Below are 225,254 nucleotides of genomic sequence, written 5' to 3' on the forward strand. Positions count from 1 at the left end.
AGCAGCAAATCGTTACCTGAACCACCGGTAATGACGTTGGCACTGGCGTTGCCATAGCCGGTGAAGGCGGCGGCGCCGAGGTAGGTCAAGGCCTCGACCTCGTTACCCAGGCGGTAGGTGGTCAGGGTGGTGCGCACCTCGTCATAACCACCACCGACCAGCTCCGATACACCGGCATTGCCGTACAGATAATACACATCATCACCCGCGCCACCCTGGAAGGTGCTGGTGCCATAGCTGGTGAAAGTGTCATTGAACGCCGAGCCGAGCACGGCGGAAATACCGGTGAATACATCACCTTGGGCATCGCCACCCACGCCCGTGCCACGCCCTGCGGTATCGATGTTGATGGTGATCGCCGTGGCGGAGCCGGAGTAATCCAGGGTATCGAGCCCGCCGCCACCTTCGAAGGTGTGTGCGGCGGTATCGCTGACGAAGCGGTCGGCCGCAGCCGAGCCACGGAACACTTCGATGCCTTCGAAGGTGTCACCCGCGGCGAAACCGGTATGCACGCCAGTCTTGAAGTTGAGGGTGACACCAATGTTCGAGTCGGCATAGGACGCAGTGTCGATCCCCGCGCCACCGATCAGGCGATCAGCGCCATCGCCGCCGAACAGGGTATCGTTACCTGCCCCGCCATCGATCACATCATTGCCAGCACGTCCATAGATCTGGTCGTCCGCAGCCGTGCCGAGCAAATTGTCGGCCCCTGCGGTTCCTTGTATAACAGCCATCGCAACTCCTTCCTTGCTTCAATGTTGAACGTCCGTGTGCTGACGCCAATCCTTCGATGGCGCTCACCCTTCCCTGAATGCCCGTTGCGCATGGTCGCCTACTGGCTTGAGCAGATAGGACAGCACGGTGCGACGACCCGTCTGGATCATCGACTCCACCGGCATGCCCGGCACCAGCGTGAGGCCGTCGAGCTTGCGCTGCTCGGCCTTGTCGATATGAATGCCGGCCCGATAGAAACCGAGGCCGCTCTGCGGATCGGTCACCAGATCGGCGGAAAGACGCACCACCCGCCCGAGCACTTCGGGGGTGGTCGCACGATTGAACGCACTGAAACGCAGCAAGGCATCCTGGCCGAGCACGACCTGGTCGATGTCCTGCGGGCTGATGCGCGCTTCCACCAGCAGTTCCTCATCCAGCGGCACGATTTGCATCAAGGTTTCGGCTGGCGAAATCACCCCACCTACCGTATGCACCGCTAATTGCTGAACGCGACCGGCACTGGGCGCCAGCACCTCGATACGCTTGAGCTGGTCGGCGGCGGCGACTTCGCGCTCGACCCATTCGCCCTGCTGGGCCATGAGGTCGCGCAGCTCCTCCGAGACCTGCTCACGGAAACGCTGGTCAACCTGCAGCAGCTCGAGACGGGTTTCTGCGATGCGTGCCCGGGCCTCGGCGATGGCTGCGACCAGTTGGCCACGCTCCCCCTGCAGGCGAGCAATACCGCGGGCCAGTGCATTGACCCGGTCAAGAGTCATCAGCCCCTTCTTCTGCAAGGTCCTGACGGCCTGGTACTCCTCGTCGATCAGGCGGATCTCCTCGCCCTTGGTACGCTGCTGCAGGTCGTGGCCGGCGATGGTCTGGGTCAGTTGCTCGATGCGCTCGCGCAACTGCTGTTTCTGCCCGTCGCGGGACTGGCGGCGGTCGGCGAACAATTGCCGCTCGCTGGCCAGCACCGCCTGCACCTGCGCCTCGCCTGCACGCGCAAGCAGGCGTGGTGGGACGTCCACCTGCGCCAGACCATCGCGCTCGGCCTCAAGCCGTGCCTGGCGCGCCAGGGCCTGGTCCAGGGCCTTGGCGACAATCGCGTGGCTAGCCTCCTGCAAGGTGGCATCCAGGCGCATCAGCACATCGCCGGCCCGCACCGACTGCCCTTCGCTGACCAGCAACTGCGCGACCACACCGCCAGTGGGGTGCTGAACCTTCTTCACACTGTCCTGCACCGCCACTGTCCCCGGCGCGATCACAGCGCTGGCCAACTCGGTGGCAGCCGACCACAGCAGCGCGCCTCCCAGCAACACCACCACAACCCCGAGACCACCCCTCAAGTGCCAACGCAGCGAACGCACCAGCTGCTGCTCATCATCGATGCGCATCATGCCTGCCCCCCTCCCTTGGCCACTCGCGGATCGGCGATCGCCACCGGCCGTCCCAGTATTTTGTCACGCGGACCGAACGCCGCCTGTGCGCCCTGCTCCAGCACCAGCACCTGGTCCATCACCGCCAGCAGGCCGGAACGGTGAGCGATGGCCACCACCACTCCACCCCGCGCCTTCACGCCTTCGATCGCCCTGGCCAGCGCGCGCTCGCCTTCGGCATCGAGGTTGGCATTGGGCTCGTCGAGCACCACCAGGAACGGCTCGCCATACAAGGCCCGCGCCAGGCCGATACGTTGCCGTTGCCCCGCCGACAGATTGACGCCACCCTCTCCGACCGGGGTGTCGTAGCCTTGCGGCAGCTGCAGGATCATTTCATGCACGCCGGCCTGACGCGCTGCCGCGATAACCGCTGCCGCATCGGCCTGCGGATCCAGGCGCGCGATGTTCTGGCCCACGCTGGCCTCGAACAGGTCGACGCTCTGCGGCAGGTAGCCGGTCAATGCCGAACGCTGCGCATCCGGCCAAAGCTCCAGCGCCGCACCATCGAGGCAGACCTGACCACGGATCGCCGGCCAGGCGCCCACCAACGCCCGTGCCAGCGACGACTTGCCCGAGGCACTGGGGCCGATCACCGCCAATGCGCTGCCAGCTGCCAGGCTGAAACTCACCCCCTGAACAACCAGCCGCTGCACACCAGCAGGGGCAACGCACAGGCCCGTCACCTGCAACTGGCTGCAGGCTTCGGGCAGCGCGGTCTTTTCAGGCTGGGCTGGAAATATCGCCAGCACCGCCCGCAATTGCTGCCAGGCCAGCCGCGCGGACACCAGGCTGCGCCACGTACCGATGATCTGCTCGGCTGGGGCCAGGGTGCGGGCAACGATGATCGAGGCGGCGACAATGGCACCGCCGCTGAGATCACCCTGGATCACCAGCCAGGCACCCACGCCAAGGGAGGCCGACTGCACCAACTGGCGCAAGGCCTTGGTGATGCCACCATAGAATCCGCTGACATCGGCACTGCGCCGCTGCAGGGTCGCATAGCGCCCCAGCAGGGTTTGCCAGCGCGCCGCCGCGCGATCGGTCATACCCATCGCGGCAAGCACCTCGGCCCCGGCATGGGCTTGCTGCCCCAGGCGGTTGCGCTGGCTGGCAAGCGCCGCGCTGTCGCACATGGCCTGACGGGTACCGCGGTCGGTGAGCCAGGTCAACAGCACCATCAGCGCAATCATGCTCAGTGCCAGCCAGCCCAAGGACGGGTGGATATAGAAACTGACCGCAAGGTAGACCGGCATCCAGGGCAGATCGAAGAACGCCATGAGCCCAGGCCCGGCGATAAAAGCGCGGATCTGATCAAGTTCCTGGGCGGGCTTGAGCGGGTCCTGGTCGAGCACGATCTTCAGCGGAGCGCCGGCGATGACCTTGAACACCTGGCCGCAAAGCGCGCCCTCCACCGCCGCAGCGATCCGCGACATGACCCGCGAACGGATAATGTCGACCACGGCGAAAACCAGGTACACACCTGCCACCAGCAACCCCAGCGCCACCAAGGTAGGCAGGCTACGGCTGGGGATGACCCGGTCATAGACTTCGAGCATGAACAAGGGGCCGATCAACGCCAGCAGGTTGATCACGCCAGAGAACAGGGCCGCGCCGATCAGGCCTTTTTTCAAGGCCACGCCAAGCGCTGCCGGCAGCACGTTGGCACCAGTATCCTTACTGTTTTTCAAGAGTTCCGATCCTTGGAAAAAGACGCTTGCCACACACTCGAACGAGTGAGATGGCGCGGATCATACCTGAAGAAAATCCGCCAATCGATGGCTTCAAGCCATCATTTTTTGCGCTGCGTCAAAGGGATCTGCAGGCGGCATTGTCGAACGGTCCGGCAAAGCGCTTCCAACCATCACCGGGTGACCATTGCGAGCACACCAAGTGCCCATCGGCCTGGCTTTCCCAGCGCCACCAGGGAGCCATTGCGGCCTGCGCCTGGAGCAGGAAGAACGCCGCGACGGCGGCAGCCAGCAGTTTTTTCATGGGTACTCTCCGTGAAAACGACGAACCCCTTCTCGCAAAGGGGTTCGTTGACAAGCAATCAGCCAGCGGCCATCAGGTCATCTGGATGATGGTCTGCATGATGGTGCTTTCGGTGGAGATGGTCTTGGCGTTGGCTTGGTAGTAGCTCTGGGCCTTGATCAGCTCGACCAGCTCCTGGGTCAGGTTGACGTTGGAGGCTTCCAGCGAGTTGGACTCGATCTCGCCCAGCGTACCGGTTTTCGGCGCGTCGATACCCGGAATGCCCGAGGAGAAGGTTTCCTTCCAGCGGGTGCCGCCCGTCTGCTGCAGGCCCTGCTCGTTGGCGAAGCTGGCGATTGCCACCTGGCCGATGGCGCGGGACTGCTGGTTGCTGAAGCTGGCGAACATGACACCGGTGGAGTCGATCGACAGGTTCGACAGGATACCGGTGGCGTAGCCGTCCTGGGACTGCGACATACGAGCAGTTTCAGTGTTGTAGGAGGTGGTGCTCTTCATCGAAAGCTGCATGCCGTCAGCATTACCCTGGGAACCATTGGGCGCCCAGTTACCCGCCGCATCCTTGGCGGCAGGAATCCAGTTCTTCAGGGTAAAGGTGTTATTGACCACACTCCAATCGCCCGCCGGCACGCCAGGCACCGGAGGCGTGCTCCCATCGTTCTGGGCCGCCATGGACTTCACCGAACCATCGGGGTTGAACGACATGGTGGCGGTCAGCGGCTGGGTGCTGGACGGATCGAGCGGGTTACGGCCCTGGACCAGGGTGTACATGGTCCATTCGTTCTTACCTGTCTTGCGGTAGAACTGCTCCATGACGTGCTCGTTACCCTGGCTGTCATAGACCTTGGTAGGGAACGATTTGGTGTAGGTGCTCTGATCGGTCGGGTTGAACGGCTTGTTCGGGATCATCGTGCCGGAACCATCATCGATTTCCAGCGGAATGTCTGGGGCCGAGGAGTTCAGGTTGATGCCCTGCTCGATCAGCGTGGTGGCCTTTGGCGCCAGCGCCGAGGTGTCGATGCGCAGGTCGGTCAGCACGCCTTTGACGATCTTGCCATTGGCATCGGTGCTATAGCCCTGAAGGTTCAGGCCGTCCGAGGTCACCACGTAGCCGTCTTTGTTGGTCTGGAATGCACCGGCACGGGTATAGGTCATCGAGCCGTTATCAGACAGCACGAAGTAGCCCTGCCCCTGGATACCCATGTCCAGCACGTTGCCGGTGTTGTTGACATCACCCTGGCCGAACTGCTGGGAAACCGCAGCCAGGCGCACGCCGTTGCCGATCTGGTTCTTGCCCACGCCCAGGCGGTTGGAGCCTGCGTAAACGTCGGCGAACTCGGCACGCGACGACTTGAAGCCGACGGTGTTGACGTTGGCAATGTTGTTGCCGGTGACGTCCAGCTGCTTGTTGGCTGCGTAAAGACCGCTAAGGCCGATATTGAAAGACATGCATTCACTCCTTATGCCGATCTAGCGGCCTTAGATTCCAATCGATTGTACTTTCGAGACGCCGATCTTCTGGCCGCCTGCCAAGGTGAGCATCATCTCGCTACCGCCCTGGAAGCTGACGCTGGTGATCTTCGCCGGCAGCAGGGTGTACATGGTCTGCGCCTTGCCATCGACCGTCGTGGTGGCGGTGAAGGTGTACTGGCCAGGATCGACCTTCTCACCCTTCTCGTTGGTGCCGTCCCAGATGAAGTCGGCGGTGCCTTTGGCCTGTTCGCCCAGGCTGATGGTCTTGACCACCTTGCCGTCCTTGTCCTTGATCTCGACCTTGCCGTCGGTGATGTTCTGCGGCACGACCACTTGACCTGTGAAGCTGGCGGTGGTGTCGACCATCGCCTTGTCGGTGTCCAGGATCACCGAGCGCCCCACCAGCGTGGTGGCCTGCAAGGCCTGACTCGACGCTATACCACCGATGATATTGTTGACCGAGCTGTTCAGGGTCTGGATACCTTCCAGGCTGCTGAACTGCGCCAGCTGCGCAATGAACTCGCCGTTATCCTGCGGATCCAGCGGGTTCTGGTGCTGCATCTGGGTAACCAGCAGTTTTAGGAACGCATCCTTGCCCAGCGCGTTCTTGTCGACGGGCTCAGTAGCGGGCTTCTTGGTGCCGGTGCTGACCCCGGACGCGTTGAGTACGTCGTTCAGGTTCACGCCATTGTTGGTGTTGGTCACTGCCATGGTCCGGATTCCTTATCACTGACCCAGGGTCAGTACTTTCTGCATCATGGTCTTGGCGGTGTTCATCAGTTCGGCGTTGGTCTGGAACGCGCGGCTGGCAGAGATCATGTCAGCCATTTCCTCGACCACGTTGACGTTTGGGTAGTAGACATAGCCATCCTTGTTCGCCGCCGGGTGGCTTGGCTCGTAGCGGGCTTCGAGATTGCTCTGATCCTCGATGATGCCCTTGACCTCGACACCCTGCCCGGCCTGGCCCTGGTCTTCGAACAGCGATTGGCCGGCGCCGGCCTGGGCCTGCTGGAAGGTGGTGGCGAATACCGGGTGGCGCGCACGGTAGGTCTGGTCGATGCTCGACGACACGGTCTCGGCGTTGGCAATGTTCGAGGCGACGGTGTTCAGGCGCGTGTTCTGCGCGCTCATGCCGCTCCCGGCAATATTGAAGACACTGGCAAGGGACATGGTCACTCTCCACGCAGGGCCGATACCAGCCCTTTGAATTTACTGTTGAGCAGGGTGAAGCTGGCCTGGAAGCCCACGGCGTTTTCCGCGTAGTTCGATTGCTCCAGGTGCGCGTCCACGGTGTTCTGGTCGATCGACGGCTGCATCGGCGTGCGGTACTTGAGGGTATCGTCCATCATCGCCAGGCCTTCGGCCTCGATATGACGGCTGTCGGTACGTTCCAGGGCGATACGGCCCTTCTGCTGCTTGTCGGACTCGGCAGCGAGCACGGACGAGAAGTCCATGTCACGCGCCTTGTAGTTGGGCGTGTCGGCGTTGGCGATGTTGTTGGCCAGCACTTCGGCACGCTGGGCGCGAAAGCCCAGTGCCTTTTCGTGAATGCCAAGCGCCTTGTCGAAGCTGATGCTCATGTCGGGGACCTTTGACGGTGACCAGAGTTCGTTTGCCATAGCATTAGCAAGCCCTGTGCCAACCATCTTGAACCCCATGAGTACAGGGGTTTTGCCTGTTTCATGCCGCACCCCATGCCAGAAAAGCGGCAATGTGCTTCCGCCTTGAGCTACCCAGGCGGCAATCGGCAGGCGGCAAAAGCGGCAAACCAAAAAATTGACGTCAAGCAAACATGTCAATTGGCCACCAATCGGGTAGCATCCGCGTCCCGCGCATCACCACACGCACGTACGGTTTCGCCCGCATGGATGCGCGCTGCTTTCATTACGATTTCAAAGGAAGAAGCCGTGCCACCGCTAAACCTGCGCAAGACCCTCCTGGCCCTCCTGATCGGCGCCAGCCCCGCTCCCGCAATGGCCCTGCCCCAGACCATCGCCCTCACCGATGCCGGCTACAAGGGCGATCATCAATCCTATGCCGACGACCTCGAGTTCACCGGAAGCTTCACCGGTCTGCGACAGGATGCGATCGCACTGGCGAACAGTCAGGTAATGGGCAACCTGACCCTCGGTAGCGCCATCAACGACAACACCACGATTGCCGTGGACATGGTCCATCGCAGCGACGGCATTCGCATTACCGATACCGACCTCAGCGGCTTCCTGACCAACCGCGGCAACGTGATCACCACCAGCCTGGACGGCGCCGCCTTGCGCCTGAGCGCCAGCACCGTCGACGACGACCTGACCAACGAAGGCCTGCTCAAGGCCGGCACCAGCTTCTCGTACAACAATGGCGGCCCCACCTACGGCATCGACCTGGCCAGCTCCGGCAGCTCTATCAGCCGCATCCACGGCAACCTGGTCAACGCCGCAGGTGCCCGCATCATCGCCATCGGCCGTAACTCTCGCGCCATCAACCTGGCGGGCGCGAACCTGGAAGAACGAGTGGTCAACCGTGGCGAGATCAGCGCTACAGGCCCCGGCGCCATCGCCATCCACGCCACGACAGACGCCAGCAACCGGCCGGCGGTACTGGCCGGCATCGACAACCAGGGGCAGATCTTCGCCGGCGACCAAGGCGCGCAAGGCATCGTGCTGGATGGCGCAAGTGTCTTCGACAGCCTGGGGCGCCATATCGACAATAGTGGCAGGATCGTAGCGGCCGACACTGCCATCCGCATTGGCAACACCACCCTTGACGGCCCTGGCGTGCCGCCCTGGCAGAAGGCCAACGGCGACCTGAACATCTTCAACAGCGGCGAGATCTGGAGCAACGTCGCCATCGATGCCACCGGCAGCAACCGCCCTGTCGAGTTGATCATGGGCAAAGGCAGCATGATCCAAGGCGACCTCCTTGGCCTGGCCAACATCGAAGTCGAAGGTGACAGCGTCTACGGGGCTGCCTATGCCGGGCGCGGCAGCAACAGCATCCGCCTGGCGAACAACGGCTGGCTCGACGTCGGCGACAGCAGCGAGCCGCCAACCACGTTCAGCCTGCAGAGCCTCCACGCCACCCTCGACGGCAACCTGCGGGTAGCCGACAACTCGGCGCTGGGCATGTGGCTGGCCGCCAGCACCGACACGTCCACCGCTGTGCTCAAGGTCAGCGGTATCGCCGAATTCGGCCAGAACGCGCGGATCCTGCTGGAACCCGAGGACACCGACTTCCAGGCCGGCGGCAGCCGCTACCTGTTGCTCGAGGCCGGCCAAGTGCAGGTACTCGATGCCGGCGGCCTTCAGGTCGACCCGAACGGCAAGCCCAAGGTGGCCAGCACCTCGGCCATGCTCGACGTACTGACCAGCACCCTCGAAGACAACAAGGTCTACGCCGTCGTCAGCACCAAGCCCAGCGAGACACTCGACCAGATCGTCGCCGCCCAGGGCGGTAACGGCAACGCACAACAGGCATTGGGCAGCCTCTCCCAGGCAGGCCTGCTGGCACGCCTGGGCAATCAGGACCCGTTGTTCCTCGCCGCCGCCCGCGCCGACGAGGCGCAACTGGCCAAGCTCGCCGAACAGCTGGCACCCGAGGTCAGCGATGGCGCCCGGCAGGCTGCCATCACCAGCCAACGCCTGATAGGCAACGCCATTGACGGCCGCGCCCACAGCTTGCGCGCCCACACCTCCAACGCATCACCCCGCACGTCCAGGGTATGGATGCAGACGCTGTACAGCGACGCCAGCCAGCAACAACGCGACGGTATTGCCGGGTACAACGCCTACAGCCGTGGCGTGGCGGTCGGCGCCGATGGACAGGTGAACGACAAGTTCACCCTCGGTGCGGCCTACAGCTTCATCGATACCGACGTCAACGGCAGGCGCGGCAACAAGACCCAGGTGCAAAGCCATGCGTTTTCGCTGTATGGCAGCTACGTGCTGGACAACTACTTCGTCGATGCCAGCCTCACCTATGGCGTCAACGACAACGAAGGCAGCCGCGAGATCGCCGGCACCCGCGCCAAGTCGGACTACGACAGCAACCTGCTGGGGCTGAACCTGATCGGCGGCTACGGCTGGCAGGTCAATCCACGCCTGCTGGTCGAACCCCGCCTCGCCGCGCGCTACAGCCGCGTCGATATCGACAGCTATCGCGAGAAAGGCTCGTCCGCCGCGCTCAAGGTCAAGGACCAGCGCTACGAAGCCATCGAGCTGGGCGCAGGTATTCGCCTGGCTGGTAACCTGCCGCTGGGCGCCGGCAGCCTGGAGCCGCAGTTGAAGCTGATGGCCTTCCACGACTTTGCCGCCGACCCGGTGCAGAACACTTCCGCTTTCGTACTCGGCAGCACAGCGTTCGTCACCCGTGGCGCCAGCATATCGCGCAACAGCTATGAGGCCGGCCTGGGTGCCGACTACAAGCTGGGCGCGGTAAGCGTAGGCGTGAGTTACGACTACGTTGCCAAGTCGGGCTTCGATGCCGATGTGGTTTCGGCGCAGGTGCGCTACGCGTTCTGATCGCAGACAGCGCTTTTCAGCACCAGCAAAAAGGCCGGTATCTCGCGATACCGGCCTTTTTGTTGAGCCTCATTTGGCCTGGTAGATGATCCCCGGGCTGCACTGGACCATCTGGTAGTGGTCCGGCAGCCCGTTGAGCGCCTCGGACGCACCGAGGAACAGGTATCCCCCAGGCTTGAGCGTGCCGTGAATACGCATGAGGATGTCCTTCTTGACCTGGGCCGAGAAGTAGATCAGCACGTTGCGGCAGAACACGATGTCGAACTTGCCCAGCGGCGCATAGCTGTCGAGCAGGTTGTAGGAACGGAACTCGACGCGACTGCGGATCGGCGGCTTGATCGCCCAGCGTCCCGGCCCCTTGGTGTCGAAGTAGCGCTGCAGGCGCTCCTGCGACAGGCCACGGGCAATGGCCAGGCTGTCGTACTCACCGGTCTTGCAGTTGTTGAGCATGGCGCCGGACAGGTCGGTGGCGACGATCTGCGCGCCCATCTTCAGCTGCCCCAGGTTGGTCCGCTCGAACTCGTCGATGGCCATCGACAGCGAGTACGGCTCCTGCCCTGATGAACAGGCTGCCGACCAGATGCGCAGGCGCTGGCCCGGGTTGTTCTTGATGAACTCCGGAATCACCTTGTTCTTGAGCACCTCGAACGGGTAGGTATCGCGGAACCACAGCGTTTCGTTGGTGGTCATGGCATCGACCACCTGCTCGCGCAAGCCACCGCGTGGCTGGGTCTGGATGCGCTGCACCAGCTCGCCCAACGACTTGATGCCCTGTTGCTCCATCAGCTTGTTGAGACGGCTGGAGACCAGGTACTGCTTATTCTCGCCCAGCAGGATGCCACAGGCTTTCTCCAGGAATACCCGGAACTGTTCGAAATCCAAATTACCCGTAGACAATGCTGCCGCCTCTTCTTAAATCGCTAGCGCCGGGGACGAACCCCGGCCGTTTCAATGACTCGCCTTGATCCGATCGACCACGCGCTGGGCGAGGTCATCCGGCCTGAACTTGGCCAGGAAGTCATCAGCACCGACCTTCTTGACCATCGCCTGGTTGAATACCCCGGACAACGAAGTATGCAGGCAGATGTGCAGCTTTTGCATGCGCGGATCGCTGCGGATCTCCGCTGTGAGGGTATAGCCGTCCATTTCCGGCATTTCAATATCCGAGATCATCATGAGGAACTCCTCCTCCGGACGCTTGCCCTCATCCACCAGCTTGCGCAGGTAATCCAGGGCCTGACGACCATCGTTGAGCGCCACCACCTCGACCCCCACGGTCTGCAGACATCGACTCACCTGCTTGCGCGCCACCGACGAGTCATCGACGGTCAACACCCGCAGCATCACCGCCTTGTCCTGTACCTCGGCATCGATCACACCTTCCGACACCGATTCGGAAGATGGCGCCACCTCGGCCAGCACCTTCTCTACATCGATGATCTCGACCATGCGGTTGTCGACACGCGTCACGGCAGTCAGGTAGTGATCACGCCCGGTACCCTTGGGTGGCGGATGGATCTCTTCCCAGTTCATGTTGACGATGCGCTCCACCGAGTGCACCAGGAAGCCCTGGGTCTTGGTGTTGTACTCGGTGATGATGACGAAACTCTTGCGCGTTTCTTCCTTCAGCCCTGGCAGACCGGTCGCCATCGACAGGTCGAGGATCGGGATCGTCGCCCCGCGTATGTTGGCCACGCCGCGCACCACCGGATGGGATTTGGGCAGCAGCGTCAGGTCGGGGCACTGCAGCACTTCCCGAACCTTGAAAACATTGATGCCGTAGAGCTGATCGCCATTGAGGCGAAACAACAGCAGCTCCAGGCGATTCTGCCCCACCAGCTGTGTACGCTGATTGACCGAATCCATCACTCCAGCCATGCCGGACTCCTTCAACGATTACCCTGTGCACCAAGTCGGCACGGGCTTTGCTTTTTTGAGCGTCATGCATACGAAAACGACAATTTTCCGACGACTGACGCGCCTGCTGACCGGCCCCCTGGCTGTGCTGTGCCTGGTAGCACCCGGCGCGCGTACGCTGGCGGACTCTTTTACCTTGCCTGAACAGCTTATCGGTGTCACTCAAGGCTTTCTTGAATTCACCGTGGAAGATTATCTGGCAACCACCCAGACCCAGGGCCGCTACGAGATCGAAGTCAACAAACTTGACCCGCGCCTGCGCATGCCGCTGTGCAGTCAACAGTTGGATGCCTCACTGGAAGGCTCGACCCCGCTGGGCCGGGTAACAGTGAGGGTGCGTTGCGACGGTGCCGCGCCCTGGACCGTATTCGTGCCCGCCCAGGTGCGCCTGCTGCGCGATGTCGTGGTGATGACCCGGCCACTGAAGCGCGAAAGCGTCATCGATGAAAGCGATGTGGCGCTGCGCGAGCGCGATGTCGGCACTCTGGGCCCCGGCTACCTGACCCTGCTGGAGCAGGCCGTTGGCATGAAACTGCTGCGCCCCACGGTACTTGACCAGGTTTTGACCCAACAGCACCTGGAACAGGCCGAGGTGGTGCGCAAAGGTGACCACGTTGTGATCATCGCCCGCAGTGGCAACCTGAGTGTACGCATGCCGGGCGAAGCCCTCGACAAGGGCGGGATGCAAGCGCAGATCCGCGTGCGCAACCTCAATTCGAAACGGGTGATCAAGGCCCGGGTAACCGGTGCCGGGCAAGTCGAGGTCGCCATGTAACCTACCCTGCGTCAGGATTTCGACAGAAGGGTGGCGCTGTGCAACCTCGGCCCCTAAACTCTGTCGGATATCGGGATACGCAAGCCAGCTTCAGGCCGTGTTGCATTCGTGCCTAAAGTTTTTTTCGGATTGGTCGAAAACAAGGCATGCGTCCTAATTCCCAGGGGTTTTGATCATGGTCATCGACTTCAGTCGTTTGAATAATTCTCCGTCCGTCACGGGCGGCGTTCGCGGTAACACCGCGTCCGGCAACGCCGCCAAAGCCGGCGAGGCCAACGAAGCGCCCAAGCACACCGGTGCCAGCGGAGAAACAGTACATCTGAGCCCAGAGGCCCAGCAATTGCAGAAGATCAGCGACAAGCTGCGCGATCAGCCCACCGTCAACAGTGCCCGCGTGGCCGAGTTGAAGCAGGCCATCGCAGACGGCAGCTACAAGGTCGACGCCGACCGGGTCGCTAGCAAACTGCTTGATTTCGAAGCTCAGCGCTAACTAGCAGGCGCGCTGACTTCAAGGACGCAACACGCCAAGAGTTAGCCATGCACGACATCACTCTGCTGCAACTGATCGAAGACGACTTAGCACCGACACAGGAACTGCTCGACCTTCTGCAAAAGGAGGCAGTTGCCCTGCACGGCCGGGATATGGCCAAGCTGGAGCAGATCCTTGCCCGCAAGCAATCCCTGATCGTCTTGCTTGAACAGCAGGGGCTGCGGCGCAACAACCTGCTCATTGGGCTCGGCCTCAGCGCCGACCGTGCCGGCGTGAAAGCCGTCGCCGAGCTGTCGCCCAATGGCGAGATCATCATGCAGCAGCTCGATGTGCTGACCCAACTGATGGACAACTGCCAGCAGGTCAACGAGACCAACGGGCGGATCATCCAGGCGCAGCAACACGCCACGACCAATCAGATCAGAATCCTCATGGGCGGCGACACCCCGTCGCTCTATGACAGCCGTGGCGCCACGGCGCCAATTGACAAGCCCCGGGCAATCAGCCAGGTGTGATTATTTGTTTCAAGGCACGGAACATACTGGCAAAATGCCGTTACTTGCGTGTGTCGTTTTTGCCTGGAGATTGATAACCCGTGTTCAATGAATCCGATGCTCCCCAGCCTCCAAAGGTGCTGAACACCCCTTTGGAGATTGCGGCCAATTTGCGCCAGCTGCTGGATAGCCACGACCCGCTGATCATCAGCTTCCATGAACGCAGCCAGCGGTTCCAGAGCTATGTGGTGCATGTCGACCGGGAAAGCGGTGTCCTGGCGCTGGATGAAATGATCCCTCGCGACGGCGAGAAGTACATCGAAAGCGGCGAACCCTTCCGCATCGAAGGCTTCCACGACGGCGTGCGCATCGCCTGGGAAAGCAGCATACCGCTGACCATCACCGAGATCGACGGCCACCGCTGCTACCGTGGCCCGCTGCCCGATGAAGTGACCTATCACCAGCGCCGCAATGCCTTCCGCGCCGCGCTGAAGCTGTCGCAACTGGTCGACGTTACCCTCGACGGCACCCACCTCAAGGGCAACGGCGCGCTGCGCGGCAAACTGCTGGATATCTCGGCCACCGGCTGCAAACTGCGCTTCGACGGCAATGTCGAGGATCGCCTACAACTGGGCCAGGTCTACGAGCGCTTCAAGGCCGGCAATCCACTGGGGTTGACCGACACCCTGGTCGAGCTGCGCCACCTGCACTTCGAAGAGCGCATCAACACCACCTTCGCCGGGGTGCGCTTCCACAACCTCAACGGTCAGGCCCAGCGCAAGATCGAGAGCTTCGTCTACCAGCTGCAGCGTGAAGCGCGGCGGTTCGACAAGGACGACTATTGATCGTCGCCAGCCCATGAAAAACGCCACCCCTCGGGTGGCGTTTTCATTGGAGCCTGGGCGGGCCGCCTAGGACATCGATTTGCCCACCTCGCCTTGCGCCTGCGCACCGGCATCCTCTTCGGTATCCTCCGCCGCCACTGGCGCCTGCATCACATCCTGCACCGTCTGCTCATCCACCCGTGGGTCGAGGGCCGCCGACAGCGGCGAGCCCGCCGCCGGCATTGCCACGTGCCCCAGCGGCGCATCCTGCACCTGGTGCAGCCCGGTGACCGCCTTGGGCCGAATGCGCCACACCAGCACCAACGCGAAGAACACGAAGAAGGCGTAGAGCATCTGCGCACCCAGCAGTTTCATCAACACCCCGGCCGCTAACGGCCCGATACACGCGCCCACACCATAGGTGACCAGCAGCATGGCGGTCAGCGAGACCCGCCGCTCGCTCTCCACGTGGTCATTGGAGAACGCCACCGCCAAGGGATACAGGCAGAACTGCAACAGCGAAATGACAAAGCCCATGGCGAACAGCAGCTCGAGCGGTACCCCCGGCAGGATCGCCAGCGGCGCGGCAGCCAGGGCCAGGCCAATGGCCACGCTGCGGATCAGCACGGCGCGGTCATAGCGGTCGGAAAGCCAGCCCAGCGGCCACTGCACCAGCAGCCCGGCAAAAATGCAGCAGCCCATGAACAGGCCTATCTGCTCGGTACTCAGTCCCTGGCTGGACGCATACAGCGGCGCCAGGCCATAGAAAGAACCGACGATCAGGCCCGAACCGAGCACCGTGGACAGCGATTGCGGCACCCGTTTGATGAAGAACTTAGGCTCCATTGGCGCCGGGCGCAACGGCGCGGGGTGGATGCGTCGAGTCATGGCTACCGGCACCAGACACAAGGCAAAGCACATCGCCACCAGCATCAGCAGTTCCGGCCCCAGCTGCGGGTGCACCACCAGAATCAGCTGACCGAGCACCAACCCCAGGTAAGAGGCGATCATGTAGCCGCTGAACACCGCGCCGCGGTGCTTGGCATCGGCCTGTTCGTTGAGCCAGCTCTCGATGACCATGTACTGGCACATCATGCCCAGGCCAACGATCATGCGCAGCCCGATCCACACCGGCAGCCAGTTGGTCAGCCCATGCCCGAGCACCGCGGCGCCGACGATGCCGGCACAAGTGGCATAGGCTCGGATATGCCCGACCCGGCCTATCAAGCGGTGTCCCACCTTGCCCCCCACCGCCAGGCCGAAGTAGTTGGCCGCCATCAACGCACCGATCCACAGGCTGTCGACATGATCGGCGGCCAGGCGCAGGGCCAGGTACGTACTCAACAGGCCCGAGCCGATCAGCATCATCAAGGCGGCGAAGTACAGCGACTGAAACGGCTTCCAGATATTTCGCATACGTCCCGTCAAGCTCCTTGACCAGGTGGCGTTGGGTTGCAGGCAAGCATAAAAGCAAATCCATCTTGGCACAGGCCCCCAGGCAGCAAAAAGAGCCGTGGGGGCGCATCCAGTAGCGGTCGTGTCGCGCTCAGGCTTGCGCGGCGAGCACGCGGCGCTCCCAGGGGGTGATTTCATCGAAGAAATCACTCAACTCCAGGGTCTTGGTGGCGATGTAGCCTTCGATGAACTCCTTGCCGAACAGTTCCCGCGCCAGGTTGCTGCGCTTGAGCCGCTCAAGCGCGGCATGCAGGGTGCAAGGCAGGCTGAGTTGCTCCGGCACCTCGAACTCGCCCTGGATGGCCGGCGTCGGTGCGATCTGTCGCTCGATCCCGTGCAGGCCGGCGGCGAGGCTTGCGGCAATGGCCAGGTAGGGGTTGGCATCGGCGCCCGGCAGGCGGTTCTCCACCCGCCGCGCCACCGGCGAGCTGGCCGGGATGCGCAGGCCCGCGGCACGGTTGTCCTCGGACCAGCAGGCGTTGTTCGGTGACGCATAGGGGTGGCACAGGCGCTGGTAGGAGTTGACGTTCGGCGCGAACAGCGCGGTGAAGTCGGCCAGGCAGGCCTGCAGGCCTCCGATGAAATGATGGAAGGTGTCGGTCGCCCTGCCCTGCTCGTCGCTGAACACATTGCGCCCACTGCCAACTTCCACCAGGCTCTGGTGAATGTGCATCGAACTGCCGGGGGTGTGCGCCAGTGGCTTGGCCATGCACACCACGATGAGGCCATGCTTGAGCGCGACCTCCTTGAGCAGGTGCTTGAACAGGAAGGTCTGGTCGGCCAGCAGCAACGGATCGCCGTGCAGCAGGTTGATCTCGAACTGGCTGACGCCCATCTCGTGCATGAAGGTGTCGCGTGGCAGGCCCAGCGCCGCCATGCAGCGGTACACCTCGTTGAAAAACGGTCGCAGGCCGTTGTTGGAGCTGACACTGAAGGCCGAATGGCCCATTTCCCGACGCCCATCCTTGCCCAGCGGCGGCTGGAACGGCTGGCTCGGGTCGCTGTTGGCGGCGAACACGAAGAACTCCAGTTCGGTCGCCACCACCGGTGCCAACCCGCGCTCGGCATACCGGGCGATCACCGCCTTGAGCTGGCCACGGCTGGACAACCCCGAAGGAGTGCCATCGAGTTCCACCGCGTCACAGATGGCCAATGCCCGAGGTTCGTCGCTCCAGGGCAGGCGGTGGATCTGCGAGGGCTCGGCCACCAGCGCGAGGTCGCCATCGTCGCTGCCATAGTATTTTGCCGCCGGGTAACCGCCCATGATGCACTGCAGCAGAACGCCACGGGCCATCTGCAGGCGGCGCCCCTCAAGGAAGCCCTCGGCGGTCATCACCTTGCCGCGGGGCACGCCATTGAGGTCGGGGGTGACGCACTCGATTTCATCGATGCCCTCCAGAAGCGCTGCCTGGTTGTGCGGGCCTTCGGTCGTCATGACACTGTCCTTCTTGTTGTATTCGCATGCCGGGAATGGCGACGCACACAACATAGGCCGGGGGTGTTTAAAATATCAAGCACCCCAGGCACCGCGCCCGGATCATTGCTCGCGCAACGTCATGCCATTGGCCGGCAGCGGCAGCGCGGTCTTGTAGCGCACCTGCTTCAAGGCAAAGCTGGAGCGAATGTTCGCCACCCCGGGCAAGCGGGTCAGGTAATCGAGAAAGCGCTCCAGTGCCTGAATGCTTGGCAGCAGCACCCGCAGCAGGTAATCCGGGTCGCCGGTCATCAGGTAACACTCCATCACCTCCGGGCGCTCGGCGATCTCTTCTTCGAAGCGGTGCAGCGACTGCTCCACCTGTTTTTCCAGGCTGACATGAATGAATACGTTCACATCCAGCCCCAGCGCCTCGGGTGACAACAACGTCACCTGCTGGCGAATCACCCCCAGTTCCTCCATGGCCTTGACCCGGTTGAAGCACGGCGTGGGCGACAGGTTGACCGAGCGCGCCAGCTCCGCGTTGGTGATGCGGGCGTTTTCCTGCAGGCTGTTGAGGATGCCGATATCCGTTCGATCCAGTTTACGCATGAGAGAAATTGACCTGGTTTTTGTGTTTGTACGGAATGTTTATCTGCGCCGCCGGACAAAGGCAATGAACTTGAGAGAAAAATTCTCCTGCCGTCCCCCTATGATGTAAAAAGACGCTGACCTGCCAGTCACGAGCCGGCAGTCAGCGGCGGCCGCTTCAAAGCTCACAAAAACAACATTCGAGCGAGCGTAAAAAGCATGAACGAGTACGCCCCCCTGCGCCTGCATGTGCCCGAGCCTACAGGCCGGCCAGGCTGCCAAACAGATTTCTCCTACCTGCGCCTGAACGACGCGGGTCAAGTCCGTAAACCCCCTATCGATGTGGAAGCTGCCGACACCGCAGACCTTTCCTACAGCCTCGTGCGCGTGCTCAACGAGCATGGCGACGCCGTTGGCCCCTGGGCCGAGGGCATCGAGCCGCAGGTGCTGCGCCAGGGCATGCACGCCATGCTCAAGACGCGCATCTTCGACAGCCGCATGGTGGTTGCCCAGCGCCAGAAGAAGATGTCCTTCTACATGCAGAGCCTGGGCGAGGAAGCCATCGGCAGCGGCCAGGCCCTGGCTCTGAACCGCAGCGACATGTGCTTCCCCACCTATCGCCAGCAGAGCATCCTGATGGCCCGCGACGTGTCGCTGGTAGACATGATCTGCCAGCTGCTGTCCAACACCCGCGACCCGCTCAAGGGCCGCCAGCTGCCGATCATGTATTCGGTGCGCGAGGCCGGCTTCTTCACCATCAGCGGCAACCTGGCCACCCAGTTCGTCCAGGCGGTCGGCTGGGCCATGGCCTCGGCGATCAAGGGCGATACCAAGATCGCCTCGGCGTGGATCGGTGACGGCGCCACCGCCGAGTCCGACTTCCACACCGCGCTGACCTTCGCCCACGTCTACCGCGCCCCGGTGATCCTCAACGTGGTCAACAACCAGTGGGCGATCTCGACCTTCCAGGCCATCGCCGGTGGCGAGTCGACCACCTTCGCCGGTCGTGGCGTGGGGTGCGGCATCGCTTCGCTGCGAGTGGACGGCAACGACTTCATCGCGGTCTATGCCGCTTCGCGCTGGGCCGCCGAACGCGCCCGCCGTGGGCTGGGCCCGACGCTGATCGAGTGGGTCACCTACCGCGCCGGCCCGCACTCGACTTCGGATGACCCGTCCAAGTACCGCCCGGCCGACGACTGGAGCCACTTCCCGCTGGGCGACCCGATCGCCCGCCTCAAGCAGCACCTGATCAAGCTTGGCCACTGGTCCGAGGAAGAGCACCAGGCGGTCACCGCCGAGCTCGAGGCCGAGGTGATCAAGGCGCAGAAGGACGCCGAGCAGTTCGGCACCCTGAGCAATGGCCATATCCCCAGCGCCGCCTCGATGTTCGAGGACGTGTACAAGGAAATGCCCGAGCACTTGCGCCGTCAGCGCCAGGAACTGGGGGTCTGAGATGAACGATCACAACAACAGCATCCATCTGGAAAACGCCATGTCCACCACCACCATGACCATGATCCAGGCCCTGCGCTCGGCCATGGATGTCATGCTTGAGCGCGATGACAACGTGGTGGTCTATGGCCAGGACGTTGGCTACTTCGGCGGCGTGTTCCGCTGCACCGAAGGTCTGCAGACCAAGTACGGCAAATCGCGCGTGTTCGACGCGCCGATCTCCGAAAGCGGCATCGTCGGTACCGCCGTGGGCATGGGCGCCTACGGCCTGCGCCCGGTGGTCGAAATCCAGTTCGCCGACTACTTCTACCCCGCCTCCGACCAGATCGTCTCGGAGATGGCCCGCCTGCGCTATCGCTCGGCCGGCGAGTTCATCTCCCCGCTGACCCTGCGCATGCCTTGCGGCGGCGGTATCTATGGCGGCCAGACCCACAGCCAGAGCCCCGAGGCGATGTTCACCCAGGTCTGCGGCCTGCGTACCGTCATGCCATCGAACCCCTACGACGCCAAGGGCCTGCTGATCGCCTCGATCGAATGCGACGATCCGGTGATCTTCCTCGAGCCCAAGCGCCTGTATAACGGCCCGTTCGACGGCCACCACGACCGTCCGGTGACGCCGTGGTCCAAACACCCGCACAGCGCCGTGCCGGATGGCTACTACAGCGTGCCGCTGGACAAGGCGGTGATCACCCGCCCGGGCAATGACGTCACTGTACTGACCTACGGCACCACCGTGTATGTGTCGCAAGTGGCAGCCGAAGAGAGTGGCGTCGACGCCGAGGTCATCGACCTGCGCAGCCTGTGGCCGCTGGATCTGGAAACCATCGTCGAGTCGGTGAAGAAAACCGGCCGCTGCGTGGTCGTGCACGAAGCCACCCGCACCTGCGGCTTCGGCGCCGAACTGGTGTCGCTGGTCCAGGAGCACTGCTTCCATCACCTCGAAGCGCCGATCGAGCGCGTCACCGGCTGGGATACCCCCTACCCCCACGCACAGGAATGGGCCTACTTCCCCGGCCCTTCGCGGGTAGGCGCGGCACTGAAACGGGTCATGGAGGTCTGAATGGGCACGCACGTCATCAAGATGCCGGACATTGGCGAAGGCATCGCGCAGGTCGAGTTGGTCGAGTGGTTCGTCAAGGTCGGCGATGTGATCGCCGAAGATCAGGTGGTGGCCGATGTCATGACCGACAAGGCCACCGTGGAAATTCCCTCGCCGGTCAGCGGCAAGGTGCTGGCCCTGGGCGGCCAGCCCGGTGAGGTGATGGCGGTCGGCAGCGAGCTGATCCGCATCGAGGTCGAAGGCAGCGGCAACCATGTCGACGCGCCACAGGCCAAGCCGGCCGAGCCGGCACCTGCAGCGGTACAGGCCGCGGCTCGTCCCGAGCCACGCGTCGAAACCCAGCCGCAGATTGCCACAAGCCACGCCGCCGCGCCCATCGTGCCGCGCGAGGCCCACGACAAGCCACTGGCCTCCCCTGCGGTGCGCAAGCGCGCCCTGGATGCCGGCATCGAGCTGCGTTACGTGCACGGCAGCGGCCCGGCCGGGCGCATCCTGCACGAGGACCTCGACGCCTTCATCAGCAAGCCGCAGAGCAGCACTGGCCAGGCGCCGGGGGGCTATGGCAAGCGCACCGACAGCGAGCAGGTGCCGGTGATCGGCCTGCGCCGCAAGATTGCCCAGCGCATGCAGGACGCCAAGCGCCGTGTCGCCCACTTCAGCTATGTCGAAGAGATCGACGTCACCGCCCTCGAGGCCCTGCGCCAGCAGCTCAACGCCAAGCATGGCGACAGCCGCGGCAAGCTGACCCTGCTGCCGTTCCTGGTGCGCGCCATGGTCGTCGCCCTGCGCGACTTCCCGCAGATCAACGCCACCTACGACGACGAAGCCCAGGTCATCACCCGCCACGGCGCGGTGCACGTCGGCATCGCCACCCAGGGTGACAACGGCCTGATGGTACCCGTGCTGCGCCATGCCGAAGCCGGCAACCTGTGGAGCAACGCCAGCGAGATCGCCCGTGTCGCGCACGCGGCACGCAACAACAAGGCCAGCCGTGAAGAGCTGTCCGGCTCGACCATCACCCTGACCAGCCTCGGCTCCCTCGGCGGCATCGTCAGCACCCCGGTGGTCAACACCCCGGAAGTGGCGATCGTCGGTGTCAACCGCATGGTCGAACGACCGGTGGTGATCGACGGCCAGATCGTCGTGCGCAAGATGATGAACCTGTCCAGCTCGTTCGACCACCGCGTGGTCGATGGCATGGATGCCGCACTGTTCATCCAGGCCGTGCGCGGCCTGCTGGAACAGCCCGCCTGCCTGTTCGTGGAGTGATCATGCAAGAGCTCATCAACACCACCCTGCTGATCATCGGTGGCGGCCCCGGCGGCTATGTGGCCGCCATCCGCGCCGGGCAACTGGGCATCCCCACCGTGCTGATCGAAGGCCAGGCCCTGGGCGGCACCTGCTTGAACATCGGCTGCATTCCGTCCAAGGCGCTGATCCATGTGGCCGAGCAGTTCCACCAGGCCAGCCGCTACACCGAACCTTCGCCGCTGGGTATCAGCGTGTCCTCGCCACGCCTGGACATCAGCCGCAGCGTCGAGTGGAAGGACGGCATCGTCGACCGCCTCACCAGCGGTGTCGCCGCCCTGCTGAAAAAACATGGCGTGAAGGTGATCCACGGCTGGGCGAAGATCCTCGACGGCAAGAGCGTCGAAGTCGACGGCCAGCGCATCCAGTGCGAACACCTGCTGCTGGCCACCGGCTCCAGCAGTGTCGAACTGCCGATGCTGCCGATTGGCGGGCCGATCGTCTCCTCCACCCAGGCCCTGGCACCGAAAGCGCTGCCCCAGCACCTGGTGGTGGTCGGCGGCGGCTACATCGGCCTGGAACTGGGCATCGCCTACCGCAAGCTCGGCGCCAAGGTCAGCGTGGTGGAAGCCCGCGAACGCATCCTGCCGACCTACGACGCGGAGCTCACCGCGCCGGTGGCTGACTCGATCAAGAAACTCGGCATCGCGCTGTACCTGGGGCACAGCGTCGAGGGATACACGGACGGCTGCCTGCTGGCCAGCGACGGCCAGGGTGGCCAGCTGCGCCTGGAGGCTGACCAGGTGCTGGTAGCCGTGGGTCGCCGCCCCCGCACCAAAGGCTTCGGCCTGGAAAGCCTGGACCTGAAGATGAACGGCGCCGCCATCGCCATTGATGAGCGCTGCCAGACCAGCATGCGCAACGTCTGGGCGATCGGCGACGTGGCCGGCGAACCGATGCTGGCGCACCGGGCCATGGCCCAAGGCGAGATGGTCGCCGAGATCATCGCCGGCAAAGCACGACGTTTCGAGCCGACCGCAATCGCTGCGGTGTGCTTCACCGACCCGGAAGTGGTGGTGGTCGGCACGCCCCCGGAACAGGCCGGCGAGCAAGGTGTGGACTGCATCGTCGCGCAGTTCCCCTTCGCCGCCAACGGCCGGGCCATGAGCCTGGAGTCGAAGAGCGGCTTCGTGCGCGTGGTGGCTCGCCGTGACAACCATCTGATCCTCGGCTGGCAAGCCGTGGGCGTGGCGGTTTCCGAACTGTCCAGCGCCTTCGCCCAGTCCCTGGAGATGGGCGCGCGCCTGGAAGATATCGCCGGGACCATTCATGCCCACCCGACGCTGGGCGAGGCGGTGCAGGAAGCGGCGCTGCGCGCCCTGGGGCACGCACTGCACATCTGATTGAAGACACTGAAGCGGCAATAGCCGATTTGGCCCGCTGCGCCCCAGGCGCCGCGGGTCTTTTTTTAACTATCACTCGGCTACAGTGTTCTTGCCATCCGCCTTGGCCCGATACAGCGCCTGGTCTGCCCGTGCCAGCAACCCGTCGGCATCGTCCCCCTCGCGCCACTGCACCACGCCAAAGCTCAGGGTCAGCCGGCACATGCCGATGGGCTCGATCGCCATCATCGCCGTGCGGATCGCCGACGCCACCTCACAGGCTTGCTGCAGCGATGTGTGCGGCAACACCACGGCAAACTCATCACCTCCCCAGCGGGCCAACAGCCCCCGACCACCCAGGCACTCACGGATGCGCTCGGTGACCTCGATCAGCGCGGCATCGCCGCGGGCATGACCGTGCAGGTCGTTGATCGGCTTGAAGTCGTCCAGGTCCATGGCGATCAATGCCAGCGGCTCACGGAAGCGCCGGGCGCGCTCGCATTCCTGTTGAAGCGTTTTCTCCAGGCGATAGCGGTTGGCGGTACGGGTCAAGGCATCGCGCTCGGCCAGTTCGCGGTTCTCATCCAGTTGCCGCTGCAATTGCTGGTTGACCCATGACAGCTCACGGGTACGTTCGGCCACCTGGCCCTCCAGCGATTGGTTGCGCTGTTCAAGCTCCTCCACCAGGCGCTTGCCTGCGTCGATATTGCGATGGGCCCCGAGCATGCGCGCCACCGAACCATCGGCGTTGCGGGCGATGATATGGCCACAGTCCTCGATCCACAGGTAGCTGCCATCCTGGCAACGGCACCGGTACTCGATGCGGTAGCGCTCGTTGCGCTGGGTGATATAGGCCTCGAAATGCGCCATCACCCGCGGATAGTCCTGCGGGTGTATCACGCTTTCCCAGGTCAGCACGGAGTTGTCCAGCGAGTGGCTGGGGTAACCCAACATCGCGTACCAGCCCGGGTTGCGGTAGACGTAGCCGCTATTGGCATCCCAGTCCCAGATGCCGTCGCTGATCAGCTCGAACAAGGTGTGCAGTTGCTGCTCGGTGAAGCCAGCCGGTAGCGGCTTTGCTGCCTGATTCATGGACGCTCTCCCTGTTGCCCAGCAACTGCGCCCCGTAACCGGTGCTGCCGGCACTTGCTGTTTGTTGCCGCTAGCGGCAAATCCGTTCCTCTGCCGGGCAAGCATATTCTGAGCGAGAGGCTGCCGAAATAGCGCTTGCAGCCTATTTTGCCGCACCGCCACCGCTGGCACAGCTTTTGCCCCTTTCGTCGCGTCTCTAACAATCGTTCATGGAGGAAACATGCTTATTACAGCGAACGGCCTGAGTTGGCAGGCCGTGCAAACGCAACGCAGCGTTCTCGAACACCCTGCCACGCAGATGCCCGCGTTCCAGCCGCTGATGGCCAGCGCGAAATCCTCGGCACAGCAGAACAAGCAGGGCAGCACTTCGCAGCAACACGCCGAAGACAATCGCAAGGAGGCCTTCGCCAAGCTGATGGTCATGCTGCAGAACCCAGACGCCGCCAAGCGTGAACAGGCCAGCGTGGGCAAACTGGAAGGATCCAACGCCCTACAGGAGTTTCGCGATTACATGGTCAAGTCGCCGGCAGAGAAGATCAAGGAAAAGATGCTGCAGGAGCTGGGCCTGACGTCGGATGAGTACGACGCATTGCCGCCCGAGCAAAAAGCAAGAATCGACCAGCAGATCGCCCAGCGCCTGCAGGAAGAAGTCGAGGCAAAGGTCCAGGCCAAGGTCGAGCAGCAGGCGCAAAGCGCGCAGGTCGCCAGTCAGACGCATGGCAAGCAAGCCTCTGAGGATGCCCAGGATACCGAGCAACGTTACAGCGCCCGGCTCTGAGGCTGGTACGTGGGCGCACTGGGCTATGGAAAGGCACAAGGGGGGAATGGCGTCCCAGGCAGGATTTGAACCTGCAACCTTCCCCTTAGGAGGGGGATGCTCTATCCAATTGAGCTACTGAGACACTGGAGCCAACAGCGGACGCTGTACGGCGGGGACGGCGAGCATGTTAACCAGCATGTGCGCATTTGTCATGTATCAATCGGGCATTATGCACGTCGGCCTTTTTCCCTGCGTGCCAGCGATAACGCCTTCGGCGCGCAACAGCGTGATCAAAGCCTCGACCGCATCAGCCAACGGCCCGGAATTGTCCACGACATGCACGCTGGGATCATAGGCCTGCAGCCTGAAGTTGCGGGCCAGGCGTTGCTCAATCTGCTCGGTGCTTTCCCGCCCCCGGGCCAGCAAGCGCTGGCGCAGCACCTGCGGCGAAACGACCAGCCCCACGGCCACAAGGTCGGGATAGCGCTGCCGGGCGATCGGCAGGTACGCCCGCGAACCGTTGACCACTACCGAGCGCCCCGCAGCGAGCCATGTATCCAGTTGCGCAGGGATGCCGTAGCGCAGGCCATTGGCCTGCCAGTCCAACGCAAAGGCCCGCGCTTCGCGCATCACCTCGAAACGTTCGATGCTCACGCCGAGCGCGGCTTCGCCCTTGGCCTCGGCCGAACGGGTGATGACCCGTCTGGCTATTTCAACGCCCTGGGCGAGCAATCGCTCACGCGCCGCATCGATCAGGGAATCTTTTCCCGAACCAGACGGTCCCATGAGGAATATCAGGCGCCCCCTTGAGGCCGCCCCACTGCTTGCGTCATATTGCATAGCCACTATGCTCAATGTATGGGAAACCAGCGCATTTGATGATTTTCCCTGACCCTTTGCTGTCTTTTACCAGATTTTGACGGCATTTGTCTGACACCTGTGCAATTCGATGAATGTGAAACTTTTCAAACCAGTGCTCATTTCTGATAATTGGTACTGGCAAAAAGCCTTTATCGAGATCACTATTTGTCACAGAATTGACGCCAAGGAAACGGCGACCATGAGGCAAGATGAAGAACCAAAATCACATCACGGTTGAACATTTTGTCGTCGCCGCGGTCGTACTTCCACCGTGCGGCCAATTTGAGAACCGCTCCCCTGAACCAGAACAACCGGTCAATTTATATGCGCCCAATGAAACAGGCTATCTACTCCAGCCGCACCGCTGACAAGTTTGTCGTCCGCCTGCCAGACGGGATGCGTGAGCGCATTGCCGAGGTAGCGCGCAACCATCACCGCAGCATGAACTCCGAGATCATCGCCCGCCTGGAGCAGAGTCTTATCCAGGAAGGCGCTCTGGGTGACGAGCTGAGCATGCGCCTGGACAGCCCAGAGCTCAGCCTTCACGAACGCGAACTGCTGCAACGCTTCCGCCAGCTGTCCCACCGCCAGCAGAATGCACTGGTCGCCCTTATCGCTCACGATGTGGAAATGGCCGCCGACGCGTCCTGATCCTGCCAAGCGCACACAAAAAAGCCAGCGTAAGCTGGCTTTCTTGTTTCTGGCCTTCCGTCGACCTACATCAGGAACAGCGTTGCCAGGCCGAGGAAGATGAAGAAACCACCACTGTCGGTCACGGCAGTGATCATCACGCTCGACCCCATTGCCGGATCTCGGCCCAGGCGCGTCAGGGTCATCGGGATCAGTACACCCATCAGCGCTGCCAACAACAGGTTCAAGGTCATCGCGGCGGTCATGACCAGCCCCAGCGACCAGCTGCCGTACAACCAGAACGCCACCACCCCGATCACACCACCCCAGACCAAGCCATTGATCAACGATACCGCCAGCTCCTTGCGCATCAGCCGGCTGGTGTTGCCTGGTGACACCTGATCCAGCGCCATGGCGCGAACGATCATGGTGATGGTCTGGTTGCCGGAGTTACCGCCGATACCGGCCACGATCGGCATCAATGCCGCCAGGGCCACCAGCTTCTCGATGGAGCCTTCGAACAGGCCGATCACCCGCGACGCGACGAACGCGGTGATCAGGTTGATGGCAAGCCACGCCCAACGGTTGCGCAGCGAGCGCCAGACCGAGGCGAAGATGTCTTCCTCTTCGCGCAGACCGGCCATGTTGAGCACTTCGCTCTCACTCTCCTCGCGGATAAGGTCGACCATTTCATCGATGGTCAGGCGGCCGATCAACCGCTCTTTCTTGTCCACCACCGGAGCGGATACCAAGTCGTATCGCTCAAAGGCCTGAGCCGCGTCGTAGGCATCTTCCTCGGGGTGAAAGGTCACCGGGTCATTGGCCATGACCTCCGCGACTTTCTTGTCCGGGTCGTTGACCAACAAGCGCTTGATGGGCAGCACGCCCTTGAGAATACCGTCGTAATCGACCACGAACAGCTTGTCGGTGTGCCCTGGCAGCTCTTTGAGCCGGCGCAGGTAGCGCAGTACCACTTCGAGGCTGACATCTTCGCGGATGGTGACCATCTCGAAGTCCATCAATGCACCGACCTGCTCCTCGTCGTAGCTCAGCGCCGAGCGCACACGCTCGCGCTGCTGGGCATCGAGGCTGTCCATGAGCTCGTGGACGACATCGCGGGGCAATTCCGGAGCCAGGTCGGCGAGTTCGTCGGCGTCCATCTCCTTGGCGGCCGCCAGCAACTCGTGATCATCCATGTCGGCGATCAGGGTCTGGCGCACGGCATCGGAAACTTCAAGCAGGATGTCGCCGTCACGGTCGGAGCGCACCAGCTGCCAGACCGTCAGGCGATCGTCCAGTGGCAGGGCTTCGAGGATGTAGGCGATGTCGGCGGGGTGCAGGTCGTCGAGCTTGCGTTGCAGCTCGACCAGGTTCTGGCGGTGGACCAGGTTTTCCACCAGGTCATGGTGATGACCTTCCTGACGGTGCGTCAGGTCCTCGACCACCCGCTGGCGCTGCAACAGTTCGATCACCTGGGCCAGGCGATCCTGCAGGCTGTCTTGGGTTTTCTTTACTTCGATTTCGGTCATAGGCGAACTCCACTCCCAGCAGCGGAGCACGCCGGGAGAATCAATCAGTCAGATCTGGCTGTATGAAGCGTGTTAGCGAGTAACTACTGGGTAAGTCCATGGTGGTATTCCACAAGCCCCGGCGGGGCTGACGGGCGCAATCATACACTGTGCAAGCTGTCGGATCGCTTAAATTTTTGGCTAGAACAATCGTTTGCGCGCTAAAGCTGTGACAACGCTCGAAGCCATCAGTGCGACGGTTGCTCTGGCGTTAAAAGCACATTTGTTTTGTGCCGACTCGGCCTGGGGCTCCGGCACCCCAGCAAGGATCGCCTACAGCAGTAGCTTAGATGGACATCTGCGACAATTCAGCGCACGCGGAAAACAAAAAGCCCGCTCAAATGAGCGGGCTTCTTGATGTATGGCGGACTCAGCAGGATTCGAACCTGCGACCGCTCGGTTCGTAGCCGAGTACTCTATCCAGCTGAGCTATGAGTCCGTGGTGGTAGTTTTAGGCCAGATTACCACTGGCTTGTTGAAGCGACTTTGCAAGCAGAGCCACTTCAAAAGTGGCGGACTCAGCAGGATTCGAACCTGCGACCGCTCGGTTCGTAGCCGAGTACTCTATCCAGCTGAGCTATGAGTCCGTGGTTGGTAGTTTTAGGCCAGATTACCACTGGCTTGTTGAAGTGCCTTTGCAAGCAAAACCACTTCAAAAGTGGCGGACTCAGCAGGATTCGAACCTGCGACCGCTCGGTTCGTAGCCGAGTACTCTATCCAGCTGAGCTATGAGTCCGTGGGGTAGTTTTAGACCAGGTTACCACTGGTTGATTGAAGCAGCCTTGCAAGCAAAGCCACTTCAAAAGTGGCGGACTCAGGAGGATTCGAACCTCCGACCGCTCGGTTCGTAGCCGAGTACTCTATCCAGCTGAGCTATGAGTCCGTGTCTTGCTGTGCCATTCGGATCGCTTGAAGCGCTCCAGGCAAATAATGGCGGTGAAGGGGGGATTCGAACCCCCGATACCCTTATGAGGTATACTCCCTTAGCAGGGGAGCGCCTTCGGCCACTCGGCCACCTCACCGCAACACGAGGCGAATATTAAACACACCCTTCCTCGTTTGCAACCCTTTTTTTGAAAAAAACTTCAAAAAAATTAAAGGCTTGGCTCCTCGTCCTTCTCTTTCTTGATCCGCAGGTAGATTTCCTCGCGGTGAACGGCCACTTCTTTCGGCGCGCTCACGCCGATACGCACCTGGTTGCCTTTGACACCCAGGACCGTCACGGTGATCTCACCGTCACCAATGATCAGGCTCTCGGCGCACCGACGAGTCAGAATCAGCATAGTTTTCTCCTCACATGAATCTTCAGGGACAACAGTCTTTGAAAAGCAGGGCCTGGCCGGGGGACGACGGCGCAGACCCGAATCGACCACCACAGGTGCCTGGACAGGGACGCCGGCAGCGGCCAGAAACGCGAAGGGCGCGGCAAGCCGCGCCCCTCCAGGCAGCGTGTCACTCACCCTGTCGGGCAGGAGCATCAAGCTCGAACGCGGTATGCAGCGCGCGTACGGCCAGCTCCAGGTACTTCTCTTCGATCACCACCGAGACCTTGATCTCGGAGGTGGAGATCATCTGGATGTTGATGCTCTCCTTGGCCAGGGCCTCGAACATGCGACTGGCAACGCCTGCGTGGGAACGCATGCCGACGCCGACGATGGACACCTTGGCAATCTTGGTGTCGCCGATCACTTCACGCGCGCCGATCTCGCGGGCGGTGTTCTCCAGCACACTCAGCGCCTTCTCGTACTCGTTGCGGTGCACGGTGAAGGTGAAGTCGGTGGTGTTATCGTGCGAGACGTTCTGCACGATCATGTCGACTTCGATATTGGCCGCGCTGATCGGGCCGAGGATCTTGAAGGCAACGCCTGGGGTGTCCGGGACGCCACGAATGGTCAGCTTGGCCTCATCACGGTTGAAGGCGATACCGGAAATGATCGGCTGTTCCATGGATTCCTCTTCATCGATGGTAATGAGGGTACCCGGACCCTCCTTGAAGCTGTGCAGCACGCGCAGCGGGACGTTGTACTTGCCGGCGAACTCCACCGAGCGGATCTGCAGCACCTTGGAGCCGAGGCTGGCCATTTCCAGCATCTCTTCGAAGGTGATCTTCTCCAGGCGCTGGGCCTGGGGCACGACACGCGGGTCGGTGGTATAGACGCCGTCGACATCGGTGTAGATCTGGCACTCGTCGGCCTTCAAGGCCGCCGCCAAGGCCACGCCGGTGGTGTCGGAACCACCACGACCGAGGGTGGTGATGTTGCCGTGCTCATCGACGCCCTGGAACCCGGCGACCACCACGACACGGCCGGCCTTGAGGTCGGCGCGAATCTTCTGGTCGTCGATCTGCAGGATGCGCGCCTTGTTGTGCGCGCTGTCGGTGAGGATGCGCACCTGGTTGCCGGTGTAGGACACCGCCGGCACGCCGCGCTTCATCAGGGCCATGGACAACAGGGCGATGGTGACCTGCTCGCCGGTCGAAACGATCACGTCCAACTCGCGGGGTTCGGGCTTGTCGGTGATCTGCTTCGCCAGGTCGATCAGGCGATTGGTTTCCCCGCTCATCGCCGACAGCACAACCACCAGGTCGGTGCCTTGCTCGCGGAATTTCTTGACCTTGTCGGCAACCTGCTCGATCCGCTCGATGGAACCGACAGAGGTACCGCCAAATTTCTGTACGATCAACGCCATTTCAAAGGTGCCTCAGCCCTAAAGGGCCCCAAAAAACAATCCAACATGAAACGGCCGGCGACTAGACCGCCGGCCGCCTCATCTCAAAGTCCCTGCTCGGCGAACGGCACTGCCAGGGCCAGGGCCTTGTCCAGCGCCGCGACGTCGACGCCACCACCCTGGGCCATGTCAGGGCGACCGCCACCCTTGCCACCGACCGCCGCAGCGGCTTGTTTCATCAGATCGCCAGCCTTGAGTTGGCTGGAGAGGTCCTTGGTCACGCCAGCCACCAGCACGACCTTGCCCTCATGCTCACTGCCCAGCAGGATCACTGCATGGCCGAGCTTGTTCTTCAGCTGATCGACGAGCGCCAGCAGGGCCTTGCCATCCTGCCCATCCAGGCGGGCGGCGAGGACCTTGGCACCCTTGACCTCAACGGCCGCGTTGGAGAGATCATCCCCGGCGGCGCTGGCGGCCTTGGCCTGCAGCTGCTCGAGCTGCTTTTCCAGCTGGCGGTTGCGCTCGAGCACAGCCGACAGCTTGTCGATCAGGTTGTCGCGGTTGCCCTTGACCAGCTGCGCGGCTTCCTTGACCTGCTCTTCGGCAGCGTTCAGGTAGGCCAGCGCAGCGGCGCCGGTGACCGCTTCGATACGGCGCACGCCAGAGGCCACGCCGCCTTCGCTGATGATCTTGAACAGGCTGATGTCGCCGGTGCGCTTGGCATGGATGCCACCGCACAGCTCGACGGAGAAGTCACCGCCCATGCTCAGCACGCGCACGGTGTCGCCATACTTCTCACCGAACAGCGCCATGGCACCTTTGGCCTTGGCGGTTTCGATATCGGTCAGCTCGGTCTCGACCGGGGTGTTCCTGCGCACTTCGCGGTTGACGATGTCTTCCAGGGCCTTGATCTGCTCTGGCTTGACCGCCTCGAAGTGGCTGAAGTCGAAACGCAGGCGCTGGCTGTCGACCAGCGAGCCCTTCTGCTGCACGTGATCGCCCAGCACCTGGCGCAACGCTTCGTGCAACAGGTGAGTGGCCGAGTGGTTCAGCGAGGTGGCGTGTTGCACCTCGGCATCGACCTTGGCCTCTACCGGCGAGCCGATGACCAGCGCACCGCTGGCAACCACGCCATGGTGCAGGAAGGCACCACCGGTCTTGGTGGTATCACGCACGTCGAAGCGCGCGCCACTGGCCTGCAGGTAGCCGCTGTCGCCGACCTGGCCGCCGGACTCGGCATAGAACGGCGTGCGGTCGAGCACGACCACGCCCTCTTCGCCTTCGCCCAACTGGCCGACCGACTGGCCATCCTTGTACAGGGCGACGATCTTGCCCTGCCCTTCGGTAGTGTCGTAGCCGAGGAAGTCGGTGGCGGTGTCGACCTTGACCAGGCTGTTGTAGTCCATGCCGAAGGCGCTGGCGGAGCGGGCACGCTCGCGCTGGGCTTCCATTTCACGCTCGAAGCCCGCTTCGTCGATGGTCAGCTCGCGTTCGCGGGCGATGTCGGCGGTGAGGTCCATGGGGAAGCCGTAGGTGTCGTACAGCTTGAACACCACGTCGCCCGGGACGACCTTGCCCTGAAGTTGGGCCAGGTCCTGCTCGAGGATGCGCAGGCCCTGCTCGAGGGTCTTGGCGAACTGCTCTTCCTCGGTCTTGAGCACGCGCTCGATGTGCGCCTGCTGGCTCTTCAGCTCAGCGAAGGCTTCGCCCATCTCGGCGACCAGCGCGGCGACGATCTTGTGGAAGAAGCTGCCCTTCGCGCCCAGCTTGTTGCCGTGACGGCAGGCGCGGCGAATGATGCGGCGCAGCACGTAGCCGCGGCCTTCGTTGGACGGCAGCACGCCGTCGGCAATCAGGAAGCCGCAGGAACGGATATGGTCGGCGACCACCTTCAGCGACGGTTGGTCGTCGTTGCTGCAGCCGATGGCTTCGGCGGCGGCGGCCAGCAGGCTCTGGAACAGGTCGATCTCGTAGTTCGAGTGCACGTGCTGCATCACCGCACTGATGCGCTCCAGGCCCATGCCGGTGTCCACCGACGGGGCCGGCAGCGGGTGCAGGACACCGTCGGCAGTGCGGTTGAACTGCATGAAGACGTTGTTCCAGATCTCGATGTAGCGGTCGCCGTCTTCTTCCGGCGAGCCGGGTGGGCCGCCCCAGATGTCGGCGCCATGGTCGTAGAAGATCTCGGTGCACGGGCCGCACGGGCCGGTGTCGCCCATGGTCCAGAAGTTGTCGGAGGCGTACGGGGCGCCTTTGTTGTCACCGATACGCACCATGCGCTCGGCCGGCACGCCGACTTCCTTGGTCCAGATGTCGTAGGCTTCGTCGTCGCTGGCGTAGACGGTGACCCACAGCTTTTCCTTGGGCAGGTTCAGCCACTTGTCCGAGGTCAGGAAGGTCCAGGCGAAGGTGATGGCATCGCGCTTGAAATAGTCGCCGAAGCTGAAGTTGCCCAGCATCTCGAAGAAGGTGTGGTGACGGGCGGTGTAGCCGACGTTTTCCAGGTCGTTGTGCTTGCCGCCGGCGCGGACGCACTTCTGGCTGCTCACGGCGCGGGTGTAGGCGCGCTTTTCCTGGCCGAGGAAGCAGTCCTTGAACTGGTTCATGCCGGCGTTGGTGAACAGCAGGGTCGGGTCATTGCCCGGGATCAGGGAGCTGGAGGCAACGCGAGTATGTCCCTGCTCTTCGAAGAAGCGGAGGAAGGCTTCACGGATTTCTGCGCTTTTCATAGGTTCTTCCACGGAAACGGCGGCCACACGTCGAATCGACGAAACGACGGCAAAGGGCCGCATTATATCGGTCCTGCAGTCTCGGTGCAGTGTGTTTATGCGATAGAAACCGTCGATTGGACGGCTTGCAGGGCTAAAGCAATTGAAAACGGCATGACCGCGATGCTATCGCCAGCGTTTCGCTACTGGCAAGCCAATTACGGTCCCGGGGCGGGGAAAATTAACAGGTTGGTGAATTAAAAGAATTTCATCACCGAAGGGATCCAAAATCAGGCTGGCCTCGCAGCGTGGGAGTGGGCTTGCCCCGCGATCGGCACCCGATTGCATCAACGTGCTCTCCAAGCCAGACGCAATCGCGGGGCAAGCCCGCTCCCACGCTAAGTTCAGTTGCCTGCAATGGGTGCTATCAAGCCAGGCGCTGCCCCGAATCCGGGACGATCAGGATGCCCGCGCGCAGCCCGTTCTTCACCTTGGGATTGGGGAAGATGATTCGCGCGCCCTCCTCCTCCACCACCCAACGCGTTTCGGCCAAGTCCTCGGCCAGCAGGTCGCCCTTTTTCAGCTCGGAGAAGTTTTCGATGTCAGCCGGCAGGTGCAGGCGGAAGCTGTCGCTGTGCTTGATGATCTCGCGGGCGACGCTGAACAGCTTGAGGCCATCCAGGGACTGCTCGGTTTGCGGCTCGGTATCTTCGATGAGCTGTATAAGACGCGCTTCGAGCCTGTCGAGATTGACCTCCTCGTTCTGCCCGAACGGTCGTGCCTTGCCGAGCTCCAGGGTGAAGGCCTCGGCATCGAGCTGCTCATAGGTGAAGGCACTGAAAGTGATGGAAGACTTGCTCTGCAGCAGCACCGCCTCCATGCCGGCCGCCGCCAGGCGCGCCAGTTCTCGGCGCGAGTGCTGGCGGCCTTCCTTGTAGGGATACAGCGCGAACTGCTCGATCTTCGACCCGCGAATGGCGGTATGCAGGTCGTAATGCAGGCGGGTGCGCTCGGGCTTGCTGAAGAACACCCGGGCAAACTGCTCGAGCTCTGCAGCGCGCAGCGCCTCGAAGCCGCTGGAGAGTTCGTGCCGGCCATTGAACAGGCGGTTGATGTCCTGCTCGACGAAACGCTCACCCTTGCGGATCGCCGCCGGGTTGCCGAACAGGAACAGCACCCGCGCACGTGGCTTGACCTTGCCGTTGGCCACGCCGTGCAGCAGCCTTTCGAGCAACTCGATCGGCGCTGTCTCGTTGCCATGGATACCGGCCGACAGCAGCAGGTCGAGCCCGCAATCTTCAGCTTCGGGCGGGCGCACTTCCAGGGCACCCTCCCCCAGCCAGCGCAAACGCACGCCCCGGGTGGTCACTTGGGTCTTCTCGGCCGGTTCGTGATCGGTCAGGGTCAGCTCAAGCAGTTTGCCAAGGGCGAGCATAGGCGCTTCCTTAGTGGTGGTGGCCGCAGTCCGGGCCGTGGACGTGGTCGTCGTCACCGGCGATATCGGCCGGTTCCATTTCCAGTTGCAGGCTGACCAGGTTGGTGGCCATCGGGCGCAGCAGCAGGTTGGCGTACTCGGTGTCGTCTTCCTCGACATCGACGCCGATCAGCAGTTGGCCACGGCCGTCTTGCTGGATCCACACTTCCTTGCCTTGCCAGACCACGGCAAAACGGGTGCACGAGGTTTCCAGCTGGGTGCCGTCTTCATCTTCCAGGATCAGGCGCAGGGCGTCGGACATTGCAATTTCTCTCTATCAAGGTTGGCGTTGGAACGGATAAACCGAACCCAGCTTGAGGATCTGGGTCAGCTCATCCAGGGCCGTGCGGCATTCCACCAGCAACTGCGGGTCGGCCAGGTCCGCTTCGCCGAGGCGATCGCGGTAGTGCTTGTCGACCCACTGCACCAGGGTGTCGTACAGCGAGGCGGTCATGATAACGCCTGGATTGACCGCCGCCAGTTCGTTTTCCTTCAACGCCACACGCAGACGCAGGCAAGCCGGGCCGCCACCGTTCTGCATGCTCTGCTTGAGGTCGAACACCTTGACCTCCTTGACCGGGCCGCCCTGGCCGGTCAGCTGGTTCAGGTAAGCCCAGACGCGCTCGTTGTGGCGGCACTCCTCTGGCACCACCAGCAGCATCGAACCGTCCTCGCGGCTGAGCAACTGGCTGTTGAACAGGTAAGAACGCACAGCGTCCTCCACCGTCACCGCCGCGCGCGGCACGCAGATACCCTGGAAGTTGCCGCCCTTGCTGGCCAGTTTAGCCTGCAGTTGGCCGAGCACCGTGTCGGTCTCGAGGAACGCGTCCTCGTGGTAGAACAGCACCTCGCCGTTGCCCACCGAGATCACGTCGTTGTGGAACACGCCCTGGTCGATCACTGCCGGATTCTGTTGAGCGTAGACCACGCCATCGTCGCTCAGCCCGTGCAGGCGAGCGACGGCCTGGGAGGCTTCCAGGGTCTGGCGCGCCGGATACTTCTGCGGCGCGGGATAGCGGCTGTCAAAGGCGCTGCGGCCATAGACGAAGAACTCCACGCCGGCATCGCCATAAGCGCGACAGAAGCGAGTGTGGTTGGCCGCGCCCTCGTCACCGAACTGGGCAACTGCCGGCAGCGCCTCGTGGTGGGCGAAGACCTTGTCATCGCTGAACATGGCGCCCAGCACACGGCTGGTGGTCGGGTGCTCGATGCTGCGGTGGTACTTGCAGTTGAGGTTGGCGGCGGTGAAGTGCACGCGGCCATCGGCGGTGTCGGCGCTGGGGCTGACGGTGGCGGCGTTGGCCACCCACATGCTCGAGGCCGAGCAGCTGGCGACCAGTAGCGGCATGGCTTCCTTCGCGGCGCGCTGGATCACTTCGCCGTCGCTGCCGGTGAAGCCCAAGCGGCGCAAGGCCGCCACGTCCGGGCGCTCCTGCGGGGCCAGCACGCCCTGCTTGAAGCCCATCTCCGTCAACGCCTTCATCTTCGCCAGGCCCTGACGCGCTGCTTCGCGCGGGTTGGAACCCTGCTGGCTGTTGCTCTGCGAGGCCACGTTGCCGTAGGACAGGCCGCCGTAGTTGTGGGTCGGCCCCACCAGGCCATCAAAATTCACTTCAAAGGATTTCATCGGCAAGGCTCCGAGACCTGTTGTTATAGGGTGACGCCCGGCGTCAGGGTCGCCGGCAGTGCAAGGCTCGCGGTCTCCAGCGAAGCCACGGGGTAGGCGCAGTAGTCCGCCGCGTAGTAGGCACTGGCGCGGTGGTTGCCGCTGGCGCCAACACCACCGAACGGCGCGCTGCTGGCGGCGCCGGTGAGCTGCTTGTTCCAGTTGACGATGCCGGCGCGGCTACGCAGCCAGAAGTGCTGGTAGCGGGCGTTGGAGTCCGACAGCAGGCCAGCGGCCAGACCGTACTGGGTATTGTTGGCTTCCTCGATTGCCGCATCGAAATCGGTGTAGCGGATCACCTGCAGCAATGGGCCGAAGAATTCCTCGTCCGGGCGCCCGGTTACCGCAGTGACGTCGATGATGCCGGGGGTAAGCAAGGCGGCACCAGCCTGCGGCTGGTTCATTTCCAGTAGCGCCACGGCGCCCTTGCCGAGCAGTTCGGCCTGGGCTGCCAGCAGAGCGCGGGCCGCCTGCAGCGAAATCACCGAACCCATGAACGGCGCGGGCTGCTGATCGAAGGCGCCAACACTGATGCTGCGACTCACCTCGACCAGGCGCTGGAGCAGCGAGTCACCCCAGGCGCCCTGCGGCACCAGCAGGCGACGGGCGCACGTGCAGCGCTGGCCAGCGGAGATGAAGGCCGACTGAATGATGGTGTACACCGCGGCATCCAGGTCCTTGACCTCGTCGACCACCAGCGGATTGTTGCCGCCCATCTCCAGGGCCAGGATCTTGTCCGGGCGGCCGGCGAACTGCTGATGCAGCAGGTTGCCAGTACGGCTGGAACCGGTGAAGAACAGGCCATCGATACCAGAATTGCCGGCCAGCGCCACGCCGGTTTCACGGGCGCCCTGCACCAGGTTGAGCACACCGGCAGGCAAGCCGGCCTCGATCCAGCACTGCACCGTCAGCTCGGCGACCTTGGGGGTCAGCTCACTGGGCTTGAACACCACGCAGTTGCCGGCCAGCAGCGCCGGAACGATATGGCCGTTGGGCAGGTGGCCAGGGAAGTTGTACGGGCCGAACACGGCGACCACGCCGTGGGGCTTGTGGCGCAGCACGGCGGTGGCGTCGGCCAGCGGGCCGCTCTTCTCGCCGGTACGCTCGCGGTAGCTCTGCACCGAGATGGCGACCTTGTTGACCATGCTGGTCACCTCGGTAGCCGATTCCCACAGGGGTTTGCCGGTTTCTTCGCCGATGCAGCGCGCCAGCGCCTCGGCATTGGCCTTGAGTTTCTCGGCGAAGGCTTCCAGCACGCTGATGCGCGCCTCCAGGCTCAGCGACGCCCAGCCGGGGAATGCCTGGCGAGCAGCCTGCACGGCGGCATCGACCTGGGCGGCATCGGCGCCCTGCCCTTGCCAGACCACTGCCTGGGTGACGGGGTTGAGCGACTGCAGGGCTTCACCCTGGCCGGCCAGCCAGTGGCCTGCGATGTAATGCGTGTTCATTTACTGGGCCTCCCGACCGGCGGACAGCGGCACCGCGCGGACATTGTCGCCGGCGCCCAGGCGCAGGCGCTTGGCGGTCTGCGGATCGACCACCAGGGTACCTGCCGCCAGGCGCGCCGGTGCGGCCGTGATGCGACAGTCTTCGCGCTTGCGGTTGTGAATGATGTAAGGGGTGGCGTCGTCACCCGGGGTGCCGACGGCCAGTACCAGGGTCTCGCTGTCACGCACGGCGCGGATCTTCGAGGTCTCGCACTCGATCGCGGGACCTGCGTCGAAGATGTCGACGTAGCCCTGGTAGTTGAAGCCTTCGCGCTTGAGCATGGCCAGCGCCGGCTCCGTGTCGGTGTGCACACGGCCGATGACGTTGCGCGCCGACTCCGAAAGGAAGCAGGTGTACAGCGGGAACTTGGGCATCAGCTCGGCGATGAACGACTTGTTGCCCACGCCGGTGAGGTAGTCGGCCTGGCTGAACTCCATCTTGAAGAAGTGCCGGCCCAGGCTTTCCCAGAATGGCGAACGACCTGCCTCGTCGGACATGCCGCGCATCTCGGCGATGATCTTGTTGCCAAACAGCTGCGGGAACTCGGCGATGAACAGCATCCGCGCCTTGGACAGCAGACGGCCATTGAGGCCGCTGCGGTAGTCGCTGCGCAGGAACAGCGAGCACAGCTCGGAGTTGCCGGTCAGGTCGTTGGCCAGGAACAGCGTGGGGATCTCGCGGTAGATGTTCAGCTCCTGCGAGGCGCTGACGGTCAGGCCGACCCGGTAGTTGTACCAAGGCTCGCGCAGGCCGACGGCACCGGCGATGGCACTGATGCCGACCACCAGTCCTTCGTCGTTCTCCAGCACGAACAGGTAGTCGGTGTCGCCGCGCTCGGCTTCGCCGCGGAAGCTTTTCTCGGCCCAGCCGACGCGCTGGCCGAGGCGCTCCTCGTTGGCAGGCAGCGTGGTCAGCCCGGTGGTGCCGGTGCTGCGAGCCAATTCGATCAGCGCGGGTAAATCGCTGCTGCGTACAGGACGAACGATCATGCTATCTCCTTGTGCGGCGGTCTGTGCCTGCCGCGAAACTCTCTGTTGCGGCGCTTCAGACTGCGACCAGGCGCACGCTGGCGCCCTCGCCGACACCCAGGGCCTCGGCGGCTTCGCCGCTCAGGCTGACCGGCTTGCCCGGTACCCAGTCCAGTTCCAGCAGCACGGCGCGGTAATCCTGCAGCTGGCCGTTGCACACCAGGTACGGACGGCCGCCCTTGACCGGCGTCTCGTCGAGCTTGACCGGCACCACACGGCTCTGGGCGATGGAGCGGATGCCCGAGGCACGGGCATGCAGGGTCGGGCCGCCGTCGAAGATGTCGATGTAGTGCTCGGTCTCGAAGCCTTCGCGCATGAGGATGTCGAAGGTGATCTGCGCCCGCGGATGCACCTGGCCCATGGCCTCCTGCGCCTCGTCGGCCAGCAGCGGCACGTAGATCGGGTAGTGCGGCATCAGTTCGGCGAGGAAGGTGCGGCTCTTCAGGCCGCACAGGCGCTCGGCGTCGGCGTAATTGAGGTCGAAGAAGTTGCGGCCGATGGCGTCCCAGAACGGTGATTCGCCCTGTTCATCGCTGTAGCCGACGATCTCGGTCACCACCGACTCGGCAAAGCGCTCGGGGTGCGAGGCCATGAAAAGCAGGCGCCCCCGCGAGTTGAGCTCGGCGAAGGCACTGCTCACCAACTCCGGCACCACGTAGAAGCTGGTCAGCAGGCTGTTGCCGGTGAGGTCGTGGCACAGCGACAGGACGTGGATCTTGTTGTGGATCTTCAGCTCGCGGGAGGCGTGTACGAAGGTCTCGTTGCGGAAGCTGTAGAACGGCTCGGAATAGCCGGCCGAGGCAACGATGGCCGAACAGCCGACCAGCTTGCCGGTGGCGCTGTCCTCGAGCACGAAGAAGTAGCTTTCTTCGCCATTGAAGCTGACCTCGGCGGCGAACGAGGTTTCCGAGGCGGCGATCTTGTCGCCCAGGCGGGCAGTGTCATCCGGCAGCGAGGTGACACCAATGGGGCTGTCGGCAGCCATGCGCTGCACTTCGTTCAGATCAGCCATTTGCGCGGGGCGCATCACCAGCATGGTGTCACTCCTTTCGGGAAAGCGCGCCGATCACATCGGCACGGAAAAACGGCGGGCACGCGCCACCACCTGCAAGCAGGTGCCCGCACTGGAATTCAGGTATCGCCGGCCCCGCTCGAGGGCCGGCGAAGGGCGATCAGCCCTTGGTCAGTTTTGCCATGGCGCGCTCGAAACGATCCAGACCTTCGTCGATGTCGGCATCCTCGACCACCAGGCTCGGGGCGAAGCGCACCACGTCCGGGCCAGCCTGCAGGACCATCACGCCTTCCTTCTCGGCGGCGTTGAGGATGTCCTTGGCCTTGCCTTTCCAGGCCTCGCTCAGCACGCAGCCGATCAGCAGGCCGACACCACGCACCTGGGTGAACAGGCCGGTTTCCTGGCCGATTTTCTCCAGACGGACCTTGAAGCGCTCATGCTTGGCCTTGATGCCCGCCAGGGTTTGCGGGGTATTGATCACATCCAGCACGGCGCAGGCGACGGCACAGCCCAGCGGGTTGCCGCCGTAAGTGGTGCCGTGGGTGCCGACGGCCAGGTGCTTGGCCAGGTCGCTGGTGGTCAGCATCGCGCCGATCGGGAAACCGCCGCCCAGGCTCTTGGCGCTGGTCAGAATGTCCGGGGTGACGCCGTAGTGCTGGTAGGCGTACAGCGAGCCGGTACGGCCGACGCCGGTCTGCACTTCATCGAAGATCAGCAGCGCGTTGTGCTCGTCGCACAGCTTGCGCGCGCCTTCCAGGTAGGCCTGGTCGGCCGGGACCACGCCGCTCTCGCCCTGAATCGGCTCGATGACCACGGCGCAGGTCTTGTCGGAAATCTGCGCCTTGAGCGCTTCCAGGTCGTTGTACGGCACGTGGCTGATGCCGGTGATCTTCGGCCCGAAACCGTCGGAGTACTTGGGCTGGCCACCGACGCTGACGGTGAACAGGGTACGACCGTGGAAGCTGTTCACGGTGGCGATGATCTCGTGCTTCTCGGGGCCGAAACGGTCATGGGCGACACGGCGGGCCAGCTTGAAGGCGGCCTCGTTGGCTTCGGCGCCGGAGTTGCAGAAGAACGCGCGCTCGGCAAAAGTGGCGTCCACCAGCTTGTGCGCCAGGCGCAGGGCCGGCTCGTTGGTGAACACGTTGGAGACATGCCAGAGGGTATTGGCCTGTTCGGTCAGTGCCTTGACCAGCGCCGGATGGCAGTGGCCGAGGGCGTTGACCGCGATGCCGCCGGCGAAGTCGATCAGCTCGCGCCCGGTCTGGTCCCATACTCGGGAACCCTCGCCTCGCACAGGAATGAAAGCCGCCGGGGAGTAGTTGGGAACCATGACCTGGTCGAAATCGGCACGTTGCACCGGGGCTTGCTCAACGGACATCTGAGTCTCCTGAAGAGGAACGCTGGCCTGGAAGTGGCGAGCGATGAAGGGATTGTAAGGACTGATCAGCGCCTGTCCTTGCTGCCAGGCGACAACTTGTTACAGCGCAAAACCGAGTTTTCACGCGGTTTTCGGCAATGCGACAAACAGTGTCGCAATCGCGCAGTGTAACGGCAGCAGGGGGTGGCGGGGAGATGCTCAGTGAGAATTGGGTGAACGGGTGTTCACATCTACAAATTGCATCGCGGGGCAAGCCCGCTCCCACAAGCAATACACTGCGTAGAGCGGGCTTTCTCCACGCTAGCGTCTTCGCTGAAAGGGAGGTCTTCAGCCGCGCTCGGCCGGCGCCGAACTCAGCTCGAACGGGCTGCTGTTACGTCGCTGATTGCGATCTTCGCGCGGCGTGGCGCCGAAGAAATTGCGGTACGCGCTGGAAAAATGCGGCCCCGAGGAGAACCCGCAGGACAGGCCGATCTGGATGATCGATTTGCTGGTCTGCATCAGCATCTGCCGCGCCTTGTTCAGGCGCAGCTCCAGGTAGTACTGGCTGGGCACGCGATTGAGGTACTGCTTGAAGATCCGCTCCAGCTGGCGACGGGACACGCACACATGCTGGGCGATTTCGTCGGTGGTCAGCGGCTCTTCGATATTGGCCTCCATCAGCAGCACCGCCTGGGTGAGCTTGGGGTGGCTGGAGCCCAGGCGGTTCTGCAACGGAATGCGCTGGCGCTCGCCACCTTCGCGAATGCGCTCGACCACCAGCTCTTCCGACACCGCGCCGGCCAGTTCCGCCCCGTGGTCTCGGGCCAGCACCGCCAGCAGCAGGTCGGTCACCGCCATGCCGCCGCAGGCAGTCAGGCGATCACGATCCCAGTCGAACAGATGGCTGGTGGCGATCACCTTGGGGAAGCGCTCGGCAAAATCATCCTGCCAACGCCAATGGACCGCGGCGCGGTAGCCGTCGAGCAAGCCCAGCGCCGCCAGCGGGTACACGCCCGCGGACAAGCCGCCGATCATGCAACCGCTGCGCGCCAGCTGCTTGAGCGCGGCGGACAATGCCGAACCAATCGCCGCCGGCGGCTCATCAGCCAGCAGGAACAGTTTGTGATAGCCCTCCAGACGTCCGGCCCACGCTTCGCCCGGCAGGCGCCAGGCGCCCTCCTGCCCGGCCTCGGCCTGCAGGAAGGACATTGTGTAGACCACATCCGGATGCACCCGCTGAGCCACCTGCAACACCTCTTCGGCCAACGCCAGGGTCAGCGGCTTGGTGCTGGGCCAGATGAGAAATCCGATTCGCTGGGTGGTCATAGGGCGTGGTCCGAAACCTGAAAAGGAGGGTCGCGCTTGTGGCGCCGGGGCGTGCTGCGTGCGTTACGCAGCATGCCCCATCATGGTGCAAAAGTGCAGCCTTTACTTCAGGCTGCCGGAAAGGAACTGCTTGAGGCGTTCCGACTGCGGATTGACCAGCACCTCACGCGGGCAGCCGCGTTCTTCCACCAGGCCCTTGTGCAGGAACACCAGCTGGTTGGAAACCTCGCGGGCAAAGCCCATCTCGTGGGTGACCACCACCATGGTGCGACCTTCCTGGGCCAGCGATTGCATGACCTTGAGCACATCGCCCACCAGCTCCGGGTCGAGCGCCGAAGTCGGCTCGTCGAACAGCATGACCTCCGGCTCCATGGCCAAGGCGCGGGCAATGGCCACACGCTGCTGCTCGCCACCGGACATGTGCCCGGGGAACGCGTCCTTGCGGTGGGATACGCCGACTTTGGCCAGGTAGTGCTCGGCCTTCTCCAGCGCCTCCTTCTTGTTGACGCCCAGTACGTGCACTGGCGCCTCGATGACATTTTCCAGCGCGGTCATGTGCGACCACAGGTTGAAATGCTGGAACACCATCGACAGGCGCGAGCGCATGCGCTGCAGCTGTTTCGGGTCGGCGGCCTTGAGCGCGCCGTCCTTGCCGGCGACCAGCTTGAGCTCTTCGTTGTTGAGCAGGATCTTGCCCGCGTGCGGCTGCTCAAGCAGGTTGATGCAACGCAGGAAGGTCGATTTGCCCGAACCGCTGGAGCCGATGATGCTGATCACGTCGCCTGCCTTGGCTTCGAGGGAGACGCCCTTGAGCACCTCATGGCTGCCGTAGCGCTTGTGCAGGTCTTGGATTTGGAGTTTGTACATACTGTCGGATCTCACAGAGCGGTCAGTGCTTGCGCGGCGCCAGGTAACCGAGCCAGCGGCGTTCGGCCATCTTGAACAGGCGCACGAGGATGAAGGTCAGGCACAGGTAGAACACGCCCGCCGTGATGTAGGCCTCGAAAGGCAGGTAGTACTGGGCGTTGACCGTGCGCGCGGCACCGGTGATGTCGATCAGGGTGACGATCGACGCCAGGCTGGTGGTCTGCAGCATCATGATCACTTCGTTGCTGTACTGCGGCAGCGCCCGACGCAGCGCGGACGGCAGCAGGATGCGACGGTACATCTTCATGCGCGACATGCCGATGGCCTTGGCCGCCTCGATCTCGCCATGGGGCGTGGCCTTGAGGCTGCCGGCGATGATCTCGGCGGTGTAGGCGCTGGTGTTGACGGCGAAGGCCAGGCAGGCGCAGAAGGTCGCACTGGACAGCCACGGCCAGAAGATGCTCTCGCGCACCGCCTCGAACTGGGCCAGGCCGTAGTAGATCAGGAACAGCTGCACCAGCATGGGCGTGCCGCGGATCACGTAGGTGTACAGCCACGCGCTCATGTTCACCAGCGGCTGCTTGGAGACGCGCATCAGGCCCAGCGGGATGGCCGCCAGCAAGCCGAACAGCAGCGACAGCGCCAGCAGCTTGAGGGTGGTCAGCAGGCCGCCCAGGTACAGCGGCATGGCTTCCCAGATGACGTTGTAGTCGAAGATCATAGTTCAACCGCCTTGACGCCCACCGAGTAGCGCTTCTCGAGATACTTCAGCGCCAGCAGCGAGACACTGGTCAACACCAGGTACAACGCCGCCACCGCGAGGAAGAAGGTGAAGGGTTCGCGGGTGGCGTCCGCCGCCTGCTTGGCCTTGAACATCATGTCCTGCAGGCCGACCACCGAAATCAGCGCGGTCGCCTTGGTCAACACCAGCCAGTTGTTGGTGAAGCCCGGGATCGCCAGGCGGATCATCTGCGGCACCATGATCCGGAAGAACACCTGGACACCGCTCATGCCATAGGCCGCGCCCGCCTCTGCCTGGCCCTTGGGGATGCCGAGGAAGGCACCGCGGAAGGTTTCCGACAGGTACGCGCCAAAGATGAAGCCCAGCGTGCCGATGCCGGCGACCAACGGGTTCAGGTCGATATAGTCGTCATAGCCGAGCAGCGGCGCCACCCGGTTGAGGATGTCCTGGCCGCCATAGAAGATCAGCAGGATCAGGACCAGGTCGGGAATGCCACGGATCACCGTGGAGTACAGATCCCCCAGCCAGGCCAACCAGCGCACCGGCGACAAACGCAGCGCCACGCCGATCAGGCCGAGGACGATGGCCAGGGCCATCGACGACAAGGCGAGCTGCAGCGTCAGCCACGCTCCGTCGAGGATGACTGCCCCATAGCCTTTCAACATGATTCGGATTCCTCAGGGCTTGGGAATGAAAAATGGTGCAAACCTCAGAGCTTCTGCTGTTTGCACCATTGCACAGGTGAAACTCGATGGTTACTTCGAGTCTGGACCGTAGATGTCGAAGTTGAAGTACTTATCCTGGATTTCTTTGTACTTGCCGCTGGCGCGGATGCCGTCGATGGCCGCGTTGATGCGGTCGGCGTTTTCCTTGTCACCCTTGCGCACGGCGATGCCGATGCCATCACCGAAGTACTTGGAGTCGGTGAAGGCCGGACCGACGAAGGCGAAACCCTTGCCTGCATCGGTCTTCAGGAAGCCGTCCTCGAGCAGGGTGGCGTCGGCCACGGTGCCGTCGAGGCGGCCGGCGGCGACGTCCAGGTAGATTTCGTTCTGGGTGCCGTAAGGCACGACGGTGGCGCCTTTCGGGGCCAGGACTTCCTTGGCGAAGCGGTCGTGGATCGAGCCACGCTGCACACCAATCTTCTTGTCCTTGAGCTCAGCCAGGCTCTCGCTGATGGCGGTACCGTCCTTCATCACCAGGCGAGCCGGGGTGAGGTAGTAGCGCTTGGTGAAGTCGACCGACTTCTTGCGATCGTCAGTGATCGACATGGACGACAGGATGGCGTCGATCTTGCGCACTTTCAGCGCCGGGATCAGGCCATCGAATTCCTGCTCGACCCAGGTGCACTTGGCTTTCATCTGTTCGCACAGGGCGTTGCCGATGTCGTAGTCGAAGCCGGCGAGGCTGCCATCGGGCTGCTTGAAGGCGAAGGGTGGGTAGGCGGCCTCGATACCGATCTTCAACGGCTTCTCATCGGCCTGCGATACCAGGGAAAACACGGAAAGCGCCAGGGCGCCAAGCAGTGCGAGCTTCTTCATCAGGTAACTCCATCGGTACGGGGCAATACAAGGCAGTTGTAACGGCTGCCCGATATGCGAATGGGTACAGCGCGAGCCGCGCAGGTTTCGACCAAGGTCGCAGACCACGAGCGAGTGAGTGGCATTCTAGCGACAGCCCGGTAGTCGATATTTCTTCAAAGCGACAACTAATTACAGAAGCGCCAGGAACCGCGGCGGGCGATATTGACAGCTCCTGCGAGATATGCAAGAGCAAAAGAGAAATAACCTATACCCAAAGCAATAAGCGGGCCCATTATTGGCAAAGCCTTGTATTCCGGCAAGCGCAGCGTGCGAGCCTGCATGAAATGCCCGCAGAATGCACTCATTTGGCACGCAGATGTTTCCGCAAGCCCCGCATTTGGGCGCAATCGGTGACAGCGACGGTTACCGATGAATGTCGGAGTAACAGTTTGTATCAGTAAAGCAAAAACCCCGCCGGGTATGGGCGGGGTTTCTGCTTATGGCCGTATCGCGGGGCAAGCCCGCTCCCACGATTGCAACGCTTCAACTCAAGCGGTGGCCAGACTCATCGCCTTGTGGGTGTCGATCAGGTGCTGCACAACCCCTGGATCGGCCAGGGTGGAGATATCACCCAGCGCGTCGTACTCGCCAGTGGCGATCTTGCGCAGGATGCGGCGCATGATCTTGCCCGAGCGGGTCTTGGGCAGGCCCGGCGCCCACTGGATCACATCCGGCGAAGCGATCGGACCGATCTCCTTGCGCACCCAGTTCTTCAGCTCGATCCGCAGTTGCTCGTTCGACTCCTCGCCGGCATTGAGGGTGACATAGACATAGATGCCCTGCCCCTTGATGTCGTGCGGCACGCCCACGACAGCCGCCTCGGCGACCTTCGGATGCGCCACCATCGCACTCTCGATCTCGGCGGTGCCCATGCGGTGCCCGGAGACGTTGAGCACATCATCCACGCGGCCGGTGATCCAGTAGTAGCCATCCTCGTCGCGACGGGCACCGTCACCGGTGAAGTACATGCCGCGGAAGGTCTTGAAGTAGGTGTCGACGAAACGGTCGTGGTCGCCGTACAGCGAACGCGACTGGCCCGGCCAGGAATCGAGGATCACCAGGTTGCCCTCGGCGGCGCCGTCGATCAGGTTGCCCAGGTTGTCCACCAGCGCCGGCACCACGCCGAAGAACGGACGGGTTGCCGAACCCGGCTTGAGCCCAGTGGCGCCTGGCAACGGGCTGATGAGGATGCCGCCGGTCTCGGTCTGCCACCAGGTGTCGACGATCGGGCAACGTTCCTTGCCAACAGTCTTGTAGTACCAGTTCCAGGCTTCAGGGTTGATCGGCTCGCCCACCGAGCCCAGCAGGCGCAGGCTGGAGCCATCGGCGCCGGCCACCGCCGCCTCGCCCTCGGCCATCATGGCGCGGATGGCGGTCGGCGCGGTGTAGAGGATGTTGACCTTGTGCTTGTCGACGATCTTCGACACGCGGGTGATGTCGGGGTAGTTCGGCACGCCTTCGAACAGCAGCGTGGTCGCGCCGTTGGCCAGCGGGCCATAGACGATGTAGCTGTGACCGGTGACCCAGCCGACGTCGGCGGTGCACCAGTACACTTCGCCCGGGCGGTAGTCGAACACGCGCTCGTGGGTCAGTGCGGCATACACCAGGTAGCCACCGGTAGTGTGCAGCACACCCTTGGGCTTGCCGGTTGAGCCGGAGGTATAAAGGATGAACAGCGCCTCCTCGGCGCCCATCTCTTTCGGCGCGCAGTGGCTGGAGGCGACCTTCATCAGGTCTTCGTACCAGATGTCGCGATGCTGGTGCCAGGCGATGTCGCCACCGGTGCGCTTGCACACGATGATCTTCTGCACGCTGCTGGTTTCAGGGTTGGTCAGGGCCAGGTCGACGTTGGCCTTGAGCGGGGTACGGCGGCCACCACGCAGGCCTTCGTCGGCAGTGATCACCACCTTGGACTTGCAGTCGATGATGCGCCCGGCCAGCGCCTCGGGCGAGAAGCCACCGAACACCACCGAGTGGATCGCGCCGATGCGGGCACAGGCCAGCATGGCGACCACGGCCTCGGGGATCATCGGCATGTAGATGGTGACCACGTCGCCACGGTGCACGTCCTGGCCACGCAGGGCGTTGGCGAACTTGCAGACCTGCTCGTGGAGCTCGCGGTAGGTGATGTTGCGGTGCTCGGAAGGGTCGTCACCTTCCCAGATGATCGCCAGCTGGTCGCCGCGCTCTTCGAGGTGACGGTCCAGGCAGTTGTAGGAGACGTTCAGAGTGCCGTCGGCAAACCATTTGATATCGACATGGTGGTCGTCGAACGAGGTCTGCTTGACCTTGGTGAAGGGCTTGATCCAGTCCAGACGCTGGGCCTGCTCGCGCCAGAAGCCGTCCGGGTTGATCACCGATTGCTGGTACATGGCCTTATAGGTGGCCTCGTCGGTCAGGGTACTGGCCGCAACCTCGGGACGAACGGGATACAGTGGAGCCGCACTCATCTGTGTTACCTCGGTGTAATAGTTGTTTTTGTATGGAAGCGTTTGTAACTGTACCAGAGCGACAAAGACCATTCGACGTTGGTAGTAACGCGACAAACCGTCAATCCACCAATGTACAGCGACCGCTCTAGCGCATGGCATCCAGCCATCGCAGGCGGAAAAAGGCAGCGCTTTGCCAGGGATTGTTACAGATTCTGTCAAAAGACTTTATCAAAACCCGCTCTGTTTCAGCCCCGGCCACCCTCCTAGAATTCACCTCGCCAGCAACGGCAACGCGATTAACTTGGTAACAGCCCCCACGAAGGCAACGTTAATCCGCACCTCATCCTGATAGTTGAAACTTAGTTGTACTCGCGGCGCCACAAGCGCCGCGCGCCCCCTCACGACCTTAGACAGGTAAATTGAAAATGAAAGCTTTACTGGTTTTGGCACTTGGCGGTTTTTGCGGCGCGGCACTGGCCGGCGAAGCAAAAGATGTCGAGCAGATTCCGGTTGAACAGTACAGTTATTCGCAGCACCTGGATATCGCTCGCGTCATCTCCATGAGCGAAGTGCCGAACGTCTGCGAAGTGGTGCCTGCGCGCATGACCTATGAGGACTCCCAGGGCCAGAAGCACATTCTCGAATACCGCGTGATGGGCAACGGTTGCTCCAACGGCTGAAGCCATGACTGCATCGCGGGGCAAGCCCGCTCCCACCACCTTTAAATTCGTGGGAGCGGGCTTGCCCCGCGATCAATTTCAGCCTCGATAAACTTCCAGATTATTCCACCGACTTGTTCAATGAATAATCCCGCAACTTGTTGGCAATGGTCGTATGGGAAACACCCAGTCTTTTCCCCAGCGCCCGGCTACTTGGAAATTCACTCATCAAACTTTCCAATACTGCCCGTTCAAACCGCCCGACAATCTGCGAAAGATCGCCATCCAGGGAAAATTCGCCCAAGGGTTGACGCGCGCCATAATCCGGCAAGCGGATATGTTCACTCTTCACCACCCCGCCTTCGCACAGCGACACTGCCTGGAACAATACGTTTTCCAATTGGCGCACGTTGCCCGGCCAGTGATACTGCCCAAGCTTGTCCATCGCTGCCGGCGCCAGGCGCGGCAACGGGCAGCCGATCTGCCGGCTGGCCTGATCGAGGAAATGCTGCACCAGCCCTTCCAGGCCATCCATGCATTCGCGCAGCGGCGGGATGTGCAGCGACAGCACATTGAGGCGGTGATAGAGGTCCTGGCGGAACTCGCCGCGGGCGCACAGTTCGGACAGGTCGACCTGGGTCGCGCAGATCACCCGCACATCCAGATACACCTCTTCGTCGCTGCCGACCCGGCGGAAACAGCCATCCTGCAGGAAGCGCAGCAACTTGACCTGCAAGCGCGGGCTCATCTCCCCCACCCCGTCGAGGAACAACGTACCGCCGGCCGTCAATTCCAGCAGCCCCAGCTTACCCTCGGCCCGCGCCCCCTCGAACGCCCCCGGCCCATAGCCGAACAGTTCGGTCTCGGCCATCGACTCGGGCAGGCCGGCGCAGTTGAGCGCCATCAGCGGTGCCTGGCCGCGCGGGCTGGCCAGGTGACAGGCGCGCGCCAGCAGTTCCTTGCCGGTGCCGGTTTCTCCCTCGATCAGGAGCGGCGCATCCAGCGGCGCCATGCGCCGCGCCTCACGCACCACCGCGGCCATTACCCGCGAGCTCTGGAAGATGCTGTCGAAGCCACGCAACTCCTGCTTGCGCACATTGTAGATACGCTCGCCGATGCGATCGGCACGATGCAAGGTGATCACCGCGCCCGCCAGGGCCTCGCTGTCGTCATGTTCCGATTGCAACGGCGCGATATCAGCAAGGAACACATCACCCTTGACCTTGATTCGCAGGCCATTGATCCGCGACTTGTTGGCGCGGATCAGCTCCGGCAGGTCGAAGTCCTCGACATAGCGCGACAGCGGAATGCCCGGCACTTCATCGACCCTCACGCCGAGTAGCTGCGCCGCGCCACGGTTGGCGGCAACGATGCTGCCGCCCATGTCGATCGACAGTACCGGGAAGTCCAGCGCCCCCAGCAGCGCATTGAGCTCCATGTGCCGACGCTCGCTGGGCATCAGGCCGACGCGCTTGACCCCGAACACCCCGGCGATCGACTCGAACTTGGGCCGCAGGGCCTGGAACTGCAGGTTGATCAGGTTCGGGCAGTGCAGGTAGATGGCGTTGCCATGGTCACCCCCCACTTCGCCGCGCAACACGTTGATCCCGTACTCCACCAGCAGGTTGAGGATGTCCCGCAGGATGCCGATGCGGTTCTGGCAATGCACTTTGATGCGCATGAAAGGCTCTCTGAGCGGCCGAGTTTTTGCTCGCACCACGGAAAAGTCGTAAAGATAAGCTGACAAAAATAGCCATCTGCCCAGCTCGATGTCCGTGATTTTCCGGGATGACGCTGATTTTGTAAAATTATCGTTACGCACAGAAGATAAACGGACGCGCAGGATTGGCCTCTACCCCGGTGCAAAACCTCGTTTGTAGGGATATTCCTAAGGTATGTCCTGTACATAACAAGAACGCCCTCACCAGGAGAGCCACATGAAACAGACGCAATACGTGGCACGCGAGCCCGATGCGCATGGCTTTATCGATTACCCGCAGCAAGAGCATGCGGTGTGGAACACCCTGATCACGCGTCAGCTGAAAGTGATCGAAGGCCGGGCATGCCAGGAGTACCTCGATGGCATCGACCAGCTCAAGCTGCCCCATGACCGCATCCCGCAGTTGGGCGAAGTCAACAAGGTGCTCGGTGCCACCACCGGCTGGCAGGTCGCCCGCGTGCCGGCGCTGATCCCCTTCCAGACCTTCTTCGAGTTGCTGGCCAGCAAGCGCTTCCCGGTCGCCACCTTCATCCGCACCCCGGAAGAGCTGGACTACCTGCAAGAACCCGACATCTTCCATGAGATCTTCGGCCACTGCCCGCTGCTGACCAACCCCTTCTTCGCCGAGTTCACCCACACCTACGGCAAACTGGGCCTGGCGGCGACCAAGGAACAGCGCGTTTACCTGGCGCGCCTGTACTGGATGACCATCGAGTTCGGCCTGATGGAGACCGCGCAAGGTCGCAAGATCTACGGCGGCGGCATCCTCTCCTCGCCGAAGGAAACCGTCTACAGCCTGTCCGATGAGCCTGAGCACCAGGCCTTCGATCCGATCGAAGCCATGCGCACGCCCTACCGCATCGATATCCTGCAGCCCCTGTACTTCGTCCTGCCGAACATGAAGCGTCTGTTCGACCTGGCCCACGAAGACATCATGGCCATGGTCCACCAGGCCATGCAGCTGGGCCTGCACGCACCGAAGTTTCCACCCAAGGTCGCCGCCTGAGCGCCCCTGTCGATAACAACTCAAACCGGAAAACACCCATGAATGCCTTGAATCAAGCCCACTGCGAAGCCTGCCGCGCCGATGCGCCGAAAGTCACCGACGAGGAACTGGCGGAACTGATCCGACTGATCCCGGACTGGAACATCGAGACCCGCGATGGCCACATGGAGCTCGAGCGCGTGTTCCTGTTCAAGAACTTCAAGCACGCCCTGGCCTTCACCAACGCCATCGGCGAGATCGCCGAAGCCGAAGGCCACCACCCGGGCCTGCTGACCGAGTGGGGCAAGGTCACCGTGACCTGGTGGAGCCACTCGATCAAAGGCCTGCACCGCAACGACTTCATCATGTGCGCGCGCACCGATGAGGTCGCCAAGACCGCCGAAGGGCGCAAGTGATGCACTTCGCCGCCATCGCTCGGGTCCCTGGCGACCCGATCCTGGGGTTGATGGAGGCCTACGCCCGCGATAGCAACCCGGCCAAGTTCGACCTGGGTGTCGGCGTGTTCAAGGACGCCCAGGGCCTGACGCCGATTCCGGCTGCGGTCAAGCAGGCCGAGCAGCGCCTGGTCGAACGCCAGGTCACCAAGAGCTATGTCGGCGGCCATGGCGACGCAGTATTCGGCCGCCTGGTCAGCGAGCTGGTGCTGGGCAGCGACTCGCCGCTGCTGGCCAGCCAGCGCGCCGGCGCCACCCAGACCCCGGGCGGCACCGGCGCCCTGCGCCTGGCTGCAGAATTCATCGCCCAGTGCCTGCCGGGACGCGGCATCTGGCTGAGCGACCCGACCTGGCCGATCCACGAGACGATCTTCGCTGGCGCCGGACTCAAGGTGTCCCACTACCCCTACGTGGGCAAGGACAACCGCCTGAACGTAGACGGCATGCTCGCCGCACTGGAACGGGCACCGGAAGGCGACGTGCTGCTGCTGCATGCCTGCTGCCACAACCCGACCGGCTTCGACCTGGGCCAGGACGACTGGCGCGCGGTGCTCGACATCGTCAAGCGGCGCAACCTGCTGCCACTGATCGACTTCGCCTACCAGGGCTTCGGCGACGGCCTGGAAGAAGACGCCTGGGCAGTGCGCCTGTTCGCCGCCGAACTGCCGGAGCTGCTGATCACCAGCTCCTGCTCGAAAAACTTCGGCCTGTACCGTGAGCGCACCGGCGCCCTGCTGGTGTGCAGCCACGACGCCGAGAAACTGCAGGATGTGCGCAGCCAGCTGGCGTTCATTGCGCGCAACCTGTGGTCGACGCCGCCAGACCATGGCGCGGCGGTGGTCGCCGAGATTCTCGGTGATCCGGCACTCAAGGCATTGTGGGTCGAAGAAGTGAACGCCATGCGCCAACGCATCGCCGAGCTTCGCGAAGGCCTGGTGCAGGCGCTCGCGCCACACGGTCTGGCCGAGCGCTTCGCGCACATCGCCGCGCAACGCGGGATGTTCTCCTACACCGGGCTGAACCCCGAGCAGGTGCGCCTGCTGCGTGAGCGGCACAGCGTGTACATGGTCGGTACCGGCCGGGCGAACATCGCCGGGGCGGATGCACAACGCCTGGAGCAACTGGCGACGGCCATCGCCGACGTCTGCCGCTGAAGAGCCTGGCCAAAGTGGCGTGGAGGCAAGCCTGCCTCCACGCCTTCTCCTGACACGCCCCGTCCGATATTCGCCCGCCAAAACCGACCAACGCCCGGCAAAAATCCCAAACTGTCATCCAGACTGCTGTATCCTGCCCCAGCTTTTCGAAGCCACACATGCGCCCTGGCGCAGCCTTTTCACTCACACTTGCGAGGAACGACGAGATGCATGAGATCCCGAATCTTCCCTTCCCAAGCCTGAACCCCGAAGAGCAATCCGTTGCCGCCCACGCCGAGCCGACGCCCGCCGTCGACCAGGACGGTGACGATCAATCCAGCGCCGACCAGGAATAATCGCGCCCCCCACCCGACTGTGTGAAAACGGCTGACCTGCGGGTTATCCCCGTCATCGCGTTTTCACACCGTCCAGAAGTTTCCCTCACCACGCGGTACCCCACTACCACCCAGACCTGCCTGGGCTCGACAGACTGCAGCCTTCCGAAAATGGAGGCCCCACATGTCTCGTCGCGCCAATCTCAATACTGCCGAAAAAGCGAAAATCCTTGCACTTACCCCGGATGATGTCGTTGTCACCAGCGAGCTTTCCGGCCCGCAGGACATAGCCACCTCACTTAACGACCATTTCGATCAGGCCTTCGGCATAGACGCGCTTTACCCAAAAACGCTCACGGACCAGCAGCTAGAAAGCTTCCTGGATAAAGCCCTGGGCAGCGTGCGTGCCAGACAGTACCTCAATCGCTTTCTAGGCCGAGAAATCTCCCTGCCGGCGAACCACAACGACTGCGCACTGCTCTATGGCACCTTGGCAGGGCAACTGATCAAGGCAGCCGACACCGGCAGATCCCCTGAGCTGCTGCCCGATTCACACCTCGACGCACCATACGCGGTAGCCAGTTTCGCCCAGGCGCTCTGGCACCATTATCCACGCCTCAAGCGCCCAGATGCCTACATCGCGGCAACATTGTTGCTACGCCGCAAACTGGACGCGACGCCCGTGCGCCCACGGCAGCCAGCACTGGAGCTCGACGACCACCTTGACCTTCCCGTCCTGGCCAATCACTTGTTCGAAGCAACACCTGGTCAACACCTTTTCGAAAAACTGCTCAATGAACTCCAGGCCCCGTTCTATTACCAAGGACTGCACTATCGTTTCCCCACTGCCCGAGAGCGCAAGGCAGGCAAGCCGACCAACCAGCATGGGCGCATCACAATGGATGGCTCAGCCCTTAACGCACCGGCTGGCCAGGTGCTCGACGCCTTGCTTGGCGCCATCCCCTTCGACTACCTGGGACAACGCCTGGCAGCGGCGATGCAATGGGACAGCGGCCCGGCAAACGCCCCCCAGTACCGCGCCCTGGCCGAACAGGCCTTGATCGACGCGCTCTATCCTGCGGCCAAGCACCGTCCAGGCCATATCCTCGATTTCGAGTTGTTCAACGCGCACAACAAGTATCAGCATATGAGCGACCTGCGCCTGGACCTGATCAACAGCCTGCACTGTCATCTCGGCGGCGTGCCAGCCATGGCGGAGCTTGCCGCCGAACTGCTGATGCGCCGCTTCGCCCCGGAGCTGCTGATCGACGATGATCCCGAAGACTATTTCTACGACCACGACCTGCGCTGGGCCAACCTGCGCCAAGGCGCCTACCTGCTGCTAGCCCAACGCAAGCCGGTGACATTCACCACGGCGGAACAGGCCACCGACCTGCCCGATAAGCAGGGCGACCCGACATTCGAGGGCGCCATGGCCAACACCCTTGCCGAATGGGCGCAGTTGCAGGGTGTTCTCAAGGAGCCCCCTCCCTGGTCGAAGGCCCAATGGCAACTGGCCTATGACCACTACCTCACAGCCTGGGACCGGGAGAGCCTGCGGGATCTTCCGGATCGCTTTGACCTGGCCCGGTGGGAACTGCGCAAGGCCGGCATCGCCCCGCAAGGCTGCAATGTGGACCAACAACTGCATCTCAACGCCTACCTGGATCATGGCGCAGGCTACCAACACAGCACGCTGCCCGATGCCACGGCCCGCTACGACCGGGAGTTCCAGGCATGGTGCCAACGCGCGCAAACCACCTATGAAGAGGTGATGCACCGCCTGTTGCGCCACCTTCCGCAATCGGACCAGGAGCAACTGCGTGACTGCGCCTGGAGCTGCCATGCCGTCACCTGGCCGCTGTACATCGGCCCGGTGAAAGGTGCCATACCCAGCCACGCAGACACACCCTCAGCTGATTGGCAGCCAGAGACCGGCACCCAGGGCATGCTCGTCCACCTTCCCGGCGATACAGCAGACACCGTATACGAACTGCATCCGGAACAACTGGTGTGGCGTCGCCACGCCATCGACGTGGCCCAACGTGAGCGTTGGACCGCCACCCTTGGGCTCGAGTACCGCAGCTACAACGAAATCGATATCCCCTGGAAGGTCAGCGACCAGCCAGGCATCGTCAAGCTGGCGAATGCACCAGCATCTGACCGCCTGCAGGCTCTGGCTCGCTGTTATGCCAAAACAGTCGCCCTGGGCAACCGCGACGCACTCTACACCAGCGGCAAAGGCACGACACCGCACGAGCACTTCCTAGCAGAAAGACGCAAGGACAGCACCGGGCGCTACCTCTTCAAGCTGTTTTCCAACCTGGTACCCGGGCTGGGTTGCTTCGGCGTGCGCAGCGGCACAGAAGCGTTGAGCTGTGGCCTGGACGCACTGGGCACCCTGGGCAGTGCATTTGCTCTGGGGGGGCGCATCATCAAACCCATTGCGCAGCTCTACGGCGCCGCCGGCAAGAATGCCAGCGCCCTGCGCCTTGGCATGCTGCGCGCCGCCAGGCACTGGAAAGGTCAGGCTTTGCCCACCAGGCTGCATCGCCATGGCCCAGGCCCCATCGGCTGGACGGGCACCGCCAGCGCAAGCGCTCGGGCCAAGCTCACCACCGCGATTCCCCAGAACAAGCTGCTGCCCGGCCACAAACCGGATGTCATCAGCCTGTTGCTGGGCGAGGGCGGCGATATCACCAGGGCCTGGGACAAGGCGTCCAACCCTGTCGTCTACCCGTTGTTCATCGTCCGCGACCCAGACCATGTCGACGCGATAGTCAACGGTATCGCCTACCGCCATCGCATCGGCCAACCCGCCGGCACGGCCCAGCGCGTGCGCCAGACACCGCTGCTATGGGCGCAGGACCCCGTGCGCCTGCCACCGCCCTATCCGGATGCCCCGACGCAGGGGGTCGCGCTCCAGCTGGAGCCGCTCGCCAGCCAGGCCGGCACGCCCGCCTACGGCCAACAGGTCAGCCGCGCCTTCGAGACAGTGCGCATCGAACCGCAGCCGATCACCTACCGGCCCCATGGCGCGAACAGCGACAGCGTGGCGCACGTCATGGTGCGCGAAAACCGCCTGGTGCAGTACACCCAGGAAAGCGTTCCCGGCAGGGGGCGCCAGCCGGCCAGCAGTCGCATGATCCTCAAGCCGCTGAGCGATGACGAGGCCGACGCCATGGGCCTGCTCAACCCACCCCACTACTACGATGACGGCGTGCTGGGATACCCGTTGAGCGAGCACTGGTTCGGCCTGCCAGCCGACATGACGGCCGACCAGGTCGCGCTGTTCACCGGCCATTGCCCACCGGTCCGGCTGGGGCGGCTGAGCCGAGGCCTTGCCGACCGTCGCACCCTGCGCGGAGCGCGGGTCGAGTACCTGGACCGTGACTGGTTGCTGGTCGAGGCCGATACCGGAGTGTTCTACGGCGCCCCGTTCGACTTCGAAGCCTGGCATCGCAGCCAGACCGCCGCCTTGCGCCAGGGCACGCTGGGCCCCAACCAATACCCCACCCCCGCGCAAGATACCCGCCTGACCTTCACCCGGGTCACCGACCTGAATGCCATCGCCCAATACCTCGATGTCAGCGAAACCTATCGCATGGTCGCCGCCAGGCCGAACCTGCAACAGGACATCGACAACCTCGCCGGCCTGCTGCGCGACTGGGTCCGCCACCAGCGACGCAGCAATCCCCCCAGCACGCCGACTGCCCTGCAAAACGCACTCGACCAGTTGGAGGAGGCGCAATACCCGCACTTCGCCCGCAACATCCTGACTTCGCCTCGGGCGCAGGATGGCCTGGCCGGTTTTTCGCTGAACGATGTGGTGGGGCTGAACAAAACGATCATCCCCGAATTTCATAACCTGGCCAGGTTCGACGCCGTGGAGCAATTGCATGTCAACGGCGTGCTCAACCTGCTGCTACCTGCCTCGGGGACACGCACCGCATACACCCCACTGAGCGTTGCGCAGATGCTGACCGACAACGGCATGACGCAATTGCGCCAGCACCTGTCGGGCGCCAACTTCGCCTTTGCCACCGTCACCTTCAGGGACGGCAGCCGCCGCGTGTACTTCGCATTGTCAGGCGGGCGGGCCAGACAGGGGATCAGGGTCCAGCCACCCGCGTCCGGCCAACAGCCGCCCATCGATTACATCGACGCCCGCGCCCGTATGCAGGGCCTGGACCCGGACCCTCGCTTCACCCACCTCCCCGTCCTGCGCCGCGCCAACTGGCTGACCGTCAAGAACCACCGGCGCCATCTGGACTCCGAACGCCTGATCGCCTCGACGATGAACCAGGACTTGCTCACCCAGGGCGACGATATCGCCAGCATCAGGGTCTTCACCCTGATGGATACCTGCCGATCATGCGGCGGCTACGTACTGCCCCGCTTGCGCCTGGACTATCCGAACGCCGATTTCAGCGTCAGCTGGCTGCTGCCGTACAACAACAATTGACGACGCCACAGACCCCGACGGTGGCCGAGCCGGCCACCGCCGCCTGCCACTGCAACCTTCACCCACAGCCGCGCCCTGCAAGGCTATGATGAGCGAGCATTCGCTTCAGCATTACCGGAACCCTCCATGCCCGAGCAGCACCGTTCATCCCTCGCGATCACCGCCCAGGTAATCGCCATCGTCCTGTTCACCTTCATCGGCTACCTGAACATCGGCATCCCCCTGGCCGTGCTGCCAGGCTACGTGCACAACGACCTGGGGTTCAGCGCAGTGGTCGCGGGCCTGGTGATCAGCGTCCAGTACCTGGCCACCTTGCTTAGCCGCCCCACCGCCAGCCGCATCATCGACAACCTCGGCAGCAAGAAGGCGGTCATGTACGGTCTGTTCGGCTGTGGCCTGAGCGGCGTGTTCATGCTGGCCTGCAGCTTCCTCACTCACTTGCCCTGGCTGAGCCTCACCTGCCTGCTGATTGGCCGCCTGGTGCTGGGCAGCGCCGAAAGCCTGGTGGGCTCGGGCTCGATCGGCTGGGGGATTGGCCGGGTCGGCTCGGAAAATACCGCCAAGGTGATCTCCTGGAACGGCATCGCCAGCTATGGCGCATTGGCCATCGGCGCACCGCTTGGGGTACTGATGGTCAAGCACCTGGGGCTGTGGAGCATGGGCGCGAGCATCATCCTGCTGGGCGCGATCGGTCTGCTGCTGGCCTGGCCCAAGCGCGCCGCGCCGGTGGTGGCCGGCGTGCGACTGCCGTTCCTGCGGGTGCTGGGCAAGGTCTTCCCGCATGGCTCGGGGCTGGCCCTGGGCTCGATCGGCTTCGGCACCATCGCCACCTTCATCACCTTGTACTACGCCAGCCGCGACTGGCCCGATGCCGCGCTGACCCTGAGCCTGTTCGGTGCCAGCTTCATCTGTGCGCGGCTGCTGTTCGGCAACCTGATCAACCGTATCGGCGGCTTTCGCGTGGCTATCGCCTGCCTGTCGGTGGAAACCCTGGGGTTGTTGATGCTCTGGCTGGCGCCGACGCCCGGGCTGGCCCTGGCGGGCGCGGCGTTGAGCGGCTTCGGATTCTCGCTGGTATTCCCGGCGCTGGGGGTGGAGGCGGTCAACCAGGTATCGGCGGCCAACCGCGGCGCGGCGGTGGGGGCCTACTCGCTGTTCATCGACCTGTCGCTGGGCATCACCGGGCCGCTGGTGGGCGCCGTGGCGGCAGGCTTCGGCTTCGCCTCGATTTTCCTGTTCGCGGCAGCGGCGGCGGGATGCGGGTTGGTGTTGAGTGTGTATCTGTTTCGCCAGGCACGTCGATTGCGCGAGGCCTGAAAGCCTCGCGGGGCAAGCCCGCTCCCACGCACCTTGAGCGCTGCGAGGAAGCGGGCTTGCCCCGCGAGGGTCCGACGGGTCAGCGCTGGGCGTACTGCAGCACCACTTCCAGCGGATGGCGCAACTGCTTCTCGGTCATGCGCTTGACCTGGCTGCGGCACGAATAGCCGGTCGCCAATGCCTCACCCTGCTTGTCCAGCTTGGTTGCCCAGGACTGCTCGAAGATGGTCTTCGAGGTTTCCTGGTTACGCGCCTCGTGCCCATAGGTACCGGACATGCCGCAACAGCCGGTGGCCTCGGTGACAAGTTTCAGCCCCAGGCGGGCGAACACCTGCTCCCACTGCCGGGTGCTGGCCGGCACATTGGTCTTCTCGGTGCAGTGAGCCATCAGGCGGAAGCTGTCTGCCTTGACCGGCGCCCGCTCGGGCAGCACATCCACCAACCATTCCTGCGGCAGCAGCACCGTCGGGCACTGCACGCCCTCGACCTTCTGGTATTCCTGGCGGTAGACCAGGGTCATCGCCGGATCCAGCCCCACCAGCGGCACGCCGCAGTCGGCCAGGGCCTTGAGCTGGGTAGCGTTGCGGATAGCCGCCTTGGCAAAGGTGCCGAGGAAGCCCTGTACATGCAGCGGCTTGCCGTTGGCGCTGTAGGGCGCAAGGAACACCTTGTGCCCCAGGCGATGGGCCAGCTCGATGAACGCGGCCAGCAGCGGCGTCTCGAAGTAGCGGGTGAAGGCGTCCTGCACCAGCACGATGCTGCGTTCGCGCTGGGCCGGGGTCAGCTCGCGCAGGGCCGGCACGCTGGCCATCTGGACGCGGCAGCGCGTAAGCGTGGACTGGAAGTTGAAGCGGCTGATCAGCGGGCTGTCGACCATGCCGACCTTGTCCGCCAGTAAGCGACTTACCCACTTCGAGCCCATTACCGCGTTGTACAGGCCCGGCGCATGGGCCAGGTACGGGATGGTGAACTCCAGCGAACCGATCAGGTAGTCGCGCAGCGGACGCTGGTAGCGACCGTGGTACAGCTCGAGGAAGCGCGAACGGAAGTCCGGCACATTGACCTTGATCGGGCACTGCCCCGCGCAGGACTTGCACGCCAGGCAACCGGCCATGGCGTCGTATACCTCGTGGGAGAAGTCTTCCTGACCCTGCTGTTGCGCACGGCTGTTGCGCAGCCGCGCCGGCAACCCCTTGAGCCAGGAGGCCTTGCGCTGGGCGGCGGCGAGCACGTCGATGTTGGCCTCGCCCTGCAGCCGCAGCCATTCGCGGATCAGCGAAGCGCGGCCCTTGGGCGAGTGCTGGCGTTCGCGGGTGGCCTTCCACGACGGGCACATGGCGTCGTTGGGGTCGTAGTTGTAGCAGGCGCCGTTGCCGTTGCAGTGCACGGCGCTGCCGAAGCTTTGCCAGACACGCTCGTCGATGGCCCGATCCAGGTCGCCGCGCAGGCTCACGCCATCCACCGGGGTCAAGCCTTCGGCGCTGTCCGGCGGCGTGCAGATCTTGCCCGGGTTGAGCTGGTTGTGCGGGTCGAACGCGCCCTTGAGGCGCTGCAGCGCCGGGTACAGCTCGCCGAAGTACTCCGGCACATACTCCGAGCGCAGCCCTTTGCCGTGCTCGCCCCACAGCAGGCCGCCATAGCTTTTGGTCAGCGCCGCCACGGCATCGGAGATCGGCTTGACCAGCGCGACCTGGGCCGGGTCTTTCATGTCCAGCGCCGGGCGCACGTGCAACACGCCAGCATCGACGTGGCCAAACATCCCATAGGCCAGGCCATAGCCATCGAGCAGCGCACGGAAGTCGGCGATGTAATCGGCCAACTGCTCCGGCGGCACAGCAGTGTCTTCAACGAACGGCTGTGGCCGTACTTCCCCCTCGACGTTGCCCAGCAGCCCCACCGAGCGCTTGCGCATCACATAGACGCGGGTCACCGCTTCGGCGCCTTCGGCCAGGGTGTGGCCCAGGCGCTCGACACCCTTGTCCGCCTGCAGGTGCGCGACGAAGGCCTGGACCCGGGCGTTGACCTCGTCCGCTTCGTCACCGCAGAACTCCACCAGGTTGATGCCCAGGGTCGGGCGCTCGGGGTCGGCCGGGAAGTACTCGGCGACGCTGTGCCAGACGATGTCTTTCATCGCCAGCATCAGCACCTTGGAGTCGACGGTCTCGATCGACAGCGGCTTGTGCGCCATCAGCGCATTGGCGTCGCGCAGGGCGTCCATGAAGCTGGTGTAGCGCACGTTGACCAGCACGGCGTACTTGGGGATCGGCAGCACATTGAGCTTGGCCTCGACCACGTAGCCCAGCGAGCCCTCGGCCCCGCACAGCACACTGTTGAGGTTGAAGCGGCCCTGCTCGTCGCGCAGGTGCGCCAGGTCGTAGCCGGTCAGGCAACGGTTGAGTTTGGGGAAGGTACTTTCGATCAGCTCGCCCTGGGTTTCCTGGATCTCGCGAGCCATGCGGTACACCTCGCCGGCCCGGCCGGGGGCAGCGCAGGCCTGCTCCAGCGCCGCATCGTCGATCGGCAGGCTGTGCAGGCGCTCACCGCCGAGCAGCACGCTGTGCAATTCGAGCACATGGTCGCGGGTCTTGCCATAGGTGCAGCTGCCCTGGCCACTGGCGTCGGTGTTGATCATGCCGCCGACGGTGGCGCGGTTGGAGGTGGACAGCTCCGGGGCGAAGAACAGCCCATGGGGCTTGAGGACGGCATTCAGCTGGTCCTTGACCACACCCGCCTGCACCCGCACCCAGCGCTGCTCGACGTTGATTTCGAGGATGCTGTTCATATGCCGCGACAGGTCGACGACAACGCCGTCGGTCAGCGACTGGCCGTTGGTGCCGGTACCGCCGCCACGCGGGGTCAGCTTGATGTCACGAAAACGCGGCTCGGCCATCAGCGTGGCGACCCGCGCCACGTCGTCGGCGTCCAGCGGGAACACCGCCGCCTGGGGCAGGCGCTGGTAGATCGAGTTGTCGGTAGCCAGCACGGTGCGGGTGCCGTAGTCGGCACTGATCTGGCCACGGAAGCCGCTGTTCTTCAGGGCGTCGAGGAATTCGGGGTATTGGGCGGCGGGCGCGCGGGGCGGCAGCTGGGCGATCATCGAAGGATGCCTCTTTGATATTGGGCTGATTCACGGGTTCCAGGCATTACAAACCTCTCGTGGGAGCGGGCTTGCCCCGCGATGGCGCCATCGCGGGGCAAGCCCGCTCCCACGAGAGGTTGTGTTTCCTGCGACTACGGTATGAATGATCTGTACCGCATGACGAATGCGCCCATGTTCCTGTAGTTTCGCGCCAGGGGCAAACGGATATTCCTGCCGCTATCGATGAGTTTTATGAATGAATTACCGCCACCTCACCCCTTCGATGTCGCTCCTGCTGGCCTTCGAGGCCGCCGCGCGGCATGAAAGCTATACCCGCGCCGCCGCCGAACTGTCGTTGACCCAGAGCGCGGTGAGCCGCCAGGTGCAGGCACTGGAGCAGCAGCTGGGGCTTACCCTGTTCCGCCGCGAAGGGCGTCAGGTGCAACTGACCGACGTCGGCCGCCTGTACCAGCGCGAACTCAGCGAGGCCCTGGGGCGTATCCGCAGTGCCACGCTGCAGGCCCTGGCCTATCAGTCCGGTGTCGGCACCCTGCGCCTGGCAACGCTGCCGACCTTCGGCTCGAAATGGCTGCTGCCGCGCCTGCATGCCTTCTACGGCGCCCACCCCGGCATGCTCGTGCACATTCATTCACGTATCGAAGCCATCAACTTCGACACCAGCGAAATCGACGCGGCCATCGGCGTTGCCAGCCATGACCTGCCCGGGCTGATCTGCCATCGCCTGCATGCCGAGGAACTGGTGGTGATCCTGCCGCCCGAAGCCATTGCGGACGGGCATTGGAGCCCGCAAAGGATCAGTGAGCAAGTACTGCTCAACGTCGCCAACAACCCCCATGCCTGGGGCGAGTGGTTTTCCCATCATGCCCTGCCCCACCGGGCGATGCGCCTTGGGCCAAGTTTCGAGCTGACCTCGCACCTGATCCAAGCCGTGCGCGCCGGGATCGGCATTGGCCTGGTGCCGCGCATCCTGGTGGCAGACGAACTGGCCAGTGGCGAACTGTTCAGCCCCGGTGAGCCCTTTGCCAGCCAGCGCAGCTACTACCTGATCTATCCGCCCAGGAATGAAGCATTGCCATCGCTGCGGGCGTTCCGTGGCTGGTTGCTCGAACAAATCTGAAGCCGCCACAGAAAACAAAAAACCCGATGCCAGTCACCCGGCATCGGGTTTTGCCGAAGTGCCTCAGCGCTTACTTGGCGATGCTGCCGGCAGCGCCATTGGCCTGGGAGCCACGTTTGCTCTTCAGTTGGTAGGCCACATACATCACCACCAGCCACACTGGCATTGCGTACACCGACACCTGGATGCCCGGGATCTGCAGCATGATGCCCAGGATCAGCACCACGAACGCCAGCACCAGGTAGTTGCCGTACGGGTACCACAGCGCCTTGAACAGCGGCTTCTGGCCGGTGCGGTCGAGGTGCTGGCGGAACTTCAGGTGCGAGTAGCTGATCATCGCCCAGTTGATCACCAGGGTCGCCACCACCAGCGACATCAGCAGCTCCAGGGCATTCTGCGGCATCAGATAGTTGAGCAGCACCGCAATCAGGGTCACGGCCGCCGAGACCAGGATCGAACGTACCGGCACGCCGCGGCGGTCGACCTTGGCCAGCGCCGCCGGCGCATCACCTTGCTCGGCCATGCCCAGCAGCATGCGGGCGTTGCAGTAGGTGCCGCTGTTGTACACCGACAGCGCCGCAGTCAGGACCACGAAGTTCAGCAGGTGCGCGGCCACGTCGCTGCCCAGCAGCGAGAACACTTGGACGAACGGGCTGCTGCCGTAGCTGCCGCCGGAGGCGTCGATGCTCGCCACCAGGTTGTCCCATGGGGTCAGCGACAGCAGCACCACCAAGGCGCCGACATAGAAAATCAGGATGCGGTAGATGACCTGGTTGATCGCCTTGGGAATCACGGTCTTCGGCTTGTCGGCCTCGGCGGCGGTGAAGCCGAGCATCTCCAGGCCACCAAATGAGAACATGATGAACGCCAGCGCCATCACCAGGCCACTGACACCGTGCGGGAAGAAACCACCATGGGCCCACAGGTTGGTCACCGACGCTTCCGGGCCGCCGCTGCCGCTGGTCAGCAGGTAGGCACCCAGGCCGATCATGCTGACGATGGCCACCACCTTGATGATGGCGAACCAGAACTCGGCCTCGCCGAAGAACTTCACGTTCATCAGGTTGATCGCGTTGATCAGCAGGAAGAACGCCGCCGCGGTGACCCAGGTCGGGATTTCCGGCCACCAGTAGTGGACGTACTTGCCGACAGCCGACAGTTCCGACATACCGACCAGGATGTACAGCACCCAGCAGTTCCAGCCCGACAGGAAGCCGGCGAAACCGCCCCAGTACTTGTGCGCGAAATGGCTGAAGGAGCCGGCCACCGGCTCTTCGACGATCATCTCGCCGAGCTGGCGCATGATCATGAAGGCGATGAAGCCGCAGATCGCATAGCCGAGGATCATCGACGGGCCGGCGGACTTCATCACGCCGGCCGAGCCCAGGAACAACCCGGTGCCGATGGCGCCGCCCAGGGCGATCAATTGGATATGGCGGTTCTTCAAGCCACGCTTGAGTTCGCCGGACTGTGAGTTATGTCCACTCATGAACGAAGTCACCTGCTTGTTTTTATCTGTGACGGAATCGGACCCACCGCACTCGTGGCGCAGCGGAATGGGCAAGGTGGTTACCTTGGATACTTGTGACAGGCAGTCGCTCGTGGCCTTGATGGCCAGGGGCGGATCAACCGGGTGTCAGCAAGCGTGCGCGGTACGCAAGGGAGTCACAGGTAAAACGCGGCGCATTGTATACCCCTGCAAACGCGCAGGCGTCAACGCGTTGCATCGTTTCCTGTGGAAAAAACGCAGCGGTCCCGGGGTGAAGGCCTGAAAAGGCGGAGTGATCGGCGTGCATGGCGCCTCCATTTTGTTGTTTTAAGTGCCTGGCGATCCTGCCTGGCTCTGCACACGGCAATGGCGCTATCTCAGCGTTTGGGCGGGGGTTTGGGAAGGGGGTGGAGGGGGCCGGGGAGGCTCTGGCGCGCAGGCTTTGGAAAGATTTTGTGACGAAGAAAGGAAAAGCACAGGTAAGCCGGGGAAAACGCCCAGAATCGTATAGTTTTCTTTACAAGGTGGTTTGAAAATTTGCCACCGGTCGGGAAATTTTCTGCCCCTTCAGGTACTTGGGGCGCTTTGCGCCCCATCGCGGGACAAGCCCGCTCCCACGAATAGTGTGCGCATCGTGGGAGCGGGCTTGCCCCGCGATGGGCCATTTATCGCAGGCACAAAAAAGCCAGCCCGAAGGCTGGCTTTCTCGCTACCGGGCCGAATCAGCCGCGCGGCTTGCCGCGACCACGGCCTGCCGGCTTGTCGCCTTCAGGACGGGACGGACGCTTGCGCATCTCGCTCGGACGCTCGGCCACCGTGCTGCCGCGGTTGCCCTTGCGCGGCGCTGCGTCTTCACGCGGCGCACGTGCCGGGCGCTCGGCTTGGCCTTCGGCGGCCGGGCGCAGGGTGCGCACGCGCTCGCCACGCCCCAGCGGACGGGTCGACTTGCGCTGCAGGCGCTCGAGCTTGTCCTTGGCCTTGAGCTTCATTTCCGGCAGCGCCACCGGCTGCAGGGCGACTTCCGCGGCGAGAATGTCGATCTCGCCCTGGCTCATTTCGCGCCAGCGGCCCATCGGCAGGTCGGAGTTCAGGAACACCGGGCCGAAACGCACGCGCTTCAGGCGGCTGACCACCACGCCCTGGGATTCCCACAGGCGACGCACCTCACGGTTGCGACCTTCCATCACCACGCAGTGGTACCAGTGGTTGAAGCCTTCGCCACCCGGCGCCTTCTGGATATCGGTGAACTTGGCCGGGCCATCTTCGAGCACCACGCCGGCCTTGAGGCGGTCGAGCATGTCGTCGTCGACTTCGCCGCGCACACGCACTGCGTACTCGCGGTCCATTTCATAGGACGGGTGCATCAGGCGGTTGGCCAGCTCACCGTCGGTGGTGAACAGCAGCAGGCCGGTGGTGTTGATGTCCAGGCGGCCGATGTTGATCCAGCGGCCCTCTTTCGGCCGCGGCAGGCGGTCGAACACGGTCGGGCGGCCTTCCGGGTCGTCACGGGTGCAGATCTCGCCGTCGGGCTTGTTGTACATGATCACGCGGCGGGTCGCCTCGGCGGCCTCGACACGCTTGATCAGCTTGCCGTCGACGGTGATGGCGTCGTGCAGGTCGACGCGCAGGCCCAGGGTGGCCGCTACGCCGTTGACCTTGATGCGGCCCTGGCCGATCCAGGCCTCGACGTCACGACGCGAGCCGACGCCGATGCGCGCCAGTACTTTCTGCAGCTTTTCGCCGGACGGCGGGGTAGGTTGTTGGTCTTGCAGGTCTTTGTCACTCATCTGGGCACCTCCCGGTGTAGTAGTGAAAGCGGGCGCGCATCATACGCGGTTCAGCAAGGGAACGCACTGGAGGGTAGAAGGTTTTTGCCGATCGCCCAGCAGATTCCGCCCAAAGGCACAGGTTGACGGTGCCGGCCTCATCGCGGGGCAAGCCCGCTCCCACAGAGTGGAGCTGTCAGACCTTTGGTTCGTCTTCGGGCTCGATCGAAGCCTCATCGCGCAAATCATCGAAATCGATCTTGAGCCCTTCTTCCATCGCATCCAGCTCCACCAGCAGCGAGCGGAAGCTGGTCTCCTCCTTCGGCTCGATTTCCTCGCCCTCCTCGCCCAGGCTGGCATCGGCCAGGGCCTGCAGGTGCGCCGGCACCGGCGCCTCGTCCGGATCGACCTCGGGTTCCACCTCCAGCTCGCGCAGCTCGGCCAGCGCCGGCAGCTCATCGAGGCTCTTGAGGTTGAAGTGATCGAGGAACGCCTTGGTGGTGGCGAACATCGCCGGTCGTCCGGGCACCTCGCGGTAGCCGACGATGCGGATCCACTCGCGCTCCATGAGCGTCTTGATGATATTGCTGTTGACCGCCACGCCCCGCACGTCCTCGATCTCGCCACGGGTGATGGGCTGGCGGTAGGCGATCAGCGCCATGGTTTCCAGCAGCGCGCGGGAGTAGCGCTGCGGACGCTCCTCCCACAGGCGGCCGACCCAGGGTGCGTAGTCCTCGCGGATCTGCAGGCGGTAGCCGGTGGCCACCTCCTTGAGCTCGAAGGCGCGGCCATTGCAGGACTTGCCCAGTACTTCCAGGGCCTTCTTGAAAACGGCGGGAGCCGGGCGCTCGGCCTCCTCGAACAGCTCGTACAGGCGCTCGAGGGATTGCGGCTTGCCCGAGGCAAGCAGGAAGGCCTCGATCAGCGACGCCAGTTCACGGGGTTCGTTCAGGTTCATCGGTAGTTGTCAGGTCATTCTGCCCGGGCACGGACGTGAATCGGGGCGAAGGGCTCATTCTGCACCAGTTCGATCAAGGATTCCTTCACCAGCTCGAGAATCGCCATGAAGGTCACCACCACGCCGAGCTTGCCCTCCTCGCGGGTGAACAGCTCGACGAAGGGCACGAAGGCACCGCCCTTGAGGCGGTCGAGTACTTCGCTCATGCGTTCGCGGGTCGACAGCACCTCGCGGGTGATCTGGTGGCTCTCGAACAGGTCGTTGCGGCGCATGACTTCGGCCATGGACAGCAGGATCTCTTCCAGCGCCACCTCCGGCAACAACTTGCGCACCTTGGCCTGCGGAGCCTCCAGGCGCGGCACGACGATTTCGCGTCCGACCCTGGGCAACTCGTCGATACCTTCGGCGGCGGCCTTGAACCGCTCGTACTCCTGCAGCCGGCGAATCAGTTCGGCGCGCGGGTCGCCCTCCTCCTCCTCGACCTCGCCGGAACGCGGCAACAGCATGCGCGACTTGATCTCGGCAAGCATGGCGGCCATCACCAGGTACTCGGCCGCAAGCTCCAGGCGCACGCTCTTCATCAGCTCGACATAGCTCATGTACTGGCGAGTGATCTCGGCCACGGGGATGTCGAGAATGTCGACGTTCTGCTTGCGGATCAGGTACAGCAACAGGTCCAGCGGGCCTTCGAAGGCTTCGAGGAAGACTTCCAGGGCATCCGGCGGGATGTACAGGTCGACCGGCATCTCGGTCAGGGCTTCGCCGTAGACCAGGGCCAGTTGCAACTGGAACGGCGTCTGCGCCTCTGTGGCCGGCGCCTCGGGGGCTTGTACCTGGCTCACGCGTTGACCAGGAACGGCGTCGGATCCCCGCAGCCTTCACGGATAAGCTCGGGCTCGTCACCGGACAGGTCGATGACGGTCGAGGCCTTCAGGTCGCCGAAGCCGCCGTCGATGATCAGGTCGACGTGGTGCTCCAGGCGCTGGCGGATCTCGTAGGGGTCGGTCATCGGCTCCTCGTCGCCTGGCAGAATGAGGCTGACGCTCATCAGCGGTTCGCCAAGCTCTTCGAGCAGGGCCAGGACGATGGGGTTGGACGGCACGCGCAGGCCAATGGTGCGGCGCTTGTCGTGCATCAGCAGGCGCGGCACCTCGCGGGTGGCGTTGAGGATGAAGGTGTACGGGCCCGGAATGTGGGCCTTGAGCAGGCGGAACGTCGCCGTGTCGATCTTGGCGAAGGTGCCCATCTCGGACAGGTCGCAGCACAGCAGGGTGAAGTTGTGGTGCTTGTCCAGCTGGCGCAGGCGGCGCACGCGCTCGATCGCAGCCTTGTCACCGATCTGGCAGCCCATGGCATAGGCCGAGTCGGTCGGATAGACCACCACCCCACCCTTGCGGATGATCTCGACAGCCTGTTTTATCAGGCGCGCCTGCGGGTTCTCCGCATGAATCTGGAAAAATTGGCTCACGAAGTCGTCCTGTTCATACCGCCATAGGCTGTTCATGTCGGAATCGGCGCCACAGGGGTGGCAGGTCCTCAGGCAATGGCCGGTAGGCACCGATCTCGCCCCAGGTGCCAGGGCCGTGGAAGTCGCTGCCGGCGCTTGCCAGCAGGCCGAACTCACGGGTGAGGATCGACATCGTCCCCACCTGCTCGGGCGGCATCATCCCGTTGACCACTTCCAGTGCCTGCCCTCCAGCCTGAATATAGTCGGCAATCAGCCGTCTGCGCTTGCTGCGGGTCAGTTCGTAGTGCATGGGATGGGCCAGGCTCACCCACGCATTGGACTCACGCAGCGTCGCGACAGTTTCCTCAAGCGTCGGCCAGTGCAGCTTGACGTCGCCCAGCTTGCCGGCGCCCAGCCACTTGCGGAACGCCTCGCCGCGATCCTTGACGAAGCCGGCGCGGACCATGAACTCGGCGAAATGCGGGCGTGCCGGGGCGTTGCCGCTGTCGCCCAGTTCCTGCTGCACGGCCCGCGCGCCGTCCAGCGCGCCGGGCATGCCCTTGGCCGCCAGCTTGCGGTCGATTTCCTCGGCGCGCAGCCAACGACCACGGTGCAGGTTGGCGATGGCATCGAGCAACGGCGGCGCGTCGAGAGGGAAGTCGTAGCCCAGCACATGAATGGTGGCGCCGCCCCAGGTGCACGACAGCTCCACGCCGCTGACCCACTGCATGCCGTTGTCCAGGCACGCCTGGCGCGCCTCCGGCAGGCCTTCAAGGGTGTCATGGTCGGTGAGCGAGAGCGTGCGCACCCCGTGCTCATGGGCCCGGGCGACCAGTGCCGTGGGCGACAGGGCGCCGTCGGAGGCCGTGCTGTGACAGTGCAGATCAACATTCATGGAGGAGCGCTTTCGCAGGAATCGATGTTTGTTATTATGCCGTCACATCCCGCTTCTGGCTGCCACTGTGAAACAATTCATCGATTTCATCCCGCTGCTGCTGTTCTTCATCGTCTACAAGCTTGACCCGCGCCCGGTCGAATTCGCCGGCCACGGCTTCGAGTTCGGCGGGATCTACAGCGCCACCGCCATGCTGATCGTCAGCTCCGTGGTGGTCTACGGCGCGCTGTTCCTGCGCCACGGCAAGCTGGAGAAGGGCCAGTTGCTGACCCTGGTCGCCTGCCTGGTGTTCGGTGGCCTGACCCTGGCCTTCCACAGCGAGACCTTCCTCAAGTGGAAGGCGCCGGTTGTCAACTGGCTGTTCGCCCTGGCGTTCGCCGGCAGCCACTTCATCGGTGACCGGGTGCTGATCAAACGCATCATGGGCCATGCCCTGACACTTCCAGAAACAGTGTGGAACCGCCTTAACGTGGCGTGGATCGCCTTCTTCCTGGTGTGCGGCGCCGCCAACCTGTTCGTCGCCTTCACCTTCCAGGACATCTGGGTCGACTTCAAGGTATTCGGCAGCCTTGGCATGACCGTTCTGTTCCTGGTGGCCCAGGGTGTCTACCTGTCGCGCCACCTGCACGATGCCGACCCCTCCACCTCCAAGCCCAAGGACTGACATGCTCTACGCCATCATCGCCAGCGACGTCGAAAATTCCCTGGAAAACCGCCTGGCCGCCCGCCCCGCGCATATCGAGCGCCTGCAGCAGCTCAAGGCCGAAGGCCGCGTGGTACTCGCCGGCCCGCACCCGGCCATCGACAGCAACGACCCGGGCGCCGCCGGCTTCAGCGGCAGCCTGATCGTCGCCGAGTTCGACTCGCTGGCCGCGGCCCAGGCCTGGGCCGACGCCGACCCGTACATTGCCGCGGGCGTGTACGCCAAGGTCGTGGTCAAGCCGTTCAAGCAAGTCCTGCCGTAACAGGCTTTTGGGGGACGGGCTTGGCAGAGGCAAGCCCGCTCCGACGAAGCCGCTCCCAGCTGCATCCCGCGCTGCACGATTCATAAAATCCGACGATTGGCCGACAACCTCCTGAATCGATAGGAATCAGGAGTTCCAATGCGTCAAGGTCCGATGTCCCTGCTGCTTTGCCTGTTGCTGCTGTCCCCTTTCGCCGCGGCCGAACAGCCGCTGTCGCTGGAAGCCGGGGCGCGGATCACCGACTTGCAGCAGCGCCTGGAAGAGAGCGAGAAACAGCGCACGGCGCTGACCCAGCAACTGCAGAACCAGGACAGCGAGCGTGAAAGCGCCCAGCTCGCCCGCCTGCGCCAGGACAACCAGCGCCTGAAGCTGACGATCAAGGAACTGCAGGCCGGCGCCAGCGCCCCGCAAAGCCCGCTGACCGACCAGCAGCAATGGTTCCTGATCGGCTCGGCCGTTGCACTGTTGTCCGCAGTCTGCGGTATCTTAGCCAGCGGCGGACACAGAAGACGCCGGCAATGGTTGAATTGAGTGAGAAATGAGCGAGCTGTTACTGATTGATGATGACCAGGAACTGTGCGAGCTGCTCGGCAGCTGGCTGACCCAGGAGGGGTTTGCGGTGCGCGCCTGCCACGATGGCCAGAGTGCGCGCCAGGCCTTGGCCGCCCACGCCCCGGCGGCAGTGGTGCTGGATGTCATGCTGCCCGATGGCAGTGGCCTGGAACTGCTCAAACAGCTGCGCAGCGAACACACCGACCTGCCGGTGCTGATGCTCTCGGCCCGTGGCGAGCCGCTGGACCGCATCCTTGGCCTGGAACTGGGCGCCGACGATTACCTGGCCAAGCCGTGCGACCCCCGCGAGCTCACCGCCCGCCTGCGCGCGGTGCTGCGCCGCAGCCACCCCAGCGCGCCCAGCAGCCAGGTGGAGATCGGCGACCTGATCTTCAGCCCGGTACGCGGCGTGGTCAGCATCGACCAGCGCGAGATGACCCTCACGCTGTCGGAAAGCCGCATCCTCGAAGCCTTGCTGCGCCAACCCGGCGAGCCGCTGGACAAACAGGAACTGGCGCAGATCGGCCTGGGCCGCAAGCTCACGCTTTATGACCGCAGCCTGGACATGCATGTCAGCAACCTGCGCAAGAAGATCGGTCCGCACCCGGATGGCCGCCCGCGCATCGTCGCCCTGCGCAGTCGCGGTTATTACTACAGTCTGTAGGAAAACCAGGGCCGCTTAGCGGCCCTGTCATCTTTACCCAGCCTTTACCCTCGCCTGACCGCCCTTGACCTTGATCTCCCTAGACTGGGCTCATCCGGTAACCACCGGCCCCTGAAAGGAGAGACACCATGCGCAAGACCCTTATCGCCCTGATGTTCGCCGCCGCCCTGCCGACCGTGGCCATGGCCATGCCTGAAGGCGGCCCGCGCCACGACGGCCCGCATCATCGCGGTGACGCGCCTTTCGCCCAGCTGGACCTGAGCCGCGACCAGCGCCAGCAGATCGGCAAGCTGATGGGTGAGCAGATGAAGCAGCGCCGCGACATCAACGAACGCTACATCGCCAAGCTGCCGGCCGCCGACCAGAAAGCCCTGAAGGACGAGCTCAAGGCCAGCCACGACAAGACCGAAGGCCAGATCCGCGCCTTGCTCAAACCCGACCAGCAGAAGAAGTTCGACGACCTGCAGAAGGAGCGCGCCGCGCGCAAGGCCGAGTGGCAGGAGTTCCAGGCCTGGAAGGCTGAAAAAACCGGCAAGGCCCAGTAAGCTGTCACCCCGATACCCGGCCCGCTTCCCAGCGCGCCGGGCTGTCGCCATTTCCTGGAGGTGCTTGTCTTGCGTTCACTGTTCTGGCGCATCCTGGCCAGTTTCTGGCTGGCCATCGCCCTGGTGGCCGGGTTGTCGATCCTGCTCGGGCACATGCTCAACCAGGACACCTGGATCCTCAGTCGCCACCCCGGCCTGAACAACCTGGCCAGCCACTGGGCCCAGCACTATGAACAGGAAGGCCTGGAGTCGTCGCAACGCTTTCTGGAACGGCGCAAGCAACGCTACAAGATCGACGTGCAGGTGCTCGACGACAGCGGCGATGCCGTGGTCCCCGGCACCTTCCCGCGCCGTGCCGCAGCCTTCGAGGCGCGCCAGCACAACGACGAACGTCGCCTGCCCTGGCGTCGCCTGACCGAGGAATACACCAGCCCCGGCAGCGGTGAGACCTACCTGCTGATCTACCGTATCCCCCACCCGGAGCTGGCCGCCTGGCACCGCGAAAGCCTGATCTGGCCGCTCAGTGCCCTGGGCATAGCCTTGGTGGTGCTGACGCTGTTCAGCCTGCTGGTAACCCTGTCGATCACCCGCCCGCTCAGCCGCCTGCGCGGCGCCGTGCACGATCTGGGGCAGACCAGCTACCAGCAGAACAGCCTGGCGCGGCTGGCCGTGCGCCGTGACGAGTTCGGCGTGCTGGCCAACGACTTCAACAAGATGGGCGCACGTCTGCAGAGCCTGATCGGCAGCCAGCGCCAGTTGCTGCGCGACGTGTCCCACGAACTGCGCTCGCCTCTGGCGCGCCTGCGCATCGCCCTGGCCCTGGCCGAGCGCGCCGAGCCGGAACAGCGCCAGGCCCTGTGGCCGCGCCTGACCCGCGAATGCGACCGCCTGGAAGACCTGATCAGCGAAATCCTCGTGCTGGCCCGGGTCGATGCCGAGCAGGCGCATGCCGAGCCGGTGGACCTCAATGCCTTGCTGGGCGGCGTGCGCAAGGATGCCCAGCTGTCAGCGCCGGATCAGGAGGTGCGCCTGGAGATGCAGCCGGGCCTGACCCTGCAAGGCTGGCCGACGCTGATCGAACGGGCGGTGGACAACCTGCTGCGCAATGCGCTGCGCTTCAATCCGGCCGGGCAGCCGATCGAACTGCGCGCCAGCCGCGAACAGGACCGCATCGTGCTGAGCGTGCGCGACCACGGGCCGGGGGTGGCGACAGAATATCTGGAGCAGTTGGGGGAGCCATTCTTTCGGGCACCGGGGCAAGAGGCGCCGGGACATGGGCTGGGGCTGGCGATTGCACGCAAGGCGGCGGAGCGCCATGGTGGCAGCCTGAAGCTTGCGAACCATCCGCAGGGTGGGTTCGTGGCTACGCTGGAACTGCCCTGTGAGGTCAGCGCTGGCTGACTGATGTAGGGGCCGCTGCACAGCGGCCCCACTCAATCACTCGCCCCAGGCGCTGACGTACTCGGCAGTTTCCAGGATCGGCGCGGTGCGTGGCTCGGTCATTGGCGTGCCGACATACAGGTAACCGATCAGTTCTTCGTTTTCGGCAAGCCCCAGCCCCTTGTGCACATGGGCGTCGAAGGCCATGTCGCCGGTGCGCCATACCGCGCCGATACCCTGGGCATGTGCGGCGATCAGGATGCCATGGGCGGCGCAGCCCGCGGCCAGCCGCTGCTCGATCTTCGGCACCTTGAAGTGATCCTGCAGGCGGGCGATCACCACGATCAGCAACGGCGCGCGCAGCGGCATCGCCCGGGCCTTGTCCAGCGCCGCCTGGGTGGCTTCACCCTTGGCTTGCACGGCTTCGGCGAACAGTTCGCCGAGCTTTTCCCGGCCCTGCCCTTCGATGGTCAGGAAACGCCAGGGGCGCAGCTGGCCATGATCCGGCGCACGCAATGCGGCCTGGAACAGCGCCTCGCGCTGGGCGGCATTGGGCGCAGGTTCGGTCAGGCGTGGCACGGAAACACGGTTGAGCAATGCGTCGAGAGCCTCCATGGGCTACCCTCCTGGCAGATTGAAAGTGCGGCCATTCTGCACTATCGGGCCGCCGTCGTGTAAGCGCGCACAATCGTGCGTTTACATCCCCCGACCCACAGGTAGAATGGCGCCCTTTCCGTAGCGAGTCAGAGCAGATCACATGGCGTTGCCGACCTTAAGGATCATTGGTTTCATCATCGGCATCTTCCTGATCACCCTGGCGGTGAGCATGGTGGTGCCCATGGCGACCCTGGTGGTCTTCGAGCGCACCGGCGACATGCCGTCGTTCCTCTGGTCGAGCCTGATCACCTTCCTCGCAGGCCTGGGCCTGGTCATCCCCGGCCGCCCGGAACATGTGCACCTGCGCCCCCGCGACATGTACCTGCTGACCGTCAGCAGCTGGCTGGTGGTCTGCGTGTTCGCCGCCCTGCCCTTCCTGCTGACCCAACACATCAGCTACACCGACGCCTTCTTTGAGAGCATGTCCGGCATCACCGCCACCGGCGCTACCGTGCTCAGCGGCCTGGACAACATGTCGCCGGGCATCCTGATGTGGCGCTCGATGCTGCACTGGCTGGGCGGCATCGGCTTCATCGGCATGGCGGTGGCGATCCTGCCGTTGCTGCGCATCGGTGGCATGCGCCTGTTCCAGACCGAGTCCTCCGACCGTTCGGAGAAAGTCATGCCGCGCTCGCACATGGTCGCCAAGTCGATCGTGGCGGTGTACGTCGGTATCACCGTGCTCGGCAGCCTGGCCTTCTGGTGGGCGGGGATGGGCCTGTTCGATGCGATCAACCACGCCATGTCGGCGATCTCCACCGGCGGCTTCTCGACCTCCGACCAGTCCCTGGCCAAATGGGATATCCCTGCGGTGCACTGGGTGGCTGTGGTGGTGATGATCATGGGCAGCGTGCCGTTCACCCTGTACGTGGCCACCCTGCGCGGCCACCGCCGGGCGCTGATCAAGGACCAGCAGGTGCAGGGCCTGTTGGCCATGCTGGTGGCCACCTGGCTGGTGCTCGGCACCTGGTACTGGGCCACCACCGAGCTGCACTGGCTCGATGCCCTGCGCCACGTGGCGCTGAACGTCACCTCGGTGGTCACCACCACCGGCTTTGCCCTGGGCGACTACAGCCTGTGGGGCAACTTCTCGCTGATGCTGTTCTTCTACCTGGGCTTCGTCGGCGGCTGCTCCGGCTCGACGGCCGGCGGTATCAAGATCTTCCGCTTCCAGGTCGCCTACATCCTGCTCAAGGCCAACCTCAACCAGCTGATCCATCCGCGTGCGGTGATCAAGCAGAAATACAACGGCCACCGCCTCGACGAAGAGATCGTGCGCTCGATCCTGACCTTCTCGTTCTTCTTCGCCATCACCATCTGCATCATCGCCCTGCTGCTGTCGCTGCTGGGCGTGGACTGGATGACCGCGCTCACCGGTGCCGCTGGTACCGTTTCGGGCGTCGGCCCGGGACTGGGCGAAGTGATCGGCCCGGCCGGCAACTATGCGACGCTGCCGGATGCCGCCAAATGGATCCTGGCCGGCGGCATGCTGCTGGGCCGCCTGGAGATCATCACGGTGCTGGTGTTGTGCATGCCGGCGTTCTGGCGTCACTGACCGACAGGCGCGTGCGGTACTCGCTCGGCGTGCTGTCGAACCAGCGGCGGAACGCTCGGTAGAAGTTGCTCGGGTCGGCGAAACCCAGCAGGTAGGCGGTTTCCAGCAAGGTGGTGCCAGGCTGCGCCAGATACTGCTCGGCCAGTTCGCGGCGGGTGTCGTCGAGCAGGGTCTGGAAGCTGGTGCCCTCGTCCTGCAGGCGCCGCTGCAAGGTGCGTTGCGAAAGGTGCAGGGCCTGGGCCACGGTTTCGCGCTTGGGCTCGCCCTGGGGCAGGATGCGGCATAGCACCTGGCGCACGCGGTGGGTCACCCGGCTTTCCGAGAAACGCGCCAGGTACTCACCGGCGAAACGGTCGTGCAGCACCGCCATCGCCTCGTTGGCGGTAGGCAACGGCGCCTCCATGTCGGCGCGTGCCAACACCAGCGCATCATGGGCCGCGCCAAACTGCAGCGGCGCGTGGAAAGCCACCTTGTACGGCTCGACATTTTTCGGCAGGGCGCCCTGGATCAGTACCCGTCGTGGCTGGATCGGCCGCCCGCTGAGCCAGGTGCACAGCGCCAGGGCGCAGGCCAGCGAGGCTTCGGCGCTGTGTCGGGTCGGCGGCAGGTGGTCACCGTGCACGGTCAGCACCAGGGCATAGCCGTCGGGTTCGAGGCGAAAGCTCAGGTCCGAACTCTCCGCAATGATGCGCTGGTAGCGCACCAGGCGCTCGAAGCCCTCGGCCAGGGTGCGGCTGGACATCAGCGCATAGCCCACCACATGGAACGAGGCCGGCCGCACCACCCGGGCCATGTTAAGGCCGATCGCCTCGTTGCCCGACAGCTCGACCGCCAGCTGCCACAGGCGGGTCATCGAATCCTGGGTGAATCGCGCGTCGGGGTCGTCCAGGGCGGCGAAGTCGAGCCCGAGCTGCTTGAACATGGCCGGACAATCGAGCCCTTCCAGCTCGAGTGCCTTGACGATCCCTGATGCCCAGCTGGCTGACGTGGTTCTCTCACTCATGACAGGCTCTTGTGCTGACCGCTCCTGCGGTGAACTGAAAGGATACTCAATTGGCGCCTATTGTCACTGGCCACGGCACCCAGTGACTCTAGACTCGATTCAGGCTCCACGCCGTGTATCCTGTCAGCAAGCCCAGCAGATCCGGAAGCCCGCCATGACCCGCACCGCGCAGTTCCGCAGTTTTGCCGAGTTCTACCCCTATTACCTGGGCGAGCACAGCAACCCCACCTGCCGCCGGCTGCATTTCGTCGGCACCAGCCTGGTGATCGCCCTGCTCGCCTACAGCATCGGCAGCGGCAAGTGGCTGTTGCTGCTGGCCGTGCCGCTGGCCGGCTATGGCTTCGCCTGGGCCGGGCACTTCTTCTTCGAGAAGAACCGCCCCGCCACCTTCAGCCACCCCTGGTACAGCCTGATCGGCGACTTCGCCATGTTCCGTGACATCCTGCTGGGGCGTATCGCCTTCTGAAACGGATCGCGGGGCCAGCCCGCTCCCACGTCAAGCATGGAAGCGGGCTGGCCCCGCGATGGCGTCGATGCGCGGTCAGGCCGGCTCGCCCAACTCCGCCAGGCGCAATGCCGCCTCCCGCGCCTGAGCCTCGGCGAATCGATAAAGCTCGATCTGCCCGTCCCAGTGTTCGATCAGCGCAGTGCACGACTCCACCCAGTCGCCGCAGTTGAGGTATTCCACCTCGCCCACCTGGCGGATCTCGGCATGGTGGATATGCCCGCACACCACGCCGTGGAAGCCACGCCGGGTGCACTCGTGGGCGATGGCGTCCTCGAAGTCGCTGATGAAGTTCACCGCGCCCTTGACCTTGTGCTTGAGGTACGCCGACAGCGACCAGTAGCCATAGCCGTAACGGGCGCGCCAGTGGTTGAGCCACCGGTTGAGCACCAGAGTGAACTCGTAGGCCCGGTCGCCAAGAAACGCCAGCCAGCGGTGGTAGCGGGTGATCACGTCGAACTGGTCGCCATGGATCACCAGCAAGCGCCGGCCGTCGACGGTGAGGTGTTCGGCCTCGTCCACCAGCTGGATGTTGCCCAGGATCAGTTTCGAATAACGCCGCAGGAATTCGTCATGGTTGCCGGTGACATAGATCACCTCGGTGCCGCGCTTGCTCAGGGTCAGCAGGCGGCGGATGACATTGGTGTGGGCCTGGGGCCAGTAGATGCCGCTGCGCAGTTTCCAGCCATCGATGATATCGCCGACCAGGTAGATGCGCTCGGCCTGGTAGCCCTTGAGGAAGTGCGCCAGGTGTTCGGCCTGGCAGTCGCGGGTGCCCAGGTGTACATCGGAAATCCACAGGGTGCGGACACGCTGCTTGCGTGATGGACGGGTGGGTTCGGCGTGGCTCATGGGCAGGCTCCGGCGCTGTTTGCTGGAGACTGGCAGGCGCAGGTGACAGATTGGTGGCAGGGACATGACCATCCTGCCCTCGCCCGCAGGTGTACAATCTGCGCCTGCCCCGTGAGGACTCACCATGACCGCCGGCCCCTTGCTCTCGTTGCGTCATTACCGCCACGACCTGATCGCCCACAGCCACGACCATCCACAGTTGGTGTTCGGCCTCGGCGGGCGCCTGGATTTCGAGGTGGATGGACGCGGTGGCCGCGTCGCTCGCCAGGATCTGATGGTGGTACCCGCCGGTGCCCACCACACTTGTGGGAGCCGCGAAGGCAGCGACTGCCTGGTGCTGGACGTGCCGGGCGGACACTGGCTCGGCGATCATCTGGGCGAGCACGCCGACGACAGCCGCCGCCTGCTCGACCGCCCCGGCCCACTGACCCTGGACAGCCGCCAGCAGCAATTGGTGGACTGGCTGGCAACCAGCCCCGTGGACGACCCGCTGATTGCCCGCCAGGGCGCGGTGTTGCTGTTGGCCAGCCTCAATCCACAGGCCTGCGCCCCGGTACTGGCCAGCAGGCGCCTGCCCTATGCCGCCTTCGACCGCCATATCGAGCAGCACGCCGCCTACCCGTTGCAGGTCGCCGACCTGGCGCGGCTGGCCGGGCTGTCCAGTGCGCGGCTGCATGCGCGGTTTGCCAGCGAGTGCGGCATGACGCCGATGGACTACATCCGCCAACGGCGGCTGTCGATGGCGCGGCGACTGTTGCGTGAGACGCTGCTGCCAGTGGGTGAGGTCGCGGCGCGGGTGGGGTATGGCTCGCAGAGCGCATTCAGCGCGGCGGTGCTAAGGGCGTTCGGCTGCACGCCGCTGGCGTTGCGGCGCGAGCCTGACGACAAGGAACGCTAGTTGGGCGACAGAAAGCGCCGGCAGTTCTTTTTACACTGCTGCCACTATTTCCGGCGCTTGTACCGGCCCATCGCCGGCAAGCCGGCTCCCACAGGATCGCGCGCACCTCTGTGGGAGCCGGCTTGCCGGCGATGGGCCGGTACAGGAAACCTCATACTCCAGGGATCACCATGAACCACCGCACCGCCCTCGGCGCCCTGCATATCGGCGCGCTATTCTTCGGCCTGACCGGCGTCTTCGGCAAACTGGCCGCCAGCGCCAGCCCCTCGATCATTGTCTTCGGCCGGGCTATGTTCGCCGTCCTGGCCCTGGGCCTGTTCGCCGGCCTGGCACGCCAGGCCTGGCAACCGCTGCGCGGCCAGGACCTGCGCCGCCTGCTGCTGGGCGGCGTGCTGCTGGCCGGGCACTGGGTGAGCTTCTTCATCGCGGTCAAGGTCGGTGGCGTGGCCATCGCCACCCTCGGCTTCGCCAGCTTCCCGGCCTTCACGGTCATCCTCGAGGGCTTGTTGTTCCGTGAACGCATCCGCCGCAACGAGGCTGTCCTGGTGCTGCTGGTGAGCATCGGCCTGGTGCTGGTTACCCCGGCGTTCGACCTGGCCAGCGAGGCTACCGGCGGGCTGCTCTGGGCCTTGCTCTCAGGCCTGCTGTTCTCGCTGCTGTCGCTGACCAACCGCGCCGGCTCCGGGCGCCTGCCCGCTGTGCAGGCGGCACTGTGGCAAAACCTGGTGGTGAGCCTGTGCCTGCTGCCGTTCGCCGCCCCAGGCCTGGCCGCTGTAGCACCCATGGACTGGCTGTGGATAGCCCTGCTCGGCATCTTCTGCACCGGCGTCGCTCACAGCCTGTTCGTCGCCAGCCTGGCGGTGATCAAGGCGCGTACCGCCGCCGTGGTGTTCGGTATGGAGCCGGTCTATGGCATTGCCGTGGCCTGGGTGGTGTTCGCCGAACAACCAACCCTGCGCATGCTCGCCGGTGGCGCGCTGATCATCTTCGCCATCGTGCTGTCCAGCCGCCTGGCCGCCGCGCAACCGGCTCGGCAGAGCGTGGCCGAAAGCGCCTGATCAGCGATCGTTGTGACCCAGGTCGCGCTGCGGATCGATCTGGTCGCGCACCCGCTGCTTGAGCACCTTGGCCTCGGGGAAGCCGCCGTCGGCCTTGCGCTCCCAGATCTGCACGCCGTCGCAGGTGATGCGGAACACACCCCCGGTGCCCGGCTCCAGCCCCACCTGGCCGAGGTCGTCGGCGAAGGTGCTGAGCAGTTCCTGCGCCAGCCAGGCGGCGCGCAGCAGCCATTGGCACTGGGTGCAATAGGTGATGACAATTTGTGGCTTGCTGTCTGCCATGTCGGGGAACTCCGTAGGAAGGGCCGCTTATACTAGCGGTCTTTACCCTCTGGTTTGAGACTCACGATGCGCCGCCTGCTGTTCTGCCTCCTGCTGATGCTCACCTCCATCACTTTGCATGCCGCCGAAACGGCACGGCCTAAAATCGGCCTGGTGCTGTCGGGCGGTGCCGCCCGCGGCCTGGCCCATATCGGCGTACTCAAGGCCCTGGAAGAACAGGGCGTGCGCATCGACGCCATCGCCGGCACCAGCATGGGCGCGGTGGTCGGCGGGCTGTACGCCTCGGGCTACAGCATCGCCGAACTGGAAAAACTGGCCACCACCCTGGACTGGCAACAGGCACTCTCCGACGCCCCACCGCGCAAGGACGTGCCGTTCCGGCGCAAGCAGGACGACCGCGACTTCCTGGTCAAGCAGAAGCTGAGCTTTCGCGACGACGGCAGCCTAGGCCTGCCACTGGGCGTGATCCAGGGCCAGAACCTCGCCCTGCTGCTGGAAAGCAAGCTGGCCCATGCCGCCGACGTGCGCGACTTCGACAAGCTGCCGATCCCGTTTCGCGCCGTGGCCACCGACATCACCAGTGGCGAGAAGGTGATCTTCCGTCGCGGCCACCTGCCCCAGGTGATCCGCGCCAGCATGTCGATCCCGGCGGTGTTCGCCCCGGTGGAACTGGACGGACGCCTGCTGGTGGACGGAGGCATGACCGACAACATCCCGGTGGACGTGGTGCGCGAGATGGGCGTGGACCTGGCCATCGTCGTCGACATCGGTACCCCGCTGCGCAACCGCAAACAACTGGCCACGGTGGTCGACGTGCTCAACCAGTCGATCACCCTGATGACCCGGCGCAATTCCGAGGAACAGCTGGCCAGCCTGCGCCGCGAGGACATCCTCGTCCAGCCGCCGCTGTCCGCGTTCGGCGTCACCGACTTCGGCCGCGCCCAGGACATGATCGATGCCGGCTACCGCGCCACCCGCGCCCTCGATCCGCGCCTGGCGGTGCTGCGCCGGCCCGAGGGTGACAGCAACCTGGCGGTGGCGCGTTCGCCGAAGCAGCGCACGCCGATCATCACCGCCATCAAGGTGGAGAACGACTCCAAGGTCAGTGACGACGTGATCCGCTACTACATCCGCCAACCCATCGGCGAGCCGCTGGACCTCGGCCGCCTGCAGACCGACATGGGCACCCTCTACGGGCTGGACTACTTCGACCAGGTGCAATACCGCGTCGCGCACAAGGGCGATGAGCATACCCTGGTGATCAACGCCCGCGGCCGGCGTGGCGGTACCGATTACCTGCGCCTGGGCCTGAACCTGTCGGACGACCTGCGCGGCGACAGCGCCTTCAACCTCGGCGCGAGCTACCGGGTCAACGGCATCAACCGGCTCGGCGGCGAATGGCTGACCCGGGCGCAGATCGGTGACGAGCAGGAGTTGTACAGCGAGTTCTACCAGCCGCTGGACGTCGGTTCGCGCTACTTCATCGCCCCTTACCTGGCCCTGGGTTCACAGAATGTCGAAGCCACCCTGGACAACGACCCGGTGGCCGAATACCGCCTGGAACGCTACGGCTTCGGGCTCAATGTCGGGCGGCAGATCGGCACCTACGGCGAGGTACGCCTGGGCGTGGGCAAGGCCTGGGGCAACGCCGAGGTGCGCATCGGCGACCAGGACCTGCCCAAGGTCAGCTTCAATGAGGGCTTCTACGAGCTCAAGTACTCCTTCGACACCTTCGACAACGTCTACTTCCCGCACAGCGGCGAAGACATCGGCCTGACCGTGCGCAAGTACGACAAGTCGCTGGATTCGGACCAGAACTACCGGCAGTGGCTGTTCAACCTGGACAAGGCCATCAGCAGCGGGCCGAACACCCTGGTGCTGGGCGGGCGCTACGGGCGCACCCTGGACGATGCCGAAGTGGTGACCTCAAGCTTCGTGTTCGGCGGCGCCCGGCAGCTATCGGGGTTCCGCCAGGACTCGATCTCCGGGCAGAACATGAGCCTGCTGCGCATGGTCTACTACCGCCGCTTGACCCCGCGCGCCTACCTGCCGCTGGACTTCCCGCTGTACCTGGGCGGCTCGCTGGAACGCGGGCGAGCGTGGAACAACGACAACGAGTTCGACAGCGGCTATATCAATGCGGCGAGCATCTTCCTCGGGCTGGAAACGCCGCTGGGGCCGTTGAACCTGAGCTATGGGGTCAATGATGCCGACGAGAAGGCGGTGTACCTGAACCTGGGGCATACCTTCTAGAAACGATCGCGGGGCAAGCCCGCTCCCACAAGCCGAGCAGAATCTTGTGGGAGCGGGCTTGCCCCGCGATTTACGGAGGGTTCAGGACTTCTCGAGATTATCGAGAATCCTCGCATGCACGCGCATGCACACTTCCAGATCGGCCTCGTCGACGCCGGTGAACAACTCGAGCCGCAACGCATTGGCGATGGTCTCGATCTGGTCGATCAGCGGCTTGGCCGGCGGGCACAGCAGGATCTTCTTCGCCCGGCGGTCTTCCATCACCGCCTGGCGGCGCACCAGCCCCTGGCTTTCCAGGCTGTCGAGCAGGCGCGCCAGGGTCGGGCCTTCCACGCCCACGCTCTGGGCCAGCTCACGCTGGGTCGGCGCCTCATCGAACCGGGCCAGGTGCAGCAGCACCAGCCAGCGGGCTTGCGACAGGTTGAGCCCGGCCAGGCGGCGGTCCAGCTCGGCGCGCCAGCCTCGGGACATCTGGGCCAGCTGCATGCCGAAGCGGTGTTGGTTGTCGGTCAGGGGCATAAGTAACTCAATGAATAGAACTAATTATTAGCCAGCTAACCATGGCCCGACCGATCAGGCAAGGTTCGACGCCACGGAAATGGCTGATAATCATGTAAGGGTATGACAAAGGTCAGCAAATGGCACAAATGCCGGCAATCACACGCCGAACTCCACTGCCAGCGCCGAACGCACGCAATGCAGCACCCCTTCCGGCACCCGCTGGCCGAACAGTGGCGCCACGGCGGATACCGGCGGCAACTCGCCCTCACCGTCGAGGAAGGCGTCCTGGACTTCCATCATCAGCTCTTCAGGCAGGTCCAGCGCCTGCTCCAGGCTCAGCTCCTGGCGGCCGATGGCTTCGGCCAGCAAGCTGTAGACGTTCTTCTCGGTGCAGTTGAGTTGCCCGGCGATCTGCGCCGGGGTCATGCCGGCGCGAGCCAGGCTCACCAGTTCGTGGCGCAGGTCGAGCACCACCTTCGGCGCTTCCTCGGTGCCACCGGCGCCGTTGAGCACCTCGAGGAAGGCCTGGCCGTAGCGCTCCAGCTTGCGCGCGCCGACGCCACTGACCTGGGCCATGTCGCTGAGGCTGGTGGGCATGCTGCGCAACATCTCCAGCAAGGTGGAGTCGGGGAAGATGACATAAGGCGGCACGCTGTGCTCCTCGGCCAGTTTGCGCCGCAAGGTGCGCAACGCCTCCCACAGTTCGCGCTCCTCGGCGCGCACCAGCTGGCTGGCCGGGCTGCCGCCACTGCCGCCGGACGCCTTGGCCACGGTCTGCGGCTTGAGGTCGCGGCGCAGTTGCAGGTTCACCTCACCGCGCAACAGCGGCCGGCAGCTGTCGGACAGGCGCAGGCCGCCGTAGCCCTCCAGGTCGATGTCCACCAGGCCACGCGCCACCAGCTGGCGGAACAGCGAGCGCCATTCGGCTTCGGCCAGCGTCTTGCCCACGCCGAACACCGACAGCTTCTCGTGGCCGAAATTGCGCACCTTCTCGGTGTCCTTGCCCAACAGCACATCGACCAGATGGCCGACACCATAGCGCTGGCCGGTGCGGAACACCGCCGACAAGGCCTGGCGCGCGGGCTCGGTGGCGTCCCAGGTCTGCACGTTGTCGACACAGTTGTCGCAGTGCCCGCAGGGCTGCTCCAGCACCTCGTCGAAATAGGCCAGCAACGACTGGCGGCGGCAACGGGTTTCCTCGCACAAGGCCAGCATGGCGTCGAGCTTGTGCTGCTCGATGCGCTTGTGGCGCTCGTCGCCCTCGGAGTTCTGCAGCATCTGCTTGAGCATCACCATGTCCTGCAGGCCGTAGGCCATCCAGGCGTCCGACGGCAGGCCGTCACGGCCGGCACGGCCGGTCTCCTGGTAATAGGCCTCGAGCGACTTGGGCAGGTCGAGGTGGGCAACGAAGCGCACGTTGGGCTTGTCGATGCCCATGCCGAAGGCGATGGTCGCAACCATGATCAGCCCCTCCTCGTTGAGGAAGCGGTGCTGGTTGGCGGCGCGGGTCTCGGCTGCCAGGCCGGCGTGGTACGGCAACGCCGGGAAGCCCTGGTCGCAGAGGAAGGCCGCGGTCTCGTCGACCTTCTTGCGCGACAGGCAATAGACGATGCCGGCGTTGCCGCGACGCTCGCCGAGGAACGCCATCAACTGCTTGCGCGGCGCCTCCTTGGGCACGATGCGGTAGAAGATGTTCGGCCGGTCGAAACTCGACAGGAAGCGCTCGGCGCCCTGCAGGTGCAGGCGCTGGACGATCTCCTCGCGGGTGCGCATGTCGGCGGTGGCGGTCAGGGCGATGCGCGGCACATGGGGGAACAGCTCGGCGAGCTGACCCAGCTGCAGGTACTCGGGGCGGAAGTCGTGGCCCCATTGCGAGACGCAGTGGGCCTCGTCGATGGCGAACAGGGAAATGTCCAGGCCGCGCAGGAAGTCCAGCATGCGCGGCTGCACCAGGCGCTCGGGGGCCAGGTACAGCATCTTCACCTCGCCGCGGCGCAGGCGCCCGGCCAGGTCGCGCTGCTGCTCGGCGCTGAGCGTGGAGTTCAGCGCCGCGGCGGCCACACCCAGCTCGTCGAGGGTGGCGACCTGGTCGTCCATCAGCGCGATCAGCGGCGACACCACCACCGTCAAGCCAGGGCGCAGCAAACCGGGCACCTGGAAGCACAGGGACTTGCCGCCACCGGTGGGCATCAGTACCAGCGCGTCGCCACCGCCTGCCACACATTCGATGATCGCTGCCTGGCGCCCGCGGAAACTGTCGTAACCGAAGACATCCTTGAGGACGCGCTGAGCCTGTTCGAGCATTTGCCACTCCAAAATCGCCGTACCATCCTGGACTCAGGCTGGACGATAAATCCGCCGCGCACACACCGAATGCGTAAGCGGTTTTTGCCGGATGGCGTGAATATCGCCAGCAGGCACGAAAAACCGCGGAGTATACCCGACTGCCCCGCTCCCCGGCATGCCCCGGTGACAGACGTTCGCTTTGCCCCGCAAGCGCCGCAAGGTGCTAGAATTCAGCATCGTTTATTCCCCAAGGTAGCCCTGTAATGTCCTTCGCCGAGCAACTGACCCGCCTGCAAGCCTTCCTCGACGCCGATGAGCTGCACGAAGAAGCGCTGGACTACGTCGCCGCACACGGCTACCTGACCGCGCTGTCGATCTGCTCGGAGGAAGTTCCAGAACGCGAATGGATCGACGCGCTGTTCGCCGAAGAGCCCCATTACGCCAGCGATGCCCAGCGCACCGAGATCGAGGCCACTCTGGTCGCGCTCAAGGGACACATTGCCCGCCAGTTGGCCAGCGACGAGGAATTCGACCTGCCTTGTGAACTTGACCTGACCGAAGAACCGGACGATTCCGACCTGCGCGGCTGGTGCATCGGTTTCATGGAAGGCGTGTTCCTGCGTGAAGAGGCCTGGTTCGAGAACGCCGAGGAAGAAGTCAGCGAAATGCTCCTGCCGATCATGGTCGGCTCGGGCCTGTTCGACGAACAACCCGAGTTCGCCGACATTGCCGGCAACGCCAACCTGCAGGACGACATGATCGTGCAGATCCCCGAGGCACTGAGCGCACTGTTCCTGCTGCTGCACGCCCCCGAAGAGAAGCCCGCCCTGCTCAAGCCACGCCACCACTGATCGAGGTGGTGCGCTACCTGCTGCTGGCCATCGGCTGGCTCAGCGTCGCGCTGGGGGTGGCGGGGATCTTCCTGCCGGTGCTGCCCACCACCCCGTTTCTGCTGCTGGCGGCGGCCTGCTTCGCCCGCAGCTCGCCGCGTTTTCACCACTGGCTGGTGAACCACCCGAAACTCGGGCCGTGGATCCGCGACTACCTCAGCGGTGAGGGGATTCCGCTCAAGGGCAAGGTCTATGCAATCGGGTTGATGTGGGCCAGCATCGGGCTGTCCTGCTACCTGGTGCCATTGTTCTGGGCGCGGGCGTTCATGCTGACCAGCGCGGTGCTGGTCAGCGCCTGGATCCTCAAGCAGAAGACCTTGCACCGACCACAGTGACGCCATCGCGGGGCGGTGCCCCGCGATGCGCTGCTGGCTTACACCGTATCCACCTTCAACGAATGGTCATTGAGCATGCCGTTGATGATGGTCGCGGTGTCATGCCCTGCCGCGATCAGCCCGCCCGCCCCGGCCGACACCCCGTAATGCTGCGCCAGGTCCACTCCGGCCAGGTCGATGGTCTGGGTCGGCGCCGCGCCGGCGACGCTGCTGACTTCGATGGTCGACACCACATTGACGCCGCTGCCGCTGACCTTGAAGTGCAGGTAGTCGTCCAGCGAGGCGCTGGTGGCGTTCTCGCCCTGCAGCAGTTGTGACAGATCCAGGCGATCGCTGCCCGGGGTGAAGTCGGTCACGGTGTCATGCCCGGTTTCGCCCTTTTGCCAGACAAAGCTGTCGTTGCCACTGCCACCGGTCAGGGTGTCGTTGCCCGGCCCGCCAATCAGGATGTCGTTGCCGGCACCGCCCTTGAGCACATCGTTGCCCGCGCCGCCGTTGAGCAGGTTGTCACCGTCATTGCCGGTCAAGGTGTCGTTGTAGTCCGAGCCGATCAGGTTCTCGATACCGCTGAGGCTGTCCAGCCCGGCGCCGACGGTATTCTGCTGCCCGACATGGCCAAGGTCCACGATCACGCCGGCGCTGGCCTTGGCGTAGCTGGCAGTGTCATTGCCGGCTCCGCCATCGAGCAGGTCATTGCCGGGACCACCGATCAGCAGGTCGTCGCCATCACCACCGTGCAGGCTGTTGTTGCCCGCCCCCGCCACCAGCACATCGTTGCCGGCGCCACCGTTGAGGGTGGTATCGCCGGCCCCGGCGAGCAGTACATCGTCACCACCGGTGCCGGTCAGGGTGTTGCCGGCCTGGTAGGTGATATCCACCGCTCCGGTGCCGTAGCCGCCATGGTTGTCGCTGACGGTGTAGCTGCCGTGATAGTCCTCGTTACTGGCATTGCTGTAGTCCACCACCAGGCTCAGCTTGTAGTTCTCGGCAGCCTTGCTGTTGCCGGCGGCGTTCTCGGTATTGATCACATGGATGCTGTACACCCCGTCATGGGCAGCCGTGAAGCTGCCGCCATCGGCGATGGTCTGGTAGCTGCCGCTGGCATCCTTCCACTCCATCAGCAGGTTGCCGGCGGGCCGGTCATGGTCGAGGCTCAGGGTCTCGCCCTTGCGCAGGGTGACGGTCAGGGTGTCCTCGTCGTTGGCGTTGCCGGTGCTGATCGAGCCCAGGTAACCCGCCACCACCAGGGCAGCGGTCATGCTGCCGTTGAGGCTGGTGAACTCGCTGCGGGCCAGGTCACGCAACTGGTTCTCGGCCTTGTTGGCGGAGGCGTCGAACTTGATGGTCTGCGCCTGGGTGCCCACCGTGAAGCCTGCGCCCTTATCGGCGAAGTTGGTATTGAAGGTGGTCGGCGCGGCACTCAGAGTGTCGTGGTCCGGGTCGCGGTCATTGGCCAGCAGCGCCTCTGCCGGCACCGTCAGGGTAGCGCCCTTGATATTGGTGATGATGTGGTCGGCACCAGCGACCGGCGCGCCATTGCTGTTGATGTTGATCGTCAGGCTGGCGCTGCGGGTATCGCCGTCGTTGTCGCTGGCGGTGAAGCCGAACTTCTCTACCTGGCCGCTGCCGTTGTCCTTCGGTGGCGTATAGGTGAACTCGCCGCTGTCCATGTTCACCACCAGGGTACCGCCCAGGCCGGTCTTGATGTTCAGGCTGTTGCTCACGGTGTCGAACGAGGCCTTGTCCACCCCGCCACTGGCCGCATAGCCTCCCTGCCCGCCATTGGCCTTCGGATCATAGGTGTAGGTAGTGCCGTCCACCAGCAGCGCCTTGATGAAGCCGCCGTCGGCACCGAAGTCGCCGCCGCTCATCAGGCTGCCGGTGATCGGCGCGCCCTGCACCGTGCCGGAGAGCACCGCACTCAGCTGGCTGAGATCGGTGACCACTACCGAGTTGGTATCGGTATGGCTGCTGCCGTCATAGGCCAGCGGATTGAGGTTGCCCTCGTTGACCCCGCTGCCCATGCCGATGGCGTAGGACTTGATGCCATTGCTGTCGAGGAAGGATTCCCAGGCGGCTTCCCGTGGCGCGGTCATGGCATGACCATTGGTGGGCTCACCGTCGGAGAAGAAGTAGCTGATGTTCTGCGCGCCCACCAGCTTGCCGGTGGTGGCGAAGGCTTCCTGGGCCTTGGTCGCCGCCGAATCGTAGTAGGTCGAGCCGCCCGGGCTGAGCCCGGCGATCAGGTTCTTGGCTTCGCCGATGGTGACCCACACCGGGGTCTGCACCTGCGCGCCGGTGCCAAAGGTGACGATCTGCACCTTGATGTCGCCCATCTCGTCGTACTTGTCGAGCAAGGCATTGATCGCCTGCTTGGCCAGTTCCAGACGGGTCAGCCCCGGCACGCCGGAGCTTGCCGCCATGCTGCTGGACACATCCACCACCAGCAGGATGTTCGAGTCCACCTGGCCGGGCGTGATGCTGCGTACCGCGCACTGTACCGTCGGCATATCGTCGACGATGTTGATGGCGATGGTGCTGGTGACGCTGTTGCCCAAGGCGTCGGTAGCCTTGTAGGTGAAGTACTCGTTGACGGTGTTGGCGCCGTCGTTGGCACCACCCGGGGTCTTCGGCGCCGAGGTCAGGGTGTAGGTGTAGGAACCGTCGGCATTGAGCTGGATCTGCCCGTATTGGCCCACGGCATTGCCGACCAGGCTGTAGGTCAGCGCTCCGACGCCGCCCTGGACCGAACCGACCAGGCTGCCGGAGGCCGTCTCGCCCGTCGAACCTGGGTCGCTGCCGGTGACGGTGCCGGCGGCCAGGTCATTGCCGTCCTTGTGCAGGTCCAGGGCTTTTTCGTACACGGTGACATCGTTGTCCTCGCACGCCACCAGCTTGCTGTCCTGCACATTGATGCGAATGGTCGTGGTGCTCTCATCGCCGTCGGCGTCACGGATGGTGTAGACGAAGCTGTCGGTCGCGCCGGCGGCCGGCACGCTGTCGGGGTTGGCGTGGTAGGTGGCGTTGCCCTGGCTGTCCAGGGTCAGGTAGCCGTACTGGCCGACGATGGTGTCGCCGACATGGCCGATGGCCGAGGTAGAGGTGTCGGAGCCTGCGCGCACACCGACCACGTACTGGCCGTCGGCACGCACATCGGCGCCGACCACATCGTTGTCCAACACGTTGCCGCTGACGCTGGCGCCCTCCTTGACCGAGGCCACGTCGCAATGGGCCTTGGGCACGTCGTCGACGATGCTGACCACGATGGTGCTGGTGGTGGTGTTGCCGAGCGAGTCCTTGACCTGATAGGTGAAGCTCTCGGTAACCACGTTCGGGCCATCGTTCACGTGGTTGGGCGAGTTCGGCGCCGAGGTCAGGGTGTAGGTGTAGCTGCCATCGCCGTTCAACTGGATCTGGCCATACTGGCCGGTGGCATTGCCGACCAGGGTAAAGGTCAGGGCACCGATACCGCCGCTGACCGAGCCTGCCAGCGAACCGCTGGTGGTTTCCGTGGTGGCGTGCGGGTCGCTGCCGGTGACGGTGCCTGCTGCCAGGTCGTTGCCGTCCTTGGTCAGGTCCAAGGCCTTTTCGTAGACCTTGGCCGTGTCATCCGGGCAGGCCACCAGCGAAATGTCGTGCACATCGATGGTGATGGTGGTGGTGCTCTCATCGCCATCGGCATCGCGGATGGTGTAGACGAACACGTCCGTGGCACCCGCCGGCGCCACGCTGTCGGGGTTGGCGTGGTAGGTGGCGTTGCCCTGGGCATCCAGGGTCAGGTAGCCATACTGGCCCACCACGTTGCTGCCGAGCTGGCCGATGGCCGAGGTCGAGGTGTCGGAACCGGCACGCACGCCGACCACGTATTGCCCGTCGGCGCGCACATCGGCACCGGTCACGTCGTTGACCAGCACATTGCCGCTGACCGTGCCGCCTTCGTAGACATTGGCAAAGTCGCTATGGGCCTTGGGCACGTCGTCGACGATGCTGATCACGATGGTGCTGGTGGTGGTGTTGCCGAGCGAGTCCTTCACCTGGTAGGTGAAACTTTCCGTCAACACATTCGGGCCGTCGTTGACATGATTCGGCGAGTTCGGCGCCGAGGTCAGGGTGTAGGTGTAGGTGCCATCCGAATTCAGCTGGATCTGGCCATACTGGCCGGTAGCATTGCCGACCAGGGTGAAGCTCAGCCCGCCCACACCACCTGTGACGGAACTGGCCAACGAGCCGCTGGCCGTCTCGCCGGTGGAGCCCGGCTCGCTGCCGGTAACGTTGCCGCCGGCCAGGTCGTTGCCATCCTTGTTCAGGTCGAGTGCCTTCTCGTAGACCGTGACCTCGCTGTCGGCCCCGGCGATCAGCGAGCAATCGCGCACGTCGATGGTGATGGTGGTGGTGCTTTCGTCGCCGTCACTGTCACGCACGGTATAGACGAAGACATCCGTGGCGCCCGCCGGAGCGACGGCGTTGGGGTTGGCGTGATAGGTGGCGTTGCCTTGGGCATCGAGGGTCAGGTAGCCGTACTGGCCCTGGACCTGATTGCCCAACTGGCCGCTGGCCGAGGTCGAGGTATCGGAGCCGGCGCGTACGCCGACCACGTACTTGCCATCGGCGCGCACGTCCGCGCCGGAGGTGTCGTTGTCGAGCACGTTGCCGCTGACCGTGCCGCCTTCGACGACACTGGCCGCGTCGGGATTGGCCTTGGGCAGGTCGTCGACGATGTTCACGTCCAGCGAGCCAGTGGCCGTGCTGCCATCGGTATCCGTGGCGGTGACGGTGAAATGCTCGGACAGGCTGTTGGCGCCGTCGCCGTTGGCGTGGCTCTCGTTGTCCAGCAAGGTGTAGCTGTAGCTGATCACACCCGTGGCCGGGTTGTACCCAGTGATGGTCAGAGTGTTGCCCAGCGCAGTGGTGATCGACTGCGGGAAGCCCGCCGCCACACCGCCACTGACCACGTTGATGCCGCCGACGCTCAAGGTCTGCAGGCCATCGGGCGCCGCCACCGTGAAGCTGCCGCTCTGCGTCAGCGCAGCGGGATTGGGTGCACTGCCGTCGGCCAGGTTCTTCTCGTAGACAGTCAGCTCGCCGCCATTGACGCCCAGCCCGCCGAGGGTCACCGGGTCATTGAGGTTGCTGACGTTGAGGGTCAGGGTCGCGGTGCTGGTGTCGCCGTCGGCGTCTTTCAGGGTGTAGGTAAAGTTCTCTACCCCACTGCCGCCACCGTGCAGGTTCTTGAAGTCCGGATCGTTGCTATTGAGGGTGTAGGTGTAGGAACCATCCGCCGCCAGCACCAGCGTGCCGTAGGTGCCGACGAAGGTACCGGCCACCACCGGGCCACTGGGAATGCGGTCCGCGCCCTGGATATCGTTGGTCAGCACATTGCCGCTGAGCTCCAGGTGCTGCTCGGTGGCAGTGCTGGCATTGCTGTCGTTGACGGCGCGTGGCACGTCGTCACGGACGATCACATCCAGCGTGCCGCTGGCCACATCGCCATCGGTGTCGCTGACCAGCACCGGGAACTGCTCGCCCAGCGTATTGGTCCCGGCACCGTCCGGATGATGTTCCGCGCCGGTCAGGGTGTAGCTGTAGCTCACCACGCCCGTGGCCGGGTTGTAGCCAGTGATGGTCAGCACATTGCCGAGCCCGGTGACGATGGACTGGCCGACGCCAGTCACCACGCCCGCGGTGACCACATTGATGCCACCGACACTGAGATTGAACACGCCATCGGCGGCAACCACCGTGAAGCTGCCCGACTGGGTCAAGGCCGCAGGGTTGCTGGCCGAGCCCTGGGGCAGGTTGGCCTCGTCCAGGGTCAATTCGGCAGGGCTGACATCCAGGCCGGTGAGGCTGACCGGATTGTCGACGGGTGGCGTGGCGGCCGGCAGGGGCTCCGCGTCATTGCCATCGAGCCCGCCAAGCTCGAGGTTGGCCAGCAGGGGGAAGCCGTTGAAGCCGGCCGTGGGGAAGCCGATGGTGGGATCCACCCGACCGGCGACCTCGGTCAGTATCACGAAACTGTGGCCGCCACCGAGCGCACCCGACACGCCACCAGGATTGCCGCCCGCCGCTGTCGCTTCGGCTTCCTGCGTGGGGTCGGCGCCTGCGGCAATGGCTTTTTGCAGTTGCTCGACGTCACTGAGCTGGGCGTTGCTGGGCTGTGCGTCCGGCGCTTGTACATGAGGCGCGCGATCGGCCAGCAGGTCGGGGGTCATCTCCAGGCTGCTGCCACGGCCCAGGGTCAGCTCGGCACCGTTTTGCAAGCGCACGGCCACGGCGCCCTCGCTCCCGGTCTCCAACTGCTCGCCGGCGAACAGGCGATCCCCTTCCACCAACAGACGGCGATGACCGTCATCGCCCACCGCGAATACCTGGCCGACTACCTTGCCGACCACACCGACTAATTTAGCCATGAGCGTACGCCTCCCCTGCCGATGGGCTTTTCGCAGATCAAGGCGTGCCGGGTAATGTGCGCAAGGTTCCGAGTGCCATGGTTGTTGGAACCACTGCTGTCACGTTCGTGAGAAACCACGCTCCCTGTGACGACTGCCGCGATAGTGGATAGGGCGAATGGCCATTATTGAGTGCCATTTTTTTGTCGCCAAATTCCGCTTTCGCCTTCCTCCCCTGTCTCCTTAGCTGCAAAAAATCTGGAACTTTCACCAAGGCCCGAAAATCGCCTGTCCCAGCCAATTCCCGTAACCACCTGAATGAAACAATGTCCCGGATTCCTTAGACCGCATAAGTTTTTTTTCGCATATATCTTATGAAAAAATCTTCTTAGCTCGCCCGGTAAATGTTCTTAGCTCTGTTGTTACAAACCTGAAACGGTTTGATTCTAATTTTTCGTCATTTTTTTGGCGAATAGCAGGACATTATTCAAGACCAGGGAGATGTACCCCATGCGCGCTTTAACCCCCATCACCAGTGCGATTTTGTTGGCCATGGCGTGTGCCAACAGTCAGGCGATGTCGATTACCGAGGCTGTCCAGAACGCCGTGGACCAGCATCCCGAGATCAGCGCCAGCCGCAACAGCAGGCTGTCCGCCGACGAGGATGTGAAGTTCGCCCGCGGGGGGTACTACCCAACCGTCGATCTGGTCGCAGGCTACGGCCGGCAACGTTCGGACAACACCAACACCCGCGGCTTCAACCCGGACGGCACGCGTAACCACAACAAGGAAACGCTCAACTACACCCAATCCGAGCTGCGTCTGCGGCAGATGCTGTTCGACGGCTTCAATACCTCCAACGAGGTCGCCCGCACCGAAGCGGTGGCCACCTCGCGCGCCTACTACACCCAGGCAACCGCCGAGAGCATTGCCCTGCGCGCCATCGAGGTCTATCTCGAGGTGCTCAAGCGCCGTGAACTGGTGACCCTGGCCAAGAACAACCTGCAGGCCCACCTGCGGGTCAACGACCAGATCGGCCTGCGCAGCGAACGCGGCGTGGGCAGCACCGCCGACCTCGACCAGTCCCGCGCCCGTCGCGCCCTGGCCGAAAACAACCTGGACACCGCCGAGGTCGACCTGGCCGATGCCGAGGCCAACTTCTACAGCGTAGTCGGGCGCCTGCCCGATGAGCTGGAAACACCGGTCACGATCAAGGGCGAAGTGCCGGGCGAGTTGCTCAATGCCCGCCAGGGCATGCTGGAGAACAACCCCTACCTGAAGTCGGCGCAGGCCGATGTGCGCTCCGCCGAGCAGCAATACGAAGTGGCCAAGTCGCCCTTCTACCCGCGCCTGGATGCAGTGCTGGCCACCGGTGCCAACAACAACCTCGGCGGCCAGAAGGGCCACGACAACAATGACTGGCAGGCCGGCGTCGAGCTCAGCTACAACCTGTTCCGCGGCGGCAGCGACAAGGCCCGCCTGCAGTCGGACGCGCACAAGATCAACCAGGCGATGGACATCCGCAACAATGCCCTGCGCGAGCTGAACGAAAACCTCAGCCTCGCCTGGAACGCGATGAACAACGCCCGCAAGCAGACCCCGAGCGCCCGCGAGTACGCCGAGACCACCCAGCGCGTGCGCGCCGCCTACCAGGACCAGTTCGGCCTGGGCCAGCGCACCCTGCTCGACGTGCTCGACAGCGAGAACGAGCTGTACAACGCCAACCGTCGCTACACCGAAGTGCGCTATACCGAGGAGTTCTCCATGTACCGGGTCCTGGCGACCATGGGCGAGCTGCTGAGCAAGCAGCGTATCTCGCTGCCGCCGGAAGCCATCGCCAAGACCGAAGTGCGCAACGAGGCGAAATTGCCTGACATGCGTTAGGTTCTGACGAGACAAGGGACTTTTCGCCAGCGCCCATTTCCCGTCCACCGCGGCAGGAGTAGGCCATCGTGACCAGTATGCAAAGCGCGCAACCGCGCCTGGATGTTGATGATCCGTTGCTCGATGGCCTGCTGATCCTGTGCAAGCTGCACGGCTGCCCTGCCAGCCGTGCCAGCCTGTGCAGCGGCCTGCCGCTGGCCGAGCAGCGCCTGCCCCTGACCCTGCTGCCCCGCGCCGCCGCGCGTGCGGGGTTGCAGGCGCGGGTCCTGCAGCGTGAGCTGGACACCATCTCGCCGCTCAACCTGCCGGTTTTGCTGATCCTCAACGACGGCCGCAGCGCCGTGCTGCAACGCTGGGGGGACAATGGCCGGGCCTTGCTGCTGCCGTGCGAAGCCGAGGGCGGCGAACAGTGGGTCGAGCGTGAAGCCCTGGCCGAGGCCTACAGCGGCCAGGCCCTGTTCGCCCGCCCCCGGCATACCCTGGAAGACGTACGCGCGCCGCTGATCCCGCGGGTCAACGCCTGGTTCCGCGACACCCTGCGCCACTCCCGCTGGCTGTACAGCGATGCCCTGCTGGCCAGCCTGCTGATCAACCTGCTGGGGCTGATGGTGCCGCTGTTCGTCATGCAGACCTACGACCGCGTGGTCCCCAACCAGGCGCTGTCCACCCTGTGGGTGCTGGTCGCCGGCCTGTTCATCGGCACCACCTTCGAACTGGTGCTGCGCATGGTCCGTGCCCACCTGCTGGACCAGGCCGGCAAGAAGACCGACCTGATCCTCTCCGCCACCTTGTTCGAACGCATCACCGGCATGAGCATGAAGGCGCGCCCGGCCACCATCGGCGGCTTCGCCCAGAGCATCCATGACTTCCAGGGGCTGCGCGAATTCCTCACCGCGGTGACCCTGACCAGCATCATCGATCTGCCGTTCGTGGCCCTGATGCTGCTGGTGATCGGCCTGCTCGGTGGCTGGCTGGTGGTGATCCCACTGATCGCCTTCCCGCTGGCAGTGGGCCTGGCGCTGATCATCCAGGTGCGCCTGCGCGACACCGTGCAAAAAAGCCTGAGCCTCGGCGCGGTGCGCCAGGCGCTGCTGATCGAGACCCTCGGTGGCCTGGAAACCCTCAAGGCCTGCGGCGCCGAAAGCGAGCGCCAGTACCAGTGGGAACACACCAACGGCGCCATCGCCCGCCTCGACGCCCATGCCCGCAACCTGTCGTCGCTGGCCAGCAACGGCACGCTGTTCATCCAGCAGTTCTGCGGCATGGCCACCATCGTCGCCGGGGTGTACAGCATCATCGCCGGCAACCTCAGTGTCGGCGCGCTGGTGGCCAGCTACATGCTCGGCAGCCGGGTGCTCGCCCCGCTCGGCCAGATCGCCGGGCTGATCACCCGCTACCAGCAGGCGCAACTGACCATGCGCAGCACCGACGCGCTGATGAGCCTGCCCCAGGAGCGCCAGGCCGAGCACCAGGCGTTGGAGCACACTGCGCTGCAAGGTGGCATCAGTATCAACCACGCCACCTTCCGCTATGCCGGGCAAACGGCCCCGGCCCTCAACGACGTGAGCGCCACCCTCAAGCCGGGCGAACGCATCGGCATCATTGGCCGCAGCGGCTCGGGCAAGAGCACCCTCGCCCGCCTGCTGATGGGCTTCCATCACCCCGACGAAGGCCAGGTGCTGCTGGACAACCTCGACCTGCGCCAGCTCGACATCGCCGACCTGCGCAGCCAGGTCGGCTACGTGGCGCATGACCTGCCGCTGCTGGCTGGCAGCCTGCGCGACAATCTCACCCTCGGTGCCCGCCATGTCAGCGATGCGCGCATGCTCGAGGTGGCCGAACTGACCGGGGTCAGCGAGCTGGCCCGCCAGCACCCGCAAGGCTTCGACCGCCCGGTGGGCGAGCGCGGCCAGTTGCTCTCCGGTGGCCAGCGCCAGGCCGTGCTGCTGGCCCGGGCCCTGCTGCTGGAGCCGCCGATCCTGATTCTCGACGAGCCCACCAGCCACATGGACAACAGCAGCGAGGAGCAACTGCGCCAACGCCTGCTGAACTGGGTGCCCGGCAAGACCCTGCTGCTGGTCACCCACCGCACCTCGATGCTCAGCCTGGTCGACCGGCTGCTGGTGCTGGACAACGGCAAGATCGTTGCCGACGGGCCGAAGGATGCGGTCATTGATGCACTGCGCAAGGGCCGTATCGGCGCGGCGCTGTGAACCAACACTCGTGAATTCCTGTGGGAGGTAGAACATGCCCATCAGCCACAGCGTGCGCAGCTACCTCCAGGGCGACGACAGCCGCGCCGAACGCGACTATATGCCGGAACTGGCCGGCGCCACCCTGCAGGAGTCCCCCAGCCTGTCGCGCCTGACCGTGTGGCTGGCGGCGATCCTGCTGCTGGTGGCACTGGTCTGGGCCAACTTCGCGGTGCTCGATGAAGTCACCGTCGGCGAAGGCAAGGCCATCCCGTCGAGCAAGGTGCAGGTGGTGCAGAACCTCGAAGGCGGCATCGTCACCGAGATCTTCGTGCGTGAGGGGCAGATGGTCGACAAGGGCGCCACCCTGCTGCGCCTGGATGACACGCGCTTCAAGTCGAACAAAGGTGAAAGCGAGGCCGACCGTTACGCACTCAGCGCGCAGGTGGAGCGCCTGTCGGCCGAATCCGAAGGCCGCCCCTTCGTGCTGTCGAGCGAAGTCCGCGCCAAGGCGCCGCAGGTGGCCGAGGACGAGACCGCGCTGTACGAATCGCGCCAGCGCCGCCTGGCCAGCGAGAAGCAGACCCTCAACGAACAACTGCGGCAGAAGACCCAGGAACTGGCCGAGTTCCGTTCCAAGGTCGACCAGTACCGTTCGGCGGTGGGCCTGTTGCAGCAGGAGCTGGACATGTCCTCGCCGCTGGTGAGCAAGGGCGCCATCTCCCCGGTGGAGATCCTGCGCCTCAAGCAGCGCAGCGTCGAGGCGCGCGGCCAGCTGAACGCGACCAACCTGGCCATCCCCCGCGCCGAGGCGGCGATCGCGGAAATCCGCAGCAAAATCCAGGAGTCCGACGCCAGCTTCCGCTCCGATGCCGCCAAGGAACTCAACGACAAGCGCACCGAGCTGTCGAAGATCACCGCCACCAGCATCGCCATCGACGACCGGGTCAACCGCACCACCGTGGTGTCGCCGGTGCGCGGCATCGTCAAGCTGCTCAAGGTCAACACCATCGGCGGCGTGGTGCAGCCCGGCAGCGACCTGGTGGAGATCGTGCCGATCGAGGACAACCTGCTGATCGAGGCCAAGGTAAGGCCCCAGGACGTGGCGTTCCTGCACCCGGGGCAGACCGCGATGGTCAAGTTCAGCGCCTACGACTACACCATCTACGGTGGGCTCAAGGCCAAGCTGGAACTGATCGGCGCGGACACCGTCACCGACGACAAGGGCAATGCGTTCTACCTGATCCAGGTGCGCACCGACAAGAACCACCTGGGTGGCGACAACAAGCCGCTGCTGATCATCCCGGGGATGGTCGCCACGGTGGACATCATCACCGGGCAGAAGAGCGTGCTGGACTATCTGTTGAAGCCGGTGATGAAGGCCCGGACCGAGGCCTTGCGCGAGCGGTGATCGCTATCTGGATAGCAGTGGGAGATCACCTAGCCCTTCCGGGCTGCGCTGTCGCGCAGGGAACAGGGTTCCAGCGTGGGAGCGGGCTTGCCCCGCGATAGGGCCGGCACAACCAACCACTTGATCAAGCCTGGCCGTGATTACGCTCGAAGGTCTCGGCGCCCATGGCTGCAATCTGCCCGTCGATCAACGCCTCGAACGGGCGCAACAATGCATCGTAAACTGTCGGCGCTTCCAGCACATTCAGCGCCTGCACGATCGCCTCGAGGGTGGATACGGCGCCTGGCTCAGGTGCCTTGCGCAACCGGTAGCGCGAAGGCAGGACCGCGCCCAGCGTCACCCGTGGCAACGCTTCCAGCTGCGGGTTCAGGTAGAGCATCTTGCGTGCCTTGCGCCAGGTACCGTCGGGTACGATCAGCAACAATGGCATCGGGTCGGCTTGCCCGTAACCCTGCAGGACCTCGGCCTCATCACCCGGGAACAACAGCGCCGGGCGATAACCCGGTGTCGCCAGCAAAGTCCCAAGGTCATCAAACACCTCGCCGATCCGCAGCTCGGCATTGATCAACCCAAGGGCCGCCAGGCGTGCCGTGTTCAAGGCGTGGGCGGTTTCACTGGGGTGTTGCAGCACGACCACGCGGGTACGGCTGTCCAGGTGCGGGATCAGCGGGCAGAGGCAGTGGGCGAGCGGGCGCTGGCAGCGCTCGCAGCGGGGTCTTGGCATGAGGAACTCCTTGGGGCGGGTAGTTTGCCACAGGGTAGCCATCCCCGGGGTGCTACGAGGCGGTCGTGGGAGCGGGCTTGCCCCGCGACAAATCCGGCAGCGCAATCGCGGGGCAAGCCCGCTCCCACGCCTCCACTGTTACCCGCTACAGCTTCAGCGGTTGAACCGCTCCGCCAGGCTGTGCAGGTACTCCGCCATGCGCTCCAGGTCCTGGCTGATCTCGGCGCCCTGCTTGGCCTGCCCCGCGCTCTCGTCGCACAAATGAGCGATGCGCACGATCTGCTGGTTGATGTCCTCGGCCACATGGCTCTGCTGCTCGGAGGCCGTGGCCATCTGCTGGCTCATGCCGGTGATGCGGCTGATCGCCTGGGCGATCCCCGACAACGCCTCCTGCACCGCCTCGACGCTGTGCACGCTGTCGCTGGAAATCTGCTGGCCACGGCTGGCGCTGGCCACCGCACGGTCGGCACCGGAACGCAGGGTGGAGATGATGTGGTGGATCTCCTCGGTCGAGGCGCGGGTGCGCTGCGCCAGCGACCGCACCTCGTCCGCCACCACGGCGAAGCCCCTGCCCTGCTCGCCGGCCCGCGCCGCCTCGATGGCGGCATTGAGCGCCAGCAGGTTGGTCTGCTCGGCAATCGAGGTGATCACATCCACCACGCTGCCAATGGACTGGGTCTGCTCGGCCAGGGCGTTGACCGCCTGGCCGATGTCGCTGACCGCCTCGTTCATGCTGCCCATGGCGCGCAGGCTTTGCTGCGCCAGGTCGCTGCCCTGCTGGGCCAGCTGGTCGGCGTCGCTGGCCGCGTGGGCGGTGGTCTGCACGTTATGGGTCACCTGCTGGATGGTCGCCGCCATCTGCGCGATGGCGGTGGCCGACTGATCGGTCTCGCTGCGCTGGCGGTCGAGCATCTGCGCCTGGGCATCAGACAGCCCGGCGGACTGCGCGGCCCGCGACTTGACCCCGACACCGGCATCCACCAGGCGGGTCAACGCAGTCTGCAGGCGTGCCTCTTCGCTGATGATCGCCAGGTCGAGCTGGCCCTGCAGGCCGGGGTTGTCACTGTAGGTCAGGGCCACCAACGGGCTGGTGAAGGCCTTGGGGTGCTCTTCGAGGGTGCGACGGATCGACTGGTTCTGCCGGTGCTCGACCACGTACCAGGCCGCCAGCAGGCTGGCCATCAGCCCCCCCAATGCCGCATAGGGGGGCAGCCACAGGTAGGCCGCGGCCGACAGCAAACCCGCGCCGATCAGCGGCCAGCCATGGCCGACCCCATGTCCCAGGCGCGCCGCCAGCGGGACTGGCGAGCGCCCCGCGCGCAGACGGGCATACAGCTTCTCCGCCCGGCGGATCTGCTCCCGGCTCGGCACCGAGCGCACCGATTCGTAGCCACTGATGCGGCCGTTCTCGTACACCGCCGTGACGTAGGCGCTGACCCAGTAGAAATCGCCGTTCTTGGCGCGGTTCTTGACCACGCCCATCCAGGGCTTGCCCTGCTTGATGGTGTCCCACATATGGCCGAAGACCGCCGGCGGCATGTCGGGATGACGCACCAGGTTATGCGGCTGGCCGACCAGCTCGTCGTAGGTGAAACCGCTGATGGCCACGAACGCGTCGTTGCAATAAGTTATGCGGCTGTTCAGGTCAGTCGTAGAGATCAGCCGCTGGTCTTGGGGAAAGGTTCTTTCGTGCTCGGTGACGGGCAAATTCATGCGCATCGTTGGCGATCCCTTGCTTATCCAGATGAGTGGGAAAATCATCAAAGCAAGTAGATATTTAGCAGAAGGCCAGCACGCCAGCGGTCAAGTTTTGTAGGAAATTCGCCCGCCCTGACGGAATGTCCAAAACGCGGCTGGCCTCACCCTACGTTGAGCTGGCTCTTGAGCAGGTCGCGGAAGGTCTGAATCAGCGGTTCCCGGCTGCGACCACGGCGGATGATCAGGGAAAACGGCGCCTGGTAGCCGAACGTGGCCGGCGACAGCACGCGCAGGTCGCCCTTGTCGACCCAGGCTTGGGCGTAGTGCTCGGGCAGGTAGCCGATGTAGGCGCCGGAAAGAATCAGGATCAACTGCGCCTCCATGCTCTCCACGGTGGCCGCGCTGTGCTTGAAACCATGCCGGGCCAGCTCGGCCTGGCTCCAGTAGCCCCGTCCGACCATGCGCTGCTGGGTGATCACCGGTTCAGGAATGCGCCGCTCGCCGAACAACGCGTGACGACTGCTGCAATACAGCCAGTGCTGCTCGCGGTACAGCGGCTGGTAGACCAGCCCGCTCATGCGCGAGGAAAACGCGCCGATGGCCAGGTCCAGGCGGTTGTCCTGCACGCCCAGTTGCAGTTCGTAGGGGCTCGATACCGACAGGTGCAGGTGCACCGCCGGGTGTTCCTGGCTGTAGGCGCCGATGGCCTCGGCCAGCGGCAGGGCGCTGTCGCCAACGGTGGAGTCGATCACCCCCAGGTTGAGGGTGCCGCGCAGCTCGCCCTTGAGCGCTGCGGCGTATTGTTCGAAGCCATCCAGTTCACCGAGCAGGCGCAAGGTCTCCTGATGGAACAGCTCACCCTTGCTGGTCAGGCTGAAGCCACCCCGGCCACGGTGGCAGAGCACGATGCCCAGGGCGCTTTCCAGCTGGCTCATGTAGGTGCTGATCGCCGAGGTCGACAGGTTGAGGTCACGCTGGGCATTGGCGAACCCCTGGTGGCGCACCACGCTGGCGAAGATGCGCAGCAGTTTCAGGTCGGGCAGCGATGAGGCCATGGCGCAGGGTCCGCAGGGTGGAATCGCCAGAGTCTAACCCGGTTGCCGGCCGATAGTTCAGAGAATCCTGAAGTAAGTATTTGTCGGTAGCGATTCTTCCCGGCCACTACCTTGCGCAGACTGCGGCGAAATGTCCCTGCCCGCCAGCATGACCAGATGATCCGGGCGCGCGGCGGCACAGGTTCGAACAAACAGAACAATCGACCGACTGATGAGGCCCACCGTGGACAAGATTCTCCACCAACCACTGGGCGGCAACGAAATGCCGCGTTTCGGCGGCATCGCCACCATGCTTCGCCTGCCCCACCTGCAAAGCGCCGAAGGCCTCGACGCCGCGTTCATCGGCGTGCCGCTGGACATCGGCACCTCGCTGCGTTCCGGCACCCGCTTCGGCCCACGGCAGATCCGCGCCGAATCGGTGATGATCCGCCCGTACAACATGGCCACCGGCGCCGCCCCGTTCGACTCGCTGTCGGTGGCCGACATCGGTGACGTGGCGATCAACACCTTCAACCTGCTCGACGCCGTGCGCATCATCGAAGAGGCCTACGACGAGATCGTCGAACACAATGTCATCCCGCTGACCCTGGGCGGCGACCACACCATCACCCTGCCGATCCTGCGTGCCCTGCACAAGAAGCACGGCAAGATCGGCCTGGTGCACATCGATGCCCACGCCGACGTCAACGACCACATGTTCGGCGAGAGGATCGCCCACGGCACCACCTTCCGCCGCGCCGTGGAAGAAGGCCTGCTCGATTGCGACCGCGTGGTGCAGATCGGCCTGCGCGCCCAGGGCTACACCGCCGACGATTTCAACTGGAGCCGCCGCCAGGGCTTTCGCGTGGTGCAGGCCGAGGAGTGCTGGCACAAGTCGCTGGCCCCGCTGATGGCCGAAGTGCGCGAGAAAGTCGGTGGCGGCCCGGTGTACCTGTCGTTCGACATCGACGGCATCGACCCGGCCTGGGCGCCCGGCACCGGCACCCCGGAGATCGGCGGCTTGACCACCATCCAGGCGATGGAGATCATCCGCGGCTGCCAGGGCCTGGACCTGATCGGCTGCGACCTGGTCGAAGTCTCCCCACCCTACGACACCACCGGCAACACCTCGCTGCTGGGCGCCAACCTGCTGTTCGAAATGCTCTGCGTGCTGCCGGGCGTGGTGCGCCGCTGAGATACCCAATCGCTGGCAAGCCGGCCTCCTGTGGGAGCTGGCTTGCCAGCGATGAAGACGTCACGACGCCAGCATTGAAACACCCCGGCAGGAGCCATTCGGGAGGGCCATAGAGGCCCGCCAACACAAGACAGAACCGCCGGGCGCCTTGCACCGTCCGGACGGCCGATCTCGCCATAATAAAGATAATCGGGAGACCCCCAATGGCCTTGGACATCATCGTTGTACTGATCTATGCCGCCGGCATGCTCGCGCTTGGCTGGTACGGCATGCGGCGCGCGAAGACCCACGAAGACTACCTGGTGGCCGGGCGCAACCTCGGCCCGACCCTGTACATGGGCACCATGGCCACCACCGTGCTCGGCGGCGCCTCCACCGTCGGCACCGTGCGCCTGGGCTATGTGCACGGCATCTCCGGCTTCTGGCTGTGCGCCGCCCTGGGCCTGGGGATCATCGCCCTCAACCTGTTCCTGGCCAAGCCGCTGCTGCGCCTGAAGATCTTCACCGTCACCCAGGTGCTGGAGCGCCGCTACAACCCGATGGCCCGCCAGGCCAGTGCGGCGATCATGCTCGCCTACGCACTGATGATCGCGGTGACCTCGACCCTGGCCATGGGCACCGTGCTGCAGGTACTGCTCGACGTGCCCTTCTGGATGGCGCTGCTGTTCGGCGGCGGCGTGGTGGTGGTGTACTCGACCATCGGCGGCATGTGGTCGCTGACCCTCACCGACATCGTCCAGTTCGTGATCAAGACCGTGGGCCTGATGTTCATCCTGCTGCCGGTGTGCCTGTACAAGGCCGGCGGCTGGGACGCCCTGGTGGCCAAGCTGCCGGCGGCCAGCTTCAGCTGGACCACCATCGGCTGGGATACCATCATCACCTACTTCCTGATCTACTTCTTCGGCATCCTGATCGGCCAGGACATCTGGCAGCGCGTGTTCACCGCCCGTGACGAAAAGGTCTGCCAGCGCGCCGGCACCACCGCCGGTGTCTACTGCGTGCTGTACGGCCTGGCCTGCGCGCTGATCGGCATGGCCGCCCATGTACTGATGCCCGACCTGGCCAACCCGAACAACGCCTTTGCCGAGATGATCAAGGGCCAGCTGCCAGAGGGCATCCGTGGCCTGCTGATGGCCGCCGCCCTGGCCGCGATGATGTCCACCGCCAGCGCCGGCCTGCTGGCCGCCTCCACCACCCTCACCGAAGACCTGCTGCCCAAGCTGCGCGGCGGCAAGCAGTCGAGCCTGGGCATCAACCGCCTGTTCACCCTGGTGACCGGCCTGGTGGTGCTGGGTATCGCCCTGGCGGTCAACGATGTGATCAGCGCCCTGACCCTGGCCTACAACCTGCTGGTGGGCGGCATGCTGATCCCGCTGATGGGCGCGATCTTCTGGAAGCGCGCCACCACCGCCGGCGCCATCGCCAGCATGACCCTGGGTTTTGCCACCGCGTTGTTCTTCATGTTCAAGGATGGCCTGGACGCCAACTCGCCGATCTACTACAGCCTGGCCATCGGCCTGGTGAGCTTCGTGTTGGTCAGCCTGGCGTCCCGCAAGCCGGTGGCAACGGTGAACCTGGCCTGACACGCCAAGCCTCATCACCAGCAAGGCGGCCCCTTCCACAGATGCCGCCTTGCTGGCGAAAGGCCCACAGGCGACCATTCGCCCTATATAACGGATCGATCTAAAACTCTCACATCCTGCCCCGGTCACTACCTAAGTGCCCACTGTCGCGGCACACCCTCCCCAACGGCAAAACCGGTAAGGACTTATGTGCGGATTAGCAGGAGTATTGGAAAGGGGGATTTTAAAGGCTTGCAGGGACCATAACCTACCCTGATTCCCCCATTAGAACCCTGTTTTGGTACAAAAAGTGGTACGAGAACTCCGCGCCGTTGGGAGACCGTTGTAGTCTTTTAAGCGCTGCCATAAGTCGATAACGGTCAGTTGTGCCTCACAGAGCAGCCGCTTACCAGAGGCCGCTATCGACCCATAGCGGACGTTAGAGGCTCGGTGATTGCTTCGGCGCTTTTCAATGAGCATCATCGGGGTTCGACAAGGAGACGTCTCTATGCCCAAACCAGTGCTGCATCTCATCTCGGGAAAGATTGCATCCGGTAAGTCAACCCTAGCCAAAAGCTTGGCAACTGAGGGATCGACGGTTCTGCTGAGCGAGGATCATTGGCTCTCACGGCTATACCCTGAACAGATCAAGTCAGTAACCGACTACGTGCGTCTTGCGCGCCAGATTCGGGAGGTGCTGGGCCCGCTCGTCGTCGATGTTCTTAGGGCTGGAGTGACTGTCGTTTTGGACTTTCCTGCGAATACTCCTCAAGATCGGCAATGGCTGCGCGACCTGGCTGACGCTGCCGAGGTTTCACATTGCGTCCACTACATCGAGGTGGACGATGACACCTGTCGAGACAGGTTGCATCTTCGCAACCACCTTGGTGGGCATGAGTTTGCGGCGACTGACGCGGAGTTCGATTTGATCACTAGCTACTTTCGAGCGCCACATGAGGATGAAGGGCTCCATATTGAAGTTCACCGACATTGACGAGTAGTCCCCCGTGAGATTGAGTTATCTCTAATGCGGCTTTGGACCGCCAGCGGCCAACATCGGATGGCCTCTATGGGGCGAGAGCAGCTGGTCACCAGGGGCCGTTATCGACCCAAAGCGGACGCAAAGGTAATTGCTAACTTTGTAAATTCCGGAAGCAGGGGGCTGACCCCTCCCAGCATCACTCCCACGGCAACGAGCTAACCCCTTCTGGTAACTGGGAGGGGCATAGGGGCGGGATGCAGGCAGTATCCGTTATGGTCAGTGAGCACTCTGCGACATCTTGTCGATAACGCTCCAGTAAAGGCTTTTGGTAAGACCGCATTACCACATTGAGCCGCCCCTTCAATAGCTCACCGTCCGGATGACCGCAGGCCAGCAACCGTCCGACACGCCCCATCGCACGCTGATACATCAGCTCAATCTCAGCCCAGTCAGACGTCGATTCACTAGCCAATTCAAGCTGCCTGACGGCAGACCTTATACGCTTTCGCTCTGACTTTGTGAGCCCTGGGGAAGAATTGAAAACGCTCAACCCAGTAACTGTAACCGGTTGAAAAGTAGCGCCCTCCCCCTTCAACCCCTGGCCACGCACCCTTAAATGCAGCTTGCTCCGCTTCTGATGGCACCCCTTAGCAGCCAACATACCGGTAATGGCCGACACGATGCCGGTAAGCTCATCCTGCGATGGCACGCTAGCACAGGAGACAGTAATGTCGTCAGCGAACCGGGAGTAATTAAACCCTTTGCCCGAGAGTTCCCTGACTATCTTGGGCTCCACATCCCAGAATACTAAGTTTGCGATATATCCACTCGTACTAGCCCCCTGCGGGGTGCTTCCAAAACGAGTACATAACGATGACAACATCTCCGCCACACAGACTCCGTATCCGAATAGCCCTTGAAACATTGCCTGCACATGGACCTTAGAGATAGAAGGGTAAAAATTCTTTATATCTTGAAGAATGACGAATCTTGCTCCAGCATGTAGAGCAGCATTGCTGTATATGCTCCGTGGAGACTTGCGATCTTTTATACCGCCATGCAGATAAGCCGGAAATTTCGCCCTGGACAGCAGCTTGTCAACGATCTTTCGCTGAACCCGCTTGAGAGGGTCATGAGCATCGTAAGTATCGCGCGTCTCGCGAGGCTGGCCAGGCTTAACCTTCTTCTCCTGGGGGACGTGGCGATACATTCGGTCCGCACGGGCTGTAAGCCTGCTAAGCAACTGCTCACTCTCACCAAGCGCCAGCGACAGAGCCCTGATGCTGTGGATTGGTTTAAACGGATAAACAGGAGCTTCCATATTCCACCCCAGAAACGACGAAGGGCCGATATCGTTATCGGCCCTTCAGAATTCGAATGATGTGGTTTGCTGCGTCATGAGCCTACTGCCTCAAGGATTTTGTTTACAAACTCGCAAACATGCCCCCAGTACTCAAGCCTGTTTTCCCAGAGATCCAGAAGTATCTGGCGGATCGCTAACGCTTCCACTGCCTGCCTGAAGCGCTTGAAACGATTACCTTCCCCTCTTTCCTTCTTTGAATCCTTGCTATCGACTGTAACGCGGGTGTCTTGGTTATTGTGCTTTTGCAGCTTAGTCCGAAGACGAGCTGCTTTCTTCAAATGCAACATGGTTGTAGCTCCTGGTGGTGGGAATTGCCGCCGCCAAAGCATTCCGGGCCGAATGGAACTACCAAGACACCACTACAAACCACAGTTCTGCTTGTCGATCTTGATTGATCAAGATCGATAAGCCGCCGCCGCCACGTACTACTCCACGTTGCCTCCCATTGCACCATCAACGAACAGCGAAACTCCTAGTCAGCGCTTAGGGTCGCAGTACCGCTCAGATCGAACGATAGGTGCAACCTTAGGGCAGCGGAACTTCACGTTCGCGCACAGATGCGACGCGAGGAACGGGTTGTTGCGGAGAGGTAGCTTTGATGAACATCAAAGCTGGCCGGTTACCCGACCACCAACTGCAAGCCCAGAGAATATGACCATGTTTAAAGAGCACTTGGGCGGTACGCCCAACAACATCTTTATAACCGTCACAGAACCGATATGCAAATAGAAGATGTCGTTCTGCCACTAAGACACTGATAGATAAGGAACAATCAGCCTGGCCGCGATGGGGCACATACCCACGATTCAGGGGTAAGTCGAATACCCTAAGCCCGCCGACCGCAATCGCTCCACGTAGGCGCCTGGCGACTACGTACAACCCAGAAACGAAAAAGCCCCGCAGACCTTAACCTGCGGGGGCTTCCCGATATATGGCGGAGAGATAGGGATCTGAACCTTAGGTACTGTTGCCAGTACAACGGATTTCGAATCCGTTTTCGGCCTCAAAAAAATTTGAGCGCAACCAAAAATAATCAACAAAATCAGCATGATAGGTTACTCATAACACAACACCATTCCATATCATCTGGGGGATCAATTCCCCCCAAAATTCCCCCAAGCTGCGTTATGCGTCTGCGGGGTGCGATGGTAATCAGCGCCAGCAACGGACCGAAGGAAACTGCGGTCGGCAAGCCGCCGCAGATCCCGCCATTCGCGCCAGTTTACTAAGCCGAGACGATCCAACTCGTCGGCCTCGCGCAGCAAATCTTCGTGGTAGGTGCTCGGGCAGTCGCGTCTTCGTCCAACATCGTCATAAAGTACAAACCAGTCGTTCAACGCGGCAAGTCGGAGTTGTGCCCAGCTTGTGTGCTCAATGATCGCGTTCATGCTGACAGCCCTTGCCCTCTTTGCAGATCGAGCGCTGATTCAGGCCGCCTTTCACTTGAAAGAAGCCGACGTTGGAAGTGCATGTACCAGCTTCAATGAGTTTGAGGAAACTATGGGGGCACGCTCGCAAACCTGGTGAACCAATTCGACGTCGGCACATCAGTGATCAAACACCGCCTGCCTCGGAAATGACCATTGGCCCATCGACCGCAACTTGCCGGCCATACCTGACGCCCCACACGAGTGCCCGGCCCATGCTCTCACCGGGGCGCCGGGCGTAAGCCCGCTCGCACACGACTGTGCCATCAACACGATAGACACCGATGAACAACTGAGTGGCCCCGGTGCGCGACAGGCGTGTCTGCACCTCCAGGCATTGGCCATGGTCGAGAGTCTCTTCGTAGACTTGGTGGTGCAGGATCGGATCGCACCATTGTCGGTAAGTGTCGCCTCTTCTTTTCATCGAGTTGCCCCTCATCGGTGTCGCGCCGGTAACAGGCATCAAGAAGACCTAGATGTCTGGGCTGGCATTCTGCCCCGCCAGTACCCGCTCAAGGCTGCTGGTAGTGACCTGGCGACGTGCCGGGCTCATGGTCATGCTCAAGCCGTTGCACCTGCACATCGGTGAACGATGACGCTTCGTTCCGGTGAAGGCCCTGCAGGTAGTCGCGAGCCGCCTCACGGCTTAAATCTTCCTCGTCAATACGCAGCTCGCAGGTCCCGGGTTGGTTGTCGAGTATGTAGCTGATCAAGTAAAGGTATCTGGCCATTTCAAGACCTCCCCTTGCTTCTTCTGAAAATGGGCGATTCAGTAGGGTTGAGCCGGATTTGTCTGGACCCGTTCAGCCCGGCAGACGACTGGCATCGACCCAGGGGTAAAGCCGGCGCTCTTTCCTTGCATTTAGTACTCGCGGCGGCCTGCCCCATGCAGGCGCCTCGTTGCCCAGGTTTACCACTGAAGGCTTCCGCCTGAACTTTACCTGCGCCGTCGACTTCCTCTGCTTAGAGCATCACCCCAGCCTCCAAGCAGGAGTTGAACCTATGCGAGCATTGACTTATCACGGCGCCCAGGACGTCAGGGTGGATACCGTTCCCGATCCAATACTCCAGGACGAGGACGACATCATTTTGCGGGTCACTGCGACCGCTATTTGCGGTTCGGACCTTCATCTCTATCACGGCAAGATTCCACAAACTGAAACAGGCGATATCTTCGGCCATGAATTCATGGGCATCGTCGAGGACACTGGCCGTGGCGTGACCAACGTAAAGGTCGGCGACCGCGTGGTGATCCCCTTCGTGATTGCCTGCGGCAGCTGCTTTTTCTGCCAGCTTGAGCAATTTGCCGCCTGCGAAACCACTAACACCGGGCGCGGTGCCATCCTCAACAAGAAAGGCATACCGCCAGGGGCTGCCTTGTTCGGCTACAGCCATCTTTACGGCGGCGTGCCTGGCGGCCAAGCCGACTACGTACGCGTGCCCAAGGCCAACACGGGACCGTTCAAAGTGCCTACGGCCCTGGCGGACGATCAGGTACTGTTCCTCTCGGACATTCTCCCGACAGCCTGGCAGGCGGTGATCAATGCGCAAGTCGGACGGGGTTCGACCGTGGCCATCTATGGCGCCGGGCCGGTGGGGCTGCTGAGCGCGGCCTGCGCGCGCATGCTTGGCGCGCAGACCATCTTCATGGTCGACGATAACGACTACCGCCTGGCCTTTGCCTGTGACGCATACGGTGCGGTGCCGATCAACTTCGAACAGGACGACGACCCCGCCGACAGCATCATTCGCCAAACCCCTGGCATGCGTGGCGTAGATGCCGTCATCGATGCGGTCGGCTTCGAGGCCAAGGGCAGCACCACCGAAACCGTGCTGACCGCGCTGAAAATCGAAGGCAGCAGCGGCAAGGCGCTGCGCCAGAGCATCGCCGCGGTGCGCCGGGGCGGCGTAGTCAGTGTGCCCGGCGTCTACGCAGGGTTCATTCACGCCTTCATGTTCGGCGATGCCTTCGACAAGGGCCTGACGTTCAAGATGGGCCAGACCCACGTGCAGCGGTTCCTGCCAGAACTGCTCGAGCACATCGAGGCCGGCCGGCTGGCACCGGAGCTGATCGTCACCCACCGCCTGGCGCTGGAGGAGGCGGCCATGGGCTACAAGCTGTTCGACCAGAAGCAGGACGATTGCCGCAAAGTCATCCTGGTTCCGGGCGCAGCGTCCGGCACCTTGGGTGCCGCGCACACAGTCGGGGGAACTCAGCCATGATCGAGCCGGCGACCGGCATGAAAGCCGGCGAACGCTACCGCGTTGAGAACGTGGAGCGGGTACATCCCTTCACCGGGTTCTTCCAGGATGGCAACTATTATCTGGGGCCGGAATTGCTGACCGCCGTCGGCTGGCTCGAAGGCCAGCGCTTCATCTACGACGAGCTCGATGCCACTGGCGAATCCGTGTTTCCCGGCCGTATGGCGGGCGAAATCAGTGACCTGGTCCTGACCTTGGTGGATGGCACGCCTCTCACGCTCTCCCTTATAGAGAAATGGCCACCCGAGGGTCAGCGCGAACTCGTCGAGATGCCGGAGCCGACGCCGGAAGAGAAAAGACCTCGGACCCAGGGTCCTCTGAAAGGCAAAGTGGTCGTCATCACTGGAGCCTCCAGCGGCATCGGCCGGGCAGCGGCGCTTGCCTTCGCTTGCCAAGGGGCTCGATTGGTACTGGCCGCACGGGATGAACAGGCGCTGTTCGAAGTGCTGGATGAATGCACCGAGTGCGGCACCGATGCCATGGCGGTCATGACCGATGTAACGCAGAGCGACCAGGTCGAGGCGCTGGCAGCCCAAGCTGCCGACTTTGGCCAAGGGCGCATCGACGCGTGGGTCAACAATGCAGGCGTCGGTGCCATCGGCAGCTTCGACCAGACGCCGCTCGCTTCCCACGAACAGGTGATACAGACCGATCTAATCGGTTACCTGCGCGGCGCCTACGTAGTGCTTCCCTACTTCAAGGCCCAAGGCTATGGCACCCTTATCAATACCTTATCGTTGGGTAGCTGGATCGCGCAGCCCTACGCCGCTGCCTATTCGGCTAGCAAGTTCGGCCTGCGTGGGCTGACCGAAGCGCTACGCGGAGAATTGACGGAATACCGCGATATCCATGTCTGCAACATCTACCCCGCGGTCATGGATACGCCGGGGTTTCGTGACGCTGGCAATTACACGGGTCACGCCATCTCTCCCCCTGGGCCGATTTATGATCCGCATCAGGTCGCTAATGCGATGGTGGCCTGCGCGATTTCTCCCCGTGCCCACACCACAGTTGGCGGCATTGCAAGGCTTGCGCATATCGCAAGCTACCTGATGCCGCGCCTTGCCAATTTCAACGGTTGGTTGAGCCGTCGCGGCATCCAGCACAGCCCGCCAGCCGCAACCTGTGACGGGAACCTATTCGCACCATCGCGCCGGGCACGGGGCGTGCAGGATGGCTGGCGTGTCAATCGACTGCATTCACCAGATCTGGTGACAGTAGCTGCCGTGGTACTGTTGGGTGGCCTTGCGTTGGCAATACTGCGACGCAAGCACCGCTAGCTCAGGGGCTGCGGCTCGTCTGTAAAGGCGGGCCGGCCCAGTCCCCTTGGGCCTGCGGCTCGATCTTCAACGTGAAACTACCAGTCAAATTTACCCGTAGTTCCTTCTGCATGATGTAGCGGAATTTAACCAGCCGCACGCCATTACCCAAATGGATCGACTCCCCTCTGTACTGCTTACTTCTGGTTCGCTGATTCCAATCAATACCGCGATTCCCTGGCTGTTCGGCTCACATGGCATCGCTGAAGTGCTCCTCTTTGAAGTGTAATGATGACGGTGCAAGCTGGTGGAGTGTCGAGCGGCCATGTCCTTCAATACAGGCGCTCGCCGGTGTGCGCCAAGGGATCACGCTAGCTGAATAAATACCGCATAGCCGCCCAGCACCACCCAGAACACCAAGAAGATCCATGGTGTGCGCAGTGAGAACAACAACGACTTGCGATGTCCTGCCTGCGAGGTTTCTGCTTCGCAGAACAGCGGCGATTCGTCATAGGCCAGGCCCATCAGGGGCTCGCTACGCAACAGATGGCTCTGTTTAAGCTGCCAGTGCTCGATGATCTTGTACGCCGCACGAATGCCCGGCCAGGCATTGAGTGAGCTCAGAACGCCCAGCAGGGCGAGGAACGGTGGAACAAGCAATGTGAACATCTCGCCCCAGCTCTGATTCAGATTGCCCATGGACGAAACAAAGGCGATCACCAGAAATGACTGAGCTGTCAGGTAGGCGTCGGTCCGATTGGCGAGGATGCTGGTTTCGTACTGGATCTCACGCCGGTAAAAGTCCAGGCGCTCTTTGGGCGAGCCAAACATGCGGGCGTTCTGCTCGCTGATTTCGTGCTCAGGGGTAGCAGGGGTAATGATCCGCGGCACGTGATGGCTCCTTGAAGGACAACTGATCAACCCTTGGTAGAAACGTTGGGATGCCAAAGATTCATCGCAACTGCAGATCGGGGACCGCCGGTCGCGCCGCGAGCGTATCCAGTCCAACCCTATGCGGTCGGTCGTTTCGAACAGTTATGTACCGTCCCGAACCTGCAGGAGCGACCGCTATGCGTAACTATCCTTCTCCGCCATTTCCCTCCCAGCCGCAGCCCGTCCCTGGCTCGCAGGCAAAGATGCAGCCGTACCCCGATTGTGGTGAACAGACTTACATTGGCAGCGGCCGGTTGCAGGACAAGGTCGCCTTGATCACAGGTGCTGACAGTGGCATTGGCCGAGCTGTCGCCATTGCCTACGCTCGGGAAGGTGCCGACGTGGCCATTGCCTACCTGGACGAGCATGACGACGCCAGGGAGACTGCCCGCTGGGTCGAAGCCGCTGGCCGACGGTGCCTGCTGCTGCCTGGCGACCTCGCGCAGAAGCAGCACTGCCAGGATATCGTCGACAAGACGGTGGGGCAGTTCGGGCGTATCGATATCCTGGTTAACAACGCAGCGTTTCAGATGACCCACGAGACGCTGGAGGAAATCGACGACGATGAATGGGTGAAGACCTTCGACATCAACATCACCGCGATCTTCAGGATTTGCAAGGCAGCCCTGCCATCAATGCCCCGGGGCAGTTCAATCATCAATACCAGCTCGGTGAATTCTGATGATCCTTCTCCCAGTCTGCTGGCATACGCCACGACCAAGGGCGCGATCGCCAATTTCACTGCGGGATTGGCGCAATTGCTGGGCAGCCAAGGAATTCGCGTGAACAGTGTTGCGCCAGGACCAACCTGGACTCCGCTTATTCCCTCGACGATGCCGGACGAAGCCGTGCAGAATTTTGGCTCCAAGACTCCGCTCGGCCGCCCAGGACAGCCGGTCGAAGTGGCGCCGATATATGTACTGCTTGGGTCTGACGAGGGCAGTTACATCTCCGGCTCGCGCTACGCAGTGACTGGCGGGAAACCTATCCTCTGAGCCGCGAGGCAAGGGGCCGCGATTGCGGTCCCGTTGTGGATTAATGTTTAGGCTGTGCATGGCTACGTGCGGTCTTTTGGGCCGTTGAGTCATGGTCTGTGCCTGTCGAGCCGTCCGGACGACGAGCATCGTTGTCCCGCTCCTGCTCTCCACTGACGAGCGGCTTTGCCACGTCGGTTTTTTGCGTTTTGTCTGTTGAAGGCATGCTCAGCACCTACCCTTTACTGTGTTCGGGCGAAGAAGGCCCAGTACCACGTTTAATACCGCGCGGCCCCATCACACCCCAGATAGCCAGGCCGACAACAGGCAGCGCTAACAACAGCAACGCCCACAACGCCTTCGTCACATCGGCCTTGTCACTGCGGAAAACGCTGACAATGGCCCAGAGATCAACTAGCAGGATGATCACTGCGACCGCGATCCAGAAATACGTCACAGGCTCGGTCATGATCGTTTCTCCTCTTTACATCTATGACAGGCCGCAGCGCTTGCGTTGCCACAACCCTATACCTCTGCAGAAGCCAGAACTTGGAACAAAGTTCAGAGGGTTTTTGCTCGGTCATGACCGGCGGGCCAACGCGCTGAACCAAACTCGCCGCAAACGCGTCCACCACAAAACAAGTAAGGGGTGACGTGTGATGACCGTAGATCCTGTAGTCGACGCACTGGTATACCTCAAGGCCCATAAGCTACTGCTCACAACTGCCGAATCTTGCACGGCCGGCGCAATGGTCGCCCTGCTGGCGGAGTTACCCGGCACCGGGGAGATCCTGGAAAGCGGCTATGTGGTGTATTCCCCTGCCGCCAAGCAGCGCCTGCTTGGGGTGAGCCCGCAGACCATCGAAAGGTATGGCCTAACCAGCGAAGCCGTTGCTTGGGAAATGGCTTTGGGTGCCCTGAAGGACAGCGATGCCACGGTCGCCATTGCTACCACCGGAGTTGCCGGACCCGCACCGCAGGGCGGCCCTCCACCTGGCACATTGTGCTTTGCCTGGGCGTTTGCTGGTGAGTCAGCAGCAGTGTTTACCCAAAGTCAGCGCTTCTTTGGCGAACGCGCGGATGTCATGCGCCAAGGCGCGCGCTTCGGCTTGTCGCGCTTGGCGCACTTTCACCAACGCTGGTTGCGTGGCGAGCACGCCTGAGGAACAGGAACATGGACGATGATGAGCTGCTTTCCAGGCACTATCCGGTGGAAGAAAACATGCGCATGCAACAGCGCGTGTGGCGCTTCGAACGCGTGGGGTGGTGGTGCCTGGTAGTGATGGTGCTGCTGGCATTGCTTGGCCTGTTTGGCAACGGCCCGCTCAGCGACGCAACAGCCATCAGCACTGACGGCCGCGTGCAGGTGGAATATCAACGCCTCAGCCGCAGCGGTACCACTGACAACCTGCGCATCACCGTCCGCGGCACGTCAGGGGAACCGGTGATGGTGTTGCTGGGCGGCAGCCTGCTGCGCGAAGCGAGTATAGAGACACTGCAACCTGAACCGCAGGCATCGCTTTCTCATGGAAAGGCCCTGCTGCTGCAGCTTGGCACCAGTCGAGACGGCATTGCCACGCTCTACCTGACATTGCGCAGCGAACATGTCGGGACGCTTGAAGGTGTCGTCAGGGCCGGGCCAAGCAGCACCGTTCGCTTTTCCACCTTCCTCTATCCGTAGGAGTGGGCCATGGACTCCATCCTTCGCGCAGCAGGCATGTATATCGCCCTGATGCTGCTGTTTCGTGTAGCGGGTCGGCGCTCGCTGGCAGACCTGACCACGTTTGACTTCGTTCTTTTACTGATCATCGGCGAAGCGACCCAGCAGGCCTTGTTGGGCGAGGACTTTTCCTTCACCAACGCGATACTGGTGATTGCCACGTTGATCGTGCTGGACGTGGGCCTGTCGCTCGCAAAGCTCAACGCCAAGCCCTTGGCGCGGCTGCTGGATGGGCACGCCACCCTGGTGGTGGAACAGGGACGCTTTCTGCATAGCCGCATGCGCCGGGCGCGGTTGACCGAAGACGACATCCTTGAGTCGGCACGGGACAGCCAGGGCATAGAACGTGTCGAGCAGATCAAATTCGCCATCGTCGAGCGAAACGGCAAGATCTCCATCATTCCGCAGGAGTGACCTCATCTTTGGGCCGCAGTAGGTACTCCATCAGGACGCAAGCACAAGCGGCTATTCCCTCCACCAGGACCATTTCGAAACCATGGGTGTTTTCGGTCGGAATGGCGATACACCCCGCTCGGGCGTCGGTACCGGTGTTCATCACCTCCCCCCGCCGGTGCGCTGATCGTCCGCTTGGAACCTTGCCGTTTGAACACCACTCCACCAGAAGCAACCGTGCTTTATCCACTGTCGAAGAGGTGACTCATGAATGCAATCGAATTGCTGATCCAGGACCATCAACTGGTCAAGAAGCTTCTCGAGGAGCTGTCCTCCACCACCGAGCGCGCAGTGAAAAAGCGTGCCGAATTGCTTGATCGTATCAAGCAAGAGGTAAGTATCCACACCGCGCTCGAAGAAGAAATTCTGTATCCGGCGATCAAGCAGGCCGGCGGCAAGGAAGAAGCGAAGATGTACTACGAAGCCAAGGAAGAGCACCGTACGGTGGACTCACTGGTCTTGCCCGACCTGCTGCATACCGAAACCGGTACCGTGGAGTTCGCCGGCAGGATCAAGGTAATGAAGGAGCTGCTGGAGCACCATATCGAAGAAGAAGAAAGCGAACTGTTCCCGACGGCAAAGAAGCTCTTGGGTAAACAGCAGTTGGAGGAATTGGGCCAAGCTATGGAGGCTCAGAAAAAGCTCCTCAAGAGCGAGCAACGCGCCGCCTGATGCAGGCCTGCGCGTTCGCTTAGGCGCGCAGGCCTTTTTACTCAAGGAATGTCGCTAGTCACAACGGTCTCACCCGCAGCGCGCTTTCCACGCGGTATATCGACTGATCAACGGCTGAACGCTCAGGCCATGAATCAAGATGCTCAATGCCACGACGGACAGCACCAGATTGGTACTTTCCCCTGCGAGAGATGCCGAAAGACCATGGTTCAACGCATAGAAGAGATAATACAGGCTGCCGATACCGCGGATGCCGAGCCATCCCAGCAGCCCCCGCTGCAGCAAATTCAACCCGCCCTCCGAAGAAAGAATGAACACGCTTAAGGGGCGGATGACTATGAACAACGCGCCGCCAATGTAGAGCGCCCGCCAATCCCAATGCTCCAGAAGAACGACGCCAAGCAAGGTCACCAGAAAGACCTCCATGGCCCGCTCGACTAGGCTACCAAACGCGAGCATATCGCCCAGCATGATACCGGCAGCAACCTGGGATTCGTCGAGTTCCCTGACATCGCCTTTGACGGCAACCTCCGGCGCCAGGTGCTGATGGCCCACGACAGGTTGCACCAGGTGCTCGGCAGCCGGTTCGAGGGGCCCGGCGGAGGTTTGAACCTCGGCCTGGCGCAGACCAAGCCCCGCCGCAAACACCGCGAGAAATCCATACCCCTGGAGCGCCTCGGCAACGACATAGGCCAGCGCGATCAGCGCCAGGGCTAGGTAATCGTTGGGCGACACCGTACTGTCTTCGTTGCGCGTGCGCAGGTACAGGGTCAGTGCTCCCAATCCGCGCCCCATCCAGTAACCAGACAGAACGCCGCTGGCCACCGCCCAGAGCATGTCCTTGACGAGCCATTCGCTCAGCCAGGGATGTGTATCACTCTGCTGCAGGATCAGACCCAGTATGACAAATGGGAAGGCAACGCCATCATTCAGGCCAGCCTCTCCAGATAAGCTGAATCGGACGGGGTCATCGTCCTGGGCGTCGGATACCTGTACGAGCGTCGCCAGGACCGGGTCCGTCGGTGCAAGGATTGCCCCGATCAACACCGCAGCGCCCCAACTCAGGTCAAGCAAGTAATGCAAGGTCAGGGACACGCCTGCGATAGACAACACCATGACTGGACCTGCCAGAACGAACGCAGTTCGCCATGGCCGGCTGCGCAAGGGCAAGCGTAGTTTCAGTCCGCTGAAAAACAGTGAGAACAACACCGCTACCTCGGTCAGGTGCTCAAGCCAACCACTCGATCTGGCGACCTCCAGATGGAGAAACCCCAGTCCAGGAGAGCTGAGCGCCATACCCAGCCCCAGGCAGACCAAAGAGGTCGTCACAGGCATCCAACGCAGGTACGAAGAAGAGAGCGCAAGCAGAAGTAGGACAGCGCCGAGCATGGCGAACCAGACGATGAAGGTCATCTGAGCAACTGCCTTGAAAAGTTCTCGATGAGCTTTCGACTGATGGCGGCGCGGGGACGTTCCGCCGTGCTTTCAGTCCCCATCGGTTCGCCAAATGTAAAAAAAGATTTCAAGGTTTTATTGCGGTCAAAACAGAAAGGCCCCAGGAGAAAAACATCATGAAATTCGCCAAGTTCTGCCAATGGCTCGCGAACCACGCCGGCAAGCCAAGCACATTTTTGATCGCCGTCTTTTTGATCGGTATGTGGGGGCTTTCAGGGCCATGGTTTCACTACAACGATACCTGGCAGCTCATTATCAACACCTCGACGACCATCATTACCTTCCTGATGGTGTTCCTGATCCAGAACACCCAGAACCGTGACAACGACATCATCCACGTGAAACTGGATGAACTGATCCGGGCCACAAAATCAGCCGCGCAATCGGTCTTGGATCTGGAGGATCTGGACAACCGACAGCTTCACGCACTGAGAAAAGAGTACCGAGCATTGGGCAGCAAATGCGAAGGTGAACCGGGTAAACCACTTGATCAACAGCCTGACGATTCCTTTCGCAACAACCACCAGCGCTGAATGCGCTCTTGATCGTTCATGGCGTAGCCACGGCTGCGCCAGATCTCAAGCCTTGAGAGAGCTTCTGATTGCTCCCGTGAGCTCCTCAAGGGACCAAGGCTTAAAGAGATAGCTGACCGGCGGCGTGACCCTCGAAGCATCAAGCTGATATCCGGAAGTAAGAATGGCCGGTAATCCAGGCCATTTTTCATGGGCCATAGAGATAAACTCCATACCCTTTATGCTGCCTGGTACGCCGTGATCGGCGACGATAAGCGAGCATTCGCCATTTATGCCCATCAGATGAATCAGGGCATCCTCAGCAGTGGTGAAGGCATCGCAGTCGGCACCGAGTTCCTGCAAGATATCTACAAGCACAGTACGGAGCGTTTCGTCATCCTCCACAACAACAATCCTCTTCCCTGAGAGCGATAACCCTTCTGTGTTGAGCCTCATTGGTCCATTCCAATCCATGATGGGTCTCGGAGTGTTCCATTCATTGATTGATGAGTCGATGGCGGCGAAGCGCCAGTCGATTCACGATCCTTGGCAAAGCTGGCTCAGTTCAGTAGAGGCCTCTCGCATAAAGATCTCAATGGTCTTAGGGCCCACGCCCTCAAAATCAAGCAGCCAGCGCTTGAACCCCTCAAGGTCTTGAGTACGCTTACGCAGATCTAGCAGTTGAGGACCTAATTGAGTTTTCAAAGTACCGGCCAGTGCGCGTAGCCGCCGCGCCGTGGACACGTCATAACGAGCATAACCCGCCTGGCCGAGGATTCTGACCAGCGTCGAATGCGGGCAAGCGGCCAGCTTATCCGGTGTATCGAGGCCTTGCTGATCAACCAGGAGTCGGAAGGCTTGGACTGCGACCGAACTGCGGATCCGCTTACCCATAAGAAAACTGGCAATCAGCCATCGGTATAGTCCGTTTTCGCCCGTCACCTCGATGCCCAGATCAGCTGCCGTAATGGTATTCAACCTTTGGTACGACGAGGATCAGCTGATCGCGGATAGGTCCGTTCCTCATCAATCGTGCCGTCGGCCTTGTGAATTTTCACCGACGCTTTCTTGCCTTCGAAGAACATTGAAAGCGCACTCACCAGCTCTTGTTTTGTCGCTGCCCGCATCGACGCGCGGTCTGCATTGACCTTTTTCAACTCCCATCCATCGGCGGACGGGCTCACATGATAGGTATCCATGGCGGTATTCCTTCGGGGATAAATTGCGAGCTCATTCAGCCTTGATTTCCTGCTCAGCCTCAACGCCATCAGTCTCATCAGCATCATTTAACGCCGGCGAAGTGGGCTTCAGAGGATCGTTGATGAAGGGAACGTTGCTTGGCCCTTTCTCTTCCGGGCCGTCAGTTGCAGGTTGCATGGTTTGCTCTCCAAGGCTCACTTTCAGCGGATGCAACGCCGAGCTATTTACGTTCGGCCGCTACTGAGAATTTGCTGATATCAATGGGTTGCGGAACAAACTCGGGCCCCTGCCCCGCCGGCCGCCACTGAACATTCGAGATACCGTAACGCTCAGCCATGGGGCGGCTGACCAGCTTGATCTTGTGCTGACCAAACCTCGGAATGATGCCGATGCCTGCGTCACAGCTAGCCCAGTGCCAGGCTATGGTGTTGTCCATTCTTTCAAGGCGAATAATGAATGTCCGACGCTCGCTGTGGAGCTCGTACTCAATCACATACAACTGCTGTCCAGCCACAAGAATCCCTCCCATTGAATCCACTCGCTATTGAGGTGGAAGGCGGTTGAAAAATTCCTTCGAAAAGCCAGACGGTAAATAAAAAAGGGGACAGCTCGCCGATGGCCCGTAGGGAGGCGGCGTGGAGCAGCCCGGCAGCGATCAGTGCTGCCGAGCCGATAGTAGCCCCTCGTGAGCCGGCACGATTGACATAACAGTTACAAATAAATGGCCTTTAAACATATCAGCGGGCGATAGATTTTCTCATCCGTTTTTACATACGGACTCAATTGTTTCAACTAGCTCGTCGTACTGAACTGGCTTGGTAAGGCAGCGCTCAAATTGTGTCCCTGAATCCCGGCGCTTGATGTCGCTCTCACCGTAGCCACTCAGCGCCACAGCGGGCGTGAAGCGGTGGTTTTTGTTTTCACGCAACGCTTTTATGAACTCATGTCCATCCATCTCGGGCATGCCAATGTCGGTCAGGATTACGTCGAACCGCTGGTCCCCGGCTGCGTGCAATGCCTCGGTGGGTTTGAGGAAACTACTAACCAGCGCATCTTCCATCTCCAGCAACATACGCATCACCTCCAACACTTCCGGCGAGTCGTCGACCAACAAGACCTTCAGGCCCTTGAGCCGCCCAATAGTTTCCTGTGAAACCTGCTTCTCAGCCTGGTCTGCAGGCATCTGGTTAGATAGCGGTAGTTCTAATGTGAATGTTGAGCCATGGCCCAATCCAGCTGAACGCGCAACCACCGACCCACCATGCGCTTCCACCAGTTGACGGACCAGCGCAAGGCCAATACCCAAACCATCTCGTTGATGGCTGGTATGTTTAGCCTGCTTGAACAATTCGAAGATGTTGGCCAAATCCGCTGGGGACAAGCCCACACCATTGTCGATTACGTCTAGCCGCAGCCTGCCTTCCGCTTGGCCGAGGATGACCTTTATCTTGGCGTCTCCGCTGCTGTACTTCAGTGCATTGTTGAGCAGATTCCATACCACTTGTTCAAGGCGGGTGGGGTCTCCGTCAACGATCAAGTTACTTCCAGCGCCCGGCACCTCCAGAGTTACTTGGGCCTGCGGGTACTCTTCTGTAGCGACAGCATGAATGCTCGTAACCAAAGCGACGAAATCCAGCAACTGCATTTTCAGCTTTAGCTTGCCGGTGCGAAGCCGTGCTACATCGAGCAGGTCGTCGATAATGCGAGCCTGGCTGTTGACCGCGTCGTTGATCGTAGCAATTGCCTTGCTCGCGTTAATGGTGTTTCTCACGGCAGGTAGGCGGCGAAGGATTTCAGCGTTGAGCTGAATAAGATTCAACGGGTGCTTGAGCTCGTGGGACATTACAGCAAAAAACTCGTCTTTGAGCATCAGGCTGCTTTGACTTTCCGCCAACTTGCGACACTGTTCATCATGTAGGCGCTTATGGCCCGTCAGGTCGCGAGCGATCTTGACGAAGCCTGGTGCCTCACCGCGCAGCCGGGCTGTTTCGCCACTGCAAAAGAAACGACTGCCATCCTTACGTACATGCCAGCGCTCATCCTCTGCTCGACCGTGCTCACGGGCCTGGGCCAATTCGGCATCAGGAATCGCCTTTTCGCAATCTTCGGATGTGAAGAGCAGCTTGTAATGCCTGCCGACGACCTCAGCAGCGTCATAGCCGAAGACCAGCCCGGCCCCTGTGTTCCAATCACAGATAATACCGTCCTCATCCAGGATCACGATGGCGAAATCATGGGTGCTTTCCGCCACCAAGCGCATTCGCTCCTGGCCAAGACGCAAGTCTTCCTCTGCCTCACGCCGCTTGGTGATATCGATGAAGGTCAGCACCGTACCGTCGATATGATCTTCGCTGGAACGATAGGGCAGCAGCCGAGCGATGTACCAGCGATTGTCGCTACTGCGAACCTCACGTTCCATCATCGTCAGCGATTCGTAAACGGTCGTAGCATCGTCCGCCAATTGCGAATACTCAAGACGGTGCGTGATGTCCAACAGTGAGCGGCCGGTATCAACAGGAAGCATGCTGAAGATATCCTTCGCCCGCGGCGTGAACCACCGGATATGCATGTTACGGTCGACGAATACCGTGGCAATGTCAGTTGAAGCAATCAGGTTAGCCAGATAGTCGTTAATCTTGTCAGTCTCTTCTACCTTGCTTTTTAGCTCGTAGTTTACCGTTAACAATTCTTCATTGATCGATTGCAACTCTTCCTTGCTTGTTTCCAGCTCCTCGGTAGCGGATCGCAACTCTTCGTTGATCGCTTGCATTTCTTCGTTAGAGGCCTTGAGTTCCTCGCTAGATATCTCGGACTGCTCGATGGTCTCCTGCAGGTGAAGCTTAGTACGCTGCAACTCACTTTCGAGATTAGTCAAAACTTTGCTTTCGGTCTGTTGATCGAGCTCCAGCAACTTCTCACCGACCATAACCGGAGCCATATTGAATACAATGGTACAAACTTCCTGCTCGGTTACATCGTCCTTGTATGGCCGGGCTGTGATATCGAGCCAAAAGTCACCTTCGCTGTCGTCAATGCGCACCTTGCGGGACAAGGTTGCTTTGCCGCTCTGCTGGGCCTGGAACAAGGTCGTGCGCAACTCCAATCGAAGTTCCGGAATGATGAGCACCATCACATTCCGGCCGACTTCACCAGTCACATACCGTAGGAAGCGGCCAGCTCCTGAATTCATATGGAGGATGTCGCCGTTGGTATCGACAATCATGCTAGGCGGCATTTCTTGCGCCATGGCCCGATTATGAATATCTGCGTAAGAAAATTTACGCTGCGTCGATACCATCGGCGCTGGCATCGCCAAACTAGATAAGGTGAAGCCCCCCCTAGGCATGGTGGGCGCGCGCCGGCTGATGCTAGCGCCGACTTTAGCCCGGAAGATACGGTTACGCTTGTCCACTGGAGTAAACAGTTCGGGGCAGGCATCGGCTGATTCCGAAGATCCCATGAAAAGGTATCCGCCTGGACGTAGCGCGAAGTGGAACATCTGCAGCATTTCTTTCTGGATATCCCGGTCCAGGTAGATAAGCAAATTGCGGCAGACGATTACGTCGATCTGCGAGAATGGCGGATCGGAAAGCAGACTGTGTTTGGCAAATAATACTTTCTCGCGAATTTCCTTCCGGACTCTGAAATGGTCATTCTCCTTGTGGAAGTATTGCCGCAGACGGGTAGGAGGAACATCGGTCACGATCGCCTCGGGGTAAAGTCCTGCTCTGCCAACGGCAATGGCTCGCTCATCAATATCTGTAGCGAAGACCTGCAGCTTAAGAGGCGCGGCCTCAAGCTTTTGGTGTTCGGCAGCGAGAATTGCCAAGCTGTAGGCCTCCTCGCCAGTGGAACACCCCGCAGACCAGATGCGCACCTCTTCGCGCGTCTCTTCTTGTCCGTCACTGGACATCAACGATGCAAGCACATGGCGTTCCAATGCCTCGAAAGCTTCTCGGTCGCGGAAAAAGTTTGTGACGCCAATCAGCATGTCGCCAAGCAGTTTCTTGGCTTCGTCTGGGGTTTCCTCGAGATGGACCAGATAGCTGGGCAAATCAGGCTGCGCGGTGACTTGTAAGCGGCGTTCTATACGACGCAGCACGGTGGCCCGTTTGTAATGCTTAAAATCATGACCGGTGCGCGAGCGAAGGGTACGCAAGATGTCTTGCAACACTCGTTCGGCGGTTTCACGGTCATGCTCGTTCGTCTGCTCCGAAACCTTCATATCATGAGGCGCCGGCAACTTGATGGACTGTGCATTGCGCCACAGGTCCAACAGCCTATGCGGGATATCTGCGACCGGGAGCACCGCATCTACCATGCCGGTGGCAATCGCGGCATGGGGCATACCGTCGTATTCAGCATCGTCCGGACTTTGAACAATGGTGATACCTCCCTGCTCCTTGATCCGCGCTAAGCCCACGGCCCCGTCGCTCCCTGTACCAGACAGGACCAAGCAGAAGCTGTACTCCTTGTGTACGTCAGCAAGGTCCCGGAAAAACAGGTCGATTGCCACATGCTTGCCCATTGGCCGGGTGGTGGGCACGACTCTCAGGTAGCCGTCATTCATCAGCAACTGACTGGCTGGCGAAATAACATAGACTTGGTTGGGCTCAATCCGAGACGTGCCAGTAACCTGAGTAACTGGCATGTCGGTGGAGGCCTGGAGAATTTGATCGGCAACACTTTCATGATCGGGAGACAAATGAAGGACAATCACGAACGCCATTCCATTTTTCGCTGGCATCTGCTCGAAAAAGACCTTCAAGGCGGCAAGCCCGCCGGCTGAAGCGCCAATCCCTACGACTGGGAAACACAAGTCGCTTGGCATTTTCTCGCCGCTTTCTCGTGGGCGGGAAGGTTTGGCTGTCCTTTTCATGACTGGCATCTCTGAATTCGTTAGCGCGCAAGCGTTCGAGGTTCGTTCACGGTTGACCTACAAGAGGCGGGAACGCTCAATTATAACAATGGCTAAGGCGCTGAGTGGCAGAGATGACAGCAGGCAGGCCTTGGCAAGACGGATCAAACGGCTGCAACGGCCCAACCTAGCCGTTTGAAGTCGACGATTTCCTACCCAGAGCGCAAATGCGTACCGTGCCAGTTGACAAAATGGTGCGGCGCGGGATGACGGGCTGTAACTGAGCCATGGCTCAGCGGAGACGTACAGCCACGCTCAAGGCACAGACGAGGCGGCTCTACCGACAACTGGACAACTGGACAACTGGACAACTGGACAACGGGACAACTGGACAACGGGACAACGGGTTGAACGCGAGAATTGGTTGGCATGTCCACTGAGCATGACCAGCGAAAAAGGGTGATTTTATGGCCCGCCATCACAGAACGCTCAAACTACGTGCGACTGTCATTTGTCTTTGCGACGGAGAGATCTTGCTAGTACGCAAGCGCGGGCGAAAATGGAATTTCCCCGGCGGCACAATTGAAGCGGGTGAACTGCCTGTAGAGGCGGCAATGCGCGAAATGGAGGAGGAAGCATCGCTTCAGTTAGAAGGCCTGCTGGCGCTGTGCACACTAAATATTTGCAACCGAACGCATTACATTTTTACTGCGCAGCTGGATAGCAAGCGTCATGTGGCTGCCAATCATGAAATATGCGCATGCAAATGGATACGACATGATGGTCTTAATCATTGCTTCCTAACGACAATGGCTACGGCTCTGGTAGCCACCCAATTGCCAGTATTGTCGCGATGACACGAGTATCTTGATCCTAGCGTCGGTCTGCGAAATCTTGGGCAAACTTTCGGCCCGGGCTGGTTTCGCTAAGCGAGGCGGCTTTGAATGCTTGAATAGACTATCCCCTGCCCACTCGTCCATTTGTTTGACCCCACAAGAAGGCCAAGCATCCAAATTATATATAGGCTAAGGCGGGAAGTAGTTATGCGCACCCTAGGATTAGAATACTGGCGATGGGTGGATACACACCTGCACATCCTGAGACATGAGGAGGAGCTGTCTGATGGGACGACGATAGACGTCCAGGCCCGCACCTCTAGGGCAGGATCTATTCAATTGTTCATCGGTGTGTACTCTGAATCAGGTAGAGCTATTCGCGAAGAGTCCTATGCTAAACGCCCAGGTGAGAACGTCGCTCGTGCGCTTGCCTGGGGAGTGGAGCGCGCACGATGGATCGCTTCAAGAACCCTATTCGTAGTGAAGCAACCTCAGTAGCCGAGGACAGGCTTCGGCTAGGACCGCCATTTGCGCAAAAATGTGCTGCCGCTTTGACGTTCACAGCGCTGGCATTTTTTGGCCGCCGCGCTGAAATAAAGCCAGCTCGATACGTTGAGTGGAAGGTCCAGCTAAGTGTAACCGTGGGAAATGCGATTTTTTTTAATTTCGCGGGTGTGTAAATACGCCTGGGCGATCGGTGGGGGAACGCAAAAGCTACAGAGATTTGCCCTACCCCCCTCCGTTCTACGGAGATGGGCGATTTTCAGGCGAAAAATACGCTACTTTTCTATAGCTATAACAAGCAAATGTGCTAGCTCGGCTGACCCTTGCGGTTAAATTTCTGTCGACACAACGATGGAAACGACTGTTTCAAATACGTTTTTCGGCTGAAAAAATGGCATTTCTGTATGCGAACCGTCTCAAAACATCCCACAAAAACCAAAAAATCAGCGCGTTGCTAAGCCAGGCTCCATGATCCAAGCCTGGGGTGCTAGATACATCGTCCCTAGATGGCGGTTACACCCCTTGCTAAAAGACGATCTTTTAAACTGGCACCATAGGCCATCACAGCCGCATCCACATCGTCGCCTTCAGGCACTAGGATTTCTCCCAAATACTCTGATCGATAAAACTCGCCATACATTTTCTCTTCATCGACTCGAGCCACCTCCCCATGAAATGCCGCATAACACACTAGGACTTTCTTTTGAAGCCTCACACAAAAACTAAATATAACCGCATCCGGATCAGCATCGACCGTAGGCCTAGCAGCAAACTCAAAAGAAAACTTCGGTGAATAATTATCCCCAACATGCGAGAGAAACCCTGTACGAGACACATCGAACACATCGCCTAATCTAACCAGCTCTTCACCCAACCCAAGCGCAACGAGTCTAAGATACAATATCTCAGCCACTGCGCTTATAGCATCATAATTCTCCGGAACAGTCACATCTGCATCGACGGTGAGGCGCAGAGGGCTTCCTTCATCCCCATCTAAAACCACCTCAATATAGGTGTTTTGGGCATTAACAGCCTCCCCCATATAGCGTACAAACCCTCTTACCTCATCAATCCCGACCAAGCTTTCATAACTAAAAATATCAGACTCATTTATTTCGAAGCTTTGATCATCAAATCGATAAAGCACATCGAACAATGAGGTCTTGAATCTAACTGCGGCAAACTCCTTTGGAATGGATGGCGGCGCCGCATACATTGTGGTCTTAAACTGGTAGACGGCTCCATAAGGGGATGTACGCAGGCGTAGGACACCTCTCATCAGCCTATCTGGTAGCGGCCTTATAGTAGTGGGCATATTCGAGCTGGAGCTAATTGGCTCAGTATCCGCGATACCGAATGGCGCCTTATAAATGCGTGAATCTACATTAAATTCCGCTTCGTATCCGAGAAGGCAGTCGACCATAGCTCTAAAATCTTGCTCGCTCTTGAACTGCATATTGGCGCGCAACGAGCCACCTTCTCGCTGAATATCTTTTATCCACTTAGCCTTATTGCCAACATAATTTACATATGACTCACCCAGCATGCTTTCCAGATAATTTCTAAGCCCCGAACCTGAAAGCCCAGCTATTGCTACACCCTTATCAAAGCGCAGAGAATATTTTGCTTTATTTATTTTAAGGTCTTTCTGCGACACATCTCGCTGCCTCAGAGACCTTAAAATCTCTATGGACTCAAGCTTCCCTAGATGCACCGCATGCATCGACACAGGAGATAAGCCATCTTTAAATCTCAGCAGAAAAACGAATGTAGGTCCGCCATATTGAATTAAGCTTAAAAGGCTACTATAGCTCATCTGAACCGACAAACTGTCGCCCATAGTAGCCTTAACTTGAATACGATAAGCCGCGCGTGAATAATTACCATAGTTAATCGCAAGTGGGCTTGAGTCTTCGACGACAAAATCCCAGCCCGCTTGATCATCGCTGGAAGGGTTGACCACCAGTTGAGCATCTTTTGCGAGTAAGCGAAAAAAACTCTCACCCATCCCACCCAAATTTTCAGAACGCCGTTCTCTAGACATCCAAATCCCTACCTGCCGCCTGACTGTGCTTGCTGTAGATGCGGTGGCCACATGCCATTTTAAGAATCGTATCGCAAATACTGGTGCTATGTGGTCGAAGCTCTTACATTCATTGAGTTGCTACTGAATCCTCCCTTGGGATGGATCCTGAACACCGCCACAGCCCGCGTCGGCACTGGCGTCGGCGGGCAGTAGCGGGGTTTTCTGTCTCGGCTATGTCTCGGTGTGCAGCGCGGCGAAACCGTGCTGGTCGAGCTGCTGATGCCAGGCCTCCAGGGCGCGGCGTTTCAGGGCCTCGGCGGTGGTGTGGATGTAGGTCGCATCCAGGTCCTTCATGGCGTGGTTGAGCAGCAGCTCGCCAACCATGTAGTCCACGCCGAGGTCGGTCCAGGCGGTGCGCGCCACCTTGCGCAGGTCGTGGCTCGACCATGTGCCCTGGGCCAGGTCGGCGAACAGGGTGCTGGCCTTGCTCGGGCTCAGCGGCGCACCGTGGCTGCCGGGGAACAGCAACGGCCCCGTGTAGCCCTGGGCCATCTGCAGGCGCTGGTAGCGGCGCAGCAGCGCACAGGCCTGAGCAGTCAGCGGCAGCGTGTGCTCGGCCTTGGTCTTGGTGTCGCCCGCCGGAATAAACCAACGCCCCGCGTCGAGGTTGAGATGACGCCAGCGCGCCAGCCGGGTCTCCCCCAGGCGCGAGCCGTGGCAGAGCATCATCAACGCCAGCATGCTGCCCGCTGGCTCGACCTCGAAACGTTCAGCCAACCGCCCCAGCAGGCTCGGCACATCGTCCCCGCGCAGCCGCGCCGGCTTGGGCCGGATCCGCGTCCGCACGAAGTCGGTGAACTTCAGCGCCGCCAGCGGGTTGGCCGCCAGCAGCTCCAGGCGTAGGGCCTGACGGAACGCCACCGCGAGCACGCCATAGACCGAACGCACGAAGGACAGGGCGTAACGCTCCTGCAGCGGCCACATCAGCTGCTGGTCGATCAGTAGCTTGCTGACCGCGTCCAGGCGCTGCTCCCCCAGGCGCGGCAGCAGGTGACGATCCAAAGCCGACCGGACGCTGGCCTTGCGCTTGGCCGACAGCCCCCGATCCCGGTTCATCCGGTCGCGGTACCACGTCAGCACCTCGCCCACCGTCGTCCAGCTGGTGGTGGTGGACTTGGCGCTGGCATCGGCCGCCCGGCGCGCCAGGATCGCCGGCAGCGTGGCCAGCATGGTCTTGGTGTTGATCCCCGGGTAATCCCCGGCCTTGCCCCAGCGCTGGCGAAACACCACGTGCCAGGCGCCCCGGGTGCGGTCGGTGGTCGAGTAGCGGAAACGCAATTCGCGGTGGCGGGTATCGCGCAATTGACTTGCATCCCCGGCGGCGTGCCGGCGGATCTCGGCATCGCTGAGGGTGACGGTCAGGGTTTTAGAAGCGCTCATAGGCCCCTCCCTTGTAGCGCTGGGCATAGCTGCCCCGCCCCGCCTCGATCTCATCATCACTGGGCAGCGTGCCGGCGAAGTCGGCGAAGCGCCCGTATTGCCCCTCCTGCTGGACGATGCAGCTACCGACGCGGGCGTGCCGGCACTTGGTCATGAGGATCTCGGTCAAGCCGTTCTGGCCCTCCTCGCTGTCCATGTCGCGATGGACCATCAGGATGCAGCTGGCGTCGGCCTCGATCTCGCCGGAGTCGCGCAGGTCGCTGGATTGCGGTTTCTTGCCCACCCGCTTGGTGGATTCGCGGTTCAGCTGCGCCAGCTCGATCACCGGAATGGCCAGCTCCTTGGCCAGTTGCAGCAGCGCCTTGCTGATCTGCCCCACCTCCTCGTTGCGGCTGCGGCCGGCGCGGTCGCCGCGCACCAGCGTCAGGTAATCGACCACGATCCCGGCTAGGCCGTGCTCGCGCTGACACTGGCGCGCCGTGGCGCGGATGCTCGCCGGGGTTTGCACCGGGTCATCACAGACGAACAATGGCGCCTGCTGGGCCTGGGCCACTGCGCTAACCATCCGCGCCCAGTCGTCGTCCTGCATCCGGTCTGGGTTGTCCAGCCGCTGCAGGGACACCCCGCCCAACGAGGCAATGGCGCGCAGCCCCAGCTCCTCGCCCGGCATTTCGATGGAGAACACCAACCACGGCTGCCGTGCCTTGACGGCGTTGTGCTGGGCGATCTGCAGGGCCAGGGTGGTCTTGCCGCTGCCGGGCAGGCCGGCAATCACCGTCACCTTTTTCGGGCGGATGCCCTGCACCAATTCATCCAGGGAATCGAGACCGGTACCGGGCCAGGCCGGCGCGTTGCCGTTCAACTTGTCATCGACCAATTGCGCCGCCGCCCCCATCCACGCGTCCAAACGCTTGAAACCCTTGGTCTCGCCGTCCAGGTCACGCAGTTCGGCCATGGCCTGTTGCGCGGTGGCGATCACCTCGGTGGTCGGGGCGCCCGCCTGGACCATTTCTTCGGCCTGGCCGGCAATGTCGAGAATGTGGCGGATTACGCCCCACTCCTTCACGTGCTTGGCGTAGGCCTTCCAGTTAGCGACCGAGGGCACGTTGCGGGCCAGCTCGGCGGCGTAGGCCATGACCGAGTCACTGCTGGGCAGGTGGCGGCGCACCATGCCCACGGTCACCGGGTCGATAGGCAAGTTGCGCTCGCGGCATTCCTGCATCGCCTCGAACAGCGCGGCGTTATCGTCACGGTAGAAGTCACTGGCCCGCACCTGGCCGAGGATATCCTCGACCAGGCCGGTGTCCTGCTGCAGGCCGGCCTGCAGCACAGCACCGAGCACACCGTGCTCCGCTTCGTCGCTGAACAACGCCCTCATGCCACCGCCCTCATCGAGGACCAGGTGAAGCCAACCGCCATACCGCCGTTCTGCCGCAGGCGATCCAGGGCGCGGTCACCGATGTAGGCCTTCAGTCCGTCGACGCCCAGGTTGCTGATCAGCACCGTCGGCAGGACCGCCTGATACCGACGGTCGATGATGGCGTGCAGCAGCGCCAGCTCGTACTCGCTGCCCTTCTGACAGCCGACCTCGTCAATCACCAGCAGGTCCAGGCCGCCCAGGTGCAGCACCACGTCACGGTCGGTGTAACCCGCTCCCGGCACCATCGAGGCGCGGGCAAGGCTGATGATGTCGCTGGCCGGAATGATCAGCGCCCGGCACTGGTCGGCCACGACGGTACGCACAATCGCGCTGGCCAGGTGGGTCTTGCCGCAACCGACGTTGCCGGTCAGCAACAGCGAGCGGCCAGCGCGAAAGTGGCTCGGGAACTGATCGGCGTAGTCGCGGCACTTGCTCAAGGCCTTGCGCTGCTGGTCGGTGTCGGCGACATAGCCGTCGAACGTTGCGTCAGCGAAACGCGGCGTGATGCCTGCCCCGATCAGTGCCGCAGCGGTGCGCTCAGCGCGGGCCTGACGTTGGGCCAGCGCGTAGGCCTCGGAATCACGCGCAGCCAGGTGCAGCGCCTCCCACTGGCAGCGCTTGCAGCCGCGCACCAGCATCGAACCATCCAGCTGCTCGACCTCGCTCATGTCGACCTCGCCATGCACAGGGCACTGGCCAGCGAACGCGCGTTTGGCCGGTACGCGGTGGAACAGATCAGAAATTTGCACGGCCATCGTCGCTCTCCAGGTACATGTCGGGGGTGTGCTGCGGCAGGTCGTTGAACGACCCAGGGGCGGCGGCGTAGCCGGCGGGTTCAACAACGTCGTGCCAGAGCTCGCCGTTGAGCCAGCTGGAGGCCAGTGGGATGTACTGGCCGCCAGCTTTGGTCCAGTCCCGCGAGACGCAGTGCTTAGCGAGCGCGGCGAGCAGGACGGCCTGCAGGTCGGCAGACGGGTGGAGTTTGTTCCACGCTTTCAGCGCCCCCTTCCGACTCCTCTTCTTCGGGTACAGCTTCCAGAATTGCTCGAACCCAGCGGCATCGGAAATGCACACAGGCATAGGTTCTTTGACTGGTTCAAAAGAGTGACTGGTTCTGGTGCTTTCTGGGCCTACACCCCCTCTAGGCTGTGGGCCTACACCTGTGCTTTCTGGGCCTACAGGGGTGCTGTTTCGGCCTACACCTGAAAGTGTCAGGGTATACAGGTTGGTGGAGTTCCCTTTCGGACCGGCCCGATTCTCAACTCGAAGCAGACCTTGGGCCTCCAACTGCTTGATGTGCTTGCGCACGGTACTGCGGTCGATCTCGCATTGATCAGCGATGTGTTGATACGACGGCCAGCACTCACCCTGATCGCTGGCGTTGTCTGCCAGCTTGATCAGCACCAGCTTGCGCAGCGGATTGCCCACTGCGGTGTTCATGGCCTTGACCATTAAATCCATGCTCACGGGCTCAAATCTCCAACACAGCGGTGATCCGCTGAACAAACAGGTCGTAAGGTTCAGCCAGGGCGATGCCCTGGTCTTCCAGGTCGGCGCGTCGACGCTTTGCGGCCTCGTAGATCAGCCGGCGATCACGCTCACACAGACGGCTTGCCCTGGTCCCCACTGAAGTTGCGCTTGCGAGCGGGTCATCCAACAGCGGCTCGAAATACGCCTCGCTGATCACAACCGAGTCAGTCGGGCGAGGGGTGCAAAATGGAATGGCGTTGTCGGTCATCGCGCGGCCCTCGGCTTGATCTTGAAACGGTCCTGAGGAATTTCCGGGTGGGTGGCACGCTCCGCCGTGACGTAAGTGCACTGCCCAACGAACTGGTCGAAGCGGCGCGTGATTGCTGCCTTGGGCCAAATGGCGAAGGGCTGCCCGCCCTCGCCTGCGTGCCGGCTGCGCACCATCGCGAATGGCAGCGGCGCGCCGGACACCTCGCGCATCACCGCGTTGACCACCCAGGCGGGCAGGCCGTGACGGTGGTTGATGCGGTCGCGGATCGTGGTGATGGTCTCGAAGCCGCTGGGCACCGTATCGAGGTAGCGGACCTGCTCCAGTCTGCTAGTGCGGTCTTCCACCTGCGCCAGCGCCTGCTGCTGTTCCGCCTGCTTGCGCTCGATAGCCACCAGTTGGTTTGCACTAGCCGCGATGAGCTCAGCCTGGGTCATGGGTCGCGGATACGCACCTGTGCGGCGGATGGCAGGCAACACTTCATCGAACACCCAGGATTCGAATTGCTGAGCCACGGGCATTGTGCTGTTGACGATGAGGCGCAAGGTGTCGCCTTCAGAAAGAAGCCGAACCTCCTGTATCCCTCCACCGGTTTGAAGGGGGTAGCGTTTCACGACCCCCTTGCAGTGACGACCGATGGCATCGCTTGGATTGGCGTAACGCAGGAGGCTGCACACGTCTTTTGCGACAAACCACGGATCTCCGCTTTCGTCAGTCACCACACGCACCTGCACGCCTTGAAAGTTGAAGGGGCTCAAGTTCATGCAGCGCCTCCAACGCATTGAGATGGAAACGGCTTCTCTTCGACGGCGCTGCAAGAGCCATCAGCATGCCGAGTAACGAAAATGGCTCGCCCGACACGAAGGGCCTTACTGATCGCCGCCTGCCGAACTCCCAGATCCTTCGCGGCGGCATCCTGCCGGCCGCGGGCAAACTCAGCCAATGGCAAGCGGTTTGAGTCGGCAGCACCACACTCCACTGAGGTCATTTTTTGTGGCGCGGCGAGCGCAGCCTCGATGCGTTTCGTCAGGCTCTCGTGCTGACCGCCCAGGTAGTTATGCCAGTCGTCCGCGTTGTGAATAGCCAGGTTCGCCACCAGCGCTCCGTGCTTGTCACCCTGGCCCCTGAGCCGCTCCTCAAGTACATGTAAAACTGATCGCAACCAGTTGAGTTGCTCCCTTGCACAGTCGATCAGGGGCGTTACGTCCTCAGCGATCATGGGCTGCTCGCTCATTCCGCACCTCCACGCGAAGGTGCGACACCCGCATGCGCAGCAATCACCAACGCTAGCGCGCTCTCAGCGGCGAAGTAGACAAGAGTGGCTTTGTTGGATACCGCAGTAACCTGCATCAGCTCACGAATGCCTCCAAGCATCGCCTCCAGGCGGTAGATAGCGGCATCGAGTGATTCGTGAACTGGGATTTGGGCAGCTGCCTCCAATACTTCGTGCAAGCCATTGAGCGCGAAAGAGTGGGCGATGGTTTGAGGCTGATTGCTCATCTCTGATCCTCCGCCCGCTCTACAGCGACAACGCTCGAGTCAATCAGGGCTTTGGCTTCGCGCACCAGCGCCCTTACAGCGAAAGCCAAGTGCACACCTTCGCCAACATCAATCAAATCGCGAAGCAACGAATCAGCGCTGGCCAGGCTGGCGCTCGCGAAATTTAGCGCGTCGCTGCATTCGACCCCTGCGTTTACGGCAAACAAGGAACCCTTGCAGGCAACGCCGAACTCGGTTTTGACAGTTACAAGAGTGGGAGGAGTCATTCGTTGCCCCCTCCCTCAGCGTGATCAAGTTCTTTCTCGTGATAGGCGTATAGGTCGTAGCAAATGAACTCAAGCGCTAGCAGAAGACCATACTGTTCATGGCACTCTAGAGGTTGCTCAAGCACCCCATGGCTTTCCCTTAGCAGACGTGCAATTGAATACGCCCCAAGAGAGCCGCGATGGAGTCGATTCAGATGTAAGAGATCCTGCGGCGGTTGCGCTGCTGATTTCTCAGTGTTAATTTCCGGGTGCGACATAGCGCATCGTCCTATCTACAGGTGATGTGAAATGAAGACCTCCTGGCAGAGGTCGGTAGAAGAACCCGCCTGGCAGCGGGTTTTTTGTTGTCCGGAGAAAAATCAACCGGACAGCATAAGTAGCGATCCCGTGGCCGTCATGGAGAGGCCTGCGATAGACTGGATGAATTCACAGCCCCACCAGTGGAGCTGTGCCGATGGTTGGATACCGGTATCGTTACGTGCATGTTCGGCGGAGCCACAGCCAAGCTGGGGGTAGCGCGATTGAGGATTCGAAACTCAATGAGCTCAATTCGGCCGTCCCCAAAAATTCGAACACGGATGTCGCGAGACGACTTCGCCATCTGAGAAATGGCGCTTTGGGTTACGCCAATCGCCTTGGCGAGCTGGGGCTGAGTGCCTTTGCACCGGAGGAAGTCAGCCAGCTTGATCTCTTTCATGTGACTTCTCGATCAGAAATTCACCGAGATATTAGCCACGCTTGATTTATCGATCAAGGATTGATTAGCCAGGCTGGTTGCAAGATATAAGCTGAGCTAATAGGGTTCACGCATGATAACCAGACACAGACGCTCACTTACCCCTGAAGAGCTCGATGAATGCGCGAGGCTCAAGGCCATCTACGTCAAGCGCAAGGCAGAGGCTCGCCAGAGGGGTTACGCGCTAACCCAGCAAGAGATTGGGGAATTGTGCGAATGGAAATCTCCACAGAGCACTGTGAACCAGTACATGACTGGCAAGCTGGCTTTGAACCTTGACGCCCTCATGCGCCTTTCCAAGGCCTTGGAGTTTTCTCCTGAGGAGGTCAGTCCACGGCTCGCTCAGACCGTACAGCACATCAAATCCCCGACCACTACGAGTAATGTAGAGTCGGGGCCTCCGATCACCACCGCACCTCGAAGGATCGAAATAGTGGGCACCGCCCAGCTTGGAAACAATGGCTACTGGGTTGGACTCGATAGTTCCGATGGTTGGGTAGAGACTTGGTCCCGCGATGAAGATGCTTATGCGCTACGCCTCAAAGGTGACTCAATGGCACCTGCAATCCGTAGCGGCTGGGTCGCTGTATGCGAGCCGAACCATCGCCTAGTCCCTGGCGAATACGTGATGGTAAAGACCACCGATGGCCAGAGCATGGTTAAGGAGCTCCTATTTGAAACGGAAGACAGCGTTAGCGTGATGTCGGTAAACTCGGCGTACGAACGTCGAACCATCGATTGGTCCGACATCGAGAAGATTCACTACGTGGGAAATATCCTCGCACCGAGCAAGGTCCTCAGTCGAATCTGAAGGGTATTATCGTGCCTCCTGCCAAACCCGACCAGTTGCTGCTGCCATCCCAGCAATCTGCCTGAAGGCACATGCCTACCGGCTGTGATGCTTGAATTGCCATAAGCCCGCTACCAAGCGGGCTTTTTTGTGGGCGCAGAAAAATAATATTAGCCATGCTGTTGACTTAAAAATAAAGCCCAGCTAATTTTGAGCCATCAACGTACAGCAGGGAGCATCACTATGACCACGGCAACCTCAATCACTGCAAATGGCTGGACCGGCTTCCTGGGCCGCGAGCTATCTCTGCGCGAGGTGCAGTGCGTCCTAGGGATCGCTAGCGGCCAGACCTCAAAAGAGCTGGCTCGCGAGCTTGGTGTGCAGCCCGACTCGATCAAAAAGCGTGTGCTAAGCGCAACCACGAAGCTGGGCGTCACTCGCCGGGCACAGCTCGTCGCAGTTTCCATGCAAAAAGGGTTGATCAGCCCGGTGGCGACCACCTTGGCGCTGCTGTTGACCTTAAACACGGTGATTGGTGACGACGTCGCTTTACGTATCCGACGCGGTGGTAACGGTGGTGAACGAAAGATAGAAACCCGTGTTGCTACCCGGCGCGCCGAGTGCGCCATCGCAGTTGCATAGCCCTGCCAATCTGAATTGATTCACCTGATTTTTTGCGAATGCCATCAATCGCGGCAGGCCCTCGGCTTGCCTGGAAAAAGGAGCATCACCATGTTGTGTCTATCCCGAAAAGAAGGCCAGTCGATTGTCATCGGCGACGGCATCACCGTGAGAGTGCTGGAGGTGAACGGCTCCATAGTCCGTATCGGCATTGAGGCTCCCAAAGGCGTGCCGGTCGATCGGTCAGAAGTTCGTCAGCGCAAGCTGCAGGAGGCTGGTCATGGCCTTTGAATACGGTTCCCGGGAGGCTGATAAGTTCGTGGTCCGACTGCCGGATGGCTTGCGCGACCAAGTGGCCCACGCAGCAGATGCAGATGATCGCTCGATGAATTCGCTGGTTGTGAAAGCGATCCGCGAATACCTGGATCGAACTGCGCGCGCCAATGTTCTGCTCGATGTTCTCACCCAAGCGGCAGAAATCAGAGGCGGACAGCCATGACCCAGCGCAAGCCAACTCGCAACGAGTTCGAGGACCTGGGTGAGCGCCTGGTGCGCTTTGGAAAGGCATTACAGGACAGTACCACCAGTGTCGGCCGGCTCAACCAGCTGGCCCGCGAGTGCGGTATCACTCTACGCCTGCGCGCCGTCGCCGACATGGAGGGCGTATCCAATGAACATCCTCGCTGAAATGACGCTCCAGCGCGCCAGGCCCCGTGAGAGCTCAACTCTGCGCGCTGGCGTGACAACCACAACCTAATGAGTCAGGAGGAATTGCGATGGGAGTAGCTGAGAATCTGCCCGACGACCAGGGGCACGACAAAATTTCCGAAAAACGGATGGGCGAGTTGGTGGGGTGCACAGCGAAGGCGCTACAACGCAGGCGCGAGAAAGGACTCATCCCCAACTGGGTATGGATGAAGATCAACGGCAGGATCATGTACAGCAAAAGGAGATATGACGAATGGATCGAAAGCCTGTGGACCTGCCGGCCGGAGTCGAGCTTGTCGGGCGCTCAATCCGAATTCGCTTCACCTGGAACAAGAAGCGGTGCTGCGAGACGCTCCCTCTCCCTCAAACCGCGAAAGGGATCGCAGCAGCAGCGAGTCTACGTTCTCAAGTAAAAGGCCTGGATAAGCTCGGTGCACTGACGGCAGAGAAGTACGCTGAGCTGTTCCCCAACACCCGCAGCGTGGTGGTACAGGAGCAGACAGCTCCGATCTTCTTCGACTACGCGCAGGAATGGCTCAACAGCCTGCAAATCGTTGAAGGCACCCGACGAAACTACAGGTCAGCCCTGCAGGTGTACTGGATTCCATACCTGGCCGAAATGCCGATCAATACAATCACTTCGGTACGACTGCGCAAGATCATGAACAGCATTGAGTGGACTTCGCCGATCCGCCGTAAGGGCGTCGTGGGTCTGCTGGTGTCCATTTTCCAGCAGGCGGTAGCAGACGAGCTCATTGTCCGAAATCCTGCACTGTCCATTCCAGGCGCGAAAGTGCCCAAGCGCGAGGTCGATCCGTTCACGAAAGATGAGGCGGATTCGATCATTACCCACTTGTACGAAACGACGAACGGCATGACGGCCATTTACGCAGCCTATTTCGAGTTCTGCTTCTACACCGGTATGCGGCCAGGCGAGGTGATGGCCCTGCGCTGGAGTGAGATCGACAGGCGTGAAAAGGCCGCCAACGTATGCCGCATTCAGATCCGTGGAATGATCCAGGATCGCACCAAAACGAAGCGCACCCGGAAAGTTCTATTGAACGATCGCGCGCTTCATGCGCTCGAAAAAGCCAGACCGCTCACCGAGGCTCGTTCAGATTATGTGTTCGCGCCCAGTGGGACGGGTGACCGCTCGGAGATGTTCATTCGCTCTGAGACGAGTCAAAAACGTTACTGGCTGGCAGCACTGCGAAAGCTTGGTATCAGGCGCCGCAGGATGTACGACACGCGCCACACGTACGCGACCATGTGCCTGATGGCCGGCATGAACCCGGCATTCATCGCCGCGCAACTCGGGCATAGCGTGCAGGTTTTGCTTTCCACGTATGCCAAGTGGATCAACTCGCCTAATGACTGGGCTGAGCTTGATAAGCTGAAAATGCTGGAAAGTGGTACAAAAGTGGTACGAGCTAAAAGCCAGTAACGCCAAGAGTGCCGAAACTCAAAGGGTCTACGTTACATGTGCGGATTAGCAGGAGAGTTACGTTTCACCCCCATCGACCAAGCACCTCGCCCGGCGGACCTCGCTGCGGTGGAGCGCATCACCCACCACCTGGCGCCCCGCGGCCCCGACGCCTGGGGCTTCCATAGCCAGGGTCCGATCGCCCTCGGCCATCGCCGCCTGAAGATCATGGACCTGTCCGACGGCTCGGCGCAGCCCATGGTCGACAATGACCTGGGCCTGGCCCTGGCCTTCAATGGCGCCATCTACAACTTCCCCGAGCTGCGCCAGGAACTGCAGGACCTGGGCTACCGCTTCTGGTCGGATGGCGACACCGAAGTGCTGCTCAAGGGCTACCACGCCTGGGGCGCGGCACTGCTGCCCAAGCTCAACGGCATGTTCGCCCTGGCCATCTGGGAGCGCGACAACCAGCGCCTGTTCCTGGCCCGCGACCGTCTGGGCGTCAAGCCTCTGTACCTGTCGCGCAACGGCGAGCGCCTGCGCTTCGCCTCGACCTTGCCGGCGCTGCTCAAGGGCGGCGATATCGACCCGGTGATCGACCCGGTCGCACTCAACCATTACCTCAACTTCCACGCCGTGGTGCCCGCACCGCGGACCCTGCTGGCCAATGTGCAGAAGCTCGAGCCCGGCACCTGGATGCGCGTCGACCGCCATGGCGAGGTCGAGCGCCAGACCTGGTGGCAGCTGCACTACGGCCCGAACCCGGACGAGCGCGAACTCGACCTGGAAGGCTGGACCAGCCGCGTGCTCGATGCCACCCGCGACGCCGTGGCCATCCGTCAGCGCGCGGCGGTGGATGTCGGCGTGCTGCTGTCCGGCGGTGTCGACTCGAGCCTGCTGGTGGGCCTGTTGCGCGAAGCCGGGGTGGACGACCTGTCGACCTTTTCCATCGGCTTCGAGGATGCCGGCGGTGAACGCGGCGACGAGTTCCAGTACTCCGACCTGATCGCCCGGCACTACGGCACCCGTCACCACCAGCTGCGCATCGCCGAGCACGAGATCATCGAGCAACTGCCGGCGGCGTTCCGCGCCATGAGCGAACCGATGGTCAGCCACGACTGCATCGCCTTCTACCTGCTGTCCCGGGAAGTGGCCAAGCATTGCAAGGGCGTGCAGAGCGGCCAGGGCGCCGACGAACTGTTCGCCGGTTACCACTGGTACCCGCAGGTCGATGGCGCCGAAGATGCCTTCGCGGCCTATCGCCAGGCCTTCTTCGACCGCAGCCACGCCGAGTACCGTGACACCGTGCAGGCGCCCTGGCGGCTCGACACCGACGCGGCCGGCGACTTCGTGCGTGAGCACTTCGCCCGCCCCGGCGCACCGGACGCGGTGGACAAGGCGCTGCGCCTGGACAGCACGGTGATGCTGGTGGACGACCCGGTCAAGCGGGTCGACAACATGACCATGGCCTGGGGCCTGGAGGCACGCACGCCGTTCCTCGACTACCGCCTGGTGGAGCTGTCGGCGCGCATCCCGGCGCGCTTCAAGCTGCCTGATGGCGGCAAGCAGGTGCTCAAGCAGGCGGCGCGGCGGGTCATCCCCCACGAGGTGATCGACCGCAAGAAGGGTTACTTCCCGGTACCCGGCCTCAAGCACCTGGAAGGCGCCACCCTGGGCTGGGTGCGCGAACTGCTGACCGACCCGAGCCAGGATCGCGGCCTGTTCGACCCGGCCATGCTCGACCGCCTGCTGAGCAATCCCCATGGCCAGCTCACGCCACTGCGCGGCTCCAAGCTGTGGCAGCTGGCGGCCCTGAACCTGTGGCTCAGCGAACAAGGAATCTGACCGATGAAAGCCCACGAGATCGCCTACGGCCAGCGCTTGCTGCGTGGCCAGGCGCCGTCCTACGAGCGCCTGCAGGCGCGCCTGGCCGGTGATGGCAGCGAGCCTCACGACCGGCCACGGGCGCTGCACTGTGGCTGGGGCCGGCTGCTGATCGGGCATACCTACCCCGATCCGCTCAGCCTGGCCGAAGACCTGCTGCAGGAGCAGGCCGGCGAGCGCGACATCGCCCTGTATGTCGCGGCGCCCCAGCAGGTGCTGGCCCAGGCCCCGCAACAGTTGTTCCTCGACCCCTCCGACACCTTGCGTCTGTGGTTCACCGACTACCGCCCCGCGCAACGGGTGTTCCGCGGCTTTCGCATCCGCCGGGCGCAGGGCGCGGCGGACTGGCAGGCCATCAACACCTTGTACCAGGCCCGTGGCATGCTCCCGGTCGACCCCGAGCTGCTGACCCCGCGCGAGCTCGGCGGGCCGGTGTACTGGCTGGCCGAGGACGAGGACAGCCAGGCGGTGATCGGCAGTGTCATGGGCCTGGACCACAGCAAAGCCTTCGACGACCCCGAGCACGGCTGCAGCCTGTGGTGCCTGGCGGTGGACCCGCAGTGCACACGGCCCGGCGTCGGCGAAGTGCTGGTGCGCCACCTCATCGAGCACTTCATGAGCCGCGGCCTGGCCTGCCTCGACCTGTCGGTGCTGCACGACAACCGCCAGGCCAAGCGGCTGTACAAGAAGCTCGGCTTTCGCAACCTGCCGACCTTCGCCATCAAGCGCAAGAACGGTATCAACCAGCAACTGTTTCTCGGCCCCGGCCCCGAAGCGACACTCAACCCCTATGCGCGGATCATCGTCGATGAAGCGCTGCGACGCGGCATCGAGGTGCAGGTCGACGATGCCGCCAGCGGCCTGTTCACCCTCAGCCTGGGCGGGCGGCGGATCCGCTGCCGCGAATCGTTGAGCGACCTGACCAGCGCCGTGACCATGACCCTGTGCCAGGACAAGCGCCTGACCCGACGTGCCCTGCACAACGCCGGGCTGCAGGTGCCGGCGCAGCAGCTGGCGGGCAATGCCGACGACAACCTGGCGTTTCTCGACGAACATGGCGCGGTGGTGGTCAAGCCGGTCGATGGCGAGCAGGGCCAAGGGGTGGCGGTCAACCTCACGACGATCGATGAAGTCAGCCATGCCGTGGAACAGGCCAGGCGTTTCGACAGCCGTGTGCTGCTGGAGAGCTTCCATGCCGGCTGCGACCTGCGCATCCTGGTGATCGGCTTCGAAGTGGTGGCGGCGGCGATCCGTCATCCGGCGCAGGTGGTCGGCGACGGCAAGCACAGCATCCGTGCACTGATCGAAGCGCAGAGCCGTCGGCGCCAGGCCGCCACGGGCGGCGAGAGCCGCATTCCCCTGGACGACGAGACCGAACGTACGCTCAAGGGCGCGGGCCTGGGCTACGCCGACATCCTCCCCGCCGGGCAACGCCTGGCCGTGCGCCGCACCGCCAACCTGCATACCGGCGGCACCCTGGAGGATGTCACCGAGCGCCTGCACCCGGTGCTGGCCGACGCCGCCGTGCGCGCCGCCCGCGCCCTGGAGATCCCGGTGGTCGGCCTGGACTTCATGGTCCGCGATGCCGAGCACTCGGACTACGTGATCATCGAAGCCAATGAGCGCGCCGGGCTGGCCAATCATGAACCGCAACCGACGGCCGAGCGCTTCGTCGACCTGCTGTTCCCGCATAGCCGGGCTTTGGCCTGAAATCCATCGCGGGTCAAGCCCGCTCCCACGCAACCACGTGGGAGCGGGCTTGACCCGCGATGAGGCCCTCGAAACAAAGGAGTAATCCTGATGCCTGCGAAACACCCCGAACCCGATCTGGACTACCTCAAACGCGTCCTGCTGGAAATGCTCGCCATCCCCAGCCCCACCGGTTTCACCGACACCATCGTGCGCTATGTCGCCGAACGCCTGGATGAACTGGGCATCCCCTTCGAGCTGACCCGCCGCGGTACCATCCGCGCCACCCTCAAGGGCCGCCAGAGCTCGCCCGACCGTGCCGTCTCGGCGCACCTGGACACCATCGGCGCCAGCGTGCGCCAGTTGCAGGACAATGGCCGCCTGGCACTGGCGCCAGTGGGCTGCTGGTCGAGCCGCTTCGCCGAAGGCAGCCGGGTCAGCGTGTTCACCGATACCGGTGTGTACCGCGGCAGCGTACTGCCGCTGATGGCCAGCGGGCACGCCTTCAACACCGCCATCGACCAGATGCCGATCAGCTGGGAGCATGTGGAGGTACGTCTGGATGCCTACTGCACCACCCACGCCGATGCTGAAGCACTGGGCATCGCCATCGGCGACTTCGTTGCCTTCGACCCCTTGCCGGAGTTCACCGAAAGCGGCCATATCAGCGCACGCCACCTGGACGACAAGGCCGGTGTAGCTGCGTTGCTGGCGGCGCTCAAGGCCGTGGTCGAAAGTGGCCGGCAACCGCTGATCGACTGCCACCCGCTGTTCACCATCACCGAAGAGACCGGCTCGGGTGCCGCAGCCGCCCTGCCCTGGGATGTCAGCGAGTTCGTCGGCATCGACATCGCGCCGGTGGCGCCGGGGCAGGCGTCCAGCGAGCACGCGGTGAGCGTGGCCATGCAGGACTCGTCCGGGCCCTACGACTATCACCTGTCGCGCCACCTGCTGAAACTGGCCGGCGACCGCGACCTGCCGGTGCGCCGCGACCTGTTCCGCTACTACTTCAGCGACGCCCACTCGGCGGTGACCGCCGGGCACGATATCCGCACCGCCCTGGTAGCCTTCGGCTGCGATGCCACCCATGGCTACGAGCGCACCCATATCGACAGCCTGGCGGCGCTCAGCCGGCTGCTCAGCGCCTACCTGCTCAGCCCACCGGTGTTCGCCAGCGACTCGCAGCCGGCCAGTGCTTCACTGGAGCGCTTCAGCCACCAGCTGGAGCACGATGCGCAGATGGAAAGCGACACCCGGGTGCCGGCGGTGGACAGCCTGGTGGGCAACAAGGGCTGAGAGCAATCGACACAATCCGTGGGAGCGGCGCTGCGCCGCTCCTACACAGGCCTCCTACGCCAATCGACTGCGCATGACAGATGATTTCACGTAGCATGCGCACATCCCCATCACCATTGCCCAAAACCCATGCTGATTCCCCACGACCAACTCGAAAGCGAAACCCTCACCCGCCTGATCGAGGACTTCGTCACCCGCGACGGCACCGACAATGGTGACGACACACCGCTGGAAACACGGGTGCTGCGGGTACGCCAGGCGCTGGCCAAAGGGCAGGCGTTCATCCTGTTCGACCTGGAAAGCCAGCAATGCCAGTTGCTGGCCCGGCATGAAGTACCGCGGGAACTGCTGGAGTAATGGCTTGTCAGGCCCGCTGCTTCTCCAGTTCCAGGGCCTTGATACGTTTGTAGACTTCTATCCGGTGCACCTCCACCTCTCGAGGTGCGCAGATGCCGAAGCGTACCTGGCCGTTCTCCACCGACATCACCTGAATCCTGATGCCCCCGTCAATGACGATGACCTCGCCCACTTCGCGTCCGATAACCAGCATCTCCGTTGCCTCTCGCTCAAGGGAAAATCGGAGACTGCCTCGCCAGCTTTCGCCTACTCAATCCTTCGCCGCAGAAATAGACATTTCCTACTTGTGAAGGTAAAGAAAGCCTACAGAAATTCTCTGATTAGTTAGCTTTACGTGACTTTGCCCGCATCTTGACCGCCATGTCCGCCATTTCGTCGTATAGCCGCTCAGGTGCCTGGCACTTGAGTTTCCAGGCCTGGCGCCCGGCTTCATGGGGAAGGATCAGGAACTCGTCGGCAGCCACCCGCTCATGAATATACTCGGCGATGTCGGCCGCATTGATCGGCGAGCCTTCCAGCAACTTGCCCACTTGCGCCTTCATCGCCGGGTCCGGCCCACGGAACGAGTCGAGCAGGTTGGTCTGGAAGAACGACGGGCACACCACATGCACCGCCACCTCCACCTGGCGCAGCTCCACCAGCAGGCTTTCGGACAGCGCCAGCACCCCGGCCTTGGCCACGTTGTAGTTGCTCATGCCCGGCCCCTGCATCAGCGCCGCCATCGAGGCGACGTTGATGATCCGCCCGCGGCTGCGTTCGAGCTGTGGCAGGAACGCCTTGCAACCCTTGACCACGCCCATCAGGTTGACCGCGATCTGCCAGTCCCAGTCCTCCAGGGACAACTCGGCGAAGAAGCCGCCCGAGGCCACCCCGGCATTGTTGACGATCACATCGATGCCGCCGAACTTCTCCTCGCAGGCCTGGGCCAGGGCGGTGAGCTGGCTGTAGTCACGCACGTCGCAGCGCTGGATGAAGCCGTCACCGCCGGCCTGACGCACCAAGGCCAGGGTTTCGCGCAAGCCCGCCTCATTGACGTCTGCCAGGGCCAGTTGCCAGCCCTCGCGGGCCCAGCGCAGGGCAATCTCGCGGCCAAGGCCGGAGCCGGCACCAGTAATCATCATTCGGTTGTGCATGGTGGAGCGCCTTGAACAGTGGGAATGGCTGGAGTCTAGCCACAACACCACGGCTGCCGGTACGGCATCAAATTGCTGAATACGCCAGTATCGGGCGGCAGGTAATTCAATCGCCAGGCAGGCGGATTGAATTTTTAGCCACAGGCACCGGTCGGAACCATTAAGCGGCTACCGCTGCGCTCCAGCCCTTCCATCACGCAAGGACTCCGCCATGACCACGATCCTCATCATCATCCTGATCCTGCTGCTGATCGGTGGCTTACCGGTCTTCCCTCACTCCCGCTCGTGGGGTTACGGCCCGTCCGGCATCGTCGGCGTGGTGCTGGTGGTCCTGCTGATCCTGCTGTTGCTGGGCAGAATATGAGCGCTGCCCGGCGCAGGTAACGCGAGCTGAAAGCACAACGCCCCGGCATTGGCCGGGGCGTTGGTGTTCACCTCTAAAGTATCAGTGCGATACCGCGCCACTGGCCCCCAGGCCGGTCTGCGAACGCACAAACTGCGGGAAGAACAGCGCACGTTCGTTCTCGGCGGCCTTGGACTTGTCGGTGACCGAGAAGAACCAGATGCCGGCGAAGGCGATGATCATGGAGAACAGTGCCGGGTACTCGTATGGGTAGATGGCTTTCTCATGACCGAGGATCTGCACCCAGATGGTCGGGCCGAGGACCATCAGGCCCACCGCGCTGATCAGCCCCATCCAGCCACCGATCATGGCGCCGCGGGTGGTCAGCTTCTTCCAGTACATCGAGAGCAGCAGCACCGGGAAGTTGCAGCTGGCGGCGATGGAGAAGGCCAGGCCGACCATGAAGGCGATGTTCTGCTTCTCGAACAGAATGCCCAGGCCGATCGCCAGCACGCCCAGGGCAATGGTGGTGATCTTCGACACACGGATCTCGTCCTTGTCGTTGGCCTTGCCCTTGCGCCAGACGCTGGCGTACAGGTCATGGGACACCGCCGAGGCGCCGGCCAGGGTCAGGCCGGCCACCACCGCGAGGATGGTGGCGAAGGCCACGGCCGAGATGAAGCCGAGGAAGATACTGCCACCCACGGCATCGGCCAGATGCACCGCCGCCATGTTGTTGCCGCCCAGCAGAGCGCCAGCTGCGTCCTTGAAGTCCGGGTTGGTGCTGACCAGCAGGATCGCGCCGAAGCCGATGATGAAGGTCAGGATGTAGAAGTAACCGATGAAGCCGGTGGCATAGAGCACGCTCTTGCGGGCTTCCTTGGCGTCGCTGACGGTGAAGAAGCGCATCAGGATGTGCGGCAGGCCGGCAGTACCGAACATCAGCGCCAGGCCCAGCGAGAAGGCCGAGATCGGGTCCTTGACCAGGCCGCCCGGGCTCATGATCGCCTCACCCTTGGCGTGCACCTTGATCGCCTCGGAGAACAAGGTATTGAAGTCGAAGCCCACGTGCTTCATCACCATCAACGCCATGAAGCTCGCGCCGGACAACAGCAGCACCGCCTTGATGATCTGCACCCAGGTGGTGGCCAGCATGCCGCCAAACAGCACGTACAGGCACATCAATACACCCACCAGGATCACCGCAACATGGTAGTCGAGGCCGAACAGAAGCTCGATCAGCTTGCCGGCACCGACCATCTGCGCGATCAGGTAGAACGCCACCACCACCAGCGAGCCCGAGGCCGACAGGGTACGGATTTCCTTCTGCCCCAGGCGGTACGAGGCCACGTCGGCAAAGGTGTACTTGCCGAGGTTACGCAGACGCTCGGCGATCAGGAACAGGATGATCGGCCAGCCGACCAAAAAACCGATGGAATAGATCAGGCCGTCGTAGCCCGAGGTGAACACCAGGGCGGAAATACCCAGGAAGGACGCTGCCGACATGTAATCACCGGCAATCGCCAGGCCGTTCTGAAAGCCCGTGATCTTGCCGCCGGCAGCATAGTAGTCAGCGGCCGACTTGTTGCGTTTGGAGGCCCAGTAGGTGATACCCAGGGTGAAGGCGACGAAGGCGACGAACATGGCGATGGCCGCCACGTTCAGCGGTTGTTTCTGCACCTCGCCGGTCAGGGCATCGGCGGCCCACACGGCGGGTGCGAAAGTGCCGCAGGCCAGAACGGCCAGAGCTTTGGCATGGCGGATCATTGCTTGGCCTCCTCGAGAATTGCCTTGTTCAACTCGTCGAACTCGCCATTGGCGCGACGCACGTAGATGGCGGTGAGCACGAACGCCGAAAGGATCAGGCCGACGCCCAGGGGAATACCCCAGGTGATCGATGAACCGGGGCTGAGCTTGGCACCGAGCAGGTGCGGGCCATAGGCGATGAGGAGGATGAAGGCGCAGTAGAGGCCGAGCATGATTGCCGAGAGAACCCAGGCGAAACGCTCGCGCTTGGTGACCAGTTCCTTGAAGCGCGGACTGTTCTGTATCGATTGGTAAATGCTGTCGTTCATTGTTTTTGTCCTAGCAGCACAGATTAGGGAGAACCCGACTCCACTTTATGCTGCCGCTGGACGCCAACCAGACGACCTTAGTCTTAGATGCAACGGTGTTTTGCAAAATTTGCAACAACCGCAAACGCATCGCGGGGCAAGCCCGCTCCCCATGGTTTCGTGGGAGCGGGCTGGCCCCGCGATCATACCGATTACTTACCGGTCCACTCCTTGACCCGCTCCGGATGCTTGGCCACCCAGTCCTTGGCCGCCGCCTCGGGCTTGGCGCCTTCCTGAATCGCCAGCATTACCTCGCCGATCTCATCCTTGGACTGCCACTGGAACTTCTTGAGGAATTCGGCCACTTCCGGGGCCTTGCTCGCCAGTTCCTTGCTGCCGATGCTGTTGACGGTCTCGGCGGCGCCGTACACGCCTTTCGGATCCTCGAGGAACTTGAGCTTCCACTTGGCGAACATCCAGTGCGGTACCCAGCCAGTCACGGCAATGGACTGTTGCTTGGCGTAGGAGCGGCCCAGTTCCGCGGTCATCGCCGCGCCGGAGCTGGCGGTCAGCTTGTAGCCGGTAAGGCCGTAGTCCTTGATCGCCTGATCGGTCTTGAGCATGACCCCGGAGCCGGCATCGATACCGACGATCTTGTTCTTGAAGCTGGTATCGGTCTTCAGGTCTTCGATGCTGTTGGCCTTGACGTACTCGGGGACGATCAGGCCGATCTTGGCGTCCTTGAAGTTGGGGCCGTAGTCGACCACGTTGTCCTTGTTCTTGGTCCAGTACTCGCCGTGGGTCACCGGCAACCAGGCCGAGAGCATGGCGTCGAGCTTGCCGGTGGCCACGCCCTGCCACATGATGCCAGTGGCAACCGCCTGCAGCTTCACGTCATAGCCGAGTTTCTGCCTGATCACTTCGGCGGCCACGTTGGTGGTGGCGACGCTGTCGGACCAGCCATCCACGTAACCGATGCTGACTTCCTTGGCCATGGCCTGCGCAGTACTCATGGCCAATACCAGGGCGGTGCCCACGCCCAGGAAACGTCGCATTCTTGTAATAGTCGCCATCAAAGCATCCCTCGTCAGGTCTTGGAGATTGCATCATCGACCTGCCCCAGCGCACGACCTGCTCTGTCAGCGACCTCCAGCGAACGATCAGCGACAGCACTGTGCCATTAACGCCATGCCACCGCAGTGGCCTGCGCGATCCTTGCATGCCAAAGGCTTGGCGCCGGTCATTTGCGGCTATCATCTAGCCCTTTGTGCTTGACGACGGACCGCCCGATGCCCAGTAACACCCGACTGCTCCTGCCTGCGTACCTGCTCGCCTGCCTGTTCGCCCTCCTCGGGTTGTGGGCGCTCTGGTACGGCCTTGGCAAGCCGGTGCACCTGCCCGATGCGGCGAGCCCGACGCACAAGCTGCAATGCGCGTCCTACACCCCCTTCGACAAGGACCAGTCGCCCTTCGACCAGCCGTTTCGCCTGCGCCCGGCGCGCATGGACGCCGACCTGGCATTGCTCAGCGAGCGATTCCAGTGCATCCGCACCTATTCGATGACCGGCCTCGAGGCGATCCCAGCACTGGCGCGCAAACACGGGCTGAAGGTGATGCTCGGCGCCTGGGTCAACGCCAACCCGGTGGACACCGACAAGGAAGTCGAGTTGCTGATCGCCGCGGCCAATGCCAACCCCGACGTGGTCAGCGCGGTGATCGTCGGCAACGAGGCGCTGCTGCGCAAGGAAGTCACCGGCGAGCGCCTGGCCGGGCTGATCGAAAAGGTGAAAAGCCAGGTGAAGGTGCCGGTGACCTACGCCGATGTCTGGGAGTTCTGGCTGCAACACCCGCAGATCGCACCAGCGGTGGACTTCCTCACCATCCACCTGCTGCCCTACTGGGAAGACGACCCGCACGGCATCGATGCCGCACTGGCCCATGTGGCCGAGGTGCGCCAGGTGTTCGGCAACCGCTTCGCGCCCAAGGACGTCCTGATCGGCGAGACCGGCTGGCCCAGCGAAGGACGCCAGCGCGAGACGGCGGAGCCGAGCCGGGTCAACGAGGCGCGTTTCATCCGCGGCTTCGTCGCCCTGGCCGAGGCCAACGGCTGGCGCTACAACCTGATCGAGGCGTTCGACCAGCCCTGGAAGCGTGCTAGCGAAGGCGCCGTGGGCGGCTACTGGGGGCTGTACGATGCCGACCGGCAGGACAAGGGCGTGCTCGAAGGGCCGGTGAGCAACCTGGCGCTGTGGCCGCAGTGGTTGCTGGCCTGCGTGGTCGTGATGCTGACGGTCCTGGCCCTGGCCGGGCGCCCGGTCAACCAGCGCGCCGCCCTGCTGCTGCCGTTGCTGGCGGCGTTGGGCGCCGGCTGCCTGGGGCTATGGGGTGAGCTGATGCGCACCAATGCCCGCTTTGCCGGCGAATGGCTATGGGCATATGCCTTGGCGGGCCTGAACCTGCTGGTGCTGGCCCACGGCGCGCTGGCGCTGGCCCGCCGTGACGGCTGGCGCCAGCGGCTGTTCGCCTGGCTGGAACAGCACGCCGGCACATGGCTGCTGGCGGCCGGGTTCGCCGCGGCGGTGAGCATGCTGGCGATGGTGTTCGACCCACGTTACCGCAGCTTCCCCAGCGCGGCGTTGTTGCTGCCGGCGGTGGTCTATCTGTTGCGGCCGGTACCCGCGCGAAGGGCGGAGGTGGCGTTGCTGGCCTTCATCGTGGGTGCCGGGGTGGCACCGCAGTTGTTCCGCGAAGGGCTACAGAATCCGCAGGCGTGGGGCTGGGCGGTGGTCAGCGTGTTGATGGTCGGGGCGTTGTGGCGCAGCTTGCGCAAAGCCTGAAGGCCCATCGCGGGGCAAGCCCGCTCCCACGTTGAAGCTAACGCCTTGCGCGCGCGTGGGAGCGGACTCCCACGTCGAGGCCAACGCCTTGTGTGAGCGTGGGAGCGGGCTTGCCCCGCGATAGGGCCCTGTCAGGCAACGGATGATCGCCTCACCAACCGCAACCCCGCGAGCACCACCGCGAACACCGCGATGCTGGCGGTATACAGCACCAGCGCCGGCAGCCCGAACACCAGCCCGAGCACCGCCAGCCACCAGCCAGCACGCCTGGGCACCAACTGGGCGACCAGTGCCAGGCCCAAGGCGGCCCAGGCGATCACCTGAAAATGTATCCCCAGCCCCAGCAGCGATCGCACCTGGCATTGCCAGACCTCCCCCGGCACGCTGCACAACCCGACCCACCGGGCGTCCTCCATCAACCCATAACGCACGCCATAGCTGGCCGCCAGCCACAGGCCCAGGCACGCCAGCAGTACAAGAAGAGGCCACGTACGAGACATCCGGTTCTCCAACAGCGGTAATGGAAACGCTGCATGATCCCTCAGTGGGGTGATGAAAGGCAAAATCATGGCCCTGCAGCTATGTTGCACAAGACAAACGTTGTCCGGCGCGGCAACATCTGGTGCGACGAACGACACGACGACGGGCAACTTTGTCCAACTTGCCGTGGTCCTAGCCTGCGTATTGCACGACCTTGCGTTTTCCCTGGGGGACATAAATGCTTCGATCTTTGCGCCTCGCCGCCTTGCTCGGCGGCCTGCTCATGGCTGCGGCCGCTTCGGCGCGGGATATCGACGCGGCGAGCTACGGCTATCCGTTGACCAACCCGTTCGAGGCGACCATCGCCACCACGCCGCCGGAACAGCGCCCGACGCTGCCCAGCGACGATGATATCGACCAGGCCGACTACAGCCTCACCCTGCGCCCGGAGCGCGAGTTCACCTTGCCCGACAACTTCTGGTCGGTGAAGAAGCTGCGCTACCGCCTGGCCAAACAGGACCACGAAGCGCCGCTGATCTTCCTGATCGCCGGCACCGGCGCGCCCTACTCCAGCAGCATCAACGAGTACCTGAAGAAGTTGTTCTACCAAGCCGGCTATCACGTGGTGCAGTTGTCCTCGCCGACCAGCTGGGACTTCATGAGCGCCGCCTCGCGCTTCGCCACCCCCGGGGTGTCGAGCGAGGACGCCAAGGACCTGTACCGGGTCATGCAGGCGGTGCGCGCCCAGCAGGCACGCCTGCCGGTCAGCGAGTATCACCTCACGGGCTACAGCCTGGGCGCGCTGGACGCGGCGTTCGTCAGCAAACTCGACGAAACCCGCCAGAGCTTCAAGTTCAAGCGTGTGCTGCTGCTCAACCCGCCGGTCAACCTGTACACCTCGATCACCAACCTGGACAAACTGGTGCAAACCCGGGTCAAGGGCATCGACCGCAGCACCACGTTCTATGAGTTGATGCTGGAGAAGCTCACCCGCTACTTCCAGGACAAGGGCTACATCGACCTCAACGATGCGTTGCTCTACGACTTCCAGAAGTCGCGGGAGCACCTGTCCAACGAGCAGATGGCCATGCTCATCGGCACCTCGTTCCGCTTCTCGGCCGCCGACATCGCCTTTACCTCCGACCTGATCAACCGTCGCGGGCTGATCATCCCGCCGAAGTTCCCGATCACCGAGGGCAGCAGCCTGGAGCCCTTCTTCAAACGGGCCCTGCAGTGCGACTTCGACTGCTACCTGACCGAGCAGGTGATCCCCATGTGGCGCGCGCGCACCGACGGCAACAGCCTGCTGCAACTGGTCGACCAGGTGAGCCTGTACGCGCTGGAGGACTATCTGCGCGACAACCCGAAGATCGCCGTGATGCATAACGCCGACGATGTGATCCTCGGCCCCGGCGACATCGGCTTCCTGCGCCGGGTATTCGGCGAACGCCTGACGCTCTACCCCCATGGCGGCCATTGCGGCAACCTCAACTACCGCGTCAACAGCGACGCCATGCTGGAGTTCTTCCGTGGTTAACAGACTGCTGCTCGTCACCGCCCTGCTCGCCAGCGGCTACGCCCTGGCCGAGGAAGTCGCGCCGCGTGCCAGCGTGGTCGAGGCCGACAAGACCGAAACCCTCACGGTGGAAGCCGACGGCTTCGTCGATCCGCTGCGCGAGCTCAAGTTCAACCCCGGCCTGGACCAGCGCGAGTTCGAACGCTCGACCCTGGCCGCGCTGAACATCTACGACCCGCTGGAGTCACTGAACCGGCGCATCTACCACTTCAACTACCGCTTCGACCAGTGGGTGTTCCTGCCGGTGGTCGACGGCTACCGCTACGTCACCCCCGGTTTCGTGCGTACCGGGGTGAGCAATTTCTTCAACAACCTCGGCGATGTACCCAACCTGTTCAACAGCGTGCTGCAGCTCAAGCCCCAGCGTTCGGCGCAGATCACCGCCCGATTGATGTTCAACACCATCATCGGGGTCGGCGGCTTGTGGGACCCGGCGACCAAGATGGGCCTGCCTCGGCAGAGCGAGGACTTCGGCCAGACCCTGGGCTTCTACGGGGTGCCGGACGGACCGTACCTGATGCTGCCGATCCTCGGGCCGTCGAACCTGCGCGACACCACCGGGCTGGTGGTGGATTACGTGGGGGAGAAGGAAATCAACTACCTGAACGTGCCCGACACCGCCAGCGACCACCCGGAGCTGACCGTGCTGCGGGCAGTGGACAAGCGCTACACCACCAACTTCCGCTACGGGCAGACCAACTCGCCGTTCGAATACGAGAAACTGCGGTACGTGTACACCCAGTCGCGCAAGTTGCAGATCGCCGAGTGAGCAGGGGCCGCTGCCAGTACAGGAAACCTCAAATCCCCAGGAACTGGCACAGCTCCCGCTTCTTGGCCAAGGCATCCTTGCGCCCCAACTCGATCAGTTCGCTGCAATAGCTCGCCTCGAACAGCAGGTAGCTCAGCACCCCTGCCCCGCTGGTCTTGGTCGCCCCCGGCCCGCGCAGGAACAGCCTCAGCGCCGCCGGCAGCTCGCGGCGATGACGGGCGGCGATCTCGTCCAGCGGCTGGCTGGGCGCCACCACCAGCACCTCGATCGGCGCCAGCCCCAGGCGCCGGGCGTCGAGGTGCGCCGGCATCAGGTGGCTGAGATGGTTGAGCCGCTGCAGCAGCTCGATATCGTCCTCGAGGCTGTCGATGAAGGTGCTGTTGAGCATATGCCCGCCGATCTGCGCCAGGCTCGGTTGCTGGCCGCTGAACACGCGCTGGGTCGGCAACGGCGGCGAGGGTCGCTGGGGGTTGCCGCTGACGCCCACCACCAGTACGCGACTGGCACCCAGGTGCAGCGCCGGGCTGATCGGCGCCGACTGGCGCACCGCGCCGTCACCGAAGTACTCCTCGCCCAGGCGTACCGGGGCGAACAGCAACGGGATCGCCGAACTGGCCAGCAGGTGGTCGATGGTCAGCGGCGTGGGCATGCCGATGCGCCGGTGGCGTAGCCAAGGTTCGATGGTGTCGCGGCCCTGGTAGAAGGTCACCGCCTGGCCGGATTCGTAGCCGAAGGCGGTCACGGCGATGGCGCGCAGCTGATTTGCCGCCAGGGAGTGGGCGATGCCATCCAGGTCCAGATGCTCGTGCAGCAGGCCGCGCAATGGGCGGCTGTCGAGCAATGCCACCGGCACCTGGCCGCCGAGACCCAGCAGGCTATGGCCGACGAAGCGGCTGGCCTGGCGGATCACCCCAGGCCAGTCGCTGCGCAGCACCAGGTGGCTGCGAAAGTTCTGCCAGAAGGCGGTGAGGTGCTGCACCGATTCGGCGAAGCGGGTAGCGCCGCTGGCCAGCTTGACGGCATTGATGGCGCCGGCAGAGGTGCCAACGATCACCGGGAACGGATTGGCGGCGCCAGGGGGCAGCAGCTCGGCGATGCCGGCCAGCACGCCGACCTGGTAGGCGGCGCGGGCGCCGCCGCCGGAGAGGATCAGGCCGGTGGTTGAGGTCATGCATCCTTCCTGGAGTCAGTGATTGCCAGTACCGGCCCTATCGCGGGGCAAGCCCGCTCCCACGCAGCATAGGCAAGGAACCTGCGCTAGCGCGTTTTCTTGTCATACAGCCGCGGTTCACCCTCGGGCCGCGACTTGAAGCGCCGGTGCGCCCACAGATACTGCTCCGGGCACTCGCGCAGCACACCCTCGACCCACTGGTTGATGCGCAGGCAGTCAGCCTCCTCGGTTTCGCCGGGGAAGTCTTCGAGCGGCGGGTGCACCACCAGGCGATAGCCGCTGCCATCCTCCAGGCGCTTCTGGGTGAACGGAATCACCCGCGCCTTGCCCAGCCGGGCGAACTTGGTGGTGGCGGTGACGGTGGCCGCGGGGATACCGAACAGCGGCACGAAGATGCTCTGCTTGATGCCGTAGTCCTGGTCCGGCGCGTACCAGATCGCCCGGCCCTTGCGCAGCAGCTTGAGCATGCCGCGCACGTCGTCGCGCTCCACCGCCAGCGAGTCGGCGTTGTGACGCTCGCGGCCGCGGCGCTGGATGTAATCGAACACCGGGTTGCCATGTTCGCGGTACATGCCGTCGATGGTGTGCACCTGGCCCAGCAAGGCGGCGCCGATCTCCAGGGTGGTGAAGTGCACGGCCATGAGGATCGCGCCCTCTCCTTCACGCTGGGCGGCCTGCAGGTGCTCGATGCCCTCGATATGGGCCAGGCGCGCCAGCCGGGCTTTTGGCCACCACCAGCTCATGGCCATCTCGAAGAAGGCGATGCCGGTAGAGGCGAAGTTTTCCTTGAGCAAGCGCTGCCGTTCGTCGCCGGACAGCGCCGGGAAGCACAGCTCCAGGTTGCGCGCGGCGATGCGCCGGCGTTCACCCGCCAGGCGGTACATCACCGCGCCCAGGGCGCGCCCCAGCCCCAGCAAGGCCCGGTACGGCAGCTGGGCAACCAGCCACAGCAGGCCCAGGCCCAACCACAGGCCCCAGAATCGCGGGTGAAGGAAAGAGGATCGAAAACGCGGGCGTTCCATTGAAGCTTCCGGCAAGACATGAGCCCGGCATTCTACATCGGTTGCGGGCAAACGGTCTTATCGCTATAAGTCAGGGCACTTTTTTCGCAACAAGCCGTCTATGCAGACCATGAGCCCCAACCAGACACCCGACAACGCCCCCGTGTTCCAGCTCAAGGGCAGCATGCTTGCCATCACCGTGCTGGAACTGGCGCGCAACGACCTCGAGTCCCTCGACCGCCAGCTGGCGGCGAAGGTCGTGCAGGCGCCGAATTTCTTCAGCAACACGCCGCTGGTGCTCGCCCTGGACAAGCTGCCCCATGACTCAGGCGCCATCGACCTGCCCGGGCTGATGCGCATCTGTCGGCACCATGGCCTGCGCACCCTGGCGATCCGTGCCAGCCGCATCGAGGACATCGCCGCGGCGATCGCCATCGACCTGCCAGTGCTGCCGCCGTCCGGCGCCCGCGAACGGCCGCTCGAGCCGGAGCCCGAGGTGAAGCCCCCCGAGCCCGCGCCTGCGCCGCCAACTGCGCCGGCCGAACCCGAAGTTCGCCCGACGCGGATCATCACCTCGACGGTGCGCGGCGGCCAGCAGATCTACGCCCAGGGTGGCGACCTGGTGGTGACCGGTTCGGTCAGCCCCGGCGCGGAACTTCTTGCCGATGGCAACATCCATGTGTACGGCGCCATGCGTGGCCGTGCCCTGGCCGGCATCAAGGGCAATACCAAGGCGCGTATCTTCTGCCTGCAGATGACTGCGGAAATGGTCTCCATCGCCGGCCAGTACAAAGTCTGCGAAGACCTGCGCCGCGACCCGCTGTGGGGCTCGGGCGTACAGGTCAGCCTGTCCGGTGACGTGTTGAACATCACCCGTCTTTAACGGATACTTGCCGGCATTTTTAGCGCAACTTTTTTCCCGTTGCCGTTTTTTGTATTTGCAGGGACGTCTGTCCCGAATTATTTAGGGGTGAAACACCTTGGCCAAGATTCTCGTGGTTACTTCCGGCAAGGGGGGTGTGGGCAAGACCACCACCAGCGCCGCCATCGGTACCGGCCTCGCACTGCGCGGGCACAAGACAGTCATCGTCGACTTCGACGTCGGCCTGCGTAACCTCGACCTGATCATGGGCTGCGAACGCCGCGTGGTGTACGACTTCGTCAACGTGGTCAACGGCGAAGCCAACCTGCAGCAGGCCCTGATCAAGGACAAGCGCCTGGAAAACCTGTTCGTGCTGGCCGCCAGCCAGACCCGCGACAAGGACGCGCTGACCAAGGAAGGCGTCGAAAAGGTACTGATGGAGCTCAAGGAGCAGTTCGAGTTCGTCGTCTGCGACTCGCCGGCCGGTATCGAGAAAGGTGCGCACCTGGCGATGTACTTCGCCGACGAAGCCATCGTCGTGACCAACCCGGAAGTCTCGTCGGTACGTGACTCCGACCGCATGATCGGCCTGCTGTCGAGCAAGTCGCGCCGTGCCGAACAGGGCGAAGACCCGATCAAGGAACACCTGCTGATCACCCGCTACCACCCCGAGCGCGTCGAAAAGGGTGAAATGCTTGGCGTCGAGGACGTCAAGGAAATCCTCTCGGTCGAACTGCTGGGTGTGATTCCCGAATCGCAAGCCGTGCTCAAGGCCTCCAACCAGGGCATCCCGGTCATCCTCGATGACCAGAGCGATGCCGGTCAGGCCTACAGCGACACCGTCGACCGCCTGCTGGGCAAGCCCAAGCCACTGCGGTTCATCGAAGTGCCGAAGCAAGGATTCTTCGCGCGCCTGTTTGGAGGCAAATAAACCATGAACCTTTTTGACTTCTTTCGTGGCAGACAGAAACAGAGCAGCGCGTCGGTAGCGAAAGAGCGTCTACAGATCATCGTGGCGCACGAGCGTGGCCAGCGCAGCACCCCGGACTACCTGCCTGCCTTGCAGAAAGAGCTGGTCGAGGTGATCCGCAAGTACGTCAACATCGGCAACGACGACGTACAGATCGAACTGGAAAACCAGGGCAGCTGCTCGATTCTGGAGCTGAACATCACCCTGCCTGATCGCTGATCGCGCAGCTGGGTGCAATCATTGGGGCTGCTTTGCAGCCCATCGCCGGCAAGCCGGCTCCCACAGATAACGCGAGACCCTGTGGGAGCCGGCTTGCCGGCGATGGGCCGCAAGGCGGCCCCAGTGCTTTCCGCCATTTCACCGAGACCTAGCAATGCCGCTGTCGAACATCCAGATCCTTCACGAAGACGCCGCCATCCTGGTGATCAACAAACCGACCCTGCTGTTGTCGGTGCCGGGCCGCGCCGAGGACAACAAGGACTGCCTGATCACCCGCCTGCAGGAAAACGGCTACCCCGATGCGCTGATCGTCCATCGCCTGGACTGGGAAACCTCGGGCATCATCCTGCTGGCCCGCGACGCCGACAGCCACCGCGAGCTGTCGCGCCAGTTCCACGACCGCGAGACGGAAAAGGCCTATACCGCGCTGTGCTGGGGCCAGCCGGCGCTCGACAGCGGCAGCATCGACCTGCCCCTGCGTTACGACCCACCGACCAAGCCGCGCCACGTGGTCGACCATGAGCAAGGCAAGCATGCCCTGACCTTCTGGCGCATCGTCGAGCGCTGCGGCGATCACTGCCGGGTCGAACTGACGCCGATCACCGGGCGCTCGCACCAGTTGCGCGTGCACATGCTGTCGATCGGCCACCCGCTGCTCGGCGACCGGCTGTACGCCAACCCCGAGGCGCTGGCGGCCCATGAGCGGCTGTGCCTGCATGCCTCGATGCTGAGCTTCACCCACCCGGTGTCTGGCGAACGCCTGAAATTCGAGTGCCAGGCGCCGTTCTAAGGCCCTGGCCAATCGCGGGGCGCGGCCACGCCTCGCGATGGCTCGACACAAATTTTCGAGCATTTACGCTAAACTCGCGCCACTGCTGTCTGGAGTGACTTATGCGCGATGCCCTGAACGCCGGCCTGATCGAATTTCTCAAGGCCTCCCCGACGCCCTTCCACGCCACCGCCAGCCTCGCGCAGCGCCTCGAAGCTGCCGGCTACCAGCGCCTGGACGAGCGCGACAGCTGGGCCACCGTGCCTGGCGGTCGCTACTACGTGACCCGCAACGATTCCTCGATCATCGCCATCAAGCTCGGCAAGCTCTCACCGCTGCTGGGTGGCATCCGCATGGTCGGCGCCCACACCGACAGCCCATGCCTGCGGGTCAAGCCGCAGCCCGAACTGCAGCGCCAGGGCTTCCTGCAACTGGGCGTCGAAGTCTATGGCGGCGCCCTGCTCGCCCCTTGGTTCGACCGCGACCTGTCGCTGGCCGGCCGGGTCACCTTCCGCCGTGACGGCAAGGTCGAGAGCCAGCTGATCGATTTCAAGCTGCCGATCGCGGTGATCCCCAATCTGGCGATCCACCTCAACCGCACCGCCAACGAAGGCTGGCAGATCAACCCGCAGACCGAACTGCCACCGATCCTGGCGCAGGTCGCCGGCGACGAGCGCATCGACTTCCGCGCCCTGCTCACCGAGCAGCTGGCCCGCGAGCACGACCTCAACGCCGACGTGGTGCTGGATTACGAGCTGAGCTTCTACGACACCCAGGACGCCGCGCTGATCGGCCTGAACGGCGACTTCATCGCCGCCGCCCGCCTGGACAACCTGCTGTCGTGCTACGCCGGCCTGCAGGCGCTGCTGAACGCCGAAGGCGACGAGACCTGCGTACTGGTGTGCAACGACCACGAGGAAGTCGGCTCCTGCTCGGCCTGCGGCGCCGACGGCCCGATGCTCGAACAGACCCTGCAACGCCTGCTGCCGGACAACGACGAGTACGTGCGCACCCTCCAGCGCTCGCTGATGGTCTCGGCCGACAACGCCCACGGCGTGCACCCCAACTACGCCGACAAGCACGACGGCAACCATGGCCCCAAGCTCAACGCGGGCCCGGTGATCAAGGTCAACAACAACCAGCGCTACGCCACCAACAGCGAAACCGCCGGTTTCTTCCGCCACCTGTGCATGGCCGAGGAAGTCCCGGTGCAGAGCTTCGTGGTGCGCAGCGACATGGGCTGCGGCTCGACCATCGGCCCGATCACCGCCAGCCACCTGGGCGTGCGCACGGTGGATATCGGCCTGCCGACCTTCGCCATGCATTCGATCCGCGAGCTGTGCGGCAGCCATGACCTGGCCCACCTGGTGAAGGTGCTCGGCGCCTTCTACCGCAGCCGCGAACTGCCCTGACGGCCAAGCCGCTCCCACGCGGACCTGTGGGAGCGGCGCTGCGCCGATGCGACTTGGGTCAGCGCCTGTCCCCAGTCAATCCGCCTCGCTTGCAAAGCGCTATGCTTGATACATGGCCCCCAAAACAGAAGGATGCTGTCCATGTCATCGCCGTTCCTGTCCCTGTTCGTGCCGGTGTTCCTGTTCCTGATGCTGCTGACCATCGGGTTCAGCCTGCGCGAGCGCAATGTCGGCGTGCTGATGATGTGGATCGGCACCCTCGGCATTTTCGGCCTCACCTGCTGGAAGATCCTCGAGAAACTGCCGTCGTAAACCTCTACACTCGGGCAAACGTTTGACCTGAGGTAGATTTCCCGGTGCCAGCCCTCCTGCGTTGCATCACGCTGCTGTTCCTGTTGTTCGTCGCGCCGGTGCACGCCGCCGGCCTGCCCGGCCTGCTCGGCTCCAGCACGCCCGCCCAGCCCGAGGCCAGCGAGCCCTTGGGCAAGTCCCTGGACGAGGTGATCAAGAACCTGGAAAACGACCAGCAACGCGCCAAGCTGCTGGCCGACCTGAAAAAGCTGCGCGACGCCACCAAGCAATCGCAACCCACCGTCGAACAGGGCGTACTCGGCCTGATTGGCGGTGCCCTGCATGACTTCGAGAAACAGTTCAGCGGCGATGCCAGCCCGTTCAACCGCTGGTCGCAGGAGATCGACCAGGCCCAGGGCGAGCTGGCCGCGCTGGTGGTGCCGGTGCATCAATGGCCGGCGATCCTGTTCGGCTTCGCCGGGGTCATCCTGGTCTGGGGCCTGCTGGCCTATGCCTTCAACTGGATCGGCCATCGTGTGCGCCTGCGTTTCGGCCTGACCGAAGACCTGCCGCAGCACCCGCGGACCTGGGACCTGGTGCGCTTTGCCCTGCGCAAGCTGGGGCCCTGGCTAGTGGCGCTGGTGTTCACCGTGTACCTGAGCTTCGCCCTGCCCTCCTCGCTGGGCAAGTCGATGGCCATGGTGCTGGCCTACGCGCTGGTGGTCGGCACGCTGTTCTCGGCGATCTGCGTGATCGCCTTCTCGCTGCTCGACGGCCCGCATCGCCACCGCGCCCTGCATATCCTCCGGCACCAGGCGTTCCGCCCGCTGTGGCTGATCGGCAGCTTCGCCGCGTTCGGCGAGGCGATGAGCGACCCACGCCTGACCACCGCGCTGGGCAGCCACCTGGCCCACGCCCTGGCCACCCTGGCCAATGTGATCGCCGCGCTGTGCACCGGGCTGTTCATCCTGCGCTTCCGCCGCCCGATCGCCCACCTGATCCGCAACCAGCCCCTGTCCCGGCGCCTGACCCGGCGTACCCTGAGCGACACCATCGAACTGCTCGGCAGCTTCTGGTACATCCCGGCGCTGATCCTGGTGGCGATCTCGCTGTTCGCCACCTTCGTCTCCGCCGGCGACACCAGTACCGCCCTGCGCCAGTCGCTGATGTGCACCGTGCTGGTGGTGGTGTGCATGGTCCTCAATGGCCTGGTCCGCCGCCACGCTGCCAAGCCCAGGCGCGCCAACAAGCGCCAGGCGGTCTACACCGAACGCCTGCGCAACTTCGGCTATGTCCTGGTGCACCTGTTCATCTGGCTGCTGTTCATCGAACTAGGCCTGCGCGTCTGGGGCCACTCGATGATCAGCTTCGCCGAGGGTGACGGCCATGAAGTCAGCCTGCGCCTGCTGGGCCTGGCCGGCACGCTGATCGTCGCCTGGCTGGTGTGGATCCTGGCCGACACCGCCGTGCACCATGCCCTTGTGCATTCGCGGCGCGGGCTGGCCAACGCCCGCGCGCAGACCATGATGCCGCTGATCCGCAACGTGATGTTCGTGGTGATCGTCATCATCGCGGTGATCGTCGCCCTGGCCAACATGGGCATGAACGTCACCCCGCTGCTGGCCGGTGCCGGTGTCATCGGCCTGGCCATCGGTTTCGGCGCCCAGTCGCTGGTGGCCGACCTGATCACCGGCCTGTTCATCATCATCGAGGACTCGCTGGCCATCGACGACTACGTGGATGTCGGCGGCCACCTGGGCACGGTGGAGGGCCTGACCATCCGCACCGTGCGCCTGCGCGATATCGACGGCATCGTGCACACCATCCCGTTCAGCGAGATCAAGAGCATCAAGAACTACTCGCGCGAGTTCGGCTACGCGATCTTCCGCGTGGCCATCCCGCACAGCATGAACATCGACCAGGCCATCACCCTGATTCGCGAGGTCGGGCAGAAACTGCGCAACGACCCGCTGATGCGCCGCAATATCTGGTCGCCGCTGGAGTTGCAGGGGGTGGAGAGTTTCGAGTCGGGCTCGGCCATCCTGCGGGCGCGGTTCAAGACCGCGCCGATCAAGCAGTGGGAGGTGTCGCGGGCATTCAACCTGGCGTTGAAGCGCCAGCTCGATGAAGCGGGGTTGGATCTGGCGACGCCACGGCTGTCGGTGCAGGTGGTGACGGCTGGTGGCGGGGCAACGGCTGAGAGCACCGTTACCAGCTAGATCGCATCGCGGGGCAAGCCCGCTCCCACGACGCCATGCCTACCATTGCGTGGGAGCGGCGATGCGGCGACCCGACTTGCCCCGCGATGTTCACCCTAACCGGCCTCGGCGCGAATGCGGATCGCATCGTGCCGCCAGTATTCCAGGTCGCAGTCGATCAGATGCCCATGCTGGTCGCTGTTGACCCGGGTGATATGCAGCCCGGGGCTGCCAGCCGACACCTTCAAGGCAGCCGCCGCCTCGACCGGCAACGCCGTCGGCAGGATCTCGAAGCATACCTGCCCATAGTGAATGGCGTATTCCCGCGCATAGATCTCGGTCAGTGACTGGGCCAGGTCCAGTTCGAGGATGCCGGGGAAATAGCGCGGGTTGAGATAGTGCTCGGCATACAGCACCGCCCGCCCGTCGATACGCCGCAACCGGCAGATCCGCACCACACTGGACAGCGCGGGCAGTCGCAGGCGCGCGCAGATCGCCGCCGAAGCCGGCTGCAGCCGTGCCGACAGCAGCTGCGTACGCGGCTCGCGCCCTTGGTCGCGCACCATCGCATGGAAGTGGCTGCGCTCGATCAGGTCATACGTCAACCGCTCGGGCGCGACGAACCAGCCGCGCCGCTCTTCGCGGTAGATCAGGCCCATGGCCTCGAGCTGCACCAGGGCCTCGCGCAACGTAATACGCGTGGTGTCGAACACTTCGCTGAGCTTGCGCTCGGCCGGCAGCTTGCCGCCGGGCGCCAGCAGGCCGTGTTCGATCTGCTCCTGCAGCGCATGGCAGATGGCTGTTACCGCGCGCGGTGGCGTCGCTTGCATCAAAGGTTACCTATCTGGACTAGTCCAGCCCCGAAACAGGGCAGTTGGAGCGTAGTGCAAGCCTAGGCACGGCTGATGAACATCCTGTGACACAGGCGCCGCAGGGCACTTGCCAGATCCACGCCAGCCCACGCGAATCAAGGCTTTCGATCTGGTCTACGCTGTAGTTCCAGGGCCTTGGGCCTGCCACCCGCCCCCGCCCCTTACATCAAACTGTCACGCAACAGGCCTACCTTGGCGCAAGGTTTGCTGACCTAGACCAAGGGGTCGCAAGCACCGCTTCCGTTCATAACAACGAATGCAAGGCACCCACCAAAGGAGCTTCGGATGAAAAAGTTGTTCATGGCGTCACTGCTCGGTTCGGCCATCGCTTTTTGCACCTCGGCCATGGCCCAGGACCTCAAGGCCCTTGAAGACGCCGCCCGCAAGGAAGGCACGGTCAACAGCGTGGGCATGCCCGATGCCTGGGCCAACTGGAAAGGCACCTGGGAGGACCTGGCGAAAAAATACGGCCTCAAGCACAGCGACACCGACATGAGTTCGGCCCAGGAAGTCGCCAAGTTCGACGCCGAGAAGGACAATGCCAGCGCCGATATCGGCGACGTCGGCGCCGCCTTCGGCCCGATCGCGGTCGCCAAGGGTGTGACCCAGCCCTACAAGCCAAGCACCTGGGACCAGGTCCCGGCGTGGGCCAAGGACCAGGACGGCCACTGGGCGCTGGCCTACACCGGCACCATCGCCTTCATCATCAACAAGGACCTGGTCAAGGAAGGCGAACGCCCGAGCACCTGGCATGACCTGGAGAAGGGCAAGTACAAGGTCGCCATCGGTGACGTCGGCACCGCCGCCCAGGCCGCCAACGGCGTGCTCGCCGCAGCCATCGCCTACAAGGGTGACGAGAGCAATATCGAGCCGGGCCTGCAGCTGTTTACCAAGCTGGCCCAGCAGAAGCGTCTGTCGCTGGCCAACCCGACCATCCAGACCCTCGAGAAAGGCGAGGTGGAAGTGGGCGTGGTGTGGGACTTCAACGGCCTGAGCTACCGTGACCAGATCGACCCGAAGCGCTTTGAAGTGCTGATCCCGTCGGATGGCTCGGTCACCTCCGGCTACACCACCATCATCAATAAGTACGCCAAGCACCCGAACGCCGCCAAGCTGGCCCGCGAGTACATCTTCAGCGATGCCGGGCAGACCAACCTGGCCATCGGCCACGCCCGGCCGATCCGCGCCGAGCACCTGAAGCTGCCTGCGGATGTGCAGGCCAAGCTGCTGCCCAACGAGCAGTACAAGCCGGCCCAACCGATCAAGAACGCCGAAGCCTGGGAAGCGACCTCCAAGGCCCTGCCGCAGAAGTGGCAGGAGCAAGTGATCATCGAGATGGAATAAGCGCCATCATCCTCGTGGGAGCGGGCTTGCCCCGATTGCAATCGCGGGGCAAGCCCGCTCCCACGAAGCCTCGTTCCCTGGAGCCAACATGCAACACAACGTCATCCTGGTCCTGCTCGACGGCCTCAACCACCAGGTCGCGCACCATGCCATGGGCCACCTGCACGCTTACGTCGAGGCCGACCGCGCCGCACTGTATCGGGTGGAATGTGAGCTGCCATCGCTGTCGCGACCACTGTACGAATGCATCCTCACCGGTGTGCCGCCGATCGACAGCGGCATCGTGCACAACAACATCAACCGCCTGTCCAACCAGCGCAGCGTGTTCCACTACGCCCGCGAGGCCGGCCTGGGCACGGCCGCCGCGGCCTATCACTGGATGAGCGAACTGTACAACCGCTCGCCGTTCGACCCACTGCGTGACCGCCACACCCATGCACCGAAGCTGCCGATCCAGCACGGCCTGTTCTACTACGCCGACCACTACCCCGATTCGCACCTGCTGGCCGACGCCGAATACCTGCGCCGCCGCCATGCGCCGAACTTCCTCCTGGTGCACCCGATGAACATCGACGATGCCGGCCACCGCCATGGCCTGGACAGCAGCCAGTACCGCAACGCCGCGCGCAGCGCCGATATCCTGCTGGCCGACTACCTGCCGCGCTGGCTCGAGGAGGGCTACCAGGTGCTGGTCACCGCCGACCACGGCATGAACAACGACCGCTCGCACAACGGCCTGCTCGCCGAGGAACGTGAAGTGCCGCTGTTCGTGTTCGGTGAAGCCTTCAGCCTCGACCCCGCGGCCAAGCCGCTGCAGACCGAGCTGTGCGGCACGATCTGCGAACTGCTCGGCGCCGCCCACGACAAACCGGTCTGCCGGGAGCTGCTCAAGTGAATGCAAGCCATCGCGGCCGCTACCTGGCCCTGCTCTGCCTGCTGCCGTTCGCCGTGTTCTTCATCATTTTCCAGATCGCGCCGCTGGCCTGGGTGGCTATCAACAGCCTGCAAAGCGAAAGTGGCTGGGGCCTGGCCAACTTCAGCAAGATCTTCGCCTCGAAGTTCTACCTGCAGGCGTTGCAACGCAGCCTGGAGATCAGCTTCTGGTCGAGCCTGTTCGGCATCGTCATCGCCACGTTGGGCGCCTATTCGCTGCGCCAGGTCGACTCGAAACTGCGCGACTTCGTCAGCGCCTTCGCCAACATGACCAGCAACTTCGCCGGCGTGCCCCTGGCGTTCGCCTTCATCATCCTGCTCGGTTTCAATGGCGCGCTCACCTTGCTGCTCAAGCAGATGGGCCTGCTCGGCGACTTCAGCATCTACTCCAAGACCGGGCTGATCCTGGTCTACACCTACTTCCAGATCCCCCTTGGCGTGTTGCTGCTCTACCCCGCCTTCGACGCCCTGCGCGAAGACTGGCGTGAGTCCGCCGCGCTGCTGGGCGCCAGCCACTGGCAGTTCTGGCGGCACATCGGTTTGCCCGTGCTTACCCCTGCCCTGCTCGGCACCTTCGTCATCCTGCTGGCCAACGCCCTGGGCGCCTATGCCACCGTCTACGCCCTGACTACCGGCAACTTCAACGTGCTGCCGATTCGCATCGCGGGCCTGGTGGCCGGCGACATCAGCCTCGACCCGAACCTGGCCAGCGCCCTGGCGATGGTGCTGGTGGGCCTGATGACCGTGGTCACGGTGGCCCATCAATGGCTGCTCAAGAGGAGCTACCATGCGCGCTGAAAACAAAGCCGGCGGGCTCTACCACCGCGCGGTGGTCTACCTGCTGTTCCTCATCCTGCTGCTGCCGCTGGCCGGCACCCTGCTCTATTCGCTGGCCACCAGCTGGTCGGCGACCCTGCTGCCCAGCGGGCTGACCTTCAAGTGGTATGTGGCGCTGTGGAGCGAACCGCGCTTTCTCGCCGCCTTCGGCCAGTCGCTGCTGGTGTGCGTCGGCGCGCTGGTGCTGTCGGTGGTGCTGATCCTGCCGCTGTTGTTCGTGGTGCACTACCACTTCCCCAAGCTCGACGCCTTGATGAACGTGCTGATCCTGCTGCCGTTCGCGGTGCCGCCGGTGGTGTCCGCGGTGGGCTTGCTGCAACTCTATGGCAGCGGGCCGATGGCCATGGTCGGCACGCCGTGGATCCTGATCGGCTGCTACTTCACCATCGCCCTGCCGTTCATGTACCGGGCGATTACCAACAACCTGCAGGCGATCAACCTGCGCGACCTGATGGACGCCGCCCAACTGCTCGGCGCCAGCACCTGGCAGGCGGCGTTCCTGGTGGTGCTGCCGAACCTGCGCAAGGGCCTGATGGTGGCGCTGCTGCTGTCGTTCTCGTTCCTGTTCGGCGAGTTCGTGTTCGCCAACCTGCTGGTGGGCACCCGCTACGAGACCCTGCAGGTGTACCTGAACAACATGCGCAACAGCAGCGGCCACTTCAACAGCGCGCTGGTGATCTCCTACTTCGCCTTCGTACTGGTGCTGACCTGGGTCGCCAACCGCCTGAACAAGGACAAGACCTGACATGAGCTTCGTCAGCGTACACAAACTGCAAAAGAGCTACGCCGGCAGCCCGGTGTTCGAAAACATCGACTGCCAGATCGAACGCGGCGAGTTCGTCACCCTGCTCGGCCCCTCCGGCTGCGGCAAGTCCACGCTGCTGCGCTGCATCGCCGGGCTGACCCCGGTGGACAGCGGGCGGATCCTGCTCGACGGGCAAGACATCGTGCCGTTGAGCCCGCAGAAGCGCGGCATAGGCATGGTGTTCCAGAGCTACGCGCTGTTCCCCAACATGACCGTGGAACAGAACGTCGCCTTTGGCCTGCGCATGCAGAAGGTCAAGGCCGACGAAAGCCAGGCACGGGTGCGCGAGGTACTCGACCTGGTCGAGCTGGGCAGCTTCGCCGGGCGCTACCCGCACCAACTGTCCGGCGGCCAGTGCCAGCGCGTGGCCCTGGCCCGCTCGCTGGTCACCCGCCCGCGCCTGCTGTTGCTCGACGAGCCGCTATCGGCGCTGGATGCACGTATCCGCAAACACCTGCGCGAACAGATCCGCGCCATCCAGCGCGAGCTGGGGCTGACCACCATCTTCGTCACCCATGACCAGGAAGAAGCGCTGACCATGTCGGACCGCATCGTCCTGATGAACCAAGGACGCATCGTCCAGAGCGGCGATGCCGAAACCCTCTACACCGCGCCCGTGGACCTGTTCGCTGCGGGCTTCATCGGTAACTACAACCTGCTCGACGCCGACAGCGCCAGCCGCCTGCTGCAACGTCCGGTGGCCGCGCGCCTGGCGATCCGGCCAGAGTCGATCACCCTGAGCCTGAACGGCGAGCTGGATGGCGAGATCCGCAGCCACAGCCTGCTGGGCAACGTAATCCGCTACCGCGTCCAAGTACGCGGCGTGGAACTGGTGGTGGACGTGCTCAACCGTTGCGCCAGCGATCTGCACACGGACGGACAACGGGTATCCTTGTCGATCGACCCCACGGCGCTACGGGAAGTGGCCTAAGGAGATTCAACGCATGGCACTGGCAATTTTCGATCTGGACGAAACCCTCATCCACGGCGACTGCGCGTCGTTGTGGAGCGAGCAGATGGCCCGGCTGGGCTGGGTCGATGGCAAGAGTTTCCTCAAGCGCGACCATGAACTGATGGAAGCCTACGGCAAAGGCCACCTGCAGATGGAGGACTACATGGCCTTCAGCCTGGAGCCGATCGCCGGGCGCACACTGGAAGAGGTGGAGCACCTGGTCGAGCCCTGGGTGGAGGACGTGATCGAGCCGATCATCTACAGTGATGCCTGCCGCTGCATCGCCGAGCACCGCAAGGCCGGTGACCGGATCCTGATCATCTCGGCCAGCGGTGCTCACCTGGTCGGGCCAATCGCGGCGCGCCTGGGCGTGGACGAATACCTCGCCATCGAACTGGAGGCGGTCAACGGCGTGTTCACCGGCAAGACCCACGGCGTGCTTACCTACCGCGAGGGCAAGATCACCCGCCTGCTGGAGTGGCTCGACCAGGAACAGGAAAATCTCGAAGGCGCGAGTTTCTACTCCGACTCGCGCAACGACCTGCCGCTGCTGCTGAAGGTGGATCACCCGCACGTAGTGAACCCGGACCCGGTGCTGCGCGAGCATGCGCAAACCAATGGCTGGCCCATTCTGAGCTGGTCTTGAGTATGATCGGCGGCACCTGAACAGAACAACAAGGATTGCCCCATGCGTGCCCTCGCCGCCCTCAGCCGCTTCGTCGGCAACACCTTCGCCCTGTGGGTGCTGGTGTTCGCCTGCCTGGCCTTCCTTCAGCCGCAGTGGTTCATCGCTCTCAAGGTCGCCATCGTGCCGCTGCTGGGCTTGGTGATGTTCGGCATGGGCCTGACCCTCAAGCTCGACGACTTCACCGCCGTCGCCCGCCAGCCATGGCGGGTGGCGCTTGGGGTCGTGGCGCATTTCGTGATCATGCCCGGGGTGGCCTGGCTGCTGTGCCAGCTGTTCCAGCTGCCGCCGGAAATCGCCGTGGGCGTGATCCTGGTCGGCTGCTGCCCGAGCGGCACGGCGTCGAACGTCATGGTGTGGCTGTCCAGGGGCGATCTGGCACTGGCAGTGGCGATCGCCGCGGTGACCACCCTGCTCGCCCCGCTGCTCACTCCGGCGCTGATCTGGTTCCTCGCCTCGGCGTGGCTGCCGGTCTCGTTCATGGACATGTTCTGGTCGATCCTGCAGTTGGTGATGCTGCCGATCGTGCTCGGCGTGCTCGCGCAGCGCATGCTCGGTGCCCGGGTGCAGCTGGCGGTGCAGGTGCTGCCGCTGGTATCGGTGGTAAGCATCGTGATGATCGTCTGCGCGGTGGTGGCGGTCAGCCAGGCGAAGATCGCCGAATCGGGGCTGCTGATCATGGCGGTAGTGGTGCTGCACAACAGCTTCGGCTTCCTGCTGGGCTACCTGACCGGCAAGCTGTGCAAGCTGCCGCTGGCCCAGCGCAAGGCGCTGGCGCTGGAGGTGGGCATGCAGAATTCCGGGTTGGGCGCGGCTTTGGCGTCTGCGCACTTCTCACCCCTGGCGGCGGTGCCCAGTGCGCTGTTCAGTGTATGGCACAACATCTCCGGGGCTTTGCTGTCGACGTGGTTCAGGCGAATGGAGGAGCCTGAGCCCGAGGTAGAAAACATCGTATCTGCCAGAAATTGATGTTGCCTGCTTCGGCCTCATCGCCGGCAAGCCGGCTCCCACACCGACCGCATCAAGCCAGCCATGGGCTAACCCTGCAGGAGCAGGCTTGCCAGCGATGAGGCAACCACTGATCCTTGAAACTTGCCCCAACCTCGGCAAATGGGCACTATAGTGCGCACTGTGAGGACGGCCTCACGACGCTGTGCGTGAACATACCGGGGACGGCCCCATCTTTGATAACGATGGAGACTCACCATGTCCTGGATCATCCTGTTCTTCGCCGGCCTGTTCGAAGTCGGCTGGGCTGTCGGCCTCAAGTACACCGACGGCTTCACCCGCCCCCTGCCCACCGTCCTGACGGTCGGCGCGATGGTCATCAGCCTCGGCCTGCTGGGCCTGGCCATGAAGGAGCTGCCGCTGGGCACCGCCTATGCCATCTGGACCGGCGTCGGCGCGGTCGGCACGGTCATCGCCGGGATCATCCTGTTCGGCGAATCCATGGCGCTGATCCGCCTGGCCAGTGTCGCCCTGATCATCACCGGCCTGGTCGGCCTGAAGGTCAGCGCTAGCTGACCTTCCTCCGTTACCCCTAGCGAACGTCGCCGCGCAGCAGGCTCACCTGCTCGCGCAGCGCTTCGGGCTGCGCCGCCTCCACCGGGATGGCGGCGCCGGCCACCAGGGTCACCCGCGACCACAGGCGCTTGAAGAAGCCTTTGTTCGGGTCGCGGCTGAAGAAGCTGCCCCACAGCCCCTGCAACGCCAACGGGATCACCGGCACCGGCGTCTCCTGCAGGATGCGGTTGACTCCGCCCTTGAACACATCGATCTCACCATCCGCGCTCAGCTTGCCCTCAGGGAAGATGCACACCAGCTCGCCGTCGGCCAGGTACCGGGCGATGCGGGCGAAGGCGCGCTCGTAGGTGGCCTCGTCCTCGCCGCGCCCGGCGATGGGGATGGCGCCCGCGGTGCGGAACACGAAATTGAGCACCGGCAGGTTGTAGATCTTGTAGTACATGACGAAACGGATCGGCCGGCGGATCGCCCCACCGATCAGTAGCGCATCGACGAACGACACATGGTTGCACACCAGTAGCGCCGCGCCTTCGTCGGGAATGCGCTGCAGCTCGCGATGCTCGACCCGGTACATCGAGTGGCTGAGCAGCCAGATCAGGAAGCGCATGGTGAATTCCGGCACGATGCGGAAGATATAGGCGTTAACCGCGATATTGAGCAGCGACACCACCAGGAACAGCTGCGGGATGCTCAGCTTGGCCAGGCTCAGCAGGACGATGCTGATGATCGCCGACGCCACCATGAACAGCGCGTTGAGGATGTTGTTGGCGGCGATCACCCGGGCCCGCTCGCCTTCCGGGGTGCGCGCCTGGATCAGCGCATACAGCGGCACGATGTAGAAGCCGCCGAAAATGCCCAGGCCGACGATCGACAGCATGATCCACCAGGCCTGGCTCATGCCCAGCAACGCCAGCCAGTCATGGGGCACGGCAGCGGCCGGCACATCGCCCGAATGCCACCACCAGAGCAGGCCGAACAGGGTCAGGCCGAACGAGCCGAACGGCACCAGGCCGATCTCCACCTTGCGCCCGCTCAGGCGCTCGCACAGCAGCGAACCGACCGCGATGCCTACCGAGAACAGGGTCAGCACCAGGGTGACCACGGTTTCGTCGCCGTGCAGCCAGTCCTTGGCGTAGGCCGGGATCTGCGTGAGGTAGATCGCGCCGACGAACCAGAACCACGAGTTGCCGACGATCGAGCGCGACACCGCCGGGGTCTGGCCCAGGCCCAGGCGCAGGGTCAGCCAGGACTGCTTGAAGATGTTCCAGTCCAGCTTCATCTGTGGCGCGGCGGCGGCGGCGCGGGGGATCCAGCGGCTGGCCAGGTAGCCCAGCACCGCGGTGCCCACCACCCCGACGGCAGCCAGTACCGCGTACTGGCTGGAGGACATCAGCATACCGGCGCCGATGGTGCCGGCCAGGATCGCCAGGAAGGTGCCCATCTCCACCAGGCCGTTGCCGCCCACCAGTTCCTCCTCACGCAGGGCCTGGGGCAGGATCGAGTACTTCACCGGGCCGAACAGCGCCGAGTGGGTGCCCATGGCGAACAGCGCCACCAGCATCAATTCCAGGTGATGGGTGACGAAACCGGTAGCGCCGATGGCCATGATGACGATCTCGGCCAGCTTGATCGCGCGGATCAACCGGTCCTTGGCGAACTTCTCGCCGAACTGTCCGGCCAGCGCCGAGAACAGGAAGAACGGCAGGATGAACAGCAGGGCGCAGAGGTTGACCCAGATCGAGCGGTCGCCTTCCAGGCTCAGCTTGTAGAGGATCGCCAGGATCAGCGACTGCTTGAACAGGTTGTCGTTGAAGGCACCCAGTGACTGGGTGATGAAGAACGGCAGGAAGCGCCGCTTGCCGAGCAGGGTGAATTGCGAGGGGTGACTCATCGTCCTTGTACCTGGTTGGGCTTTGTCATTGGAGGCGCGCAGCGCGCGCAAAGCCACAAATCTGCACGGGAATGCCCCAAGGTACAAGGAACTTGTGGGCGCCCGCGCCCACACAAGGACAATAAACTCAGTGCTGGGCGATACACGGCGATACGAACAACTCACCCCGCCAGGCGCCCCGCACCGTGCGGCTGGCCACCACCGCCCAGAGCAGCGCCAGCGCCACCACCAGCACCTGGCCGAACACCGTGAAGAAGCCCAACCCCAACCAGGCCGCCAGTTTCAAAGTGGCCAGGCAGTAGACCCCCAGCGGGAAGGTGAACCCCCACCAGCCCAGGTTGAACGGCATGCCCTGGCGCATGTAGCGCAGAGTGATCAGCACCGCCGTCAGCAGCCACCACAAGCCCGCGCCCCACAGCACGATGCCGGCCACCAGACCCAGGCCACGGGCCACTTCGCCGAGGCCGCCCAGGCCATTGGCGGCGAACACTGCGGGGGCATCGCCACCGAGCACCAGCATGCCCAGCGCGCCGGTACCAATCGGGCCCAGCGCCAGCCAGCTGGAGGCGGCCATGTTCGCCGGCGGCAGCTTGTGCAGGGCCATGCGCAACATGAGGATGGTGAGGATGCTGAAGGCCACCGGCAGCGACACCGCCCACATCACATAGCTGGTGATGACCACCAGGAACTGCTGGTGGGCGTCGGCCAGGTGCGGGGCCAGCAGGCCACCACTGGCCGCGGCGACCTCCGCAGCCACCACCGGCAGCAGCCACACCGCGGTCATCTGGTCGATGCTGTGCTCCTGGCGGGTGAACATCAGGTAGGGAATGGCCACGCCGCACAACAACGCCAGGCCCACATCCAGCCACCACAAAGTCTCGACCCAAGGCACCACCGCCTCGCCCCAGCGCGCCATGCCGAACACTAGGGCGCCGTTGAGGATGGTGGCCAGCCCCATGGGGATGGTGCCGAAGAACATCGACACGGTGGAGTGCGCGAAAATCCGCCGCGCCTCATCGAAGAACATTACCCAGCGGGCGCCGTACAGGACGCAGAACAGGGTAAACAGGCCGATGGTCAGCCACCACAGGCCCTCGGCCACGCTGTTCAATCCCGGCACCTGAACCTGATGGAAGGCCAGGGCCAGCACGCCGGTACCCATGGTCGCGGCGAACCAGTTGGGGGTGAACTGGCGAATCACTTCGCGGGGGTGGGCCAACTGGCTGAACGGGCGCCAGGAAGGCGCGCGGGTCTGGGTGCATGGCATAAGGTGTCTCCTGCCCTTGTGTAAGGTAGAGATATCTTATGCCTGCAAAGAATATCTATATAACGGGTAATTTCTCTATCTGTTATCGATTTTAAAGATATAGCAGCCAGGCCGGCACCTGGCATATGCTTGAGCGCTGACAATGACAAGGATCAGTCGATGCTCCGCGCCCTGAAAGGCTACCCCGCTGCGGTTCGCCTGCTGTTGTTCACCACCTTCACCTTGACCATGGCCCGGGCGATCACCCTGCCCTATCTGGTGGTGTACCTGTCAACGCACCTGGGCCTGTCGGTCGGCCAGACCGGCCTGTTGGTCGGCGGTGCGATGCTCCTGGCATCCATGCTCAGCCTCTATGGCGGACACCTGGTCGACACCCTGCGCAGTCATACGCTGATCGTCACCTGCACCCTGGTGTTCGCCCTGGCCTTCCTCGGCATCGTGGCCAGCACTTCGGCTGCGCTGTTCTTCTGCTTCCTGGTGATGGCCTACCTGGCCCAGACCGTGGTCGACATTGCCGCCAAGGCCGGGTTCTGCGCCTTGCTGGCAGAGAACCGACGCGGCGAAGTGTTCGCCATCAAGTACACCTTCAACAACATCGGCTGGGCCGCGGGGCCGATGCTTGGGGTACTGCTGATCGAGGCGGACGACCACCTGCCGTTCGTGGTTTCGGCCCTGATCGGCCTCGGCCTGAGCCTGGTCTATTACCGCCTTGGCGAACGCAGCTTGCTGAGCCTGCGCGAGGACAGGCCGGCAGCGGGCTTCGCCCAGGTTGCCCTGGGCATGCTGCGCGACCGGCGTTTGGTGTGCTTCACCCTGGGCGGCGTGCTCAGTGCCGTGGTGTTCGGCCAGTTCACCGCCTACCTGTCGCAGTACCTGGTGGTGACCCTGAACGATCCCGCCGAGGTGGCGCGTCTGGCCGGCTACCTGGTAACCACCAATGCCCTGGCCGTGATCGGCCTGCAATACCTGATCGGCCGACGCATCACCCGTCAGCATCTGATGCCCTGGCTGATGGCTGGCATGGCCATGTTCGCTGCCGGGTTGCTGGGGTTCTCCGTGGCGGCTTCGGCGCCGGCGTGGTGCCTGGCCATGCTGGTGTTCACCCTGGGCGAGATCATCGTGATTCCGGCCGAGTTCATGTTCATCGACCTGATCGCGCCGGAGCATCTGCGTGGGGTTTATTATGGCGCGCAGAACCTCTCCAACCTGGGCGCTGGGCTCGGGCCGATCCTGGTAGGCCTGGCGCTGGGGCATGTGGTGCCAGTGACGGTGTTCTATCTGTTGATCGGGTCGGTGCTACTGGCGGCGGTGTTCTACTGGTTGGGCACACGCAGGGCCCGGCAGGCTTAGTTGGCAATAGCGCTCGGTCGGGTCGCCGCAGTGGGCCCTGCGACGTCCTGCCACTGCGACCATGGTCGGCGCTGACGAACCGCGCCCTGCGTGCCAGACTGATTGATCGGGACCGCGTTTTCTTTTTTGCTCCGGAGTTTGCATGTCGTTGTCCAGCGGGCTGATCGCCGTGGTCGCCCTGGCCTATATGGCCATCATGTTCGCCATCGCCTTCTACGGCGACCGCCGCAGCACGCCGTTGCCGCCGCGCCTGCGTGCCTGGGTGTACAGCCTGTCGCTGGCGGTGTACTGCACCAGCTGGACCTTCTTCGGCGCGGTCGGCCAGGCCGCCGAGCAGCTCTGGGCGTTCCTGCCCATCTACCTGGGCCCGGTGCTGCTGCTCATCTTCGCGCCCTGGGTGCTGCAGAAGATGGTGCTGATCAGCAAGCAGCAGAACATCACCTCGATCGCCGACTTCATCGCCGCCCGCTACGGCAAGTCGCAGAGCCTCGCGGTGGTGGTGGCGCTGATCTGCCTGGTTGGTGTGCTGCCGTACATCGCCCTGCAGCTCAAGGGCATCGTGCTGGGGGTGAACCTGCTGATCGGCGCCAACGCCGACGCCACCGGCAGCCGGGTGCAGGACACCGCGCTGGTGGTGTCGCTGGTGCTGGCGCTGTTCGCCATCGTCTTCGGTACGCGCAGCCTGGACGTCACCGAGCACCACCGCGGCATGGTCCTGGCGATTGCCTTCGAGTCGCTGGTCAAGCTGCTGGCCTTCCTCGCCGTGGGCGCCTTCGTGGTGTTCAACCTGTACGACGGCTTCGACGACCTGTTTACCCAGGCCCGGCAATCGGTGCACCTGAACGACTATTGGGAAGAGACCATCAACTGGCCGTCGATGGTGGTGCAAACCGCCGTGGCGATGATGGCGATCATCTGCCTGCCGCGGCAGTTCCACGTCACCGTGGTGGAGAACATCGAGCCCCAGGACATGCGCCTGGCGCGCTGGGTGTTCCCGCTGTACCTGGCCCTGGCCGCACTGTTCGTGGTGCCCATCGCCCTGGCCGGGCAGATGCTGCTGCCAGGCACGGTGATCTCCGACTCGTTCGTGATCAGCCTGCCGCTGGCCGAGGCGCACCCGAGCCTGGCCCTGCTGGCGTTCATCGGCGGCGCCTCGGCGGCCACCGGCATGGTCATCGTCGAGGCCGTGGCGCTGTCGACCATGGTTTCCAACGACATGCTGCTGCCCTGGCTGCTGCGGCGCAACAACGCCGAACGGCCGTTCGAGGTGTTCCGCCACTGGATGCTCTCGGTACGCCGGGTGACCATCGTCGTCATCCTGCTGCTGGCCTACGTCAGCTACCGCCTGCTTGGCTCGACCGCGAGCCTGGCGACCATCGGCCAGATCGCCTTCGCCGCGGTCACCCAGCTGACCCCGGCCATGCTCGGCGCGCTGTACTGGAAACAGGCCAACCGCCGCGGCGTATTCGCCGGGCTGGCCGCCGGCATCTTCCTGTGGTTCTACACCCTGGTCCTGCCGATCGCCGCCCACAGCCTGGGCTGGTCGCTGCAACTGTTCCCGGGCCTGGCCTGGCTGCACGGCAACCCGCTCAATCTGCCGATCACCCCGCTCACCCAAGGCGTGGTGCTATCACTGGCGGGCAACTTCACCCTGTTCGCCTGGGTCTCGATCCTGTCGCGCACGCGGGTTTCCGAACACTGGCAGGCCGGACGCTTCATCGGCCAGCAGACCAGCGCCCGTCCCTCCAGCAAGCCATTGCTGGCGGTGCAGATCGACGACCTGCTCAAGCTCGCCGCGCGTTTCGTCGGCGAAGAGCGCGCCCGGCAAAGCTTCATCCGCTTCGCCTACCGCCAGGGCAAGGGCTTCAACCCCAACCAGAACGCCGACGGCGACTGGATCGAACACACCGAAAGGCTGCTGGCCGGCGTGCTCGGCACCTCCTCGACCCGCGCCGTGGTCAAGGCCGCCATCGAAGGCCGCGACATGCAGCTCGAGGACGTGGTGCGCATCGCCGACGAAGCCAGCGAAGTGCTGCAGTTCAACCGTGCGCTGCTGCAGGGAGCCATCGAGAACATCAACCAGGGCATCAGCGTGGTCGACCAGAACCTGCACCTGGTGGCCTGGAACCGCCGCTACCTGGAGCTGTTCAACTACCCCGACGGGCTGATCAGCGTCGGCCGGCCGATCGCCGACATCATCCGCTACAACGCCGAACGCGGCCTGTGCGGCCCGGGCGAAGCCCAGGTACATGTGGCACGGCGCCTGCACTGGATGCGCCAGGGCCGCGCCCACTCCTCAGAACGGCTGTTCCCCAATGGCCGGGTAATCGAACTGATCGGCAACCCGATGCCCGGCGGCGGCTTCGTCATGAGTTTCACCGACATCACCCCGTTCCGCGAAGCCGAGCAGGCTCTGCGCGACTCCAACGAGGGGCTGGAGCAGCGCGTCGCCGAGCGTACCCACGAGTTGTCGCAGCTGAACCAGGCGCTGACCGAGGCCAAGAGCCGCGCCGAGGCGGTCAGCCAGTCCAAGACCCGCTTCCTTGCCGCCGTCAGCCACGACCTGATGCAACCGCTCAACGCCGCCCGGCTGTTCTCCGCCGCCCTGTCGCAGCAGGCCGAGGGCATGAACGACGAAGCCCGGCAACTGGTGCGGCACATGGACAGTTCGCTGCGCTCGGCCGAAGAGCTGATCAGCGACCTGCTCGACATCTCGCGCCTGGAGAACGGCAAGGTCACCCCCGACATCAAGCCCTTCGCCCTCAACGAGCTGTTCGATACCCTCGGCACCGAGTTCAAGGTACTGGCCGCCGAAAAAGGCCTGGCGTTCCGCCTGCGCGGCAGCCGTCTGCGGGTCGACAGCGACATCAAGCTGCTGCGCCGGGTGCTGCAGAACTTCCTCACCAACGCCCTGCGCTACGGCAAAGGCCCGATCCTGCTCGGCGCCCGACGCAAAGGTGAACACCTGTGGCTGGAAGTTTGGGACCGCGGCCCCGGCATCGCCGACGACAAGCTGGCGGTGATCTTCCAGGAGTTCAAGCGCCTGGACAGCCACCAGACCCGCGCCGAGAAGGGCCTGGGGCTGGGCCTGGCGATCGCCGATGGTTTGTGCCGGGTGCTCGGGCACGCGCTGGAGGTACGCTCCTGGCCGGGCAAGGGCAGCGTGTTCCGCGTCAGCGTGCCCATCGCCCGCAGCCCCGCGCCCGCAGCGCCCGCACCCGTGGAACAGGCCGGCCAGCCACTGGCCGGGCTGCAGGTGCTGTGCGTGGACAACGAAGACAGCATCCTCATCGGCATGAACAGCCTGCTCAGCCGCTGGGGCTGCCAGGTGTGGACCGCGCGTAATCAGGCCGAATGCGAGGCCTTGCTCGGCAAGGGCCTGCGCCCGCACCTGGCGTTGGTGGACTACCACCTGGATGACGGCGAGACCGGCACCGGGCTGATGGGTTGGCTACGGGCGCGCCTGGGCGAGCCGGTGCCCGGCGTGGTGATCAGCGCCGACGGGCGCAACGAAACCATCGCCCTGGTCCATGCGGCGGGCCTGGACTACCTGGCCAAGCCGGTCAAGCCGGCAGCCCTGCGCGCCCTGCTCAATCGGCATCTGAGCCTGGTTCAGTAAGGACCTCATCGCTCAGGGCGCGCTCGACCAGCTCGGCCGGCAGGCTCTTGCTGGCGCGGGCGCCGAGCAGCTTGAGCTGCTCGCTGCGGCTGACCAGGTTGCCACGCCCCTCGCACAGCTTGTTGCGTGCTGCGGCGTAGGCCTTGTCGACCTGGGCCAGGCGGGCGCCGAGCTCGTCCAGGTCCTGGATGAACAGCACGAACTTGTCGTACAGCCAGCCGGCGCGCTCGGCGATCTCGCGGGCGTTCTGCCCCTGGCGTTCCTGTTTCCACAGGCTGTCGATCACCCGCAGGGTGGCGAGCAAGGTGGTCGGGCTGACGATCACGATCTGCCGGTCGAAAGCCTCCTGGAACAGGTTGGGCTCGGCCTGCAGCGCCGCCGAGAAGGCCGCCTCGATGGGCACGAACAACAGCACGAAATCGAGGCTGTGCAGGCCCTCCAGGCGGTTGTAGTCCTTGCTCGACAAACCCTTGACGTGATTGCGCAGCGACTGCACGTGCTGCTTGAGCGCAGCCTCGTCGTTGTTGCCGACGAACTGCTGGTAGGCGGTTAGGCTGACCTTGGCATCGACCACCACCTGCTTGTCGCCCGGCAACATGATCAGCACGTCGGGCTGGAATCGCTCGCCGTCGGCGCTCTTGAGGCTGACCTGGGTCTGGTACTCGCGACCCTTTTCCAGGCCCGCGTGCTCCAGCACCCGCTCCAGGATCAGTTCGCCCCAGTTGCCCTGGGTCTTCTGGCCCTTGAGTGCCTGGGTAAGGTTGGTGGCTTCGTCGGACAGGCGCAGGTTGAGCTGTTGCAGGCGCTCGAGCTCCTTGCCCAGGGAGAACCGCTCACGGGCCTCCTGCTGGTAGCTTTCCTCGACGCGCTTCTCGAAGGCCTGGATGCGCTCCTTCAGCGGGTCGAGCAATTGGCCCAGGTGTTGCTGGCTGGTCTGGGCGAAGCGTTGTTCGCGCTCGTCGAAGATCTTGGTGGCCAGGTCGGCAAACTGGGCGCGCAGGGTATCGCGGGCTTCCTGCAAGTCTTCCAGGCGTTGCTGGTGGCTTTCCTGTTGCTCGCGCAACTCGGCCTCCAGGCGCGCCGTCTGCGCCTCCAGGCGGCGCAGCTCGGCCTCACGGTTGGCGCGTTCGAGGTGCCAGGCGTGGGCGGCATCGCGGCCGTTGTCGCGGTCGATCTGCAGCAACTCCAGCTCACGGCCCTGGGCAGCCAGCTGGGCCTGCTTGACGGTGTTGGCCTCGCTGAGATCGCTGATCTCGTCACGGCTGGCCTCCAGCTGCGCCTGCAGGCCGGCCTGGGCCAGTTGCGCGGCGGTAAGGCGCTCTGCCAGCAGCGCTTGCTCGGCCTTGCGCGCACCCTGGCCGCGCTGTACCTGCATGACCCAGCCCAGGCAAGGCACGGCACCTGCCACCAAGCCCAGCAGAATGCTGGTCAGATCCACTGTCATGCCAACCCCGATCGAACACTGATTGATGCTGCGCAGCTTATCAGGCTGCTGGCGCGGTTGCCTGTGCGGCCCTGTCACGGGCAAGCCCGCGCCTGTTCAGGCGGGGAACCACTGACGCAACAACCGCCGCGCCTCCTGCGAACCCTGCCCCGCCGCCAGCTCCAACCAGTAACGGGCCTGTTCAGGTTCCTGGGCCTGGCACAACCGGGCAAACTCCAGCTGTGCCCCGCGGTCGCCGGCACGCGCCGCCTGACGCAACAGCTCATGACCGATACGCCGGTCGCGGGCATTGCCGCAGTCGCGGCAGAGCATCTGCCCCAGGCGGCTTTGCGCCACCACCACGCCCTGGCGCGCCGGTTGCTTGAGCATGCGCCCGGCCAGGTGCTTGACGCTGGGCTTGTCGCCCAGGCGCGGGCTGTCGAGCAGCCACAGGGCCACTTTCAGGGAAAAGCGCTTGGGGGACGGCAGCGATGGAGAGGCATCAGAACTGGCGAAGTGTTTACCGCGAAGCTTCATGACCAACAGCAAGGGTGACTCGAGAGGCGCGCCACTCTACTCGATTTTTTGCAAGCTGGCCCGGGCGACTTTCGGCTTATCGACATTTTTTTCGATGATTTTTTCTTGACGTTTTCGCGTTGAAAATGCCCATGCCAGACCGCGCCACCCATTGTCGGACAATCGATGAAACAGCTGGCACGCCCGTCCTAGAGCAAGCGCCCGGGACAATCCACAGAACCTGTGGATAAGTCGGTGGACAACCCCTCAAGGCAGCCCGCAAACCCCTGTGAAATGGGGCTTTCAGTCAAACTGTCGATTTTTTCACCAGCAAAAATTAGTGTTTTTTTTCATTGACTTAAGCCCCCAGTCAAGTCATTGGCGAGCCTTCCACAGGATGTTGCAAGTGCGTTACAAGTCTCCGGGCGAGTGTGTACAAGTGCACCATCAAACGGCACGACTACGCCCGAAAACGGCACATCCAGGCGATTGCCGGGGCATTTGCCCCTCTTCACAGCAGCTGCAATAGGCGACATAATGGCCGGCTCCCCGCAAGAAAATAAAAGCTTGCCAACCCTAGTATGTTCGCGTAGGGTTGCGCCCTGTTAGTACCCAGCTGAAGTCATTCTGGCCACTTAGTCCCTACAGCCCGGCGCTCAAGACGAGCAGGCGCTGCCCCATCGGGACCGGCCCATTCGATGATTCACTCGGCAAACCCTGCCCAGCACGAATCACGTTTTCAGATTGATCAGGATCTTCCCCGACGCCCAGAACCCTGGTTTCGGTGTGCTGCCTGCCTTCTGTCGTACCTACCAGTCAGCCCAGCGCCACTTATTGCATGCGCCCCTCTGGCTGCCCTGTTCCAGTCAGGTTCTGCGTCTCCTTAATAAAGACGTCACTGGAACGTTTCTATTGTGCACGGATCAAACACCGTGTCTTACGCAGGAACATCCAACAATATGAGTAACCATCAACAAATCCAGGCTGCCTTTGGCACCCTTTCCCAGGCCTTCGCTCCACTCAAGTGCCTTATCGTTGCCCCACGCAAGGGCAGCTTCAGCTTCACCCTGGTCGACGAATACGGTGTGGCTTGCCACAGCGAGCGCCTCTACCCGGACCAATACAACCGGGCCGAGCCGCTGCAGGCCGTGATCGAGCGTGCGCGCCAGTCGTTGACCGCATGAATGAATGGCAGGTGATTCACGCCATGAATACACCCTGCACGCGCCAGCCTGAAGGTAATTGGCTTAATCGCCAGCGGGCATATGCTCCGCGCCTTCTGGCTGCAATCGATTTAAAAACAGCCCTTTACACCACAGTTATCACACTACACTTCAACTCGAGCGGCACCTGCCGCTTCCGGCGGGCCTGACCACTCACCAGCTGCCAAGCTCCAGCGCCCGTCGGCCCTTTTCGTAAGAGGCCATCATGGGCATCGCTGCGAACGAGTTGAGTCGATACGTGATCCGACCGACCCTGATCTACCTGGGCCGCCACTGCGACAGCGCAGAAGCTTTGTTACTGGGCGTTGCCGCAAGCCAGTCGGGGCTGGGGGCTGCCCTGCATGACCGACGCGGCCATGGGCTTTACCGGATCGGTGAGAACCGTCACCGTTGTTTGTGGGACGAATACCTCGCACGCGACCCCGAACTGGCCAGCCTGGTCCGTGGCCTGGCCAGCCAGCACGCCTTTCTCGGTGGCCCCCACCTCGAACTCACCGTCAACCTGCGCTACGCCACCGCCATCGCCTGGATGCTCATAGAAGAGCAGGCCACGCCGCTACCGGCCGCCGACGATCTACTGGGCCTGGCGCGGATCTGGCGGCAGACCTTCCACCCCCAGGGGCGCCTGCGGGATTTCACCCACGCCTGGCACCAGTGCATCGAGCCGCTGCTGACCCAAGCCTCCTGAACAGCCTCGTCCTACAACCGGAATAAACGGAATTTTGGTCGGATTGTCCTACAAAACCGCTCTATCTCCTGCGTTCTAGCCTATAGCGCAGCGCGGCATTTGTTGGTAGCGTTTCGCCCCGGAGATCCCAAGGAGTTTCTAATAATGAAAAAAGTTATGCTCAAAACCTCTCTCGGCGTTGCCGTTGCCCTCGCTTCCAGCCAATTGCTCGCCAGCGGCTTTGCCCTGAACGAACAGAGCATCAGCGGCATGGGGACAGGTTTTGCGGGTCGTTCTTCTTCTGCCGAAGATGCCAGCACCGTGTATGGCAACCCGGCGGGCATGTCCCGCCTGAAGCGCGATCAGATGACCGTCGGTGGTGCCGCGGTCATCGCCAAGTCCGATATTTCCGGACGCGGCAGCAACAAAGGGGGGGAAATGGACGGCGACATGGTGCCTCTGGTCGGCGTGCCGATGGGTTACTACGTCAAGTCCATCGATGACCACTGGAGCGTCGGTTTCGGCGTCTACGTGCCGTTCGGCCTGGTCACCGACTACGGCAGCGACGATGCCGCGCGCTACTGGGGCAAGAAAAGCCACGTTCAGGTCGTGACCTTCCAGCCAACCGTAAGCTATGCGTTCAACGACAAGGTCTCGATCGGTTTCGGCCCGACCATCAACCGCATCGAGGGTGAACTGGGATCGAACCTGGCCAGTATCTCGCCGCTGCGTCCAGCCGATGGCGAAGTGAAGATCAAGGGCGACGACACCGCGGTTGGCTACAACATCGGTATCCTGGTCCAGGCCACCGACCGCACCCGCGTCGGCCTGACCTACCACTCGATGGTCGACTACAAGCTCGAAGGCAAGACCAAGGTCAGCTACCCGCTGCTTGGCCTGGACGGCAACAAGTTCGATGCCACCCTGAAGATCAAGACCCCCGAGTCGGTGGACTTCTCGGTCACCCACGAGCTGGATGACCAGTGGACCCTGTACGCAGGCAGCACCTGGACCCGCTGGAGCCGCCTGGAGAACATCACGGTCAACAACGAAGTGCCGGCAGGCCCTGCCGGGCAGTTCGCGACTATCAACGAAGAGCAGAACTGGCACGACACCTGGGCTCACGCCATTGGTGCCTCGTACAAGGTCAACAAGGAATGGGTCCTGCGTACTGGCTTCTCGGTTGACCAGTCGCCGACCAACAACACCAACCGTTCGCCGCGCATCCCCACTGGCGATCGTAAGATCTTCAGCATCGGTGCCGGTTGGAGCCCGTCCGACGACATGACCATCGACGTCGCCTACTCCTACCTGTGGGAAGAGGACACCAAGGTCAACAACCAGCCGCACAGCCCGACCGAAGCCGGCCTCAAAGGCAGCTACCAGGCCAAGTACGAAAACAGTGCCCATGGCATTGGTGCTTCGCTGACCTACCGCTTCTGAGTGATACCCGCTGCATGAAGAACCGCCCTCGTGGCGGTTTTTTCATGCCTGCACCGGCCATTGTTCACCCAGGCACTGTTGCAGGTATTCCATGAACACACGCACCTTGGTCGTCAGCGCATAGCGGTCGGCCAGGCATAGAAAGACATCCATCGGTTCAGTCCGCGCATAGGCCTGGCCACCGCCATTGTTTTCAAACAACGGCACCAGTCGGCCGGCATCCAGGTGCGGACGCACGACGAACTCCGCCAGGCGAGTAATGCCGCCGTCATTCAGGGCCATCTGGGTCAGCGCATCGATGTCGTCACTGATCAAAACCCTGCCGAACCGGGCTTCAAAACGCAGTCCGTCGCGCATGAAGCCCCAGGGCAGCAAGCGCCCATCCACTGGGTAGCGGAACACCAGACAACTGTGGTCTTGCAGGTTTTCCGGGGTGGTGGGCCGCCCAGCGCTGGCCAGGTAGCCAGGCGACGCGCAGCAAATAAATGGAATACGGGCGATATGCCGGGCCAGCAGGTGGTCTTCCAACTGCGGGGTGATGCGCAGGCTGACATCCACATCTTCGAGGGCGTGATTGACCTTACGGTCAGCCATCACCAACTCTATCGAAAGCAGCGGGTAGCGGGCGCTGAATGCCGGGATCAACGGCGCCAGCACATGCCGGCCGAAGGCCGAGGTCGAGGCGATGCACAGCCGCCCCTGAGGTTCGCTGTCCGGCGTTGCAACCGCCTGCTCGGCCTGGGCGAGGTCACGCTCGATCTGCCGTACACGCTCGTAGTACAAGCTGCCAGGCGGTGTCAGGGCCATGTTGCGAGTAGTCCGGGTCAACAGCCGTACCTGAAGGTGTGTCTCGAGCCGCGCCAGGTTCTGGCTCACGGCCGCTGGAGTGAGCCCCAGACTGCGCGCTCCACCGGCGATGCTGCCAGCCTCGACGACCTTGATGAAACTGCGGATGGCGTTGAGTAGGTCCATGGGATACCTGGCTGATTCGTAAGTTTCTCTTTATAAAGAACTCACCAATCAAGGTCTACAGCACTTCGCACACTCGTTGCTAACCTGCGCCTCCACCCCATCGTTGAGGAAGTAACATGACTGGATTCGTCACCCAGCGCCGCCGACGCAAGCTGCACCGAGCCACAACGCCCTATGTTTTTGCTTTTTACATGTCGGCCATCATGGCGCTGCTGATGTGCTTTGTGATTACCGCAGCCAACGGCGGAATCGATGCCGACTACCTGCACGATGTGCTAAAGGCTTATCAACTGGCAATGCCAGTGGCGTTTTTCTGTGTGCTGATGGTTCGGCCAGTAGTCCTCCGGCTGGTGTCACTGACTGTACACCCTGAATAGCGCTAATCTCCCTTCGCCCCGCATGTCGACTCCCCGCGCCTATCCCTGAGCGCCCTCAAGGCTGCGAAGCAATCGCCTTGTCGATCGCCGCCCTGAACGCCGGATCATCCGGCTTGGTCAGGCTGGAGAAATTGCCGATCACCTTGCCCTTGCGATCCACCACATACTTGTAGAAATTCCACTTCGGCGCACTGCTCTGCCGGGCCAGTTCGACAAACATCGGGATAGCATCCTTGCCACGAACAGCCTGGGTCTTGGTCATGGTGAAGGTCACGCCATAGTTGGCGTAACAGACCTTGGCGGTCTTCTCGCTATCGGCGTCTTCCTGCTTGAAGTCATTGGACGGCACGCCGAGCATTTCCAGGCCTTGCTCGCGGTAATCCTTGTAGGTCGCCTCCAGGCCTTCAAACTGCGGGGCGAAGCCGCAGTAGCTGGCGGTGTTGATAACCACCAGCGGCTTGCCGGCGAAGCGCTGGCACAGGTCGATCTGTTCCTTGCCGCGCAGCTCGGGCAGGCTGCCCTGGAGCAGCGCCGGGCAGTCCGCCGCCCAGCTCGAAGTGGCAGCGGCCAGGGCCAGCAGGGGTAGGGTCAGCCAGCGCGCATGCATGATATCGGTCTCCTGCACATGATTCCTTGAATGTGCAGGGTAGCGCTTAACACAGGCTCATGCCCAACTGCATCAGTGCCAGGCCGCCCTTGTGCCAGCCCCACCACACCAACGCCAACAGCAGCACTGCGGCGACCAGCAGCAGGCCGCGCCCCAGCAGGCGGTTCATGCCGCCTGGGCCTGCAGGCGGTCGACCGGGCGTTCGCGTACCGGCCAGTTGAGCGCCGCGGCCAGCAGGCTGAGCAGGATCGAGATCTGCCACACCAGGTCATAGCTGCCGGTCTGGTCATACACCACGCCGCCCAGCCAGCCGCCGAGGAAGGCGCCCAGTTGGTGGAACAGGAACACGATGCCGCCGAGCATCGACAGGTTGCGCACGCCGAACAGCGTGGCCACGGTGCCATTGGTCAGCGGTACCGTGGACAGCCACAGCAGGCCCATGGCGATCCCGAACAGGTAGGCGCTGAACTGGGTCACCGGCGCCCAGAGGAAGAGCACGATGACCACGGCACGGAGCAGGTACAGGCCAGTCAGCAGGCGCGGCTTGGACATGCGCCCACCCAACCAGCCCGCGGTGTAGGTGCCGACGATGTTGAACAGGCCAACCAGCGCCAGCACGGTGGTGCCGGTAGTCGCCGGCAGGTGCTGGTCGACCAGGTAGGCCGGCAGGTGTACGCCGATGAACACCACCTGGAAACCACAGACGAAAAAGCCCAGCGCCAGCAACCAGAAACCGGAATGTGCGCACGCTTCACGCAATGCCTGGCCGAGGGTCTGCTCGGCGCCATGGCTGGGCAGCGGGCGGTCGCGCAGCATGCCCACGAACGGCACGATCAAGGCTACCAGCAAGCCCAGCACCAGCAAGGCTGTCGACCAACCCAGCCACTGGATCAGGCCCAGGGTGCCGGGAAGCATGGCGAACTGACCGAAAGAGCCGGCTGCGCTGGCGATGCCCATGGCCATGCTGCGCTTCTCCGCCGGCACGGCGCGGCCGACCACGCCGAGGATCACCGAGAACGAAGTGCCGGACAGGCCGATGCCGATCAGCAGGCCGGCGCTGAGCGACAGCGACCAGGCCGAATCGGCAAAGGCCATCATCGCCAGCCCGACTGCGTAGAGAATGCCGCCGATGATCACCACCTTGGCCGCACCCAGGCGATCAGCCAGGGCCCCCGTGAACGGCTGGGCCAGGCCCCAGATCAGGTTCTGCAGGGCAATGGCGAAGGCGAATACTTCGCGGCCCCAGCCGAAATCGGCGCTCATCGGCGCCAGGAACAGGCCGAAACCATGCCGCACCCCCAGCGACAGCGCGAGGATCAGCGCCGCCCCCAGAAGTACCCAACCGCTGATCCGCCAAAGGGAAGTCATTGTCGTTGTCTCCAGCCCATCGCAAGGTTGATGCGGGTATATACCCGCTTTTAATCGTCGTGTATCAGGCAAGTTGCTCCAGCAAGCGCACCAACTCGTCACGCTGCCCCTCACCCAGCCGCTTCACCAGTTGCTCCTGGGCCTGCTGCCAGGCCGGGTAGGCAGCATCCAGGCATGCCCTGCCCGCCTCACTCAACAGCACCACACGGTTGCGCTGGTCTTCTCCGTCGGCCAGCCGCACCAAGCCCTCGGCCTCTAGCACCTTGAGGTTGCGGCCCAAGGTGCTGCGCTCCAGGCCCATGGCCTCGGCCAGGCAAGTGATGCTGGGGCGGTCGAGGCGCTGGACATGACGCAGCAGGGAAAACTGGGCGACATTGATGCCGAAGCCGACAAGGGCCTCGTCGTAATGCCGGCTCACCCCACGGGCGGCACGACGTAGATGGGTACAGATGCATTCACTGGTCAGCATGGATACGTGTATATACCCGCATCAACGACGTTGCAAGACATTTCAAGGGGCGACTCCGGGCTGCAGACGCCGACGGATTGGCTCGAACTCCGCCGCGGCCTTGCGCGCCAGTGGGTCAGGCGCTCCCTTGTCGATCGCCTGCCAGTACCGCCAGGGCACCTTGGCCGAACCCAGTTCGTAGTCCATGCCATCCCAGCTGTCTTCGCGGAAGCTGTAGAACGCCCAATGCAACTGCTGGCGATCAAGCGCCGTGAGCACGTCCTCCAGGTATTGCCGGCAACCGGGCAGGCGGCGCATGCAACCAAACTCGCCAACCACCAGGCGCGAACGCGGCAGCTTGATGGCAGCGGCCCAATCCACCGGCTTTTCCAGGTAGCGCGCGACCTGGCCGGCGTCCCACTGCTGCGTCTTCCCGGCGAATGGTACCGGCCCCGGGTAGGCGTATGGTTGGCGGCGCGCCAGGTTCGGTGCACTGGTGGCGGCATAGGGCTCGTACATATGCACGCTGTACAGCACGCGCTCGTCCTCCAGTGCCGCGGGCCAGTAGCCGAAGGCGTCGGCAGCGGCGTACCAGCCGGCATCGACCATCACCGGCGTCTTGCCATCGACCTCGCGGATTGCCGCCAACAGTTGCCGGTAGAGCGCAGGCAGGTCACGCGGCCCGCCCTGCTCGCGGGCGTACCACTGCTTCATCAGCGCGAGGTCAGCATGCTCGGCCAGGCCACCCTGCTTCTCAGGCGCAGGCTCATTGACGAGGTTGTAGGCGGAGACGGCCGGGTGATCCTTGAGCGCCAGGGCAACGTCACGCCAGAAACGCGCGGCCTGGGCCCAGAAACGCTTGTCCTACCACAGGCGGTCATCGAAACGATTGTCATTGTTCTGCGCCCAGCGCATGCCGGGAAGCGACAGTGGCGTGATGACTACCTTGAGCCCCGCGGCGTGGGCGCGGTCGAGCACTTCGACCAGTTGCCGCAGGTCGCTGGCGGCCAGGCCCTGGTAATCGTCGGCATTGCCCAACAGGAAATCGCGCTTGGCCGGCTGCCATTTGTCGTACGACAGGCGTACCCAGCTGGCACCGTAGCCTTTCAGGGCGTCGAAGTAGGCCTGGTCCGGGGGCAGACGATTGAAGCTGTTGCCGCCATGGCGAGGTGTATCCCAGAAGTCGATCAGATCGGAGGCGCTGGCGGGCATGCCGGCAAGCACAAGCAGGCCGGTGAGGATCCAGTGGTGCATGCGAGGCATTCCTGGTGGTTGGCGAGCGAACGAGGATAGAACAAGTGTCTGGTAAGGTTTTCCGCTTTTTCCCGCAGGATTTTTCAGGCGTTGCCTACTGCAATGCCAAGCCAAGCACCGCCACCAGCTCCAGCAACTCGAGCAGCGCCCCGGCGGTATCCCCGGTGGTCCCTCCCAAACGCTGGCACATCAACCGGCGCAACCAGGTGAACACCACCGCCGTCAGCAGCAATACCCACAGCACCGGCCAGCCGCCCAGTGTCACGCAGAGTGCCGCGCTGCCCAGCAACATCCAGGCGGCGCCGCGCCGCGGCAGATGCTCGGCCAGTGCCGCGCCAAGCCCGCCGGGGCGCACATAGGGCGTACTGAGGAACAACCCCAGCATCGCGGCACGCCCAACCACCGGCGCCAGCACCAGCAGGCCGCCAGCCCCCCGCTCGACCAGTACCCACAGGGCACAGAACTTCAGCAACAGCACCATTACCAGGGTGACCACAGCGATCGGCCCGCTGCGCGGGTCCTTCATGATCTGCAAGGTGCGCTCGCGGTCGCCGAACCCACCCAGCCAGGCATCGGCGCTGTCGGCCAGGCCATCCAGGTGCAGCGCGCCACTGAGCAACACCCACAGTGCCAGCAGCAAGGCCGCGTGCAGAGGTGCCGCCACGCCATGCAGCAGCTCGCTGGCCAGCCACAGCAACAGACCGAACAGCAGCCCCACCACGGGATAGAACAGCAGCGAACGTCCCATTTCCTGTGGCGCCGGCATACCCGGCAGGCGCACTGGCAGGCTGCTGAGAAACTGCAGGGCAATCCAGAACGGCAGCATCTCAGCGCACCTCGCGCAGCTGACCGTCTTCAGCCACGGCCAGGCGTACCAGCGCGCCATGGCCGACCTCGACCTGCAACAGTTGTTCGCGTGGCAGCCCGCGCGCACGCGCCAGCAGCAAGCGCATTACTCCGCCATGGGTCACCACCAGCACCCGCTTGCCGGCATGCTCGCGGTGCAGACGCCCGACCGCGGCCAGCACCCGTTCGGCAAAGGACAGCACCGGCTCGCCCGCAGGCGGGGTAAACGCATAAGGGTCACTCCAGAACAGCCCCAGGGCATCGGCGTCGGCCTGCATGATCTGGGCGGCGCTCTGCCCTTCCCAGTCGCCGAAATGCAGTTCGCGCACACCGGCCTCGCGCTGCACCGGCAAGTTGATCCGTACCCCCAGCTCTTCGGCAAACGACGCGCAACGCTGCAACGGCGAGCTGACCAGCGCATCCCAGGGGCCGCCAGCGGCGACGGCCTGACGCATCTGCGCCCAGCCGTTTTCGGTCAGGGCATCGTCGAGGCTGCCACGCAGGCCGCCGCCGAGCTCGGTCTCACCATGGCGCAGCAGTTCGAGGATCATGCCGGGCGATCCGCCACCGCGGCCTCGGCAAAGGTCGCCATCTGCCCGTGCAGGGCGCACGCCAGGCGCATCAGCGGCACCGCCAGCGCAGCGCCGCTGCCCTCGCCCAGGCGCAGCCCCAGGGCCAGCAGCGGCTCGGCCTCCAGCGCCGCCAGCAGGGCCTTGTGGCCTGGCTCGGCGCCCTGGTGGGCAAACAGCAGCCACGGGCGGCATTGCGGGTTGAGGCGCACCGCCACCAGGGCGGCGACACTGCAGATGAAGCCGTCGACCAGCACCGCCACACCGTGCTGGGCACAGGCCAGGTAGGCACCTGTCAGCGCGGCGATTTCAAAGCCGCCGACACAGGCCAATGCCTGCAGCGGCTGGTCGGCGCGCAGGCCGTGCAGCACCAGGGCACGCTCGATCACCTCGGCCTTGTGGCGCACGCCGGCGCTGTCCAGGCCGGTGCCCGGGCCGCTCAGCTCACGCGCCGGGCAACCCAGCAAGGTGCTGGCCAGCGCGGCCGCGGCAGTGGTGTTGCCAATGCCCATTTCACCGCCGATGAACAACTGGGCGCCGTTGTCGAGCGCGCGCAAGGCACTGTCGCGGCCGGCCTGCAACGCCGCCGCCAGCTGCGCGTCGGTCATCGCCGGCTGGCGGGCGAAGTTGGCGGTACCAGCCCCCAGGCGCAGGTGGTGCACACCAGGCAGTTGCAGGTCCGCGTCGATGGTGCCCAGGTCAACCACCTGCAGTTCGGCGCCCAGCTCGCGCGCCAGCACGCTGATCGCCGCGCCACCGCCGACGAAGTTGCGCAGCATCTGCCCGGTAACCGCTTGCGGATAGGCGGAGATGCCCTCCTCCACCACGCCATGGTCGCCGGCGAAGATCGTGATGGCGACTCGCTCCAGGCTGGGACGCTCGCGCCCTTGCAGGCCGGCCAGGCGTACCGCCAGGCCTTCGAGCTGGCCGAGGGAGCCGGTCGGTTTGGTCAGCTGTTGCTGACGTGCGCGGGCCTGGTCCATGGCGGCGCTGTCGAGGGGTTGGCAGGCGTCACGCCACCACATCGGGGTCATAAGGCTGGTCCTTTGAGCATGAGAGGGAGGCCGGCGACGGTCAGCACCACGCGTTGGCAGCGCTCGGCCACGGCTTGGTGCAACGTGCCTGCGAGATCGACGTAACGGCGGGTCAGTTCGCCCATGGGCACCACGCCCAGGCCGGTTTCGTTGCTGACCAGGATGATCGTGCCCGGCAGTTGCGCCAGGCTAGCGAGCAGCGCGTCGCGCTCCTGCGCCAGGCGCTGGTCATCCTCGAGCATCAGCAGGTTGGTCAGCCACAGCGTCAGGCAGTCCACCAGCAGACAGCGCCCTTCGGCGGCTTCGGCGCGCAGCACATCAGCCAGCGCCACTGGTTCTTCCACCAACCCCCAGTGGGCCGGACGGCGCTCGCGGTGCAGCCGTACGCGTTCATTCATCTCGCCATCCAGCGGCTGGCTGGTGGCGATGTAGGTCACCGGCAGGCCGCTGGCCTCGGCCAGTTGCTCGGCCAGGCGGCTCTTGCCCGAACGGGCGCCGCCGAGGATCAGACTGTGCATTTCAGGCGACTCCACACAGTTCGCGCAGGCGCGCGGTGTCCAGGTGCTGCTCGACCAGATCGGCCAGGCGCTCGATATCGCGCTCGCGCAGGGCCTCGTAGTCGATGGCCTGCACATCGGCCAGCCCGGCCCAGCGCAGCAGCGCGGCGCACGACTGGCTACCCTCGAACAGGCCATGCAGGTAGGTGGCGAGGATCTGGCCGTCGGCGCTGATGGCGCCATCGGCACGGCCGTCGGCCAGTTGCACCGCTGGCCGCTCCAGCGCCGGGCCGCTGGTGACGCCGGCATGGATCTCATACCCCGCCACCGGGGCCTGCTCGAGATCGAGCGTGCCCGCCACGTTACGCAACTGCTTCTCGGATTCCAGCACGGTGCTGTACGCCAGCAGGCCCAGGCCATCACTGGAGCCGGCCGGCCCCTCCAGGCCCAGCGGATCATGCACCTGCTCGCCGAGCATCTGCAGGCCGCCGCAGATACCGATGAGCTTGCCGCCGTAGCGCAGGTGCCGGGCGATGGCCGTGTCCCAGCCGCGCTCGCGCAATTGCGCCAGGTCGCCACGCACGCTCTTGGAGCCGGGCAGGATGATCAGGTCGCCAGGCGGGATCGGCTGGCCCGGGCCGATGAACTGCAGGTCCACCTGCGGATGCAGGCGCAACGGGTCGAAGTCGGTGTGGTTGCTGATACGCGGCAACACCGGGACGATTACCTTCAACAGGCGCTCACTCTTTGCGCCCTGGCGCGTATCGATACCATCCTCGGCCTCCAGGTGCAGGTCGGTGACGTAGGGCAGCACGCCCAGCACCGGCTTGCCGGTGCGTTGCTCCAGCCAGTCCAGGCCAGGTTGCAGCAGAGCGATGTCGCCACGGAAACGGTTGATGACGAAGCCCTTGATCCGCGCCTGCTCGCTCGCCGACAGCAGCTCCAGGGTGCCGACCAGGTGGGCGAACACGCCGCCCCGGTTGATATCGGCCACCAGGATCACCGGGCAGTCGACGGCTTCGGCGAAGCCCATGTTGGCGATGTCGCCGGCCCGCAGGTTGATCTCCGCCGGGGAGCCAGCACCTTCGACCATCACCACCGGATAGGCTTCGCTCAGGCGCTCGTGGGAAGCCAACACCGCCTGCATGGCGATGGTCTTGTAGTCGTGATAGGCCACGGCGTTCATACTGGTGACCGCGCGGCCATGGACGATCACCTGGGCGCCGGTGTCGCTGTTGGGCTTGAGCAGCACCGGGTTCATGTCGGTGTGTGGCGCCAGCCGGCAGGCCTGGGCCTGCACCGCCTGGGCGCGACCGATCTCGCCGCCGTCGGCGGTCACGGCGCTGTTGAGCGCCATGTTCTGTGGCTTGAACGGCACCACTGCGATGCCCTGGCGCAGCAGCCAGCGGCACAGGGCGGTGACCAGCGTGCTCTTGCCGGCATCGGAGGTGGTGCCTTGCACCATGAGGGTGGTCATGCCGATTCCTTGTGGTAGTCCGCCAGGGCCTGGGCCAGGCGTTGTTCGTCCGCCGCCGTGGCCGGCAGGCCGAATCGCAGCGCGGGCGGCTGCTCGAACAGCCGCACCAGGATGCCGCGGCGGGCGAGATAGTCATGCAGATGCGCGGCACGTTCATCACGCACGTACTGGAACAGGTCGCAGCCGCCGCTGGGTGGCAGACCAGCGCCATCAAGCACCGCAACCAGGCGCTGGCTGGCCTGGGCGCAACGGGCAATTTGCACCAGGTGCGCCGCTTCGTCGGTGAAACAGGCCTGCCCCAACACCCGGGTCGGGCCGCTGACGGTCCACGGCCCGAGCGCCTCGGCCAAGCGCCGCAGCACATCGGCCTGGGCGACGACAAAGCCCAGCCGCACACCGGCCAGGCCGAAGAACTTGCCGAACGAGCGCAACACGATCAAACCCGGTTGCCCGGCCTGCGCGACCACGCTGTGTTCGGGCGTGTTGTCCATGAAGGCTTCGTCCACCAGCAACCAGCCACCACGCTCGGCCAGACGCGCATGCCAGGCCAGCAGGCGCTCGCGGGTTACCCGGCGGCCGGTGGGGTTGTTGGGGTTGACCAGCACCAGAACGTCGAGACTGTCGAGCTGGTCCTCGACCTCGGCCTCGTCCAGTTCGACCAGGGTGTGCCCCGCGCGCGCCCAGGCATGGGGATGCTCGGCATAGCACGGCGACAGGACCCCGACCCGGCCGCTGGGGCGCAAGTATGGCAAGGCCTGGATCGCCGCCTGGGAACCGGCCACCGCCAGCAGCGGCGGCGCGCCATAGTATTGCCGCGCCGCCGCCTCCAGGCCGTCCTCGGTCTCCGGCAACCGGGCCCAGGCTTCCAGGGGAATCGGCGGTATCCGGTAGGACCACGGCGCGATGCCACTGGACAGGTCGAGCCACTGCTCCCGAGCGATGGCGTACTGTTTCACAGCCCGCAGCAGGCGGCCACCGTGCTCAAGCATTGAGGTAAGCTCCCACGCAGATCAATAGCACCCACAGCCACACGCCGCGCTGCACCAGGCTCCAGCCACGGTCGATGGCGTCGGCGTCGGCCATCGGCCCTTCGCCCAGGCGCGGCCGCTCGTGCAGCTCGCCGTGATACACCGCCGGGCCGCCCAGCTCTACCCCGAGGGCTCCGGCCCCCGCCGCCATCACCGGGCCCGCGTTGGGGCTGTCCCACAGTGGCGCCTGTTTGCGCCAGCAGGCCAGGGCCAAGCGGGTTTTGCCCAGCAGCGCATAGGTCAGCGCCACCAGTCTGGCGGGAATATAGTTCAGCCCATCGTCGATGCGCGCCGCGCACCAGCCGAAGCGCTCGAAACGTTCGTTGCGATAGCCCCACATGGCATCCAGGGTATTGCTCAGGCGGTACAGCACCACCCCCGGCGCTCCGGCCACGACGAACCAGAACAGCGCAGCGAATACCGCGTCGCTGCCGTTCTCCAGCACCGACTCGGTGGCCGCCCGGGCCACAGCAGGCTCGTCCAGCTCGCGGGTTTCGCGGCTAACCAGGTAACCGACGCGCCGCCGCGCTTCCTCCAGGTCGCCCTGGCGCAGTGCCTGGGCCACCGGCAGCACATGTTCGCCCAGGCTGCGCAGACCCAGCGCGCAGTACAGCGCCAGCACGTCCACCAGCCAGCCGATAGCGGGCAACCAGGAAAGGATCAACGCCAGCAAGGTCAGCGGCACCACCGCCAGGAACCAGGCCGTGACACCGTGGCTGCGCCAGCCCCGGCCACCGGCGTTGAAGCGTTGCTCCAGGCGCGAGGCGAAGTTGCCGAAGCCCACCAGCGGATGACGCCGGCGCGGCTCGCCCAGCAGCGCATCCAGGGCCACGCCGGCCACGGTCAGCAAGGCCACGCTCATGGGCGCTCTCCCCAATGGTTTTCGTACAGCATTTCGCTTAAGGGCCGTTGCTCGGCCCAGTCCTCCAATACCAGCATCGGCGCCGGATAGAACTCGGTCACCGGCCCCAGGCACAGCACCGCCATGGGCTTGGCGCCTGCGGGCATGCCCAGCAGCTCGGCCAGAGCCTGCGGCTCGAACAGCGACACCCAGCCCATGCCCAGCCCTTCGGCCCGCGCCGCCAGCCACAGGTTCTGGATGGCGCAGGCCAGCGAAGCCAGGTCCATCTCCGGCAGGGTGCGGCGGCCGAAGACATGCGCCTCGCGCTTGTCCATCAACGCAGCCACCAGCACCTCGGCGCAGTCGTTGATGCCTTCGACCTTGAGCTTCATGAACTCATCGGAACGCTCGCCCAGGGCTTCGGCGGTGCGCACCCGCTCCTCCTCCACCAAAGCCTGGATACGTTCGCGCAAATCACGTTGGCTGATTCGAATGAAGCGCCAGGGCTGCATCAGGCCCACGCTGGGCGCCTGGTGAGCGGCGGCGAGCAGACGCCCCAGCAATTCGGGGGCCACCTCGCCGCCGGCGAAATGGCGCATGTCGCGACGTTCGCCGATGGCCCGGTAGATCGCCGCGCGCTCGACGGCGCTGTACGCGTGTTCGCTCATGGTCGCAACAGCGCCGCCGCCGCGTCGGGGTTGGAGGGGAAATAGAAGTGCACGTAGGAAGCGGTCAGCCGCCCCAGGCGATAGACCGCCTCGTTGCCGCGTCCACCGTTGGGGCTCAGGCCCCGGGCAATCGGTTCCAGCTCGGTGCTGGTCAGCGAATGGTGATAGGTGTGGCCGCGCAGGGTACCTTCGGGCAACTCGACGACCTGCAGGGCCAGGGCTGCCAGGCGTTTCTGCATGGTCGCCTCGCCCGGCAGCAGGCCTGCCAGCGGCGCACGCACACCGGCCACATCGGTCAGTGCGTCGAGCAGGTAGAGCATGCCGCCGCACTCGGCCAGCAGCGGCTTGCCGGCGCCATGATGGGCGCGGATCGCCTCCAGCATCGGCGCGTTGGCGGCCAGGGCCTGATGGTGCAGCTCCGGGTAGCCGCCTGGCAGGTACAGGCTGTCTACATCAGGCAGTTCCCGATCATGCAACGGCGAGAAGAATTCGAGCTGCGCGCCGAGGCTGCGCAGCAGATCCAGGTTGGCCCCATAGGTAAAGGCGAAGGCTTCATCGCGGGCCACGCCGATGCGCACGCCGGCCAGCGGCGTGGTCACGCTCACCGGCTCGGGCCGTGCAAAACTGACCAGTGGCGGCAATGCGGCATCGCAGCTGGCAGCCAGCGCTTCGGCCGCGGCATCCAGGCGCGCATCCAGGTCGTTCAGTTCACTGGCCTGGACCAGGCCGAGGTGACGGCTGGGCAGCTCGATGCCACGCTCGCGGGACAACCCGCCATACCAGCGCAGGCCTTCGGTGAGGCTGCCTTCGAGCAACTGTGCGTGGCGCAGGCTGCCAACCCGGTTGGCCAGCACCCCGGCGAACGGCAGGTCGGGCTGATAACGCGCCAGGCCCAGGGCCAGGGCGCCGAAGGTCTGGGCCATGGCCGTGCCATCGATCACCGCCAGCACCGGCACGCCGAAATGGCGGGCCAGATCGGCGCTCGACGGCGTGCCGTCGAACAGCCCCATCACCCCTTCGATCAGGATCAGGTCGGCCTCGCCCGCCGCCTCCCACAACAGGCGACGACTCTCTTCGGCACCGATCATCCACAGGTCAAGCTGGTAGACCGGCGCGCCGCTGGCGCGTTCGAGGATCATCGGGTCGAGAAAGTCAGGCCCGCACTTGAACACCCGCACCTTGCGCCCACGGTTGCGGTGCAGGCGGGCCAGGGCGGCGGTGACCGTGGTCTTGCCCTGGCCCGAGGCCGGGGCCGCGATCAGCACGGCGGGACACTGGCGCGAATCACTCACAATTCGACGCCCTTCTGCGCGCGGATACCGGCCTGGAAGGCGTGCTTGAGCATGCCCATCTCGGTGACGGTGTCGGCCAGTTCGATCATTTCCGGTTTTGCCGCTCGCCCGGTGACGATCACATGCTGCATCGGCGGACGAGCCTGGATGTCCGAGAGCACCTGGTCGAGGTCCAGGTAGCCGTGCTTGAGCGCGATGTTCAGCTCATCGAGCACGACGAACTGGATCGACGGATCCTGCAGCAACTGGCGTGATACCGCCCACGCGGCCTCGGCGGCGGCGATGTCGCGCTGACGGTCCTGGGTCTCCCAGGTGAAGCCCTCGCCCATCACGTGATAGCGCACCTGCTCGGGGAAACGACGGAAGAACAGCTCTTCGCCGGTGCTGTTGCGGCCCTTGATGAACTGCACCACGCCGCATTGCATGCCATGGCCCAGGGCGCGGGCGAGCATACCGAAGGCCGAACTGCTCTTGCCCTTGCCATTGCCAGTCAGTACCAGCAGCAGGCCGCATTCGTTGGGGGAATTGGCGATGCGCTCATCGATGATCGCCTTCTTGCGCAGCATGCGCGCCAGGTGACGTTCGTCGCGTTCGGTGGATTCGCTCATCAGGGGTCTCCGCAGACTGTCGCGGCGGCGACAGATAAAAGGCAGGCAGACGAGGAGCGCGCAGGAGGCGTGGCAACGGCCACATCGCACCGCGCATCACCCTCCGTGATGCCGTTGGCAGTGACAGGCCGGTCTCCGGGCTCGTGAGCGGGACATCCCCGGACGACGCGCCTTCCCGGATACCTGTACCCAGTGGCCCTGCGCCGTCTTCGACTCACCTACCGTTGCGGGGGCAGCGCCGGACTCGCGCCTGCTGGCGCCCACCGGCTTCCCAGTTTCACCCTGCCGAACCGCGGTTCGCCGGGCACCTGAAACACGCCGCGAAGGTTAGAGGGTTGCACCGGGAGCGTCAATCGAACGAGGGCCGATCTGGCCTGGATCAATGGCCGATCCGCCAGCTTGTGCCACACTCAAAGCAGTGATATCACATAGCCACTATCTGACTGACCTCGATCACAATGACAAGGAGCGCAGCATGCAAGGCCTGATCATCAACAACCCGAGCCTGGAGTTCCTGCGTCCCGCCCTGGAACGCTGGGTCGACTGCATCGACCGCTTCAACCAGTTTCAAGGTGACAACGAAGCGCCCTACTGGCACGGCGCCGCAGCCAACACCGGGATGCTCGCGGCTGCGGCCTGGCAGGCTGAGCTGGTTGCGCTGGAGCAGTACACCAGTAAAAAACAGCGCGACGAAGGCGAGCGCGAGGCCCGTGGCGACCTGGCCATCAGCAGCGCAGAGGAGTCGATCCACCTGCATACCCGTCAGCGCTGGCCGCGTATCGCCCGCCTCGACCTGGCGCCGACCCTGCAGGAAGCCGCCAGCCAGGCCAAGGCGATCGCCTACGCCAGCCAGCTCAAAGCCGGGGCGCTGTTCGTCACCCCGTGGAAGGCCGGTCAGCACGCCAGCCCCGAGGAACTGCAGGACCTGGTCGACGACCTGCAGAAACACACCGCCTGCGCGATCGCCTGGTACTTTCCCTATGCCTATCGCAAGCTGCACAACGAACTGGGGCAGTATTTCCCCGGCGTGGCGCTGCTGCTCAAGCAGGCCTGAGGGCGCACCACACTGCGTGGCTACGCTTCAGCGCCGGTCAATGCCGGCGGGAAGAACCGGTCCACCACCGCCTGGCTCCTGAAGCGCCCGCGGTAGGCCTCCAGGTTGAAAGGTTGGCCGGTCCGCAGGTCATACACGACCGCCGTGCCAGGCTCAGCCACCTGGGCCAGCTGTACATGAATGAAGCGATAGCCCTCCCCATACACCTGCTGCAACCCCTCTATCCGGAAGTAATGCCCCGGCAAGAACAGGGTTTCAGCTTCCATCGGAAAAACCGAGAATGGGCTGATCGGTGTGCCGCCTTGATACCGCTGCGCCGGCACCTCGAAGATCACCGAGCTGTCATCGAATGTGCGAATCATGCCATCGCCCTCTGCGCCACTGTCGGTCGATGCGAACTCGCCGGCTTTGTAGGGGTTCTCGGTGAAAGAACTCAGGTCGGTATTGACCAGGATATCGCCCACTCGCAAGCGGCCACTGCGATAGCCTTCGCCGCCCGTACCCCGTGCGGCGTTACCACCGCGATACAGCGTGACGGCATTGTTCTTGGGCGACGCCTTCAAGGTGTCGACAAGACGGGTGATGTAGTCGTCCATGTCCGGATGCGCATAGGTGCCATAGCGGAACACATCGTTGGCCTTTGATGCCTCATGGGTGTAATCCTCGATCAATACGTTGGAGAACTGCCTTCCCTGACGATAGGAATACACCGGCTTGCCCTCGTGCAGCACACAAGGCAGACCACGAGCATCCAGGTCGTACACCTGGCCAGGCGCAAGCTCGACAACGCCCGCGCCAACCCATACGTTCTTCTGCCGCACAATGGCCTTGGTCGAAAGCTTGGCGCTCTCCCAAAGATCTTCCCGGCAATAGGTATCCCAAAGCTGCGAACGAAGGCTCGGCAGCTCGGCTGCAACCGCAGGCGCACCACCGAGCAAGCGTGGCGGCTCCAGCAGCTCCCACTCACCCTGGTCACTCAGCCGTACCGGATGCAACGCAGTAAAAGCAAACGGGTTCTCCTGCGGCACAATCAGCCAGACGCAGAGTTCATGGCTGTAGCGCACCCGATAGTTCAAGCCATTGAGGGTAATCCAGCAACTACCATCATTGCCCAGGCGCACACCACGCAAACGGCCACTTTGCGCCAGCCTGCCGGCCACCAGCGCGTTGGCCTCCAGCCCTTCAACAGGCAAGGTGGCACTACGCACCCTGTGCCATTGCCCAAGCGACGCCCTGAACTCATGGGGCGGCGCTTCGTAAGCCAGTGAGCCGAAGCTTGAGGTGAAGCCGATATCCGCCATGTTCAACGCCGTGTACAAGCTGTCGAGCATGGCATCACGCAGCGCATTCTTACGTACCTGCTCGTCAACGGCATGAACCGCGGCGTCCACATCCAGCCCCACTTTGCCAACGCCAACCCCCAGCAGCGTCAGACTCATGGGCCACCCCAATGGCGCAAGGCCACCGAATACCTTGAGAAAAGCCGACAGGTAACCCCGCCACATCGCCTTGCGCAGGGCGGCATTGCTCTGGATGACTTCGGCAGTCTGGCGCATCTCGATCGAGACCTGGTCGACCAATACCTCGAACAACGCCTTGCCCGGCTCACGCTTGAACAGCGAGAGCGCCACGACGGCCATCTCATCGGAACGACTGTCGGCAATGCCTTGCAGATGAACCTTGATCAGCCGCCTGCCGGTGGCATCTCGCGGATTGGCGTGCGCCCCTTCGACAAATGCCTGCAGCGCCTCGGCGGATTGCAGATGCTGACGCAGCCAGCGCGCCATGGCCAGTTCGGAGCCGAACCCACGCACGGCCTCATGTGACCATGGCATATACAGGACGACCCGCCCATCCGCCGCTGTCAGCCGGTACAAGCTACCGCGGTCGGCTTCGCCAAAGGCATAGCGGCTGACAGTCAACGGCGGGTGGGTCGCGTCCTGCCGCAACAATGCCAGGGTCGGCAGGACGCCCGTCGTCAGGCCATCTGCTGCCACCGCGCGCAGGCGCTGCCAGTCAAGGTGGGTGATCAAGCCACTGTTCAGGGCCTTGCCGGCCTGCCCCAGCAGATTGACCTTGGCCATGACCCGGAAATGCTGACCATGGGTGGACCAGAAGCGGTTGATCGCAGCCCGATAGAGCTCGGCGAAATTTAGCGCCCACAGGTCCTTCTGTACCTCGCCCCCCAGCATGCGAATCTCATTACGCTCATCGAACTGGCCGACACGGGCCCCTTGCCTGTAGAAGCCACCGATCTGATCCAATTGATCGGGAGCATCCTGGAACTGCACATCGAAGCGCTCGATCACCAACTCGGCCAGCTGCATCGACTTGACCGGTGCCTGCGAATGCTTCCAGCCGTTGAAGGTAAGCGGGCTACTGCTGCCGCTCTCGAACTGATGCCACCAGACAAAGCGCGGGTCCATCGCCTTGCCGGTGTGCTTGACCAGAAGGCGAGCCGCCTCCCGATTCGCCAATACGTAGGGGTCTGGATATTCGCGGACGATCTGGTCCACCAGGGCCGCCAGCGGCCGCCCTGCGTCGAGTGTATCGAGGCTGCGCTCGACCCGTTCCTTGATGGTGTTCATGAACCGCTCCGAGGATGTCGTTATGGGACGGACATCCTGATCGGCGCAAAGCAGGGAGGAGCGGTAGAAGGATAGTGCGGGCAGCTCCGATCAAGGGGAGCGCCCGCCTGATCACGGGTTGTGCGCCAAGTGTCCCGGCGCCAGCACGCGCTTGGCCTGCAGGTAGGCGCGGGACCAGTAGTTGCTGGACAGGTAGTCCAGCCGCACGGTGCCGCCGGTGGATGGCGCATGCACGAAGCGGCCCTCGCCCACGTAGATCCCGGCATGGCTGACCTGCGAGCCGCCGCCGGTGGCGAAGAACACCAGGTCGCCCGACTGCAGGGCGTTGATGTCCACGTTCGGCGCGCGCATTACGATCATGTCGCGGGTGGTGCGCGGCAGGCTGATGCCGGCGGCGTCACGATAGACATAGCCGATCAGTCCGCTGCAGTCGAAGCCGGAGTCCGGGGTATTGCCGCCCCAGCGATAGGGCGTACCCACCAGGCCGATGGCGCGGAACAGCACATCGTCCGCGGCAGGCGAAGAGGCTGGCTGCTGGCTGAACGATACCGGGGGGGTGGTCGCCGGAGCAGGCGCCGGGGCACGGTTCGAACAGGCTGCGAGCAGTGCCGCGAGAGAAAGGAGTGCGAAGCGCGCCAACATCGCCATGATGGTAACGTCCTGTCGAAGACCGTCCGGCCGCAGCCGAAGCCAAAAGAGTTGAGAATTTAGATTAGACGCTTTCTGTAAACGCGCACGGCGGCGAGCTTTTCAGCTACGCCGCCGTGCGAGGTTACAGCATTTTGATATCAATTCAATTGCGCGAGATCGTGGTCGGTGCCATGGCGAGCGCGCGCTTTGCCTCGATGAAGGTCTTGCTCCAGTAGCGATCGCCCAGGCTGTCGATGCGCACCCCGCCGCTGCGGCGGCTGCTGGAGTGGATGAACTGGTTGTCGCCCAGGTAGATACCGGCGTGGCTGACGCGGCCGCGACCATTGGTGCTGAAGAACAGCAGGTCGCCTGGCTTGAGCTTGTTGCGGGCAACCTTGGGGGCGTCGACGTTGATCATCTCGCGGGTGGAACGCGGCAGGTTCATGCCGGCCTCTTCGCGGAACAGGTAGCCAATGAAACCGCTGCAGTCGAAGCCGGACTTCTCGGAGGTACCACCGAAGCGGTAGCGGGTACCGATCAGCGCCATGCCGCGTTCGAGAATGCTGTCGGCCAACACAGGCAACTGGTACGGCTTGCTGTTGCTGGAGAAGGCCTCGAGGTCATCTTCGCTGGCCAGCTCTTCCTCGGTGAATACGGAAGAGGCGGAAGACTTGGCCTTGACCGATTGCTCGGTGGCCATGCGTTGATCCTGTGAAGGCGCGACCGGGCCGGTGGAGGCACAGCCATAAAGAAGGGTAACAAGTGCAAGTGGCACGAGGGGTGCGAAGCGCTTCAGCATGGGCACGACCGTGTCTGTAGTCCTTTAGAAGGGGGAAACTATGCCCTCTATCGGACTCATTTGCAAATTTTATCGAAAAACATGTGACTTTTCCGATTTGGCGCTCTGGCACCGTGTTTTCAGCGCTACCAGCCGAGGGTTTCCTTGAGGAATGGGATAGTCAGCTTGCGCTGGGCCTGCAAGGAAGCCTGGTCGAGACGCTCGAGCAGGTCGAACAGCGCGCTCATGCTGCGCGTGCCACGGGTGAGGATGAAGTGGCCGACTTCGTCGGTCAGGTGCAGGCCGCGGCGTGAGGCACGCAGTTGCAGCGCGCGCAGTTTGTCTTCGTCGGACATCCCGCGCATCTGGAAGATCAGCGCCAGGGTCAGCCGCGACTTGAGGTCGGCCAGTTTGATCGGCAACTCCCGCGGCGAGCTGGAGGCTGCCAGCAGCAGGCGCCGGCCACTGTCGCGCAGGCGGTTGAACAAGTGAAACATCGCCTCTTCCCAGTCGGCCTTGCCCGCGATCACGTGCAGATCATCGATGCATACCAGCTCGTATTGTTCGAGATGGTCGAGCAGTTCGACACCACGCTCGAGCAACTGCGCCAGAGGTAGGTAGACGGCGGGCTCGCCCAGTTGCTGGAAGCGCTGGGTGGCGGCCTGCAACAGGTGGGTACGGCCCACGCCCTGCTTGCCCCACAGGTAGATGAGGCTCTCGGTCCAGCCGGCGTCGGCTTCGCAGAGCCGCTCGACATAGCCCAGTGCCGCGGCATTGGCGCCGGGGTAGTAGTTGATGAAGGTGGCGTCGTCGCGCAGACGCACACCCAGGGGCAACTGGATCGGTTTCATGCTCGCGGGCGGTCGCGGGGACCACAGGGGGCCTTTGATGAACAGTGTGCAAAGTCTATACCCGCAGCGCGGACGGCACAATCGGCGAGGGGAATAGCGTTAGCAAAATCAAGCAGTTGCACTATTTCACAGCATCGCGGGGCAAGCCCGCCCCCACGCCCCCCGAGTCTTTGACACGCGCAAGCGTGGGAGCGGGCTTGCCCCGCGATCGCTCATAGATCCGGGTCGACCTCCCCGGCGTACATGTCCGACTCCTTGTACAGGTCGTGAACATGGCGCAACAGCACCATGATCACCGCCGCCACCGGCAGCGCCAGCAGCACACCGGTAAAGCCGAACAGCTCGCCCCCCGCCAGGATCGCGAAGATCACCGCCACCGGATGCAGGCCGATGCGGTCGCCCACCAGCAGCGGCGTCAGCACCATGCCCTCCAGCGCCTGGCCGACCATGAACACCGCGACGATGCCGAGCATCGGATAGAACTCGCCGCCAAACTGGAACAACCCGGCCACCAGCGCCGCACCGATACCAATGATGAAGCCCATGTACGGCACGATCGCCGCCAGCCCCGCCAGCATGCCGATCAGCAGGCCCAGCTCCAGGCCCACCAGCATCAGGCCGCTGGAATAGATGACGCCCAATGCCAGCATCACCAGCAGTTGCCCGCGCACGAACGCTCCCAGCACCTCGTGGCATTCGCCGGCCAGCCCCACCACCTGCGGCTCGCGCTGGCGCGGCAGCAGGCTGCGCAGCTTGGCCATCATCAAGTCCCAATCGCGTAGCAGGTAGAAGCCCACCACCGGGATCAGCACCAGGTTGGCCAGCCAGCCGATCAGCGCCAGGCTCGAGGCGGTGGCCTGGGACAGCAGCACACCGACGATGTCGGTGGTCTGGCCCATGTGCTCGCCGATCGCGGACTTGATCTTGTCGAACTTCCAGAACCCGTCGGCCAGGCCCAGGCGGCTCTGCACCCAGGGCAATGCCACGTGCTGCAGCCAGTCGAGCATCTGCGGCGCCAGCTCGTACAGGCGCAGCAGCTGCTTGGCCAGCATCGGCACCAGCACCAGCAGCAGGGCCAGGAAGATCAACGTGAACAGGCTGAATACCACCACCACGCCCCAGGTGCGTGACAGCCCGAGCCGCTCCAGGCGATCGACCAGCGGGTCGGCCAGGTAGGCCAGCAGGATGCCCACCAGGAACGGTGAGAGGATGTTGTGCAGGAAGTACAGCAGCACGGCGATCACCAAGGCCACGCCCAGCCAGATCCAACGACGCATGTCAGTCATTCGCGCCACTCCTTACCAGCGAAAGCGCAGGCCGTCGAACGGCGTTGCGGCAGTGGTGGGCGGCGGCGTGCCGGTATCGCCCTGCGCGCTCGGCGCAGGCGTTGCGGCGGCGGGCTCGGCAGGCAGCTCCTGCAGCTTGGCCAAGCCCAGCTGGGCGCGCAGTTGCTCGCGATTGCCGCTGACCCGATAGGTCAAGGTACCGCCTTCTGCCATCTGCAAGCGGGCGCCATAAGGTTCCAGTACCCGGCTCAGCTCGGCATACCGCTGCAGGTTCATGCCCTGCACCTGTACCTGCAGGTCGCTGCTGGCGCCGGGCCGCGTGACATAACGCGGCGCCAGGCGGTTGCTCACCGCCAGCAGCACCGCATCGGCCAGGGCCACCTGGTCGCTGCCCTCGGCGTTGCCCTGTTCGCGCTGGTCGCCCAGCCACAACTGCCACTTGCCCTGCCACTTGCCATCGGCCTCATGGGCGTGCACTGCCAGCAAGGCATCGGCGCCATAGCGCTCGGACGCCTCGCGCAGCGGCGCGGGGTCGTTACCCTCGAGCAGCTTGGCATTGGCCACCAACTGCTCCTGCAGATCGGCCAATGGCAGGCGCAGTGGCAGGCCGCGATGCTGGGCGGCCCGACGCAATGGCTCGGCGGCGCTCTGGCCGTCGCCGACCAGGCTGCTGCCCTCGACACTGTCGTTCAGCCACCAGCCCAGGACCGACGGCCGGTTGCTGCCCCACAAGGCCAGCCCGGCCTGGCGCAGGGCGCGCTCGGTGCTGCCGGGATCGAACTCGACCAGCACCGATTCCGGTGGGCCTGCCTCGGTGCCGACCTGGTTGATGATCTGTTGCGGGTCCTTGCGCAGCGCGGCCAGTGCCGGGTTCTGCGCGGCCTTGGGGTCGCCGGTCAGGCGCAACACCAGGGTATCGAGCGCCTTGCTGGTCGCCTGGGCGCGGGCCTCGCTGCCCTGCCCTTCGACGGGCTCGCGAACCTGATACAGGCCCGAGACGGTTTCGGCCTGTGCGAGGGTGCCGGCCACAACGAGGCAGGCGCCAACAAGGAAATTGAGAAGACGCATTGAGGATTCCTGTCCAGATGACCTTGGGGCGACGCGCCCTTGCCTGTGGGCTGTGACCGCGCCTGGCCGGAAAATGCTCCGCCGTGCCGCACCTTTGCGCACGTCGCCATGCCTATACCTTATACAGGCGCCGACGCGGCAACCAGTCGCACAGGGTGAAACAGCGTTTTTTGCCCAGATTTCCCGCCTGCCCGTCGGCCTGAGGATGGCCGCCTTGGGGCAACCCTGATAAAATCGCGCGCCTTCGCAGACCAGTGACGTACAGGCAGCCGCCGTTTCTGAAAGTGGCCTTGGCCGTCCCGGTCGTTTTTCTGAATCCCTCCCTCCTAAAGGCCTGGATCAATGAGCAAGCAACCCTCCCTGAGCTACAAAGACGCCGGTGTAGACATCGACGCCGGCGAAGCACTGGTCGAACGCATCAAGGGCGTCGCCAAGCGCACCGCACGCCCTGAAGTCATGGGTGGCCTGGGCGGCTTCGGCGCCCTCTGCGAGATCCCGGCCGGCTACAAGCAGCCGGTGCTGGTCTCCGGCACCGACGGCGTCGGCACCAAGCTGCGCCTGGCGCTGAACCTGAACAAGCACGACAGCATCGGCCAGGACCTGGTCGCCATGTGCGTCAACGACCTGGTGGTGTGCGGCGCCGAGCCGCTGTTCTTCCTCGACTACTACGCCACCGGCAAGCTCAACGTCGACGTGGCCGCCACCGTGGTCACCGGCATCGGCGCCGGTTGCGAACTGGCCGGCTGCTCGCTGGTCGGTGGTGAAACCGCCGAGATGCCAGGCATGTACGAAGGCGAAGACTACGACCTGGCCGGTTTCTGCGTCGGTGTGGTGGAAAAGGCCGAGATCATCGACGGCTCGAAAGTGGTCACCGGCGACGCCCTGATCGCCCTGCCGTCCTCCGGCCCGCACTCCAACGGCTATTCGCTGATCCGCAAGATCCTCGAAGTCTCCGGCACCGACATCGACAACACCCAGCTCGACGGCAAGCCGCTGGCCGACCTGCTGATGGCGCCGACCCGCATCTACGTCAAGCCGCTGCTGCAGCTGATCAAACAGACCGGCGCGGTCAAGGCCATGGCCCACATCACCGGCGGCGGTCTGCTGGACAACATCCCGCGCGTGCTGCCAAAAGGTGCCCAGGCCGTGGTCGACGTGGCCAGCTGGCAGCGCCCGGTGTTGTTCGACTTCCTGCAGGAAAAAGGCAACGTCGACGAACATGAAATGCACCGCGTGCTGAACTGCGGCGTGGGCATGGTCATCTGCGTCGCTCAGGACCAGGTCGACAACGCCTTGAACGTGCTGCGCGCCGAAGGCGAGCAGCCGTGGGTCATCGGCCAGATCGCCGAGGCCGCCGAAGGCGCCGCTCAGGTCGAGCTGCAGAACCTCAAGGCACACTGATGCCGGGCAAGACCTGCAACGTCGTGGTACTGCTGTCGGGCTCCGGCAGCAACCTGCAAGCGCTGATCGACAGCAACAGCGCCAGTGACAGCCCGGCACGCATCCGCGCGGTGATCTCGAACCGCGCTGATGCCTACGGCCTGGAACGCGCCAAGGCAGCCGGCATCGACACCGCAGTGCTCGCGCACACCGGCTTCGACGGGCGCGAGGCCTTCGATGCGGCGCTGATGGCGCTGATCGACGGCTTCGCGCCCGACCTGGTGGTGCTGGCGGGTTTCATGCGCATCTTGAGTGGCGGCTTCGTGCGCCACTATCAAGGCCGCCTGCTCAACATCCATCCGTCACTGTTGCCCAAGTATAAAGGGCTGCACACCCACCAGCGTGCGCTGGAAGCCGGTGATGCCGAGCACGGCTGCAGCGTGCACTTCGTCACCGAGGAACTCGATGGCGGGCCTCTGGTCGTACAGGCTGTGGTGCCGGTGGCGGCGGATGACAGCGCGCAGACGCTTGCCCAGCGCGTGCACCTGCAGGAACACCAGATCTACCCGCTGGCGGTGCGCTGGTTCGCCGAAGGACGCTTGCGTCTGGGCGAGCACGGTGCATTACTGGATGGCCAGCCGCTGGCGGCCAGCGGTCACTTGATTCGATCCTAGGAGAATTTATGCGTCGCGCCCTGCTCTTGGCTCTCGCCGTGCTCGCCCTGCCCCTCCAGGCAGCTGATCTGAAGCCTTTCGCGGCCAGCTACACCGCCGACTGGAAACAGCTGCCCATGAGCGGCACCGCCGCGCGCAGCCTGGAAAAGAACACCAACGGTACCTGGAGCCTGAACTTCAAGGCCTCGATGATGATCGCCAGCCTGACCGAGCAAAGCACCCTCAAGTTCGAGAACGACACCCTGCTGCCGCAGCAGTATCACTTCGAACGTGGCGGCCTGGGCAAGGCGAAGAAGGTCGACCTGAACTTCGACTGGACTGGCAAGAAAATCACCGGCAGCGACCGTGGCGACGCCATCAACCTGCCACTCAACCGTGGCGTACTGGACAAGTCGTCCTACCAGCTGGCCCTGCAGCATGACGTGGCGGCCGGCAAGAAGAGCATGACCTACCAGGTGGTCGACGGTGACGAGATCGACACCTACGACTTCCGCGTGCTGGGCACCGAGAAAGTGGCCACCAAGACCGGCCAGGTCGACGCGATCAAGGTCGAGCGCGTGCGCGACCCGAGCCAGAGCAAGCGCATCACCGAGCTGTGGTTCGCCAAGGACTGGGACTACCTGCTGGTGCAACTGCGCCAGGTCGAGACCGATGGCAAGGAATACGTGATCGTGCTGCAGGATGGCACGGTGGACGGCAAGGCAGTCAAAGGCAACTGATAGCGCTGCCTGCAATACCCGAAGCCCCGCCCTGTGCGGGGCTTCTTTTTGGGCCACGCGATGGGGCCCATCATGAAACTTGTTTCATCGCTGTTTTATTTACTTAGCCTGCTAACAAACTCTATAAAGGGGGTGTGCGACATGCTGTCGCAGCCAACTGAAGCAGTGGAGTTTAACGATGACAGTCCAAGTAACCGAACGCGACGAATCGAAAATGTCCCACGAAGGCCTGGCCGCTGGTGTGCGGATCTGGGATGTGCATCAACAGGGCCAGCTGGTCGGCATGTTCCATGAGGAGCACCAGGCCCAGCAGTACCGCATGGAGCTGGAACACCTCGAGAACCAGCGACCGTCGCAATAACACCCTCTTCAAATGAATAACCCCGCCTAGGCGGGGTTTTTCGTGCTTACCACATCAGATCGTCAGGGATCTTGTAGGCTGCGTACGGGTCGTCCTCGTCCGCCTCCTCGACATGGGTGTTGAGCAGCAGGATACGATTGGGGTCGCGCTCCTGGATCTTCACCGCCGCCTCGCGTGGAATCACTTCGTAGCCACCGCCATGGGCGACGACTGCCAGCGCGCCGTTGCTCAGCTTGCTGCGCATCAGCGCGTTGACGGCGATGCGCTTGACCTTCTTGTCATCGACGAAGTTGTAGTAGTCCTCGGTAGTCAGCTTGGGCAGACGGGTCGCCTCGATCAATTGCTTGATCTGCGCGGCACGGGCCTTCTGCTCGGCCTTTTCCTGGACCTGGCGGTTCAGCTCCTGGTCTTTTCGGGCCTTCTCGGCCTGGGCTTCCTTGACCAGGCGCTGCTGGCTGTCGTCCACCTCGACCTGGCCTTTATGCTCCAGGCGTTTCTGTTTTTTCTCGGCCTTGTTGGTCTGAGAAACCTGTTTCTGGTTGACCAGACCGGCTTTGAGCAATTGGTCGCGAAGGGAAAGGCTCATTGAAGTTCACTCACTTATGCATCAGCTCAGCCGCAGCTGGGCAGGTTCTTTTCTTGACGCTTGGCCTCGCCCCACAGGGCGTCCAGCTCGTCGAGGGTACGATCTTGGATGTTCAGGCCCTGCTCGCGCAATGCCTGTTCGATGAATCGGAAGCGCCGCTCGAACTTGCGATTGGCGCGGCGCAAGGCGTTTTCCGGGTCGTGCTTGAGGTGCCGGGCCAGGTTGACGGTGGCGAACAGCAGGTCGCCCAGTTCGTCCTCCAGGGCGTCGCTGTCGCCGTCGGCCATGGCCTGCAGCACTTCGTCGAGCTCTTCACGGACCTTGTCCAGCACCGGCAACGCGTCTGGCCAGTCGAAGCCGACCGTGGCGGCGCGCTTCTGTAGCTTGGCCGCCCGTGACAGCGCAGGCAAGGCCGCCGGCACATCGTCGAGCAGCGAAAGCTGTTCAGGCTCGCTCTTCTCGGCGCGCTCCTCGGCCTTGATCTCTTCCCAGCGCGACTTGACCTGGGCCTCGTCCAGCATGGGAGTGTCCAGCGGCGCATAGAGCTCGCCGGTGGGGAATACATGGGGGTGGCGGCGGATCAGCTTGCGGGTGATCGCATCGACCACGCCGTCGAATTCGAAGCGCCCTTCTTCACGGGCCAGCTGGCTGTAGTAGACCACCTGGAACAGCAGGTCGCCCAACTCGCCCTGCAGGTGCTCGAAGTCGCCGCGCTCGATGGTGTCGGCCACTTCGTAGGCCTCTTCGATCGTGTGCGGGACGATGCTGGCGTAGTCCTGCTTGAGGTCCCAGGGGCAACCGTACTGCGGGTCGCGCAGGCGGGCCATCAGGTGCAGCAGGTCTTCAAGGGTGTAGGTCATGGGTTGTCCTTACCGGCCCCATCACGGGGCAAGTCGCATCGGCGCACCGCCGCTCCCACGGTACAACAGCGTGGGAGCGGCGGTGCGCCGATGCGACTTGCCCCGCGATGGCGGTATCAAGGGGTACGATTACGCCGCGTCTCGATGATGTTGGGCAACTGCGAGATCCTGCCGAGCAAGCGCCCCAAGGCGTCCAGGCCAGGGATCTCGATGGTCAGCGACATCAAGGCGGTGTTGTCTTCCTTGTTCGAGCGGGTGTTGACCGCCAGCACGTTGATCTTCTCGTTGAGCAGCACCTGCGACACATCGCGCAGCAAACCCGGGCGGTCGTAGGCACGGATGATGATGTCGACCGGGTAGGTCTGCACCGGGATCGGCCCCCAGCTGACCTGGATCATGCGCTCCGGCTCCTTGCCCGCCAACTGCAGCACCGAGGCGCAGTCCTGGCGGTGAATGCTCACGCCACGACCCTGGGTGATGTAGCCGACGATGGCATCTCCCGGCAGCGGCTGGCAGCAGCCGGCCATCTGCGTTAGCAGGTTGCCGACACCCTGGATCTGGATGTCGTTGCGTTTGCCCGCACGGATGCCCCGCGCCTGGCGCGGGATCAGCTCGACCGGCTCCAGGCGCTCGGGTTCGAGCAACTGCTGGGCGGCGTTGACCATATGCGCCAGGCGCAGGTCGCCAGCGCCAAGGGCGGCGAACATGTCCTCGGCGGTCTTGACGTTGGCCTTCTCGGCCAGGCGCTCGAAGTCCACCTGCGGCAGGCCCAGACGCGACAGCTCGCGTTCGAGCAGGGTCTTGCCGGCGGCGACGTTCTGGTCGCGGGCCTGCAACTTGAACCAATGGACGATCTTGGCCCGGGCCCGCGAGGTGGTCACGTAGCCCAGGTTGGAGTTCAGCCAGTCGCGGCTCGGGCTGCCGTGCTTGCTGGTGATGATCTCCACCTGCTCGCCGGTCTGCAGGCTGTAGTTCAGCGGCACGATGCGCCCGTTGATCTTGGCGCCCCGGCAGTTGTGGCCGATCTCGGTGTGCACCCGGTAGGCGAAGTCCAGCGGCGTCGAGCCCTTGGGCAGGTCGATGGCGTGGCCGTCGGGGGTGAACACGTAGACGCGGTCCGGCTCGATATCGACGCGCAGCTGTTCGGCCAGGCCGCCGATATCGCCCAGTTCCTCGTGCCACTCCAGCACCTGGCGCAACCAGGAGATCTTCTCTTCGTAGTGGTTCGAGCTGGGCTTGACGTCGGTACCCTTGTAGCGCCAGTGGGCGCAGACGCCGAGCTCGGCTTCCTCGTGCATGCCATGGGTGCGGATCTGCACCTCGAGCACCTTGCCTTCGGGGCCGATCACTGCGGTGTGCAGGGAGCGGTAGCCGTTTTCCTTGGGGTTAGCGATGTAATCGTCGAACTCTTTCGGAATGTGCCGCCACAGGGTGTGCACGATGCCCAGCGCGGTATAGCAGTCACGCACTTCCGGCACCAGCACGCGCACCGCGCGCACGTCGTAGATCTGGCTGAACTCCAGGCCCTTGCGCTGCATCTTGCGCCAGATCGAATAGATGTGTTTCGCCCGGCCACTGATATCGGCGTTGACGCCGGTGGCCAGCAGCTCGTTCTGCAACTGGTTCATCACATCGCTGATGAAACGCTCGCGGTCCAGCCGGCGCTCGTGCAGCAACTTGGCGATCTGCTTGTACTGGTCGGGCTCGAGGTAGCGGAACGACAGGTCCTCGAGTTCCCACTTGATATGGCCGATACCCAGGCGGTGCGCCAGCGGCGCATAGATGTCGAACACCTCGCGGGCCACGCGCAGGCGTTTCTCGTCATCGGCGGACTTCACCGCCCGGATGGCGCAGGTGCGTTCGGCCAGCTTGATCAGCGCCACGCGCACGTCGTCGACCATCGCCACGAGCATCTTGCGCAGGTTCTCGACCTGCGCCTGGGAGCCGAGCACCAGCGACTGGCGCGGGCTGAGGCTGGCACTGATGGCCGCCATGCGCAGCACGCCGTCGATCAGCTTGGACACCACCGGCCCGAAGCGCTGGCCGACCTCGGCCAAGGTCACCTTGCCTTCGCGCACCGAACGATAGATGACCGCCGCCACCAGGGAGTCCTGGTCGAGCTTGAGGTCGGCGAGGATTTCGGCGATCTCGAGCCCCGCCTGGAAACTGGACGTGCCATCGGCCCAGGAATGCTTGGCCGGGTTGCCTTTCTTCTCGACCTCATGGGCAAACTCGCAGGCCTCTTTCAACCCCGGGCGATCGAGTTGCGAATCGACGCTCACCACATGATCGAGCCATGCCTCGAGATTGATACTGCCGTCGTTGTTGACCGGCTGGTGCACTCTCACCTGTACCATCTTTGCTTTACCTTTCCATACAGCGCACCACGCGGGTGCACTGGCTATCACCTGTGCGCCCCTCACTCCCTGAAGGCCGCACCAAGAGGGCCAGCCCGGCTAGCCCGCTTCGAATAACGCCATGGCCTCGACATGCGCCGTCTGAGGAAACATGTCGAGAATCCCGGCCCTTTTTAACCGGTACCCCTGCCCGACCAGCACTTGCGCGTCACGCGCCAGCGTGGCCGGGTTGCACGATACGTAGACCAGCCGTTTCGCACCCAGCCGGGCGATGCCCTGCACCACCTCGAAAGCCCCGTCGCGCGGTGGATCCAAGAGTACCGCAGAAAAGCCCTCGGCAGCCCATCCGGCGCCCGCCAAAGGCTGCGATAAATCGGCCTGAAAAAACCGTGCGTTATGCACATTGTTGGCGTCGGCGTTGGCCTCGGCACGGCTGACCATGGCCTGCACGCCCTCCACCGCCACCACCTCGCGCGCCTGGCGCGCCAGGGGCAAGGCAAAGTTGCCCAGGCCACAGAACAGGTCCAGGATCCGTTCGTGCGCCTGGGGTGCCAGCCAGGCCAACGCCTGCTGGATCATCAAGGTATTGACCTGGGCATTGACCTGGACGAAATCGCCCGGTCGCCAGGCCAGCTCCAGGCCCCAGGGCTCCAGGGCAAAGCCCAGTTGCGCCGTGGCCTCCACGGGTGCCGGCTCGCCCTCGCCCTGCAGCCACAACTGAGCGCCGGCTTCGCGGCAGAATGCCTCGAGCCGCGCCAGGTCTTCACTTGGCAATGGCGCCACATGCCGCACCAACACTGCCTCGGCGGTACCGCTGAACAGCTCCACATGCCCCAGCGCCTGCGGCTTGCTCAAGCTGCGCAACACGGTCGGCAGGTGGCGCATGATCGCCTGCAAGGGCTGTACCAGCACCGCGCAGTCGTCGATGGCAACGATGTCCTGGCTGGCCTCGGCGCGGAAACCGACCTCCAGCTGACGCACCTTGGTGTCCCAGCGTACCGCTACCCGCGCCCGGCGGCGGTAGCCGAATTCCGGTCCGCACAAGGGAACAGCCCACTCTTCGGGCTGCACGCCGGCCACCCGCTGCAGCTGCTCGGCGAGCAGGCGCTGCTTGAGTGCCAGCTGGCCGTCATGGGGCAGGTGCTGGAGGTTGCAGCCGCCACAGCGGGCGTAGTGTCGGCAGGGCGCTTCGCGGCGCTCGGCGCCGGCCTGGAATACCCGCTCCAGGCGCGCTTCGACCACCTTGCCGCGCGCGGCAAGCACCCGCACCTCGACGTCCTCGCCGCCCAGCGCGCCACTGACGAACCAGGTGCGGCCCTCGCTGAAGGCGATGCCACGGCCGTCACCGGCCACGCGCTCGATCAGCAGGCGCTGCTTCTTGCCTACCGGCACTTGTGCGGCACGATTGCCGCCGGCCGGCTGGAAACGCAGGCCGGAGTTGCTTTTCTTTCTGGACATCAGGTCGGATCGAACAGGCCGGTGGAAAGGTAACGGTCGCCGCGGTCGCAGATGATGGCGACCATCACCGCGTTCTCGACTTCACGGGACAGGCGCAGCATCGCCGCCACCGCACCGCCGGAGGATACGCCACAGAAAATGCCCTCTTCGCGTGCCAGGCGACGGGTGGTTTCCTCGGCTTCCTGCTGGGACATGTCGACCACGCGGTCGACCCGGGTGGCGTCGAAGATCTTCGGCAGGTACTCGTGGGGCCAACGGCGAATGCCCGGAATGGCCGAGCCTTCCATCGGCTGCAGGCCAATGATCTGTACCGCCGGGTTCTGCTCCTTGAGGTACTGCGAACAGCCCATGATGGTGCCGGTCGTGCCCATGGAGCTGACGAAGTGGGTGATCGTGCCCTGGGTCTGCTGCCAGATCTCCGGGCCCGTGCTGTTGTAGTGCGCGATCGGGTTGTCACCGTTGGCGAACTGGTCAAGCACCATGCCGCGGCCTTCGGCCTGCAGTTTTTCCGCGAGATCGCGGGCCCCTTCCATGCCCTCTTCCTTGGTCACCAGGATCAGCTCGGCGCCATAGGCGGTCATGGCTGCCTTGCGCTCGGCGGTGGAGTTGTCCGGCATGATCAGGATCATCTTGTAGCCCTTGATCGCCGCGGCCATGGCCAGGGCGATGCCGGTATTGCCGGAGGTGGCTTCGATGAGGGTGTCGCCGGGCTTGATCAGGCCACGCAGTTCGGCACGGGTGATCATCGACAACGCCGGACGGTCCTTGACCGAACCTGCCGGATTGTTGCCTTCGAGCTTGAGCAGCAAGGTATTGCTGGTGGTCCCGGCGATGCGCTGCAGGCGAACCAGCGGCGTATGGCCGACGCAGTCGGCGATGGTTGGGTACTGCAGGGTCATGGGCGTTTTCGCAATCCGGACGGCAGGGGCGCCTATCATACCGGCAAACCCGGCGCGGCCATATCACGCAATTGTCGGTGGTTATAGCGGGTAGCTATAAGCAGTTGTTCCCTGGCAGCGGGCTTGCCCGCGCTGGACCAACCGACGGCCCCGCTTCATGCGCAGGCAGGCGCATGCACAGGCGCAGGCCACGCTCGCCATTGACCGCCCACACCAGCCCGCCCTGGCGGCGGATCGCATTGCGGGCAATGCTCAAGCCCAAGCCGAAGCCAGCGTCCCCGGGCCGCGCCCCATCCAACCGGGAAAACGGCGCGAAGATCCGCTCGAGGTCTTCCTCGGCCACGCCACCGCCGTCGTCCTCCAGGTCAATACGCCAATACCCGCCTTCACGCCAGCCGCCCAGGCGCACCACACCCGCTTCGGGCGAGTGACGGATGGCGTTGCGCAGTATGTTCTCCAGCGCCTGGGCGAGGTCGTTGAGGCTGCCCCGCACCCAGCAGTCCGCCGGCAACGCACAGTGCAACCGCCCAGGTGCCCAGCCGCTTTCGTAACAGGCATTTTCGCTGAGCAGGTCCCACAGCGCCGGCACCTGGATCGGCTCCAGGTTCACCGGGGCGCGCTCGGCGTCCTGCCAGGCCAGTTGCAAAGTGTCCTCGACCAGCTGCTGCATGCCGTCCACCTCGCGGTGCAGGCGTTCGCGCAGGCGCTGCAGGTCGGTCTCGCCGTCGCAGGCCACGCGCAGGCGGCTGAGCGGCGTGCGCATCTCGTGGGACAGGTCGCGCAGCAACTGCTGCTGCAAGACCACGGTGCCCTGCAGGCGCTCGGCCATCTGGTCGAAGGCCCTGGCCAGTTCGCCCAGCTCGTCCTTGCGCCGCGTGGTGCGCGAATCAAGGCGCGCCGCCAGCTGATCGGCGCGCCAGGCGTTGGCCTGTTCACGCAATTGATTGAGCGGCACGATCAGCATGCGATACAGGCCGACGCACAGCAGCAGGGTAAATAGCCCGGGAATGATGCCGTTGGTGACGATGCGCCAGAACAACCGGTACTGGCCCGGGTTGAAGCGCTCCGGCAGCTCGATCACCAGCATGCCCTGCTCCGGCGCGCCGGGGAACGGCAGGCGCAACCAGGGCTGGCCGATACTGCGCCGGCTCATCGGCCAGTCGACGCCGCGCAGGCGGGTCAGACGCTGGGCCTGCCCGGCGGTGAGGTCGGCGCTGCCCAACGGCTGCAGGTCGCCATCGAGCACCCCCACCCAGCCTTGCTCGCGCCCACGCATCTCGGCCAGCCAGGCGTCGACACCCTCAGCGCCGCCGCTGCGCCAGGCCTGCTCCGCCTCGGCCGCGTAACCCCGCAGCACTTGACGCGCAGGTTCGGAAAGGAAGGCGTCCTGAGTCTCCATATGGCGACCCCAGCTGTAGCTGAGGCCGATCATCAGCAGGCAGAAGCCCACCAGCAGGACGGTCAGTTTCCAGAACAGCGAATGGCGATCGAGCACGGTTCAGTCGGCCTCGCCCACGCCGAACACATAGCCCTTGCCCCAGACGGTGCGGACCTGCCGCTCGTGATAGCCGATGGCCTTGAGCTTGCGGCGGATCTGGCTGACGTGCATGTCCAGGCTGCGGTCATGCCGCGAGTAGCCCCGCTGCAACACCTGCTGGTAAAGGAACGGCTTGCTCAGCACCTCGTCCTGGCTGCGATGCAGGGTGTCGAGCAGGCGGTACTCGCTGGGCGTCAGCCCGGCCCACTGGCCGGCGAGGCAGACATCGGCCGTCTGCTCATCGAAGCGCAACTGCCCCGCCGCCACCTCGCGCGGTGCCTGCGCCCGGCGCTCGAAGGCCACCCGGCGCAGGATCGCCTCGATGCGCACCCGCAGCTCGGCGAAACTGAAAGGCTTTGGCAGGTAATCGTCCGCGCCGCGTTCGAAGCCGCTGATACGGTCAGCCTCGGCCCCCAGCGCGGACATCAGGATGACCGGCGTGGCGCTGCGTCGGCGCAGGCTGGCCAAAGCGTCCAGGCCATTGAGGCCGGGCAGCAGGATGTCCAGCAGGACCAGGTCGAAGACTTGTCGTCCCGCCGCCTCGAGCCCCTCCAGGCCACTGCGGCACCAGGTCACCTGGAAGCCGCCACGGCGCAGCTCTTCGTGCAGATAGGCACCGAGCACGGGGTCGTCCTCGATGGCCAGGATGTTGGTGGCGTGAATAGCTTCAGGATGCATTGGCAACTGCCATCGATTCTCAGTTGCGTGATTATTGGGCAAGCGCTCCCGGCAAGGCAACCGTCGCCCGACTGACGCGCCATCGAACAGCCAGCCTCACTTGGCAAACAAAAGCCTTACAAATGCCTGCGGTGCGGAGTAACGTTCCCGCTGATGCGCGAACAGCGCTTTTCAAGGCACATGACAGGAGACAGGTGTGCTCGACCGTTTGGGAATCCGCAGCCGCGTCCTGCTGCTGGCCTTGCTCCCCGCCAGCCTGATGGCTCTGGTGCTGGGCAGTTACTTCACCTGGTTGCAACAGAGCGACCTGCGCACGCAGCTGCTGCAACGCGGCAAGATGATCGCCGAGCAGTTGGCGCCCCTGGCGGCGCCGGCCCTGGCCCGCCAGTCCCCGGCGCAACTGGAGCGCATCGCGGCCCAGGCCCTTGAGCAGGTCGACGTGCGCGCCGTGGCGTTCCTCGCCGCCGACCGCACGCGCCTGGCCCACGCCGGCCCCAGCATGCTCAACCAGCCGCCCAGCGGCGGCACCGGCACACAGTTGCTGCAACGCACGGGCAACGATGCCACCCGTTACCTGATGCCGGTGTTCGGCCACCACCGCGACCTGGCCACCGATGCCGTACCCGCCGAGGCCGAGCGTCTGCTTGGCTGGGTGGAGATCGAGCTGTCCCACGACGGCACGTTGTTGCGCGGCTACCGCAACCTGTTCACCAGCCTGCTGCTGATCCTCGCCTGCCTGAGCCTGACCGCGCTGCTCGCCCTGCGCATGAGCCGCACCATCAACGACCCGATCAACCGCATCAAGCACGCGGTCAACCAGCTCAAGGACGGCCACCTCGACGAACGCCTGCCAGCCATGGGCAGCCACGAGCTCGACGAACTGGCCGCCGGCATCAACCGCATGGCCGAGACCCTGCACAGCGCCCACGAAGAGCTGCAGCACAGCATCGACCAGGCCACCGAGGACGTGCGCCAGAACCTGGAAACCATCGAGATCCAGAACATCGAGCTGGACATGGCGCGCAAGGAGGCCCTGGAGGCCAGCCGCATCAAGTCCGAGTTCCTCGCCAACATGAGCCACGAGATCCGCACTCCGCTCAACGGCATCCTCGGCTTCACCCACCTGCTGCAGAAGAGCGAGCTCAGCCCGCGCCAGCTCGACTACCTCGGCACCATCGAGAAGTCCGCCGACAATCTGCTGGGGATCATCAACGAGATCCTCGACTTCTCCAAGATCGAGGCCGGCAAGCTGGTGCTCGACAGCATCCCGCTCAACCTGCGCGACCTGATCCAGGACACCCTGACCATCCTTGCCCCGGCCGCCCACGCCAAGCAGCTGGAGCTGCTCAGCCTGGTCTACCGCGACACGCCGCTGTCACTGGTCGGCGACCCGTTGCGGCTCAAGCAGATCCTCACCAACCTGGTGAGCAACGCCATCAAGTTCACCCGCGAAGGCACCATCGTCGTGCGCGCCATGCTCGAGGACGAGCAGGAAGACAGCGTGCAACTGCGCATCAGCGTGCAGGACACCGGCATCGGCCTGTCGCCGCAGGATGTGCGCACCCTGTTCCAGGCCTTCAGCCAGGCCGACAACTCGCTGTCGCGCCAGCCCGGCGGTACCGGCCTGGGCCTGGTGATCTCCAAGCGCCTGATCGAACAGATGGGTGGCGAGATCGGCGTCGACAGCACGCCGGGCGAAGGCTCGCAGTTCTGGATCAGCCTCAACCTGCCCAAGGCCCACGACGACACCGAGGAGCAACCCGCCCAGGCCCTGGTCGGCCGTAGCGTGGCCATCGTCGACGGGCACGACCTGGCCCGTCAGGCGTTGGAGCACCAGCTCGAGGACTGCGGCCTGGCGGTCAGCGTGTTCGCCTCCTGCGACCAGCTGCTGCAAGGCGTGCAGGCGGCAAGCCAGGCCGGTCAGCCGTTCGAGTTCGCCGTGCTCGGGGTCAACCTCGGCAGCCTGGCGCCGGAACAACTGGGGCAATACCACCAACAGCTCGAGCGCCTCGGTTGCCAGTGCGTGGTGCTGTGCCCCACCACTGAGCAGCCGCTCTACCACCCTTACCTACCCAACGCCCACGGCCAGTTGCTGGCCAAACCCACCTGCACGCGCAAGCTGCGTCGCCTGCTGCTGGAGCTGGTGCAGCCGCGCCGACCGGTGTGCGAGCAGCGCAGCAACGGCGGCCAGCGCATGCCCAAGCTGCTCTGCGTCGACGACAACCCGGCCAACCTGCTGCTGGTACAGACCCTGCTCGAAGGGATGGGCGCCGAGGTACTGGCGGTGAACAATGGCTATGCGGCGATGCAGGCCGTGCAGGACGAACCCTTCGACCTGGTGCTGATGGATGTGCAGATGCCCGGCATGGATGGCCGTGCCTGCACCGAGCAGATCCGCCAGTGGGAGGCCAGCCAGAGCGGTCCGCCCCTGCCCATCGTGGCCCTCACCGCCCACGCCATGGCCAACGAAAAGCGCGCCCTGTTGCACAGCGGCATGGACGACTACCTGACCAAACCGATCAGCGAGCGCCAGCTGGCCCAGGTGGTGATGAAGTGGACCGGTCTGAGCCTGGGTTCACCGCCACAGGAACGCCCCAGTGAGCGCCTGCCCGACAGCAGCGAGCTGAAGGTGCTCGACCCGGAGGAAGGGCTGCGCCTGGCCGCCGGCAAGCCGGACCTGGCGGCGGATATGCTGGCCATGCTCCTGGCCTCGCTGGAGTCCGACCGCGAGGCCATCCAGGCCGCCCGCGACGCTGCCGACCGCAATGCCATGATCGAGCGGGTGCACCGCCTCAACGGCGCCTCGCGTTATTGCGGCGTGCCACAGTTGCGGGCAGCCTGCCAGCGCAGCGAGACATTGCTCAAGCAGGACAGCCCCCAAGCGTTGCAGGCCCTGGACGAACTGGACCAGGCCATCAGCCGACTGGCCGAGCAGGCACGCGAAAGCGCCTGAATCCCCACAGGCACTTCAAGACTTGTGGGAGCGGCGTTGCGCCGATGCGACCTGCCCCGCGACAGGGCCGTCACAGATCAATACCCGATCTCCCTGACGGCCTAGACTGTTGCCGACTCACAGAAGGAAGCCGCCATGCGCGCCCTGTTGTTCAGCAGCCAGCACTACGACCAGGAAAGCTTCACCCGCGCCGCCAGCGCGGACGCCCTGGAGCTGCACTACCAGTCCGCCCGCCTGACCCTGGACACCGCCGCCCTCGCCCAGGGCTTCGAAGTGGTCTGTGCCTTCATCAACGACGAACTCGACGCGCAGGTACTGCAGCGCCTGGCCGCCGGCGGCACACGCCTGATCGCCCTGCGCTCGGCCGGCTACAACCATGTCGACCTGGCTGCCGCGCAGCGCCTCGGGCTCAGCGTGGTGCGCGTCCCGGCCTACTCGCCCCACGCCGTCGCCGAACATGCCGTGGCCCTGATCCTGGCCCTCAACCGCCGCCTGCACCGGGCCTATAACCGCACCCGCGAAGGCGACTTCACCCTGCACGGGCTGACCGGCTTCGACCTGCACGGCAAGACCGTTGGCGTGGTCGGTACTGGCCAGATCGGCGCGGCCTTCGCCCGCATCATGGCCGGCTTCGGCTGCCAGCTGCTGGCCTACGACCCCTATCCCAACCCTGAGCTGGTCGCCCTCGGCGCCCGCTACCTGGAGCTGCCCGAGCTGCTGCGCGAGGCACGCATCATCAGCCTGCATTGCCCGCTGACCGAGCACACCCGCCACCTGATCAACGCCCAGAGCCTGGCCCAGTTGCAGCCCGGCGCCATGCTGATCAACACCGGTCGCGGCGCGCTGGTCGACACCCCGGCACTGATCGACGCGCTCAAGAGCGGCCAGCTCGGCTACCTGGGGCTGGATGTGTATGAAGAGGAGGCGCAGCTGTTCTTCGAGGACCGTTCCGACCTGCCGTTGCAGGACGACGTACTGGCACGCCTGCTGACCTTCCCCAATGTGATCGTCACCGCCCACCAGGCGTTCCTTACCCGCGAGGCCCTGGATGCCATCGCAGCCACCACCCTGGACAACATCTCCCGCTGGGCGGCAGGCAATCCGCAGAATCTGGTCACGGGATGATGCTAGGATACGCGGCATTTCTGGAGGACCCATGGTCGAACACGATTTCCGCTACACCCTTTTCAACCCGCAACACACCCTGATCGAGTGCCGCGCGCTGGTACCGGGCCGCTATCAGGTCACCGGCAACGGCGGCTCGATCCAGAAAGGCGACGCACTGCTGGTTTCGCTCAAAGGCAGCAAAACCCTGTCCATGCGCCTGACCGTGGACAGCGTGCGCCACCTGATCAACCCCACCGGGCAGTGGGTGGCCGTGGCCCAGGGCCCCGTATTCAACGAACTGGAAATCCACGAGTGGCAGGTCAAGTGCGACGGCTGCGACGCGGTGCTGGACTTCGAGTTCGCCGCCGAAGCCAAGCTCGGCAAGAAGGGCCACGCCCCGGCAGCCACCGCCCGTGTCCAGGAGCTGGGCTGGGCCAGCCAGGGCGACAAGCACCTGTGCCCGCAGTGCCAGGAGCGCACCTGAGTGAAACAGCTGCTGACCGGCGTGCTGATCGCCACCGGCCTGATGGGCTGCGCGTCGCAACCTTCGAAGCTGCAGCAGGAGCAAAGCTACCTGCTGGAGTGGATCGGTGAACGCCCGCTGATCGACTACAGCCACCTGACCCTGACCCTGGCCAGCGATGGTCGTGCCTATGGCAATGCCGGCTGCAACCACTGGTTCGCGCCCTATACGCTGGACGGCGAGCACTTAAGCTTCGGCAAGGTCGGCAAGACCCGCAAGCTGTGCGCGCCAGCACTGATGGACCAGGAGAAACGCTTCCTGCAGGCGCTGGAGACGGTGCAGCGCTGGGACGTGTCGCCGATCGAGCAGATCCGCTTCTGGCCGGCCGAGGGCAAGCCGCTGCGGTTCTGGCCTGAGGAAGGCTGAAACCATCGCGGGGCAAGCCTGCTCCCACGTGGGAGCGGGCTTGCCCCGCGATGCTGGAACTCAGGCGCCGCCCTTGAGCGCCTTGATCTTCGCCTGCAGCCCTTCGAGCGTCTGCTCACCCATCAACTGCTCACGCACCTTACCCTTGTCATCGATGATGTAGGTCACCGGCAATGCCTCGCTGCGCGGCAGCTCGTAGCGCTCGGCCGGATCTTGCGCCAGCACGGTGAAACCGATGCCTAGGGTGTCGGCGGCGGCCTTGAGGTCGGCGCCCTGCAAGCCGTCGAAGTTCACCCCCAGCACCTTGATGCCCTGGGCATCCCACTGCTTCGCCGCCGCATTGAGCTCGGGGATTTCGGTACGGCATGGGCCGCACCATTCGGCCCAGTAGTTGAGCACCAGCCAGTGCCCCTCGATCTGCTGCGCCTTCACCGTATTGCCGTGCTGGTCCACGCCGTAGTCCGCACCGCAGCCGCCGAGCAGCAGGCTCGCGGTGATGGCCAGTGCAGCTGCCAAACGCCTTGCCATGGGTCAATCCTTCTCGAAGTTTTCAAGCATTGAAGTCGGTCGCTGCGGTTAGAATAGCCGCCACACCCCGCTGGATGCGACCCGTCATGACCGATCTGACCCTCTATCATAACCCGCGCTGCTCGAAATCCCGCGGCGCCCTGGAACTGCTCGAGGCACGCGGCCTGGCGCCGACCATCGTGCGCTACCTCGAGACCCCGCCGGACGCCGCCACCCTTGAACAGCTGCTTGCCAAGCTGGGCATCGGCGCACGCCAGCTGCTGCGCACCGGCGAAGACGAATACAAAGCCCTGGACCTGGCCAACCCGGCCCTGAGCGACGCTCAGCTGATCAAGGCGATGGTCGAGCATCCCAAGCTGATCGAACGCCCGATCCTGGTCGCAGGCAACAAGGCCGTGATCGGTCGCCCACCCGAGAAGGTCCTGGAGATCCTGCCGTGAGCGAACCCTACATCCTGGTGCTGTACTACAGCCGCCACGGCTCGACCAGCGAGATGGCCCGGCACATTGCCCGCGGCGTCGAAATGGCCGGCCTGGAGGCGCGCCTGCGCACCGTGCCGGCGATCTCCACCGAGTGCGAAGCCGTGGCCCCGGACATCCCGGCCAGCGGCGCGCTGTACGCCACCCTCGACGACCTGCGCCACTGCGCGGGCCTGGCCATGGGCAGCCCGACCCGCTTCGGCAACATGGCCGCGCCGCTCAAATACTTCCTCGACGGCACCAGCAGCCTGTGGCTGGGCGGCGAGCTGGTCGGCAAGCCGGCGGCGGTGTTCACTTCCACCGCCAGCCTGCACGGCGGCCAGGAAACCACCCTGCTGTCGATGCTGCTGCCGCTGATGCACCACGGCATGCTGGTCACCGGCCTGCCCTACAGCGAGTCGGCGCTGCTCGATACCCGCGGCGGCGGCACCCCGTACGGCGCCAGCCACCATGCCGGCGCTGACGGCAAGCGCGAACTGGACCAGCACGAGATCACCCTGTGCCGGGCCCTCGGCCAACGCCTGGCCAACACCGCCAAAGCCCTTGGTGGCCAGCGTGGCTAGAAAACCCAAGGTGCTGCCGCCGCTGGAGTGGCTCGCCCCACGCGTACGGCTGACCCGCGCCCTGAGCCTGGCCTGCTTCTTTGGCCTGATCGCCCTGCTGGTGGTGAACAACCTGTGGTTCGCCAACCTGCACGGGGCGCGGGTCGAGGTGATCCTGGCCATCGAGCTGATCCCGCTGCTGCTGTTGCTGCCAGGCATGCTGATGGGCAGCGCCCGGGCGCATGCCTGGACCTGCTTCGTGGTCAATATCTACTTCATCAAGGGCGTGCTGGCGGCGTTCGACCCCGCGCGGGCGGTGTTCGGCTGGGTCGAGGTGCTGGTGAGCCTGGGGCTGTTCGTCAGCGGTTTGCTGTTCGTGCGCTGGAGGTTCCAGCAGGAGCGGCGCCTGGCGGGCGAAGGAAGCTAAACGCCATCGCGGGGCAAGCCCGCTCCCACGCCCATTCCCGCAATTGGGAAAGGGCGTGGGAGCGGGCTTGCCCCGCGATTGCATTACCGCTGATCTCAGTAGTTGACGGTATGCGCCAGCATCACCGACAGCTGGCACAGCGGCCGGCCGCTCTCTTCATGCCACTGATTGAACGCCTGCTGCACCAGTGCCAGGTCACGCAGGCTGGTCGGCGGCTTGTCGATGATCTTCTGGGCGATCAATGCCGCAGCCATGTCGTCGGTGGGGATGAAGGTATCCTTGCCGACCATGCGCAGGAAACGCGGCGCCGACAACCCGCCCAGCTGGTTGCCA

Annotated in this window: 211 protein-coding genes, 6 tRNA genes, 4 pseudogenes and 1 riboswitch (1 of these 222 running past the window's edge); of the genes and pseudogenes, 94 read left to right on the forward strand and 127 right to left on the reverse strand. The window is 63.5% G+C overall.

Annotation, left to right across the window (positions count from 1 at the left end; genetic code table 11):
• The 8 genes from ABZO33_RS14230 to flgB all read right to left on the reverse strand — a co-directional run.
• Positions 1 to 734, reverse strand: a 734-nt coding sequence (locus ABZO33_RS14230) for a calcium-binding protein (RefSeq protein ID WP_414536558.1), incomplete at its 3' end; no start/stop codon positions are given.
• Between the two features lie 63 nt (positions 735 to 797).
• Positions 798 to 2,111, reverse strand: a complete 1,314-nt coding sequence (locus tag ABZO33_RS14235; protein ID WP_414536559.1) for an HlyD family type I secretion periplasmic adaptor subunit — start codon at positions 2,109 to 2,111, stop codon at positions 798 to 800.
• Complete coding sequence (locus ABZO33_RS14240) at positions 2,108 to 3,838, reverse strand: type I secretion system permease/ATPase (RefSeq protein ID WP_414536560.1); 1,731 nt, start codon at positions 3,836 to 3,838, stop codon at positions 2,108 to 2,110. Before ABZO33_RS14240 ends, ABZO33_RS14235 begins: the two co-directional genes overlap by 4 nt.
• Positions 3,839 to 3,956: 118 nt before the next feature.
• Positions 3,957 to 4,142, reverse strand: a complete 186-nt coding sequence (locus ABZO33_RS14245) for a hypothetical protein (protein ID WP_414536561.1) — start codon at positions 4,140 to 4,142, stop codon at positions 3,957 to 3,959.
• Positions 4,143 to 4,214: 72 nt separating this feature from the next.
• A complete protein-coding gene (gene flgE / locus ABZO33_RS14250) occupies positions 4,215 to 5,588 on the reverse strand; it encodes a flagellar hook protein FlgE (RefSeq protein ID WP_414536562.1) in 1,374 nt (457 codons plus the stop codon).
• 30 nt (positions 5,589 to 5,618) lie between these two features.
• A complete protein-coding gene (locus ABZO33_RS14255) occupies positions 5,619 to 6,323 on the reverse strand; it encodes a flagellar hook assembly protein FlgD (protein ID WP_414536563.1) in 705 nt (234 codons plus the stop codon).
• Positions 6,324 to 6,338: 15 nt separating this feature from the next.
• Complete coding sequence (gene flgC, locus ABZO33_RS14260) at positions 6,339 to 6,782, reverse strand: flagellar basal body rod protein FlgC (RefSeq protein WP_046854643.1); 444 nt, start codon at positions 6,780 to 6,782, stop codon at positions 6,339 to 6,341.
• 2 nt (positions 6,783 to 6,784) lie between these two features.
• Entirely contained in the window at positions 6,785 to 7,192 is a 408-nt protein-coding gene (gene flgB, locus ABZO33_RS14265; RefSeq protein ID WP_046854642.1) for a flagellar basal body rod protein FlgB, read from the reverse strand.
• 327 nt (positions 7,193 to 7,519) lie between these two features.
• On the opposite strand from flgB, the gene ABZO33_RS14270 reads away from it, so the two are divergent.
• Positions 7,520 to 10,126, forward strand: a complete 2,607-nt coding sequence (locus ABZO33_RS14270; RefSeq protein WP_414536564.1) for an autotransporter outer membrane beta-barrel domain-containing protein — start codon at positions 7,520 to 7,522, stop codon at positions 10,124 to 10,126.
• A gap of 69 nt (positions 10,127 to 10,195) precedes the next feature.
• Here the strand turns inward: ABZO33_RS14270 and cheR are convergent, their stop codons facing one another.
• Both cheR and ABZO33_RS14280 read right to left on the reverse strand, forming a co-directional pair.
• Positions 10,196 to 11,023: a protein-glutamate O-methyltransferase CheR gene (cheR, locus tag ABZO33_RS14275; protein WP_414536565.1), complete on the reverse strand. Its 828-nt coding sequence runs from the start codon at positions 11,021 to 11,023 to the stop codon at positions 10,196 to 10,198.
• 51 nt (positions 11,024 to 11,074) lie between these two features.
• The gene (locus ABZO33_RS14280; RefSeq protein ID WP_046854640.1) at positions 11,075 to 12,004 is read right to left on the reverse strand and encodes a chemotaxis protein CheV; all 930 of its coding nucleotides are present in this window, start codon (positions 12,002 to 12,004) and stop codon (positions 11,075 to 11,077) included.
• Between the two features lie 64 nt (positions 12,005 to 12,068).
• Here ABZO33_RS14280 and flgA point away from each other — a divergent pair, with 64 nt between their 5' ends.
• From flgA to ABZO33_RS14300, 4 genes are all read left to right on the forward strand, one after another.
• Entirely contained in the window at positions 12,069 to 12,818 is a 750-nt protein-coding gene (flgA, locus tag ABZO33_RS14285; protein WP_414536566.1) for a flagellar basal body P-ring formation chaperone FlgA, read from the forward strand.
• Between the two features lie 175 nt (positions 12,819 to 12,993).
• Complete coding sequence (gene flgM / locus ABZO33_RS14290) at positions 12,994 to 13,308, forward strand: flagellar biosynthesis anti-sigma factor FlgM (RefSeq protein ID WP_046854639.1); 315 nt, start codon at positions 12,994 to 12,996, stop codon at positions 13,306 to 13,308.
• 47 nt (positions 13,309 to 13,355) lie between these two features.
• The gene (locus ABZO33_RS14295) at positions 13,356 to 13,823 is read left to right on the forward strand and encodes a flagella synthesis protein FlgN (protein ID WP_414536567.1); all 468 of its coding nucleotides are present in this window, start codon (positions 13,356 to 13,358) and stop codon (positions 13,821 to 13,823) included.
• A gap of 80 nt (positions 13,824 to 13,903) precedes the next feature.
• Positions 13,904 to 14,647: a flagellar brake protein gene (locus tag ABZO33_RS14300; protein WP_414536568.1), complete on the forward strand. Its 744-nt coding sequence runs from the start codon at positions 13,904 to 13,906 to the stop codon at positions 14,645 to 14,647.
• Positions 14,648 to 14,713: 66 nt separating this feature from the next.
• Here ABZO33_RS14300 and ABZO33_RS14305 read toward each other — a convergent pair whose 3' ends face one another.
• The 3 genes from ABZO33_RS14305 to bkdR all read right to left on the reverse strand — a co-directional run bounded on the left by ABZO33_RS14305 (position 14,714) and on the right by bkdR (position 18,107).
• Complete coding sequence (locus tag ABZO33_RS14305; protein ID WP_414536569.1) at positions 14,714 to 16,042, reverse strand: MFS transporter; 1,329 nt, start codon at positions 16,040 to 16,042, stop codon at positions 14,714 to 14,716.
• A 130-nt stretch (positions 16,043 to 16,172) separates the two neighbouring features.
• Positions 16,173 to 17,414 carry a glutamine synthetase family protein gene (locus ABZO33_RS14310; protein ID WP_414536743.1) on the reverse strand — a complete coding sequence of 414 codons (1,242 nt, stop codon included), beginning with the start codon at positions 17,412 to 17,414 and terminating at the stop codon, positions 16,173 to 16,175.
• Positions 17,415 to 17,618: 204 nt separating this feature from the next.
• Positions 17,619 to 18,107 (reverse strand): Bkd operon transcriptional regulator BkdR, encoded by a 489-nt coding sequence (bkdR, locus tag ABZO33_RS14315; RefSeq protein WP_028691050.1) that lies wholly within the window; start codon positions 18,105 to 18,107, stop codon positions 17,619 to 17,621.
• A 198-nt stretch (positions 18,108 to 18,305) separates the two neighbouring features.
• Here bkdR and ABZO33_RS14320 point away from each other — a divergent pair, with 198 nt between their 5' ends.
• Genes ABZO33_RS14320 through lpdA form a run of 4 tightly spaced genes read left to right on the forward strand, consistent with a single transcriptional unit; the run spans position 18,306 to position 23,249 of the window.
• Entirely contained in the window at positions 18,306 to 19,538 is a 1,233-nt protein-coding gene (locus ABZO33_RS14320; RefSeq protein WP_414536570.1) for a 3-methyl-2-oxobutanoate dehydrogenase (2-methylpropanoyl-transferring) subunit alpha, read from the forward strand.
• Position 19,539: 1 nt separating this feature from the next.
• On the forward strand, positions 19,540 to 20,598 hold the full coding sequence (locus tag ABZO33_RS14325) for an alpha-ketoacid dehydrogenase subunit beta (protein ID WP_038706568.1): 1,059 nt from the start codon (positions 19,540 to 19,542) through the stop codon (positions 20,596 to 20,598).
• Complete coding sequence (locus ABZO33_RS14330) at positions 20,599 to 21,867, forward strand: dihydrolipoamide acetyltransferase family protein (RefSeq protein ID WP_414536571.1); 1,269 nt, start codon at positions 20,599 to 20,601, stop codon at positions 21,865 to 21,867.
• A 2-nt stretch (positions 21,868 to 21,869) separates the two neighbouring features.
• Positions 21,870 to 23,249 (forward strand): dihydrolipoyl dehydrogenase, encoded by a 1,380-nt coding sequence (lpdA, locus tag ABZO33_RS14335; protein ID WP_414536572.1) that lies wholly within the window; start codon positions 21,870 to 21,872, stop codon positions 23,247 to 23,249.
• 72 nt (positions 23,250 to 23,321) lie between these two features.
• On the opposite strand, the gene ABZO33_RS14340 is transcribed toward lpdA, so the two are convergent.
• Positions 23,322 to 24,320: a diguanylate cyclase domain-containing protein gene (locus tag ABZO33_RS14340; protein ID WP_414536573.1), complete on the reverse strand. Its 999-nt coding sequence runs from the start codon at positions 24,318 to 24,320 to the stop codon at positions 23,322 to 23,324.
• A gap of 220 nt (positions 24,321 to 24,540) precedes the next feature.
• Between ABZO33_RS14340 and ABZO33_RS14345 the strand changes: the two genes are divergently transcribed.
• Positions 24,541 to 25,098 (forward strand): hypothetical protein, encoded by a 558-nt coding sequence (locus ABZO33_RS14345; RefSeq protein WP_414536574.1) that lies wholly within the window; start codon positions 24,541 to 24,543, stop codon positions 25,096 to 25,098.
• A gap of 47 nt (positions 25,099 to 25,145) precedes the next feature.
• On the opposite strand, the gene ABZO33_RS14350 is transcribed toward ABZO33_RS14345, so the two are convergent.
• Together ABZO33_RS14350 and phnN are read right to left on the reverse strand one after the other, a co-directional pair.
• Positions 25,146 to 25,222: transfer RNA gene (locus tag ABZO33_RS14350), tRNA-Arg, on the reverse strand.
• A 74-nt stretch (positions 25,223 to 25,296) separates the two neighbouring features.
• Positions 25,297 to 25,920 (reverse strand): phosphonate metabolism protein/1,5-bisphosphokinase (PRPP-forming) PhnN, encoded by a 624-nt coding sequence (gene phnN / locus ABZO33_RS14355; RefSeq protein ID WP_414536575.1) that lies wholly within the window; start codon positions 25,918 to 25,920, stop codon positions 25,297 to 25,299.
• Between the two features lie 345 nt (positions 25,921 to 26,265).
• On the opposite strand from phnN, the gene ABZO33_RS14360 reads away from it, so the two are divergent.
• The gene (locus ABZO33_RS14360) at positions 26,266 to 26,592 is read left to right on the forward strand and encodes an Arc family DNA-binding protein (protein ID WP_003254499.1); all 327 of its coding nucleotides are present in this window, start codon (positions 26,266 to 26,268) and stop codon (positions 26,590 to 26,592) included.
• 65 nt (positions 26,593 to 26,657) lie between these two features.
• Here ABZO33_RS14360 and mgtE read toward each other — a convergent pair whose 3' ends face one another.
• From mgtE to acs, 22 genes are all read right to left on the reverse strand, one after another.
• Positions 26,658 to 28,100 carry a magnesium transporter gene (gene mgtE / locus ABZO33_RS14365; protein WP_414536576.1) on the reverse strand — a complete coding sequence of 481 codons (1,443 nt, stop codon included), beginning with the start codon at positions 28,098 to 28,100 and terminating at the stop codon, positions 26,658 to 26,660.
• 401 nt (positions 28,101 to 28,501) lie between these two features.
• Positions 28,502 to 28,578 (reverse strand) — tRNA-Arg (locus ABZO33_RS14370).
• A 71-nt stretch (positions 28,579 to 28,649) separates the two neighbouring features.
• Positions 28,650 to 28,726 (reverse strand) — tRNA-Arg (locus tag ABZO33_RS14375).
• Between the two features lie 72 nt (positions 28,727 to 28,798).
• Positions 28,799 to 28,875: transfer RNA gene (locus ABZO33_RS14380), tRNA-Arg, on the reverse strand.
• A 70-nt stretch (positions 28,876 to 28,945) separates the two neighbouring features.
• Positions 28,946 to 29,022, reverse strand: a tRNA-Arg gene (locus ABZO33_RS14385).
• 48 nt (positions 29,023 to 29,070) lie between these two features.
• Positions 29,071 to 29,161: transfer RNA gene (locus tag ABZO33_RS14390), tRNA-Ser, on the reverse strand.
• Between the two features lie 72 nt (positions 29,162 to 29,233).
• Positions 29,234 to 29,422 (reverse strand): carbon storage regulator CsrA, encoded by a 189-nt coding sequence (gene csrA, locus ABZO33_RS14395; RefSeq protein WP_003254503.1) that lies wholly within the window; start codon positions 29,420 to 29,422, stop codon positions 29,234 to 29,236.
• Between the two features lie 169 nt (positions 29,423 to 29,591).
• On the reverse strand, positions 29,592 to 30,827 hold the full coding sequence (locus ABZO33_RS14400; RefSeq protein ID WP_028691060.1) for an aspartate kinase: 1,236 nt from the start codon (positions 30,825 to 30,827) through the stop codon (positions 29,592 to 29,594).
• Between the two features lie 83 nt (positions 30,828 to 30,910).
• Entirely contained in the window at positions 30,911 to 33,535 is a 2,625-nt protein-coding gene (gene alaS, locus ABZO33_RS14405; protein WP_414536577.1) for an alanine--tRNA ligase, read from the reverse strand.
• A gap of 406 nt (positions 33,536 to 33,941) precedes the next feature.
• On the reverse strand, positions 33,942 to 34,949 hold the full coding sequence (astE, locus tag ABZO33_RS14410) for a succinylglutamate desuccinylase (protein ID WP_414536578.1): 1,008 nt from the start codon (positions 34,947 to 34,949) through the stop codon (positions 33,942 to 33,944).
• Positions 34,950 to 34,959: 10 nt separating this feature from the next.
• Positions 34,960 to 35,250 carry a topoisomerase II gene (locus ABZO33_RS14415; RefSeq protein WP_414536579.1) on the reverse strand — a complete coding sequence of 97 codons (291 nt, stop codon included), beginning with the start codon at positions 35,248 to 35,250 and terminating at the stop codon, positions 34,960 to 34,962.
• A gap of 15 nt (positions 35,251 to 35,265) precedes the next feature.
• Positions 35,266 to 36,615, reverse strand: a complete 1,350-nt coding sequence (gene astB / locus ABZO33_RS14420; protein ID WP_050706731.1) for an N-succinylarginine dihydrolase — start codon at positions 36,613 to 36,615, stop codon at positions 35,266 to 35,268.
• Between the two features lie 23 nt (positions 36,616 to 36,638).
• Positions 36,639 to 38,102: a succinylglutamate-semialdehyde dehydrogenase gene (astD, locus tag ABZO33_RS14425; RefSeq protein WP_414536580.1), complete on the reverse strand. Its 1,464-nt coding sequence runs from the start codon at positions 38,100 to 38,102 to the stop codon at positions 36,639 to 36,641.
• Positions 38,103 to 39,131 carry an arginine N-succinyltransferase gene (astA, locus tag ABZO33_RS14430; RefSeq protein WP_414536581.1) on the reverse strand — a complete coding sequence of 343 codons (1,029 nt, stop codon included), beginning with the start codon at positions 39,129 to 39,131 and terminating at the stop codon, positions 38,103 to 38,105.
• Positions 39,132 to 39,186: 55 nt separating this feature from the next.
• The gene (gene aruF / locus ABZO33_RS14435; RefSeq protein ID WP_414536582.1) at positions 39,187 to 40,206 is read right to left on the reverse strand and encodes an arginine/ornithine succinyltransferase subunit alpha; all 1,020 of its coding nucleotides are present in this window, start codon (positions 40,204 to 40,206) and stop codon (positions 39,187 to 39,189) included.
• A gap of 136 nt (positions 40,207 to 40,342) precedes the next feature.
• On the reverse strand, positions 40,343 to 41,563 hold the full coding sequence (locus tag ABZO33_RS14440) for an aspartate aminotransferase family protein (RefSeq protein WP_414536583.1): 1,221 nt from the start codon (positions 41,561 to 41,563) through the stop codon (positions 40,343 to 40,345).
• Between the two features lie 327 nt (positions 41,564 to 41,890).
• A complete protein-coding gene (gene argR / locus ABZO33_RS14445) occupies positions 41,891 to 42,871 on the reverse strand; it encodes a transcriptional regulator ArgR (RefSeq protein WP_038706575.1) in 981 nt (326 codons plus the stop codon).
• A 102-nt stretch (positions 42,872 to 42,973) separates the two neighbouring features.
• Positions 42,974 to 43,738 (reverse strand): ABC transporter ATP-binding protein, encoded by a 765-nt coding sequence (locus tag ABZO33_RS14450; RefSeq protein ID WP_023630946.1) that lies wholly within the window; start codon positions 43,736 to 43,738, stop codon positions 42,974 to 42,976.
• A 22-nt stretch (positions 43,739 to 43,760) separates the two neighbouring features.
• Complete coding sequence (locus ABZO33_RS14455; protein ID WP_046854620.1) at positions 43,761 to 44,459, reverse strand: ABC transporter permease; 699 nt, start codon at positions 44,457 to 44,459, stop codon at positions 43,761 to 43,763.
• On the reverse strand, positions 44,456 to 45,145 hold the full coding sequence (locus tag ABZO33_RS14460; RefSeq protein WP_277505302.1) for an ABC transporter permease: 690 nt from the start codon (positions 45,143 to 45,145) through the stop codon (positions 44,456 to 44,458). Before ABZO33_RS14460 ends, ABZO33_RS14455 begins: the two co-directional genes overlap by 4 nt.
• 90 nt (positions 45,146 to 45,235) lie before the next feature.
• Complete coding sequence (locus tag ABZO33_RS14465) at positions 45,236 to 46,021, reverse strand: ABC transporter substrate-binding protein (RefSeq protein ID WP_414536584.1); 786 nt, start codon at positions 46,019 to 46,021, stop codon at positions 45,236 to 45,238.
• A gap of 530 nt (positions 46,022 to 46,551) precedes the next feature.
• Complete coding sequence (gene acs / locus ABZO33_RS14470; protein WP_414536585.1) at positions 46,552 to 48,513, reverse strand: acetate--CoA ligase; 1,962 nt, start codon at positions 48,511 to 48,513, stop codon at positions 46,552 to 46,554.
• Positions 48,514 to 48,920: 407 nt separating this feature from the next.
• Between acs and ABZO33_RS14475 the strand changes: the two genes are divergently transcribed.
• On the forward strand, positions 48,921 to 49,175 hold the full coding sequence (locus ABZO33_RS14475; RefSeq protein WP_414536586.1) for a DUF2790 domain-containing protein: 255 nt from the start codon (positions 48,921 to 48,923) through the stop codon (positions 49,173 to 49,175).
• A 100-nt stretch (positions 49,176 to 49,275) separates the two neighbouring features.
• On the opposite strand, the gene ABZO33_RS14480 is transcribed toward ABZO33_RS14475, so the two are convergent.
• A complete protein-coding gene (locus ABZO33_RS14480; RefSeq protein WP_414536587.1) occupies positions 49,276 to 50,835 on the reverse strand; it encodes a sigma-54-dependent transcriptional regulator in 1,560 nt (519 codons plus the stop codon).
• 256 nt (positions 50,836 to 51,091) lie between these two features.
• Here ABZO33_RS14480 and phhA point away from each other — a divergent pair, with 256 nt between their 5' ends.
• The 6 genes from phhA to ABZO33_RS14510 all read left to right on the forward strand — a co-directional run bounded on the left by phhA (position 51,092) and on the right by ABZO33_RS14510 (position 59,564).
• A complete protein-coding gene (phhA, locus tag ABZO33_RS14485; RefSeq protein WP_414536588.1) occupies positions 51,092 to 51,880 on the forward strand; it encodes a phenylalanine 4-monooxygenase in 789 nt (262 codons plus the stop codon).
• Positions 51,881 to 51,918: 38 nt separating this feature from the next.
• On the forward strand, positions 51,919 to 52,275 hold the full coding sequence (locus ABZO33_RS14490) for a 4a-hydroxytetrahydrobiopterin dehydratase (protein ID WP_023628481.1): 357 nt from the start codon (positions 51,919 to 51,921) through the stop codon (positions 52,273 to 52,275).
• On the forward strand, positions 52,272 to 53,468 hold the full coding sequence (locus ABZO33_RS14495) for an amino acid aminotransferase (protein WP_414536589.1): 1,197 nt from the start codon (positions 52,272 to 52,274) through the stop codon (positions 53,466 to 53,468). The genes ABZO33_RS14490 and ABZO33_RS14495 overlap by 4 nt, the downstream gene beginning before the upstream one ends.
• A gap of 206 nt (positions 53,469 to 53,674) precedes the next feature.
• Complete coding sequence (locus ABZO33_RS14500; protein ID WP_256582346.1) at positions 53,675 to 53,803, forward strand: hypothetical protein; 129 nt, start codon at positions 53,675 to 53,677, stop codon at positions 53,801 to 53,803.
• 163 nt (positions 53,804 to 53,966) lie between these two features.
• Positions 53,967 to 58,247: a deaminase domain-containing protein gene (locus tag ABZO33_RS14505; RefSeq protein ID WP_414536590.1), complete on the forward strand. Its 4,281-nt coding sequence runs from the start codon at positions 53,967 to 53,969 to the stop codon at positions 58,245 to 58,247.
• 126 nt (positions 58,248 to 58,373) lie between these two features.
• Complete coding sequence (locus ABZO33_RS14510) at positions 58,374 to 59,564, forward strand: MFS transporter (RefSeq protein WP_414536591.1); 1,191 nt, start codon at positions 58,374 to 58,376, stop codon at positions 59,562 to 59,564.
• Between the two features lie 79 nt (positions 59,565 to 59,643).
• Here ABZO33_RS14510 and ABZO33_RS14515 read toward each other — a convergent pair whose 3' ends face one another.
• Positions 59,644 to 62,661, reverse strand: a complete 3,018-nt coding sequence (locus ABZO33_RS14515) for an FAD-binding and (Fe-S)-binding domain-containing protein (protein WP_414536592.1) — start codon at positions 62,659 to 62,661, stop codon at positions 59,644 to 59,646.
• Positions 62,662 to 62,899: 238 nt separating this feature from the next.
• On the opposite strand from ABZO33_RS14515, the gene ABZO33_RS14520 reads away from it, so the two are divergent.
• A complete protein-coding gene (locus tag ABZO33_RS14520) occupies positions 62,900 to 63,781 on the forward strand; it encodes a LysR substrate-binding domain-containing protein (RefSeq protein WP_414536593.1) in 882 nt (293 codons plus the stop codon).
• A 70-nt stretch (positions 63,782 to 63,851) separates the two neighbouring features.
• Here ABZO33_RS14520 and ABZO33_RS14525 read toward each other — a convergent pair whose 3' ends face one another.
• The 6 genes from ABZO33_RS14525 to ABZO33_RS14550 all read right to left on the reverse strand — a co-directional run bounded on the left by ABZO33_RS14525 (position 63,852) and on the right by ABZO33_RS14550 (position 70,336).
• Positions 63,852 to 65,270, reverse strand: coding sequence for an amino acid permease (locus ABZO33_RS14525; protein WP_023632492.1), 1,419 nt, complete (start codon positions 65,268 to 65,270; stop codon positions 63,852 to 63,854).
• A gap of 722 nt (positions 65,271 to 65,992) precedes the next feature.
• Positions 65,993 to 67,057 carry a 23S rRNA pseudouridine(2605) synthase RluB gene (gene rluB, locus ABZO33_RS14530; protein WP_414536594.1) on the reverse strand — a complete coding sequence of 355 codons (1,065 nt, stop codon included), beginning with the start codon at positions 67,055 to 67,057 and terminating at the stop codon, positions 65,993 to 65,995.
• A 175-nt stretch (positions 67,058 to 67,232) separates the two neighbouring features.
• Complete coding sequence (scpB, locus tag ABZO33_RS14535) at positions 67,233 to 67,994, reverse strand: SMC-Scp complex subunit ScpB (RefSeq protein WP_414536595.1); 762 nt, start codon at positions 67,992 to 67,994, stop codon at positions 67,233 to 67,235.
• Between the two features lie 14 nt (positions 67,995 to 68,008).
• Positions 68,009 to 68,707, reverse strand: a complete 699-nt coding sequence (locus ABZO33_RS14540; protein ID WP_172670920.1) for a segregation and condensation protein A — start codon at positions 68,705 to 68,707, stop codon at positions 68,009 to 68,011.
• Between the two features lie 125 nt (positions 68,708 to 68,832).
• Entirely contained in the window at positions 68,833 to 69,462 is a 630-nt protein-coding gene (locus ABZO33_RS14545) for an L-threonylcarbamoyladenylate synthase (protein WP_038707583.1), read from the reverse strand.
• A 13-nt stretch (positions 69,463 to 69,475) separates the two neighbouring features.
• Positions 69,476 to 70,336: a PHP domain-containing protein gene (locus tag ABZO33_RS14550; RefSeq protein WP_038706583.1), complete on the reverse strand. Its 861-nt coding sequence runs from the start codon at positions 70,334 to 70,336 to the stop codon at positions 69,476 to 69,478.
• Between the two features lie 67 nt (positions 70,337 to 70,403).
• Here ABZO33_RS14550 and ABZO33_RS14555 point away from each other — a divergent pair, with 67 nt between their 5' ends.
• From ABZO33_RS14555 to ABZO33_RS14580, 6 genes are all read left to right on the forward strand, one after another.
• Complete coding sequence (locus ABZO33_RS14555) at positions 70,404 to 71,000, forward strand: septation protein A (protein WP_023631974.1); 597 nt, start codon at positions 70,404 to 70,406, stop codon at positions 70,998 to 71,000.
• Between the two features lies 1 nt (position 71,001).
• Positions 71,002 to 71,301, forward strand: coding sequence for a YciI family protein (locus ABZO33_RS14560; RefSeq protein ID WP_038706584.1), 300 nt, complete (start codon positions 71,002 to 71,004; stop codon positions 71,299 to 71,301).
• A 138-nt stretch (positions 71,302 to 71,439) separates the two neighbouring features.
• Positions 71,440 to 71,832 carry a translation initiation factor 2 gene (locus ABZO33_RS14565; RefSeq protein WP_102684315.1) on the forward strand — a complete coding sequence of 131 codons (393 nt, stop codon included), beginning with the start codon at positions 71,440 to 71,442 and terminating at the stop codon, positions 71,830 to 71,832.
• 7 nt (positions 71,833 to 71,839) lie between these two features.
• Complete coding sequence (locus tag ABZO33_RS14570; RefSeq protein ID WP_414536596.1) at positions 71,840 to 72,517, forward strand: response regulator transcription factor; 678 nt, start codon at positions 71,840 to 71,842, stop codon at positions 72,515 to 72,517.
• A 128-nt stretch (positions 72,518 to 72,645) separates the two neighbouring features.
• Complete coding sequence (locus tag ABZO33_RS14575; protein ID WP_414536597.1) at positions 72,646 to 73,062, forward strand: Spy/CpxP family protein refolding chaperone; 417 nt, start codon at positions 72,646 to 72,648, stop codon at positions 73,060 to 73,062.
• Between the two features lie 69 nt (positions 73,063 to 73,131).
• Entirely contained in the window at positions 73,132 to 74,463 is a 1,332-nt protein-coding gene (locus tag ABZO33_RS14580) for an ATP-binding protein (protein ID WP_414536598.1), read from the forward strand.
• Positions 74,464 to 74,499: 36 nt separating this feature from the next.
• On the opposite strand, the gene ABZO33_RS14585 is transcribed toward ABZO33_RS14580, so the two are convergent.
• The gene (locus ABZO33_RS14585; RefSeq protein ID WP_414536599.1) at positions 74,500 to 75,057 is read right to left on the reverse strand and encodes an NAD(P)H nitroreductase; all 558 of its coding nucleotides are present in this window, start codon (positions 75,055 to 75,057) and stop codon (positions 74,500 to 74,502) included.
• A 142-nt stretch (positions 75,058 to 75,199) separates the two neighbouring features.
• Here ABZO33_RS14585 and ABZO33_RS14590 point away from each other — a divergent pair, with 142 nt between their 5' ends.
• Positions 75,200 to 76,654, forward strand: a complete 1,455-nt coding sequence (locus tag ABZO33_RS14590) for a TrkH family potassium uptake protein (RefSeq protein ID WP_414536600.1) — start codon at positions 75,200 to 75,202, stop codon at positions 76,652 to 76,654.
• Here ABZO33_RS14590 and ABZO33_RS14595 read toward each other — a convergent pair.
• Positions 76,611 to 77,657 carry an AraC family transcriptional regulator gene (locus ABZO33_RS14595; protein WP_414536601.1) on the reverse strand — a complete coding sequence of 349 codons (1,047 nt, stop codon included), beginning with the start codon at positions 77,655 to 77,657 and terminating at the stop codon, positions 76,611 to 76,613. The two genes, ABZO33_RS14590 and ABZO33_RS14595, sit on opposite strands and share 44 nt — an antisense overlap.
• Positions 77,658 to 77,811: 154 nt before the next feature.
• Between ABZO33_RS14595 and ABZO33_RS14600 the strand changes: the two genes are divergently transcribed.
• Positions 77,812 to 78,123 (forward strand): Mpo1-like protein, encoded by a 312-nt coding sequence (locus tag ABZO33_RS14600; RefSeq protein WP_414536602.1) that lies wholly within the window; start codon positions 77,812 to 77,814, stop codon positions 78,121 to 78,123.
• A gap of 75 nt (positions 78,124 to 78,198) precedes the next feature.
• Here the strand turns inward: ABZO33_RS14600 and ABZO33_RS14605 are convergent, their stop codons facing one another.
• Positions 78,199 to 79,014 carry a UDP-2,3-diacylglucosamine diphosphatase gene (locus ABZO33_RS14605; RefSeq protein ID WP_414536744.1) on the reverse strand — a complete coding sequence of 272 codons (816 nt, stop codon included), beginning with the start codon at positions 79,012 to 79,014 and terminating at the stop codon, positions 78,199 to 78,201.
• 124 nt (positions 79,015 to 79,138) lie between these two features.
• Between ABZO33_RS14605 and ABZO33_RS14610 the strand changes: the two genes are divergently transcribed.
• A complete protein-coding gene (locus tag ABZO33_RS14610) occupies positions 79,139 to 79,912 on the forward strand; it encodes an AraC family transcriptional regulator (protein ID WP_414536603.1) in 774 nt (257 codons plus the stop codon).
• A 170-nt stretch (positions 79,913 to 80,082) separates the two neighbouring features.
• The gene (locus ABZO33_RS14615) at positions 80,083 to 80,970 is read left to right on the forward strand and encodes a DMT family transporter (protein WP_414536604.1); all 888 of its coding nucleotides are present in this window, start codon (positions 80,083 to 80,085) and stop codon (positions 80,968 to 80,970) included.
• Here the strand turns inward: ABZO33_RS14615 and ABZO33_RS14620 are convergent, their stop codons facing one another.
• Positions 80,971 to 81,252, reverse strand: a complete 282-nt coding sequence (locus ABZO33_RS14620; RefSeq protein WP_414536605.1) for a SelT/SelW/SelH family protein — start codon at positions 81,250 to 81,252, stop codon at positions 80,971 to 80,973.
• A 66-nt stretch (positions 81,253 to 81,318) separates the two neighbouring features.
• On the opposite strand from ABZO33_RS14620, the gene ABZO33_RS14625 reads away from it, so the two are divergent.
• On the forward strand, positions 81,319 to 83,505 hold the full coding sequence (locus ABZO33_RS14625) for a patatin-like phospholipase family protein (protein WP_414536606.1): 2,187 nt from the start codon (positions 81,319 to 81,321) through the stop codon (positions 83,503 to 83,505).
• An 81-nt stretch (positions 83,506 to 83,586) separates the two neighbouring features.
• On the opposite strand, the gene ABZO33_RS14630 is transcribed toward ABZO33_RS14625, so the two are convergent.
• Positions 83,587 to 84,024: a MarR family transcriptional regulator gene (locus tag ABZO33_RS14630; protein WP_414536607.1), complete on the reverse strand. Its 438-nt coding sequence runs from the start codon at positions 84,022 to 84,024 to the stop codon at positions 83,587 to 83,589.
• A 138-nt stretch (positions 84,025 to 84,162) separates the two neighbouring features.
• Positions 84,163 to 86,310 carry a DNA helicase RecQ gene (recQ, locus tag ABZO33_RS14635; RefSeq protein ID WP_414536608.1) on the reverse strand — a complete coding sequence of 716 codons (2,148 nt, stop codon included), beginning with the start codon at positions 86,308 to 86,310 and terminating at the stop codon, positions 84,163 to 84,165.
• A gap of 245 nt (positions 86,311 to 86,555) precedes the next feature.
• Between recQ and ABZO33_RS14640 the strand changes: the two genes are divergently transcribed.
• Both ABZO33_RS14640 and ABZO33_RS14645 read left to right on the forward strand, forming a co-directional pair.
• Entirely contained in the window at positions 86,556 to 87,143 is a 588-nt protein-coding gene (locus ABZO33_RS14640) for a YecA family protein (protein ID WP_023630694.1), read from the forward strand.
• Between the two features lie 8 nt (positions 87,144 to 87,151).
• A complete protein-coding gene (locus ABZO33_RS14645) occupies positions 87,152 to 87,517 on the forward strand; it encodes a YbaN family protein (protein WP_414536609.1) in 366 nt (121 codons plus the stop codon).
• 38 nt (positions 87,518 to 87,555) lie between these two features.
• On the opposite strand, the gene ABZO33_RS14650 is transcribed toward ABZO33_RS14645, so the two are convergent.
• Complete coding sequence (locus tag ABZO33_RS14650; RefSeq protein ID WP_414536610.1) at positions 87,556 to 93,927, reverse strand: retention module-containing protein; 6,372 nt, start codon at positions 93,925 to 93,927, stop codon at positions 87,556 to 87,558.
• Positions 93,928 to 94,416: 489 nt separating this feature from the next.
• On the opposite strand from ABZO33_RS14650, the gene ABZO33_RS14655 reads away from it, so the two are divergent.
• The 3 genes from ABZO33_RS14655 (at position 94,417) to ABZO33_RS14665 (ending at position 99,393) form a co-directional block, all read left to right on the forward strand.
• Positions 94,417 to 95,790, forward strand: coding sequence for a TolC family outer membrane protein (locus tag ABZO33_RS14655; protein ID WP_414536611.1), 1,374 nt, complete (start codon positions 94,417 to 94,419; stop codon positions 95,788 to 95,790).
• A 77-nt stretch (positions 95,791 to 95,867) separates the two neighbouring features.
• Entirely contained in the window at positions 95,868 to 98,003 is a 2,136-nt protein-coding gene (locus ABZO33_RS14660) for a type I secretion system permease/ATPase (protein ID WP_414536745.1), read from the forward strand.
• 34 nt (positions 98,004 to 98,037) lie between these two features.
• Entirely contained in the window at positions 98,038 to 99,393 is a 1,356-nt protein-coding gene (locus ABZO33_RS14665) for an HlyD family type I secretion periplasmic adaptor subunit (protein WP_414536612.1), read from the forward strand.
• A 124-nt stretch (positions 99,394 to 99,517) separates the two neighbouring features.
• Here ABZO33_RS14665 and ABZO33_RS14670 read toward each other — a convergent pair whose 3' ends face one another.
• From ABZO33_RS14670 to ABZO33_RS14685, 4 genes and pseudogenes are all read right to left on the reverse strand, one after another.
• Positions 99,518 to 100,117, reverse strand: coding sequence for a tRNA-uridine aminocarboxypropyltransferase (locus ABZO33_RS14670; RefSeq protein WP_414536613.1), 600 nt, complete (start codon positions 100,115 to 100,117; stop codon positions 99,518 to 99,520).
• 153 nt (positions 100,118 to 100,270) lie between these two features.
• Positions 100,271 to 101,251, reverse strand: a pseudogene (locus ABZO33_RS14675) (methyl-accepting chemotaxis protein); the annotation flags it as partial.
• 276 nt (positions 101,252 to 101,527) lie between these two features.
• A pseudogene (locus ABZO33_RS14680) lies at positions 101,528 to 101,878 on the reverse strand (PAS domain-containing protein); the annotation flags it as partial.
• A 98-nt stretch (positions 101,879 to 101,976) separates the two neighbouring features.
• Positions 101,977 to 102,870 (reverse strand): LysR family transcriptional regulator, encoded by an 894-nt coding sequence (locus ABZO33_RS14685; protein WP_046854595.1) that lies wholly within the window; start codon positions 102,868 to 102,870, stop codon positions 101,977 to 101,979.
• A 223-nt stretch (positions 102,871 to 103,093) separates the two neighbouring features.
• On the opposite strand from ABZO33_RS14685, the gene speB reads away from it, so the two are divergent.
• The 3 genes from speB to ABZO33_RS14700 all read left to right on the forward strand — a co-directional run bounded on the left by speB (position 103,094) and on the right by ABZO33_RS14700 (position 106,600).
• Positions 103,094 to 104,044 (forward strand): agmatinase, encoded by a 951-nt coding sequence (gene speB / locus ABZO33_RS14690; RefSeq protein WP_414536614.1) that lies wholly within the window; start codon positions 103,094 to 103,096, stop codon positions 104,042 to 104,044.
• Positions 104,045 to 104,247: 203 nt separating this feature from the next.
• Entirely contained in the window at positions 104,248 to 105,627 is a 1,380-nt protein-coding gene (locus ABZO33_RS14695; RefSeq protein ID WP_414536615.1) for a sodium:solute symporter, read from the forward strand.
• Between the two features lie 487 nt (positions 105,628 to 106,114).
• Complete coding sequence (locus tag ABZO33_RS14700) at positions 106,115 to 106,600, forward strand: AAA family ATPase (protein ID WP_414536616.1); 486 nt, start codon at positions 106,115 to 106,117, stop codon at positions 106,598 to 106,600.
• Between the two features lie 184 nt (positions 106,601 to 106,784).
• Here ABZO33_RS14700 and ABZO33_RS14705 read toward each other — a convergent pair whose 3' ends face one another.
• From ABZO33_RS14705 to ABZO33_RS14725, 5 genes are all read right to left on the reverse strand, one after another.
• Positions 106,785 to 107,909, reverse strand: coding sequence for a reverse transcriptase family protein (locus ABZO33_RS14705; protein WP_414536618.1), 1,125 nt, complete (start codon positions 107,907 to 107,909; stop codon positions 106,785 to 106,787).
• A gap of 74 nt (positions 107,910 to 107,983) precedes the next feature.
• Positions 107,984 to 108,238, reverse strand: coding sequence for a hypothetical protein (locus ABZO33_RS14710; RefSeq protein WP_414536619.1), 255 nt, complete (start codon positions 108,236 to 108,238; stop codon positions 107,984 to 107,986).
• Positions 108,239 to 109,045: 807 nt separating this feature from the next.
• Complete coding sequence (locus ABZO33_RS14715) at positions 109,046 to 109,339, reverse strand: hypothetical protein (protein ID WP_414536620.1); 294 nt, start codon at positions 109,337 to 109,339, stop codon at positions 109,046 to 109,048.
• A gap of 166 nt (positions 109,340 to 109,505) precedes the next feature.
• Positions 109,506 to 109,802 (reverse strand): hypothetical protein, encoded by a 297-nt coding sequence (locus tag ABZO33_RS14720; protein WP_414536621.1) that lies wholly within the window; start codon positions 109,800 to 109,802, stop codon positions 109,506 to 109,508.
• A gap of 88 nt (positions 109,803 to 109,890) precedes the next feature.
• Entirely contained in the window at positions 109,891 to 110,109 is a 219-nt protein-coding gene (locus tag ABZO33_RS14725; protein ID WP_259370177.1) for a hypothetical protein, read from the reverse strand.
• 271 nt (positions 110,110 to 110,380) lie between these two features.
• On the opposite strand from ABZO33_RS14725, the gene ABZO33_RS14730 reads away from it, so the two are divergent.
• Together ABZO33_RS14730 and ABZO33_RS14735 are read left to right on the forward strand one after the other, a co-directional pair.
• Complete coding sequence (locus ABZO33_RS14730; protein WP_414536746.1) at positions 110,381 to 111,601, forward strand: zinc-dependent alcohol dehydrogenase; 1,221 nt, start codon at positions 110,381 to 110,383, stop codon at positions 111,599 to 111,601.
• Entirely contained in the window at positions 111,598 to 112,920 is a 1,323-nt protein-coding gene (locus ABZO33_RS14735) for an SDR family oxidoreductase (RefSeq protein ID WP_414536622.1), read from the forward strand. The genes ABZO33_RS14730 and ABZO33_RS14735 overlap by 4 nt, the downstream gene beginning before the upstream one ends.
• 345 nt (positions 112,921 to 113,265) lie before the next feature.
• Here the strand turns inward: ABZO33_RS14735 and ABZO33_RS14740 are convergent, their stop codons facing one another.
• Complete coding sequence (locus tag ABZO33_RS14740; protein WP_414536623.1) at positions 113,266 to 113,790, reverse strand: hypothetical protein; 525 nt, start codon at positions 113,788 to 113,790, stop codon at positions 113,266 to 113,268.
• Positions 113,791 to 113,969: 179 nt separating this feature from the next.
• On the opposite strand from ABZO33_RS14740, the gene ABZO33_RS14745 reads away from it, so the two are divergent.
• Complete coding sequence (locus tag ABZO33_RS14745) at positions 113,970 to 114,827, forward strand: SDR family oxidoreductase (protein ID WP_414536624.1); 858 nt, start codon at positions 113,970 to 113,972, stop codon at positions 114,825 to 114,827.
• A 214-nt stretch (positions 114,828 to 115,041) separates the two neighbouring features.
• Here ABZO33_RS14745 and ABZO33_RS14750 read toward each other — a convergent pair whose 3' ends face one another.
• The gene (locus ABZO33_RS14750) at positions 115,042 to 115,275 is read right to left on the reverse strand and encodes a PLDc N-terminal domain-containing protein (protein WP_023629589.1); all 234 of its coding nucleotides are present in this window, start codon (positions 115,273 to 115,275) and stop codon (positions 115,042 to 115,044) included.
• A 190-nt stretch (positions 115,276 to 115,465) separates the two neighbouring features.
• Between ABZO33_RS14750 and ABZO33_RS14755 the strand changes: the two genes are divergently transcribed.
• Genes ABZO33_RS14755 through ABZO33_RS14765 form a run of 3 tightly spaced genes read left to right on the forward strand, consistent with a single transcriptional unit; the run spans position 115,466 to position 116,940 of the window.
• On the forward strand, positions 115,466 to 115,969 hold the full coding sequence (locus ABZO33_RS14755) for a CinA family protein (RefSeq protein ID WP_414536625.1): 504 nt from the start codon (positions 115,466 to 115,468) through the stop codon (positions 115,967 to 115,969).
• Positions 115,970 to 115,980: 11 nt separating this feature from the next.
• The gene (locus ABZO33_RS14760) at positions 115,981 to 116,487 is read left to right on the forward strand and encodes a hypothetical protein (RefSeq protein ID WP_414536626.1); all 507 of its coding nucleotides are present in this window, start codon (positions 115,981 to 115,983) and stop codon (positions 116,485 to 116,487) included.
• Positions 116,488 to 116,496: 9 nt separating this feature from the next.
• Positions 116,497 to 116,940: a DUF421 domain-containing protein gene (locus ABZO33_RS14765; protein ID WP_414536627.1), complete on the forward strand. Its 444-nt coding sequence runs from the start codon at positions 116,497 to 116,499 to the stop codon at positions 116,938 to 116,940.
• Here ABZO33_RS14765 and ABZO33_RS14770 read toward each other — a convergent pair.
• A pseudogene (locus tag ABZO33_RS14770) lies at positions 116,924 to 117,073 on the reverse strand (hypothetical protein); the annotation flags it as partial. The gene ABZO33_RS14765 and the pseudogene ABZO33_RS14770 overlap by 17 nt on opposite strands.
• 113 nt (positions 117,074 to 117,186) lie before the next feature.
• Here ABZO33_RS14770 and ABZO33_RS14775 point away from each other — a divergent pair.
• Positions 117,187 to 117,651 (forward strand): hemerythrin domain-containing protein, encoded by a 465-nt coding sequence (locus ABZO33_RS14775; protein ID WP_414536628.1) that lies wholly within the window; start codon positions 117,187 to 117,189, stop codon positions 117,649 to 117,651.
• A 69-nt stretch (positions 117,652 to 117,720) separates the two neighbouring features.
• Here the strand turns inward: ABZO33_RS14775 and ABZO33_RS14780 are convergent, their stop codons facing one another.
• Complete coding sequence (locus ABZO33_RS14780; protein ID WP_414536629.1) at positions 117,721 to 119,064, reverse strand: cation:proton antiporter; 1,344 nt, start codon at positions 119,062 to 119,064, stop codon at positions 117,721 to 117,723.
• Between the two features lie 158 nt (positions 119,065 to 119,222).
• Between ABZO33_RS14780 and ABZO33_RS14785 the strand changes: the two genes are divergently transcribed.
• Positions 119,223 to 119,639: a low affinity iron permease family protein gene (locus ABZO33_RS14785; protein ID WP_414536630.1), complete on the forward strand. Its 417-nt coding sequence runs from the start codon at positions 119,223 to 119,225 to the stop codon at positions 119,637 to 119,639.
• Positions 119,640 to 119,684: 45 nt separating this feature from the next.
• On the opposite strand, the gene ABZO33_RS14790 is transcribed toward ABZO33_RS14785, so the two are convergent.
• The 6 genes from ABZO33_RS14790 to ABZO33_RS14815 all read right to left on the reverse strand — a co-directional run bounded on the left by ABZO33_RS14790 (position 119,685) and on the right by ABZO33_RS14815 (position 125,697).
• Positions 119,685 to 120,074, reverse strand: coding sequence for a response regulator (locus ABZO33_RS14790; RefSeq protein WP_414536632.1), 390 nt, complete (start codon positions 120,072 to 120,074; stop codon positions 119,685 to 119,687).
• Positions 120,075 to 120,155: 81 nt separating this feature from the next.
• The gene (locus tag ABZO33_RS14795) at positions 120,156 to 120,596 is read right to left on the reverse strand and encodes a DNA methylase (RefSeq protein WP_414536633.1); all 441 of its coding nucleotides are present in this window, start codon (positions 120,594 to 120,596) and stop codon (positions 120,156 to 120,158) included.
• Positions 120,593 to 120,817, reverse strand: coding sequence for a DUF2188 domain-containing protein (locus tag ABZO33_RS14800; RefSeq protein ID WP_414536634.1), 225 nt, complete (start codon positions 120,815 to 120,817; stop codon positions 120,593 to 120,595). Before ABZO33_RS14800 ends, ABZO33_RS14795 begins: the two co-directional genes overlap by 4 nt.
• A gap of 31 nt (positions 120,818 to 120,848) precedes the next feature.
• Complete coding sequence (locus ABZO33_RS14805; protein WP_414536635.1) at positions 120,849 to 120,995, reverse strand: hypothetical protein; 147 nt, start codon at positions 120,993 to 120,995, stop codon at positions 120,849 to 120,851.
• Positions 120,996 to 121,038: 43 nt separating this feature from the next.
• Positions 121,039 to 121,332, reverse strand: coding sequence for a DUF6555 family protein (locus tag ABZO33_RS14810; RefSeq protein WP_414536637.1), 294 nt, complete (start codon positions 121,330 to 121,332; stop codon positions 121,039 to 121,041).
• A gap of 243 nt (positions 121,333 to 121,575) precedes the next feature.
• On the reverse strand, positions 121,576 to 125,697 hold the full coding sequence (locus ABZO33_RS14815; RefSeq protein ID WP_414536747.1) for a CheR family methyltransferase: 4,122 nt from the start codon (positions 125,695 to 125,697) through the stop codon (positions 121,576 to 121,578).
• 446 nt (positions 125,698 to 126,143) lie between these two features.
• On the opposite strand from ABZO33_RS14815, the gene ABZO33_RS14820 reads away from it, so the two are divergent.
• On the forward strand, positions 126,144 to 126,533 hold the full coding sequence (locus ABZO33_RS14820; protein WP_414536639.1) for an NUDIX domain-containing protein: 390 nt from the start codon (positions 126,144 to 126,146) through the stop codon (positions 126,531 to 126,533).
• Positions 126,534 to 127,518: 985 nt separating this feature from the next.
• On the opposite strand, the gene ABZO33_RS14825 is transcribed toward ABZO33_RS14820, so the two are convergent.
• The 11 genes from ABZO33_RS14825 to ABZO33_RS14875 form a co-directional block, all read right to left on the reverse strand.
• On the reverse strand, positions 127,519 to 129,060 hold the full coding sequence (locus ABZO33_RS14825; RefSeq protein WP_414536640.1) for a hypothetical protein: 1,542 nt from the start codon (positions 129,058 to 129,060) through the stop codon (positions 127,519 to 127,521).
• 213 nt (positions 129,061 to 129,273) lie between these two features.
• Complete coding sequence (locus ABZO33_RS14830) at positions 129,274 to 130,482, reverse strand: tyrosine-type recombinase/integrase (protein WP_414536641.1); 1,209 nt, start codon at positions 130,480 to 130,482, stop codon at positions 129,274 to 129,276.
• Positions 130,469 to 131,860: a replicative DNA helicase gene (locus ABZO33_RS14835; RefSeq protein ID WP_414536642.1), complete on the reverse strand. Its 1,392-nt coding sequence runs from the start codon at positions 131,858 to 131,860 to the stop codon at positions 130,469 to 130,471. The genes ABZO33_RS14830 and ABZO33_RS14835 overlap by 14 nt, the downstream gene beginning before the upstream one ends.
• Positions 131,857 to 132,657, reverse strand: a complete 801-nt coding sequence (locus ABZO33_RS14840; RefSeq protein ID WP_414536643.1) for an ATP-binding protein — start codon at positions 132,655 to 132,657, stop codon at positions 131,857 to 131,859. Before ABZO33_RS14840 ends, ABZO33_RS14835 begins: the two co-directional genes overlap by 4 nt.
• Positions 132,638 to 133,369, reverse strand: a complete 732-nt coding sequence (locus ABZO33_RS14845) for a helix-turn-helix domain-containing protein (protein ID WP_414536644.1) — start codon at positions 133,367 to 133,369, stop codon at positions 132,638 to 132,640. Before ABZO33_RS14845 ends, ABZO33_RS14840 begins: the two co-directional genes overlap by 20 nt.
• Positions 133,370 to 133,373: 4 nt before the next feature.
• The gene (locus ABZO33_RS14850; protein WP_414536645.1) at positions 133,374 to 133,640 is read right to left on the reverse strand and encodes a hypothetical protein; all 267 of its coding nucleotides are present in this window, start codon (positions 133,638 to 133,640) and stop codon (positions 133,374 to 133,376) included.
• Positions 133,637 to 134,404, reverse strand: coding sequence for a Bro-N domain-containing protein (locus ABZO33_RS14855; protein WP_414536646.1), 768 nt, complete (start codon positions 134,402 to 134,404; stop codon positions 133,637 to 133,639). The genes ABZO33_RS14850 and ABZO33_RS14855 overlap by 4 nt, the downstream gene beginning before the upstream one ends.
• Entirely contained in the window at positions 134,401 to 134,874 is a 474-nt protein-coding gene (locus tag ABZO33_RS14860) for a Cro/CI family transcriptional regulator (protein ID WP_414536647.1), read from the reverse strand. The genes ABZO33_RS14855 and ABZO33_RS14860 overlap by 4 nt, the downstream gene beginning before the upstream one ends.
• Positions 134,871 to 135,140 (reverse strand): hypothetical protein, encoded by a 270-nt coding sequence (locus ABZO33_RS14865; protein WP_414536648.1) that lies wholly within the window; start codon positions 135,138 to 135,140, stop codon positions 134,871 to 134,873. The genes ABZO33_RS14860 and ABZO33_RS14865 overlap by 4 nt, the downstream gene beginning before the upstream one ends.
• The gene (locus ABZO33_RS14870; protein WP_414536649.1) at positions 135,137 to 135,406 is read right to left on the reverse strand and encodes a DUF3077 domain-containing protein; all 270 of its coding nucleotides are present in this window, start codon (positions 135,404 to 135,406) and stop codon (positions 135,137 to 135,139) included. Before ABZO33_RS14870 ends, ABZO33_RS14865 begins: the two co-directional genes overlap by 4 nt.
• Positions 135,407 to 135,800: 394 nt before the next feature.
• A complete protein-coding gene (locus ABZO33_RS14875) occupies positions 135,801 to 136,103 on the reverse strand; it encodes a Cro/CI family transcriptional regulator (RefSeq protein WP_414536650.1) in 303 nt (100 codons plus the stop codon).
• A gap of 289 nt (positions 136,104 to 136,392) precedes the next feature.
• On the opposite strand from ABZO33_RS14875, the gene ABZO33_RS14880 reads away from it, so the two are divergent.
• The 10 genes from ABZO33_RS14880 (at position 136,393) to ABZO33_RS14925 (ending at position 144,910) form a co-directional block, all read left to right on the forward strand.
• Positions 136,393 to 136,953, forward strand: coding sequence for a helix-turn-helix transcriptional regulator (locus tag ABZO33_RS14880; protein ID WP_371916455.1), 561 nt, complete (start codon positions 136,393 to 136,395; stop codon positions 136,951 to 136,953).
• 222 nt (positions 136,954 to 137,175) lie between these two features.
• Entirely contained in the window at positions 137,176 to 137,574 is a 399-nt protein-coding gene (locus ABZO33_RS14885; RefSeq protein WP_414536651.1) for a response regulator transcription factor, read from the forward strand.
• Between the two features lie 90 nt (positions 137,575 to 137,664).
• Entirely contained in the window at positions 137,665 to 137,844 is a 180-nt protein-coding gene (locus ABZO33_RS14890) for a carbon storage regulator (protein WP_414536652.1), read from the forward strand.
• The gene (locus tag ABZO33_RS14895) at positions 137,834 to 138,052 is read left to right on the forward strand and encodes a YlcI/YnfO family protein (RefSeq protein WP_414536653.1); all 219 of its coding nucleotides are present in this window, start codon (positions 137,834 to 137,836) and stop codon (positions 138,050 to 138,052) included. The genes ABZO33_RS14890 and ABZO33_RS14895 overlap by 11 nt, the downstream gene beginning before the upstream one ends.
• Positions 138,049 to 138,240: a hypothetical protein gene (locus ABZO33_RS14900; protein WP_414536654.1), complete on the forward strand. Its 192-nt coding sequence runs from the start codon at positions 138,049 to 138,051 to the stop codon at positions 138,238 to 138,240. Before ABZO33_RS14895 ends, ABZO33_RS14900 begins: the two co-directional genes overlap by 4 nt.
• A gap of 274 nt (positions 138,241 to 138,514) precedes the next feature.
• Positions 138,515 to 139,705: a tyrosine-type recombinase/integrase gene (locus ABZO33_RS14905; RefSeq protein WP_414536655.1), complete on the forward strand. Its 1,191-nt coding sequence runs from the start codon at positions 138,515 to 138,517 to the stop codon at positions 139,703 to 139,705.
• Positions 139,706 to 139,741: 36 nt separating this feature from the next.
• Positions 139,742 to 141,529, forward strand: coding sequence for an N-acetylglutaminylglutamine amidotransferase (locus ABZO33_RS14910; protein ID WP_401106260.1), 1,788 nt, complete (start codon positions 139,742 to 139,744; stop codon positions 141,527 to 141,529).
• A gap of 3 nt (positions 141,530 to 141,532) precedes the next feature.
• Positions 141,533 to 143,278 (forward strand): N-acetylglutaminylglutamine synthetase, encoded by a 1,746-nt coding sequence (gene ngg, locus ABZO33_RS14915; protein ID WP_414536656.1) that lies wholly within the window; start codon positions 141,533 to 141,535, stop codon positions 143,276 to 143,278.
• A gap of 90 nt (positions 143,279 to 143,368) precedes the next feature.
• Positions 143,369 to 144,553 (forward strand): osmoprotectant NAGGN system M42 family peptidase, encoded by a 1,185-nt coding sequence (locus tag ABZO33_RS14920; RefSeq protein ID WP_414536657.1) that lies wholly within the window; start codon positions 143,369 to 143,371, stop codon positions 144,551 to 144,553.
• 129 nt (positions 144,554 to 144,682) lie between these two features.
• Positions 144,683 to 144,910 carry a YheU family protein gene (locus ABZO33_RS14925; RefSeq protein WP_023630058.1) on the forward strand — a complete coding sequence of 76 codons (228 nt, stop codon included), beginning with the start codon at positions 144,683 to 144,685 and terminating at the stop codon, positions 144,908 to 144,910.
• Between the two features lie 7 nt (positions 144,911 to 144,917).
• On the opposite strand, the gene ABZO33_RS14930 is transcribed toward ABZO33_RS14925, so the two are convergent.
• Positions 144,918 to 145,103: a carbon storage regulator gene (locus tag ABZO33_RS14930; RefSeq protein WP_414536658.1), complete on the reverse strand. Its 186-nt coding sequence runs from the start codon at positions 145,101 to 145,103 to the stop codon at positions 144,918 to 144,920.
• A gap of 127 nt (positions 145,104 to 145,230) precedes the next feature.
• Positions 145,231 to 146,043, reverse strand: coding sequence for an SDR family oxidoreductase (locus ABZO33_RS14935; RefSeq protein WP_414536659.1), 813 nt, complete (start codon positions 146,041 to 146,043; stop codon positions 145,231 to 145,233).
• A 211-nt stretch (positions 146,044 to 146,254) separates the two neighbouring features.
• On the opposite strand from ABZO33_RS14935, the gene ABZO33_RS14940 reads away from it, so the two are divergent.
• Positions 146,255 to 146,407 carry a DUF3309 family protein gene (locus ABZO33_RS14940; protein WP_110736482.1) on the forward strand — a complete coding sequence of 51 codons (153 nt, stop codon included), beginning with the start codon at positions 146,255 to 146,257 and terminating at the stop codon, positions 146,405 to 146,407.
• 81 nt (positions 146,408 to 146,488) lie between these two features.
• On the opposite strand, the gene ABZO33_RS14945 is transcribed toward ABZO33_RS14940, so the two are convergent.
• The 3 genes from ABZO33_RS14945 to ABZO33_RS14955 all read right to left on the reverse strand — a co-directional run bounded on the left by ABZO33_RS14945 (position 146,489) and on the right by ABZO33_RS14955 (position 149,513).
• Positions 146,489 to 148,153: a cation acetate symporter gene (locus ABZO33_RS14945; RefSeq protein ID WP_414536660.1), complete on the reverse strand. Its 1,665-nt coding sequence runs from the start codon at positions 148,151 to 148,153 to the stop codon at positions 146,489 to 146,491.
• Positions 148,150 to 148,461: a DUF485 domain-containing protein gene (locus ABZO33_RS14950; protein WP_414536661.1), complete on the reverse strand. Its 312-nt coding sequence runs from the start codon at positions 148,459 to 148,461 to the stop codon at positions 148,150 to 148,152. The genes ABZO33_RS14945 and ABZO33_RS14950 overlap by 4 nt, the downstream gene beginning before the upstream one ends.
• Before the next feature lie 191 nt (positions 148,462 to 148,652).
• Complete coding sequence (locus tag ABZO33_RS14955) at positions 148,653 to 149,513, reverse strand: glycine betaine ABC transporter substrate-binding protein (protein ID WP_414536662.1); 861 nt, start codon at positions 149,511 to 149,513, stop codon at positions 148,653 to 148,655.
• A 216-nt stretch (positions 149,514 to 149,729) separates the two neighbouring features.
• On the opposite strand from ABZO33_RS14955, the gene ABZO33_RS14960 reads away from it, so the two are divergent.
• Positions 149,730 to 151,277 (forward strand): beta (1-6) glucans synthase, encoded by a 1,548-nt coding sequence (locus ABZO33_RS14960; protein ID WP_414536663.1) that lies wholly within the window; start codon positions 149,730 to 149,732, stop codon positions 151,275 to 151,277.
• A gap of 131 nt (positions 151,278 to 151,408) precedes the next feature.
• On the opposite strand, the gene ABZO33_RS14965 is transcribed toward ABZO33_RS14960, so the two are convergent.
• Positions 151,409 to 151,777 (reverse strand): hypothetical protein, encoded by a 369-nt coding sequence (locus ABZO33_RS14965; RefSeq protein WP_414536664.1) that lies wholly within the window; start codon positions 151,775 to 151,777, stop codon positions 151,409 to 151,411.
• 218 nt (positions 151,778 to 151,995) lie between these two features.
• Between ABZO33_RS14965 and ABZO33_RS14970 the strand changes: the two genes are divergently transcribed.
• Both ABZO33_RS14970 and ABZO33_RS14975 read left to right on the forward strand, forming a co-directional pair.
• Positions 151,996 to 153,294 carry a serine/threonine protein kinase gene (locus ABZO33_RS14970; RefSeq protein ID WP_414536665.1) on the forward strand — a complete coding sequence of 433 codons (1,299 nt, stop codon included), beginning with the start codon at positions 151,996 to 151,998 and terminating at the stop codon, positions 153,292 to 153,294.
• Entirely contained in the window at positions 153,287 to 154,102 is an 816-nt protein-coding gene (locus tag ABZO33_RS14975) for a VacJ family lipoprotein (protein ID WP_414536666.1), read from the forward strand. The genes ABZO33_RS14970 and ABZO33_RS14975 overlap by 8 nt, the downstream gene beginning before the upstream one ends.
• 28 nt (positions 154,103 to 154,130) lie before the next feature.
• Here ABZO33_RS14975 and ABZO33_RS14980 read toward each other — a convergent pair whose 3' ends face one another.
• Together ABZO33_RS14980 and ABZO33_RS14985 are read right to left on the reverse strand one after the other, a co-directional pair.
• The gene (locus tag ABZO33_RS14980; RefSeq protein WP_414536667.1) at positions 154,131 to 155,273 is read right to left on the reverse strand and encodes a patatin-like phospholipase family protein; all 1,143 of its coding nucleotides are present in this window, start codon (positions 155,271 to 155,273) and stop codon (positions 154,131 to 154,133) included.
• Positions 155,274 to 155,359: 86 nt separating this feature from the next.
• Positions 155,360 to 156,295 carry a lipid A biosynthesis lauroyl acyltransferase gene (locus ABZO33_RS14985; protein ID WP_414536668.1) on the reverse strand — a complete coding sequence of 312 codons (936 nt, stop codon included), beginning with the start codon at positions 156,293 to 156,295 and terminating at the stop codon, positions 155,360 to 155,362.
• Positions 156,296 to 156,395: 100 nt separating this feature from the next.
• On the opposite strand from ABZO33_RS14985, the gene minC reads away from it, so the two are divergent.
• The 7 genes from minC to ABZO33_RS15020 all read left to right on the forward strand — a co-directional run bounded on the left by minC (position 156,396) and on the right by ABZO33_RS15020 (position 163,016).
• On the forward strand, positions 156,396 to 157,157 hold the full coding sequence (gene minC / locus ABZO33_RS14990) for a septum site-determining protein MinC (protein WP_414536669.1): 762 nt from the start codon (positions 156,396 to 156,398) through the stop codon (positions 157,155 to 157,157).
• A gap of 97 nt (positions 157,158 to 157,254) precedes the next feature.
• The gene (gene minD, locus ABZO33_RS14995; RefSeq protein WP_414536670.1) at positions 157,255 to 158,067 is read left to right on the forward strand and encodes a septum site-determining protein MinD; all 813 of its coding nucleotides are present in this window, start codon (positions 157,255 to 157,257) and stop codon (positions 158,065 to 158,067) included.
• 3 nt (positions 158,068 to 158,070) lie between these two features.
• On the forward strand, positions 158,071 to 158,325 hold the full coding sequence (gene minE / locus ABZO33_RS15000) for a cell division topological specificity factor MinE (RefSeq protein WP_023631120.1): 255 nt from the start codon (positions 158,071 to 158,073) through the stop codon (positions 158,323 to 158,325).
• 154 nt (positions 158,326 to 158,479) lie between these two features.
• On the forward strand, positions 158,480 to 159,115 hold the full coding sequence (locus ABZO33_RS15005; protein ID WP_414536671.1) for an RluA family pseudouridine synthase: 636 nt from the start codon (positions 158,480 to 158,482) through the stop codon (positions 159,113 to 159,115).
• A 101-nt stretch (positions 159,116 to 159,216) separates the two neighbouring features.
• The gene (locus ABZO33_RS15010; protein ID WP_414536672.1) at positions 159,217 to 160,506 is read left to right on the forward strand and encodes a M18 family aminopeptidase; all 1,290 of its coding nucleotides are present in this window, start codon (positions 159,217 to 159,219) and stop codon (positions 160,504 to 160,506) included.
• A gap of 141 nt (positions 160,507 to 160,647) precedes the next feature.
• Positions 160,648 to 160,818, forward strand: coding sequence for a hypothetical protein (locus tag ABZO33_RS15015; protein ID WP_167388396.1), 171 nt, complete (start codon positions 160,648 to 160,650; stop codon positions 160,816 to 160,818).
• 44 nt (positions 160,819 to 160,862) lie between these two features.
• Positions 160,863 to 163,016, forward strand: a complete 2,154-nt coding sequence (locus tag ABZO33_RS15020; RefSeq protein WP_414536673.1) for a mechanosensitive ion channel domain-containing protein — start codon at positions 160,863 to 160,865, stop codon at positions 163,014 to 163,016.
• A gap of 95 nt (positions 163,017 to 163,111) precedes the next feature.
• On the opposite strand, the gene phnR is transcribed toward ABZO33_RS15020, so the two are convergent.
• Positions 163,112 to 163,825 carry a phosphonate utilization transcriptional regulator PhnR gene (gene phnR, locus ABZO33_RS15025; protein WP_414536674.1) on the reverse strand — a complete coding sequence of 238 codons (714 nt, stop codon included), beginning with the start codon at positions 163,823 to 163,825 and terminating at the stop codon, positions 163,112 to 163,114.
• Between the two features lie 327 nt (positions 163,826 to 164,152).
• Here phnR and ABZO33_RS15030 point away from each other — a divergent pair, with 327 nt between their 5' ends.
• From ABZO33_RS15030 to sugE, 8 genes are all read left to right on the forward strand, one after another.
• A complete protein-coding gene (locus tag ABZO33_RS15030; RefSeq protein ID WP_414536675.1) occupies positions 164,153 to 165,211 on the forward strand; it encodes an ABC transporter substrate-binding protein in 1,059 nt (352 codons plus the stop codon).
• A gap of 88 nt (positions 165,212 to 165,299) precedes the next feature.
• Positions 165,300 to 166,106 carry an alkaline phosphatase family protein gene (locus tag ABZO33_RS15035; protein ID WP_046854568.1) on the forward strand — a complete coding sequence of 269 codons (807 nt, stop codon included), beginning with the start codon at positions 165,300 to 165,302 and terminating at the stop codon, positions 166,104 to 166,106.
• On the forward strand, positions 166,103 to 166,942 hold the full coding sequence (locus ABZO33_RS15040; protein ID WP_094011831.1) for an ABC transporter permease: 840 nt from the start codon (positions 166,103 to 166,105) through the stop codon (positions 166,940 to 166,942). The genes ABZO33_RS15035 and ABZO33_RS15040 overlap by 4 nt, the downstream gene beginning before the upstream one ends.
• Positions 166,932 to 167,726 carry an ABC transporter permease gene (locus ABZO33_RS15045; protein WP_217868776.1) on the forward strand — a complete coding sequence of 265 codons (795 nt, stop codon included), beginning with the start codon at positions 166,932 to 166,934 and terminating at the stop codon, positions 167,724 to 167,726. Before ABZO33_RS15040 ends, ABZO33_RS15045 begins: the two co-directional genes overlap by 11 nt.
• Position 167,727: 1 nt before the next feature.
• Complete coding sequence (locus tag ABZO33_RS15050) at positions 167,728 to 168,717, forward strand: ABC transporter ATP-binding protein (RefSeq protein WP_414536676.1); 990 nt, start codon at positions 167,728 to 167,730, stop codon at positions 168,715 to 168,717.
• A 13-nt stretch (positions 168,718 to 168,730) separates the two neighbouring features.
• Positions 168,731 to 169,384, forward strand: a complete 654-nt coding sequence (locus tag ABZO33_RS15055) for an HAD family hydrolase (RefSeq protein WP_414536677.1) — start codon at positions 168,731 to 168,733, stop codon at positions 169,382 to 169,384.
• 42 nt (positions 169,385 to 169,426) lie between these two features.
• Positions 169,427 to 170,392: a bile acid:sodium symporter family protein gene (locus ABZO33_RS15060; RefSeq protein WP_414536678.1), complete on the forward strand. Its 966-nt coding sequence runs from the start codon at positions 169,427 to 169,429 to the stop codon at positions 170,390 to 170,392.
• Positions 170,393 to 170,629: 237 nt separating this feature from the next.
• Entirely contained in the window at positions 170,630 to 170,947 is a 318-nt protein-coding gene (gene sugE / locus ABZO33_RS15065) for a quaternary ammonium compound efflux SMR transporter SugE (RefSeq protein ID WP_023631604.1), read from the forward strand.
• A 16-nt stretch (positions 170,948 to 170,963) separates the two neighbouring features.
• Here sugE and ABZO33_RS15070 read toward each other — a convergent pair whose 3' ends face one another.
• Together ABZO33_RS15070 and ABZO33_RS15075 are read right to left on the reverse strand one after the other, a co-directional pair.
• Positions 170,964 to 172,838, reverse strand: a complete 1,875-nt coding sequence (locus ABZO33_RS15070; RefSeq protein ID WP_414536679.1) for an MFS transporter — start codon at positions 172,836 to 172,838, stop codon at positions 170,964 to 170,966.
• 127 nt (positions 172,839 to 172,965) lie between these two features.
• Positions 172,966 to 174,105 (reverse strand): TDT family transporter, encoded by a 1,140-nt coding sequence (locus ABZO33_RS15075; protein WP_414536680.1) that lies wholly within the window; start codon positions 174,103 to 174,105, stop codon positions 172,966 to 172,968.
• Between the two features lie 159 nt (positions 174,106 to 174,264).
• Here ABZO33_RS15075 and ABZO33_RS15080 point away from each other — a divergent pair, with 159 nt between their 5' ends.
• Together ABZO33_RS15080 and ABZO33_RS15085 are read left to right on the forward strand one after the other, a co-directional pair.
• Positions 174,265 to 175,455, forward strand: a complete 1,191-nt coding sequence (locus tag ABZO33_RS15080) for an MFS transporter (protein ID WP_414536681.1) — start codon at positions 174,265 to 174,267, stop codon at positions 175,453 to 175,455.
• 142 nt (positions 175,456 to 175,597) lie between these two features.
• Positions 175,598 to 179,074 (forward strand): NahK/ErcS family hybrid sensor histidine kinase/response regulator, encoded by a 3,477-nt coding sequence (locus ABZO33_RS15085; protein WP_414536682.1) that lies wholly within the window; start codon positions 175,598 to 175,600, stop codon positions 179,072 to 179,074.
• Here ABZO33_RS15085 and rmuC read toward each other — a convergent pair.
• A complete protein-coding gene (gene rmuC, locus ABZO33_RS15090; RefSeq protein ID WP_414536748.1) occupies positions 179,046 to 180,404 on the reverse strand; it encodes a DNA recombination protein RmuC in 1,359 nt (452 codons plus the stop codon). The two genes, ABZO33_RS15085 and rmuC, sit on opposite strands and share 29 nt — an antisense overlap.
• Positions 180,405 to 180,614: 210 nt before the next feature.
• Positions 180,615 to 181,034 carry a tetratricopeptide repeat protein gene (locus tag ABZO33_RS15095; protein ID WP_414536683.1) on the reverse strand — a complete coding sequence of 140 codons (420 nt, stop codon included), beginning with the start codon at positions 181,032 to 181,034 and terminating at the stop codon, positions 180,615 to 180,617.
• Between the two features lie 938 nt (positions 181,035 to 181,972).
• Here ABZO33_RS15095 and ABZO33_RS15100 point away from each other — a divergent pair.
• The 3 genes from ABZO33_RS15100 (at position 181,973) to ABZO33_RS15110 (ending at position 184,346) form a co-directional block, all read left to right on the forward strand.
• On the forward strand, positions 181,973 to 182,197 hold the full coding sequence (locus ABZO33_RS15100) for a hypothetical protein (protein WP_023632427.1): 225 nt from the start codon (positions 181,973 to 181,975) through the stop codon (positions 182,195 to 182,197).
• A gap of 244 nt (positions 182,198 to 182,441) precedes the next feature.
• A complete protein-coding gene (locus ABZO33_RS15105; protein ID WP_414536684.1) occupies positions 182,442 to 182,924 on the forward strand; it encodes a hypothetical protein in 483 nt (160 codons plus the stop codon).
• Positions 182,925 to 183,068: 144 nt separating this feature from the next.
• The gene (locus ABZO33_RS15110; protein WP_046854555.1) at positions 183,069 to 184,346 is read left to right on the forward strand and encodes an OmpP1/FadL family transporter; all 1,278 of its coding nucleotides are present in this window, start codon (positions 183,069 to 183,071) and stop codon (positions 184,344 to 184,346) included.
• A 42-nt stretch (positions 184,347 to 184,388) separates the two neighbouring features.
• Here ABZO33_RS15110 and ABZO33_RS15115 read toward each other — a convergent pair whose 3' ends face one another.
• Complete coding sequence (locus ABZO33_RS15115) at positions 184,389 to 185,318, reverse strand: LysR family transcriptional regulator (protein WP_414536685.1); 930 nt, start codon at positions 185,316 to 185,318, stop codon at positions 184,389 to 184,391.
• 116 nt (positions 185,319 to 185,434) lie between these two features.
• Here ABZO33_RS15115 and ABZO33_RS15120 point away from each other — a divergent pair, with 116 nt between their 5' ends.
• Positions 185,435 to 185,695, forward strand: a complete 261-nt coding sequence (locus tag ABZO33_RS15120; protein ID WP_414536686.1) for a DUF2798 domain-containing protein — start codon at positions 185,435 to 185,437, stop codon at positions 185,693 to 185,695.
• Positions 185,696 to 185,750: 55 nt separating this feature from the next.
• Here ABZO33_RS15120 and ABZO33_RS15125 read toward each other — a convergent pair whose 3' ends face one another.
• The 15 genes and pseudogenes from ABZO33_RS15125 to cobO form a co-directional block, all read right to left on the reverse strand.
• Complete coding sequence (locus ABZO33_RS15125) at positions 185,751 to 186,302, reverse strand: glutathione peroxidase (protein ID WP_023632422.1); 552 nt, start codon at positions 186,300 to 186,302, stop codon at positions 185,751 to 185,753.
• A 46-nt stretch (positions 186,303 to 186,348) separates the two neighbouring features.
• Positions 186,349 to 186,471: a hypothetical protein gene (locus ABZO33_RS15130; RefSeq protein WP_269451408.1), complete on the reverse strand. Its 123-nt coding sequence runs from the start codon at positions 186,469 to 186,471 to the stop codon at positions 186,349 to 186,351.
• Complete coding sequence (locus ABZO33_RS15135) at positions 186,468 to 187,670, reverse strand: MFS transporter (RefSeq protein WP_414536687.1); 1,203 nt, start codon at positions 187,668 to 187,670, stop codon at positions 186,468 to 186,470. Before ABZO33_RS15135 ends, ABZO33_RS15130 begins: the two co-directional genes overlap by 4 nt.
• Positions 187,671 to 187,734: 64 nt before the next feature.
• Positions 187,735 to 188,139, reverse strand: a complete 405-nt coding sequence (locus ABZO33_RS15140; protein ID WP_198754007.1) for a MarR family winged helix-turn-helix transcriptional regulator — start codon at positions 188,137 to 188,139, stop codon at positions 187,735 to 187,737.
• Positions 188,140 to 188,181: 42 nt separating this feature from the next.
• Positions 188,182 to 189,372: pseudogene (locus tag ABZO33_RS15145) on the reverse strand (glycoside hydrolase family 5 protein).
• Between the two features lie 94 nt (positions 189,373 to 189,466).
• On the reverse strand, positions 189,467 to 190,198 hold the full coding sequence (locus ABZO33_RS15150) for an adenosylcobinamide-GDP ribazoletransferase (RefSeq protein WP_414536688.1): 732 nt from the start codon (positions 190,196 to 190,198) through the stop codon (positions 189,467 to 189,469).
• Position 190,199: 1 nt separating this feature from the next.
• Positions 190,200 to 190,769, reverse strand: coding sequence for an alpha-ribazole phosphatase family protein (cobC, locus tag ABZO33_RS15155; protein ID WP_414536689.1), 570 nt, complete (start codon positions 190,767 to 190,769; stop codon positions 190,200 to 190,202).
• Complete coding sequence (gene cobT, locus ABZO33_RS15160) at positions 190,766 to 191,821, reverse strand: nicotinate-nucleotide--dimethylbenzimidazole phosphoribosyltransferase (protein ID WP_414536690.1); 1,056 nt, start codon at positions 191,819 to 191,821, stop codon at positions 190,766 to 190,768. The genes cobC and cobT overlap by 4 nt, the downstream gene beginning before the upstream one ends.
• Entirely contained in the window at positions 191,818 to 192,339 is a 522-nt protein-coding gene (gene cobU / locus ABZO33_RS15165; protein WP_414536691.1) for a bifunctional adenosylcobinamide kinase/adenosylcobinamide-phosphate guanylyltransferase, read from the reverse strand. The genes cobT and cobU overlap by 4 nt, the downstream gene beginning before the upstream one ends.
• Position 192,340: 1 nt before the next feature.
• Positions 192,341 to 193,795: a cobyric acid synthase gene (locus ABZO33_RS15170; protein ID WP_414536692.1), complete on the reverse strand. Its 1,455-nt coding sequence runs from the start codon at positions 193,793 to 193,795 to the stop codon at positions 192,341 to 192,343.
• Positions 193,792 to 194,784, reverse strand: a complete 993-nt coding sequence (gene cobD / locus ABZO33_RS15175; RefSeq protein WP_414536693.1) for a threonine-phosphate decarboxylase CobD — start codon at positions 194,782 to 194,784, stop codon at positions 193,792 to 193,794. Before cobD ends, ABZO33_RS15170 begins: the two co-directional genes overlap by 4 nt.
• The gene (gene cbiB, locus ABZO33_RS15180) at positions 194,777 to 195,685 is read right to left on the reverse strand and encodes an adenosylcobinamide-phosphate synthase CbiB (RefSeq protein WP_414536694.1); all 909 of its coding nucleotides are present in this window, start codon (positions 195,683 to 195,685) and stop codon (positions 194,777 to 194,779) included. The genes cobD and cbiB overlap by 8 nt, the downstream gene beginning before the upstream one ends.
• Positions 195,682 to 196,332 carry a 5,6-dimethylbenzimidazole synthase gene (gene bluB, locus ABZO33_RS15185; RefSeq protein WP_414536695.1) on the reverse strand — a complete coding sequence of 217 codons (651 nt, stop codon included), beginning with the start codon at positions 196,330 to 196,332 and terminating at the stop codon, positions 195,682 to 195,684. The genes cbiB and bluB overlap by 4 nt, the downstream gene beginning before the upstream one ends.
• Positions 196,329 to 197,624, reverse strand: a complete 1,296-nt coding sequence (locus tag ABZO33_RS15190) for a cobyrinate a,c-diamide synthase (RefSeq protein ID WP_414536696.1) — start codon at positions 197,622 to 197,624, stop codon at positions 196,329 to 196,331. The genes bluB and ABZO33_RS15190 overlap by 4 nt, the downstream gene beginning before the upstream one ends.
• Complete coding sequence (gene cobO / locus ABZO33_RS15195; RefSeq protein ID WP_046854540.1) at positions 197,621 to 198,232, reverse strand: cob(I)yrinic acid a,c-diamide adenosyltransferase; 612 nt, start codon at positions 198,230 to 198,232, stop codon at positions 197,621 to 197,623. Before cobO ends, ABZO33_RS15190 begins: the two co-directional genes overlap by 4 nt.
• A gap of 108 nt (positions 198,233 to 198,340) precedes the next feature.
• Positions 198,341 to 198,559, reverse strand: a riboswitch (cobalamin riboswitch).
• Positions 198,560 to 198,707: 148 nt separating this feature from the next.
• Between cobO and ABZO33_RS15200 the strand changes: the two genes are divergently transcribed.
• Positions 198,708 to 199,286: a hypothetical protein gene (locus tag ABZO33_RS15200; RefSeq protein ID WP_414536697.1), complete on the forward strand. Its 579-nt coding sequence runs from the start codon at positions 198,708 to 198,710 to the stop codon at positions 199,284 to 199,286.
• Positions 199,287 to 199,306: 20 nt separating this feature from the next.
• Here ABZO33_RS15200 and ABZO33_RS15205 read toward each other — a convergent pair whose 3' ends face one another.
• From ABZO33_RS15205 to ABZO33_RS15230, 6 genes are all read right to left on the reverse strand, one after another.
• Positions 199,307 to 201,874 (reverse strand): dermonecrotic toxin domain-containing protein, encoded by a 2,568-nt coding sequence (locus ABZO33_RS15205; protein WP_414536698.1) that lies wholly within the window; start codon positions 201,872 to 201,874, stop codon positions 199,307 to 199,309.
• A gap of 111 nt (positions 201,875 to 201,985) precedes the next feature.
• Entirely contained in the window at positions 201,986 to 202,522 is a 537-nt protein-coding gene (locus ABZO33_RS15210; RefSeq protein ID WP_414536699.1) for a C40 family peptidase, read from the reverse strand.
• Positions 202,523 to 202,667: 145 nt separating this feature from the next.
• Positions 202,668 to 203,303, reverse strand: a complete 636-nt coding sequence (locus tag ABZO33_RS15215) for a C40 family peptidase (RefSeq protein WP_414536700.1) — start codon at positions 203,301 to 203,303, stop codon at positions 202,668 to 202,670.
• A gap of 125 nt (positions 203,304 to 203,428) precedes the next feature.
• Entirely contained in the window at positions 203,429 to 204,133 is a 705-nt protein-coding gene (gene hda, locus ABZO33_RS15220; protein ID WP_138219636.1) for a DnaA regulatory inactivator Hda, read from the reverse strand.
• 212 nt (positions 204,134 to 204,345) lie between these two features.
• Positions 204,346 to 205,419 carry an AI-2E family transporter gene (locus ABZO33_RS15225; protein ID WP_414536701.1) on the reverse strand — a complete coding sequence of 358 codons (1,074 nt, stop codon included), beginning with the start codon at positions 205,417 to 205,419 and terminating at the stop codon, positions 204,346 to 204,348.
• Between the two features lie 12 nt (positions 205,420 to 205,431).
• Complete coding sequence (locus ABZO33_RS15230; RefSeq protein WP_414536702.1) at positions 205,432 to 206,487, reverse strand: DUF2066 domain-containing protein; 1,056 nt, start codon at positions 206,485 to 206,487, stop codon at positions 205,432 to 205,434.
• A 342-nt stretch (positions 206,488 to 206,829) separates the two neighbouring features.
• Between ABZO33_RS15230 and purM the strand changes: the two genes are divergently transcribed.
• From purM to ABZO33_RS15250, 4 genes are all read left to right on the forward strand, one after another.
• Entirely contained in the window at positions 206,830 to 207,888 is a 1,059-nt protein-coding gene (gene purM, locus ABZO33_RS15235; RefSeq protein WP_414536703.1) for a phosphoribosylformylglycinamidine cyclo-ligase, read from the forward strand.
• Positions 207,888 to 208,541 carry a phosphoribosylglycinamide formyltransferase gene (gene purN, locus ABZO33_RS15240; RefSeq protein WP_414536704.1) on the forward strand — a complete coding sequence of 218 codons (654 nt, stop codon included), beginning with the start codon at positions 207,888 to 207,890 and terminating at the stop codon, positions 208,539 to 208,541. Before purM ends, purN begins: the two co-directional genes overlap by 1 nt.
• Positions 208,542 to 208,549: 8 nt before the next feature.
• On the forward strand, positions 208,550 to 209,260 hold the full coding sequence (locus ABZO33_RS15245; RefSeq protein ID WP_414536705.1) for a DUF3108 domain-containing protein: 711 nt from the start codon (positions 208,550 to 208,552) through the stop codon (positions 209,258 to 209,260).
• Between the two features lie 178 nt (positions 209,261 to 209,438).
• On the forward strand, positions 209,439 to 209,621 hold the full coding sequence (locus tag ABZO33_RS15250; protein ID WP_414536706.1) for a hypothetical protein: 183 nt from the start codon (positions 209,439 to 209,441) through the stop codon (positions 209,619 to 209,621).
• A gap of 46 nt (positions 209,622 to 209,667) precedes the next feature.
• Here ABZO33_RS15250 and ABZO33_RS15255 read toward each other — a convergent pair whose 3' ends face one another.
• From ABZO33_RS15255 to ABZO33_RS15285, 7 genes are all read right to left on the reverse strand, one after another.
• On the reverse strand, positions 209,668 to 210,207 hold the full coding sequence (locus ABZO33_RS15255; protein WP_414536707.1) for a DUF2058 domain-containing protein: 540 nt from the start codon (positions 210,205 to 210,207) through the stop codon (positions 209,668 to 209,670).
• Positions 210,208 to 210,233: 26 nt separating this feature from the next.
• Positions 210,234 to 211,067, reverse strand: a complete 834-nt coding sequence (mazG, locus tag ABZO33_RS15260) for a nucleoside triphosphate pyrophosphohydrolase (RefSeq protein WP_414536708.1) — start codon at positions 211,065 to 211,067, stop codon at positions 210,234 to 210,236.
• A 116-nt stretch (positions 211,068 to 211,183) separates the two neighbouring features.
• Positions 211,184 to 213,424: a GTP diphosphokinase gene (gene relA, locus ABZO33_RS15265; protein ID WP_401106380.1), complete on the reverse strand. Its 2,241-nt coding sequence runs from the start codon at positions 213,422 to 213,424 to the stop codon at positions 211,184 to 211,186.
• Between the two features lie 99 nt (positions 213,425 to 213,523).
• Positions 213,524 to 214,882, reverse strand: a complete 1,359-nt coding sequence (gene rlmD, locus ABZO33_RS15270; RefSeq protein WP_414536709.1) for a 23S rRNA (uracil(1939)-C(5))-methyltransferase RlmD — start codon at positions 214,880 to 214,882, stop codon at positions 213,524 to 213,526.
• Positions 214,882 to 215,781, reverse strand: coding sequence for a cysteine synthase CysM (cysM, locus tag ABZO33_RS15275; protein WP_414536710.1), 900 nt, complete (start codon positions 215,779 to 215,781; stop codon positions 214,882 to 214,884). The genes rlmD and cysM overlap by 1 nt, the downstream gene beginning before the upstream one ends.
• Positions 215,782 to 215,875: 94 nt before the next feature.
• The gene (locus tag ABZO33_RS15280; protein ID WP_414536711.1) at positions 215,876 to 217,276 is read right to left on the reverse strand and encodes a histidine kinase sensor domain-containing protein; all 1,401 of its coding nucleotides are present in this window, start codon (positions 217,274 to 217,276) and stop codon (positions 215,876 to 215,878) included.
• Between the two features lie 3 nt (positions 217,277 to 217,279).
• The gene (locus ABZO33_RS15285) at positions 217,280 to 217,996 is read right to left on the reverse strand and encodes a response regulator transcription factor (protein ID WP_414536712.1); all 717 of its coding nucleotides are present in this window, start codon (positions 217,994 to 217,996) and stop codon (positions 217,280 to 217,282) included.
• A 196-nt stretch (positions 217,997 to 218,192) separates the two neighbouring features.
• On the opposite strand from ABZO33_RS15285, the gene ABZO33_RS15290 reads away from it, so the two are divergent.
• The 4 genes from ABZO33_RS15290 (at position 218,193) to ABZO33_RS15305 (ending at position 222,945) form a co-directional block, all read left to right on the forward strand.
• Positions 218,193 to 220,949, forward strand: coding sequence for a response regulator (locus ABZO33_RS15290; RefSeq protein WP_414536713.1), 2,757 nt, complete (start codon positions 218,193 to 218,195; stop codon positions 220,947 to 220,949).
• Positions 220,950 to 221,084: 135 nt separating this feature from the next.
• A complete protein-coding gene (locus ABZO33_RS15295; RefSeq protein WP_414536714.1) occupies positions 221,085 to 222,074 on the forward strand; it encodes a 2-hydroxyacid dehydrogenase in 990 nt (329 codons plus the stop codon).
• Between the two features lie 31 nt (positions 222,075 to 222,105).
• Positions 222,106 to 222,540, forward strand: coding sequence for a hypothetical protein (locus tag ABZO33_RS15300; protein WP_414536715.1), 435 nt, complete (start codon positions 222,106 to 222,108; stop codon positions 222,538 to 222,540).
• Positions 222,541 to 222,945, forward strand: coding sequence for an META domain-containing protein (locus ABZO33_RS15305; protein WP_023632210.1), 405 nt, complete (start codon positions 222,541 to 222,543; stop codon positions 222,943 to 222,945). It begins immediately after the preceding gene.
• 60 nt (positions 222,946 to 223,005) lie between these two features.
• Here the strand turns inward: ABZO33_RS15305 and ABZO33_RS15310 are convergent, their stop codons facing one another.
• Entirely contained in the window at positions 223,006 to 223,473 is a 468-nt protein-coding gene (locus ABZO33_RS15310; protein WP_414536716.1) for a TlpA disulfide reductase family protein, read from the reverse strand.
• Positions 223,474 to 223,559: 86 nt separating this feature from the next.
• Here ABZO33_RS15310 and arsC point away from each other — a divergent pair, with 86 nt between their 5' ends.
• Genes arsC through ABZO33_RS15325 form a run of 3 tightly spaced genes read left to right on the forward strand, consistent with a single transcriptional unit; the run spans position 223,560 to position 224,921 of the window.
• Positions 223,560 to 223,913, forward strand: coding sequence for an arsenate reductase (glutaredoxin) (arsC, locus tag ABZO33_RS15315; RefSeq protein ID WP_414536717.1), 354 nt, complete (start codon positions 223,560 to 223,562; stop codon positions 223,911 to 223,913).
• On the forward strand, positions 223,910 to 224,515 hold the full coding sequence (gene wrbA, locus ABZO33_RS15320) for an NAD(P)H:quinone oxidoreductase (protein ID WP_046854520.1): 606 nt from the start codon (positions 223,910 to 223,912) through the stop codon (positions 224,513 to 224,515). Before arsC ends, wrbA begins: the two co-directional genes overlap by 4 nt.
• The gene (locus ABZO33_RS15325) at positions 224,508 to 224,921 is read left to right on the forward strand and encodes a DUF2069 domain-containing protein (RefSeq protein WP_414536718.1); all 414 of its coding nucleotides are present in this window, start codon (positions 224,508 to 224,510) and stop codon (positions 224,919 to 224,921) included. The genes wrbA and ABZO33_RS15325 overlap by 8 nt, the downstream gene beginning before the upstream one ends.
• A gap of 95 nt (positions 224,922 to 225,016) precedes the next feature.
• On the opposite strand, the gene ABZO33_RS15330 is transcribed toward ABZO33_RS15325, so the two are convergent.
• Positions 225,017 to 225,254 carry the final stretch of a DNA-3-methyladenine glycosylase I gene (locus ABZO33_RS15330; protein ID WP_414536719.1) on the reverse strand. It continues 434 nt past the right edge of the window, so only the last 238 of its 672 coding nucleotides appear in the window; the start codon falls outside the window, past its right edge; it ends in the stop codon at positions 225,017 to 225,019.

The organism is Pseudomonas sp. CAM1A (assembly GCF_047501685.1).
GTDB lineage: Bacteria > Pseudomonadota > Gammaproteobacteria > Pseudomonadales > Pseudomonadaceae > Aquipseudomonas.

Coding starts and splice junctions, on each gene's coding strand:
- ABZO33_RS14820 (WP_414536639.1), top strand. CDS start 126,144: ATGGCCCGCCATCACAGAACGCTCAAACTACGTGCGACTGTCATTTGT.
- ABZO33_RS14330 (WP_414536571.1), top strand. CDS start 20,599: ATGGGCACGCACGTCATCAAGATGCCGGACATTGGCGAAGGCATCGCG.
- recQ (WP_414536608.1), bottom strand. CDS start 86,310: ATGCTCGAACAGGCTCAGCGCGTCCTCAAGGATGTCTTCGGTTACGAC.
- ABZO33_RS14755 (WP_414536625.1), top strand. CDS start 115,466: ATGACCGTAGATCCTGTAGTCGACGCACTGGTATACCTCAAGGCCCAT.
- cobO (WP_046854540.1), bottom strand. CDS start 198,232: ATGAGCGAATCCACCGAACGCGACGAACGTCACCTGGCGCGCATGCTG.
- ABZO33_RS14860 (WP_414536647.1), bottom strand. CDS start 134,874: ATGAGCGAGCAGCCCATGATCGCTGAGGACGTAACGCCCCTGATCGAC.
- ABZO33_RS15225 (WP_414536701.1), bottom strand. CDS start 205,419: ATGACTGACATGCGTCGTTGGATCTGGCTGGGCGTGGCCTTGGTGATC.
- ABZO33_RS14640 (WP_023630694.1), top strand. CDS start 86,556: ATGTCCTTCGCCGAGCAACTGACCCGCCTGCAAGCCTTCCTCGACGCC.
- ABZO33_RS14255 (WP_414536563.1), bottom strand. CDS start 6,323: ATGGCAGTGACCAACACCAACAATGGCGTGAACCTGAACGACGTACTC.
- ABZO33_RS14615 (WP_414536604.1), top strand. CDS start 80,083: ATGAACCACCGCACCGCCCTCGGCGCCCTGCATATCGGCGCGCTATTC.
- relA (WP_401106380.1), bottom strand. CDS start 213,424: ATGGTACAGGTGAGAGTGCACCAGCCGGTCAACAACGACGGCAGTATC.
- ABZO33_RS15105 (WP_414536684.1), top strand. CDS start 182,442: ATGGGCATCGCTGCGAACGAGTTGAGTCGATACGTGATCCGACCGACC.
- ABZO33_RS15130 (WP_269451408.1), bottom strand. CDS start 186,471: ATGAACCGCCTGCTGGGGCGCGGCCTGCTGCTGGTCGCCGCAGTGCTG.
- ABZO33_RS14620 (WP_414536605.1), bottom strand. CDS start 81,252: ATGGCAGACAGCAAGCCACAAATTGTCATCACCTATTGCACCCAGTGC.
- aruF (WP_414536582.1), bottom strand. CDS start 40,206: ATGCTGGTGATGCGCCCCGCGCAAATGGCTGATCTGAACGAAGTGCAG.
- ABZO33_RS14735 (WP_414536622.1), top strand. CDS start 111,598: ATGATCGAGCCGGCGACCGGCATGAAAGCCGGCGAACGCTACCGCGTT.
- ABZO33_RS14925 (WP_023630058.1), top strand. CDS start 144,683: ATGCTGATTCCCCACGACCAACTCGAAAGCGAAACCCTCACCCGCCTG.
- mazG (WP_414536708.1), bottom strand. CDS start 211,067: ATGACCTACACCCTTGAAGACCTGCTGCACCTGATGGCCCGCCTGCGC.
- acs (WP_414536585.1), bottom strand. CDS start 48,513: ATGAGTGCGGCTCCACTGTATCCCGTTCGTCCCGAGGTTGCGGCCAGT.
- ABZO33_RS14305 (WP_414536569.1), bottom strand. CDS start 16,042: ATGCGAAATATCTGGAAGCCGTTTCAGTCGCTGTACTTCGCCGCCTTG.
- ABZO33_RS15135 (WP_414536687.1), bottom strand. CDS start 187,670: ATGACTTCCCTTTGGCGGATCAGCGGTTGGGTACTTCTGGGGGCGGCG.
- ABZO33_RS14780 (WP_414536629.1), bottom strand. CDS start 119,064: ATGACCTTCATCGTCTGGTTCGCCATGCTCGGCGCTGTCCTACTTCTG.
- ABZO33_RS14940 (WP_110736482.1), top strand. CDS start 146,255: ATGACCACGATCCTCATCATCATCCTGATCCTGCTGCTGATCGGTGGC.
- ABZO33_RS14870 (WP_414536649.1), bottom strand. CDS start 135,406: ATGACTCCTCCCACTCTTGTAACTGTCAAAACCGAGTTCGGCGTTGCC.
- ABZO33_RS15300 (WP_414536715.1), top strand. CDS start 222,106: ATGGTCGAACACGATTTCCGCTACACCCTTTTCAACCCGCAACACACC.
- alaS (WP_414536577.1), bottom strand. CDS start 33,535: ATGAAAAGCGCAGAAATCCGTGAAGCCTTCCTCCGCTTCTTCGAAGAG.
- ABZO33_RS15250 (WP_414536706.1), top strand. CDS start 209,439: ATGACAGTCCAAGTAACCGAACGCGACGAATCGAAAATGTCCCACGAA.
- ABZO33_RS14665 (WP_414536612.1), top strand. CDS start 98,038: ATGCCCATCAGCCACAGCGTGCGCAGCTACCTCCAGGGCGACGACAGC.
- ABZO33_RS15095 (WP_414536683.1), bottom strand. CDS start 181,034: ATGAAGCTTCGCGGTAAACACTTCGCCAGTTCTGATGCCTCTCCATCG.
- ABZO33_RS14790 (WP_414536632.1), bottom strand. CDS start 120,074: ATGAGGCTCAACACAGAAGGGTTATCGCTCTCAGGGAAGAGGATTGTT.
- minC (WP_414536669.1), top strand. CDS start 156,396: ATGCAGACCATGAGCCCCAACCAGACACCCGACAACGCCCCCGTGTTC.
- ABZO33_RS14710 (WP_414536619.1), bottom strand. CDS start 108,238: ATGTTGCATTTGAAGAAAGCAGCTCGTCTTCGGACTAAGCTGCAAAAG.
- ABZO33_RS14720 (WP_414536621.1), bottom strand. CDS start 109,802: ATGAAAAGAAGAGGCGACACTTACCGACAATGGTGCGATCCGATCCTG.
- flgE (WP_414536562.1), bottom strand. CDS start 5,588: ATGTCTTTCAATATCGGCCTTAGCGGTCTTTACGCAGCCAACAAGCAG.
- phnN (WP_414536575.1), bottom strand. CDS start 25,920: ATGCAATATGACGCAAGCAGTGGGGCGGCCTCAAGGGGGCGCCTGATA.
- ABZO33_RS14510 (WP_414536591.1), top strand. CDS start 58,374: ATGCCCGAGCAGCACCGTTCATCCCTCGCGATCACCGCCCAGGTAATC.
- ABZO33_RS15015 (WP_167388396.1), top strand. CDS start 160,648: ATGTCATCGCCGTTCCTGTCCCTGTTCGTGCCGGTGTTCCTGTTCCTG.
- cobT (WP_414536690.1), bottom strand. CDS start 191,821: ATGACCCCGATGTGGTGGCGTGACGCCTGCCAACCCCTCGACAGCGCC.
- ABZO33_RS14745 (WP_414536624.1), top strand. CDS start 113,970: ATGCGTAACTATCCTTCTCCGCCATTTCCCTCCCAGCCGCAGCCCGTC.
- ABZO33_RS14245 (WP_414536561.1), bottom strand. CDS start 4,142: ATGAAAAAACTGCTGGCTGCCGCCGTCGCGGCGTTCTTCCTGCTCCAG.
- ABZO33_RS15030 (WP_414536675.1), top strand. CDS start 164,153: ATGAAAAAGTTGTTCATGGCGTCACTGCTCGGTTCGGCCATCGCTTTT.
- ABZO33_RS14440 (WP_414536583.1), bottom strand. CDS start 41,563: ATGTCCGTTGAGCAAGCCCCGGTGCAACGTGCCGATTTCGACCAGGTC.
- ABZO33_RS14855 (WP_414536646.1), bottom strand. CDS start 134,404: ATGAACTTGAGCCCCTTCAACTTTCAAGGCGTGCAGGTGCGTGTGGTG.
- ABZO33_RS14360 (WP_003254499.1), top strand. CDS start 26,266: ATGCGCCCAATGAAACAGGCTATCTACTCCAGCCGCACCGCTGACAAG.
- ABZO33_RS14760 (WP_414536626.1), top strand. CDS start 115,981: ATGGACGATGATGAGCTGCTTTCCAGGCACTATCCGGTGGAAGAAAAC.
- ABZO33_RS14865 (WP_414536648.1), bottom strand. CDS start 135,140: ATGAGCAATCAGCCTCAAACCATCGCCCACTCTTTCGCGCTCAATGGC.
- ABZO33_RS14655 (WP_414536611.1), top strand. CDS start 94,417: ATGCGCGCTTTAACCCCCATCACCAGTGCGATTTTGTTGGCCATGGCG.
- ABZO33_RS14345 (WP_414536574.1), top strand. CDS start 24,541: ATGCTTATTACAGCGAACGGCCTGAGTTGGCAGGCCGTGCAAACGCAA.
- bkdR (WP_028691050.1), bottom strand. CDS start 18,107: ATGCGTAAACTGGATCGAACGGATATCGGCATCCTCAACAGCCTGCAG.
- ABZO33_RS14750 (WP_023629589.1), bottom strand. CDS start 115,275: ATGACCGAGCCTGTGACGTATTTCTGGATCGCGGTCGCAGTGATCATC.
- ABZO33_RS15310 (WP_414536716.1), bottom strand. CDS start 223,473: ATGGCAAGGCGTTTGGCAGCTGCACTGGCCATCACCGCGAGCCTGCTG.
- ABZO33_RS15055 (WP_414536677.1), top strand. CDS start 168,731: ATGGCACTGGCAATTTTCGATCTGGACGAAACCCTCATCCACGGCGAC.
- ABZO33_RS14930 (WP_414536658.1), bottom strand. CDS start 145,103: ATGCTGGTTATCGGACGCGAAGTGGGCGAGGTCATCGTCATTGACGGG.
- ABZO33_RS15080 (WP_414536681.1), top strand. CDS start 174,265: ATGCTCCGCGCCCTGAAAGGCTACCCCGCTGCGGTTCGCCTGCTGTTG.
- ABZO33_RS14955 (WP_414536662.1), bottom strand. CDS start 149,513: ATGGCGACTATTACAAGAATGCGACGTTTCCTGGGCGTGGGCACCGCC.
- ABZO33_RS14525 (WP_023632492.1), bottom strand. CDS start 65,270: ATGAGTGGACATAACTCACAGTCCGGCGAACTCAAGCGTGGCTTGAAG.
- ABZO33_RS14565 (WP_102684315.1), top strand. CDS start 71,440: ATGCGTCAAGGTCCGATGTCCCTGCTGCTTTGCCTGTTGCTGCTGTCC.
- astD (WP_414536580.1), bottom strand. CDS start 38,102: ATGAACACGCATTACATCGCAGGCCACTGGCTGGCCGGCCAGGGTGAA.
- ABZO33_RS15070 (WP_414536679.1), bottom strand. CDS start 172,838: ATGAGTCACCCCTCGCAATTCACCCTGCTCGGCAAGCGGCGCTTCCTG.
- ABZO33_RS14585 (WP_414536599.1), bottom strand. CDS start 75,057: ATGGAGGCTCTCGACGCATTGCTCAACCGTGTTTCCGTGCCACGCCTG.
- ABZO33_RS14505 (WP_414536590.1), top strand. CDS start 53,967: ATGTCTCGTCGCGCCAATCTCAATACTGCCGAAAAAGCGAAAATCCTT.
- purN (WP_414536704.1), top strand. CDS start 207,888: ATGCCGGGCAAGACCTGCAACGTCGTGGTACTGCTGTCGGGCTCCGGC.
- scpB (WP_414536595.1), bottom strand. CDS start 67,994: ATGAACCTGAACGAACCCCGTGAACTGGCGTCGCTGATCGAGGCCTTC.
- ABZO33_RS14800 (WP_414536634.1), bottom strand. CDS start 120,817: ATGGATACCTATCATGTGAGCCCGTCCGCCGATGGATGGGAGTTGAAA.
- purM (WP_414536703.1), top strand. CDS start 206,830: ATGAGCAAGCAACCCTCCCTGAGCTACAAAGACGCCGGTGTAGACATC.
- ABZO33_RS14660 (WP_414536745.1), top strand. CDS start 95,868: ATGCAAAGCGCGCAACCGCGCCTGGATGTTGATGATCCGTTGCTCGAT.
- ABZO33_RS15045 (WP_217868776.1), top strand. CDS start 166,932: ATGCGCGCTGAAAACAAAGCCGGCGGGCTCTACCACCGCGCGGTGGTC.
- ABZO33_RS15205 (WP_414536698.1), bottom strand. CDS start 201,874: ATGAACACCATCAAGGAACGGGTCGAGCGCAGCCTCGATACACTCGAC.
- ABZO33_RS14970 (WP_414536665.1), top strand. CDS start 151,996: ATGCTTCGATCTTTGCGCCTCGCCGCCTTGCTCGGCGGCCTGCTCATG.
- ABZO33_RS14985 (WP_414536668.1), bottom strand. CDS start 156,295: ATGGAACGCCCGCGTTTTCGATCCTCTTTCCTTCACCCGCGATTCTGG.
- cobD (WP_414536693.1), bottom strand. CDS start 194,784: ATGCTTGAGCACGGTGGCCGCCTGCTGCGGGCTGTGAAACAGTACGCC.
- ABZO33_RS14575 (WP_414536597.1), top strand. CDS start 72,646: ATGCGCAAGACCCTTATCGCCCTGATGTTCGCCGCCGCCCTGCCGACC.
- ABZO33_RS15115 (WP_414536685.1), bottom strand. CDS start 185,318: ATGGACCTACTCAACGCCATCCGCAGTTTCATCAAGGTCGTCGAGGCT.
- ABZO33_RS15210 (WP_414536699.1), bottom strand. CDS start 202,522: ATGGCGATGTTGGCGCGCTTCGCACTCCTTTCTCTCGCGGCACTGCTC.
- astA (WP_414536581.1), bottom strand. CDS start 39,131: ATGATCGTTCGTCCTGTACGCAGCAGCGATTTACCCGCGCTGATCGAA.
- ABZO33_RS15050 (WP_414536676.1), top strand. CDS start 167,728: ATGAGCTTCGTCAGCGTACACAAACTGCAAAAGAGCTACGCCGGCAGC.
- ABZO33_RS14515 (WP_414536592.1), bottom strand. CDS start 62,661: ATGATCGCCCAGCTGCCGCCCCGCGCGCCCGCCGCCCAATACCCCGAA.
- mgtE (WP_414536576.1), bottom strand. CDS start 28,100: ATGACCGAAATCGAAGTAAAGAAAACCCAAGACAGCCTGCAGGATCGC.
- ABZO33_RS14460 (WP_277505302.1), bottom strand. CDS start 45,145: ATGTTGAAAGGCTATGGGGCAGTCATCCTCGACGGAGCGTGGCTGACG.
- ABZO33_RS14835 (WP_414536642.1), bottom strand. CDS start 131,860: ATGAGGGCGTTGTTCAGCGACGAAGCGGAGCACGGTGTGCTCGGTGCT.
- ABZO33_RS14920 (WP_414536657.1), top strand. CDS start 143,369: ATGCCTGCGAAACACCCCGAACCCGATCTGGACTACCTCAAACGCGTC.
- ABZO33_RS15110 (WP_046854555.1), top strand. CDS start 183,069: ATGAAAAAAGTTATGCTCAAAACCTCTCTCGGCGTTGCCGTTGCCCTC.
- ABZO33_RS15005 (WP_414536671.1), top strand. CDS start 158,480: ATGCCGCTGTCGAACATCCAGATCCTTCACGAAGACGCCGCCATCCTG.
- ABZO33_RS15285 (WP_414536712.1), bottom strand. CDS start 217,996: ATGCATCCTGAAGCTATTCACGCCACCAACATCCTGGCCATCGAGGAC.
- ABZO33_RS14910 (WP_401106260.1), top strand. CDS start 139,742: ATGTGCGGATTAGCAGGAGAGTTACGTTTCACCCCCATCGACCAAGCA.
- ABZO33_RS14235 (WP_414536559.1), bottom strand. CDS start 2,111: ATGATGCGCATCGATGATGAGCAGCAGCTGGTGCGTTCGCTGCGTTGG.
- ABZO33_RS14945 (WP_414536660.1), bottom strand. CDS start 148,153: ATGATCCGCCATGCCAAAGCTCTGGCCGTTCTGGCCTGCGGCACTTTC.
- cbiB (WP_414536694.1), bottom strand. CDS start 195,685: ATGAGCGTGGCCTTGCTGACCGTGGCCGGCGTGGCCCTGGATGCGCTG.
- ngg (WP_414536656.1), top strand. CDS start 141,533: ATGAAAGCCCACGAGATCGCCTACGGCCAGCGCTTGCTGCGTGGCCAG.
- astE (WP_414536578.1), bottom strand. CDS start 34,949: ATGCTCGCCCTTGGCAAACTGCTTGAGCTGACCCTGACCGATCACGAA.
- hda (WP_138219636.1), bottom strand. CDS start 204,133: ATGAAACCGATCCAGTTGCCCCTGGGTGTGCGTCTGCGCGACGACGCC.
- flgA (WP_414536566.1), top strand. CDS start 12,069: ATGCATACGAAAACGACAATTTTCCGACGACTGACGCGCCTGCTGACC.
- ABZO33_RS14320 (WP_414536570.1), top strand. CDS start 18,306: ATGAACGAGTACGCCCCCCTGCGCCTGCATGTGCCCGAGCCTACAGGC.
- cobC (WP_414536689.1), bottom strand. CDS start 190,769: ATGATCCTCGAACTGCTGCGCCATGGTGAGACCGAGCTCGGCGGCGGC.
- ABZO33_RS14840 (WP_414536643.1), bottom strand. CDS start 132,657: ATGGCCGTGCAAATTTCTGATCTGTTCCACCGCGTACCGGCCAAACGC.
- ABZO33_RS14550 (WP_038706583.1), bottom strand. CDS start 70,336: ATGAATGTTGATCTGCACTGTCACAGCACGGCCTCCGACGGCGCCCTG.
- bluB (WP_414536695.1), bottom strand. CDS start 196,332: ATGAGCGAACACGCGTACAGCGCCGTCGAGCGCGCGGCGATCTACCGG.
- ABZO33_RS15295 (WP_414536714.1), top strand. CDS start 221,085: ATGCGCGCCCTGTTGTTCAGCAGCCAGCACTACGACCAGGAAAGCTTC.
- ABZO33_RS14520 (WP_414536593.1), top strand. CDS start 62,900: ATGAATTACCGCCACCTCACCCCTTCGATGTCGCTCCTGCTGGCCTTC.
- ABZO33_RS14625 (WP_414536606.1), top strand. CDS start 81,319: ATGCGCCGCCTGCTGTTCTGCCTCCTGCTGATGCTCACCTCCATCACT.
- argR (WP_038706575.1), bottom strand. CDS start 42,871: ATGACCACCCAGCGAATCGGATTTCTCATCTGGCCCAGCACCAAGCCG.
- ABZO33_RS14885 (WP_414536651.1), top strand. CDS start 137,176: ATGACCACGGCAACCTCAATCACTGCAAATGGCTGGACCGGCTTCCTG.
- ABZO33_RS14325 (WP_038706568.1), top strand. CDS start 19,540: ATGAACGATCACAACAACAGCATCCATCTGGAAAACGCCATGTCCACC.
- ABZO33_RS14785 (WP_414536630.1), top strand. CDS start 119,223: ATGAAATTCGCCAAGTTCTGCCAATGGCTCGCGAACCACGCCGGCAAG.
- flgB (WP_046854642.1), bottom strand. CDS start 7,192: ATGAGCATCAGCTTCGACAAGGCGCTTGGCATTCACGAAAAGGCACTG.
- ABZO33_RS15125 (WP_023632422.1), bottom strand. CDS start 186,302: ATGCATGCGCGCTGGCTGACCCTACCCCTGCTGGCCCTGGCCGCTGCC.
- ABZO33_RS14875 (WP_414536650.1), bottom strand. CDS start 136,103: ATGAAAGAGATCAAGCTGGCTGACTTCCTCCGGTGCAAAGGCACTCAG.
- ABZO33_RS14560 (WP_038706584.1), top strand. CDS start 71,002: ATGCTCTACGCCATCATCGCCAGCGACGTCGAAAATTCCCTGGAAAAC.
- phhA (WP_414536588.1), top strand. CDS start 51,092: ATGAAACAGACGCAATACGTGGCACGCGAGCCCGATGCGCATGGCTTT.
- ABZO33_RS14725 (WP_259370177.1), bottom strand. CDS start 110,109: ATGGCCAGATACCTTTACTTGATCAGCTACATACTCGACAACCAACCC.
- ABZO33_RS15140 (WP_198754007.1), bottom strand. CDS start 188,139: ATGCTGACCAGTGAATGCATCTGTACCCATCTACGTCGTGCCGCCCGT.
- ABZO33_RS14465 (WP_414536584.1), bottom strand. CDS start 46,021: ATGAAGAAGCTCGCACTGCTTGGCGCCCTGGCGCTTTCCGTGTTTTCC.
- ABZO33_RS14730 (WP_414536746.1), top strand. CDS start 110,381: ATGCGAGCATTGACTTATCACGGCGCCCAGGACGTCAGGGTGGATACC.
- minE (WP_023631120.1), top strand. CDS start 158,071: ATGAACCTTTTTGACTTCTTTCGTGGCAGACAGAAACAGAGCAGCGCG.
- rlmD (WP_414536709.1), bottom strand. CDS start 214,882: ATGTCCAGAAAGAAAAGCAACTCCGGCCTGCGTTTCCAGCCGGCCGGC.
- ABZO33_RS14475 (WP_414536586.1), top strand. CDS start 48,921: ATGAAAGCTTTACTGGTTTTGGCACTTGGCGGTTTTTGCGGCGCGGCA.
- ABZO33_RS14685 (WP_046854595.1), bottom strand. CDS start 102,870: ATGGCCTCATCGCTGCCCGACCTGAAACTGCTGCGCATCTTCGCCAGC.
- ABZO33_RS14590 (WP_414536600.1), top strand. CDS start 75,200: ATGGCGTTGCCGACCTTAAGGATCATTGGTTTCATCATCGGCATCTTC.
- cobU (WP_414536691.1), bottom strand. CDS start 192,339: ATGCACAGTCTGATCCTCGGCGGCGCCCGTTCGGGCAAGAGCCGCCTG.
- ABZO33_RS14900 (WP_414536654.1), top strand. CDS start 138,049: ATGACCCAGCGCAAGCCAACTCGCAACGAGTTCGAGGACCTGGGTGAG.
- ABZO33_RS14765 (WP_414536627.1), top strand. CDS start 116,497: ATGGACTCCATCCTTCGCGCAGCAGGCATGTATATCGCCCTGATGCTG.
- ABZO33_RS14500 (WP_256582346.1), top strand. CDS start 53,675: ATGCATGAGATCCCGAATCTTCCCTTCCCAAGCCTGAACCCCGAAGAG.
- ABZO33_RS15170 (WP_414536692.1), bottom strand. CDS start 193,795: ATGACCACCCTCATGGTGCAAGGCACCACCTCCGATGCCGGCAAGAGC.
- ABZO33_RS14805 (WP_414536635.1), bottom strand. CDS start 120,995: ATGCAACCTGCAACTGACGGCCCGGAAGAGAAAGGGCCAAGCAACGTT.
- rluB (WP_414536594.1), bottom strand. CDS start 67,057: ATGAGTGACAAAGACCTGCAAGACCAACAACCTACCCCGCCGTCCGGC.
- ABZO33_RS14480 (WP_414536587.1), bottom strand. CDS start 50,835: ATGCGCATCAAAGTGCATTGCCAGAACCGCATCGGCATCCTGCGGGAC.
- ABZO33_RS14630 (WP_414536607.1), bottom strand. CDS start 84,024: ATGCCCCTGACCGACAACCAACACCGCTTCGGCATGCAGCTGGCCCAG.
- ABZO33_RS14850 (WP_414536645.1), bottom strand. CDS start 133,640: ATGACCGACAACGCCATTCCATTTTGCACCCCTCGCCCGACTGACTCG.
- ABZO33_RS14455 (WP_046854620.1), bottom strand. CDS start 44,459: ATGATCTTCGACTACAACGTCATCTGGGAAGCCATGCCGCTGTACCTG.
- ABZO33_RS14695 (WP_414536615.1), top strand. CDS start 104,248: ATGGCCTTGGACATCATCGTTGTACTGATCTATGCCGCCGGCATGCTC.
- ABZO33_RS14595 (WP_414536601.1), bottom strand. CDS start 77,657: ATGAGTGAGAGAACCACGTCAGCCAGCTGGGCATCAGGGATCGTCAAG.
- ABZO33_RS15255 (WP_414536707.1), bottom strand. CDS start 210,207: ATGAGCCTTTCCCTTCGCGACCAATTGCTCAAAGCCGGTCTGGTCAAC.
- ABZO33_RS15200 (WP_414536697.1), top strand. CDS start 198,708: ATGCAAGGCCTGATCATCAACAACCCGAGCCTGGAGTTCCTGCGTCCC.
- ABZO33_RS14650 (WP_414536610.1), bottom strand. CDS start 93,927: ATGGCTAAATTAGTCGGTGTGGTCGGCAAGGTAGTCGGCCAGGTATTC.
- ABZO33_RS14400 (WP_028691060.1), bottom strand. CDS start 30,827: ATGGCGTTGATCGTACAGAAATTTGGCGGTACCTCTGTCGGTTCCATC.
- flgM (WP_046854639.1), top strand. CDS start 12,994: ATGGTCATCGACTTCAGTCGTTTGAATAATTCTCCGTCCGTCACGGGC.
- ABZO33_RS15245 (WP_414536705.1), top strand. CDS start 208,550: ATGCGTCGCGCCCTGCTCTTGGCTCTCGCCGTGCTCGCCCTGCCCCTC.
- flgC (WP_046854643.1), bottom strand. CDS start 6,782: ATGTCCCTTGCCAGTGTCTTCAATATTGCCGGGAGCGGCATGAGCGCG.
- ABZO33_RS14490 (WP_023628481.1), top strand. CDS start 51,919: ATGAATGCCTTGAATCAAGCCCACTGCGAAGCCTGCCGCGCCGATGCG.
- phnR (WP_414536674.1), bottom strand. CDS start 163,825: ATGCAAGCGACGCCACCGCGCGCGGTAACAGCCATCTGCCATGCGCTG.
- ABZO33_RS14310 (WP_414536743.1), bottom strand. CDS start 17,414: ATGACCGCCGAGGGCTTCCTTGAGGGGCGCCGCCTGCAGATGGCCCGT.
- sugE (WP_023631604.1), top strand. CDS start 170,630: ATGTCCTGGATCATCCTGTTCTTCGCCGGCCTGTTCGAAGTCGGCTGG.
- ABZO33_RS14700 (WP_414536616.1), top strand. CDS start 106,115: ATGCCCAAACCAGTGCTGCATCTCATCTCGGGAAAGATTGCATCCGGT.
- ABZO33_RS15150 (WP_414536688.1), bottom strand. CDS start 190,198: ATGCTGCCGTTCTGGATTGCCCTGCAGTTTCTCAGCAGCCTGCCAGTG.
- ABZO33_RS14905 (WP_414536655.1), top strand. CDS start 138,515: ATGGATCGAAAGCCTGTGGACCTGCCGGCCGGAGTCGAGCTTGTCGGG.
- ABZO33_RS14415 (WP_414536579.1), bottom strand. CDS start 35,250: ATGTCCGACGCCCTGCGCCTGATCCTGGAAGATGAAGACGGCACCCAG.
- lpdA (WP_414536572.1), top strand. CDS start 21,870: ATGCAAGAGCTCATCAACACCACCCTGCTGATCATCGGTGGCGGCCCC.
- cysM (WP_414536710.1), bottom strand. CDS start 215,781: ATGACCCTGCAGTACCCAACCATCGCCGACTGCGTCGGCCATACGCCG.
- astB (WP_050706731.1), bottom strand. CDS start 36,615: ATGAAATCCTTTGAAGTGAATTTTGATGGCCTGGTGGGGCCGACCCAC.
- ABZO33_RS15060 (WP_414536678.1), top strand. CDS start 169,427: ATGCGTGCCCTCGCCGCCCTCAGCCGCTTCGTCGGCAACACCTTCGCC.
- ABZO33_RS15085 (WP_414536682.1), top strand. CDS start 175,598: ATGTCGTTGTCCAGCGGGCTGATCGCCGTGGTCGCCCTGGCCTATATG.
- ABZO33_RS14715 (WP_414536620.1), bottom strand. CDS start 109,339: ATGAACGCGATCATTGAGCACACAAGCTGGGCACAACTCCGACTTGCC.
- ABZO33_RS14610 (WP_414536603.1), top strand. CDS start 79,139: ATGACCGCCGGCCCCTTGCTCTCGTTGCGTCATTACCGCCACGACCTG.
- ABZO33_RS14775 (WP_414536628.1), top strand. CDS start 117,187: ATGAATGCAATCGAATTGCTGATCCAGGACCATCAACTGGTCAAGAAG.
- ABZO33_RS14895 (WP_414536653.1), top strand. CDS start 137,834: ATGGCCTTTGAATACGGTTCCCGGGAGGCTGATAAGTTCGTGGTCCGA.
- ABZO33_RS14965 (WP_414536664.1), bottom strand. CDS start 151,777: ATGTCTCGTACGTGGCCTCTTCTTGTACTGCTGGCGTGCCTGGGCCTG.
- ABZO33_RS15215 (WP_414536700.1), bottom strand. CDS start 203,303: ATGCTGAAGCGCTTCGCACCCCTCGTGCCACTTGCACTTGTTACCCTT.
- ABZO33_RS15075 (WP_414536680.1), bottom strand. CDS start 174,105: ATGCCATGCACCCAGACCCGCGCGCCTTCCTGGCGCCCGTTCAGCCAG.
- ABZO33_RS15035 (WP_046854568.1), top strand. CDS start 165,300: ATGCAACACAACGTCATCCTGGTCCTGCTCGACGGCCTCAACCACCAG.
- ABZO33_RS15100 (WP_023632427.1), top strand. CDS start 181,973: ATGAGTAACCATCAACAAATCCAGGCTGCCTTTGGCACCCTTTCCCAG.
- ABZO33_RS14815 (WP_414536747.1), bottom strand. CDS start 125,697: ATGAAAAGGACAGCCAAACCTTCCCGCCCACGAGAAAGCGGCGAGAAA.
- ABZO33_RS14890 (WP_414536652.1), top strand. CDS start 137,665: ATGTTGTGTCTATCCCGAAAAGAAGGCCAGTCGATTGTCATCGGCGAC.
- arsC (WP_414536717.1), top strand. CDS start 223,560: ATGACCGATCTGACCCTCTATCATAACCCGCGCTGCTCGAAATCCCGC.
- ABZO33_RS15010 (WP_414536672.1), top strand. CDS start 159,217: ATGCGCGATGCCCTGAACGCCGGCCTGATCGAATTTCTCAAGGCCTCC.
- ABZO33_RS14830 (WP_414536641.1), bottom strand. CDS start 130,482: ATGAGCGCTTCTAAAACCCTGACCGTCACCCTCAGCGATGCCGAGATC.
- ABZO33_RS14295 (WP_414536567.1), top strand. CDS start 13,356: ATGCACGACATCACTCTGCTGCAACTGATCGAAGACGACTTAGCACCG.
- ABZO33_RS15120 (WP_414536686.1), top strand. CDS start 185,435: ATGACTGGATTCGTCACCCAGCGCCGCCGACGCAAGCTGCACCGAGCC.
- ABZO33_RS14670 (WP_414536613.1), bottom strand. CDS start 100,117: ATGCCAAGACCCCGCTGCGAGCGCTGCCAGCGCCCGCTCGCCCACTGC.
- ABZO33_RS14280 (WP_046854640.1), bottom strand. CDS start 12,004: ATGGCTGGAGTGATGGATTCGGTCAATCAGCGTACACAGCTGGTGGGG.
- ABZO33_RS14880 (WP_371916455.1), top strand. CDS start 136,393: ATGACTGGCAAGCTGGCTTTGAACCTTGACGCCCTCATGCGCCTTTCC.
- csrA (WP_003254503.1), bottom strand. CDS start 29,422: ATGCTGATTCTGACTCGTCGGTGCGCCGAGAGCCTGATCATTGGTGAC.
- ABZO33_RS15230 (WP_414536702.1), bottom strand. CDS start 206,487: ATGCGTCTTCTCAATTTCCTTGTTGGCGCCTGCCTCGTTGTGGCCGGC.
- ABZO33_RS14450 (WP_023630946.1), bottom strand. CDS start 43,738: ATGTACAAACTCCAAATCCAAGACCTGCACAAGCGCTACGGCAGCCAT.
- ABZO33_RS14980 (WP_414536667.1), bottom strand. CDS start 155,273: ATGACCTCAACCACCGGCCTGATCCTCTCCGGCGGCGGCGCCCGCGCC.
- ABZO33_RS14950 (WP_414536661.1), bottom strand. CDS start 148,461: ATGAACGACAGCATTTACCAATCGATACAGAACAGTCCGCGCTTCAAG.
- ABZO33_RS14705 (WP_414536618.1), bottom strand. CDS start 107,909: ATGGAAGCTCCTGTTTATCCGTTTAAACCAATCCACAGCATCAGGGCT.
- ABZO33_RS14570 (WP_414536596.1), top strand. CDS start 71,840: ATGAGCGAGCTGTTACTGATTGATGATGACCAGGAACTGTGCGAGCTG.
- ABZO33_RS14960 (WP_414536663.1), top strand. CDS start 149,730: ATGCCCAGTAACACCCGACTGCTCCTGCCTGCGTACCTGCTCGCCTGC.
- ABZO33_RS14340 (WP_414536573.1), bottom strand. CDS start 24,320: ATGAATCAGGCAGCAAAGCCGCTACCGGCTGGCTTCACCGAGCAGCAA.
- ABZO33_RS14600 (WP_414536602.1), top strand. CDS start 77,812: ATGACCCGCACCGCGCAGTTCCGCAGTTTTGCCGAGTTCTACCCCTAT.
- ABZO33_RS14935 (WP_414536659.1), bottom strand. CDS start 146,043: ATGCACAACCGAATGATGATTACTGGTGCCGGCTCCGGCCTTGGCCGC.
- ABZO33_RS14825 (WP_414536640.1), bottom strand. CDS start 129,060: ATGTCTAGAGAACGGCGTTCTGAAAATTTGGGTGGGATGGGTGAGAGT.
- ABZO33_RS14605 (WP_414536744.1), bottom strand. CDS start 79,014: ATGAGCCACGCCGAACCCACCCGTCCATCACGCAAGCAGCGTGTCCGC.